Below are 228,924 nucleotides of genomic sequence, written 5' to 3'. Positions count from 1 at the left end.
GCTCGCCCTGTCGGCCCGGGAACTGATCCACCGTCGTGAGGCCGAAGAACGCCCCGAGGTCGTGGCCGTCGACCCCGACGATCGACACGTCCTCGGGCACGCGCAACCCGAGCTCGCGCGCGGCGAGCATCGCCCCGATCGCCATCTCGTCCGAGGCCGCGAAGATCGCGGTGGGGCGGGCCTCGGCATCCCGGAGCAGTCGCGTCGCGGCCTCGTGCCCGCCGGCCATCGTGAAGTCTGCGGCGGCGAAGCGGTCGGGGTGCGCCGCGACACCGGCCTCGCTCAGCGCCGTCTCGAAGCCGAGGCGGCGTCGGGTGGGGATGTGGAAGTCGCCCTCGAACTGGGGATGCAGACCGATGTGGGCGATGTCGCGGTGCCCGAGCCCGAGCAGGTGCTCGGTGGCCGTCCGCGCCACCTCGATCTCGTCGACGGTGAGCGATCGCAGACCGGCCAGCTGGCCGCCCATGGCGATCACCGGCAGGCCGAGGTCGCCGAGCTGTGCGATCTCGTCGCGCGCGAGAGCCATCGACACGACGATGACCCCGTCGACGCGCTGGCGGCGAAGCGAGGTCGCGAACACGCGGCTGCGCTCGTCGGCCTCGGCGGTCAGGGCGTACAGCGCGACGTCGTAGTCGGCGCGCTGCAAGGTCGCCGCGATGCCGGTGAGCACGCGCGAGAAGAACCAGCGGTCGAGGATCGGCACGAGCACGCCGATGTTGCTCGTGCGGCCCGTGGCCAGGCTCGACGCGGCCGACGACACGACGTAGCCGAGCTCGGATGCCGCCTGCAGCACGCGTTCGCGCGTCGCGGGCGACACCGGGCCGCGGCCGCTGAGGGTGCGGGAGACGGTCGCCGTCGAGACCTCCGCGCGTCGCGCGACGTCGTCGATGCCGACCATCTCCCGCTCCCCCGTCAGCTCGCGCGGATCCAGACCGCCGCGTCGACGGGCAGCTCGGCCCCGTCGCCGCCGGTGCCGGCGAGGTCCGCGACGCTCGCGACCAGGATCTCACCGGCGGGCAGCGCGACCGGGGAGGACCCGGTGTTCGCCACGACGAGCACGTCGCCGTTGCGGAACCCGATGACCTCGTCGCCCAGGTGCAGGTCGACCCATTCGAGAGCGCCGGCTCCGAGGTCGAATCGGCGGCGCGCCGACAGCAGCTCGCGGTACAGCGACAGGGTCGAGCCGGGCTCGCCGACCTGGGCCGAGCGGGCGAGCGCCCGCCACTCCTCGGGCTGCGGCAGCCACGAGGCGCCGGTCGGGCTGAATCCGTAGCCGGGCGCGTCCGCCTCCCACGGGATGGGTACGCGGCATCCGTCGCGGCCGTAGCGCTCGCCGTTCGTCCGGAACCAGGTCGGGTCCTGGCGCGCGTCGTCGGGCAGGTTCACGACCTCGGGCAGGCCGAGCTCCTCGCCCTGGTAGAGGTAGGCCGAGCCGGGGAGCGCGAGCATGAGTGTGGTCGCGGCGCGGGCGCGCGCGAGGCCCACGACGGCGTCGGGCTGGCCGGGGGAGTCGGGCCCGAGGCCGTGTCCCTGCGGGTTCTCGGCGGTCAGCGCCAGGCGAGAGGCGTGGCGGACCACGTCGTGGTTCGACAGCACCCAGGTGGCGGGAGCGCCGACGGCGGGGAAGGCGCGGAGCGACTCCGAGATGACCTCGGTCAGGTGAGCGGCATCCCATTCGGTCTGCAGGTACGGGAAGTTGAACGCCTGGTGCATCTCGTCCTGGCGGACCCAGAGTGCGGTCTCGTCGACGGTCGGCAGCCACGCCTCGGCGCAGAGCGCACGGTCGCCGTCGTATTCGGCGAGGATGCGGTTCCACCGGCGGTAGATGTCGTGCACGCCCTCCTGGCCCCAGTACGGGACGTCGGCGCTGTCGCCGCCCATCGAGCCGGCGTCCTCGGCCGGGACGAAGTCGGGGAGGCCCTCGGACTTCACCAGCCCGTGTGCGACGTCGACGCGGAACCCGTCGACGCCCCGATCGAGCCAGAATCGCAGGATCCGCTCGAACTCGTCGCCCACCTCGGGGTTGGACCAGTCGAAGTCGGGCTGCGTCGCATCGAACAGGTGCAGGTACCACTGGCCGGGCGTGCCGTCGGGGTTCGTCGTCCGCGTCCAGGCGGGGCCGCCGAAGACCGACTCCCAGTTGTTCGGAGCCTCGGCGCCGTTCTCGCCTCTGCCGTCGCGGAAGATGTAGCGGGCGCGCTCGGTGCTGCCGGGGGCGGCGTCGAGCGCCTGCTGGAACCAGACGTGCTGGTCGGAGGAGTGGTTCGGGACGAGGTCGACGATGACACGGATGCCGCGGGCGTGCGCCTCGTCGAGCATCGCGTCGGCGTCGTCGAGGGTTCCGAAGAGCGGGTCGACGTCGCAGTAATCGGCCACGTCGTAGCCGGCATCCTTCTGCGGCGAGCGGAAGAAGGGACTCAGCCACACCGCGTCGACCCCGAGCTCGGCGAGCTCGGCGAGGCGGGAGGTGATGCCGGCGAGGTCGCCGATGCCGTCGCCCGAGGCGTCGGCGAACGAGCGCGGGTAGATCTGGTAGATCACCGCAGTGCGCCACCATTCGGCGCCGGGGCGGGAGATCCCGATCGGGGAGAGGGTGGATTCCACGGTGTCCACGGAGGAGGAGGTCATGGGCGCCAGCCTACTGCAAGCGCTTGCAGTGACACCCGCTGGGTCGAGGTGGCACGCGCGCCGGACGATCGGGCGGCGATCATGGCGGGATCGACACCATCAAGCGGCGTCTAGGGTGGTTCGGTGACCTCCGACCCCCTCGAGCACGCCGAGTCGCTCATCGCGCTCATCCCGGATTTCCCCGAGCCGGGAGTCCTCTTCCGCGACATCTCGCCGCTGCTCGCCGACGCGACGGCCCTGCGCACCGTGATCGACGCGATCGTCACGCCCTTCGCCCGCGAGTTCGACGTCGTCGCCGGCGTGGAGGCGCGCGGATTCCTCATCGCGGGGGCCGTGGCCGCCGCGAGCGGAGTCGGCATGGTGCCGATCCGCAAGGCCGGCAAGCTGCCGCGACCGGCGGCCTCCGTCTCGTACGACCTCGAGTACGGTCAGGCGACGATCGAGATGGCCGACGACCTGCCGCGCGGTACACGCGTGCTCCTGGTCGACGACGTGCTGGCCACCGGCGGCACCCTCCGTGCGGCGCAGCGGCTGCTCGAGGGACTCGGGCACCACACCATCGGGACCGCGGTGCTCATGGAGCTGTCGGATCTGGGTGGGCAGGACGTCTGCGGCCCGGTCCACACGGTCTTCCGCGTCTGAGCCGCCGCGGCTGCCGGGGGTGCCGCGGCTGCCTGCGGGCGCGCGACGCCGTCAGAGCACGCCGACGCCGAGGTTGATCGGGCTTCCGGTGATGTTGCCCACGATCCCGCGGAGGATCCCCGACCCGTCGGTGCCGTGCAGGCTCCGGTACCAGGCCTCGGTCACCGCCGGATCGTAACCGTGCGTCTCGGCGCCGCGGGCCCGCGCCCGCAGCACCAGCTCACCGGCGCGCTCGACCCGCGAGGCGGCGTAGCGCCGCAGGGTGTCCTCCACGGACACGGTGTCCGTGGCCACCGCGATCCCCAGAGCGAAGGCGTCTTCGAGCGCCGAGCACGCCCCCTGGCCGATGTCGGGCGCGGTGTTGTGCGCCGCATCGCCGAGGATCGCGACGCGGCCGCGGGTCCAGGTGTCGAAGGGGTCGATGTCCCAGATCTCGACGCGATTCAGCGATCGCTCGGCGTCGATCGCGTCGAGCAGAGCCTGCGTCCCCGGCGCCCAGTGCCCGAAGGCGTCGCGCAGCGCGTCCAGCGGGTCGCCGTCGGTGCCCGCGGGCCCGGGGATGTCGAACCAGAAGTAGAACCGCCCGTCGGCGACCGGCATCACCGCCGCGCGCTTGCCCTCGGCGACGTAGGTGGTCCACTGGTCGGCCGGACCGATGCGGGTGTCGATGGGCACCAGCCCGTTGTAGTTCGTGTACCCGGAGTACGTCCGCTCGATGGGTGGCGCGTCGGGGCCGGTGACGTAGTCGCGGGTGAACGAGCGCGCCCCGTCGGCGCCGATGAGCATGTCGGCCGTGTCGACCGTGCCGTCGGCGAAGGTGGCCGTGACGGTCGTCCCGTCCTCCGAGATGCCCACCAGCTGCATTCCCAGGCGGATGCGTTCGGCGCCGAGCCGGTCCATCAGCAGGGCCTGCAGGTCGGCGCGAGCGACGGGGTAGGCGCGCTGGCCGGTCTGCTGCTCGATCGGAGCGAGCGAGAACCGGCACAGCTCCTCGCCAGTCGGGCCGTCGCGGTAGGCCATGTGGTCCATCGCCCCGCCCAGCGCCGCGACCTCGGCGCCGACGCCGAGCCAGTTGAGCACCTTCACCCCGTTCGACCACAGCGACAGCGCCGCACCGACCGGGCGGTTCTCGCGCATACGGTCGTAGACGACCACCTCGTGCCCGAGGCGCTGCAGCGCGATCCCCGCGCTCGTCCCGCCGATCCCGGCGCCGATCACGATGATCTTCATACCGCCGCCGCCGGCTCGTGCACGAGGTCGGAGATCACGCGCTTGTACTCCGTGAAGGCGGGAGCGAGGATGTCGCGCTGCTCCGGCAGGTCGATCTCGACGATGCGGCTGATGTGCCCGGGAACGCCGTGCGAGGCGCCCCCGGTCATGACCACCACACGGTCGGCGAGGAACACCGCCTCCTCGATCGAGTGCGTGATGAACACGACGGTCGTCCGCGTCGCGAGGTGGATGCGTTTGAGCTCGGCCTGCAGGTCGGAGCGGGTGAGGGCGTCGAGGGCGCCGAACGGCTCGTCCATGAGCAGCACCCGCGGCTCGTTGGCGAGCACGCGGGCGATCGCGACGCGCTGCTGCATCCCGCCCGAGAGCTGGCCCGGGTACTTCTCGGCGAAGCGGGTGAGGCCGACGGCGGCCAGGAAGCGCTCGACCAGGTCGGCCACCCGGGCGCGGGGAAGCCGTCTCCGCCGGGGCCCGTAGGCGATGTTCTCGCGCACCGTGAGCCAGGGGAACAGTCCGTAGTCCTGGAACACCACGCCGCGATCGGGGCCGGGCTTCGTGACGGGTGCACCGCCGACGGTCACCGAGCCGTTGCTGGCCTCCTCGAAGCCGGCGAGGATGCGCAGCACGGTGCTCTTGCCGCAGCCGGAGGCCCCGACGATCGCGACGAACTCGCCCGAGGCGATGTTCAGGTCGACGCCGGCGACGGCCTGCGTGCCCGCCCATTCCGGTCCGTATCGCTTGCCGAGGTCGACGATCTCGACGGCGGCGGAGGCGTCGGGGGCGATGTCGGGTGAGAGCATCTCGGTCATGGTCGCTCCAGTCACTTGATGAGGGGTCGGCCACGGGTGGCCAGTCGGAACGCACCGACGAGGATGCGGTCGGAGAGGAAGCCGGCCGCGCCGATGGCGACCATCCCGACGACGACCATGTCGGTGCGCACGACGTCGCGGGCGAGGATGATCGCGGAGCCGAGCCCGACGTTCACCCCCACCGACTCGCCGAGCACGAGCACGACCCAGGCGATGCCGAGGCCGACCCGCAGGCCGTTGACGATGGCGGGAGCCGAGGCCGGCACGACGACCTGGGTCAGGATCTCCCAGCGTCGGGCGCCCAGCATGCGTCCCGCCTCGACGAGACGCGGCGGAACCTCCTTCGAACCGCTGATCGCACCGAGGACGATCGGGAAGAACGCCGACAGCGCGATGAGGAAGATCGTCGCCTGGTCGCCCCACCCGATCAGCAGCCCGACGAGCGGCACCCACGCGGTCGCGGGGATCGGCCGGAAGAGGTTGATGAACGGATCGAACAGTCCGTCCATCGTGTACGACCGGCCCATGACGATGCCGAGCGGGATCGCGATGGCCGCCGCGATCGCGAAGCCGACGAGCACGCGCAGCGCCGAGGTGCCCAGGTTGACCCAGAGGTCGCCCGAGAAGGCGTCGTCGTTCACGCCGCCGAACCCGTAGTCCCAGAGCGAGGCCACCACCTCGGACGGCGTCGGGAGGAACGCCATCCGGATGCCGACGAGCGGGATCTCCCACTCCTGGTCGCGGCCGATCTGCCACAGGACGACGAAGAGGAACGGCACCGGCAGACCGAGCAGGAACCGGTAGAGGGCCGCCCGCTGGTTGGGTCGGCGTGCCGGCGGGCGGCGCCGGACGGGGGCGCTCGTCGGCGCGACGGCGACGGCCGCTGCGTCGTCGGCGTGCCCGGACGGGACGGTGTCGGTCATGGTGCGTCTCCCCCGGGTCAGCCGGCGAAGCTCGTGTCGACGATCGAGTCGGCGGTCGGCGTCGCGGTGATCAGGCCGATCGAGGCCATGGCCTCGGCGAGGGCCTCGAGCTGACCGACGTACTCGTCCGACAGGTCCGACCGCAGCCAGAAGTTCTCGAGCGCCGAGGTGAAGACCTCCTCGTCGCCGCCGAACTCCTCGACCATGCCGGGCAGCCACTCCTCGATGTTGTCGGCCATGTACGCGGTCGTCGCGGCGTGGGTGTCGACGACGCGCTGCACGAGCTCGGGGTTCTCCTCGATCAGCTCGCCGGTGGTGACCAGGCCGATGTTCACGCGGCCGATGGCGGTGGAGTAGGGATCGACCACCTCGGTGCCGCCGTTCGCCTTGGCGATCGAGACGCCGATCTCGACGCCCATGAACGCGTCGATGTCGCCGGAGGCGAAGGCCGAGGCCATCTCGGGTACCGGGATGGGGGTGAGCTCGAAGTCGTCGGGGGTCATGCCCGCGTCCTCGATCAGCAGCCGCAGGGCGACCTCCTGAGCCGATCCCTGGACGATGCCGATCTGCGAGCCCTCGAGCTCGGCGAGCGAGGCCGCGCCGTTGCCGATGAAGCCGGATCCGCCGTCGGCGGCGCTCGCGACGATCCGCAGGTCGCGGTTCTGCGAGATCGACGAGATGGTCGGGGTGACGCCGGTGATCGCGAAGTCGATGCTGCCCGAGACGAGGGCGTCGGAGAGTGCCGGGGTGGTGTCGAGCGTCACGACCTCGAACTCGACGCCGTCGACGGCGTGGTCGGCGTAGAGGAACGGCTGGTAGAAGTGCGGCTGGCCGCGCAGGGTGCCGATCTTGACGGTCTCGACGTCGTCGCCGCCCGCGGCGCCGTCGCCGGCGGAGCTGCAGCCGGTGAGGACGAGGGCGGCGAGGGAGACGGCGGCCAGGAGGACGACGCGGGGTGAACGTGCGCGCATGGGGTTCCGATCGAAGGAGGGCGACGGTGCAGGGGACTGTCGTCATTCAACGGTTCGCGATCGCTCGCGACGTGAAGCCCGTGTAACGAACCTGTTAAGCCAGTACTTAACGTGCCGCGGTGGCTGCTTGCCGATCAGCTGCCGCGGTAGGTGGAGTAGCCGAACGGGCTCAGCAGCAGCGGCACGTGCACATGGGGCTCGTCGCCGACGGTGAAGCTGACGGTCGCGGACGGGTAGAAGGTCGCGGTGCCGGTCCGGGCGAAGTGCCCGCCGGTGTCGAACGTCAGCGAGTAGACGCCCGGCTCGAGTCGCTCGGGTCCGAGGGCGAGCCGTCCGTCGGTGTCGGTCGAGCCCGTCGCGATGACGCCTCCCCGGGCGTCGGCGAGCTCGATCCTCACCTCGACCGCGGGCGTGCCGGTCGAGGCGTCCAGCACGTGGGTGGTCAGGTGGGTCATGCCGGCGCCTCCTCGGTGACGGTCTGCGACAGGCGGAGCAGCGCGATCTCGGCGAGCTGGCCGAGGGCCTCGGCCGTCTCGCTGCGGTCGTCGTTGCCGAGGCGCCGCTCGAGCTCGGCCCGCATCTCGCCCGGGGTCCGGCCGGCCGCCCGGATGAGGAAGACGCGGTCGAATCGCTCCTCGTAGCGCCGGTTGCCCGCGGCGATCGCGGCGGTGTCGTCATCGGATGCCGACCGCATCGCGGCCTGCTCGGATCGCGACGCGTCGCCCTCGGCGCCCGGCTCGTCGACGCGGGCGCCGATGCGCGGATGATGCGCGAGCGCGGCGTCGAGGTCGTCGTCGTTCCAGTGGGCCGCCTCGGCGCGTGCCCGGGCGCTCAGCTCCGCGACGTCGCGATAGGGCCGCCCCGCGATCAGGGTCTCGACCCAGCGGGGGATGGGGGCCCAGACGGCGACGACGCGTCGGGCCTCGTCCGCGCTCAGGGCGTGGAACTCGTCGAGGTGCATGCGGGTCACGGTACTGTCACCGCGTTTCTCCCGCGTTACATATCATCGTGCCGTGGAACCGCAGCGCGCCGAGCCCGACCTTCCCGCGTCGATCGGGCGCCGCCTGCGGGCGCTGCGCACCCGGACGGGGCGTTCCCTGGCCTCGGTCGCTCAGGAGATGGGCATCTCGGCCAGCGCGCTGTCGCAGATCGAGACGGGCGCGATGCAGCCGTCGGTGCACCGGCTCGTCGAGCTCGTCGGGGTGCTGGGCGCTCCGGTGTCGGTCATCTTCGACGACCACGCCGTCGCAGCGGTCCCCGATCCCGATGCCCCCGGCGAGCTGAACGAGCCGGTGCCGGGTGTCTTCGTCGCCCGGGTCGGCGCCGAGACGACGGCGCGCCTCGGCGGCGGTGTCACCTACCGGCGGCTCACGCCCGTGCCCATCAGCGGTGTGGAGCACTTCGAGTCGACCTACCCGCCGGGCGCGAGCTCGAGCGTCGACGGGGGCCTCCTCGTGCACGTGGGCTACGAGAGCGGGCTCGTCGTGACGGGCACGCTCACCTTCGAGTTCGCCGACGGCGAGGTCGAGCTCGGCCCGGGCGAGTCGCTCTCGTTCGCGGCATCCCGACCGCACCGCGTCGCGAACCGCACCGACAGCGTCGCGGTCGCGACGTGGCTCACGGTCGTCGGGTCGACGGGGCCGGTCGACGGGCCGACCGGGCGCTGAGGCGTCGGCGCGTCGCACGCGACGGCACCCGACCGGGCTCACGCGGACGCATGCACGATCAGCCAGGTCGCGACGGCGATCTCGTCGCCGTCGTTGTGGATGCGGTGCGGCCGCGAGCACGGGTAGCTGATCGTGTCGCCGGGGCGCAGCACGACCCGCTCGTCGGTGAAATCGACGGTCAGCTCGCCCGAGAGCATGGTGCCCACCTCGTAGCCGTCGTGCCGGAAGAGGTCGGAGTCGCGGTGGGCCGACGATCCCGGCGGATAGGTCGACTGGAAGTAGTCGATGCCCGGGCTCGGTCCGGGAGACAGGCGGCGGAAGGTCACCCCGTCGCCGAGCTCGACCGTCGTCGCCTGGGCGGCGCGGACCAGTGAGAACCCGTCGATCTCCGCCGCGAGCGCCGCGGTCGGCGCGCCGTCACCGGTCTCGAACACGGCGGCGAGGGGCACGCCGAGGGCGTCGGTGATGGCGAGCAGCCGCGAGACGCTCGGCTGCAGCACACCGCGCTCGATCTGCGACACCGCGCTGGGGCTGATGCCCAGCGCGGCGGCGACGGCGCGCGCCGACATGCCTCGTTGCCGTCGCAGCTCTCGCAGCCGGGCGCCCACCTCTGTCCCGGTCCCCAGCGCGAGCTCTGACATGCCGCCGAGTCTAAACGGGCGGCGGCGGTGATCAGCCGCGGACGGGGTGAAGCTCCAACTTCACACCGTCGTTACATGGGCGAAACCCGGCGGGCCCGATTAACCCATAGCTTCACTTTCCAGATCCCCTCCTGGAAGGTTCCGACGCCATGACCGCTCCCCCGAACATCCTGCCCACCGCGACGACGGTTCCCGATCGGGGCTATGACCCCCGACTGTCGAACGAGGATCTCGCTCCGCTCCGCACGCAGAAGTGGACCTGGTACAACATCTTCGCCTTCTGGATGTCGGACGTGCACTCGGTCGGCGGGTACGTCACGGCCGGGTCGCTCTTCGCGCTCGGGATCGCGGCCTGGCAGGTCCTCGTGGCGCTCGTGATCGGCATCGTGATCGTGCAGGTCTTCGCGAACATGGTCGCCAAGCCCAGCCAGAAGACGGGTGTGCCGTACCCCGTGGTGAACCGCGCCATCTTCGGGGTGCGCGGCGCGAACATCCCCGCGATCATCCGGGGCATCATCGCGATCGCCTGGTACGGCGTGCAGACCTTCCTGGCGGCGCAGTCGCTGAACATCATCTTCCTGAAGTTCATCCCGGGCTCGGCCGCTCTTCTCGACGTGAGCTTCCTCGGGCTCTCGGCGCTCGGGTGGATCTCGTTCTCGATCCTCTGGGTCGCGCAGGTCGCGCTGTTCTGGAACGGCATGGAGGTCATCCGCCGCTTCATCGACTGGGCCGGTCCCGCCGTCTACGGCGTCATGATCGTGCTCGCGGTGTACCTCGTCAGCCAGGCCGGTTGGGAGAACATCGACCTGAACCTCTCCGACCCGGCAGCGGCGCCGCACGACCTGTGGGGCACCCTCGGTCTCATAGCCATGGCGGTCGGCATCGTGGTGGCCTACTTCGCCGGCCCGATGCTCAACTTCGGCGACTTCGCGCGGTACGGCCGCTCGTTCAGCCAGGTCAAGAAGGGCAATTTCTGGGGCCTCCCGGTGAACTTCCTGTTCTTCTCGATCCTGACGGTGCTCACCGCGGCGGCGACCGTGCCGGTCTTCGGCGAGCTGCTGCTCGATCCCATCCACACCGTCGAGGCGATCGACACGCCGTTCGCGATCCTGCTGGGCGGGCTGACGTTCGTCACCGCGACGGTCGGCATCAACATCGTCGCCAACTTCATCGCGCCGGCCTTCGACTTCTCCAACGTCGCGCCCCAGAAGATCTCGTGGCGCATGGGCGGGATGATCGCCGCCGTGGGGTCGGTGTTCCTCACGCCCTGGAACTGGTACTCCGACGCCACCGCCATCCATTACTCGCTCGGCATCCTCGCGGCCTTGATCGGCCCGCTGTTCGGTCTGCTGATCGCGGGGTACTACATCGCGGCGAAGCAGCGCATCCGAACCGACGACATGTTCACGATGAGCGAGACCGGGGCCTACTGGTACCGCAAGGGCTACAACCCGAACGCGACGAAGACGCTTCTCGTGGCCGGCATCCCCACGATCCTTCTGGCGATCCTGCCCAAGACGTTCGCCGACATGGGGCTGTTCGACGTCTCGTGGATCGGGAACTTCACCTGGTTCATCGGATGCGGCCTCGCGTTCGCCGCGTTCGTGCTCTTCGAGCGGCGGGACCGGCAGGTCCCGACGTTCGCGGGCGAGACCGAGGGCATCTCGGACGGCACCCTGCCCGAGTCCGCGCCGGAGACCGTCGCGTGAGGATCACGCTGATCAACCCCAATACCTCCCGGGCGATGACCGACAAGATCGCCGCCGCCGCGCGGGAGGTCGCCGGGCCCGGGGTCGACATCGTGGCGGTGCATCCCGTCGACGGGGCGGCCGCGATCGAGAGTCACCTCGACGAGATCGCCGCTGCGCGCTCGATCGTCGAGCTCATCGAGGACGACCTCGCCGCGGGCGGCAGCGACGCGTACGTCGTCGCCTGCTTCGGTGATCCCGGGCTCGACGCGGCGCGAGAGCTCGTGGATGTGCCGGTCATCGGCATCGCCGAGGCCGCGATGCACGTCGCGACCCTGTCCGGCCGTCGGTTCGCCGTGGTCACGACGCTCGGCCGGACCCTCGGCCGGGCACGCGATCTGCTCGCCCGGTACGGGATGACGTCGGCCTGCGCCTCGCTCGTCGCCTCCGGGATCCCCGTGCTCGACCTGGAGGACACCGGGTCGGACGCCTTCGAGCGCATCGCGGCTCTGTGCGCCGCCGAGGTGGCGGGCGGGGCCGACGTCATCGTGCTCGGCTGCGCCGGGATGGCCGACCTCTGCCACGCGCTGACGGAGCGGGTCGGCGTTCCCGTGGTGGACGGGGTCGGTGCCGCGGTCGGACTCGCCGCGGCGATGGCGCGGATGCGGGTGGGCACGAGCAAGCGCGAGGAGTACGCGCCTCCGCCGCGGCGTCACGAGAGCGTTACATCGGGGTAACCGTCGCGGCGGCGTCGCCCCGTAACGTGTTAACCCATAGCTTTAGACCGACAGTGAGCGTCGCGCACGCGCGGCATCCATCCGACCCGGGAGTCTCCGTGACCGCATCCCCTCCGCCGCCCGTCGTCGTCCGTGCTCGCCGAGTCTTCGACGGCGCGGCCTTCGCCCCGGCGGCCGTCGTGATCGAGGGGGGCCGCATCGCCGCCGTCCTGCCCGAGGACGCCGACGTCGACGCCGCCGAGGTGCGCATCCCCGACGACGCGGTGCTCCTGCCCGGCCTGGTCGACTCGCACGTCCACGTCAACGAACCCGGCCGCACCGAGTGGGAGGGCTTCGGCTCGGCGACGCGGGCCGCGGCCGCCGGCGGTGTCACGACGATCGTCGACATGCCGCTGAACTCGCTGCCCCCCACGACCACCGCCGAGGCGCTCGCCGTCAAGCGCGCCGCCGCCGAGGCATCCGCCCATGTCGACGTCGGCTTCTGGGGAGGGGCGGTGCCCGAGAACCTCGGCGCCCTCGCCCCGTTGCACGAGGCCGGCGTCTACGGGTTCAAGTGCTTCCTCGCGCCGTCGGGAGTCGACGAGTTCGGCCACCTCGACCGCGCTCAGCTGCGCCGCGCGATGCGAGAGATCACCGACCTCGGCTCGCGCCTGATCGTGCACGCCGAGGACCCCGAGCTGCTCGGGGCCGGCGGCGCCCTCGGCCGGGGCTACGACGCGTTCCTGGCGTCGCGGCCGGCCGCCAGCGAGGCGTCCGCGATCGAGGCGGTCATCGCCGCGGCCCGCGAGTTCGGGGGTCGGGCCCACATCCTGCACCTGAGCGACGCGCGCTCTCTCCCCGCCATCCGCGCAGCCCGCTCGGGCGGCGTCGACCTCACGGTCGAGACGTGCCCGCACTACCTCACGATCGTCGCCGAGGACATCCCCGACGGCGCATCCGAGTTCAAGTGCTGTCCGCCGATCCGCGAGGCCTCGAACCGCGACCTGCTCTGGGAGGGCATCGTCGACGGCACGATCGACGCGATCGTCAGCGACCACTCGCCCTCGACCGTCGACCTCAAGCGCGCGGGCGACGGCGACTTCGGGCTCGCGTGGGGCGGGATCTCGGGGCTGCAGGTCGGGCTGTCGGCCGTCTGGACCGAGGCGCGAGACCGGGGCATCCCGCTCGAGACGATCCTGCCGCTGTTCACGACGGGCCCCGCCGCCGTCGCGGGCCTCGACGCCGTCGGGCGCATCGCCGTGGGCGCTCCCGCGCACCTCGCCGTCTTCGCGCCCGACGACGTCGTCCGCGTCGACGCCCGCGAGTTGCGGCACCGCAACCCGATCTCGGCGTACGACGGCCGGGTGCTCACCGGTCGCGTGCGTCGCACCTGGCTCCGGGGTCGGGTCGTGTTCGAGATCGGCGCGGACGCCGGCGCCGCGGAGGCCGTCGGCGTTCCGGGTGGGCGGCTGCTCGCGCGGAGCGGCACCCTCGTCGCCGTCGGCGAGGACGCGTCGTGACCGACTCCGCCGCCACGTCGCCCGCCGACGGCATCCCGGGCGACGGCAGCCCGGCCGTCGACATGCCCGCCGATCTCGCGGCGGCGTTCGCCGACTACGAGCGCGCCATCGTCGAGAACGACCTCCCGGCGCTCGACGCCGCGTTCGCTCCCGGACCCGGCACGATGCGAGCGGATGCCGCGGGCCTGCTCGTCGGCCACGACGCGATCAGCGCCTTCCGCGGGGCACGCGGCGGGGTCGCGGCGCGAGAGATCGAGCGGGTCGAGTACCGGCCGCTCGCACCCGATGTCGCCCTGCTGATCGCGGTCTCGCGCTACGGCGCCGGCGGGACCGGCCTGCAGACCCAGCTCTGGCAGCGCATCGACGGGCGCTGGCTCATCACCGCCGCCCACGTGACCCCGCGCCCGCAGGCGTTCGACCGCTCGATCTGGCGCACGGTCGGCGACCCGCTCTACCAGGGCGCGTGGGACGGCCCGCTGGCCGGGCTGACCGTCGCCGTCAAGGACCTCTTCGCGATCCGCGGCTATCGCATCGGAGCCGGCAACCCGACCTTCCTCGACTCCGCCCGCGCCGAGACGACCACGGCGCCGGCTGTCGGTGACCTGCTGCGCGGTGGCGCGTCGCTGCGCGGCATCGCACGCACCGACGAATTCGCGTACTCCGTGGCCGGCGACAACGCCCACTACGGCACCCCGCCGAACGCCGCGCTGCCCGGCGCCCTCCCGGGCGGCTCGTCGAGCGGGCCGGCATCCGCCGTCGCGGCCGGGCACGCCGACGTCGCCCTCGCGACCGACACCGCCGGATCGGTGCGGGTGCCCGCCTCGTACCAGGGGCTCTGGGGCCTGCGGACGACGCACGGCCTCGTGCCGAGACAGGGGATGCTGCCCCTCGCGCAGAGCTTCGACACCGTCGGCTGGCTGACCCGCGACGGGGCGACGCTCGAGCGCGTCGCCGGATGGTGCCTCAGCTACACCGGGTCGGAGTCGACCGAGAGCGTGCTCGGCGAGTCGGGCGACGACCTGCCGACGCGCCTCCTCGTGCCCGACGAGATCGTCGGCGCCGCCGAGCCCGACACCCGTCGCGCGTTCGCGGACCTGCTCGACCGCCTCGCGTCCGCGGCGGTCTCGGTCGAGCACGTCGCGATCGGCGACCTCGACGAATACCTCGACGCGTTCCGCACCGTGCAGGGCGCCGAGGCCTGGCGCAACAACGGCGAGTGGCTCACGCAGCATCCCGATGCGACGGGAACCGCCGTCGCCGACCGCTTCCGCTCCGCCGCCGCCGTGACGCTCGACGACGAGAAGCGGGCGCGCGCCGCGCTCGCCCCCCTCGCCGACCGGCTGCGTGCCGTCCTCGAGCATGCGGTGCTGCTGCTGCCGACCGTTCCGGGAGCCGCACCGCCCCGCACCGCCGGCGGCGAGGCGCTCGACTCACTGCGACGTGACACACTGCGGATGACGACGCCCGCCGCCGTCGCCGGGCTCCCCGCGATCTCGGTGCCGCTGCTCACCGTGCCGTCGCCGCTGGGACCGGCGCCCGTCGGCGTCGGCCTCGTCTCGCGCGCCGGCACCGACCTCGCTCTCGTGCGGCTCGCGCGCCGCCTCTTCTCGCTCCTCGACCCCCGGATGGACACCCCATGACGAACCCGACCGTCCGGATTCCCGGACCCATCGACCCGCCCGCCCGTCTGCTCATGGGCCCCGGACCGATCTCGGCCTACCCCAGCGTGCTGACCGCGATGTCGGCGCCGCTCGTCGGCCAGTACGACCCGTTCATGACGCAGACGATGACCGAGACGCAGGAGCTCTACCGCGCCGTCTGGAACACGCGCAACGACGCCACGCTGCTCGTCGACGGCACCAGCCGCGCCGGCATCGAGGCGGCGATCATCTCGCTCGTCCGGCCCGGCGACCGGGTGCTCGTGCCCGTCTTCGGACGCTTCGGGCACCTGCTCGCCGAGATCGCGGAGCGCGCGCTCGCCGAGGTGCACACGATCGAGGCCGAGTGGGGACAGGTCTTCCCACCCACCGCGATCGAAGAGGCCGTGGTGCGGGTCAAGCCGACGCTCCTCGCGCTCGTGCAGGGCGACACCTCGACGACCATGAACCAGCCGCTCGACGAGATCGGCGCGATCTGCGCGAAGCACGGCGTGCTGTTCTACTCCGACGCGACCGCCTCGCTCGGCGGCAACGAGTTCGACGCCGACGACTGGGGGCTCGACGCCGCCACCGCCGGGCTGCAGAAATGCCTCGGCGGCCCCAGCGGGTCCGCCCCGATCACCCTCAGCGAGCGTGCCGTCGAGGTCGTGCGCTCTCGTGCGCGCATCGAAGCCGGCATCCGCGAGCCCGGCGACCCCGCTGCGACCGACTTCGTGCGGTCGAACTACTTCGACCTGGGCATGATCCTCGACTACTGGGGACCCCGCCGGCTCAACCATCACACCGAGGCGACATCGATGCTCTACGGCGCGCGCGAATGCGCGCGGGTGCTGCTCACCGAGGGTCGCGACGAGGTGATCGCACGCCACCGGCTCTCCGGCGCGGCGATGCTCGCCGGCGTGCGGGCGCTCGGCCTCACGGTCTTCGGCGACGTCGCGCACAAGATGAACAACGTCGTCGCCGTCGAGATCCCCGAGGGCGTGCCCGGCGACGAGGCGCGCGCCGCCCTGCTCGCCGACTTCGGCATCGAGATCGGCACCTCGTTCGGCCCGCTCCACGGACGGGTGTGGCGCATCGGCACGATGGGCTACAACGCCCGCCAGGACGCCGTGCTCACCACTCTCGCCGCCCTCGAGGCGGTGCTGCGTCGCTATGGCGTCGCGGTGCCGGTCGCGGGCGGCGTCGAGGCGGCGGCGGACGTCTACCGGGGGCGGTGAGCCGTGGCATCCGCTCTGCTCGCCGTGGCGCCCGAACGCATCGCCGATGCGGCACGACGGGTGATGTCGCGCTGCGACGACCTCGCGCGCATCAGCGCGGCCCCCGACCGCATCGAGCGCGTGTACCTCTCGCCCGAGCACGCGCGCGTCAACCGTCTCGCCGCCGAGTGGATGCGCGAGGTCGGCATGACCACGCGCCAGGACGCCGCCGGCAACCAGGTGGGCCGGCTCGACACCGGCGGCGACGACCCCGCGCTCATGATCGGGTCGCATCTCGACACGGTGTCGGACGCGGGACGGTACGACGGCATCGTCGGGGTCCTGATGGGGATCGAGGTCGTGCGGATGCTGCGCGAGCCCGCCGCCGACGACGGCTCGTCGTGGCGGTCGCCGCTGCCGTTCGCGCTCGAGGTCACCGCCTTCTGGGACGAGGAGGGCACGCGCTTCGGAAAGGCGCTGCTCGGGTCGTCGGCCGTCGGCGGCGTCTGGGACGGCGGATGGTGGGACCTCGCCGACGCCGACGGGACGACCCTGGCCCAGGCCTTCCGCGAGTTCGGGCTCGACCCCGGCCGGGTCGGCGAGGCGGCCCGCCGCCCGGACGAGCTCGTCGGATACCTCGAGGCGCACATCGAGCAGGGACCCGAGCTGCACCGGCGGGGCGAATCGCTGGCGGTGGTGTCGTCGATCGCGTCGGCCCGCCGGTTCCTGCTCACGGTCGAAGGCGAGGCCCGCCACGCGGGCGGCACTCCCTACGACATGCGCCGCGACGCCCTCCTCGGCGCTTCCGAGGCGGCGCTCGCGGTCGAGCGGATCTGCCGGGCCGAGCACCACATCATCGGGACGGTCGGGCAGTTCGAGGCGTTCCCCGGCGGGGTCAACATCGTGCCCGGCGAGGTGCAGTTCTCCCTCGACCTGCGCGGCGAGTTCGACGGTGAGCGCGACCGGGTCTGGCGACGGCTCACGAGCGAGCTCGACGAGATCATGGGCCGGCGGGGCCTGCGCTGGCAGCACCGCGAGATCCACAACGCCGCTGCCGTCGCGTGCGCGCCGCTGCTGCAGGACGTCGTCCGTGAGGGCATCCGTGCGACGGCCGACGTGACCGACGAGCCGCCCGCGATCTTCAGCCGTGCCGGGCACGACGGGATGGCCCTCGGCGGCCTCACCGACATCGGGATGCTGTTCCTCCGCAACCCCGACGGCATCAGCCACCACCCCGACGAGGATGTCACCGCCGCCGACGTCGCCCGCGGCATCCGGGCCCTCGCGGAGTCGGTCCTGCACCTCGCCGCGGACCGGCGCGCCACGGCCTGACACCTCGCGCGCGACCGCTTCCGGCGAGCCCGCGCGGGGCGCAATATCGCTGACCCGAGGGCGAAACATGGACTCGCTAGCGTGTCGGTATGCGCCTGCTCGTGACCCACGCCCGCCTCATCACGATGCCCGCCGGCACGGAGGATCCCGGCTACCTCGAAGAGGGCTGGATGCTCGTCGGCGATGACGGGCGCATCGCCGCCATCGGCGCCGGAGACCCGCCTGCGGGCACGACCGCCGATGAGACCCTCGATGCCGCCGGCTCGTTCGTCGCGCCCGGCTTCGTCTCGAGTCACTCCCACCTGTTCACGTCCGGCCTGCGCGGACTCGGCGTCGGCGAGACCCTCTACGGATGGTGCGACGCCATGCTCGGCACCACCGCGCACATGACCGCGGACGACGTGTACTGGTCAACCCTGCACGGAGCGCTCGACTTCCTCTCGAACGGCGTGACGACCGCCTACAACTTCACCGACCCGCAGCAGTCGTGGGAGTCGATGGTCGACGGCAAGCGCGTCGGCAACGCTCGTATGCGCGATCTGGAATATCACACGCGCCAGGCCGACGGAACGCGCGATGCCGGCATCCGCTTCGTCGACGCGATCGGCATGGATGTCACCGTCGGCTCCGACGACGACGTCTTCGCGCGCTTCGCCGCATCCGTCGCGCACACGCGATCGATGGACCCCGACTACGCGCTCGGGGCGTCGATCATGGGTCAGGTGCAGTGGTCGCCGCGCGAGGACGCGGCGTGGCTCGAGGTCGAGGCGATGCGCCGGTACGGCGTGACGAACCAGGCGCACTTCCTCGAATCGCCCGAGGCGGTGGAGCACCAGCGGTCGAAGTTCGCGCAGTACCGGGATGCCGGTGCACTCGGACTCGGACTCGTGTTCGGTCATTTCATCCAGACCACCCCCGAGATCATCGACGAGGCCGTGGCGGGCGGTGCGGCGATGTCGTGGCAACCGGCCTCGAACGGTCGCCTGGCGTCCGGCACGGCCCAGGTGCCCGAGATGCTCGCGAAGGGGATGCCGGTGGGCATCGGCCTCGACGACCAGGCCTGCACGGATGTCTCGGATCCCTGGCAGAACATGCGCATGGGCATCTATCAGCAGCGGGCGCGCCTGCAGGACCCGCTCGCGATGATGCCCGAGCAGGTGCTGCGGCTGCACACCCTCGGCGCGGCCGAGATCATGGGTGTCGCGGATCGGGTCGGCTCGCTCGAGGTGGGCAAGCTGGCCGACTTCGTGGTCGTCGATCCACGGCGGCCCGACGTCGGCCCGCTCTGGCACCCGGTGCGCAGCTACGTCCTCGCGATGAGCCCGCGCAACCTGTCGCGGGTGTACGTCGGCGGCGTCCTGGTCGACGATCGCGGGGCGTCGACCAATCCCCTGGCCGCCGAGGCGTCCGCACGCCTGCACGAGACCCTCGCCGAGGTCGCGCGCCGCCGCCCCACCCACCCCCACTGACCCCCTCCTGCGGCTGCAGCCTGGACCCCGGGAGCCGCGCCCGGCCGCCTGGGGTCAGGCGACCGAGGTCGTCATGCCCATGCGGGTCAGGACGAGCGTCTCGACGATCTGCACGAGGTTGTAGAGCACGAGCGTCAGCAGGGTGATGATGGCCACCGAGGCCCACAGGTCGTCGAAACGGGCGGTCGCGGTGAACTTCACGATCATGCCCCCGATGCCCTGACCCGTCGACAGCCACTCCGCCAGCAGCGCGCCGGTGACCGCTCCCGGCACCGAGACGCGCGCGGCGGCGAAGAGCGAGGGCAGCGCGCCCGGCACGCTCACCTTGCGCAGCTGGGCCAGTCGCCCGCCGCCGTAGACGTGCACGAGGTCGAGGCTCTCCTTCGACGCGCGGCTGAGTCCGAACAGGATCGAGGCGAGAGCGGGGAAGAGCACGACGATCGAGCCGATGACGGCGACGGATGCCGCGGTGCCGCGGCCCGTGATCAGGATGATCACCGGCGCGATGGCCACGAGCGGCACCGAGCGGAGCAGCAGCGCGAGCGGCATGACCCCCGCCTCGATCGCCTTCGACAGCGAGAACGCCACGGCGAGCAGGAGCGCGACGAGCATGCCGACCCCGAAGCCGAGAGCGGCGTCCTGCACGGTCTGGCCGATGAGCGGCCAGAGGTCCATGCGGTTCTCGGCGGCGTCATCGGCGGTGAACAGGAACTCCCACACCTCGGCGGGTCCCTTGGCGACGTAGGTCGAGATGCCCGTGAGGTTGACCACGGCCCACCACAGCGCGAGCACGATGAGCACGGTCGCGAGGGCGTTGATCAAGGAGCGGCCGAGCGAGCGGCGGATGGCGACGATCATGCGGCCGACCTCCCCGAGACCCACGGCGTCACGAGACGCGCGACGAGGCCGAGGGCCGCGTACCCGATGAGGGCGACGATGGCCGACAGCAGGAACACCGCCCACACGCGGGGCGAGTCGAGGTCGCCCTGCAGCTTGATGAGGGTGATGCCTACGCCCCGGTCGATGGCGCCCATGTACTCGCCGAGGATCGCCCCGAGGAAGGCGCTCGGCACCGCGATCTGCAGCGCGTTCAGGATGGCGGGGGCGGCGGCGATGAGGCGCACCTTGCGCAGCTGCGTCCACCGCGATCCGCCGTACACGCGCACGACGTCGAGCGACGCCTTGTCGGCGGCCTTGAACCCGAGGAGCGCCCCGACGACGGTGGTGAAGAAGACCGCGAGCGCCGCGAGGAAGATCGCGGTCGCGCTCGGGTCGCCGGCGCGCTTGGCCCCGCCGAGCACGACGATCGCGATGCCGCCGACGGCGACGACGGGCAGGCAGTAGCTGACGACGGCGATCTGGGTGACGACGACTTCGAGGCGGGGGAGGAGCAGCACCGTCGACGCGAGGAGGAGCGCGATGGCGTTGCCCCACGCGTAGCCGATCATCGCTTCGCCGATCGTGACCTGGAACACCGTCCAGTACGGCGCGAGACCGTCGCGGACGATGGTCTCGAACACGGTGAACGGCGAGGGGACGGGGGTGAAGGTCGTGCCCTCGGGCGGCGAGAACGCCGTGACCGACAGCAGCCACCAGGCGCCGATCAGCACGACGGCGCCGATGACGCCCGCGAGCCAGGTGGGCATTCCGGCGCGGCGCATCACGACTCCGCGTCGGCGCGGCCGTCGCTGCCGAACAGCAGCTCGGACGCGCGGTCGACCAGCGCGTGGAACTCGGGGGTCCGCATCATCTCGGGCGTGCGCGGGCGCGGCAGGTCGACGTCGATGATCTCCACCACGCGGCCGGGACGCGGCGACATGACCGCGACCTGGTCGGAGAGGAAGATCGCCTCGGAGATGCCGTGGGTGACCAGCAGCGTCGTCGCTGGCTTCTCGGTCCAGATGCGCAGCAGCTCGAGGTTGAGGTTCTGCCGCGTCATGTCGTCGAGCGCGCCGAACGGCTCGTCGAGCAGCAGCACCGACGGCTTGAGCGCCAGCGCACGCGCGATCGAGACGCGCTGCCGCATCCCGCCCGACAGCTGCGCAGGCTTCGCCTTCTCGAAGCCGGTGAGCCCGACGAGCGCGATGAGCTCATCGATGTAGGCCTTGTCGGGTGTGCGGCCAGCGATCTCGAAGGGCAGGCGGATGTTGGCCAGCACGCTGCGCCAGGGGAGCAGGGCGTGGTCCTGGAAGGCGATGCCCAGCTCGTGGTCGCGGCGCAGCTCGTGGGGTGTCTTGCCGTCGACGCGGACCTCGCCCGCGGTCGGGTTCTCGAGGTCGGCGAGGATCCGCAGGATGGTGGACTTGCCGCACCCCGAGGGGCCGAGCAGGGCGAGGAACGAGCCCTTGTCGGTGTGGAGGTGGGTGTCTTGCAGGGCCGTCACCGACCGGCCGCGGCCGGTGCTGAAGGTCTTGCTGAGGCCGTCGATCAGGATGCCGGTGCCGCGAGGGGCACCGGCATCCCGGGTGTCGTCGTGTGTCATGTGATGGAGGAAGCGTCCGAACTCACGGGAGGTAGTTCAGCAGCTCCGGGTTCTCGTCGTAGATCTCGTCGATGATGGTGGTGTCGAACAGGTCGTCGACCGAGACCTCCCAGCCGGCGGCGGCGAGCGAGTCGACCGTCTGCTGCTTCAGGTCGTCCGAGATGGTGAACAGGCCGTTCGCCTCGGTCTCCTCGGTCGAGATGAGCAGGTTCTGCGCGGCGATGCCGGCCGTCGTCTTCTCGGGGTCGAGGGCGCCGAACACGGCCTCGAGGCCGTCCTCCGACTCCTCGGCGGCCTGGTTGTAGTACTTCTGCACCAGGCTGACGGTGTCGTCGACGGGCTGCTGGAACACCTGGGTCCAGCCCTTGATCTCGGCGATGAGGAACTCCTTGAGGAGCTCCTCGTTCTCGGCGAGGTACTGGTCGGTGACGGTGAAGGTCTCGGCGACGTAGGGCACGCCGTTCTCGGCGTACGAGAGGTTGGTGATCTCGTAGCCGGCGAGCTCGACGGTCAGCGCCTCGTTGGTGAGGTAGGCCATGAAGCCGTCGACCTGGCCGTCCATGAGCGGGGTCGGGTCGAAGTCGACGGGCACGACGGTGACCTGGCTGGGGTCGATGTCGTTGGCGTTGAGCAGGGCCGCGAACACCGAGGCGTTGGAGTCCTGGACGCCGATCGTCTTGCCGATGAGGTCCTGCGGCGACGTGATGTTGCCGCCGTCCGCGAGCGAGAGGATCGTGAAGGGGTTCTTCTGGAAGGTCGCGCCGATGATCTTCAGCGGGGCCTCCTCCTCGGCGACCGCGGCGCCCACCGAGGCGGCGTCCGAGAGCGCGACCTGCACGGTGCCCGACAGCAGCTTCGCGACACCGGTGTCGGGTCCGGAGATTCCGATGACCTCGTCGAAGCCGGCTTCGTCGTAGTAGCCGTTCTCGTAGGCGTAGAACTCGCCGGCGAACTCCTCGTTCTTGATCCACGAGTACTGCACGCTGATCTCGCCGAACGAGGCGGAGTCGTCGGAGCCCGAGGCGCCGGGTTCGGCGGCGTTCGTCGAGCAGGCCGAGAGGGCGAGGGCGGCGACGGCGGCGGTGGCCAGCGTCGCGGCGAGGCGGTGTTTCCGGATGCGCGGAACGGGCATCGGTTCTCCTTCGGGTGTGCGGGTGCAGGAACGCAGCGCGGGTGCACGGATGCCGCTGCGGGGAGGTGCTGGCTTGAAGCTATTGCTTGAATATTTCGGTCAGCGTCGCGCTCGTGTTTCGATGCTGTGACGGCTTCCGATGCGTCGCTGCTCAGCGGGGGTCGCGCTGAGCCAGCCGCCAGACCCGATCCCGGCTGAAGGGCTGCTCGTGGGGCCGGTGCCCGAGGGCGCGGGCGATCGCGTTGCCGATCGCGGGCGCGACGGGGTTGTAGGGCGACTCGCTCATCGACTTCGCCCCGAACGGTCCGAGCGAGTCGTCGGTCTCGGCGAAGTAGACCTCGGTGTCGGGGATGTCGGCGGACTGCGGCACGCGGTACGTACGGAACACCGGGTTGATCACCCGGCCGCCGTCGTCGATCATCACCTCCTCGTACAGAGCGCTGCCGATGCCCTGCGCGACGCCGCCCTCGACCTGGCCGCGGCACTGCGCGGGGTTGAGGACGACGCCGGCGTCCGCCGACTGGACGGACTGGAGGATGCGCACCGAGCCGGTCTCGGGGTCGACGGCGACGCGGACCGCATGCACGTTGAAGGCCAGCGACCGCTGCTCGCCCAGCTCGCTGCCGTCAGCGGTCAGTCCGTCGTCGTCGCGATGGGCCGGATCGGCGGCCGCGATCAGCTCGGCCGCGCCGACGAGTCCCGCCGGCGTGCGGACCGAGCCGTCGGGCTGGAGCACGGCACCGGCGGCATCGGTTCCCGTCAGGGCGGCCGCGGCGTGCCGCATCCGGTCGGCGAGCGTGAGGCAGGCGGCGTGCAGGGCCTTCCCGGCGACGGTGATGCCGGCCGACGCGAACGCGCCCGTGTCGTGGCGGACGGCGTCGGTGTCGGCGCTGCGCACCTCGAGGCGCTCGCTGCCGAGCACCGACGATGCGATCTGACGGTGGACCGTGCTCGTGCCGTTGCCGAACTCGACGGTGCCGGTGCGCAGCAGGTACGAGCCGTCGGCCCGGAGGGTCGCGGTGGTGTGGGCGATGTGACCGAAGGGCGCCATCGTCGCGATCATCGCCGCGGCCATCCCCTCGCCCACCAGCCAGCCGTCCGGGGCTGAGACCCCGTTGCCCTTCCGCAGCGCCGACTCGGCGAGATCGAGGCACTGGTCGAACCCGTAGCTGCCCCAGACCAGATCGTGCTCGTGCGTGGGGTCGGCCGGGCCGACGGCGTTGCGGCGGCGGAGCTCGAAAGGGTCGATGTCGAGCTTCTCGGCGAGCATGTCCATCGCCGATTCGACGCCCAGGATCACCTGCCCGAGACCGTAGCCGCGGAACGCGCCCGAGGGGACGTTGTTCGTGTAGACGACCTCGGCGTCCAGCCGCACCGCATCGCAGCGGTAGATCGCGGTCGACTCGGCCAGAGAGTGGAACATCACCCCGCGCGAGTGGTTGCCGTATGCGCCCGTGTCGCTGAGCAGGTCGATCGTCATGGCCGTCAGTCGGCCGTCCGGGGCGGCGCCGAGCGTCACCCCGACCCGCATCGGATGCCGCAGCGACGCGCGCTGGAACTGCTCGGTGCGCGAGAACTCGTAGGCCACCGGACGACCGGTGCGCAGGACCGCGAGGGCGACGAGATCCTCGGTGAAGATCTCCTGCTTGCCGCCGAACCCGCCGCCCACGCGCCCGGTGAGCACGCGCACGCGGTCGGGGCTGAGGTCGAACAGGCGGGCGATCTCGTCGCGTGCGAGGAAGGGCACCTGCGTCGACGAGCGGATGACGAGACGGCCGTCGTCGTCGAGCCATCCCACCGAGCCGTGCGTCTCGAGCTGCGCGTGCGAGACGCGCTGGGTCGACCACGTCCCGCTGACGACGACGGCGCTCTCGGCCAGGGCCGCGGCGGTGTCGCCGGTCTCGCGATGCACGCTCGCGATCACGTTGCGGCCGGCCTCGTCGACACGATCGGCCGGGGTGCGCTCGGGGTGCAGCAGCGGCGCTCCGGGCCGGCGCGCCTCCTCGGGGTCGAACACGGCCGGGAGGACCTCGTAACGCACCCGGATCGCGCGCCGAGCGGCGTCGGCGGCCTCCGCGGTCTCGGCGACGACGGCCGCCACGCGCTGCCCGACGTGTCGGACGACGTCGTCGAGCATCAGGGTGTCGTCGGGGTCGTCCTCGCGGTGCTCGTGCCGGCCCGTGGAGTACCGGATGCGGGGGACGTCGGCGTGCGTGAAGATCGCGACGACCCCGGGCACGGCACGCGCGGCATCCGTGTCGACGGCGATGACGCGCGCATGCGCGTGCGGGGAGCCGACCACGCGGAGGACGAGCGGTGCGCCGGCGGGGGTCCCGTCGATGTCGAACGTGTAGGGCTCGCGGCCCTGCACGACGCGGCGAGCGGGCTCCGGCGAGACCGAGCGCCCGACCCCGGCCGGCCCGGCGGGTACGGCCCGGCGTCCGTGCGGCGGCTTGCCGGTCTCGCGCACCGGGCCGAGCACCGCCGCGCGCACCGCCTCGCGGATGGGCCGGTAGCCGGTGCAGCGGCAGAGGTTGCCCTTGAGCTTGCGGTCGAGGTCGTCGAGGTCGTCGCCGCACAGCGAGGCCGCGGTGACGCTCAGGCCGGGCGAGCAGAAGCCGCACTGGAAGCCGAAGTGATCGATCAGCGCTTCCTGCACCGGGTGGAGGTCGTCGCCGGGGGCCAGGCCGGCCGCGGTCGTGACGTGGCGGCCCTCGAGGCGCGCCGCGGGGATGAGGCACGAGTGCACCGGCTCGCCGTCGAGCAGCACCGAGCAGGCGCCGCAGTCGCCGGCGTCGCAGCCCTTCTTCACCTCGGTGCGGCCCGTCTCGCGCAACAGCGTGCGCAGGCACTGACCGGCTCGCGGCTCGGCCTCGACGGCCGCGCCGTCGACCTCGAACCTCACGACGCGATCCGCAGTCCGTCGAGGGCCCGACGTGCCAGCACCGCGCTCACGGCCCGCCGCCAGTCGGCCGCCCCGAGGGGGTCGGTGTAGTAGCCCGGGGCCCCCTCGACGGCGGCGGTGAGGGCGTCTGCCGAGGGCAGAGCCGCGAAGCGCAGGACCACGGGACGGCGGACGGCGGCGGTCACGGTGAAGGTCGACGAGTCGTCGCGGTCGAGGCGTCCGGTCACGACGGCGCCGGAGCGTCCGAGCTCGGCGAGGGCGATCTTGTGGAGGACGGCGCGCGAGCGCAACGCAGACGTGGGGATCTCGATCGCGCGCAGCACGTCACCGCGACCGAGGCTGGTCGCGCCGTCGTCGACGACGAGCTCGGCCACCGGCATCCGCAGCTCGTCGCCCCCGGCGGGCCAGATCACCGCGACGGCGTCGAGCGCCACCGCGAAGCTGACCATCGCTGCCGCGGCGAAGGCCCGGCAGAGGTTGCCCCCCACGGTCGCGGTGTTCCAGATCTTGAAGCTCGCCAGGAGCGCATCGGCCGCGGCGGGGACGAGGTCGATGGCCGTCCAGTCGGCGGGCGGCTGCACCTCGAGACGCCCTTCGGCGAAGGCGACGAGCCGCGCGATCGTGCAGGTCGCCGCGATGCGCAGCCCGTCCTCGAGGATCTCGATCGCCGGCCAGTCGAGGGCGGTGAGGTCGACGAAACCGGTGGTGTCCGGCTGGGGCTCCGACATCAGCCAGGTGCCGCCGGCGAGGAACCGCTCGCCGGGCGCGAGGAGCAGGTCGTCGCGGGTGCGGGCGAGACGGAAACCGGTCACGGTGGTGATGTCCACGGCGGCTCCTCTCGTCTCGCGCCGGGTCCCCGGCGTCGGATGGTCGAGTGAACCAGCCTCGCGTTTCGGCCGTGTTTCACGCCCCCGCAACAGGCCGGCAACACGGGTCACCTAGCCTACGATGAGTCAGCGCCACGGCTGCGGCAGCCCGGAGAATCCGCAGAGCCCGGCGACGACCCGGGTCGGGAGGAGATCGGATGCGGGAGATCCTCGCCGTCGCGTGCGACGAGCTCGCCGCGGGGCGCACCGTCGCGGTCGCGACGGTGATCGCGACCTCCGGCAGCTCGCCGCGCGAACTCGGCGCGTCGATGCTCGTCGCGGCCGACGGGCGCGCCTTCGGGAACGTCTCGGCCGGCTGCGTCGACGGTGCGGTTTACGAGCGGTGCGTCGAGGCGCTCGCGGGCGCCGGCGCGAGCGTCGACCGCTTCGGCATCGCCGACGACGCGGCGTTCGCCGCGGGTCTGTCGTGCGGGGGCAGCATCGAGGTCCTCGTCCGTGCGATCGCCCCCGGGTCGGCCGACGCGACGGCCCTTCACCTCCTCGCCGCGCGCGAGCGGGATGCCGTGCCCACGCTCGTACGCCTGCGCATCGCCGCACCCGGTGCCGGCAGCGTCACCCTGCTCGACGCCGCGACGCCGCAGCCCGCACCGCCCGGGACCGTCGACCTCGTCTTCGGTGCGCCTCCGAGGCTCGTCGTCGTCGGCGCGGTCGAGGTCGCCGTCGCCCTGACCGCTCTCGGCGCGGCCGCGGGCTTCCGGGTGATCGTCGTCGATCCGCGCGAGGTCTTCGCACGCCCCGAGCGCTTCCCGGGCGCCGAGGTCGTCGTCGATCAGCCCGGCCGGTACCTCGCCGCGGCCGACCTCGACGACCGGGCCGCCGTCTGCGTGCTCACCCACGACCCGAAGTTCGACGTGCCCGCCCTCGCCGCGGCGCTCTCGTCGCCCGCCCGATACGTCGGGGCCATGGGAAGCCGCGCCACCTGCGCCGACCGCATCCGACGCCTCGCCGACGCCGGCGTGTCGCCGGCTGCGCTCGCCCGGCTGCGATCGCCGATCGGGCTCGACCTGGGGGGCACGAGCGCGGCGGAGGTGGCGCTGTCGGTCCTCGCCGAGATCGTCGCCGCCAGGCACGGCGGCACCGGCGGAGCGCTGCGCGAGCGATCGGGGTCGATCCATCGCGACGAGGGGCGCCCGGAGGTCGCGGGCGCGGCCGACCTCGATGCCGCGTGCACGGTCGGCCGCCTGCTCGCCGCCCCGTGACGACCGGCGCGCCCCCACCCGTGGGGATCGTGCTCGCTGCCGGCGCCGGCAGTCGGTACGGGATGCCGAAGGCACTCGCGACCGGAGCCGACGGGGTGCCCTGGATCGACCGCGTCGTGGCCTCGCTGGCCGCCGCGGGCTGCGCGCCGATCCTCGTCATGCTCGGCGCCGCGCCCGACGCGCCGGTGCCAGCCCTGGCTCGGCCGCGGACGGTCGCCGACTGGAACGGGGGGCTCTCGTCGACGCTCCGGGCCGCTCTTCTGGCCGCGGGCGAGACGTCGGCCGAGGTGGCCGTGCTGGTGCCGGTCGATGTTCCCGACATTCCGCCGACGGTCCTCGCACGCGTGCTCCGCGCATCGGGCGGCGGCTCCGACGCCCTGGCCCGGGCGGTGTACGGCCGGCGCCCCGGTCACCCCGCGGTGCTCGGCCGCGCGCACTGGACGGCGGCCGCGGCGGCGGCATCCGGCGATCAGGGGGCGGGTCCCTACCTCGCGCGCTCCGGCGCGCTGCAGGTGGAGTGCGCCGACCTGTGGCACGGGCGCGACGTCGACCGTCCCGAGCCGACGGGGGTCACGGCTCGACGATGTTGAGCGGCTCCTCGCCGCGTGCCAGACGCTCGATCTGTGTGCGCACGAGCGACGCGATGCGCGGGCGCATGGCGTCGGCGGCGCCGCCCACGTGCGGCACGACGAGCGCGCCCGGGGCATTCCAGAGCGGATGGTCCTCGGGAAGCGGCTCCGGGTCGACGACGTCGAGCGCGGCGCGGAGGCGCTCGGTGGCGAGCTCGGCCACGAGCGCGTCGGTGTCGATCACGGTCCCGCGTCCGACGTTGACCACGAGTGCGCCGTCGGGGAGGAGCGCCAGCTCGTCGGCGCCGATGAGGCCACGCGTCGGCTCGCCGCCGGGAAGGGTGATCATGAGGACGTCGGTGCGCGGCAGCAGCTCGGGCAGCTCGTCGATGCCGTGGATGTGCACGCCGTCCTCGTCGCGAGCGCGCGATGCCACCGGCACGATGGTCGTCTCGAACGGAAGGAGCCGCGCGGCCACCGCCTTGCCGACGCCGCCGTAGCCGAGCACGAGCACCGTGCGGTCGGCGACGCTGCGGCTGAACTGCGGAGCCCAACGGGCATGCTCCTGGTTGCGGACGTAGTCGGCCAGATCGCGCTGGGCCGCGATGGTCAGCCCGACCGCGATCTCGGCCGTCGCGGTCTCGTGCACGCTCGAGGCGTTCGCGAGACGGGCCCCCTCGGGAAGGTACGCGCCCATGCCCTCGTAGCCGATCGACTGGCTCTGCAGCACGTCTACGCGCACGCCCTCGAGCGCCGCGAGCAGCCTCTTGCCCGACATGTAGGGCGGGACCACGAGGTCGAACGCGTCGCGCGGTGCGGGCGAGCGCAGGTCCCACACCACGAGCTCGACCCCCTCCGGCAGCGCGCCGACGTCAGCGGCCAGCTCTTCGGTGGGCACGCTGACGACGATGGCACGGGGGGTTTCGCTCATGCCCCCACGCTATCGAGCGCCGGGCCGGCGTGGGCCGCCGATCCCGCGCCACCGTTCGGGGCGGATGCCGCATCCTGGGGTGCGATGCTCACGCCCCGGCGGGCCTGTCGGGCCGTTTGGGGTGGGTGTCGCACCCTGGGGTGCCGCGCTCACGCCCCGGGGTGCTTAGGGCGCCCCGAACCCGCTCCGCCACGTCCGCCGCACAGTTCGGGGCGGGTGCCGCACCCGGATCGCCACGTCCGCTGCACCGTTCGGGGCGGGTGCCGCACCCTGGGGTGCCGCGCTCACGTCTCGGCGGGCGCTTCGGGGCGTTTGGGGTGGGTGTCGCACCCTGGGGTGTGATGCTCACGCCCCAGAGTGCCTAGGGCACCCCGAACCCGCTCCGCCACGTGCGCCGCATCGTTCGGGGCGGATGCCGCATCCTGGGGTGCCGCGCTCACGCCCCAGGGTGCTTAGGGCGCCCCGAACCCGCTCCGCCACGTCCGCTGTAGCGTTCGGGGCGCCCCGAACCCGCTCCGCCACGTCCCCTGCACCGTTCGGGGCGGGTGCGGCATCCTGGGGTGCCGTGCTCACGTCTCGGCGGGCGCTTCGGGCCGTGTGGGGCGGGTGCCGCACCCTGGGGTGTGATGCTCACGCCCCGTGGTGCGCCGGGCGCCCCAAACCGCGCGAACCGCGCGAACCGCGCGAACCGCGCGAACCGCCCCGAACCGCCCCGAACCGCGCGAACCGCCCCGAACCGCGCGAACCACGCTCCGCGGCGCGAAGCGCTCAGACGGCGGCGGCGACCACGGCCGCGACGGCCGAGGTGAAGAAGGTCAGGCCATCGGTGCCCGAGCGCATGGCTGCGGGCGTCTGCGGGCCGAACCCGAGCTCGACCGCGTGCTCGGGGTGGGGCATGAGCCCCACGACATTGCCGCGCTCGTTGGCGAGTCCGGCGATGTCGTCGAGCGATCCGTTCGGGTTCACGCCGCGATAGCGGAAGGTCACGAGACCCTCGCCCTCGATGCGCTGCAGCGTCTCGGCCGAGCAGGTGAAGCCGCCGTCGGCGTTCTTCAGCGGGATGACGATCTCTTGACCGGCCTCGAAGCCGCTCGTCCAGGCGGTGTCGGCGTTCTCGACCACGAGTCGCTGGTCGCGGCGGATGAATTGCTGGTGCGCGTTGCGGATCAGCCCGCCCGGCAGCAGGTGCGCCTCGACGAGCATCTGGAACCCGTTGCAGATGCCCAGGATCGGCATGCCCTTCGCGGCGGCATCCTTGACCTCCGACATGATCGGCGCGAGTGCCGCGATGGCTCCGGCACGCAGGTAGTCGCCGTAGCTGAAGCCGCCCGGCAGCACGAGCGCGTCGACGCCGTCGAGATCGTGCGAGCCGTGCCACAGCGCGACGGGCTCGGCGCCGGCAAGCCGCACGGCGCGCTGCGCGTCGCGGTCGTCGAGCGAGCCCGGGAAGGTGATGACGCCGATGCGGGCGGTCACTCGACCACCTCGATGTTCACGACGTCCTCGATCACCGAGTTCGAGAGGATCTCGTCGGCGATGCGGCGTGCCGTCTCGAGGGTCGCGTCGTCGGCGTGGTCGACCGTGAGCTCGAAGCGCTTGCCGATGCGCACGTCGGAGAAGCCGGAGACCCCGAGTCGGGAGAGGGCGCCCGAGACGGCCTTGCCCTGCGGATCCAGCAGCTCGGCCTTGGGCATGACGTCGACGACGATGGTGGGCATTGCTCGCTCCGGAGGTCGCGGGATGGGTGCGCGACCAGTCTACGGGTGGGATGCCGCGCCGCCGCGCGCCGACGACCGGACGCCGTGACCGGATCGTGACCGTCGCGTTCCGAACTCTCCATTGCGACTGTGGGAGCGCTCCCGTATGGTCATCGTCAATCGGTGAGAGCGCTCCCAAGGTCGGGATCGCCACCGCGCACCAGATACCCGCAAATCACGAAGGAGTGACACGTGAATTCACGCGCACTGCGGCGGATCGGCCTCGTGGCCGGCGTCGCGACAACGTCCGCACTCGTCCTCGCCGGCTGTTCCGGCGGCGGTGGCGACGCAGCATCCGGTGGTGACGAGAACACGCTGACCCTCGCCACGTTCAACGACTTCGGCTACACCGACGAACTCCTCGCCGAGTTCACGGAGGAGACCGGCATCACGGTCATCCACAACAAAGCCGCCACCTCGAACGACGCCCGCACCAACTTCTTCCAGAAGCTCGGCAAGACCGGCCTCGCCGACGTCGAGGGCGTCGAGGTCGACTGGTTCCCCGAGATGATGCAGTACTCCGACCTCGTGGCTCCGGTGCCCGAAGACCTGAAGGGTCGTTGGCTGGACTGGAAGGAGCAGGCGGCCACCGACGCCGACGGCAACCTCGTCGCCTACGGCACCGACGTGGGACCGCAGGCCATCTGCTACCGCTCCGACCTGTTCGCGGCCGCGGGCCTGCCCACCGACCGCGCCGAGGTCGCCGAGCTCTTCCCCACGTGGGACGCGTTCTTCCAGGTCGGCAGCGACTACGTCGCCAAGACCGGCCAGCCGTTCATCGACTCGGCCAACTCGGTGCTCCAGGGCGTCGTGAACCAGCTCGAAGTCGCCTACGAGGAGCCCGACGGCACCGTCGTGGCGACCGAGAACCCCGACATCCGTGCCGCCTACGACACCGTCATCGACAAGGCCGTTCCGATCGCCGCCTACCCCGGCCAGTGGTCGGACGACTGGTACGCCTCGATGGCCAGCGGTGAGTTCGCCGCGATGCTGTGCCCGCCGTGGATGCACGGCATCATCGAGGGCGAAGCGCCCGACATCGCCGGGTGGGACGTCGCCAATGCGTTCCCCGAGGGCGGCGGCAACTGGGGCGGCTCGTACCTGGTGGTCCCCGGCAACGGCGCCAACGTCGAGAACGCGCAGAAGCTCGCCGACTGGCTGACCTCGCCCGAGACGCAGATCAAGGCGTTCAACAACGCGGGCACCTTCCCCAGCCAGCCCGAGGCCCAGAGCAGCGCCGACCTGACCGGCTTCGTGAGCCCGTACTTCAACGATGCCCCCACGGGTCAGATCGGCATCGACCGCGCCAACGCCATCACGGTCACGACGTTCAAGGGTCCGAAGTACTTCCAGTACCACGACGCCCTGGGCAACGCGATCACCCGCGTCTTCGACGGCATCGAAGACAAGGAGACCTCCTGGAACACCTGGGTGAACGAGGTCGGAAGCTTCTGACCCGCACCCGCCGGAGCGCGTCGCACCGCGGCGCGCTCCGGCACCTCCCCCCTCTCGACGCCCGCGAAGGACGACCGTGACCACCACACAGCAGCGCCCGACGACGCGCGCACCCCGACCCGACGACGCCACCCGTCCCCCGCGAGTGATCTCCTTCTCGCAGAAGCTCAGCAAGTGGGACCTGCGGTTCTCGCCGTACCTCTACATCTCGCCGTTCTTCATCATGTTCGCGATCGTCGGGCTCTTCCCGATCGCGTACACCGCGGTCATCTCGTTCATGGACTGGGACCTCATCCGCGGCGAGGGCGAGTTCATCGGGTTCGACCAGTACATCTGGATCCTGTCGCAGCCCCACTTCTGGACGGCGCTGCGCAACACCTTCAGCATCTTCCTGCTCTCGAGCGTTCCCCAGCTGGTGCTCGCGATCTTCATCGCCGCCGTGCTCGACCGCAACATCCGCGCCAAGACGTTCTGGCGCATGGCTGTGCTCGTGCCCTACGTCGTGGCGCCGATCGCCGTCGGCCTCATCTTCAACGCGATGTTCGCCGACCAGTCGGGCTTCATCAACGGCATCCTGCAGTCGATCGGCATCGGCGCCATCCCGTGGCACGTCGAGCCCTTCTGGAGCCACGTCGCGATCGCGACCATGGTCAACTACCGCTGGATGGGCTACAACACCCTGATCCTGCTCGCTGCCATGCAGGCGGTGAACCGCGACTTCTACGAGGCGGCGACCGTCGACGGTGCCGGTCCGGTACGGCAGTTCTTCTCCATCACGCTGCCGTCGCTCAAGCCGACCCTCATCTTCGTCATCATCACCGCCACCATCGGCGGACTGCAGATCTTCGACGAGCCCCGCGTGTTCGACCAGGCGGGGCGGGGCGGCTCGGCGCAGCAGTGGCTGACCATCACGCTCTACCTCTACGACGTGGGCTGGGGTCAGTGGAACTTCGGCCGCGCCGCGGCGATGGCCTGGATCCTCTTCATCATCATCCTGCTCATCGGTCTGCTGAACCTCCTCATCACCCGCACGCTGGTGCGCGACGAGGGACTGCGACGAGAACTCAGCAAACGGCAGCAGAAACAGCAGGCGCAGCGCGCGCTGAAGGAGGCGCAGTCATGAGCACCATCGGTACCCCCACGCCCGTCGCCACCGTCGCCGAGGGCATCCCCACCGCGCGCGAGCAGCGTCGCAGCGCCCGCACGCGCCGCATCCGGGGGGCACGCCCCGGCTTCTGGACCTACGGCATCCTGGGCGCGGTCTTCCTCTCGGCGATCTTCCCGCTGTACTGGTCGTTCGTCATCGGGTCGGGAGACTCGACGACCCTCCGCGGCGCCTTCCCGTGGATCCCGGGCGGGAACTTCTTCGCGAACGCGGCGTCGGTGATCACCAACCCCGCCGTGAACTTCTGGCCGGCACTGTGGAACTCCATCTACAGCTCCTTCCTCATCGCCGCCGCCGTCGTCATCACCTCGACCCTCGCCGGCTGGGCGTTCGCGAAGCTCCGCTTCCACGGCGGTCCCGGGCTGCTCGTCTTCGTCGTGGCGACGATGGCTGTGCCGCAGCAACTGGGCGTCGTGCCGCTGTACATCCTGTTCTCCGAGCTCGGCTGGACCGGCCAGATCGGCGCCATCATCATCCCCGCCCTCACGAGCGCGTTCGGGGTCTTCTGGATGACGCAGTATCTGCGCCAGGCCGTGCCGGACGAGCTCATCGAGGCCGCCCGCGTCGACGGCGCATCGATGATCCGCACGTTCTGGACCGTCGGGATGACGGCGGCCAGGCCCGCGGCGGCCATGCTGTTCCTGTTCACCTTCGTCGGGGCCTGGAACAACTTCTTCTGGCCGTTCATCGTGCTCGACCGGCAGAACCCGACGCTGCCGGTGGCACTGTCGCTGCTGCAGTCGAACTACTTCGTCGACTACTCGGTCGTGCTCGCCGGCGTCATCCTCGCCACGATCCCGCTGCTGCTGCTGTTCATCTTCGCGGGCAAGCAGCTGGTCAGTGGCATCATGGCGGGGGCGGTGAAGGGATGACCCTGCACCTGGACCGCACTTCGCAGGAGACCATGAACACGTCGCGCAGCTTCCCGACCGGCTTTCTCTTCGGAGCGGCCACGGCCGCCTACCAGATCGAGGGAGCCGCCTTCGACGACGGGCGCACCGCATCGATCTGGGACGCGTTCGCCCGTGTGCCGGGAGCCGTCATCAACGCCGACAACGGCGACGTGGCGTGCGACCACTACCACCGCTACCGCGACGACGTGGCCCTCATGAAGGACCTCGGACTCGACACCTACCGGTTCTCGACGTCCTGGTCGCGGGTGCGCCCCGACGGCGGACCGCTGAACCCCCGGGGCGTCGACTTCTACGAGCGCCTCGTCGACGAGCTGCTCGCCGCGGGAATCATCCCGTGGTTGACGCTCTACCACTGGGACCTTCCGCAGGCGCTCGAGGAGCGCGGCGGGTGGACGGTGCGAGACACCGCCGACCGTTTCACCGAGTACGCCCTCGACATGCACGACGCGCTCGGAGACCGGGTGCATCACTGGACGACGCTCAACGAGCCCTGGTGCTCGTCGTTCCTCAGCTACACCGCGGGGATCCATGCGCCGGGCCGGTTCGACATCGGCGACGGGATGCTGGCCGCCCACCACCTGCTCCTCGGCCACGGGCAGGCCGTGCGCGAGCTGCGACAGCGAGACGACTCGCTCTCGCTCGGGATCACGCTGAACCTCACGGTGGCCGAGCCCGCCGATCCCGCGGCGCCCGCCGACGTCGATGCGGCACGACGCATCGACGGGCAGTTCAACCGCTGGTTCCTCGACCCGATCTTCCGCGCCTCCTACCCGAGCGACATCGTCGGCGATCTCGAGAAGGTGGATGCCGCGGCCGTGGCGCGCTGGCGTGACGCGGTGCGTCCGGGCGACGAGGCCGTCATCGCGCAGCCGCTCGACGCGCTCGGGGTGAACTACTACCACGGCGAGTTCGTGGGCGGAGAGCCCGATCCGAACCCGCCGACCCCGGGCGATGCCCCGACCGACCGCGTGACCGGCAGCCCGTGGCCGGCCGGCCACGACATCCACTGGCACGAGCGCGGACTGCCTCGCACGTCGATGCACTGGGAGGTGCAGCCGGCCGGGCTCACACAGCTGCTCGAGCGGGTGTGGACCGAGTACGCGCAGCCGGTGGGGACGGTGCTGTACGTCACCGAGAACGGCGCCGCGTACGACGACGAGGTGGTGGAGGTCGACGGTGAGAAGACGGTGCCCGACGCCGAGCGCACCGCGTTCCTGCGCGGGCACCTCGGCGCGGTGCTGGACGCCCGCGACGCCGGTGTCGACGTGCGCGGGTACTTCTACTGGTCACTGCTCGACAACTTCGAGTGGGCCTGGGGTTACGAGAAGCGGTTCGGCATCGTGCGCGTCGACTACGCCACTCAGGAGCGGACTCTCAAGGACAGCGCGAAGGAGTATCGTCGGGTCATCGCAGATCGTGCGATCGACGTGCCCGCCGCCGGGGACGCCGCCCGGACCGTCGTCCCGAGGTAGCTCTGACTGTGATCTCCGATCAGACCCGGGCGGCCGCGACCATCGAGGAGGTCGCGGCCGTCGCCGGTGTATCGCGCTCGACGGTGTCGCGCGTCGTCAACGGCTCGACCGCCGTAAGCCCGGCCGCCGCCGAGTCTGTGCGCCGTGCGATCGCCGAGCTGAACTACGTGCCCAACCGCGCGGCTCGCTCGCTCGCGAGCCGGTCGACCCTGGCGATCGCGCTCGTGGTCCCCGAAGACACCAGTCGCCTGTTCGGAGACCCGTTCTTCGCCTCGATCGTCTCGGGCATCAACGCGCGCATCAGCCGCAGCGACTACGTGCTGAACCTGATCATGGCCAGTGCCGACCCGGGCGACAAGACCGCGCAGTACGTCCGCAGCGGCGCCGTGGACGGGGCGATCGTCGTCTCGCACCACACCAGCGACACCTTCATCGATCGCATCGCCGCCGCCGTCCCCGTCGTCTACGGCGGCCGGCCGGTGCGGTCGCGTGGCGGCGACTACTACGTCGACGTCGACAATGTCGCGGGGGCCCGTGATGCGACCGCGTTCCTCGTGGGTCGCGGCCGCACGCGCATCGCGGCGATCACCGGACCTCCCTCGATGCCCGCTGGGGTCGACCGCGCCCAGGGTTACCGGCTGGCGGTGGCGGATGCCGGGCTGACGCCGGCGCCGGTCGCGGAGGGCGATTTCACCGTCGAGTCCGGGGCCGACGCCATGCGCGAGATCCTCGCGACCGGCGAGCCGTTCGACGGCCTGTTCGTCGCGAGCGACCTGATGGCACGCGGGGCGATGCAGGTGCTCGCCGCCGCGGGTGTCGGCATCCCCGACGAGGTCTCCGTGGTCGGCTTCGACGATTCGCCCATCGCGCTGACGACCGAGCCGCAGCTGACGACGATGCGCCAGCCCTCGTTCACTCAGGGGGAGCGGATGGCCGACGTGCTGATCGCCCGGCTCGCCGGGAACGAACCGCCCGAGGTGACGATCCTCGACACGGAGCTCATCGTCCGCGGCTCGGCCTGACCCGCGCCTGCGGCTCACCGCCGAGCGGACGGCTTCGCGCCGAGCGGACGGCTTCGCGCCGAGCGGACGGCTTCGCGCCGAGCGGACGGCATCCGCACGCAGGGAACGCGTCCGTCCGGCGGCATCCCGTGCACTCGGGAACGGGTGGTCCCGTCAGACGACGGCGGCGTGGAGGGTGTTGTGCCACGGGTCGTCGAACGAGACCGTGCGGCCGTCGTCGCGCACCGCGACGCCGTGGTGACGGAGCCGTTCGGCGAGGGCGCCGAGGTCGTCGGATGCCGGGAGCGCGAGGTCGACCCGTCCGAGGCCGAGCGCGGGCATGCGGGGCCCGGCGCCGCGCGAGTTCCAGACGTTCATCGCCATGTGGTGGTGGTAACCGCCCGCGCTGACGAAGAGTGCCTGGTCGCCGAGGGCCGCGGTGGTGTCGAAACCGAGCGCGTCGATGTAGAAGGCACGAGCCGTCGCCACGTCGCCGACCGAGAGGTGCACGTGCCCCACCCGGGCCGGATCGGATGCCGCGGGGCCGGAGCCGGCCGAGCCGCCCAGGACCGCGGCGTCGAGGTGCTCGCGAAGGAACGCGTTCGGGTCGAGGTACAGGGTGGCCATCTCGACCTGCCCGTGCGTCCACGACCAGGTGCTGCGGTCGCGGTCCCAGTAGAGCTCGATGCCGTTGCCCTCGGGGTCGGTGAAATAGAACGCCTGGCTGACGAGGTGGTCGGCGCTGCCGGTGAAGGTCGTGGGGGCGTGCCGCGCCACGCTGTACAGGGCAGCGGCGAGGGCCGCCTGCGTCTCGAAGAGGATCGCCGTGTGGAACAGGCCCGCCGAGCCGGGGCTCGCGTGTCGCAGCCCGGGCTCGTGGCGCAGGATCACCACCGGGCGGCCGGCCCGGCCGAGGGTCACGGTGTCGCCCTCGGCGGCGATCACCTGCAGGGTGACCACATCGCGGTAGTAGCGCGTCATGCCGTCGAGGTCGCCCACCAGCAGGGTGACGGCGCCCATGGTCGTGGCATCCGCCAGCTTCTCATTCACGTGCATCCACAACCCCGCCCCGGGCCTGCCCATTCCCGAGCGCGCCGCTGCCCGAGTGCACGGCGCAACGCCGAGTGCACGGCATCCTCGCGTCTGAGAGTCGTACATTCGACGGGATGCCGTGCACTCGGGCACCGCGAGCGCGACGGGCCTACCGGGGGTCGCCGCCGAGCTGGCCCACCGCGGGGAGCGGGCCGCCGTCGTCGGCGCCGGTCTTGCGCAGGCGCGCGACGGCGTTGCCGGCGTGGTAGATCACCAGGGCTGCGACGGTACCGAGGACGATGGCTCCGAACTGGAGCGAGCCGAGGTCCATCGCGAAGCCGGCGATCGCGATCACGAACGACACGGCGACGGTGTACTGGTTGACCGGGCGTGAGAAGTCCACGCGGTTGTCGACCCAGATCTTGATGCCGATGACACCGATCAGGCCGTAGAGGGCGGTCGTGACGCCACCGAGCACGCCCGCCGGGATGGTGTTGAACACGGCCCCGACCTTGGGCGAGAACGCGAGCAGGATCGCGACGATGCCGGCGACCCAGTACGCCGCCGTCGAGTAGACGCGGGTCGCGGCCATGACGCCGATGTTCTCGCCGTAGGTCGTGGTGCCCGAGCCGCCGAACCCACCCGCGAGCGTCGTCGCGAGACCGTCGGCGATGAGTGCCCGGCCGGTGTGCTTGTTGATCGAGGGGTCCTCGGTCATGGTCGCGACGCCGCGCACGTGGCCGACGTTCTCGGCGATCAGCACGAGCACGACGGGCAGGAACATCGGGACGATCGACCAGGCCGCGGCGTCCCCGATCGCCACGAGGTGGAAGTCGGGCAGGCCGAACCACGCCGCGTCCGCGACCGCCTCGAACTGCACCTGGCCGGTGACGGCGGCCACGAGGTAGCCGACGATCACGCCGAGGAAGATCGAGATCCGGCCGAGGAACCCGCGGAACAGGACGCTGAACAGGATGACGGCGCACAGCGTCACCGTGGCGATCTCGGGCTGCTGCTGGAAGTTGCCCCACGCCGCGGGGGCGAGGTTGAAGCCGATCAGGGCGACGATCGCGCCGGCGACGACCGGCGGCATGAGCTTCTCGATCCAGCCGGTGCCGAAGGCCTGCACGATGAAGCCGACACCCGCCAGCAGCAGGCCCGCCACGACGACGCCGAGCAGCGCCTGGGTGATCTGCTCGGGGGTCTCGAGCCGGTTGCCGCCGTTGAGGGCGGTGATCGGCGCGATGAACGCGAACGAGGAACCGAGGTAGCTGGGCAGCTTGTTGCGGGTGACGAGCAGGAACACGAGGGTGCCGAGACCCGAGAAGAGCAGGGTCGTCGACACGGGGAAGCCGGTGATGATCGGCACCAGGAACGTCGCGCCGAACATGGCGACGACGTGCTGCGCGCCGATCGCGATGGTGCCGGGCCAGTTGAGGCGCTCGCCGGGCTTGACGACGGCGCCGCGCGCGACGGTGCGACCGTCGCCGTGGAGGGACCAGATGGGCATGGGACTCCTCGGAGAAGTGGGAGGTTCGGGGTGGGGCGAGAGAGTGGCCCCACCTTATCTGTGAACTCCCTGGATGCCGCGTCGGCGCTCCGGTGCACGCCCTGGGGCGTCGCGGCTCAGCCCGCGAGCGTGTCGAGCAGCTCGCGGTACTTCGCCGCGGTGCGCTCGACGATGTCGTCGGGGAGCGCCGGGGGAGTGCCGGTCTTGTCCCACGCGGCCGCGAGCCAATCGCGGACGATCTGCTTGTCGTAGCTCGCCATACGCTCGGCCGGTGTCGAACCCGTGCGCCAGGCCTCGGCATCCCAGTAGCGCGACGAGTCGCTCGTGAGCACCTCGTCGGCGAGGGTCAGCACGCCGTCGGCGTCGAGGCCGAACTCGAACTTCGTGTCGGCGAGGATGAGCCCCTTCTTCTCGGCGAGGGCGGCGGCCCGGGTGTAGATCTCGAGCGACGCGTCGCGCAGCGCCGCCGCGGTGTCGGCGCCGACGAGCTCGACGGTGCGATCGAACGAGATGTTCTCGTCGTGCTCGCCGAGCGGTGCCTTGTAGGCGGGGGTGAAGATCGGCTCGGGCAGGCGGTCGCCGTTCTGCAGACCGATCGGCAGCGGGATACCGCACACGGTGCCGCTCTCCTGGTACTCGGCCCAGCCCGTTCCCGTGAGGTAGCCGCGCACGACGCACTCGATCGGCTGCATGTCGAGCTCGCGAACGATCATCGCCCGGGCGGCGACCGCGGCCGGAGGTTCGAGGCCGAGGATGTGGTTGGGGATCGGGTGTCCGCCGTCGCGCCCGGCGAGCTGTGCGAACCACCACAGGCTCAGCCGGGTCAGCAGTTCGCCCTTGCCCGGGATGCCGGGCTCGAGCACGTGGTCGAACGCGCTGACGCGATCGCTCGCGACCACCAGCATCCTGTCCTTGGCGCCGTCGGCGGGGCGGTACAGGTCGCGGACCTTGCCGGAGTAGACGTGCTTCCAGCCGGGCAGATCGAGGGCGCTCACCCGGCCATTATCCCGGAGCGCCGCGATGCGCGGGGTGCGCCGTCGGGGAGCGGGGAAATAGGCGTATAGTCCACATGGACTAATCAAGAGGGGGGTGCCGTGCCGGATGCCGTCGACCGACTCACCCCACTGGGGCTGATGCTGCTCGCGCTGCTGCACGAGGACGACATGCACGCCTACGAGATGATCCGGCTGCTGCGCGACCGCAAGGCGGACCGGCTCGTCGCCCTCACCCACGGCACGATCTACCACACCGTCGCGCGCCTCGAACGGCAGGGGCTGATCGAGGAGGTCGGCACGGACCGCGAGGGCAATCGGCCCGAGCGCACGACCTACGCCCTCACCGCTGCGGGCGCCGAGATGCTCCTCGCCTGGGTGCGGCGCGAGCTGCCGTCGGTCGAGCGGCCCGAGAGGTTCCGCGTCGCGCTCGCCGAGGCGCACAACCTCGACCGCGGCGAGGTGGTCGCGCTTCTCGGCGAGCGTCGAGTCGCCCTCGCGGCATCGCTCGAGGCGCACCGCAACGCCCGCGATCACGCGATCGAGCGTGGGTCGTATCCCCAGTTCCTGATCGAGGTGCACCGCGAGGCGGCCCTGCTGTCAGCGGATGTCGCCTGGCTCGACGAAGCGGTCGAGTACATCCGTCGTTCCGACACCGTCTGGGGGGTCACCGACCTCTCCCCGACCGACCGCTACCTGGCACAGAGAGAAGCCGCCCGCGCATGAGCGAGAAGACCAGCACCGTCCGCACCCCTCAGGGCGCCCCTCACCCCGTCAGCCCGTGGCCCGCCCTGTGGGCGATGGTCATCGGATTCTTCATGATCCTCGTCGACACCACGATCGTGTCGGTCGCGAACCCGGCGATCAAAGCGGCGCTCGACCCGGCGACGAGCAACCTCGACAACGTCGTGTGGGTCACCTCGTCGTACCTGCTCGCCTACGCGGTGCCGCTGCTGGTCACCGGGCGTCTCGGCGACCGCTTCGGCCCGAAGAACATCTACCTGATCGGCCTCGCGATCTTCACCCTGGCCTCGCTCGCCTGCGGGCTGTCGGGCTCGCTCGAGGTGCTGATCCTCGCGCGCGCGGTGCAGGGGCTCGGCGCGGCCCTCATGACCCCTCAGACGATGGCCGTCATCACGCGCACCTTCCCGGCGGAGCGCCGCGGGGCCGCGATGGGTCTGTGGGGGGCGACGGCGGGCGTCGCGACCCTGGTCGGCCCGCTGGCGGGCGGGCTGCTCGTCGACGGCTTCGGCTGGGAGTGGATCTTCTTCGTCAACATCCCCGTCGGTGTCATCGCCTTCGTCCTCGCGTGGCGTCTGGTGCCGCAGCTCGAGACCCACGCCCACCGGTTCGACGTGGTCGGTGTCGTGCTCAGCGCCGTCGCCCTCTTCCTCATCGTGTTCGGCCTGCAGGAGGGTGAGCACTACGACTGGGCGCCGTGGGTCTGGGGCATGATCGCGGCCGGCGTCGTCGTGCTGGCGGTGTTCATCTGGACCCAGGGCCGCACGCGCAGCGAGCCGCTCGTGCCGCTCGAGCTGTTCCGCGACCGCAACTTCGCAATCTCCAACCTGGCGATCGCCGCCGTCGGGTTCACGGTGACCAGCATGGCGCTGCCGATGGCGTTCTTCACGCAGCTCGCCCGGGGGCTCACCCCGACGCAGTCCGCGCTGCTGCTCGTGCCGATGGCGGTCCTCTCGGGTGCGCTCGCGCCCCTGGCCGGCCGCATCCTCGACCGCGTCGACCCGCGCCTGCTTCTCGTGCCGGGTCTGACACTCATGGTCGTAGGTCTCGTCGGCTATGCGCTGCTGATGAACACGGAGGCGCCGGTGCTGCTGCTGCTCATCCCCGCCGCGGTGATCGGCGTCGCCAACGCGGGGATGTGGGGCCCGCTCGCCACGACCGCGACGCGCAATCTGCCGCCGCGTCAAGCCGGCGCGGGCTCGGGCATCTACAACACGACCCGCACGGTCGGGTCGGTCATCGGATCGGCCGCCATCGCCGCGTACATGCAGTCGCGTCTCGAGGCGAACCTGCCGGGCGCCGGGGATGCCGCGGGCGGCGACTTCGGCGGGGGCGGCGCGATGCCTCCCGTGATCGCCGAGGGGTTCTCCGCCGCGATGGCACAGGCGATGGTGCTGCCCGCCGTCGTCATCGGGGTCGCTGTCGTGGTGGTGCTCTTCCTCAAGCGTCCCGCGCACCTCGTGCAGCGCTGACTGCGGCCGGATCGGTCCCGAGGCCGCGCAGAGCTCCTGCACGGCCGTGGGGTCGGTCGCGTGGCCCGTCCAGCTACTCGGCGACGCGCGCGGCGATGTCGGTGCGGTGGTGCGAGCCCTCGAGAGAGATCTGCGAGAGAGCGCGGTAGGCGCGGTCGCGGGCTTCGGTGAAGTCGGCGCCGAGGGCGACGACGTTCAGGACGCGTCCGCCCGTCGCCACGAGACCGTCGGTCGTCTCGGCCGTCGCCGCGTGCGCCAGATGCACGCCGTCGACGGCCGCGGCGGCGTCGAGGCCGGACAGGACACGCCCCGTCAGCGGCTGCTCCGGGTAACCCTCGCTCGCGAGCACGACGGTGACCGCGGCCTCGGACGAGAAGGTCGGGTCGGGCTCGCTCTCGAGACGTCCGCTCGCCGCGGCCATCAGCAGCTCCGACAGCGACGACGTCAGCCGCGCGAGCACGACCTGGGTCTCGGGGTCGCCGAAACGGGCGTTGAACTCGATGACCTTGATGCCGCCCTCGGTGAGGATGAGGCCTGCGTACAGCAGCCCGATGAAGGGGGTGCCCTCGGAATCGAGATGCCGGATGACCGGGTCGGCGACTGTGCGGGTGACCTCGGCGACGAAGGCCTCCTCGCTGCCGAACCGATCGGCGAGCCACGGCAACGGCGAGTAGGCGCCCATGCCGCCGGTGTTCGGGCCGGCGTCGCCGTCGTACGCGCGCTTGTAGTCCTGCGCCGGGCTGAGCGCGCGGACGGTGTCGCCGTCCGAGACGAAGAACAGCGACACCTCGGGGCCGGCGAGGAACTCCTCGATGAGCACCGGTCCGCTCGGAAGATAGGTGTCGGCGTGCGCAAGGGCGGCCTCGCGGTCGTCGGTGACGATCACGCCCTTGCCGGCGGCCAGGCCGTCGGCCTTGACGACGTGAGGAGCCCCCAGCTGATCGAGCGCGGTCTCGACCTCTGCGCGGCTGCGAGCGCGCACCGCGCGGCCGGTGGGGACGCCCGCGTCGTCCATCACGCGCTTGGCGAAGGCCTTCGAGCCCTCGAGCTGAGCGGCGACCTTGCCGGGCCCGAACACGGGGACGCCGCGCTCGCGCAACGCGTCGGCGACGCCCGCGATCAGCGGTGCTTCCGGCCCGATCACGACGAGGTCGATGTTGGCGCTGCCGGCGAACTCCGTGACCCCCACCGGGTCATTCGGGTCGAGGCCCGGCACGAGCTCGGCGTCTCGGGCGATCCCGGCGTTGCCGGGCGCCGCCAGCAGTTCGTGGCCCGCTCCCTCCGCGGCGAGAGCGAGGATGATGGCGTGCTCGCGCGCGCCCGAGCCGAGGACCAGGATCTTCACCCGGCCAGCCTACCGACCGGGCTAGCGTGGAACCCATGGCCCGCAGCATCCTCACCGCCGACGGCCGCGCCGCGCTCGCTGCGGTCGCGACTGCCGAGGCTTCCGGCGACAAACCCGCCCGCACCGACCTGGCCACGGCCGTGCGCTACCTGTTGCAACTGCTCGTCGAGAAAGCGCCGGGCAATTCGGTCGAGATGCGCGTACCGCCGTTCGGTGCGGTGCAGGTGGTCGAGGGCCCGCGTCACACGCGCGGGACCCCGCCGAACGTCGTCGAGACGGATGCCGCGACCTGGATCGCGCTGGCCACCGGCGAGCTCGCGTGGTCGGATGCCGCTGCGGCGGGCCGACTGCGCGCGTCGGGCACCCGGGCCGACCTCACGGCGCTGCTGCCCCTGCGGCCGTGAGCCGGGCCCGCCTGGCGCGGCGCAGCACGAGCAGCCCACCGGCGACGATCGCCGCCGCGAGCACCAGCAGCGCGTAGAGGCTCCACGGCAGCGCGACGGTGCCGACGTCGACGGTCACCGGCGCGACCGATCCGGTGCCGAGCCCCACGCCTTCGGGGGTGACCGTGAGCGTGCCGCCGACCCACCCGAGGGACATCACCGGCAGCTCGCGGGTGACCTCCACGACCGAGCCCGGAATGATCTCGCGCAGCTGCGCGGGCGCGGTGTCCGCTCCGAAGAGGCCGAGCGGTCCCGCGACCGCGAGGGTCTCGACACCAGTGATGCGCGTGTTGCCGGGGTTCTCGAGGGCATACGACACGGTGAGGGTGCCGGCGGCGAAGGGGTTCCACGACGGCGTGTAGGCGGTCGAGACGTCGGCGATGGCCGCGGCGGGGCTCAGCTCACCGGCGACGCGCAGGTTCACCCGGGTGCCGAGCCGGCGGTCCACCGACAACGACTGCGAGGCGTCGGTGGTGACGAGGGAGGTGACGATGCCCGCCGCGTGATCGCCCGGCCGCGCGTCGGCGGGGACCGAGATGGTGAACGCGATGTCTGCCTGTTGGCCGGGCAGGAGCTCGACGGCGGGGGTGCCGATGGCGACCCAGGTGCCGGCCCCGATGGACGGGGTGCCGTCGACGAGTACGTCGATGTCGCCGCTCGAGGTGGTGAAGGCGTCGGCCGCGTAGACCGCCAGCGGCAGTGCCTGCGTGCCGGTGTTGACGACGACCATGGTGTCGCTGATGACGGCGCCCGGCTCGACGTCGTAGGTGAAGTTGCCGCGGCCGACGCCGTTGTCGTTGTCGGCGGTCTCGACGGTCCACCCGATCGTGCCGGTCGCCCCGGATGCGGCCCTCGTTCCGGCCTCGGCTGCGGCGGCGGTGAGTGACCCCGTGACGGCGAGGGCCCCGGCCAGGGCCAGGGCGAGAAGCGAGCGGATGCGGCGGCGAGCGGTCACGGGCGTCTTTCGGGGTCGAGGGGGTGGGGCCCCGGCGCGATGCCGGGGCCCCGGGGTGTCACTGCAGGGCGGTGACGGTGAGCTTGCTGGTGTACGCACCGGCCGGGGTGTCGCCGGGGATGACCAGTGACAGGTCGGCGCCCACGGTCGCGCTGGCGGCGGTGGTCGACGAGGCGAGCACACGCGAGGACGCGAGACCGGCGCCGCCCAGGCGGGACGACGGCACGTCGGCGCCCTTGGTCACCGCTGCGCCGCCCTCGACGACCTTCGGCGTCCAGCCGAGCAGGTCGGCCGAGAACGACCCGCCGCCCGGGGAGGCGAAGTCGCTCGCCTGTCCGGAGATGCTCCAGATGTAGGGCGAGGTGCCCCCGGCGCGGGTGTCGGTCACCACGATGTTGGTGAGCGAGCCGGTCGCGACGAAGTTGCCGCCCTGTGCGGTCGCCGTGCCGAGGTCGGCCGGCGAGGATCCCTCGAAGCTCCAGCCGAACGAACCGGTGGGCTCCTCGACCTGCTCCGGCACCTCGACGACGACATCGCTCGCGCCGGCGAAGGTGATCGGGGTGAACGTCTCGAAGGGCGCGTAGGTCGCGCCGCTGCCGGCGTAGGTGTAGATGCCGTAGTTACCCGCCAGCAGATCGCGGGCCTCGGTGGTCGAGACGTTGAGCTCGGCCGTGAAGGTCCCGTCGGCCGCGAGCTCGATCGCACCGGCCGCGGCGCCGCCGACGGCGGCGTGGCTCTCGGCCGGGAGCGCCCACTTGGTGTCGACGCGCTCGCCGCGTGCCGAGGCCGGGGCGCCCGCGGAGGGCTTCCACACGTCGGCGAACTTGCCGAATGCGACGTACGCGCCGACGAACTGGCCGGCCAGCGGCGGCCGGCTGCCCGTCGTCGCGGCGCCGGCGGGCACGAAGCCCGAACCGGTCACCGTGATGGTCTCGCCGGCACGGTCGATGCCGGAGGTCTTCGAGACGGTGACGGTCGGTGCGGCCGGCTGAGCCGCGGCGGTGTACGACACCGACAGCGGCGTGGTGGGCTTGCGTGCGTCCGCTGCGCCGCCCGAGGAGTACCAGTAGCTGCCCTGGCCGGTCAGGGTCTGGAAGTCGACGAACGGCTGCGGGAACGCACCGGCCGAGGCCCCGGTCGTCACCTGCGGCGTGCCCGAGCCGGTGTTCACCGTCTTGCCGAGGTAGTCGGGGGTGACGGTGAATCCGTCGGCGTCGACCTCCACGCCGGTGAGGGTGGCGATGACGACGTCCTCGACGGGGGTGATCTGCTGGAACAGATCGGGGTCGTCCATCGATGTGCCGTAGCCGCCGAGCGTGGCGGTGATGGTGCCGGTGCCGTCGGCCGCGACGCTCAGGTGCGGGTCGGTGATCCAGGAGCGGGTCATGCCCGAGTAGTAGGCGGACGTGAACGTCCCGGTCCACTGGATCTCGGCGGTGCCGGCGGCGGGGTCGACCGTCCCGGTTCCGGCTGCGATCTCCACGACGTGTCCGGAGTTGTTGCCGGCGCCGGTGGTCAGGCGCGTGCCGTTGACGTCCGTGCTCAGTCCGGCGAAGGTCGCATCCGCGTAGCTGCCGTCGGGCTGGCGCTTGAGGATGTCGACGTTGCCCTCGGACTGCTTCCAGTTCGCGGTCGTCACGCGGTCGGCGGACGAGGTCGCGGTGACGACGCCGGCGCTGAAGAGGTTGTACGTGCCCGGCGCGAACGCGGCGGCGTGCGACTCGGCGTTGACGCCCCAGCGGAAGACGGCGTCCGAGACGGTCGTCTCGGCGGCGCTGGCAGGCGAGGCGGCGAGGACGCCGCCCAGAGCGAGCGCGCTCGCGGTGACGAGGGCCGCGATCGGCCGTCCTCGTCGACCGCGGCGCGTGGTCGGAGATTCCATGGTTGATCCCTTCGTGGTGTGGCTGCCTCCGGCCGCTCGGACATCGGGTACCGGCGCACGCGTTCGCGTGGATCGGGGAGGCTAGGCAAGGCTCACCTAACCATGCCGCGACGAGATGGTGCAAGATGTAGGTCAGGCTTACCTAACCCGAGGTGATTTCATGAGGCCGAGACGTTCCCGTGCGATCGGCGCGCTCGCCGTGGCGCTCGCCGCTGCGCTGATGCTGTCGTCGTGCGACGCCACCGCGCCGGGCGGCGGAGCGGATGCGGCAGCGACGCCCCCGCTGTCGGAGGTCACCCCGCTGTCCGACCCGGCCGCGTGGGAGGGGCCGTCGACCGCGGTCGCCGCGCACACGGCGGTCGAGCCGATCACCGACGGCCCGCAGGCTCTTCCGGCCACCGTGGTCGACGCGCAGGGCACCGAGGTGACGGTGACCGACACCTCCCGCATCCTCACGCTCGACATCTACGGATCGCTGTCGCGGATCGTGTTCGAGCTCGGACTGGGCGAATCGGTGGTCGCGCGCGACACCTCCAGCGGCTTCGCTGAGGCCGCCGGGCTGCCCGTCGTCACCGAGAACGGCCACGACCTCAACGCCGAGGCGATCCTGGATGCCGCACCGACGGTCATCCTCACCGACACGAGCCTCGGCCCGTGGGACACCATCCTGCAGATGCGCGATGCGGGCATCCCGGTCGTCGTGGTCGACTCCCATCGCTCGCTCGAGAACATCGGCGACCTCGTGCAGCAGGTCGCCGGCGCTCTCGGCGTGGCGGAGCGCGGCACGGCGCTGGCCGCACGGACGATGGCGGAGGTCGACGCGAAGATCGCCGAGATCGCGGCGATCGCTCCCGCGGATCCGGCGGAGAAGCTGCGGATGATGTTCCTGTACGTGCGGGGCCAGTCGGGCGTGTACTACCTCTTCGGCGAGGAGTCCGGCGCCGACAGCCTGATCGAGGCGCTCGGCGGCGTCGACGTCGCCGGTGAGATCGGATGGCAGGGCATGCGTCCGGTCACCGACGAGGCGCTCGTCGATGCGAATCCCGACCTGCTCATCATGATGACCAAGGGACTCGAGTCGGTCGGCGGCGTCGACGGGCTGGTGGAGCATCTGCCCGCGGTCGCGCAGACCGACGCCGGACGCCACCGTCGCATCGTCGACATGTCCGACACGACGGTGCTGAGCTTCGGCCCCGCCGCCGCCGGCGTGCTCGACGCGCTCGCCGTCGCCGTCTACGCGCCCGAGGCCGCCGGGTGAGCGTGGTCGCCTCCGAACCGATCGCGCCCGACCCGACCGGCGTGACGCGCTCCGGGACGGGCGCCGTGCGGCGGGCCGGGGCGCGGCGGCGCCGCACCCCCGTGCTTGTCGTCGGGGTCTTCTGCGGGATGTCGCTCGCCCTCGTCGCGCTGGCGGTGGTGTCGGCCGGCAGCGGTCAGCTCGTGATCCCTCCCGACCAGGTCGTGGGGGCATTCGCGCGCGCCTGGAACGACGCGGTGAGCGCGGCGGGGCTCGGCGCCCTGTCGGTGCCCGACGGCGCGGCGATGACGCATGTCAACGGCGAGGCGACGTTGTGGCTCATCCGGATGCCGCGGCTGATCATGGCCGTGCTCGTGGGCGCGACCCTCGCCACCGCCGGGGTCGTGATGCAGGGGGTCTTCCGCAACCCGCTCGCCGAGCCCGGCGTGATCGGCATCTCCTCGGGTGCCGCGGTCGGCGCGTCCGCTGCGATCGTCTTCGGGCTCACCTTCGCGGGCCCCCTCACGCTGCCGCTGCTGGCCTTCGCCGGCGGGCTCGCCGCCACGGTGATCGTGTACTCCTCCGCGCGAGCCGACGGGCGCACCGAGGTCGTCACCCTCGTGCTCACCGGCATCGCGGTCAACGCCGTCGGCGGGGCCGCCATCGCGCTGTTCACCTACCTCGGCTCGACGCAGGAGCGCGAGCAGATCGTGTTCTGGCAGCTCGGGTCGCTCAACGGCACGCGCTGGCAGGACCTCGCGATCGTCGCGCCGCTGGCGATCGTCGGCATCGTCGCCTGCTTCTTCTTCGCCGGCAGTCTCGACCTGCTCGCCCTCGGCGAGCGGCAGGCCGAGCATCTCGGTGTGCGCGTCGAACGGCTCCGCGTGGCGGCCATCGTCGTCATCGCGCTGCTCACGTGCGCCGCGGTCGCCTTCGTCGGCATCATCGGGTTCGTCGGGCTGGTCGTGCCGCACCTCATGCGGATGATCCTCGGACCGGCGCACCGGCTGCTGCTGCCCGCCTGCGCCCTCGGCGGCGCGGTGCTGCTGCTGGCGGCAGACCTCGTGGCGCGTACCGCGATTCCGGGTTCGGAGCTGCCCATCGGCATGCTCACCGCACTGATCGGCGGACCCTTCTTCTTCTGGCTGCTCCGCCGTACCCGCCGCCGATCGGGAGGCTGGGGATGAGCGTCGTCCTGCGCGCCCGGGGCGTGTCGGCCGAGGTCGGTGGACGGCGCGTGCTCGACGGCATCGATCTCGAACTGCGGGCCGGGGAGGTCCTCGTCCTGGTCGGGCCCAACGGTGCCGGAAAATCGACCCTCCTCGCCGTGCTCGCCGGGGACCGCGCCCCGCACGGGGGGTCGGTCGAGCTCGACGGCGCGGTCCTCGACGCGTGGCCGGTCGCCGAGCGTGCTCGCAGGCGATCGGTGCTGACCCAGAGCAACGACGTGTCGTTCCCCTTCATCGCGCACGACGTCGTCCGCATGGGACGCGCGCCCTGGCGTCGCCGCCCCGAGGCCGCGCGGGACGACCTCGCGGTGGCGGAGGCCGTCGTCGCGGGAGAGGTCGGGCATCTCGCGGATCGGCCGGTGACCGGTCTCTCGGGCGGAGAACGGGCACGCGTCGCCTTCGCGCGCTCGTACGCCCAGGAGTGCCGGATCGCGCTGCTGGACGAACCGACGGCGAGCCTCGACATCCGTCATCAGCACCGGGTGCTCGATCGTACGCGTCGGCGGGTCGCTGCCGGTGGCGCCGCGATCGTCGTCCTGCACGACCTCGGCCTCGCCGCCGCCTACGGCGACCGCATCGCCCTGCTCGAGGACGGTCGCCTCGCCGCCCACGGAACGCCGCGCGAGGTGCTCGAACCCGCGATCCTGACGCGGGTCTACCGGCATCCGATCGACGTCGTCGAGGGCCCGCGCGGCGCGTTGCTCGTCCTGGCCGACAGCGGCGCGGCCGACCGTTCCGGCGATCGCCCGCCGTCCGCCCCCCTGCAGACATCGACCGAGGAGCGCACCCCATGAGACCCCTGCACCGTATCGCCGCGGCGATCACCGCCGCCTTCATCGCGTGCGCCGCGGGACTCATCGCGGCGCCCGCCGCCTGGGCCGCGGCATCCGTCTCGATCGGTACGGCCGACGGGAGCGGTGTCGTGGCGGCCGACGGTGCGACCGAGGTGACCGTATCGGGGTCGGGATTCCAGGCGATCCGGGGCGGGTTCGGTGGGATCTACGTGCTCTTCGGCTGGGTGGACGATCCCTCCGGTGGGTCGTGGAAACCCAGCGCCGGCGGCGCCGTCGGAGCGGACTACCGCTACGTCCCCGACGCCGAGGCTGCCGACAACAACGGCTTCCAACGCTTCATCGCCTTCGAGGGCAGCCAGACCGAGAGCTCGGCCAACGGCGTCATCGCCGCCGACGGCTCCTGGTCGATCGACATGGTCGTGCCCGGGGCTGCGTTCGAGAGCACGGATCGCGAGGGTGAGGTGGCGCCCGTCGACTGCCGCGAGGTGACGTGCGGGATCATCACCATCGGTGCCCATGGGGTGAAGAACGCCAACAACGAGACCTTCACCCCGATCACGTTCCGCACCGCGGCCGCGGACGCGGAGCCCGCAGCCGCCGCTCCCGCCGCGGGCACGGCCGGGGCGGTGCGGGTCGGTGTCGCGTCGGCCGGTGTGGCGGCCGGAACCTCGATCGTCTTCACCGGTCAGGGCTTCGCGCCCGGTGAGCAGGTCGTCGCCTCGCTCGACGGCGGACTGACCGCGGTCGGGCCGCTCACCGCGGGTGCGCAGGGCGAGGTCGCGGCGGCACTGCCGGTGCCCCGCGACATCCGCGACGGCACGCATCTGGTGACGCTGAGCGGCGCCGCCTCGGGGGCGGTCGCCGAGGCGGAGGTGACCGTCTCGGGCGGCACGGTGACGGAAGCCGCCGCGAGCGGCTCGGAGCAGCCGCCGCAGTGGGCGCTCGTGGTCATGCTGGTGTCGCTGCTGGTGTCGGCGCTGCTCATCGTGGCGAGCATCGTCGCCGCCGTCGTGCGCGCCCGCGCCCGCCGGCGCGCCCGCCGGTCGACCGCCCCGCCCGCTCCGGGCGCCCCGCCTGCTCCGGGCACGGCTTCCGCGCAGCCGGCGGGGGCACGATGATCCCCCGGGTGCCGCGGATGCGGCGGATGCGGCGAGGCGCGTTCGCCTCGGGCGTCGCGGCGATCGCCCTCGTATGGGGTCTGGCGGCGGCACCGGCCGTCGCCCTCGCGGACGGCCCCGACGATGTCATCGTCACGATTCCCGAGACCGGCGAGAACCCTCCCGTCACGCCGCCGGCCGGCGGCGACCGCATCACCAACGCTCAGCTGCGCTGGGGGCTCAATGCCGAATCCGGCGGAGGAGCCTTCGCGGGCGGATGCAACTTCCTCAGTGCCGGGCGGGCCGGCGATTCCGGCGGCTCTCGTGTCTGGACGGCCTCGGACGGCCTCTATGCTCCGACGGACGGAGCCGTGCGCATCGAGAAGCCGACCGCGGACGGCGGGTGGACGGCGGCATCCTGGGACACGAAGTGCCTCGACCCGCGGGGCGCGGCGGTGACCACCGCCTCGACCGCGAGCGCGACGGGGAACCAGGTCGTCATCGACGGGGGCGCGGGCAGCCGGAGCGCCGAGGGTCTGGAGATCCGCTGGTCGGGGTCGTTCACCGTCGCGTTCTACGGCGGCATGACCTACTGGAGCATCACCGACCCCGTGCTCTCGCTCGATTCCGGCGGCTCGGGGCGACTGACCGGCACCGCCAGCGGTTACGGCACGTCGATGGACGACCTGACGAAGTGGGAGCCGATCGCCGCCGCCACCGTCGTCCTCGCCGAGATCCGCGGCGCCGCCGGCGACCGGGGCTTCACCGTCACCCCCGAGTACCTCGGCGTCGCCGCGACCGGTGCCGGGCAGGTGCCACGCACGCCCCAGAACGCGGCGTACTGGGGGTCGTTCCCGCAGTCGTTCGTCGACTTCCACCGGCTCACCGGGCAGCAGGGATACTGGCTCACGACCAACGGGGTGAGGGATGCGGCCAAGCCCGCCTCGCCCGTCACCGTGAGCTACGACGCCGCGGCGCCGGTGCCCGTCCCCCCACCGGCCGCCGGTGGAGCGCCCGCCTCGGCAGCCGCGCCGTCCAACCCGCTCCGGCTCCCCGCGGCCGTGGTGGCAGCGGTCCCCGATGCGCCCCCCATCGTGGCTGCCAATGCGCCGCTGTCGACGGTGCCGCAGGCGGCGGGTCTGGTTCCCGAGGCGACGGGACGGTGGCCCGCGCTCGTCCTCCCGCTGCTCGCGTCGGGCTCTGCGCTCGGGCTCGCCGTCATCGCGGTACTCAGCATGATGCAGCTGCTGCCCTGGCAGCGCGCGTCCTAGACCGCCCGAGAGCACTGCGCCCCGGAGACCGCCCGAGAGCACCGCGCGTCGGAGACCGCCCGAGAGCACTGCGGCGGTGCGACAATGGACCCATGGCTGAGCAGATCACCGAACGGGTCGAGTCGGCGCGCGTGCGTCGTGTGCCCAAGTACAGTGTGTTCCTCCTGCTCGGCGCGGCGGCGGGCATCATCGCGGCCCTCGCCCTCACCTTCGGCGTCTCGGACGACGGGGTGAGCGTCAGCACCGGTCTGGAGTACTCAGCGGGTCAGGTCTTCGGGTTCATCGCGCTCGGCGCGATCCCGCTCGGGATGGCGCTCGGGGGCGTGGTCGCGCTCATCCTCGACCGGTCCGCGCGCCGCCGCTCGCGCGAGGTGCGGATCGTGCACGAGCGCGTCCGCACGTCCGACGACGTCTGACGGAGCACGCCGCAGGCCGGCGGTGCCGTTCCGGGGGTCGGTTCCGCCGTCAGGCGATCTCCGCGATGATCGGCGCGATCGCCGCGTCGAAGGCGACGATGTCGCTGCGCAGGCCGTCGGTGACGGCGATGGTGAGTGACCCGATCCACCAGACGCCCCGCTGCGCCAGCGGCAGGACCTGCACGTTCAGCTCGAACGAATGGGCGCGCCGGCCGACTCGGCGCTCATGCTGGGCGAGCGCCCCGGCGTACGCGCGGTAGGCGACGCCGCCCGAGGCCTCGGTACGCGCCGCGTACCGAGCCTGGACCTCGCGGGCGAAAGAGACGGCTGCGGCCGCATGGGGCAGCATCTCGCGTTCGAGCAGTGCGAAGCCCTCGGTCGGCAGCGCCACGAGCGTGTCGTATCCGGCGACGAGGTCGAGCGGCACCGGTGACGGGTGGGCGAGCGGTTCGACCGTCATCGCCCAGTACGCCCGCCACTGCCGTTCGAGCTCGATCTGCTCGTCGGCCGGACGCTCCGGCGGCGCGGCCTCGACACCGCGCAGGTGCGGCAGCTCGTCCGGAGAACGCACACCCAGCACCTGGCGCAGGTAGAGCGCGACGACCGCCGGTGGCGCGGCATCCTCCCGCACCACCCACTCCGGTGTCCCCGCCGCATTCATGGCGCCAGTTTAGATCGGTCCCGGCACCGGGCGGCCGGTGTCGACGGACGCGTGGTCCGTACGGCACCGGCCGTCGAGCTCACTCGAACGCGATCGTCGCGTCGGGGTTGTTCAGCACGATCACGGGCGTGATCGCCGCATAGCCGGCCGAACGGATCACCGCGGCGTCGAAGCGCAGGAGGGGGCGTCCGGCGTGAACGCTCTCACCTTGCTGCACGAGCGCCTGGAAGCCGGAGCCCTTCAGCTCGACGGTGTCGATGCCGACGTGGATGAGCAGCTCGGTGCCGTCGGCGAGGGTCAACCCGATCGCGTGTCCGGTCGGGAAGACCGTCGTAACGGTGCCGTCGGAGGGCGCGACCACCGTGTCGCCGCTCGGCTCGATCGCGACCCCCGGCCCCATCGTGCCGTCGGCGAACATCGCGTCGGGCACCTCCGTCAGGGGCCGCACTTCGCCGGCCACGGGCTGCCGCAGGCGTACGACGTCCGGGGCGCCCGCCGTGCGCGGCGCCTCTGCGACGGCGGTGCGGACGCCGGGCTCGACCGCGCGGCCGGCCAGCACGTCCTCCATCGCGTCCTTGACGAACTGCACGTTCAGGCCGTAGACGACCTGCACCGACTTCGCGCCCGAGGTGATCGTGCCCGCGGCGCCGGCCCGCTTGAGGGCGTCGCCGTCGACGCGTGAGGTGTCGGCCACCTCGAGCCGCAGGCGGGTGGCGCAGTTGTCGAGCTGGACGATGTTGTCCTTGCCGCCCAGCGCCGCGACGAACCGCTCGGCGGTCCCGGCGAATCCGGCGTCGCGTGCCACGCCCGCCGCATCCCCGGTGTCGGCGTCGAGCACGTCGTCGTCCTCACGACCCGGCGTCTTGAGTCGGAACTTCAGGATCAGGAATCGGAACACGACGAAGTACACCGCGAACCAGAAGACGCCCATCACCGGGATCAGCCACGGGTTCTGCGCGAGCGGGTTCATCCAGCCCAGCACGAGGTCGATGAATCCCGCTGAGAATCCGAAGCCCATGCGCGTGGGGAGCAGGGCGGCGATGAACAGCGAGATGCCGGTGAAGGCGGCGTGCACGAGGTAGAGCCAGGGCGCGAGGAACATGAAGGCGAACTCGAGCGGCTCGGTGATGCCGACGAAGAAGGCAGCGACGGCGGACGAGAGCAGGATGCCGGCGACGGCCTTCTTGCGCTTGGTCTTCGCGGTGACGTACATCGCCAGGGCGGCGCCCGGCAGGCCGAACATCATGATCGGGAAGAACCCGGTCATGTACTGACCGGTGACCCCGAACACCCCGTCGCCGTTCGCGCCGTTCAGGAAGTTGTTGAGGTCGTTGATGCCCGCGACGTCGAACCAGAACACCGAGTTGAGGGCGTGGTGGAGTCCGAGGGGGATCAGCAGGCGGTTGAGGAAGCCGTAGATGCCCGCGCCGACGGGCCCGAGGGTCGAGATCCACTCGCCGAAGATGACCAGGCCCGTGTAGACGACCGGCCATACGAACAGCAGCACGATCGCGAAGAGCAGCGAGACGCCGGCCGTCACGATCGCGACGGAGCGCTTGCCGGAGAAGAACGACAGGGCGTCGGGCAGCTTGACGTCCTTGAAGCGGTTGTACGCCCACGCGCCGATCAGGCCGCAGATGATCCCGACGAAGACGTTCTCGACCCGGCCGAAGGCGGGGTCGACGGTGGCGACGTCCTCGACGCCCACGAACTTCGCCACGGTCGCCGGGCTCAGCAGCGTCGTGACGGTGAGCCACGACACGAGTCCGGCGAGGGCGGAGGTGCCGTCGGACTTGTTGGCCATGCCGATCGAGATGCCGATCGCGAACAGCAGAGCCATGTTGTCGAGCAGCGCGCCGCCGGCGGTGGCCAGGAACGTCGAGACGATGTTGTCTCCGGCCGCCGCGGTGATCCACTGGCTGATGCCCACGAGGATCGCGGCGACGGGCAGGACGGCGACGGGCAGCATGATCGACCTGCCGAGTCGTTGGAAGAACTTCATGGGTCACTCCGATGTGCGCGGGGGGATTCGGTACGCCAGTATTGATTAAGAACGTTTCCGAATTATTTCTCGGCGACTGTACTCGATGGGAGCGCGTATGACGAGCACGTCTGTGGCCGGCGGAACGAGCGCCCGTCCCCGAGGGCGGCGGATCCGCCCCGAGGACGCGCGCAGCAACAACCGCCGTCTCGTGCTCCAGGCGCTCCACCGCGAAGACGGACTGTCGCGCGCCGACATCGCCCGCGCCACCGGGCTGTCGCAGGTGACGATCTCCGATCTGGTCGCCGAGCTCGTGGACGACGGACTCGTGGTCGAGAGCGGTCCCGGCCGGCGGACCGGGCCCGGCGCCCCCTCACGGGCGCTCGCACTGGCCCGCACGGCGCGCAACATCGTGGCGGTGTCGATCTCGAGCGGCGACACGTTCGAGGGTGTCGTCGTCGACCTCGCCGGGACGCCGCTCGCGCGCGACATCGTCGAGCGCCGCGGTGCGACCGGTGCCGAGGCGCTCGCCTTGCTCGGCGACCTCGTCGAGCGGCTCATCGCCCGCGCCGAAGCGCCGGTGCTGGGCGTCGGCGTCTCCACCCCCGGCGTGGTCGACGGTTCGGGCACGGTGCGCGAGTCCTCCCACCTCGCCTGGACCGACGTGCGCCTCCGCGACCTCCTGGCCGCGCGCACCGGCCTCCCGGTCGTCGTGGCCAACGGTCTCAACGCCGCGGGGATCGGCGAGCTCAGCCAGGGGCGGCTCGACCACGATCTGCTCCTGGTGCGCATCGGCGCCGGCGTCGGCGCGGCCGTCATCGTCAACGGCGCGGTCGTGCACGGGCGCAACTGGACGGCGGGCGAGCTCGGGCACGTCGTCGTGACCGAGGGCTCCGGTCCGGTCTGCGCGTGCGGGCGGACCGGATGCTTGGAGGCGTGGCTCTCGGTGCCGAAGCTCGAGGCGCGCCTGGCCGGGGCCGCCGACGCGGGGGCCGCCGCGCGCGTGCGGCACGAGGCCGGCGCGTGCCTGGGCATCGCCCTGGCGCCGCTGGTCGCCACCCTCGGGCTCACCGACGTGGTCCTCAGCGGGCCCGCCCACCTGCTCGACGGCATCCTCATCGACGCCGCGAGGGAGGCGATCGGATCCCGCGTACTGCCGATCGTCTTCGACGACCTCGTCGTGCGGCGCACCGAGAGCGACGGCGACCTGCGCCTGAGCGGCGCGGCCGCCCTCGTGCTGTCGGGCACTCTCGGCCTCACCTGAACCCGCTCGACCCATCGAACCGAAAGGCAGCGCCATGGCAGAAGTCATCATCGTTCCGAGCGAGCAGGAGGCCGGCCGGCTGGTCGGCGACGCGATCGCCGACCTCATCACCGACCGCCCCGACGCCGTCCTCGGCCTGGCCACGGGATCCACCCCGCTCGCGGTCTACCGTCACCTCTCCGATCGTGTGCGGCGCGACGGCGTCGACGTCTCGCGGGTGCGCGGGTTCGCCCTCGACGAGTACGTCGGCCTGCCGGCGGGTCACCCCGAGAGCTACCGACGGGTCATCGAGCGCGAGGTCGTCGAGCCGGTCGGATTCGACCCCGCACGCATCCAGGTGCCGCACGGCGACCTCGAAGGCATCGAGACGGCGGGGGAGAGGTACGAGGCCGCCATCCGCGAGGCCGGCGGCATCGATCTGCAGATCCTCGGCATCGGCCGCACCGGCCACATCGGCTTCAACGAGCCCGGAAGCTCGCTCGCCTCGTCGACCCGGGTCAAGACGCTCACCGAGGAGACCCGCGCCGACAACGCCCGCTTCTTCGACTCGCCCGAGGAGGTGCCGATGCACTGCATCACCCAGGGCATCGGCACGATCCTGCGCGCGCGCCACCTCGTGCTGCTCGCCTTCGGCGCCGCGAAGGCCGAGGCGGTCGCCGCCGCGGTCGAAGGGCCGGTGAGCACGTCGGCGCCGGGATCGGCGGTGCAGCTGCATCCGCACGTGACGGTCGTCGTCGACGAGGCCGCCGCCGCATCGCTCTCGCAGGCTCCGTACTACCGCCACGCCTGGGCGAACAAGCCCGCCTGGCAGGGGATCTGAGCGAGGCGGCATCCGGATGCCGGCCTCGCCGCGACACGCGCGGCATCCGCGCCTCGCCCGTGCCGGTACTCTGGATGCCGTGGCCTCGAGTCCCGCTGATCCCTATACCCAAGCCGGCGTCGACACTGCGGCGGGAGATCTCGCCGTCGAACTGATGAAGTCGGCGGTCCGACGAACCCACGGCGCCGAAGTCCTCGGAGGTGTCGGCGGCTTCGCCGGCCTCTTCGATGCGACCGCGTTGCTCGGCTACACCAAGCCGCTGCTGGCGACCTCGACCGACGGCGTCGGCACCAAGGTCGCGATCGCGCAGGCGATCGACAAGCACGACACGATCGGGCAGGACCTCGTCGGGATGGTCGTCGACGACATCGTCGTGGTCGGTGCCAAGCCGCTGTTCATGACCGACTACATCGCGTGCGGCAAGGTCGTCCCCGAGCGCATCGCCGACATCGTGCGCGGCATCGCCGACGGCTGCTCAGCCACCGGAACGGCCCTCGTGGGCGGCGAGACCGCGGAGCATCCCGGACTCCTGGGGCCGGGCGACTACGACGTCGCGGGTGCAGCCACGGGCGTCGTGGAGTCTTCGCAGGTGCTCGGAGCCGAGCGCGTGCGCGAGGGCGACGTCGTGCTCGCCCTCGCCTCGAGCGGGCCGCACTCGAACGGCTACTCGCTCATCCGCCACATCGTGACGGGGGCGGGCATCGGCTACGGCGACCACGCCGCGGACTTCGGTCGCACGTGGGGCGAGCAGCTGCTCGAGCCCACGCGGCTGTACACGTCGCCGCTGCTGCGGCTGATCGATCAGCTCGGCGACGGCGTGCACTCCCTCAGCCACGTCACCGGCGGCGGCATCGCCGCGAACCTCGCGCGCGTGCTGCCCCGGGGCAGCTGGGTCGACGTCGATCGCTCGTCGTGGTCGCCCGCGCCGGTCTTCCGCGTGCTCGCCGATCTCGGCGGCCTCGACCTGCAGCGCACCGAGGGCACCTGGAACCTCGGCGTCGGCTTCTTCGCGGTCGTCGCCGCGGAGGCAGCGGATGCCGCCATCGCCACCCTCGCCGCCGACGGCATCGACGCCTGGCAGTCCGGCGTCGTCTCGACGGGGCCGCGCCCCGACGGGGAGTACGAGCAGGGCGCCAAGGGGGTCGACGGCGGCGCCGTCCGCCTCGTCGGCGATTACCGCGAAGCAGGAGCGAACTAACCCCCCATGTGCGGAATCGTCGGAATCGTCGGGCAGTCCCCGGCGAACCAGGAGATCTACGACGCCCTCCTGCTGCTGCAGCACCGCGGCCAGGACTCGACGGGCATCGCGACCGCCGAGAACACCGGGGTCTTCCACATCTTCAAAGCCAACGGGCAGGTGCGCGAGGCGGTGCGCACGCGAGACATGCGCTCGCTGCTCGGCAACATCGGGCTGGGTCACGTCCGGTACGCCACCAAGGGCACGGCATCGAGCGAAGAAGAGGCGCAGCCCTTCTACGTCAACGCGCCGTACGGCATCGTGCTGGTGCACAACGGCAATCTGACCAACACGCGTGAGCTGACCGAGGAGCTGTTCCGCAAGGACCGCCGCCACCTCAACACGAGCTCCGACACCGAGCTGCTGGTGAACGTGCTCGCCAACGAGCTGCAGACCACCATCTCGGGGCTCGATCTCGACCCCGACCAGGTCTTCCAGGCGGTCGAGCGGGTTCACGAGCGGGTCGAGGGCTCGTATGCGGCGATCGCCCTCATCGCCGGACACGGCCTGCTGGCCTTCCGCGACCCGTTCGGCATCCGCCCGCTCATCCTCGGCACGCGGCGGGCCGAGAACGGGCGCGACGAGTGGACGGTGGCCTCGGAGTCGCTCGTGCTCGAGAACGGTGGTTTCGACGTCGTGCGCGACATCGAGCCCGGAGAGGCCGTCTTCATCGACGCCGACGGCACGCTGCACGCGCGCCAGGGCGCCCAGCAGACGCAGCTCTCGCCCTGCTCGTTCGAGTACGTCTACCTCGCCCGCCCCGACTCGATCATGAACGGCATCTCGGTCTACGAGGCGCGCTTGCGGATGGGTGAGCGCCTGGCCGACACGATCGCCAAGTACACCCCGCAGGATGCGATCGACGTCGTGATGCCGATTCCCGACTCGTCGCGCCCGGCGGCCATGCAGGTCGCCCGCAAGCTCGGCATCGAATACCGCGAGGGCTTCTACAAGAACCGTTACGTCGGCCGGACGTTCATCATGCCGGGCCAGGCGGTTCGCAAGAAGAGCGTGCGCCAGAAGCTCAACGCGATGTCGAGCGAGTTCAAGGGCAAGAACGTGCTGCTCATCGACGACTCGATCGTGCGGGGCACGACCTCCAAGGAGATCATCCAGATGGCCCGGGATGCCGGTGCCAAGAGCGTCACGTTCGCCTCGGCCGCGCCGCCGGTGCGCTACCCGCACGTGTACGGCATCAACATGCCCTCGCGTCATGAGCTGATCGCCCACGGACGCACGATCCCCGAGATCGCGCAAGAGCTGGGCTGCGATTACCTCGTCTACCAGGAGATCGACGATCTCAAGGCGGCGATCGTCGAGGGCACGGGCATCACGGACCTCGACATGAGCTGCTTCGACGGCCGTTACGTCACCGGGACGGTGACCGACGAATACCTGAACTGGGTCGAGGGCACCCAGCAGTCGTGAGTGCGCTCTGGCGGGGCCGGGCGCTCGCCTTCGTCGGTGTCGTCCTCGTCGCCTTCTCACTGCGTTCGGCGGTGGCCTCGCTGTCGCCCATCCTCGCCGAGATCGACGCCGACCTGGGGGTCCCCTCCTGGGTCGCCGGGCTCATCGGTGCCGCACCCCCGATCTGTTTCGCGGTCTTCGGGGTGCTGACCCCCGTGCTCGAGCGCCGGTTCGGTCTGCAGCGTCTCGCCGTGGCCGCCATGATCGTGGCCGCAGCGGCGCTGCTCGGGCGCGCGCTCGCACCCGACGCCGGCACGCTGCTACTGGCCACGACGGTGCTCTTCGCCGCGATCAGCACCGGCAACGTCGTGCTCCCGCCGCTGATCAAGACCTACTTCCCCGATCGCGTCGGCACGATGACCGCGATCTACTCGACGATGCTCGCCATCGCGGCCTTCGTACCGCCCCTGGTCGCGGTGCCGATCGCAGACACCGCCGGATGGCGGTTCTCGCTGGGGTTGTGGTCGGTGTTCGCGGCGCTGGCGATCGTTCCCTGGCTCGTGACGCTGCGCCGGTCGCGCATCGCCGCTGCCGCGGGCGACGGTGCGTTGCCGCCCCCGCCCCCGCCCCAGGTGCTGGGCCGGCTCTTCCGGCTCCCGATGGCGTGGGCGATCGCCGTCACCTTCGCGGTGTCGGCCTCGAGCGTCTACGCGTCGTTCGCCTGGCTGCCGATCATCCTCGTCGATCTGGCCGGGGTGTCGCACTCCGCTGCCGGCGCACTCCTGGCGCTCTTCGGTGCCATGGGCCTGCCGTGGTCGATTCTCGTTCCGCTCGTCATCACGCGATGGCGGCGCCTGGGGGCGATCTACGCGGTCGCCGCGAGCGCCGGCGTGCTCGCTGTAGCGGGACTGCTCATCGCGCCGGGATCGGCGGTCGTGCTGTGGGTGGTCCTGCTCGGGACCCCCCAGATGCTGTTCCCGGCCGCCCTGGTGTTCATGCAGCTCAAGACCCGGACGCACGAGGGCACCGTCGCGCTCAGCGGCTTCGCGCAGAGCATCGGCTATGGGGTCGCGGCCGTGTTCCCCATCTCGTTCGCGCTGCTGCACGAGGCGACGGGAGACTGGACGGGCCCGCTCATCATGGTCGGCGTGCTGATGCTCGCAGCGATCCCCGCGGGGATCGTCGTCACGCGCCCTCAGACGATCGAGGACCAGTGGGAGCAGCGCCACGGCGCATGGTGATGAGCCCGATCAGGCCTTCTCGTCGGAGTACTCGTCGGAGTACTGATCGGCCCACTTGTCGACGTACTGATCGTCGTCCGAGTGGCCGAGCTCCTTCTCGAGCGAAGAGAAGTTGACATTGTAGGTGTCGTACTTCAGCTCACGCGCGATCTTGGTGTGCTTCGCCTTTTGACGGCCACGCCCCATGCGAGACCCCCTCATTTCTGAGTCACGGGCTAGTAGCGACGCCCGGAGCATTTCACGATCCGGCCATCCGCCGGGAAGAGTAGCATTCAGAATAACACGGTGGCTCCGGGCACTCGCGGTCGAAGCCGCCGAGACGAGGGGGAAGCCATGACCGAGCACCACGTCGACGACGATACGGCCCGCCTGCCGCGAACGCCGGTGATCGCCGGGGTCATCCCGGGGCAGTCTCCGCGCGTGCTGACAGAGGCTGCGCGATACGCGAAGCTGCTCGGGGTCGGGCTCATCGTCGCACACGTCGATGTCACGCGCTTCGTCACCTACGAAGACCCCGACGGATACGTCCACACCGCGCCGATCGATCTCGGCGCCGTCTCGAGCGCCGCCCAGTTCGAGGAGATCCGGGATGCGGCACGCGCGGCGCTGGCCGCGTCCGGGGTCGAGTGGGTCGCGCATCAGCTCGTCGGCGATCCCGCCCTGGCCATCAAGCACCTCGCCGATCGGCTCGATGCGCGGCTGCTGGTGGTCGGGACGCGACGACGCGGCCTCGGCGAATCCATCCGGGAGTTCTTCACGGGTTCGGTCGCCGCGCGGCTGGCCCATCGGCAGAAGCGACCCATCCTCGTCGTCCCGCTGGGCGAGTCGGCATCGGATGACGAGGAGCTGTGGGTCGACAGCTGACGGATCGTCGGGGGCCCGACGAGCGGACCCCCGGAGGCTCACCCGCGGAGCGCGCGTCGGACCTGGGCCTGGGCGGCGTCCAGCGCCATGACCAGTTCTTCGATGATGGACGGGTCGAGCGCGCCGGTGCGGGCGACGTGGGTGCGGAGATCGGCTCGGACGTTGGAGCGGAACTCGTCGATCGCCGTGTCGGCGCGTTGCACCTGGGTACGAGCAGCCGTGCGGGCGTTCTCGGGCTCCGTGGGCGAGGCCGCCGCGGAGCGGCCGGCATCGCGTGCCGCGGCGAGGTCGGCCTGCAGGCTTCTCATCGCCGCGCGCACGTTGCCGCGTACTTCGTCGGCGATGAGGCGTACCGTGTCGGCGAGACCGGCCTCGATCCCGTCCAGGTCGCCTCGTCGCGCGTCGAGGTGCTCGCGGCCGGCCGCGGTGATCTCGTAGACGGTCTTGCGTCCGTCGACGGTCTTGGTCACGAGGCCTTCGTCCTCGAGCTTCGACAGTCGCGGGTAGATGGTGCCGGCGCTCGGTGAATAGGTGCCGCCGGTGCGGTCGGAGAGCGCCTGCATGAGGTCGTAGCCGTGCCGTGGCGACTCGTCGAGCAGCGACAGCAGGTAGAGGCGGAGGTCGCCATGGGAGAAGACGGGGGGCATGATCAGCTCTCCTGCCCGGGGGTCTCGTCACTGAGGGCGTGCTGCGGCCCGTCGTCGGTGACGGAGGCCGTCGAGCCGGCGGTGATGTCGCTCGTCACGGGAGCGGGGCGGCGCAGCACGGTGACGTCGCCCGAGACCGAGTTGGTCCGCACGTCGACGAAGGAGCCGCTCAACTCACCGGTCGAGCCGGTGAAGCTCGTGAGGGGACCGGTGCCCTGACCCGACCGTACGACACCGTCGATCAGGACCCGTCCGCTGACGCTGCGGACCTGGTAGTCGGCGGGCAGTCCGTCGTCGAGACGGACGGTCGCGTCGCCGCCCACGGTGTGCAGCGAGATCGACTGAACCGGTCCGGTGGAGTCGACGAGCATGGCGCCCGAGACGGTGTCGATGTTCGCCTTGCGGAGGGTGCCGGTGGCAGCGACGTCGCCCGACACCGAGTTGGCGCTGAGCGCGCCCTCGAGGCCGCGGATCTGCACGTCGCCCGACACCCCGTTCGCGCTGACGTCACCGGTGATGCCGTCGATGATGATGTCGCCCGAGACGGTGTTGACGCGGGCGTCGGCGGCGAGGCCGGAGATGAGGGCGCTGGCGCTCACGACGCCCAGAGTCAGATCGGTGCCGCGCGGGACGGCGACGCTCACTTCTGCCTTCGGACCGACCGAGCCGAAATTGCGGAAGACCTGCAGGAAGTTGTCCCACCGCAACTGCGGGTGGTCGATCTCGATCGTGTCGCCGGTCGCTTCGATCCGGAGATCCTTGCCGGTGACGGCGTGGACCTCGATGCGGACGGCCGGCTCGTCGTGGGCGACGATGTCGATCTGGCCGCCGACCATGCTCACCTTGAGCTTGCGGATGTCGTCGACGTCGATGACCCGGGTCTCGCCGGGGTGGACAACCCATTTCTGCAGTGTCATGGCACTCCCTCTCTTCGGCGACCGCTCGATCGCTGACGATTCGCGATATATCGCGTTGAACCGAAGATAACACGATATATCGCGTTTGTCAGCACGAAGCCGCTGCGGGTGATCTCCAGTGCAGAAACGCCGAACGCCCCCGCCGACGGCGGGGGCGTTCGAAGCGTGCGCCGGTCAGGCGCGCTTGTTGCCGCTGATTACTCGGAAGAGGAACGCGATGAGCGCGATCACACCTACGATCAGGGCGACCCACAGCAGCCAGCTGAGTGCACTATTGAGGCCGCTGACGATCGCGAGCACGATCGCCACGACGATGATGATGACCAGGAAGATGTTCATGGGGGCTCCTTGTCTGTCTCCCAATGTCCGTCTCACTTGAGACGTCCACGCCGGTGAGCGCTGAGAGCGACATTAGAGAAAGCCGAGTGTGCCCCGCGAGCCCTTGACGTCGACTTTCGCGCGGTGGTAATCGCCTGGGCGCGTACCTCCTGATCGACAGGACATCGAACCGAGCTTTGGCCGGCCGCGAGTCGGCCGTCCGTGGATCAGAACGGCGGGGCGCCGGTGGGTGGTGGTTCCGACGGACGCCGACGGGGTGGGGCGAGGTCGTCGGGTGGTGTGAGGTCGTCGGATGGGGTGAAGGTGACGAGGGGTGGTGGTGCGTTGTCGCGGTAGGTGCGTCCGGTGGGTGAGGTCCAGACGAGGGTTCCGCCGGGGAGTTGTCTGACTCGCCATCGGGTGTGGTGTTTGGTGTGGTGGTGTCGTGTGCAGAGGTTGGCGAGGTTGTGGAGGTGGGTGGGTCCGCCGTGGGATGCGGCGATGGTGTGGTCGTTTTCGCAGCGGATGGCGGGTTGCCGGCATCCGGGGAATCGGCAGTGTCGGTCTCGTGCCCGGAGGAGCCGTTTCATCGCGGCGGTGGGGGTGTAGGTGTCGCATTCGAGGACGGTGCCGGTGACGGGGTGGGTGAGGAGCCGGTCCCAGGATGTGTTCTCGCCCGCGAGGACCCGTGCGGTGGCGGCGTCGATGGGGGCTCGGCCGACGAGGTCAGCCGGGTGCTCGTCCTGCCCTGCGAGGGTGAGCGCTGAGACCACGACCTGCACTTTCGCGCGGATGGTGCCGAGGGTCCCGTTGCCGTCTCCGGTGTCGGTGGGGTCAAGGCTGGGTGTTCCGGCGAGGAGGAGGTCGGAGAACACGTCCGCACGGACCTGATCGATCGTGCGCGCGTCATCGACGGACGACGAGCCTGGCGGGTCGATTGGCTCGGTCGCAACCGCCCGGTCTCTGGCGTGGATGATCTCCCGGGCCTGCTGGGTGAGGCGGTCGACGATGCCTTCGGCGATCACGGTCGGCAGCGTCGCGACGAGGTCCGACATCCCGTCCACCCCGGGCTGCACCCGAACGCAACGTCCCGCTGCTGCTTCCCGGTGCCGTTCGGTGAACGTCCGCGGGTGCAACCGTTCGGCGAGCATCCGCAGACGTTCCCGCACCCGGTTCGGGGTCTCACCCTCACAGGCCACGATGGCCTGCCGTTCGAACTCCGCCCGCACCTCACCGGGCACGATCGCCCCGGCATCCTGAATCACCAGCACATGCCCCCGAACGAGCAGGCCCTCCTCCCACGCGACCATCGTCGCGGGGTAGTTCTCCACCAGGTCCCGTGCCTCATCGATCCGCCGCTGCAGGGTACGGTCGGTCGCGACGAACACCCCGGCGAGCTCGGCGGCGATCGACCGGAGCGCCATCTCGTGGGCCTTCGCCCGCTCCGACGCACCGGCAGCCTGCTTCTCTGCCAGCTGTCCAGCCGCGGCGAGCACCCGCACCTCGTGCACCTGCGCACGACGCGCCTCGGCGACGACTCCCTCGGCATCCGTCACCAGCGCGGCCAGCGTGGCGACGTCCGCGTCACTGCCATACCCCACGTTCGAATGCATGTTCGAATGATGTCACGGACCTCGGACATCGAACCGCGCCGTGCTACGCCCGCGTGCGAACCCCTGTCAAGCAGATGCACGTGTCGCTCGATCGCTCGTAACGTCGGCCTCGAGAGAGGAGATCGTGATGCCAGAGGGACGCGGATCGAACAGCCTGAAGGACCCGGAGCTCTACGAGGAGCTGCGCGAGGACGGCGCCTCCAAAGAGAAGGCCGCGCGGATCTCGAACGCCGCAGCCCGAGACGGTCGCAAGGACGTCGGTCGCCGCGGCGGCGAGTCGGGCGACTACGAGGACTGGACCGTCGACGAGCTGAAGAAGCGGGCGAAGGAACTGGGCATTACGGGCTACTCCGGCAAGAAGAAGGCGCAGATCATCTCCATGCTGCGCGACCACTGACGTGTCCAGGCTCGTCCGCGTCCGTCCCGATGTGGATGCCGGCATCAACCGCATCCGCTCGGGGAAGGGCTTCCGCTACACCGACGTCGATGGGCGTGCCGTCGCGCGCCGGGACCTCGCTCGGATTCGCACCATCGTCATCCCGCCGGCGTGGAAGGACGTCTGGATCTGCGCCGATCCGCAGGGACACATCCAGGTCGTCGGGACGGACGACGCGGGCCGCCGGCAGTACATCTACCACCCCGATTGGACGCGGCGTCGCGACAAGGGCAAGTACGCGCGGGCGCTGCAGCTCGCCGAGACCCTGCCGCGAGCGCGTTCTCGAGCTACCGCCTCGCTCCGCAGGTCGGAACTCGACCGCGAGCGCGTCCTCGCCGCGGCGTTCCGTCTGCTCGACCGGTCGGCGCTGCGCATCGGATCGCAGCGATACCTGTTGCAGCACGGCAGCCGAGGACTCACCACCCTCCGGCGACGGGATGCCGCCGTGGCCGATGCCCTGGTCAGTCTGGCCTTCTCGGGAAAGAGCGGTCAGCGCCAGGCGATCGAGATCGCCGACCCCGACCTGGCCGCCGCGATCCTGCTGCTGATCGAGGGGCGGCCCTCGTCGCCGCTGCTCGCTTGGCAGCGCGCGCGGCGGCGCGTGCCGCTGACGCCCACCGAGGTCAACGCCTACGTCCGCGCGCTCACGGGCGGTCCTTTCACCGCCAAGGACTTCCGCACGCTGCGCGGCACCGTCGTCGCGGCGGACACCCTGGCACGCATCGGCATCGCCGAGACGACCCGAGCGGTACAGCGGGCAGAGGTGGATGCCGTCAAAGCCGCGGCGGCCGCGCTCGGGAACACCCCCGCGGTCGCGCGCGGCTCGTACATCGATCCCCGGGTGTTCGAGCGGTACCGGTCGGGGCTGCTCCTGGATACGACGGTGTCTCCCGAGTCGGCGATCCGCTCTCTCGTGCTCGGCTGACGGCCGTCGCGCGGTGTGGCGGCGGCGCCCCTCGAAGCCGCGGGTCTACGGTGGCGTCGTGGTCGATCGGGTGCGGATCTCGCCCCTCACGCTGCTGATCGTGATGATCGGCGGGGCGGCGGGGGTGGCGGCGCGTGCCCTGCTCACGGTGCCCTTCACGGGTTGGACGCACCCGCTCGTCGTCCCCGCGATCACGCTCGCGTGCAACCTCATCGGATCGTTCCTGCTCGGCGTCGTCGTCGGCCGCTGGGGCGACGCGCGGCCGCGCTGGCGCGCCTTCGTCGGAACCGGGGTCCTCGGCGGATTCACGACGTACAGCGCGTTCGCGGTGCAGTCGATCCAGGTCGCCACGAACGCCCCCGTGGTCGGACTCGCCCTGGTCATCGTGTCGCTCGTCGGAGGCCTGGTCACCGCGGCCCTGGGCCTGTCGGTCGGTGCCCGCGGGAAGGACGCGTCGTGAACGGGATCAGCGGTGGGATGCTGGTCGCCCTCATCGTCGCGGGCGGTGTCGGCGCCGGCATCCGGTACGTCATCGACATCGTCGTGACGCGCGGCCGGCGCGAGGCCTTTCCCGTCGGCATCCTCGTCGTCAACGTCTCCGGCTCCGCTCTCCTCGGGCTGATCACCGGACTCGGCACGATCGTGGCGCCCGATTGGCTCGCAGTACTCGGCGTCGGGCTCCTCGGCGGGTACACGACATTCAGCACGATGTCGGTCGACACGGTGCGGCTCGCCCGCCGCGGGCGCCGAGATTGGGCGCTCGTGAACCTCGTCGGCACCGTCGTCGCGGCCGTGGTCGCCGCCGCGATCGGGCTCACGCTCGGTGGTCTCATCCCGCGCTGACGCCCGGGAACGCGTGGGATACTGGGCGTCGATACACTTCTGTATCGACGGATGCCGCCGTGCGTCCGAACCCGCATCACCACCGATCGCGCGCCGGTTGCGGCGCTTCCGAGGGATCCCGTGTCGAAACTCGCCGTCCTGAGCCTGAAGAACCGCGCGCTCATCGCACTGATCACGATCGTCGCCGCGGTGTTCGGCGGGCTCGCGCTGACCAGCCTCAAGCAGGAGCTCATCCCCTCGATCGAGCTGCCGCAGCTCTCGGTCGTCACGACCTACCCCGGTGCCTCGCCCGAGGTCGTCAACACCGACGTCTCGACTCCCATCGAGACCGCGATCCAGGGCGTGCCGGGGCTCGAGTCGACGATCGCGACGAGCTCGACCAACGCGTCGATCATCCAGGCCTCCTTCACCTACGGCACGGACCTCGCCACCGCCGAGCAGAAGATCCTGCAGGCGATCAACCGCATCGAGAGCCAGCTGCCCGAGGGCGTCAGCCCCAACGTCCTGAGCTTCTCGATCGACGACTTCCCCGTCATCCAGCTCGCCGTGACGGGCTACGACGACGAGGAGTCGGTGCAGGCGCGGCTCGAGCAGTCCGTCATCCCCGACCTCGAGGACGTAGACGGTGTCAACGCGGCCCAGGTGGTCGGCGGCCGGACCGAGCGCATCACCATCACGCCCGACCAGGCGGCCCTCGCCGAAGCCGGGTTCACGCAGCAGGCCATCCGCGACGCCCTCGACCAGAACGGCATCCTCTTCCCCGGCGGCCAGATCACCGAGGGCGATGAGTCGCTCACGGTGCAGACCGGCGCGAAGATCACCTCGGCCGACGAACTGGCGGCGCTGCCGCTGGTGCCGACGGATGCCGCGCAGCTCGGGAACGGCACCACCACCCTCGGGTCCGTGGCCGCCGTGACCCAGGAGCCGGCGCCCATCACCTCGATCTCGCGGGTCGACGGCCAGCCCGCTCTGACGATCGCCGTCACCAAGCTGCCCGCCGCGAACACCGTCGACGTCTCGCGCGGCGTGCTCGCCGCGCTCCCCGCCCTCGAGGACGGCCTGGGCGGCGACGCCGAGTTCACCGTCGTCTTCGATCAGGCGCCGTTCATCGAGCAGTCCATCGAGGCCCTCGCGCAGGAGGGTCTGCTGGGCCTGGTCTTCGCCGTCCTGGTGATCCTGGTGTTCCTGCTGTCGGTGCGCTCGACCATCGTGACGGCGATCTCGATCCCCACGAGCGTGCTGATCACCTTCGTCGGGATCCAGGCGTTCGGCTACTCGCTGAACATCCTGACCCTCGGGGCTCTGACCATCGCGATCGGACGCGTCGTCGACGACTCCATCGTCGTCATCGAGAACATCAAACGCCACTACGTCGAGGGCGCCGACAAGCTCGCCGCGATCACCCTCGCCGTGCGCGAGGTTGCCGCCGCCATCACGGCATCCACCATCACCACCGTCGCCGTCTTCCTGCCGATCGCCTTCGTCGGGGATCTGACCGGTGAGCTGTTCCGACCGTTCGCCCTGACGGTGACGATCGCCATGTCGGCGTCGCTGTTCGTCTCGCTGACGATCGTGCCGGTGCTGGCCTACTGGTTCCTCCGGCCCGGCAAGCCCGTCGTCGACGCCGCCGGCCGGCAGATCGACCCGGAGCACCCGGATGCGCCGCCCTCCCGCCTGCAGAAGGCGTACCTGCCGGTGCTGCGGTGGACCCTCCGTCATTCCGTCGTCACGCTCGTCGCGGCGCTCATCGTGCTGGTGGGCACCGGGTTCACCGTGCCGCTCATGAAGACGAACTTCCTCGGCGACTCGGGCCAGAACACCTTCACCATGACGCAGTCGCTCGGCCCCGCCGCGTCGCTCGAGGCGGAGGACGCCGCGGCGCAGCGCGTCGAGGAGGCGATCGCCGACCTCGAGGGCATCGACGCCGTCCAGGTCTCGATCGGCTCCTCCGGCTCGCAGTTGCGCGACGCCTTCTCGGGCGGCGGGGGCGGCGTCACCTACTCGATCACGACCGACAGCGCGGACGACCAGCTCGAGGTGCGCGACCGCGTGCAGCGGGCCGTCGCCGACCTCGACGGGGTCGGCGACATCCAGATCGCCGCGGGCGGGGGCGGCTTCGGCTCGAGTGACATCGAGATCGACGTCACCGCACCCGACCAGGGAGCACTCCAGGATGCCGCCGATGCGGTCGTAGCCTCGCTCGACGGAGCCGACGGGATCAGCCAGGTCACCTCGAACCTCTCGGCATCGCTGCCGTACATCGCGGTGACGGTCGACCGCGACGCCGCGGCATCCCTCGGTCTGTCGGAGGTCGCCGTCGGCGGCATCGTCTCGAGCACCATGCAGCCGCAGTCGATCGGCACGGTGGAGATCGACGACACCTCGCTCACGGTGTACCTCGCCGCATCGCAGGCGCCGGCCACGATCGACGAGCTGCGCCAGCTCACCATCCCGACGGCCGGTGGTCCCGTGCCGCTGCAGGACGTCGCCACGGTGGAGCAGAGCGAAGGTCCCACCTCGATCACGACCCAGCGCGGCCAGCGCACGGCGACGATCACCGTCACCCCCTCGGGGGACGATCTGAACACCGCCTCGGCCGTGGTCGCCGACGCCCTCGAGACGGTCGAGCTGCCCCAGGGCGCCGACGCCGAGGTCGGCGGCGTGCTGACGCAGCAGCAGGATGCCTTCGTGCAGCTCGGGCTCGCGGCGCTCGCGGCCATCCTGATCGTCTACATCGTCATGGTCGCGACCTTCAAGTCGCTGCGTCAGCCGCTGCTGCTGCTCATCTCGGTGCCCTTCGCCGCGACGGGCGCCATCCTGCTGCAGATCTCCACCGGCATCCCCCTCGGCGTCGCGTCGCTCATCGGCGTGCTGATGCTCATCGGCATCGTGGTGACCAACGCCATCGTGCTCATCGACCTCGTGAACCAATACCGCGAGAAGGGGCTGTCGGCGCACGACGCGACGATCGCCGGCGGCTCGCGACGACTCCGCCCGATCCTCATGACGGCGCTCGCGACGATCTTCGCGCTGACGCCCATGGCGCTGGGCATCACGGGCCACGGCGGATTCATCTCGCAGCCCCTCGCGATCGTCGTGATCGGCGGGCTCATCTCGTCGACGGTGCTGACGCTGCTCGTCCTTCCCACGCTCTACAACCTCGTCGAGGGTGCGCGCGAGCGCCGCGCCGCCCGCCGTCACCGGTCGGCCGGCGGCGCCGACGAGTCGACGAGCGACGACGCCTCCGGCCCCGCGCGGGTTCCGATGACCCGGCGCGAGCGTCGCCTCGCCGAGGCGGCCACCGCCGAGCCGACGCACCTCGTCGTGCCCGTCGACGGATCGCCCGACGAGCCCACGCACCTCGTCATCCCCGTCGCTCCGGATGCGGACGACGAGCGCGATTCGGGCGGCGCGACCGTCCGCCGCGCCGGGCGTGCCATCCCCGGCCCCTCCCGCGGGCCGCGCCGTCGTCGCCCGGCCTGAGGCCGGGGTTCCGGCACTCGAGCGGTGAGAGGGGCCGGGAGATTCTCAGGAGGATGCCGTATCGTTGGCTGGTCGGCTCTGGGCAGCGCGTGATCGCGACAGGTTTTGTGAGTCCAAGGGGCCGATGGTGAGCGCCGATCGGCGCGCATGACCATCATGTGAATGGCCCCCGGCCGACGGATGCCCGGGTTTCCCGCGTGCGCGGATGCTGTTCTCGTGCAGAGAACCCGAAGGACACACCCATGCCCAAGAACAAGAAGCCGGCCGGCGGCCGCGCTCAGAACTTCGAGCCCCGCTACGGCAAGAAGACCCCCTACCAGGACGCCAAGCGTCGACCCGGCCAGTCGTCGGCGGGCACCCCGGGCAGCAAGAGCCCGAGCCACCGCGGCTACCGCGCCGAGCCCGAGGACACCGGCCGCAAGAACCGCTGGTCCGCACAGGAGCGCGCCGGCCGTGACGAGGCCCGCGGCATCCGTTCGCATGCCCGCGACGACCGCGCCCCCCGCGGCGACCGGCCCTCGCGCGAAGACCGTGCTCCCCGCGACGAGCGGCGCAACGACGCCGGCGGCCGCCGTCCCTACGAGGCGCAGCCTCGCGGCGACCGGCGCACGTTCGGTGACGCCCGCCCCTCGTACCGCGACGACCGTCCGCGTCGGGACTCGGGCGACCGTCCTGCGCGTTCGTTCGACGACCGTCCCCGTCGGGACTCGGGCGACCGTCCTGCGCGTTCGTTCGACGACCGTCCCCGTCGTGACTTCGGCGACCGGCCCAACCGCAACGACCGTCCGGCTCGGGACGATCGTCCCCGTCGTGACTCGGGTGACCGTCCGGCGCGTTCGTTCGACGACCGTCCCCGTCGTGACTTCGGTGACCGTCCGGCGCGTTCGTTCGACGACCGTCCCCGTCGTGACTTCGGCGACCGGCCCAACCGTAACGACCGTCCTGCGCGTTCGTTCGACGACCGTCCCCGTCGTGACTTCGGCGACCGGCCCAACCGTAACGACCGTCCGGCTCGGGACGACCGCCCCCGTCGTGACTTCGGCGACCGTCCTGCGCGTTCGTTCGACGACCGCCCCCGTCGCGAATTCTCGGAGCGCCCGGCGCGGGATGACCGTCCCCGCCGCAACGACGGTCCCAGCCGGTCGGACTGGGCCGCCGAGACGAAGTCGAAGGCGCACCAGGACCACGTCGACACCGTGCACGAGCGTCTGCAGGCCGAGGCCGTCGACGCTGCGTCCGTAGCGCAGTCGTCGTTCTCCGACCTGGGCCTCGGCGACAACATCGTCCGTCAGCTCGAGGCGCTCGGTGCGGCATCCCCGTTCCCGATCCAGGCGGCGACGATTCCGCCGATCCTCGACGGCAAGGACGTGCTCGCTCGCGGGCGCACCGGCTCGGGCAAGACCATCGCGTTCGGCGCCCCGCTCGTCGAGGCTCTCCTGCGCAAGCAGGCCGGCAAGCGTCGTGAGTTCGGGCGATCGCCGCAGGCGCTCATCCTCGCCCCGACGCGCGAGCTCGCGCTGCAGATCGACCGCACCGTGCAGGCCATCGCCCGCAGCGTCGGCCTGTTCACCACGCAGATCTACGGCGGCGTGCCGCAGGCGCGTCAGGTCGGAGCCCTCAAGAAGGGTGTCGACATCATCATCGGCACGCCCGGACGCATCGAGGACCTGCAGAACCAGGGCAAGCTCGACCTCTCGCAGATCAGCATCGTCGTGCTCGACGAGGCCGACCACATGAGCGAGCTGGGCTTCCTCGAGCCGATGCAGCGCATCCTTCGCCTGGTGCAGGACGGTGCGCAGAAGCTGCTCTTCTCCGCCACGCTCGACCGCGAGGTCGCGGCCCTCGTCGACGAGTTCCTCGTCGAGCCGGCCGTCTACGAGGTCGCCGGTGAGAGCCAGGACACCTCGACCATCGACCACCGCATCCTGGTGCTCGACCACCGAGACAAGGCCGAGATCCTCAATTCGCTCGTCGACCGTGACGGCAAGACCCTCGTCTTCGCGCGGACCCGCGCCTACGCCGAGATGCTCGCCGAGCAGTTCGAGGATCAGGGGATCGCCGCGGTCGCGCTGCACGGCGACCTCAACCAGGGCAAGCGAACCCGCAACCTGCAGCGGCTGACCGACGGCAAGGTGCGCGTCCTCGTCGCTACGGATGTCGCCGCCCGCGGCATCCACGTCGACGACATCGACCTCGTCATCCAGGCCGATGCGCCCGACGAGTACAAGACGTACCTGCACCGCTCGGGTCGCACCGGTCGCGCGGGTCGCGCCGGGTCGGTCGTGACCCTCATCACCCGCCAGCGTCGTCGCCGGATGACCGAGATGCTCGAGCGCGCCGAGATCGAGGCGCCGTTCGACGATGTGCGTCCGGGCGACGACCTCCTCGAGGAGGTCTCGGGCCGCCAGCTCGCGAACGTCGACGCCTGACCCGACGCCGCACGCCGCACGCCGCACGCGAAAGCCCGCGAGTCTCGCCGACTCGCGGGCTTTCGCGTGCACGGTGCGGTGGGGTACGGGGCGGGGGGGGTGTGTGACGCGAACGGGTCAGAAGAGCGTGGGGGCGGATGCGGCGGCGGCGCGGCCGCGCGAGGTGGTGACCACCGGGCCGGGGCGGAACCGGCGCGTGCTCGGCTGCGCCTCTTCTTCTTCGAGGCCGCCACGCAGTCGGAGCCGCGCCAGCAGCGGTCGCACGCGGGCGGCGAGCATGCGGCGGTACCCCTGCGGCGCCTGAACGGCTGCCCCGGGGTAGAGGCCGCGGTACGCCGGCACGAGATCGGGTCGTTCGCGCGCCAACCACTGCTGGAACCAGGGCTTCACCCCCGGGCGCAGGTGCATCGCGCCATACACGACCCGAGCCGCCCCGGCATCCGCTATCTGCGTCAGCGCGGCATCGAGCACCTCGACGGAGTCGGTCAGGTGCGGCACGATCGGCATCAGGAAGACCGTGACCCGGAAGCCGGCCGCGCTTGCGGCCCGCACCGTCTCGAGCCGCGCCGCGAAAGTCGGTGCCCCGGGCTCGAGCAGCTGACGGAGAGGTTCGTCGAGCACCGCGATCGACATCGCGATGTCGACCGGCACGGATGTCGCCGCCTCGGTGAGCAGCGGCAGATCGCGGCGGAGCAGCGTGCCCTTGGTCAGGATGGAGAAGGGCGTACCGCTGTCGACCAGCGCGGTGATGATGCCGGGCATCAGTCGGTAGCGGCCTTCGGCCCGCTGATACGGGTCGGTGTTCGTGCCGAGAGCAACCTGCTCGCGACTCCAGCCCGGACGGGCCAGCTCTCGGCGCAACACCTCGGCCACGTTGAGCTTCACGACGATCTGCGAGTCGAAGTCGGCTCCCGCGTCCATGTCGAGGTACTCGTGCGTGCCGCGGGCGAAGCAGTAGACGCAGGCGTGCGTGCATCCGCGGTACGGGTTGACGGTCCAGTCGAAGGGCATGGCCGACGGCCCGGGTACGCGGTTGAGGGCAGATCGTGACATCACCTCGTGGAAGGTCACGCCGGCGAACTCCGGCGTGGTGACCGAGCGCACCAGACCGTTGATCGTCTCGAGCCCGGGCAGCGCCGCGGCATCCGCGACACCCATCTGCTGCCCGTGCCATCGCATGGAAAGATTCGAACAGAGATTCGAAGCGCTGTCAACCCGGACCCCGGGGCTCCCGAGATCGCGCCTCGCCCCGGGGCATGATGGATGCGTGGCGCCCCCGACCCAGCACGAGACGCGTCGCTCGCGCCGTGAGGGCGGAGCGGTGTCGCGTCCCCTGCCCACGCGGCGGGAGCTTCGAGAACGCGGCTCCGCCGACGCGCATCATGGCCCTGCGGAGCAGCCGGCTCCGGCTGTGTACCGGCGTCGTCGACTGGTCGCGGGAGTCCTCGCGCTCGTGCTCGTCGGGGGAGCGGCCCTCGCGGTCGGGGGCGTCGTCTCGGGGATGACGACGGAGGCACCCGAGCGCACGGATGCCGTGGCGGCCCTCATCGGTGACGCCCGCGCCGATGCGCCCCGCGCGACGGTGCTGCCGGCGCCGGCCCAATCGGGCCAGGCGGCCGCCGCGGTCGAGCCGGACGCGGCCCGCGGGGAGCCGGCCCCCGCGGACCTGTGCGGGGACCCGGCCGTCTCCGAAGCGCTCGCATCGGGCAGTGACGCCGACGTGATCGCGGCGGCGGGTGGCGCGGAACCCTTCCGGGTCGCCGTCGCCAGCGGTGCCGCGCCCTGCATCGATCTGCATGCGGCGGGTCGGACCTGGGTCGTGGTCAACAAGCTCAACGCGCTCGATCCCATCGACTACTGGCCCGAGCCGCAGGCGCGCGCCGAGGGCGTCGAGCGGACCAGCGGCGGACACATGCGAGCGGATGTCGCGGCGGCGCTGTCGCAACTGGTCGGGGCCGCGCGCGCGGAGGGTGCCGGCGAGATCGGGGTCAACAGCGGGTTCCGATCGTACGATCGACAGGTCTCGACCTACCGCTCCTACGTCGGTCAGCTCGGTCAGCGCAATGCCGACCTGACCAGTGCCCGCCCGGGGCACAGCGAGCACCAGACCGGCCTCGCCGTCGACATCGTGGCCTGCGACGCGGGCTGCGGGACGATCGAGCGCTTCGGCGGCATGGCGCAGTCGGAGTGGGTCACGGCGAACGCCCACCGGTTCGGCTTCATCGTGCGGTACGGCGACGGCGACACGGCGATCACCGGCTACGAGTACGAGCCCTGGCACCTGCGCTTCATCGGCATCGACCTCGCGACCCGCTACGCGGAGGGCGGCTACCGCACTCTCGAAGACTTCTTCGGCCTCCCCGCGGCTCCCGAGTACGCCGGCTGACCCACCCGCGGGTCGACGGGAGCACGTCGACGGCTTGGGGGCGGGTCAGGCGGGGGTGCGGCGGCGGGCGAGGGTCGCGACGCCGGCGGCACGCAGGCGGTCGCCCACGAGGATGCCGAGCCACGTGGCCACGACACAGCTCGCGACGCACAGCGCGATGAACGAGACCAGCACGGGCGGGGTCATGCTCCACAGGTCGAAGTACTGCGCCGAGAGGATCGGATAGGTCGCACCGATGAGTGCCGAGCCGGCATAGTGCAGCCAGGTGTTCCAGCGTCGGTAGAGCGTGACGAGGAACGGCAGCTCGGGGAAGAAGGACCAGTAGAGCATGGTCGCGACCGACCCGATCGTGAAGAACGGTGCGAGGACGAGCCCCGAGATCAGTCCCACCAGCAGCCCCGCTCCCGGGCGCTGAAGGAGCCGGAGAGCGATGACGGCGGGCAGGACCCACAGCCCCGCGATGGCGACCGTCGCGAAGGGCACGGTGAGGAACAGCGTCGAGGACGCGACCCAGGCCGGAGCCATCAGCGCGCTCGCCGCCACCCCGATCGCGGCACAGGTGAGCAGGTAGGCCGTCGACACGCGGGCGGCGCGGGAGCGGACCGGCCGGCTCATGCGCGAGCCTCGGTGCCGGCGTCGGAGCCCCGCTCGGCCGCGGCCCGCGCCTTCGGTGCGGACGAGCTCGCCGCGACCCGCCAGTAGCCGACGAAGTCGATCCGGTCCTTGGGCACGCCCCGCTCGTTCACCAGCATCCGTCGCGCCGCCGTCGGCAGCGACTGCTCGCCCACGATGAAGGCGTGGAACGGCTCGGCGGGTAGCGCCTCGTCGGTCAGGGCCGCCAGCGCGAGCGTGCCCGGTGCCGTGTCGCCGTCGCGAACGAGCCAGCGCACACTCACTCCGGTCGGGGCATCGAACGGCACGACGTCGGCGGACGAGGGAGCCTCGATCAGAGCGACGCCGGATGCCGCGTCGGGCAGCGACGCGCAGATGGAGGCCACCGCCGGGGCGCCCGTCTCGTCGGCGACCAGCACGACACGGTCGACCCCGCGTTCCGGGTCGAAGCGGAGCCCCTCGTCGATGATGACGACGCTCTCGCCGACCCGCGCCTGCTCGGCCCATCGCGACGCGGGGCCCGCCGTGGGTCCCGAGCCGTGCAGAACGAAGTCGACGTCGATCTCCGGCCCACCCGATGGGCCGTCGGATCGATAGGCACGCACGGAGTAATTGCGCATGACGGGGCGCTCGCCCTCGGGGATGCGGAGGTACTTGAGGTAGCCGAAGAGCTTGTTGGCCTTCTCGGGCACGCGCTCGAGGCCCTGGTCGCCTCCGAGCGGCAGGAAGAGGCGGAACCACTGGTCGTACCCCAGGGGCCGGAACCGGCCGATGTCGCCGCCGCCGAGCGTGACCCGCATCCAGTGCGGCGCGATCTGCTCGGCGCGCACGACGGTGAGGTGCAGGAGGCCCGGGGTCGCGGGCTTGACGAGGCTGCTGTAGCGAGCCATGCGGGTTGTCCTTTCAAGACGGGGCCGGAGCCCGGCGACGTCACTCGTGCGTCACGGCGACCAGGGGAAGAGGAGGGCGAGCAGGACCGCTGAGGCGAGCCAGAAGCCGATGACGAAGACGACGTCGCGGCGACGGAAGGGGACGAGGTGCCGTTCGGTGCGGTCGGGGTGTGCGCCGAACGCGCGCGAGTCCATCGCCAGAGCGACGCGTTCGGCGTGGCGGATCGCGCCGGCCAGCAACGGCACGACATACCCGCTCCAGCGGGCGACCGCTGCCACGGGGCCGCGGCCGCCGTGGGCGCCTCGGACTCGGTGCGCCTGCCGGATGAGCTCGAGCTCGTAGCCGAACCGCGGCACGAACCGGAAGGCCGCCAGCGCGGTGTAACCCACCCGGTAGGGCACCCGCAGCTGCTGCACGGTCGCGCGCACCAGATCGGGGCCGGTCGTGGTGAGCCCCGCGATGAAGGCCAGCGCCGCGATGGCGCCCAATCGCAGTCCCGTGGCCATGCCGATCTGCAGCGCGCCGGCGTGCAGGGTCCACACCCCTATCCGGAAGAGAGCCGGTGTGTCCGACACACGGGAGGCGTCGACCCACAGCGACATCCCGACGCCGATGAGCCCCATGCCCGCGGGCAGGCCGAGCAGCAGGAGCGCGGCAGACCGCCACGTCCAGCGAGCGCCGACCAGAAGCACGGCGTATGCCAGGGCGAGGAGGGCGAGGGGGGTGGCGAGGTCGCGGACGAAGATCAGCGCGATCATGGCGGGTACCGGCGCGGCCAGCTTGGCGAGCGGGTTCAGCTGGAACAGGAGCCGGCGCGAGGGTGCTGCGGGCGCGTAGGGATCGATCGCGGCGGCGGTCATCGCGACGATCCTGCTGCCCGCGGGAGGTCCGCGAGGCGTGCGATGCCCGAGAGCTCGGGGAACGCATCGAGCCCGTGCAGGGCGCGGCGAAGCGGCGGCATCCGCAGTGCAGCCGAGCGCAGCAGGTCGTCGTCGCCGAGGATGTCGGCGGCTGCGCCGTCGGCGACGATGCGGCCGTCGCCGACGACGACGCAGCGCTCGGCGTACTCGCTCACCAGCTGCATGTCGTGGGTGACGACGAGGATGGTCGTGCCGTCGCGGTTGAGGTCGCGCAGCACGTGCAGCAGCTCGTCGGCGCGAGCGCGGTCCTGGCCGAACGTGGGCTCGTCGAGAGCGAGCACCGGGGCGCCGGCGATCAGGGCCGTGCCGACCGAGAGGCGGCGCTTCTGACCGCCGGACAGCAGGAACGGATGCCGGCCGGCGTGCGCTTCCAGGCCGAAGCGGCGCAGCATCCCGTCGACGCGCTCGCGCACCTCGTCGTCGGCGATCCGCTGGCGGCGCAGACCATGGGCGAGCTCGTCGAAGACCGTATGCGCGACGAACTGATGCTCGGGGTTCTGGAAGACGAAACCGACGCGCCCGGCGACCGACCGGGGGTCGGCCCGGTTCGGATCGAGTCCGCCCACGTCGATGCGCCCGCGCGGGCCGCGGACGACTCCCGCGATCGCCTGGATGAGGCTCGTCTTGCCGGCCCCGTTGGCACCGACGATCGCGACGAACTCGCCGGCTGCGACCTCGAGATCGACGTCGTGGAGCACGGTCGTCCGGCCGCGGCGCAGCGTCAGATCGCGCACCGAGACGACCGGTCTCGGTGCGAGCGTCGGAGAATCGCGCGAAACTCGGACCGAATCGGAGGTCGCCTCCGACGGTGACGCGATCGTCCGATTCTCGTCACCGGATGCCGCTGCCTCGAGCCCCGCGCGCAGTTCCTCCGGCGTCAGCGGGAGAGGCTCGAGCGGGTAGCCCGCCTCGCGCAGGCGCAGGGCCGCGAGGGTCGAGACCGGCAGCCACACCCCGACCTCGTGCAGCTCGGCGGCCCGTTCGCGCAGCACGGCATCGACCGGCCCGTCGGCGATCGTTCGGCCGTCGTGGTCGAGGGCCACCACGCGGTCGGTGAAGCGGATGGCGGCGTCGAGGTTGTGCTCGACGAGGAGGATCGCACGGTCTCCGGCGGCGGCGATCTCGCCCAGCGCCGCGTAGACGTCCTCGATGCCCGCCGGGTCGAGGTTGGCGGTGGGCTCGTCGAGTACGAGGAGCGGCGAGTCCATGGCGAGCGCGCAGGCGATCGCCAGGCGCTGGCGCCCGCCACCCGAGAGTCGGTCGGGATTCTCGTGGCGCCGATCCCACAGGCCCATGCGCCGCAGCGCCGCCTCGGCGCGGGTGAGCACCACCTCGACCGGCAACCGCAGATTCTCGGGGCCGAATGCGACCTCGTCGAGCAGGGTCCCGGTCACGAGCTGGGCGTCGGGGTCCTGGAACACCATGCCCACACGCGTGCTCAGCCGTGGGATGGGCGTCGTCGCGGCGTCCTCGCCGCCCACCAGCACGGACCCCTCGACCGTGGCCGGGATCGATTGGGGGATGAGCCCGTTCAACGTCAGCGCGACCGTCGACTTGCCCGACCCGCTGGGGCCGAGGAGCAGCACGACCTCGCCGGGACGGATCTCGAACGACGCGCCGCGGGTGGCGGCGGCATCCGACCCCTCGTATGTCACCGCGAGGTCACGCACTACCAGCAGCGGCGCGGTCGCGGCGTTCGCGACGGGTGGCCCCGCCGTGGCGGAGCCGGAGGCGGCGGAAGTCACGGGCGTCCTCGGATCGGATCGGGTCCGTTTAGCTTAGCCGACCCTAACTTCCCGCCGGAAGTGCGTCGAACGCGAGGTCAGCGCCGAGCCACGCCCGCGCGCCGCAATCCCACGCCGATGGCGAGGCCCACGGCCGTCCAGGCGACGGGGCCGAGAACGGCCAGCACGAGGTAGGTGATCTGGGCCCAGAGCGCGAGTGCGCCGAGATCGGCGATGAAGAAGACGGCCAGCGCGACGACGATGCCGATCACCACGCCCGAGACGAAGAAGCGCCACGGGGCCCACGACCGGTAGCGCACCAGCGCGGCCACGCCCTCCTGGAGCGCGCCGAACAGCAGCGCGGTGCCGAGGAAGCGGAACGTGTAGGGCGGCGCGATCGCCGATGAGGCGAGCGCCGCGACGAGGTGCGTGACCAGAGCGACCCAAGGCAGACGCAGGGCCTCCTGCGCGATGATCCCGGGCAGGACGTGCACGCCCAACACGAAGCCGTAGAGGATCGGCGCCCCGGCGATCACCGGGGCCGCGAGCCACCCCTCGACGCCGCCGAGCAGCCCGGTGGCGACTCCGATGGCCGCGCATACGAGCAGGACGCGCGTCGAGAGGCGGGATGCCGGGGCCACCCGTCCAGCCTATGGGACGCCGCCGGGGCGACCGGCTCGCGGGCGCCGATGCAGATCGCCGGACCCGGGTGCGACGCGCTCGGGCTCCGGCGGTAGCTGGGTGCCGACCGAGGGTTCCTTGTGGGCGACCTGTGAGCTAAGTTGTCCTCACCGTGCGCCGACGACGCCGCCCGGATCGCTCATCCATCCCCCCACTGGAGCGCACATGGTTCGCACCACCCTGCGAACAGTCGCGGCCGTATCCCTGGCCGCACTGTTCACGACCTCTGCCGCAACGGCATCCTTCGCTGCAACGGGAGAGGGGGTGAACATCCCGGCTCCGGTCACGAGCGAGAACGGACGCTACATCGTCCTGCTCGACGAGGCGCCCGTCGCCACGTACGAGGGCGGCGAATCGGGCCTGGCCCCGACGAAGCCCGACGAGGGAGAGCGTCTCGATCCCCAGTCGCGCGCCGTCACCGACTACTCCGGCTTCCTCGAACAGCGCCAAGAAGAGGTCGCGAGCGAGGTCGGGGCCGAACCCGATACGACCTACCAGACCACGCTCAACGGCTTCGTCGCGCAGTTGACCGCCGACCAGGCCGGAAAGCTCGCCGCCAAGAAGGGCGTGCTCGGGGTCTTCCCCGACGAGGTCCGTCACCTGGACGCCGTGCCGTCGACCGAGTTCCTCGGGCTCGAGGGCGAGGGTGGCGTCTGGGACGAGGTCGGCGGCATCGACGCGGCCGGCGAGGGCATCGTCGTCGGTGTCGTGGACACGGGCATCGCGCCGGAGAACCCGTCGTTCGCCGGAGATGCGCTCGGGACCACCGCCGGCGACGCGCCGTACGTCGATGGCGATGAGGTCGTCTACGCCAAGGCCGACGGCGGGGAGTTCCGCAGCGCCATCGTCGACCAGGACGCCGGCACGAAGGACGCTTGGGACGCCTCGCTGCTGAACTCCAAGCTCATCGGCGCGCACTACTTCGGCGAGGGTGCCGCGGCGAACGGCTTCTCGTTCGACAGCGACTACCTCTCACCGCGTGACGGCGACGGGCACGGCTCGCACACCGCCAGCACCGCGGCGGGCAACAACGGCGTCGAGGCCACGGTCGAGGGTATCGACTTCGGCTCGATCTCGGGTGTCGCACCGGCCGCGAAGGTCGCGTCGTACAAGGCGTGCTTCGTCGGACCCGACCCGCTCGTGACGACCGACGACATCTGCGCGCTCAGCGACCTGCTGGCCGCCATCGATCAGGCCGTCGCCGACGGCGTCGACGTCATCAACTACTCGATCGGCGGCGGCTCGGCCACGACCGTGCTCGCGCCGGAGGACATCTCGTTCTTCAACGCCGCGGCTGCGGGCGTCTTCGTCGCCACCAGCGCGGGCAACTCCGGCCCCGAGCCCGTCACCGCCGACCACGCATCGCCGTGGTACGCCACGGTCGCGGCATCCACCATCCCCACATGGGAGGGAACCGTCCGTCTCGGCGAGGAGGATGACAGCGCCGCGGCGCAGTTCGCCGGCGCGTCGGTGTCGGTCGGTTTCGGCGACTCGATCTCCGGTCCGTCGGTCTTCGCCGGCGATGCGGGGCTCGCGGGTGCCGAGACACCGAACCTCTGCCTGCTGGGCTCGCTCGACCCGGCTCAGGTGAGCGGGAAGATCGTCGTCTGCGACCGCGGGTCCAACGCCCGCATCGAGAAGTCGCAGGCCGTCGAGGAGGCGGGCGGCATCGGCATGATCCTGACTAACGTCACGCCGGCGTCGCTCGACAACGACTTCCACTCGGTTCCCACCGTGCACGTGGCCGACACCGCTCGCGCCGACGTGCTCGCGTACGTCCAGGGCGGCACAGACCGCGTGGTCACGCTCGTCGGCGAGAACCTCACGGGCATCGAGACGCCGGCACCCCAGGTCGCCGGGTTCTCGAGCCGTGGACCGATGCTGGCCGACGGCAGCGACGTGATCAAGCCCGACATCACCGCTCCGGGCGTCGCGATCCTCGCCGCCACCCAGAACGGTGTCGACGAGGACCCGACCTTCGGCATCCTGTCGGGCACGTCGATGTCGTCGCCCCACGTCGCCGGGCTCGCCGCGCTCTACCTCGGTGAGCGTCCGCAGGCGACCCCGGCCGAAGTCAAGTCGGCGATGATGACGACCGCGTACGACACCGTGGATGCCGCGGGCGACGCCGTCACCGACCCGTTCACGCAGGGCGCCGGGCACACCGACCCGACGAAGTACTTCGAGCCCGGTCTGCTCTACCTCAACGGTCCGGCCGATTGGGCCGCGTACCTGCAGGGGCTGGGGCTGCGCGACTTCGGCGTGGACCCGATCGATCCGAGCGACCTGAACCTGCCGTCGATCGGCGTCGGGGCTCTCGGAGCGCCGCAGACCGTCACACGCACCATCACGGCGACCGAGGCCGGGACGTTCCAGGCGCAGGCGTCGGTTCCCGGGGTCGACGTGCAGGTCTCGCCGTCGTCGGTGACCCTCGCCGCCGGCGAGACGGCCGCCATCGAGATCACCCTCTCGCGCACCGATGCTCCGATGGGCGAGTGGGCCACCGGCTTCCTCACCTGGACGGGCGGTGCGAACGACGTGCGCTCGCCGATCGCCGTATACCCCGTGCCCGTCGATGCTCCGGCCTCGGTGTCGGGCACCGGTGTCACCGGCTCGGTGGACGTGACCGTCGCGCCCTCGCTCACGGGCGAGCTCGCGCTCGGCCTGTCGGGTCTCGTGCCGGAGGAGCTGCGCGTGAATCCGGACTTCCCCGAGGTTCCCGGCCACTCCGGTGACCAGGACTCGTTCTACGACGAGGGTGAAGCGGGATTCAACACCTACGAGATCGTCGACGTCCCCGAGGGCACGGAGTACGTGCGTTTCGCCGTCGAGACCGAGGCGACCGAGACCACCGACCTCGACATGACGGTGTACCGCGTCGTCAGCCCCGACGATCTGCGCTACTACGAACAGTGGTCGTCGGCGACGGCATCCGCCAACGAGTCCGTGTCGCTCACGACCCCGACCGCGGGGACGTATCTCGTGATGGTGAACCGGTTCTCCTACAGCGAGCCCTTCACCTACGACCTGACCGCGGCGGTCGTCGCAGCCGGGGTGTCGGCAGGGGAGTTCGCGGCCACCCCGAACCCGCTGCCGACCGTGCAGGGCGAGAAGGCCACCTACACCCTCTCGTGGGCGGGGCTCGAGCCCGAGACCACCTACCTCGGCGTGGTCCGCTACGGGGATTCGTCGATCCGGACGATCGTCGAGGTCGAGTCGGGTCAGGGAGCGCCGGTCGCGGTCGTGGCCCCCGAGGTCACCGGCAAGGCCAAGGTCGGCAGCACGCTGAAGGCGACCGCCGGCGAGTGGGATCCGGCCGAGGTCAGCGTCGCCTACCAGTGGCTGCGCGGCGGCGAGCCCATCGAGGGTGCCACCTCGGCGTCGTACAAGGTGGCGCGTGCCGACGTCGGCACTGCCCTGTCGGTTCGGGTGACCGCCACGGCGGAGGGCAACCCCCAGGTCGGCTCAGCCGTGTCGAACGAGGTGTTCGTGAAGTTCGCCTCGTCCACGACGGTGTCGCTCAACCGCTACGTCGGCACGGCCTCGCAGCCGTACGTCGTGTCGGTGAAGGTGACGCCGAACGGTGGTGGGCCGGCGGCGGGCACCGTCGACGTCTGGGTGAACTCCACCCGCTACAGCGCGGATGTCGTCGACGGCACGGCCCGTGTCGAACTGCCCCGCCAGTCGCGGGGGCTCAAGGTCGTCGTCGCAACCTACAGCGGCAGCGACACGGTCGACGGCTCGGTGGGCCTCAGCGGCTTCCTCGTGCTGTGGTGATCGACTGACGCGCTGAGAGGCGACAGTGCGGGGCGCTCGGACATCGGTCCGGGCGCCCCGCCGTCATCCCTGCGGCGGGCCGCTGCCGCTCAGGCGGTCCGGGATGCCGCGAGCGTACGGCCCGCGCTCACCGCAGCCTCCTCCGCGCCCGCTTTCAGCGCGGCCGCGGTGTCGGCGAAGGCGTCGAGCGCCGGGTTCACGCCGACGAGCGTGAAGGGCCGGTGGACCACCGTGAGGTCGAGGCCCCAGACATCCTCGAAGACGCGGCGGAGCCAGCCGGTCGAGTGGTCCCACCCTTCCTTCGGGCTGCCGGGCTCGTAGTTGCCGCCGAGCACCGTGACCAGCGTGGCGGGCTTGCCGCGCAGCGCCGTGCCCTGCGGGTCGATGCGTGGGTCGGTGTAGGCCACGTCGAACCAGGTCTTCACATGCTGCGAGACGCCGTAGTTGTACAGCGGAACAGTGAACAGCAGCGCGTCGGCGTCGATCAGCTCGTCGGCCAGCCGCGTCCGCAGCGCGAGCGCGTCGCGCTGGCCGTCGGTCTGCTGCTCGGCGGGGGTGAAGCCCGCCGTGACGGAGTCGCGCCACGCGGTCGCGGGGATCGGGTCGGCCGCGATGTCGCGCCGCACGACGGTGCTCGCGGGGTGGGCGGCGACCCACTCGGCCTCGACGAGGTCGCCGAGCTCGCGGCTGGCGGACGTGGCGGGGAGGATGCTGGCATCCAGACGGAACAGGGTCATTCACTTCTCCGATCAGAGTCGCTATGAAAAACAAAGCAGCTTCGGGAACGCTAGCACACGTACGATGGAGGCATGGCCGACGACCACGACGCCCGACACTGCGATGCCGCGGTCTCGCACGCGTTCTCGGTGCTCGGCAAGCGCTGGAACGGCATGATCGTCGACGTGCTCGGGCAGGGCGAGCTCTCGTTCGTCGGGCTCCGTCGCGCCGTCGTCGGCATCAGCGACGCGGTTCTCTCCGACCGGCTGACGGAACTCTCAGAGACCGGTCTGGTGATCAGGCAGGTCGAGCCCGGCCCGCCGGTCGCCGTCACCTATGCGCTGACGGATGCCGGCGCGCGCCTCGTGCCGATCCTCAGCCAGCTCGGCGAGTGGGCCGACGGCAACCTCGTGCGCCGCTGACCGTCTGACGACACGGTTCGAACCATGCAGATCAGCTGGTCCCGGTCCTCCCACGAACAGGTCTCCTGGAAGCCGGCTCTCCTGTAGAGCGCGATCTCCGGCCGCAGGTCGGTTCTCTTCGTGATCACCAGACAGCCTGCAGCGTGATCCTCGTTGCGTGCGATCAGGACTTCGTCTCCATCGAACGCGGCGGAGCCGGCGCTTCCTCAGCCGTGGCGCACCATATCGAGCCCGGCGGCCGCGTACTGCCGGAGCGATGCGTCGGGCAGGAACGCCCGGACGAGCGCGGGACCGATGCGTGCGAGATCGCCCTCATCCCGGTAGAGCAGGTAGATCGGTTCGTATCGCGGGCGGAACTTCTGCTTGAACCGGTGCAGTGACGAGAATCCGTACACCGGCTCCAGTACCGAGCCCAGCTGGGCCATCAGGCGCGCGATCTGGCCCTCGTCATCGGCCGGCTGATGAGCCAGTGGTGCGCCCGACAACGACATGATGTCGGCCCCCTCTTCCGCGAATGCGGCTGCGGACGCTCCGATGAGGAACTCCATGACGGGTGCGAAACCGCCTTCGCGCCTGCGCATGAGATCCAGGGTCCATCCCCGCACTCGACCCCCGGGTGCGTAGATCGGCAGCCAGCTCAAGAAGCCTTCCACGTCGCCCGCCGCCGAGACCGCAAGCGCGATCCGGACCTCGGGGTCCTCAGCCTCGTGGAGGGTTCCGAGAGTGAAGCGCATCTCGGGAAGATCCTTGTCGCCCACCCAGGAGTCCGAGATGGCGCGCATCTGCTGACGCACCCCCCAGGGCTCGTCCGCCATCGTCGACAACCGGAAGGCGACGCCCTCTCGTTCAGCGCGATTGAGTGCGGTGCGCACGTGTCCCCATGCTTTGCCGGTGAAAGTCAGCCCCGGCAGGTCGACGATCGTGTCATCGGCGATGACGAGTGACCGCCAGCCGGCGGGCGTCGCGGCTCTCGTCGACGACCCCGCGCTGAAGAAACAGGGCACGACGGCGTCTCGTTCAGCCGCCGTCACGAACTCGAGGACGCTATCGCGGGCGCCGTCAGCCGGACCCAACGGGTCGGCGAGAGCGATCGCCACGCCGAGGTGCTTCTGATAGGGAACGATCCCCGCGGAAGTGCGCAGGTACTGCGTCCCCTCCCATGTCGCCATCCACGACAGCGAACTCCCGCCTTCCCGTCTCACAAGCTGCCGGGCGTCGTCTGCGCTGGGCGAGTGGTCACCGGCGCCGCGCAGATCGCGACGTCGTTTCGAGGAGAACGCACCGCGCGCAGCCACCAGATAGACGATGAAGGACAGCCAGAGCAGCGAGCTCGCAATGGCGACATTCGACTCGTCCAGCCCGAGGTCGGCCGCGACGAGCGGGGCCACCGCGCGGACGAGGAGGTAGAGCGCCGCGAGCACGACGTTGAGCAGGGCGACTCCGACGGTGATCACCCATGCCCATCGCCGACCCCGTCTCAGGCCATTGCTGACGAACACGATGAGTGTCGCGTCCACGAGAACGTCGACCCAGGGGCCTCGGAACGGCGATGTCTGGCCGAACGGGCCGTACGTGGCCACCACGAGTCCGAGGATCTGGATCACGCCGAGGCTGAGGCTGATCGCGAACGCCAGCAGGCGTCGTTCCCGCACGCTCGCCCGGCGGACGCGGAAGGAACGGGTGACGGCGAGGACCAACAGCACGGCGATGAGGTGTTCGACGTCTGCGAGCGTGCCGATGAAGAGGAAGCCGACGACCGCATACCCGAAGATCAGGATCCAGATCCGCTGTCGCCAGGGGCTGGAGAACAGACCCGCGCAGGCGGCGAGGCAGGCCATCGTGCCACCGGAGGGCCCGACGTCTCGGGTTGCGGCCAACTCGATCGCCCACGGCCACGGAAACGCGGATCCCGCCCAGAGGAACACTGCCGCTCCGAACACGGCGGTGAGCTGCCCCGCGCCGAAGAACGCGAGAGCGACCCGCCACCCGCGTCTCCACTCGAGGTAGCCCATGCCCACGAAACCGAGAAGCGTCGGCACGTACACGATGGGCGCGACCACCAGGAACGTACCCGTGAGCGGGGTCCACCACTGGCCGGCCGCGAACGCAGGCAGCCCGTACGACACGTCATCCCACCACGGCTGCGACGACGTAGGTGTCCACAAGCCCTGTCCCGCGACCCCGGCGGCAAGAACGAGCACGACGACGCTGACAGTCGCGGGCAAGCGCAGCATCGCGGCAGCCACCCGCGTCGTGCCGGTACGGGCACCGGTTGCCGAGTGGTCAGTCAACACGCATCGCCATTCAGCTCGCCTTCGGGTCACAGAACGCGGTCACCACGTCGCCGGGGCGACGCTCGTCCCATCATGGACGGCCGACAGTCGACAGGCCAAGAGGGAGAGAGGACGGGGGCGTGGAACGCGATGCCCCCCGGCGGTCGCCTCCGTCAGCTGACCGCGGCCGCGAGCCCGTTTGCGATGATGTCGACGAGAATCCGGGCGCAGGCGCCATCTGGGTCCAGGTCGGGATCGAAGACTGTGACGGAGATGCCGGCCGCGCGCGGGGCGAGCACGCCGATGAGTTCTGTGAGCTGGTCTGCGCCGATACCGCCGGGATCGGGACTATCGACGGCGGGCATCACGGAGGGGTCGAGTACGTCGACGTCGACCTGGACCCAATACGACTCCCCTGCCGTCTCCAGAGCGGCGGCGGCTGCGGCTGCGGCGCCGCCCGACGCGAGGCGAGAGGCCGAGACGGCGCAACCGAGAACAGTGCGTGCCTCGTCCACGTGCTCGTCGTCGTCGCGATGCCCGAGGTGAGCGGCACGAGTCGGCTCGAAGTAGGGAGCCCGACCGTCGATGTCGGCGATCGCCGGCCGATGAAGCCCCACGACGGCAGCGAGATCCTCTCCCGCCACGCTCGCGCACTCGTCGCTGTTGCCTGGGTGTCGGAAGTCGGTATGGCCATCGATGTGGACGAGGCCTGTTCCCCCGCGTCGCGCCGACGCGAGCCCGGCCGCGAGCAAGACGCTGCAGTCACCCCCGATCACGACGGGGGTGTCGCCGGTCGACCACACATCTCCGATCCGCTGCGCGAGTCGTCGGGTGTGGTCGACCAGCTGCTCCTGATTGCGCACATGCGCCGGATCGCGGGTCTCGTCATCATCGATGTACCGGCCGGGCAGTACGACTCCACCGTCGCGAGCACCCATCGACGCGAGCCGGTCGAACAGCCCTGCCTCGCGGAGCGCCTCTGGGGCTTTCGCTGTTCCGGGCACGCTTCCGGATGGTGTCGACGATCGAGGTGACCGGCTGGTTCTCGGCGAACCACCGCACGGGCCCGGGCATCGTGTCGGTGGGACGAACGCCGAGCTGACGAACGGCAGGAAGATGAGTGGATAGCTGAAGGCGCTGGCGCCGTCGATCGTCTTCGCCGCGAGTCCCGCAATGAACGCGATCCACGTCATGACTTCGACGCTACGAACCGCCCCGGTTCACAGCATCGCTCGCCCGGATGAGGAGCGTCAGCCTCGCGGATGACCTTGTGCCCGGACCGGGTCAGAGCCGCCGTCGGCGCGGGGTCAGCCGCACGTGCGGCAGCGGCGGGGCGGGGATGCGCTCGTCACCGTGACCGACGACGTGGCCGAACCGATCGGATGCCGCCTCCCAGTCGTCACGGGCAACCTCGATCTCGTCGTGACTGCGACCCACGAAGTTCCACCACATGACGATCTCGTCGCCGAACGGCTCGCCGCCCAGCAGGAACACCGTCGTCTCCGCATCGCCGGTGGACAGGCGGATGCCGTCGCGACCGTCACCGAGATAGAGCAGAGCGCCCGGGTCGACGGCATCCGCATCGGCATCATCGACGCCCCCGACCCGTACCGATCCGAAGACCGGCACGATCGCATACTCCCACGCGGGATCGAGCGGCACCTCGACCGCGGCACCCGCGGGCAGACGGATCTCGGCGCCGACGATCGGGGTGTGCATCGTCGCGGGAGAGACGGCGCCGGCGAGGGAACCCACGACAACTGTGGCGTCGGCACCGCCGCCGAGGTCGATCACCGGCAGGTCGTCGTGCTGCTCGAACGCCGCTGAGCCGTGCCGGCGTTCCTCAGGGAGCGCGACCCACAGCTGCAGGGCATCGAGCGGGATCGGCTCGTCACCGACGGAGTACTCGGAGTGGGCGATGCCGGCGCCGCTGGTCATGATGTTGAGGGCGCCGCGCTCGATGACGACGTCGCTGCCGAGGGTGTCGCGGTGGTGCACCTCACCGGCGAGCGGCCAGGTGACGGTCTGGAGGCCGATGTGCGGGTGGGGCTCGACCCGCATCTTCGTGCGCTGCGGACCGAAGCGGTCGAGGAAGCACCAGGCGCCGACCAGCGGCAGATCGCGTTGCGGGAGGAATCGACTCACCGACATCGCACGCACCCCGCCGAGCGGCACGTCGCGCGCCTCGAGCAGCGTCCGCCGGGGGCCGGGGGAGCCGATCCCCGGGTCCTCGTCGACGGGCGCCGACTCGGCGTCGAATCGGGTCACGCCGAGGGTTCCGCCGGAGCCGCGGCGTCGGCGGCATCCTCGTCGCGCCAGTCGATCCGCAGGCCCGGGACCTCGTTCTCGCGGAGGAACTTCACGATGAACGGGCATTCGGGAACGACGGTCTCGCCGCGGCGCGCGACGTCGGCGAGCGCGTCGCGTGCCAGCGTCTTGCCGAGACCCCGCCCGCCGAACTCCTTCTCGACCACGGTGTGGTCGAACACCAGTCGGCCTTCGTCGTCGTCGCGGCGGAACGCGGCGTATCCCGCCGCGACGTCACCGACCATCAGGTCGTATCGGTCATTCGCATCGTCACGCGTGACGGTGATGGTCTCGTCGGTCATGGAGTTCTCCTCATCGGTCCCCTCCAACGTAGAGCCGTTCGAGACCATGACGACCAGATCCCGGCAACGTATCGGAGCGTCCGCCTCAGCTGGAGAACGCAATGAAGCGCCTTCCCCCGTCACCTCGCTCATGGGGGACAACGCCTACGCGACGTATCTCGCGCACCATCGCCGGACGCATCCAGGCATCGAGCCGCTGACCGAGCGGCAGTTCTGGCGCCAGCGCATGGACGACCAAGACCGCAACCCCGGTGCGCGCTGCTGCTGAGCAGGTCACGATGGTGGGGTGACCCGCAGCCGCCCCGTTCCGGCCCCGGCCCGACCCGCCCTCGCCTCCCTCGTCGTGGCGGGCGTGCTGGTGCTGGCGACCGGGTGCGCCCCCGAGCCCGGCCCCGCTGACCCCTCGACCCCTGCGCCCGCGCCTACCGCGAGTCCGACGCCCACCCCCACGGCATCGCCGGATGCCGCCGACTCGTTGAGTCTCGAGGCCTGCGTCGGGCAGGTGCTCATGGTCGGCACCCCCGTCGACACGGTCTCGCCCGATGCCGCCGCCGCGATCCGCGACCGCGGAGTGGGCGGTCTGTTCCTGCACGGCCGCTCGACGGCGGGCGTGGATGCCACCGCGGGGCTCGTCGCGCAGTTTCGCGCGCTGGCTCCCCGGGGCGCCCCGCCGCTGTGGGTCGCGACCGACCAGGAGGGAGGCGAAGTGCAGGTGCTGCGCGGGCCCGGATTCGACGAGATGCCCTACGCCATCCGCCAGGCCGATCTCGGACCTGCAGGACTGCGCGCCGCCGCCACGACGTGGGGCGCCCAGCTCGCCGCAGCCGACATCGACATCAACCTCGCGCCCGTCGCCGACATCGTCACGAGTGCGGAGTCGCGGTTCGACAACCCTCCGATCGGGGCGCTCGGTCGCCAGTACGGCTACGACGAGCGGACCGTCGCCGCCGAGGCCGGAGCGTTCGCCGACGGGATGCGGGCCGCCGGCGTCCTGCCCACCTTCAAGCACTTTCCGGGTCTCGGACGGGTCGACGCGAACACGGACTACACCGCCGAGGTGATCGATACGGCCGTGTCGTCGGATTCGCCCGATGTCGGCGTCTACCGCACGCTGACGGCATCCGGAGCATCGCTCGTCATGGTGGGCACCGCGCGCTACGAGAACATCGACGCCGACCGTCCCGCGGCGTTCTCGCCCGGGGTGCTCGCTCTCCTGCGTGAGCGCGTCGGGTTCGACGGCGTCGTGATCACCGACGACCTCTCGGCCGCGGCCGCCGCCGAGATCGTGGCGCCCGGCGACCGGGCCGTCGAAGCACTGGCGGCCGGGGTCGACATCGTGCTGGCCTCGGCCGATCCCACGGTGCTGCCGGCGATGTACGACGCCGTCGTGGCGCGGGCGCAGGCCGACCCCGCCTTCACCGACCGGGTGCGCGAATCGTGCGGCCGGGTGCTGACAGCCAAGGATGCCGGCGCCGAGACGTCAGGCTAGGTGCCCGTGCGCAACTCCTGCTCATCGGCGCACGTGGTGCTCGAGTCGGGGGCTCTGCGGGGCTTCGCGCGGACTGTGCAGGAGTCGTGCACGCGCGGCTGCCGCCGGGGTGCCGGCACGACCGTCGGTCGGCGCGGGTAGGGCAGACTCGAGGGATGACCTCCGCGGCGCTGCTCGACCTCATCGGGCCGGAGGCCTCGGACGACGCGATCTACGACGCGTTCACGACGTGGGCCGAGGGGCGGGGACTCACCCTCTACCCGGCGCAGGATGAGGCGGTCATCGAGCTCGTCTCGGGCGCGAACGTGGTGCTGGCGACGCCGACCGGCACGGGCAAGTCGCTCGTCGCGGTCGCCGCGCACGCGACATCCGTGGCTCGGAGCGGGCGCACGTACTACACGGCTCCGATCAAGGCGCTCGTCAGCGAGAAGTTCTTCGCGCTCGTCGAGATCTTCGGCGCCGAGAAGGTCGGCATGGTCACCGGGGACTCCTCGGTGAACCCGGACGCTCCGATCATCTGCTGCACGGCCGAGATCCTGGCGAACCTGGCGCTGCGCGAGGGCGCGGATGCCGACGTCGACCAGGTCGTGATGGACGAGTTCCACTTCTACGGCGACCCCGATCGCGGCTGGGCCTGGCAGGTGCCGCTGCTGACGCTGCCGCGCGCGCAGTTCCTGCTGATGTCGGCCACCCTCGGCGACGTCACCGACCTCGCCGACGACCTGTCGCGGCGCACCGGCCGGCGGACGGCGCTCGTCACCGGTGTCGAGCGCCCGGTGCCGTTGCACTTCTCGTACGAGCGACGGCCCGTCCACGACGTGCTCGAACGGCTGCTCGAAGAGCGTGAGACTCCGGTCTACATCGTGCACTTCTCGCAGGCGGCGGCCATCGAGCGGGCGCAGGCGCTCTCGAGCGTCAAGATCACGACCCGCGAGCAGCGCGACGCCATCGCCGAGGCGATCGGCGGCTTCCGCTTCACGACCGGCTTCGGCAAGACGCTGTCGCGCCTCGTCCGCGCGGGCATCGGGGTGCATCATGCCGGGATGCTGCCGCGCTACCGCCGCCTCGTCGAGACCCTCGCGCAGCGGGGATTGCTCAAGGTCATCTGCGGCACCGACACGCTCGGTGTCGGCATCAACGTGCCGATCCGCACGGTCGTGATCACCGCGCTGTCGAAGTACGACGGCACGAGAATGCGGCAGCTGAGCGCACGCGAGTTCCACCAGGTGGCGGGGCGCGCGGGTCGAGCCGGCTTCGATCCTCACGGCAACGTCATCGTCATGGCGCCGGAGTGGGAGATCGAGAACGCGGTCGCCCTCGCGAAGGCCGGCGACGACGCCGCCAAGCGCAAGAAGATCGTGCGCAAGAAGGCCCCGACCGGCGTCGTCAACTGGGGTGAGGGGTCGTTCGAGCGTCTCGTCGACGCCGAGCCCGAACCGCTGACACCGCAGCTGCAGCTGACCGCGGCGATGCTGTTGAACGTGACCGGCCGAGGCGGTGACGTCTTCGGCAACGTCCGGTCGCTGGTGTTCGACAACCACGAGCCGCGCGCTCGGAAGTATGCGCTCGCGCGGCGGGCGTTGGCGATCTTCCGCACGCTGGTGGCCGCCGGCATCGTCGAGGCCTCGGGCGACGGCATCCATCTCACCGTCGACCTGCAGCCGAACTTCGCGCTCAACCAGCCGCTGTCGCCGTTCGCGCTCGCCGCGATCGGTCTGCTGTCTCCGGACGACGCCGAGACGGGCACCGGGCACTACGCGCTCGACGTCGTGAGCGTGATCGAGGCGACCCTCGACGACCCGCGGGCGATCCTGTCGCAGCAGGAGTACAAGGCGCGCGGCGAGGCGGTCGGCGCGATGAAGCGCGACGGCATCGAGTACGACGAGCGCATGGCGCTGCTCGAGGAGATCACCTGGCCGAAGCCCCTCGCCGACCTGCTCGCGCAGGCGTTCGAGACGTTCGCCTCGAGTCAGCCCTGGGTGCGCGACTTCGAGCTGTCGCCGAAGTCCGTCGTGCGCGACATGTTCGAGCGGGCGATGACCTTCGGCGAGTTCGTGTCGTTCTACCAGCTCGGCCGGAGCGAGGGCCTCGTGCTCCGCTACCTCAGCGACGCGTATCGCGCGATCCGGCAGACGGTTCCCGCCGAGGCGCGCACCGACGACCTCATGGACCTCATCGAGTGGCTCGGCGAGCTCGTGCGCCAGGTCGACTCGAGCCTGGTCGACGAGTGGGAGTCGCTCGCCCATCCGACCGACGATCCCGATGCGCCGGTGGTGCCGCCGGCCCCGCCGTCGGTGCTCACCAACCGCCGGGCCTTCACGGTTCTGGTGCGCAACGAGCTGTTCCGGCGCGTGCAGCTCGCCGCCCTGCAGGACGACGAGGCCCTCGAGGCCCTCGACCCCGGCGTCGACTGGCCCGAGATCCTCGACCGCTACTACGACGACCACGACGAGGTGCTCACCGGCGGCCCGGCGCGCTCGCCGTCGCTGTGCGTGATCGACGAGGGGCCGGCGCGCGAGGGCGTCTGGCGCGTCGAGCAGATCATCGACGATCCCGCGGGCGACCACGACTGGCGCATCCGCGCGGAGGTCGACCTGGAGGCCTCCGTCGAGGCGGGCACGGCGGTCGTGCGGGTGACCGAGGTCGTCCGCCTCTGATCGCCCGGCCTCCGCCGCGCGCCGGGATGTCGGAGGGGGCGGGCACAATGGCGCTGTGACCACTCACCTCGGGTTCCTGCGCGCGATCAACCTCGGCGCGACGCGGGTGTTCCCGAAGGACGACATCCGGCGCACGACCGAGGCCGTCGGCTTCGAGGACGTCCGCACGCACATCAACACCGGCAACGTCCGCTTCGACACCCGGATGCGATCGCGCACGCGGATCGAGCACACGCTCGAGCGGGCCTACGCCGCCGACCGCGGATTCGAGGTCCCCACGATCACCTTCCGCGCCGACGAGTTCAGAATGCTGGCGGCCGACGCCGTCGCGCTGAACGACGCGAACCCGGGCCTCGCGCGGCACTACGTCTATCTGCTCAAGGACGAGCTCGACGCCGCCACGATCGCCGCGGTCGAGGAACGCGGATCGGACGCGGGGCGGATGGTCGTCCGAGGCCGCGCCGCCCATGCGCTCCTGCTGCCCGGGTACCAGGACGGCGTCGTCGACCCGTTGGCGGCCGCCAAGCTGCTGGGTGTCGCCACGAACCGCAATCTCACGGTCGTACGCTCCCTGTCCGAGCGGTGGTGTTGACGGCGGCAGGTCTTGCGGCGCCGAGGCGGGGGAGGCGGGGCCTTCTCGTTGACCGAAGGCGTCGACGGGTCGGGGCCGTGGATGCAGTCCGTGGCGATCACCTCCCTCCTCTGGCGATACCCCGAGGACCACGCCGATCCCCGCAACCTCGCCGAGCTCGACGAGAACACCCGCGCGTCACTCCACGACGAGCCGCCGCGGCCGCGTCCCGCCTGGCTCATCGCCGCGGTGGAGCGGATGCGCCAGCGCCAGCTCTCCGAAGCGGTGCGTACGACGTGGCACCGGGATGCCGGCGCGGAATCCGCCGCGCTCACCCATCAGCTCGTCGAGCATGCCGACCACATCCTGCGCAACGGCTTCGCGGAGCAGCTCGGGTTGCCCCCGGGGCCGCTCGCCGACCGCTCGTGGCAGGTGACCCCGACGGCGGCGCGCCCGACGCGGCTCCTGGTCGATGGGACAGCGACGGATGCGATCGAGATCGACACCGACCCCTGGGTGTACGCGGTCGGTGTGCGCATCACCGCGCAGGTGGTGGCTACGGCCGTCATCGACCGGGATGACCTGCCCTTCGTCCGCCTGGCCTTGCGCACCCGCCCGCGGAGCTGAGGAGAGGTTGTGAGCACGCGGCGGCGGATGTCGGATGCCGCGGCTATCGTGAACGGGTGAGTCGAGAGCAGCAGTCCTGGGATGCGGATCCCTACGCCGACCTCGACTGGAATCCCGACGAGCTCGCTCCGCCCGACGATGTCGACGCTCCGCCGCCGCCCGAGTTCGACGGATACGGCGCCGCAGTGGCCCGTGCCACCCGCGACCGGACGGCCGCCGGCGATGCCGCGGCCGAGGCTCCGTCTCGCACGTCTTCGCCCCGTTCCACGCCGGCTCGCCGAGGTGTGCCGACGGCGACGGCCACGCCCGCCGCCGTCCTCTCGCTCGCGCGCCGCGACTTCACCGGTGCTGACCCGCGCGCCGTGCTGAAGGAGGTCTTCGGCTACGACGACTTCCGCGGCGATCAGGGCGACATCGTCTCGCACGTGGTCGAGGGCGGGGATGCCGTCGTGCTCATGCCGACCGGTGGCGGCAAGTCGATCACCTACCAGGTGCCCGCACTCGTCCGGCCCGGTACGGGCCTGGTGGTGAGCCCGCTCATCGCCCTCATGCACGATCAGGTCGACGCCCTCGTCGCGAACGGCGTCCGCGCCGCCTACCTCAACTCCACGCAGTCGGCGGGCGAGCGTGCCGGTGTGGAGCAGGCCTTCCTCGCGGGCGACCTCGACGTGCTCTACGTCGCCCCCGAGCGCCTCAGCGTTCCTCAGACGACCCAGCTGCTCCAGCGCGGATCGCTCAGCGTCATCGCGATCGACGAGGCCCACTGCGTATCGCAGTGGGGTCACGACTTCCGGCCGGACTACCTCGCGCTCGGCGACCTCGACGAGCGGTTCCCCGGCGTCCCGCGCATGGCACTGACGGCGACCGCGACCCGCGCGACGCACCAGGAGCTCACCGAGCGGCTGCGTCTGCCGCAGGCCCGCCACTTCGTCGCGAGCTTCGACCGGCCCAACATCCAGTACCGCATCGAACCCAAGGTCGATCCGCGCCGGCAGCTCGTGACGTTCATCCGCACGATGCCGGAGGGGTCGGCGGGCATCGTCTACGCCCTCAGCCGGAAGTCGGTCGAGCAGACCGCCGACTATCTCGCCGCACAGGGACTCGACGCCCTGCCCTACCACGCGGGCCTGCCCGCCGAGATGCGGGCGAAGCACCAGTCGCGCTTCCTTCGCGAGGACGGCGTCGTCATGGTCGCCACGATCGCGTTCGGCATGGGGATCGACAAGCCCGATGTGCGCTTCGTCGCCCACGTCGACCTGCCCAAGTCCGTCGAGGGCTACTACCAGGAGACCGGTCGAGCCGGACGCGACGGCGAGCCCGCCATCGCGTGGATGGCCTACGGTCTGGGCGACGTCGTGCAACAGCGGCGCCTCATCGACCAGAGCCCGGGTGATCGCACCTTCAAGATGCGCATGGGGCAGCACCTCGACGCGATGCTCGCGCTGTGCGAGACCGTCGCCTGCCGGCGCCAGAACCTCCTCGGCTACTTCGGTCAGGAGTCCGAGGCCTGCGGCAACTGCGACACGTGCCTCACCCCGCCCGACACGTGGGACGGGCTCGTCCCGGCGCAGAAGCTGCTGTCGACGATCGTCCGGCTGCAGCGCGAGCGCAATCAGTCGTTCGGTGCCGGGCATCTCGTCGACATCCTGCGCGGCGCCTCGACCGAGCGCATCCGGCAACAGCGCCACGATGAGCTGGCGACCTACGGGCTGGGCGCCGACCTGTCCGACCAGGACTGGCGCAGCGTCATCCGCCAGCTTCTCGCCCGCGGCATCCTCGTCGCGCGCGGCGAGTACGGCGTGCTCGCGGTCGGCGACGCCGGCGCCGCCGTGCTGAAGGGCGAGGCCGGCGTGCCGCTGCGACGCGACGTGCTGGGACGCGGCTCGAACAGCGGCGGCTCGCGGGTGCGCAAGGCGGCCGCCGCCGAACAGGTGGCCGAAGGCGACCGCGACCTGTTCGAGGCGCTTCGCGCGTGGCGCGCGGAGCAGGCTCGCGAGCAGGGGGTGCCGGCGTACATCGTCTTCGGCGATGCGACGCTGCGAGCCCTCGCCGACAGCCGACCACGCACCTCCGCCGACCTCGAGGGCATCACCGGCATCGGCGCCAAGAAGCGCGAGGCCTACGGCGACGCCGTGCTCGCCGTCGTGGCATCCCACTGACGTCTGCGGCGCGCTGATCGCGGTCCGATGTAGCGCGCGCACAATCCGGAGCGCCGCCGTGACGGCGGTGACTTGTGCGTATCGACCAACACAGTTGGGGTCCATGTTGTGGAAGTTCTACCGTGGGTATCGACTCCGATCCTTCCGACGTCGAAAGGCACGTGATGACCGACGCCGCTGTACGCCCCCAGAAGCCCGCCACCGCAGACCGCACCCCCGCCGGGGGAGCGCAGACCGCGCCCCACAGCGCGAGCGAGGCGCACGAGCCGCGCATCGACATCGATGCCGTCACCGATCTGCTGCTGGGAACCTGGGCCGCCACCCGCCGCGAGGCACGCGAGATGATCAAGGACCCGGTCTTCTGGCAGATCCCCGGCGAGCCGATGGCCGAGCACCGCGAGCGCGTGATGAATCAACTGCACCTGCTCGTCGAGCGCGGCGCCTCGGGGCGGGCGTACCCGGTGGAGTACGGCGGCGGCGGCGACAACGGGGCGAACCTCGCGGGGTTCGAGGAGCTCGTGCTCGCGGACCCGAGCCTGCAGATCAAGTCGGGCGTGCAGTGGGGGCTGTTCGGGTCGGCCATCCATCAGCTGGGCACCAAGCCGCATCACGACGCATGGCTGCGCGACGCCATGGAGATGCGCCTCCCGGGCGCCTTTGCCATGACCGAGACCGGTCATGGCTCCGACGTCGCCGCGATCGGCACCACCGCCACCTACGATGCCGAGACCGAGGAGTTCGTCATCCACACCCCGTTCCGGGGTGCGTGGAAGGACTACCTCGGCAACGCCGCGGTCCACGGCAAGGCGGCGACCCTCTTCGCCCAGCTGATCACCGGCGGAGTGAACTACGGGGTCCACTGCTTCTTCGTGCCGCTCCGCGACGACGACGGCGCCTTCCTGCCGGGCATCGGCGGCGAGGACGACGGCGTCAAGGGCGGGCTCAACGGCATCGACAACGGGCGCCTGCACTTCGACCACGTCCGCATCCCCCGCACGAACCTGTTGAACCGGTACGGCGACGTCGCCCCCGATGGCTCCTACTCGTCGGAGATCGCCAGCCCCGGGCGCCGCTTCTTCACCATGCTCGGCGCGCTCGTCCAGGGCCGCGTCTCGCTCGACGGCGCCGCGACGACGGCATCCGCTCTGTCGGAGTACATCGCCGTCACCTACGCCAGCCAGCGTCGTCAGTTCGACTCGGGCGCCGGCACCGACGAGGTGACCCTGCTCGACTACGGGCGTCACCAGCGCCGGCTGCTGCCGCGGCTCGCGCAGACGTACGCGCAGTACTTCGCCCACGACGAGCTCCTGCGAGCGTTCGACGGCGTGTTCTCGGGTCGAACCGACACGCCCGAAGGGCGCGAGAACCTCGAGACGCTCGCGGCCGCTCTCAAGCCGCTGTCGACCTGGAATGCGCTCGACACCATCCAGGAGTGTCGGGAGGCCTGCGGTGGTCAGGGCTTCCTCGCCGAGAACCGCATGGTCGACCTGCACCACGACCTCGACGTCTACGCCACCTTCGAGGGCGACAACAACGTGCTGCTGCAGCTCGTCGGCAAGCGGCTGCTGAGCGATTACGCGAAGCGCTTCAAGGGTGCGGATGCCGCTGCCCTCGCGAAGTTCGCCGCGGTGACCACCGCCGAGAAGGTGTTCCACGGTGCGGGCCTGCGCCAGCTGGGGCAGTCCGTCGCCGACTTCGGCCTGACGGCGCGATCGGTCGAGCTGGGGCTCCGGGCCGAGCAGCAGCACGAACTGCTCGCGGGTCGGGTCGAGCAGATGATCGCCGATGTCGCCGCCGCGCTGCGGCCGGCGTCGAAGATGTCGCAGGGCGACGCCGCCGCGGTGTTCAACCTCCACCAGTCCGAGCTCATCGACGCGGCGCGCGCTCACGGTGAGCTGCTGCAGTGGGAGGCGTTCGCCGAGGGCATCAAGCGGGTCGAGGACGACGGCACGCGGCAGGTGCTGGTGTGGCTCCGCGACCTGTTCGGACTCACGCTCATCGAGCGCCACCTCGCCTGGTACCTCGTCAACGGCCGCCTCTCAGCCCAGCGCGCGACCGCGGTCACCCGCTACATCGACCGGCTGTGCGGCCGGTTGCGCCCCCATGCGCAGGACCTCGTCGACGCGTTCGGGTTCGCACCCGAGCACGTCCGGGCTCCCATCGCCTCGGGGGTCGAGGCCGAGCGTCAGCGCGAGGCACGGGAGTATTACGTGAACCTCGCGGCATCGGGGACGGCCCCGGTCTCGGAGAAGGCCGTCGCGAAGGGTGCGAAGTAGTCGCTCCTCGCGTGCGGCGTCGGTGTCGTCCGTCCTCGATAACCTGGCGGGATGACGGCCGACCTCATCACCGCATCTGACGGCCTGGCGCGCTGCGGATGGGTCGGTGACGATGCCGAGTACCGCCGGTACCACGATGAGGAGTGGGGGAGGCCGCTGCACGGCGACCGTCCGCTGTTCGAGAAGCTCAGCCTGGAGGGTTTCCAGGCGGGCCTGAGCTGGATCACGATCCTGCGCAAACGGCCGCGCTTCCGCGAGGTCTTCGCCGGCTTCGAGCCCGAGCGCGTCGCCGCTTTCGGCCCCGCCGACATCGAGCGGCTGATGGGTGACGCCGGCATCATCCGCAACCGGGCGAAGATCGAGGCGACGATCGGGAACGCGCGGCTGCTGCGGGAGTTCGCCGACGGCGACTTCGACGAGCTCATGTGGTCGTTCGCGCCCCTCACCGGGCGGCCCCGACCGGCGAGTCTCGCAGCGGTTCCGCCGGTGACGCCGGAGTCCGACGCGATGAGCAAGGCGCTCCGCAAGCGCGGCTTCCGCTTCGTCGGCCCGACCACGATGTACGCGCTCATGCAATCGTCGGGCATGGTCGACGACCACGTTCCGGGGTGCCACCGGGCCGAAGCTCCGCTCTAGGCCGGAGCGCCGGGAACGGCCACAATGAGAGCGTCCGCGACGAAAGGATGCGCCATGGCCGCTGCACGGGACCCGCACGTCGCCGACACCCACGATGTGATCCGCGTGCGAGGTGCGCGCGCGAACAATCTCGTCGACGTCGATGTCGACGTCCCCAAGCGCCGGCTCACGGTGTTCACCGGTGTGAGCGGCTCGGGCAAGTCGTCCCTCGTGTTCGGCACGATCGCCGCAGAATCGCAGCGCCTCATCAACGAGACCTACCCGACGTTCGTGCAGCAGTTCATGGCGCAGATCGGCCGCCCCGACGCCGACGCGCTCGAGAACATCAGCCCCGCGATCATCGTCGACCAGGAGCGGATGGGTGCGAACGCCCGGTCGACGGTCGGCACCGCCACCGACGTCCACGCCATGCTGCGCATCCTCTTCAGTCGCATCGGCGAGCCGTTCGTCGGGTCGCCGCAGGCGTTCTCGTTCAACGTGCCATCGGTCTCGGGAGCCGGTGCGGTCACGATCGCCGTCGGTTCCGATGCGGGTCGCGAGCAGCGGCGCTCGTTCCAGGTCACCGGCGGCATGTGCCCCCGCTGCGAAGGTCTCGGCGAGATCAGCGACATCGACCTCGGCGAGCTGTTCGACCGGGCCAAGTCGCTGAACGCGGGGGCGATCACGATCCCCGGGTACAACGCCGACGGCTGGATGGTCCGCGGCTACAGCGAGTCCGGCCTGCTCGATCCCGACAAGCCCATCGCCGACTACAGCGAGGCCGAGCTGCACGACTTCCTGTACAAGGAGCCCACGAAGGTCAAGATCCAGAACATCAACATGACCTACGAGGGGCTCGTCCCGCGGGTCACCAAGTCGATGCTCCAGAAGGACCGCGATGCGCTGCAGCCGCACATCCGGGCCTTCGTCGACCGCGCGGTCAAGTTCATGCCGTGTCCGGAATGCGGCGGCACGCGGCTCAACGAGGGTGCGCGGTCGGCGAAGGTCGCCGGGCTGAGCATCGCCGATGCCGCGGCGCTGCAGATCACCGACCTCGCGGTCTGGCTCGAGCGGATCGACGCCCCCGAGGTCGCGCCCCTGCTGACCGGGCTGCGTGCGACGGTCCAGTCGTTCATCGACATCGGGCTCGGCTACCTCTCGCTCGACCGTGCGTCCGGCAGCCTCTCGGGCGGAGAGGCGCAGCGGACCAAGATGATCCGCCACCTCGGATCGAGCCTGACCGACGTGACCTATGTCTTCGACGAGCCCACGGCCGGTCTGCATCCGCACGACATCCAGCGCATGAACGATCTGCTCCGCGGCCTGCGCGACAAGGGCAACACCGTGCTCGTGGTCGAGCACAAGCCCGAGGTCATCGAGATCGCCGACCACGTCATCGATCTCGGCCCCGGCGCCGGACGCCACGGCGGGCGCGTGCAGTTCACCGGCACCCTCGCCGGGCTGCGCGGCTCGGACACGTTGACGGGGCGTCACCTCGATCACCGGGCCGAGCTCAAGCCGCGGGTGCGTTCGGCCACGGGCGCCCTCGAGATCCGCGGTGCCACCGAGCACAACCTCCGTTCGGTCGACGTCGACGTCCCCCGCGGCATCCTCACCGTGGTCACCGGGGTCGCCGGTTCGGGCAAGTCGTCGCTGATCCACGGCAGTCTGGCGTCCCGCGAGGGCGTGGTGGTGGTCGACCAAGCGCCCATCCGAGGCAACCGCCGCAGCAGCCCGGCCACCTACACGGGGCTCCTCGACGCGGTGCGGTCGGCCTTCGCCAAGGCGAACGGGGTCAAGCCCGCCCTCTTCAGCGCCAACTCGCAGGGCGCGTGCCCGGCGTGCACGGGGCTCGGTGTGATCGTGACCAAGCTCGGCATCTCGGCTTCCGTCGAAACCCCATGCGACCTCTGCGACGGATCGGGGTTCAGCGCCGATGTGCTGGAGTACACCCTCGCCGGGCGGAACATCGCCGAGGTGCTGGCCCTCAGCGCGGCCGAGGCCGTGGAGGTCTTCCCATCAGGGGTCGCGGGAGGCATCCTCGGCCGGCTCATCGACGTGGGACTCGGCTACATCACCCTCGGCCAGGGACTGAGCTCGCTGTCCGGCGGCGAGCGGCAGCGCCTCAAGCTCGCGATCTCGATGGCCTCCCAGGGCGCGGTCTACATCCTCGACGAGCCGTCGACCGGACTGCATCTGGCCGACGTCGACAACCTCCTGGCGCTGCTGGACCGGCTCGTCGACGCGGGCAACACCGTCGTGGTGATCGAGCACCATCAGGCCGTGATGGCCCACGCCGACTGGATCATCGACATCGGCCCCGGGGCGGGGCGCGACGGAGGGCTCGTCGTGTTCGAGGGCACGCCGTCGACCCTCGTCGACGCGGCCGACACCCTGACGGCGCAGCACCTGCGGCGTTACGTCGGACGTTGACGCGATCGGGCCCTGGGGGTCTCGCACCGAATACACATACGACACGTTCGTGACATGGGGAGTTCTCCCCATGTCAAGTGACATAATCGCCGGTTCGCCTGACGTAGGGTGGTTCCGCAGTTCACCAGCGCGCGCCCGTTCACGGGACGATGATCGATGCCCCGGGGGGAGCCGAGCCCAATGAAGTCGACCGCCTGGCTGCACGCCCGCCCGCGCACCCTCCTCTCCGCCGGTGTCGTCACGATCGCCGCCCTCACGATCGGCACACTCGCCGTCGCCTACGAGGGCGAGCCGACGACCGAGGTCGATCTGCACGACGGCGGTGTGTGGGTCACGAAGCAGTCGAGCCTGCTGGTGGGTCACTACAACAACGAGTCCCGCGTGCTCGACGGGAGTCTTCGCACGACGGCCGCGGACTACGACGTCCTGCAGTCGGGCGCCCGTGTGGTCGTGGTCGACGCCGACGGCTCCGCCATGTCGGCCGTCGACCCGGCGAAGGTCGTGCTCTCGGGCACCGCCGAGGTGCAGCCCGGAGCCCAGGTCGCTCTCGGGGCCGACACGGTGTCGGTGCTCGACGCGGCGGGCGCTCTGCGCACGGTGCAGTTCGCCGGTGTGAACGGCTTCAGCTTCGAGGGCAATGAGCCGATCGCCGAGCTCGGCGAGAACGCGACGGCCACGGTCGGCACCGACGGCACCGTCTATGCGGCATCCGCTGAGGGTGCCGCGCTCTACGCGTACGCTCCGATCGGAGACGGAACCGTCGCGCAGACCGCCGAGCGCGAGCTCGAGGGCGTGGCCGAGGAGAGCGAGCTCGCCATCACCGCGCTGGGGCGCACCCCGTACGTCCTCGATCAGCAGACGCGCGTGCTCTACGGCGGCGACGGCTCGCAGACCACGGTCCCCGTCGATGCGCTGCTCCAGCGTCCGTCGAACGACGCGGAGACCCTCACCGTCAGCACGCCGACCGCCCTGTTGCGGGTCCAGCCCGGTGGTGAGACCGTCACGATCGAAGCCGGCGGCGAGGGAGTGCCCGCCGAGCCGGTGTACGTCGGCGGCTGCGCCTACGGCGCCTGGTCGGGCTCGGGGATGTTCGTGCGGGACTGCGCCGACGACGCCGATGACGTGGTGCAGGAGATCGAGGGCATCGATCCCGCTGCGAAGCTGGAGTTCCGGGTGAACCGCGACGTCGTCGTCCTCAACGACGTGTTCGGCGGGGCCGCCTGGCTCGCGAGCGAGAACATGCAGCGGGTCGACAACTGGACCGACATCACCCCGCCCGAGGGCACCGGCGACGAGGAGCAGGAGACGACGGAGGAGACCGTCGAGACCGCCCTGCCCGAACGCACCGACGAGAACACCCCGCCGATCGCCGTCGACGACGCTTTCGGCGTGCGACCGGGTCGCACCACCGTGCTGCCCGTGCTCTTCAACGACACCGACGCCGACGGCGACGTCCTCGTGGCCGAGGCCACCAGCGACCCGGCGTTCGGCGAGATCTCCGCGATCCAGAACGGCGGCGGGCTGCAGATCGCCGTCCCCGAGGACGCCTCCGGGACGACGTCGTTCAGCTACACCGCCGATGACGGCCGGGGCGGTGAGGCCTCGGCGACCGTCCGGCTCACCGTGCGCGGCGAGGACGAGAACTCCCCGCCCGTCCAGCAGCGCGTGACGCCCGTCACGGTCGAGGCCGGCGGCACCGCCTCGTACAACGTGCTGACCGAATGGATCGACCCCGACGGCGACGACATCTTCCTGAAGTCGGTGCAGGCCGACGGCGGCGACGAGGTGGACTTCACCTCGGACGGTCAGGTCACCTACCGCGCCATCGGCGCCGTGCAGGGTCGCAAGGACGTCCCGATCGTCGTGTCCGACGGCACCGACGACGGCGCCGGCGTGCTGCGCATCGACGTCCGCCCTCCCGGAACCACCCTCCCGGTGACCAACGCCGACCACGTCGTGACCCGGGTGGGTCAGTCGGTGACGGTCTCGCCGCTCGCCAACGACACCAGCGCCGGTCGCGAGCCGTTGCGCCTGACGCGCGTCGACGAGGTCGAGGGCGCCACGATCGAGCCGGACTTCACCGAGCAGACCTTCACCTTCACCTCCGACGCCGTCAACACCTATTACGTCGACTACCTCGTCTCAGCGGGGCCGAACAGCGTCCCCGGTCTCGTCCGCGTCGACGTCCTCCCGGCGGCGGACACGAGCCTCCCGCCGGTCGCGGTGCGCGACGTCGCGCTGCTTCCCACCGGCGGCGACGTGCTCGTGAACGTCCTCGGCAACGACACCGATCCCGCCGGCGGCATCCTGGTGGTCCAGTCGGTCACGGCCGCACCCGACAGTGGCGTGACCGCGGCGGTGCTCGGCCACGAGACCGTTCGCATCACCGATCAGGGCTCGCTCAGCCAGCAGACCCGCGTGTCGTACACCATCTCCAACGGCGACCAGTCGGCGACCGGCGAGATCGTCGTGATCCCGATCCCCGCCCCCGATCGTCTGCGACCCCCGATCGCGAACAACGACACCGCCGTCGTGCGCGTCGGGGATGTCGTGACGATCGATGTGCTCGCCAACGACTCGCACCCCAACGGCGACACGATCCACGTCGCGCCCGACCTCGTGCCGCCGCTCATCGAGGAGGCCGACGGCCAGATCTTCGTGTCGGAGGACAAGCTGCGCTTCCGCGCCGGCGATGAGCCGAAGACGGTGAACGCGACGTACGAGGCCGTCGACAGCTCCGGCCAGCGCGCCGGTGCGTACGTGACGATCCAGATCCTGCCCCGGCAGGACGACGTCAACGCCGCGCCCCGCCCGCGCGATCTGACGGCCCGCACCCTCAGCGGCTCGAAGGTGACGATCCCGGTGCCGCTGGACGGCATCGACGAGGACGGCGACTCGGTCGAGCTCATCGGTCTCGCCAGCTCGCCCGGCAAGGGCCGCATCGTCAGCACCGGCTCGAACTCGTTCGAGTACGAGGCGTTCGACACCAGCACGGGCTCCGACTCGTTCACCTACCGTGTGCGCGACCGGCTCGGTCAGGAGGGCACGGCTCGCATCCAGGTGGGGATCGCGCCCGCCGAGACGACGAACCAGGCGCCGTACGCGGTGAAGGACTCCGTCATCATGCGTCCCGGCAGACAGGTCGCGGTGTCGGTGCTGCAGAACGACTCCGACCCCGACGGGGATCTGTTCAACTTCGCCGCCGACGCTCTCGAGGTGCCCGACGTCGACGGTCTCGCCGCCGAGGTCTCGGGCGAGCAGATCGTCATCACGGCGCCCGACGTGCCGATGAACACGAGCATCCAGTACACGATCGAGGACACTCGCGGGTTGACGGCCACCGCTCCGGTGCAGATCACGATCGAGGAGGACGTGCCGCTGCAGCGGCCGATCGCCCGAGACGACCGGGTGCGCGCCGAGGACGTCGACGAGAACGGCGTCTCGCAGGTCGCCGTGCTCGACAACGACGACGACCCCGACGGCACCCGCTCCGCTTTGGATGTGACCCTCGGCACCGGTGGCGAGAACGCCACCGTCCGGCCCGACGGTGGGGTGTCGGTGCAGCTGACCGAGCAGCGCCAGCTCATCACCTACTTCATCACCGACGAGGACGGACTCTCGGCCGCCGCCTTCATCCACGTGCCCGCGCTGGTCGAACTGCCGCCGAGCCTCATCACGACCGAGGGTGTCGAGGTCAAGAGCGGCGAGACGATCGAGCTGCCCCTGGCCGACTACGTCCGCGCATCGGGCGGCCGCGAGGTCGTCGTCACCGAGGCCGAGAAGGTCACCGCGACCCACTCCAACGGCGCCTCGCTCGTCAAGGACGAGCGGACGCTCGTCTACACCTCGGCGGCCGAGTACTTCGGTCAGGACGCCCTGACCTTCGAGGTCACCGACGGGACCGGTCCCGACGACCCGGCGGGCCGCAAGGCGACCCTGATGATCCCGATCACAGTGACGCCGCCCGACAACCGCCCGCCGACGATGATCGGCGCTCAGATGGAGGCGGCCCAGGGCGAGGATGCCCGCACCCTCGATCTCGCCGCGCTCGCGACCGACCCCGACCCCGGCGATGCCGAGAACCTCCGCTTCTCCCTCGTCGGCGGCGCCCCCGACGGCCTCACCGCATCGGTCGACGGCTCGGTGCTCTCGGTCTCGGCCGGCACCGATGTCGCCAAGGGCACGGCCCTTCCCGTGCAGGTCAGCGTCACCGACGGCGAGTCCGACCCCGTGACCGCGACGATCACCGTCACCATCACGGCGTCGACCCGTCCGCTGGCGACTGCGAACGACGACATCATCGCGCAGGCCGATCAGGGCGCGACGATCTCGGTCCCGGTGCTCGACAACGACGTGAACCCGTTCCCGGGCGATGCCCTGAAGGTCGTCGGCGCCTACACGGAGACGACCGGTGGCGACGCCATCGTCTCGGGCGACCGCGTCGAGGTGACCAGCCGCGACGACTTCGTCGGGACGCTGGTCGTGCGCTACCGCATCCAGGATGCCACCGGCGATCCCGACCGCGAGGTCGAGGGGCACATCCGGATCACCGTGCAGGGACGTCCGGACGCACCGGGCAAGCCCACCGTCACGAGCGTCGAGAGCCGCACCGTGGTGATGTCGTGGTCGCCCCCGATCGACAACGGCGCGCCCATCACGGGCTACACCGTCCGCTCGGCCGCGGGCGGCTACACCAAGGAGTGCCGTTCGACGACGTGCACCCTCGACGGCCTGACCAACAACGTCGAGTACAACTTCATCGTCACCGCGGCCAACCGCGTCGGAGAGTCCGACCCGTCGCTGCCGTCCGAGACCGCGCGTCCCGACCAGCGTCCCGACACGCCCAACCCGCCGAGCCTCGCGTTCGGCGACCGCAGCCTGCAGGTCTCGTGGACCGTTCCCCGCACCGAGGGGTCGCCCGTCGAGAGCTACAGCCTGCAGATCTCGCCCGCCCCGCCCTCGGGCGTCGCCGAGAAGGCGGGCGTGACGGGCACGTCGCTCACGTGGGACGGCCTGCAGAACGGCGTCCAGTACCAGGTGCGCGTCCGCGCCCACAACCGTGCGCCCGAGCCGTCGGGCTGGAGCGTCTGGTCGCAGTCGATGGTGCCGGCGGGCAAGCCGGATGCCGCCGGCGCGCCGTCGACGCAGCGCATCGACTCGGTCGGAGCCCGCACGCAGATGCAGGTGTCGTGGAAGGCGCCGGCCGATAACGGCGATGCGATCGCGGGATACGAGCTCCGGGTGATCCGCGGCGGCAACGTCCTCCAGACGATCGCCGTTCCCGCCGGGCAGATGAGCCAGGCGGTCACGGTCGACACCTCGACGTCGGACTACACCTTCGATGTCCGTGCCAGGAACAAGGCCGGCTGGGGCGACCGAAGCGCGCCGTCCGCGCCGCGGCGCGCCTTCACACCGCCCGGAGCGCCCACGGGGGTCTCGGCCGCCGAGGGCGACAACCAGGTCACGGTGTCGTGGACGGCGGGTGCGCTCAACGGGGCCAACCCGGGCGAGGTCAGCTATCAGTATTCGGTCAACAACGCCGGATGGAGCTCGAACTGGGCAGCGGGCGGCAACAACGGCTCGGGGACGATCAGCGGCTCGCAGGTCGCCAACAACGGCACCTACTCGGTCCGGATACGCGCGGTCGCCAGCGCGGACGCATCGACGTACGCCGGCGACCCGTCGGCCGCGTCGAACCAGGTGGCACCCTACGGGCAGATCGGCAACCCCACGGCCAGCGCGACGCGTGACGGCAATCGGGTGACCGTGTCGTGGACCTCGCCGGCGCGCAACGGGCGGGACATCACGACCGAGATCAGCATCAACGGCGGAGGCTGGCAGCGGGTCGAGGCCAACGGGTCCAGCCCGCGCGGGGACGTCGGGTACAGCAGCACGCAGACCATCGACGTGCGAACGAGTGCCGCGGGCAGTTCGCCGACCACGGCGCGCGCCGAGGTCCGCACCCCCGACGCTCCGCCGCCCCCGCAGCCGCGTGCCTGGGTCGAGAAGGGCACGCCGGTCGGCGGCTGCGTGAACGGCTGCTACCGCCTGCGCGTGCACACCTCGGACTTCCCGGGCGGCAGCTACTCGGTGGACTGCTACGACGCCGGGCGCAAGTTCAACACCTGGAGCGGCCCGTACAACGTGCCCGCCAACGGCACCGTCGAGCTGCAGTGCTACATCGGGGCTGACGGCCGCGACGTCTACGCCAAGATCATCGGCTGGGGCGACACCGAGCACGCCCGCTGGTAGCCGAACCCGCATCCCCCTCCACGCATCCCACTCACCACGAGGAACGAGAACGAATGAGCATGACACCCGAGCAGGCAGCGTGGTTCCGCGACACCTTCGCGCGCCTGATCGACAACGTCGACGCCGCCCTCCTCGGCAAGCGCGAGGTCGTCGCGCTCGTGCTCTCGGCGATGATCGCCGAGGGGCACGTGCTGCTCGAGGACGCACCGGGAACCGGCAAGACGAGCCTGGCGAAGGCGATCGCCGCCAGTGTGCAGGGAACGTCGAACCGGATCCAGTTCACGCCCGACCTGCTGCCCTCCGACGTGACCGGCGTGACGATCTACGACCAGCAGAACAAGCGCTTCGAGTTCCACCGCGGCCCGGTCTTCTCGTCGATCGTGCTGGCCGACGAGATCAACCGCGCGTCGCCGAAGACCCAGTCGGCGCTGCTGGAGGTCATGGAGGAGTCGCGGGTCACCGTCGACGGCGTGGCGCACGAGGTGGGGCGGCCGTTCCTGGTGATCGCGACCCAGAACCCCATCGAGCAGGCCGGCACGTACAAGCTGCCCGAGGCCCAGCTCGACCGCTTCATGATCAAGACCTCCATCGGCTACCCCACCCTCGCGGTGTCGGAGCGCATCCTCGTGGGCGCCGTGGACCGCAACCCGTCGGCGAGCCTGAAGCCCGTCATCACGACCAAGGCGGTCGGCGAGATGGCCGACCTCGCGGCGACGGTGCACATCGATCCGGTCGTCGCCCGCTATGCGGCACAGATCGTCGAGGCGACGCGCGAGGCCTCCGCTACGCGCCTGGGGGTGTCGGTGCGCGGCGCGATCGCGATGATCCGCATCGCCAAGGTCTACGCGGCGGCACAGGGACGCCACTACGTCGTGCCCGATGACATCAAGCTGCTCGCCGTGCCCGTCTGGGCGCACCGGCTCGTGCTCGACCCCGAGGCGGAGTTCACCGGCACCACCGCCGAGACGGTCATGAACAACGCCCTCGCCGACGTCGAGGCGCCGCTCGCGCGGGCGGACGCCTGATGACCACACCCCCGCCCGCCTCGACGTCGACACGTCGCGGCCGCCGGGGCCGAGGTGCCGGCGCGGGCGACAGCGCGGGCACGACCTCCGGCGCAGCGGTCGAGGCGGATGCCGCCACGCTGGGGGCGACGACCCGGGATGCCGACGCCACCGTGCGCGTCGGGACGACCACGCTCGCAGCCGACGCCGCGCCCGTGAACGCCGAGGCGCCGTCCCGCATCGTGGTCCTGCGCGAGCGCGCCGAGGCCTGGTGGGCGATCGCACTGCGGTACATCCGCGCGGTGACCCGCACCATCCGCCCGCTGGGGTGGGTGCTGCTGGCGGCGACGGTCGTGCTGTGGGTGGTCGCGTTGCGCTTCGGGTGGCAGGAGATGACCATCGCGGCGGTGATCCTCACGACGATCATCGTCATCAGCATCCCCTTCCTCTTCGGAGGCACCGCCTACGACGTCGACCTCGATCTGACGCGCACGCACGTCATCGTCGGGGAGCGCGCGATCGGTGGGCTCACCCTCGTCAACGCGACGTCCCGGTCGATCCTGCCCTCCCGCGTCGTGTTGCCCGTCGGCTCGGGGCGCGGCGAGTTCGACGTTCCGCGGCTGTCGCCGAAGGGTGTTCACGAGGAGCTCTTCGCCATCCCGACCACTGCTCGCGGCGTGCTCGCCGTGGGCCCGGTGAGCGTGCTGCGCGGCGATCCTCTCGGGCTCTTCGAGCGCAGCAACGACCGGCGCAACGCCGTCGACCTGTACGTGCACCCGCGCACGACACCCCTCGAAGGACTCTCGCTGGGGCGTCTGCGCGACCTCGAGGGGCTCCCCTCGACGCAGCTCGCCCTCGACGATGTGTCGTTCCACGCCCTGCGGGAGTATCAGCCGGGCGATGACCTGCGCCACGTCCATTGGAAGTCGACGGCCCGCGTCGGCGACCTCATGATCCGTCAGTACGAGGAGACGCGACGTTCGCACTTCGTCCTCGGGCTGTCGACCTTTGCGGGCGACTACGCCGATCCGGAGGAGTTCGAGCTCGCGATCTCGGCGGCCGGCTCGATCGGGCTGCGCGCGCTGCGCGATTCCCGCATGCTCGAAGCACGGACCCAGCGCGGACCACTGCGCACGCAGGGGCCGCGCCGGATGCTCGACAACCTGTCGCAGCTGGAGTACTCGCGCCAGCGCGACGGCGGCATCGTCGCCCTGGCCGGAACCATCGCGGCGAACGCCCACGACATCGCCATCATCGTGCTCTTCTGCGGCTCGGGCACCGACTCGAGCGAGCTCAAGCTCGCCTGCTCGCGCCTGCCGCAGGGCGTGCGCGTGCTCGCGATCGTCGCCGACACCTCCATCGAGGTGCCGCTGCTGCGCCGGGTCGGCGACGCGGACGTCATCTCGCTGAGCGCACTGGATCAGCTCGCGCCGGCGATGCGGAAGGTGCTCTCGTGATCTCGCCCGCCGTCCGCCGTCTCGTGCTCGACCTCGTCGCCGTCGTGCTGCTGCTCGCCGTCGCGGTCGTCGGCTTCGGCCCGACCTTCGAGGGCGGCGCGCATCTGGTCGCCGGCTTCGGAGCGATCGCCGTCGGCGTCGCGATCGCCTGGCTGTGCGCCCGTCAGCGCTGGGGTGTGCTGCCCACTGCCGGGCTCACCGTCGTCGCCTACTTCCTCTTCGGCGGCGCTCTCGCCCTCCCGCAGACCACGCTCCTCGGCTTCATCCCCACTCTCGAGACCTGGGCGCAGCTCGCGGTCGGCTCGGTGCAGTCGTGGAAGCGCCTGCTGACCACCGTTGCGCCGGTCGCCCCTTACGACGGCCACCTCATCGTGCCGTTCCTGCTCACCCTCGTCGCGGCGGTGCTCACGGCCTCCCTCGCGCTGCGGTTGCGGCAGGCCGCCTGGGCCCTGATCCCGGTCACCGCTTTCCTGGTCGGGCAGATCCTGCTCGGTATGACCGTCCCGGCCGTGCCATTGCTCCAGGGCATCGTCTTCGCCGTCGTCGCGGCCGTCTGGCTGGCCCTGCGTCAGGCCTGGGACCCCAACCGTGCCGCCGTCCGCGTCGAGCCGACGGCGGTCTCGGATGCCGACGCCCTCCGCCACACCCGCCTGCGCCGCCTCATCTCGGGGACGGCCGTGGTGGCGGTGGCGGTCGGCGTCGGCGTCACGACCGCGGCGTTCGCGAGCCCGCCCACCACGCGCTACGTCCTGCGCGACATCGTCATCCCGCCTTTCGACGTCAAGCAGTACGCGAGTCCGCTGCAGTCGTTCCGGGGCCTCGTGCGCGACGACGCCGAGACGCCGCTGTTCACCGTGCGCGGCCTTCCCGACGAGGCGCGCATCCGGCTCGCGACGATGGACGCGTACAACGGAATGGTCGTCAACGTCTCGGACGAGGGCGCCGGTTCGTCGAGCTCGTTCACCCCGCTGCGGTCGAACATGTCGCCCGATGCGGAGGGGGCGCCCGCCCGCCTCGAGTTCGAGATCGACGAGCTCCGCGGCGTCTGGCTCCCCGACGCGGGTTCGGTGCAGTCGATCGAGTTCACGGGATCCCGCGCCGATGACCTCCGCCGCAGCGCGCACTACAACGACGCCACCGGCACCGCGGCGGTCACCGCCGGTCTCAGCGGCGGCGTGACCTACACGGTCGACACCGTGCTGCCGCCCGTGCCCGGCGACGAGGCCCTCGCCGACGTCCCGTTCGCCCCGGTCAAGATGCCCAAGCAGGAGGGTGTGCCCGAGGGGCTGTCGCAGGTCGCCACGGACGCCGTCGGCGAAGCCGACACCCCGATCGAACAGGCGCGTGCGCTGCAGACCTGGCTCTCGACCGAGGGTTACTTCAGCCACGGGCTGGAAGACGACCCGTTCTCGCCGTCGGGCCACGGCGCTGCACGCATCACGAGCTTCTTCGGCGGTGACGAGATCATCGGCGACGACGAGCAGTACGCCGTCGCGATGGCGCTGCTGTCGTCGCAGTTGGGCATCCCGGCGCGGGTCGTGATGGGCTGGCATCCCGACGAGGGAGAGAACGGCGGCGAGTTCGTCGCGACGGGTGACAACGTCCACGCCTGGGTCGAGGTGGCCTTCGACGGCGTCGGCTGGGTGCCGTTCGACCCGACACCCGACGAGGACAACGAGCCCAACGAGCAGACCACCACCCCTCGCGCCAACCCGAAGCCCCAGGTGCTCCAGCCGCCGCCGCCCGCTCAGGAGCCGGCGGAGCTGCCGCCGGCCATCGCGAACGACCGCGAGCAGGAGGAGGAAGAGGAGGCGGGCTTCGACTGGATCGGCGCCATCCTCGTTCCCGCCGGCATCGGTGTCGGCATCCTCGCGCTCCTGTTCGCACCGTTCGTCGTGATGGGCGCGGTCAAGGCCGGGCGCCGCACCAAGCGGCGGAACGCCGAACGGGCCGCCGACCGCATCTCGGGCGGATGGGACGAGCTGATCGACCGCGCCGTCGACCTGAACGCCCCCGTGGCCGGCGGCGCCACCCGCACCGAGAGCGCGCAGGTCGTCGCGACGACGATGGCCCAGCCCGACGTCACCGCGCTCGCGACCTCGGCCGATGCGCGGGTGTTCGGGCCCGGCGAGCCGAGCAAGGACGACGTGGATGCCTTCTGGCGCGAGGTCGACGCTATCGTCGTGGGCATGAGCGGGCAGGTGTCGGTCTGGCGTCGGTTGCGGGCGCGTCTGAGCCTGCGGTCGCTGCGTCGTCGACGCACGCCGCGGGGAGGGACCTCGTGAGCGCGATCGCCTTCGACACCGAACCGCTCGGCGGCATCCCGGAGATCCGTGCCGGGGCTCGCGCCCTGCTGGCGTGGGACGACGGGACGCGCACGGCCATCTACGCGCGGACCGTCTTCGGTCGCGACCCGCTGCGCGTGAGCGGCGTCGACGCCGTGGTGCTGCGCGATGAGACGCTCACCCTGTCGCGCACGCACTTCGAGCTCGTCCCGCTCGAGACCGGCGGCCTGATGATCATCGACCGCGCCTCGACGAACGGCGTCGTCCTCACCCGTGGGATCGACGCGGTGCCGGCGGAGCCCGGCGTCGCCACGGTGCTGCGCAGCGGCGACCGGATCGAGCTCGGCGACCGGTGGCTGGTCGTGGAGGTCGCGCGGTGACGAGCGCGGCGGTGCAGGTCGGGCACGGGGCGGCGACGCACGCGGGCCTGCGCGGACGGGCCAACGAGGACGCGTACCTCGCGGCCGCCCCGGTGTTCGTCGTGGCCGACGGCATGGGCGGGCACGAGGCCGGCGCCCGCGCGAGCGCGGCGGTGGTCGCCGAGTTCCAGGCCTTCGTCGGTGCGCCGAGCGTGTCGAACGCCGAGGTCCGCGCGGCGATCGCGCGAGCTCGCAGCAGCGTCGACGCGCTCGCGACCGGGGAGCGCGCGGCCGGTGCGACCCTCACCGGTGTGGTGCTCACGCGGGTGGGCGACGCCGGCTACTGGCTGGTCATGAACGTCGGCGACTCGCGCACGTATCGCTGGTCGCACGGCCGCCTCGAACAGATCAGCATCGATCACTCGGTCGTGCAGGAGCTCGTCGACGCGGGGCGGATGGATGCCGGCACCGCGGCGCGGCACGCGCGCCGCAACGAGATCACGCGGGCGATCGGCGCCGGCAGCGTCGGCGAGGCGGACTTCTGGATGCTGCCCGCCGAGGGCGGCGACCGCATCCTGGTGTGCTCGGACGGACTCTCCACCGAGCTCGACGACGAGCGCATCGCCCGCATCCTCGCCGACGAGCGCGAGCCGCAGGATGCCGCGACGCGGCTCGTGCACGAGGCGCTGCTGCACGGCGGACGCGACAACGTCACGGTGATCGTCGTCGACGCGCTCGGCGATGCCGACGAGCTCTACGACACCGTGCCCGCCGGCGGTCGCTCCGACGACGCCGACATCGAAACCCGGCCGCGTGCGGCCGCAGGGGGGAGTTCCTGATGCCCGAGGTCCGCTACGTTCCCGCGGCGGGAGCGGAGGCCTGGCGCGTCGCTCTGGCTCCCTCCGCGCTGGTCGCGCTGCCCGCCAACGTCTCGATCCCCACGGTCGAGGCCGTGTGGCGTCGCCTCGGCGAACGCGGCATCGGCGCGGTGATCGAGGCGCTCACCGGCGCCTTCGGGACCTCGCTCGCGGCGATCCCCGACTTCGTGCTCGCCATCGCCGAGAGCGACGGAGTGCGTGTGGCGGTGCGGGGACCCGTCGAGCTCGTCGTCGAGACGCCCGACGGCCCGGTCGCGGTGTCGGGTGCGGGCGTGTCGACCTGGGCGGAGCGTCACCTGCCCGGTGCCCGCCGGGCGTCGGCGCTGTTCGCCGCCGCGGCGGATGACACCTCGTCGCTGCCCGTCGTCGAGGGCATCGTGACCGCGGATGCCGTCACGCTCGAGCTGGTGGACACCCGTCCCGGTGCGCGCACGGCCGGGGCGCCGGCGCCCGCGGCACCCGTGCCGCCCGTCGGCGAGCCGGAGTCCGAGCCCGAGCCGGAGCCGCAGCTGGAGTCCGAGCCGGAGCCGCAGCTGGAGCCCGAGCCGGAGCCGCAGCCGGTGCCGCAGCCGGAGTCCGAGCCCGAGCCAGAGTCCGAGCCGGAGCCCGAGCTCCGGCCGGAGCCGCCGGCCGAACCCGAGCCCGAGGTCGGCGACGTCGAGTCCTCGTCCGAGACGGTCGTGCCGGTCGATGATACGGCGGCAGCCGAGGAGCACCTCATGATGTGGGGCGAGACGATCGTGCGCCCGACCCCGGCAGCGTTGGAGCCCGCCTCGGAGCCCACCGCCGCGTCGGCACCGCCCGTCGAGCCGGTCGACGATGCGACGGTCGTCTCGGAGCCTCCGGCGTTCGCCGGCGACCACGACGGCGAGACGATCGCGGTCGCCGACATCCGGAGCGCCCGACGGGGCGACCCGGCGGTCTTCGAGTCGACCGAGATCGTTCCGGCCCGCCGCATCCCGCGCGGCCGCATCCGGATCTCGGACGGTCAGCTCGTCGAGCTCGACACCACCGTGATCGTCGGGCGGCGCCCGCGTTCGCCTCGGTCGAGCGGTGATGCGCTGCCCACGCTCGTCGCCGTCGAGAGCCCCGAGCAGGACATCTCCCGCAACCATGTCGAGATCCGTGCGGAGGGCGAGCACGTGCTCGTCGTCGACCTCGACACGACCAACGGCTCGGTGCTGCTGCGCGGCGGGAACGACCCGGTGCGACTGCACCCCAGCGAGCCCACCATGGTCGTCTCGGGCGACGTGCTCGACATCGGCGACGGCGTGACGATCGCGTTCGAGGACCTGCCGTGAGCGCGAAGCGTCCGCCGGCGCCGCCGCCCGAGCTCCCCGGGTTCACCTACCTCGAGCTCTTGGGCTCGGGGGGCTTCGCCGACGTGTACCTCTACGAGCAGCAGCTGCCCCGGCGCAAAGTGGCCGTGAAGGTCCTCCTGCCCGACCGCCTCGCCGGCGGCTCGGTCGAGCAGTTCACCGCCGAGGCGAACACGATGGCCATGCTGTCGACCCACCCCGCCATCGTGACGATCTACCAGGCCGGCCTCGCTGAGGACCAGCGTCCGTATCTGGTGATGGAGAACTGCCCGCGGCCCAATCTCCAGGTGCGCTACCGCGCGGCGGCGTTCTCCGTCGCCGAGGCGCTGCGGGTCGGCATCCAGGTCGCGGCGGCCGTCGAGACGGCCCACCGTGCCGGCATCCTGCACCGCGACATCAAGCCGGCGAACATCCTGGTCACCGAGTACAACCGGCCCGCGCTGACCGACTTCGGCATCGCGACCACGACCGAGGGCGCCGACGAGACGGCGGGCATGTCGATCCCCTGGTCGCCTCCCGAAGCGTTCGGCGACGGCCCCGACTCCGGCGTGCGGTCGGACGTGTACGCCCTCGGCGCCACGATCTACACGCTGCTCGCAGGCCGCTCGCCCTTCGAGCAGCCCGGCGGCCGCAACGGCGCCGCCGACCTCATCCAGCGCATCGAGACCACGCCGCTCGAGCCCCTCGACCGCGCTGACGTGCCCCCGTCGCTGCAGCAGGCGCTCGCCCGGGCGATGGCCAAGAGTCCGGCGGCCCGCTTCGACAGCGCGGTCGCGCTCGCCCGTGCGCTGCAGCGCGTGCAGATCGAGCTCGCCCACTCGGTGACCCCGATCGACATCCTCGACGATTCCCCCGAGGCCGACGACGACGAGGATGCCGACGGCGAGCTCACCCGGGTCCGCGGCATCGTCAGCATCGAGCCGACCACTGCGCCGCCGGCCGGATCGACGCGCCGCCGGTCGTCGGACGGGGCGGGCTCGCCCTTCGCTCCGGCTGCCTCCGGTGCCGCTTTCGCGCCGCCGGCCGAAGATCAGACGGTGCTGCGGCCATCGCCGACCGCCGGCCAGGACGCGACGGTCCGTCGGCCGCGGACGCTCGAGCCCGCGGCCGAGCAGACCGTGCAGCGCGGCTCGTCGCCCGGCGCTCGAGCCGCCGAGCCGGAGGCGCCGACCCCGTCCGAGCCGCCCGGGGCCGGCGATGCGCTCCGCACCGAAGCCCGTCCCGGCGAGCCGCCCGCGCGAGGATCGCGGGCGTGGCTGTGGATCGCGCTCGGCGGGGCCGCAGCGGCGCTCGTCGTGGCGGTCGTCGTGGTGGCGAGCCTGCTGCAGCCCGCGGCGCCCGCCGACCCGCAGGCGAGCGCGCCGCCGACCAGCGAGCCGCAGGATCCGCTGGCCGGGTTCGTTCCGCGTGTCGGCGACCTCGCCGGTGCCGCAGCCGGCGCCGACGTCGTCTTCACCTGGACCAACCCCGATCCGGCCGACGGAGACACCTACCTCTGGTACCCGGTGACGCTCGACGGCGCCGGGGCTCCACAGCGAGTCGAGGGCGAGACGGTCACCGTGCCCGCCGACCCGTCGGGGCGGACCTGCATCGAGGTGGAGCTCGTGCGCTCGAACGGGGGAGCCGGCGACGCCGTGCGAGGCTGCACGCCCTGATCGTCGTCGCCGCGGCAGGATTCAGCCCTGACGCGAGCCCAGGACCTTCACGATGACGGCGCGACGGCGCAGCTCGGCGATCGTGCGGGTCTCCTCGTCGGCGTCGCGACCCAGAGCATGTACGTCCGAGACCACGACGACATCGCCGCCGGCGAGGTGGCCGAAGAGACGTGTCAGGCGCTCCTCCCAGCTCTCCCCGGTCTCGGGTGCGGGGTGGCGGAAGCCGTCGATCGGAACACCGAACTGCGACAGCGCGTCGCGCTGGGCGACGATGCTGGGCATGTCGTCTCGTGAGACCACCAGCCCGACCAGGCGTGCGCCGGCGGGACGTGCCGCCCACCAGGCGGGGCTCGGCTGCAGGGCGGCGAAGCTGTCGGGCAGCTCCTCCGTCGTCGGATCGGGCAGGGCGATCGTCCGCGTCTCGGCGTAGTCGGCCGCCGGTCGCGTCGTCCGGTCGTCGTCGGTCGGAGTGCTCACGCTCTCATTGTCGCCGACGCGAGAACGGTTTTCACCATCGCGGCGCGTCAGATGTCGTTCCGGCGCATCTCGAGGCTCACCTGCTGCGCATCCAGTCGTCGCTGCGACTCGCGGAGCACCTCCGACGAGTACGCGCCGTCGGCCGAGAGCTCGAGCAGGCGCTCGCGCATCGCGCCGATGATCAGCAGCTGCAGCTCGCGCGCCAGAGCACCGGCATCGTCGTCGGCCACCTGCTCGAGGCGCCGACGCGCGATGGCCAAGGCGCGGGCGTCCCACCGGCCGCCGTCGTCGAGCGAGAGCGTCGGATCGGCCAGCCGGCCGATCGCCGCCGTCCGCAGCTCGCCGTCGAGCGCGTCGTGCTCGGCGCGGAGGGCCGCCGGGTCGGTGCTCCCGGTCGGGATGCGCAGCAGCCGCACCAGACCGGGCAGCGTGAGCGCCTGCAGCAGCAGGCTGATCACCGCGACGAGGAACGCCGTGAGGATCAGGAGCTCGCGCTCGGGGGTGTCGCGGGGCAGCGTCTGGGCCGCGGCAAGCGTCACCACGCCCCGCATCCCGGCCCAGACGATGATGGTGCCCTGCTTCCAGCCCAGCGGCGAGGCCTCGTAGTAGTCGAGGTCGTTGAACGCCCGGGTCAGGCGGCTGCGCATGTCCTGCAGGCGCCGCCGGGTCGCGCCGGGGTTGCGGCCGCGGCCGGCGAAATCGGGGGGCAGGCTGTCGAGCCGCTCCGAGATCTGCTCCAGTCGGTCGCGTTGCCTGCTTCGGGCACGCCGGCCCTGCACGAAGATCAGTCCGGCGACGTAGGCGGCCCGGATGATCAGCAGGATGGCCAGAGACGCCAGGGCGAGCAGGATCGCCCTCCCGGGACCGTTCTGCTGCTCGACGTTGTCGTCCAGGATGCCGCGCAGCTCGAGACCCATGATGAGGAAGACGCCACCTTCGAGCACCAGTTCTACGGTCCGCCAGTTGATCTCATCCGAGACGCGCTGCTCGGCGGTGAACCGGCGTGCGGCGCCCTGTCCGGTGGTGATGCCGGCGGCGACGGCGGCGACCAGTCCCGAGCCGCCGAGGTGCTCGGTGGGGAGGTAGGCCACGAACGGCACGACGAATCCGAGGGCCGTCGCGGCGACCGTGTTCATGCGCGCGCGGATGCGCAGGTTGAGCATGCCGACCACGACCCCCACGGCGACGGCGGCGACGATGCCCCACACGAAGGTGCCGACCGTGTCGGCGAAGGCGAAGCCGCCCGCGACGGCGGCGATGGCGCTGCGCAGCAGCACGAGCGCGGTCGCGTCGTTGATGAGGCTCTCGCCCTCGAGGATCGTCACCACGCGGGGTGAGATCCCCAGGCGTTTCACGATGGATGTCGCGACGGCGTCGCTGGGACTCAGCACGGCGCCCAGCGCGACGGCGAGCGGGAATCCGAGCTGCGGCAGCACGAGCGTCAGGAAGCCGCCGACGGCGAGCGCACTGATCACGACCAGCGCGACCGCGAGTCCGGAGATCGAGGGGAGGTCGCGGCGGAACTCGACCGCGGGGAGGCGGACTGCCGCCGCGTACAGCAGCGGGGGCAGCACGCCGACGAGGATCAGCTCGGGGTCGACCTCGAAATCGTCGAGAATCGGCAGCCACGACACCGCCAGCCCCACGGCGACGAGGATCAGCGGACCCGCGACGCCCAGACGCTTCGACAGCGAGGTCGAGAACGCGACGGCGATGACGCCGAGGATGAGTCCGGGCAGCAGCTCCATCGATCCGAAGGCCGCGTCAGATGATCCCGAGCGCGCGCACCGCGTCGCGCTCCTCGACCAGCTCGGCCACCGAGGCGTCCAGCCGCGAGCGGCCGCGCTCATCGAGGTCGAGGCCCGGGACGACGCGGAAACCGGAGCCGTCGCTCGAGACCGGGAACGAGCACACGAGACCCTCGGGCACGCCGTATTCGCCGCGTGAGACGACGGCCGCGGACGTGCGGCGCCCCGCCGTTCCGAGCACGTCGTCGCGCACGTGGCGGATGGCCGCGTTCGCGGCGGAGGCCGCCGACGACGCCCCGCGCACCGCGATGATCTCGGCGCCGCGCTTCGCGACCCGCGGGACGAACTCGTCGTCGAGCCAGGCTCGAGCCGCGTCCGTGCCGCCGACGCGCTCGGCGAGCGCCGCGAGCGCGGGCCGTCCGGCGACGGTGGCCGAGGAGATGTCGGGGAACTGCGTCGCGGAGTGGTTGCCCCAGATCACGACACCGTCCACGTCGGTGACGGGAACCTCGAGGCGCGACGCGAGCTGCGCCACGGCGCGCTCGTGGTCGAGGCGGGTGAGGGCGCTGAAGCGGTCGGCGGGCACGCCCTCGGCGGCCGACGCGGCGATGAGCGCGTTGGTGTTGGCCGGGTTGCCGACGACGAGCACGCGAACATCGGATGCCGCCGCCGCCGCGATCGCGGCCCCCTGGGGTCCGAAGATGCCGGCGTTGGCGGCCAACAGGTCGCTGCGCTCCATCCCCGCTGCGCGGGGGCGCGCCCCCACGAGCATCGCGATGTTCGCGCCCGAGAAGCCCGTCCGCGCGTCGTCGGTGACCTCGACCTCGCGCAGCAGCGGGAACGCACCGTCCTGCAGCTCGAGGGCGGTGCCCTCGGCCGCGCGGACGCCCGCGGGGATCTCGAGCAGGCGCAGGTTCACGGGGCGGTCGGGTCCGAGCATCTCGCCCGACGCGATGCGGAACAGCAGCGCGTATCCGATCTGTCCGGCGGCGCCGGTGACGGTGACGGTGGTGGCGTCCATGTCCCGACTCTATTCCTGTCGCGATGCGATGCCCGGGGCGGGCGGCCGGATCTGATCCGGGGAGGCGCTACATTCGGGTCGAGCCACGATCTCTTCGCGCAAGGACGGTCATGACCCTTTCCCGCCCCGAACTGAGCGTGCTGGCGCGCATCCGTTCGTCTGCTTCGCTGCTCGGACCGAGCGAGTCGAAGGTCGCGACCCTCATCCTCGAACGCTCGGACGAGGTCGTCGAGTGGTCGACAGCCGAACTGGCCCAGGCGGCGGGCACCTCGACGGCCACCGTCATCCGGGCCTGTCAGAGCCTCGGCTTCCGGGGCTTCCAACACCTGCGGCTCGAGCTCGCACGCTCGGCCCCGATGAAGGCGCGGGAGCTCGACGACATCGCCTCGAGCACGTTCGACGACGCGGTCGAGGCGGTGCGGCTGGCCCAGGAGAGCGTGAGCGCCGCCCGGGTGGTCGAGGTCGCGGGCGCGATCCGCGACGCGCGCCGGGTCGTTCTGGTCAGCAACGGGTTCTCGGGGCCGCCGCTGCAGGACTTCGCGATGCGGCTCAGCACCCTCGGGCGAGCGGTCGAGGCCCCGGTGGACGCGCTGGCGCAGCAGTTCGCGGTGAACTCGCTCGACGATCGCGACCTCTGCTTCGCGCTCAGCTACTCGGGCGCGAACGTCCAATCGCTCCGCGCCTGCTCGGCCGCCCGCGACCGGGGCGCCCGGGTCGCCGCGGTGACCAGCTTCGCGAGATCGCCGATCGGGCGGACGGCGCACCTGGTGATCGCGACGGGGCCCGCGGCCGCGTCGCACGACGTCGATCCGTTCCTCGCCCGCATCGGTCACACGGTCGTCCTGCACGCGCTGCACTCCGCTCTCGCCCAGGGCGCCGAGACGGCGGCTGCCGCGGGCATGCGCCACGTGGTGGCGGACGCGATCGCGGACGAGTAGCCCCGAGCGTTCACCCGTTCGTCGTCGCGGCGTCACCGGCGTGCCAGCATCCGGAGACGTCCGGCGGCTGTAATCGCGTTCCGTGAGTGATGTAACGGACGTAACAGCGAGCGTGGACGGACGCGGTCGGATGCGCACGCTCGAGGTGGACGGGCTGTTCAACGTCCGCGCGAGCCGTGACCGGACGCCGTGGCTCGTCCGCTCCGGAGCGACCGAGGCGCTGACGGATGCGGGGGCCGCCGTCCTCTCGACCCTCGGGGTATCGCTCATCCTCGATCTGCGGGAGCCCTCGGAGCGTGGCCCCGCGCGTCACGGCATCCCGGTCCGCTCGATCCCCGTCTACGGCACCGAGCCGCCCGCCGTCGGCGGTCTCGAGGAGATCTACGAGAACCTCCTGCGGCGACGCGCGGAAGCCCTCGCCCGCGCCGTCGGCGTCGTCGCCGATGCGGACGGCGCAGTTCTCGTGCACTGCACGGCGGGCAAGGATCGCACCGGGCTCGTCGTGGCGCTCGCGCGTTCCGCGGCGGGGGAGAGCGCCGAGGCGATCGTCGCCGATTACGTGCTGTCGGCCGCGGAGGTGCGCCCGGTGCGCCAGGCGCACGCCGACCGGATCGTCCGAGCCCTCTCCGACGCCGACCGCGCGGCCACGCTCCGCCTGCATCTCGAGAGTCCGGCCGAGGCGATCGGGCATGCGCTGGCGGTCATCGACGCCCTCGGGGGAGCGGACCGCTATCTGCGGGAGCACGGGCTCAGCGAAGACCAGCTGCGCGCGCTGCGCCGGAAGAACGACCGCGCGAGCGGGGATGCCGCATGAGCCGGGCATCGGGACGGCTCACGGTGCTGCATCTCAGCGACGTGCACGCCACGGCGGGCGGGCTCCTGTACGACGCCGTCGACGGGATCGAACGCCTGCGCCGGGTGGAGACGTACATCCGCGACGCGGCGATCACCCCCGAGGCCATCGTCGTGACGGGCGACCTCGCGCAGCGCGGCCACCGCGGCGCCTACCCCGCGCTGCGCGACGCCTTCGCCCGCCTCGCCGACGTCGCCGGCGTCCCCGTGCTCACCGCCCTCGGCAACCACGACGATCCCGTGGCCGCGCGCGTCCTGCGCGGCCACGGCGGCGGTCATCACCGCGTCGAGCTCGTCGACGACCTGCGGTTCGTGCTGCTCGACTCGTCCCCCGGAGAGCTGGGGGACGGGCAGATCGCCTGGCTCCGCCGTGTCCTGTCGGTGCCCCACGGCGTCGGCACCGTCGTCGCGCTCCACCACGCACCGCTCGGATCTCCGATGCCGGCCCTCGCCGAAGCCGGTCTCCGCGACGCCGCCGCCTTCCTCGACGCCGTCGAGGGCACCGACGTCCGCGCGGTGCTGGCCGGGCACTTCCACCACCCGCTCTCGGCGACGCTGCGCGGCATCCCGATCTCGGTGGGCCCGTCGCTGGCCTACCACCAGGTCATGGACGCCGGACCCGACCGGGTGAGCGGCCACGACCTCGCGATGTTCTCGCTCGTGCATCTGCTGCCCGACGGGCTGATCGTGACGAACGTCGGCCTCGACTCCCCCGCACCGATCTTCTCCTCCCTCCTCACCCGATGACACCCGATTGGACCCCCATGTCACGCACGCGCACCACCGTCCCCGTCGCCCTGCTCGGACTCGCCGCCGTCGCCCTCGCCGGCTGCTCGTCGAGCCCGGGGGCCGGCTCGACCGAGACGGCCGCCGGCGGCGCCGAGCCGGCGACCATCACCCTGTACACCTCGGAGCCGCAGGAGAAGGCCGACGAGCTCGTCGCCGCCTTCGCCGAGGTGCACCCCGAGATCACGGTCGAGGTCTTCCGCGCCGGCACCGGAGACCTGACCACCCGCATCGCCACCGAGCGCGAGTCCGGCGGCATCCAGGCCGACGTGCTGCTCGCCGCCGACGCGGGGACGTTCGAGGGCTACGCCGCGGACGACCTGCTGCTGTCGTACGCCCCGGCCGGCGTCGAGCAGCTCAACCCCGATGTGGTCGACGCCGAGGGGTACTACACCGGGACCCGCATCATCCCGACGGTCATCGCCTACAACACCGGGATGATCACCGAGGCGCCCGAGTCGTGGGCCGACCTGACCGACGCCTCCTATGCCGACCGGATCGTCATGCCCAACCCCGACGTCTCCGGCGCCGCGGCCTACAACGCTGCGGTCTGGCTCGACGACGACCAGTTGGGCGAGGAGTGGATGGCCGCGCTCGCCGAGAACCGCCCGGTCATCGCCGACAGCAACGGGCCGGTGTCGCAGGCCGTCGCGAGTGGAGCGCAGCCGGTGGGCATCGTCGTGGACTATCTCGTCCGCGAGCTCGCCGAGCAGGGGTCCCCGATCGCCGTCGCCTACCCATCCGAGGGCGTCCCCTACGTCTCGCAGCCGGTCGGCATCTTCGCCGACACCGATGAGGCCGAGGCGGCGCAGGCCTTCGTCGACTTCCTCGTCAGCGCCGAGGGGCAGGAGCTGGCCGTCGAGCAGTCGTACCTGCCCGTGCGCTCCGACGTGGGAACGCCGGAGGGCGCTCCTTCGATGGACGAGATCATGATCCTGTCGCCCGACCTCGAGACCATCCGCAGCACGCAGGATGCCGCGGTCGAGACGTTCCGGTCGCTCTTCCTGCGATGACCTCGACCACCACGCACCCCGCGGGCCCGGTCGTCCGGGCCCGCGGGGTGCGGCCGGGCGGGCCCGGACGTCGTGGGCGGCCCGACGGCGCGGACGCGCTGATCGTCGCCCTCTGGGTCGCGTGCGGCGCGCTGATCCTCCTGCCGCTCGGGGCGCTCGTCGTGCTCGCCGGTCGCGGCGATCAGCTCGCCGTGCTGGCGCAGGGCGACGTGCTGCAGGCGGGGGCGAACAGCCTGTTCTCGGCCGTCGGGTCGGCACTCGCGGCCGTCGTCGTCGGCACGGTCTTCTCGCTGCTCCTCGACCGCACCGACGTGCCCGGCCGCGCCGTGCTGCGCCTGCTCGCGCTCAGCCCGCTTCTCATGCCGCCCTTCGTCGGCGCCATCGCGTGGCTCGGTGTCGCGGGACCGACGAGTCCCATCAATCTGTGGTGGCGCGACGCGTTCGGCGGCCCGCTGTGGTCGATCTACGGCGCGGACGGCGTCATCGTCCTCCTGACCGTGCACAGCTATCCGATCGCGATGATCATCGTCTCGGCGGCGCTCCGTCGGATTCCGAGCGATCTGGAGCAGGCCGCCCGGATCGGCGGCGCCGGCCCCGTCCGGGCGCTGGGGTCGATCACGGTGCCGCTGCTGCGTCCGGCGCTCGTGTCGTCATTCGTCCTCATCGCCGTGGGGAACCTCGCCGATTTCGGCATCCCGTCGATCATCGGGCTGCCCGAGCGGTTCGTCACCCTCGCGACCCTCGTGTACCGGTACCTCCAGTCCGGCACCGTCGAGGACCCGCTGGCCGTCGTCGCCACCATCGGGGTGGTCCTGCTCGTCGTGGCCGTCCTCGCTCTCGTCGCCGACGCCCTCCTCGCCCGGCGCGGGTGGGAGCTCGACTCGTCGCAGGCCGTCGTCGAGCGCACCCCGCTGGGACGCGCCCGGATGCCGATCGGGCTGACGCTCTGGGGCGTCGTGCTCGTCATCACCGTGCTGCCGCTCCTCGCCCTCCTCACGCAGACGCTTCTGCGGGCACCCGGAGTGCCGCTGACCTGGGAGAACCTGACGCTCGATCACCTGGTGCGTGCCGTCACGACGAAGAGCGCGCTCGCCGGTGCGGCGAACTCCGTCGTGCTCGCCGCGCTGGCAGCGGTCGTCTGCGGGGTGCTGGGGTTGGCGATCGGCGTCGTCGTGGCACGCGCGGGCGGCCGGGCGTCGCGGGGCCTCGGAGCCGTGGCGATGATGCCCCAGGCGATCCCCGGCATCGTGATCGCGGTCGCGTGGCTCATCCTCGCGCCGTCGCTGGGCCTGTTCAACACCCCGTGGCTGATCCTCGTCGCCTACATCACCTCGTTCACGGCACTCGTCGTGCAGGCCGTCGCCGCGCCCCTGTCGGCGACGCCGGCGAGCGCCGAGGAAGCCGCCCGCGTCGCCGGTGCCGGGCGGCTGCGCGCCCTCCTCGACATCTCCTGCCGGATGGCCGCCCCCGCGGCGGTCGCCGGGGCGGTCGTCGTGGCCGTCACGGCGGTGCGCGAGCTCACGCTCTCGGTGCTGCTGCTGTCGCCGGGCTCGCAGACCCTCGGTGTGGCGATCTTCAACTTCCAACAGGCCGGCGCCTTCAGCACGGCATCGGCCTGGTCGCTCATCGTCGCCCTGGTCGGGCTCGCCGTGATCGGCCTCGCGACCCGGCGCTCTCGTTAGCAGAAAGGCCGTCATGGCATCCGTCACCCTCGAACACGTCTCTCTCCGCTACCGCGACGGCACGCTGGGTCTCGCCGACGTCGACCTCGCTGTCGCCGACGGCGAGTTCCTCGCCCTGGTCGGACCCTCGGGCTCGGGCAAGACGACGCTGCTGCGCAGCATCGCCGGCTTCCTCACCCCGACCGCCGGACGCATCCTGATCGGCGACCGCCCGCTCGCGGGCGAGGGCTTCTCCGTGCCGCCCGAGCAGCGCCGGCTCGGCATGGTGTTCCAGCAGCACGCCGTGTGGCCCCACTGGAACGTCGCACGCAACGTCGAGTACCCGCTCCGCCGGGCACGGGTCGGTCGAGCCGAACGCACCCAGCGTGTCGGCGAGGCCCTCGATCTGGTCGGCCTCGCCGGCCACGAGCGCCGCGATCCGGCGACGCTCTCGGGCGGGCAGCGGCAACGCGTCGCGCTGGCCCGCGCCCTCGTCGCACGTCCGCGCGTCCTTCTGCTCGACGAAGCGCTCTCGGCTCTCGACGAGCCGCTCCGCGACCGGTTGCGGCTCGAACTCCACACGCTGACGCGCGAGCTCGGGCTGACGGTGATCCACGTCACGCACGACCGGTCGGAGGCGCTCGCGCTCGCCGACCGGGTCGCGGTGCTCGACGCCGGCCGCATCCGGCAGATCGACGCGCCGGAGACCCTGCTCTCGCATCCGGCGAGCCCGTTCGTCGCGCGCTTCCTGTCGGACGCGACGCTCGTCGCGGGTGCCGTCAGCGGCGGCCGCTTCCGGGCCGACGGGCACCCGCTCGAGCTCGCCTGCGGCTCGCTGCGCGGCGAAGGGATGCGCGCGACGGCGGCGGTCCTGCCGACGTCGGTGCGGCTGCACCCCGGCGGCGGCGACGCCGTCGTCCGCTCCGCGCTCTTCACGCCGGACGGGTGCGACGTCGTCGTCGACTGGCGAGATCTGCGGCTGCGGGTCCGCGAGACCGGCACCCGTCTGCTGGTCGGCGACCGGGTCGCCGTCGAGGTGACGGATGCCGTCGTCTACCCGGAAGGCGATTCCCCGGCGGCCCCCGGCGGGACGGGCCCCCTGCGGCCTCGGATCGTCGCGGTGCCGTCGTGACGCTCGCGCTCGTCCGCCATGGTCGGACGGCATGGAACCGCGAACGCCGCATGCAGGGTCGATCCGACCTGGTGCTCGACGGCGTGGGCGAGGAGCAGGCGGCCGCGGCGGGACGGATCCTGTCGGGAGCGGTCTGGGCCCGCATCGTGTCGTCGCCGCTGCGGCGGGCGGTGCAGTCCGCTGAGATCATCGGCGCCCACCTGCCCGGCATCCGGCACGAGCGCCGGAGCGACCTCGTCGAGCGCGACTACGGCCAGGCCGAAGGTCGGCTCGTCGCCGAGGCGCGGGAGAACTGGCCGGACGAGGGGTACCCGGGCGCGGAGTCGATCGATGCGACCCGCGAACGCGGCGCGGGCGCGCTGCGGGATCTTCTGCGGCAGGGCGAGAACACCGTGGTGGTGGCGCACGGCACGGTGCTCCGCCTCGCCGTGGAAGCGCTGACCGGCAGCCCCTGTCCGCGGATCCTCAACGGCGAGGTCATCCTCGTCGAGGCCGGCGCGATGGGGGAGCTCCGCGCGAGGCGGCTCAGCGGCTAACGCCCGCGGGCCCTCCGCCGGCCGCGATCACGACGTGCGCTTGGCCTGGTGGCGCTTGACGCGGTTGCGGTTGCCGCAGCCGGCCGCCGTGCACCAGATGCGGTTGCGCCGCGGCGAACGGTCGAGGTAGACCCACCCGCACGCGTCGTCCGCGCACTGGCGCGCCGAGGCGAGGTCGGCGGTCAGCAGGTCGTGGGCGATCATCGCGATCGCGGCCCGCGGTCCGGTCGCGTCGTGCGGCACGTCCCACTCCCACGTCGCAGGCTCCTCGCGACGGCGCAGGGCCGACCGGCTGAGCGCCGCGGCATGCTCGCGTGCGACGAGCTCGGCGGCCCTCTCGGATCGCTCGAACACCGCCTCGTAGACGGCCTCGCGCAGTGCGACGACGGCCCGGTGCTCGCGCGTCGCGGTCGCCGCAGGCGTGGCCGTGAGCAGAGCCGCGTCCGTCACCGCCGACGGTGCGAGGCCGAGCTGGCGGCACCAGGCGATGACGTCGGCGAAGTCGGTGAGCGTGTCGATCGCCCGCGACGGGTCGAGTCGCCAGTGCACGGTGTCGACGAGGTCGAGGGCGGGGTGGCCCGCGACCTCGGGGAACGGTGTCGACGTGCGCGGCTCTTCCACCCTCCCATGCTAACTCCTGTATGGACGTTGTGGCATTAGTCGGGGTGTGCGAGGGTCTAACGCATGAAACGTTCCGCACGCGTTAGTCGAGCATCCACCGGGCTCGGGCCGGGGTTCCGTCGGCTCTGGCTCGCTCAGGGCGCCTCATCGATCGGAGTGCAGGTGAGCGAGCTCGCGGTCCCGCTGCTCGCGGTCGTCAGTCTGGGAGCGAGCGCGGGGCAGGCGGGGATGCTCGGCGCGGCGCGATGGGTGCCGTTCCTGCTGCTGGCTCTGCCGCTCGGCGTCCTCGTCGACCGGATGCGACGACGCCCCATCCTCATCGCCGCCGATCTCGCCCGCGCCGCGCTGACCGTGGTGATCGTGCTCCTCGCGTCGCTCGGCCGGCTGACACTGCCGGCCCTCCTGTTCTTCGTGCTGCTCCTCGGCGCGTTCACCGTCGCCTTCGAGGTGAGCTACCAGTCCTACCTGCCGACCGTCGCGGGGCGCGACCAGCTCGAACGGGCGAACGGGCGGCTGCAGGCCACCGCAGCGGCCGCCGAGATCGGCGGTCCGGGCTTGGGCGGCGTGCTCATCCAGACGCTGACGGCCGCGTGGGCCCTGCTCGCCCACGCGGTGACGTACGTCGTCTCGGCGGTGGCGCTCATCGGGATCGGGGCCCGGGAGCGTCGTCCGACGCCGACCGGGCACGGCGCTCTCGCCGAGCTCCGCGAAGGTCTGCGGTTCGTACGACGTGACCGCTATCTCGTGGCTCTCGTCGGCTTCGCTGCGATCTACAACCTGTTCGCGCACGCGATCACGGTGCTCTTCACGGTCCACGCGGTACGCGAGCTGGGGCTCGAGGCCGGCCACCTGGGGCTCGTCTTCGGTCTCGGGGCGGTCGGCGCCGTGGCCGCCGCGGCGAACGCCCCCGGGGCGGTACGCCGCTTCGGCGCGGGGCGGGTGCTCGTCGCGTGCGCCGCCGTCGAGAGCGTGGCGCTGTCGGCCCTGCCCGTCATCCCGGCCGGCCTGCCCCTTCCCGCGCTGATCGCCGTTCTGGTGGGAGTCTTCGCGTGCAACGGTGCCGGCACCGCGCTCTCGAGCGTCGTGGCGCTGACGCTCCGGCAGCTGCGGACCCCGGATGCGCTGCTCGGGCGCGTGAACGCGACCATGCGCTGGATCTCGTACGGGGTGATCGCCCTCGGCGCCGGCCTCGGCGGCATCGCCGGCGAGCTGCTGGGCACCCGTGCCGGGATGGCCATCGGATGCGGCGGCGTGCTGCTGACGGTCGTGTGGGTGGCGCTGTCGCCGCTGCGCACCATCCGGGATCCGCGCGAGCTGGCGGCGTCAGAGGGCGGAGACCGGGCGGGTGGCGGGCCGGATCCCGGTCCGCCACCGTGCGGCGACGCGGTGCGCGACGACGCCACCGGTACCGTGAACGCATGACTGAACGCGACCGCGGAGCCGCACGGTGAGCGTGTCGGCCGCGCTGGCCGACATCCTGTACCCCGAGATCGAGCCGTACGAGACCGGGTTCCTGCTCGTCGGCGACGGCCAGCGCGTCTCCTGGGAGCAGTCGGGCAACCCCGAGGGCAAGCCGGTCGTGTTCCTGCACGGCGGGCCGGGCGGGGGCACCTCGCCGTGGCACCGGCGCTTCTTCGACCCCGAGGTCTACCGCATCATCCTGTTCGATCAGCGGGGATGCGGCAGATCCACGCCGCACGCGAGCGACCCCGCCGCCGACCTCCGTCACAACACGACGTGGCATCTCGTCGCCGACATCGAGCTGCTCCGCCGCAACTTCGGCATCGACCGCTGGCAGGTGTTCGGCGGTTCGTGGGGCTCGACCCTCGCCCTCGCCTACGCGCAGTCGCATCCCGACGCCGTGTCGGAGCTCGTGCTCCGCGGCATCTTCACGCTCCGCCGTCACGAGCTCGAGTGGTTCTACGAGGGCGGCGCGGCGGCGCTGTTCCCCGACCTGTGGGAGGACTACCTCGCGCCCGTCCCCGTGATCGAGCGCAGCCGGCTGATCGAGGCCTACCACCGGCTGCTGACCGACCCCGACCCCGCCGTGCACGTGCCCGCGGCCCAGGCCTGGACGCGCTGGGAGGCGTCGACCGTGACGCTTCGCCCGGACCCCGAGCTGGTGGCGGCCATGAGCACGCCGGAGTCGGCGACCGCGTTCGCCCGCATCGAGAACCACTACTTCATCCACCGCGGCTGGCTCCGCGAGGGGCAGCTCATCGAGGATGCCGCAGCGGGCCGGCTCCGCGGCATCCCCGGCGTGATCGTGCAGGGTCGCTACGACGCGTGCACGCCACCGATGACCGCATGGGACCTGCACCGGGCCTGGCCCGAGGCCGAGTTCGTCATGGTCGACGACGCCGGTCACTCCGCCGGCGAGCCCGGCATCGCCGCCGCGCTCGTGGCCGCGACCGACCGCTTCGCCGCCGCATCCCGCTGACGGGCGCTTCGGTCCGGTCGCGTTCGTCGAGAACGTGCGTCCCCGGCGAGAACGCACCGTTCGGGGTGCGTTATCGCGACGAGAGTGCGTTCTCGGCGGGACGGAGCGGGGCCTCGGTGGCGCTCGCCGCCGGCCAGTGCACCGACACGTCGAGGCGTCGGCGGGTGGGATCGGATGGCGGGGTGACGAGCATCGGGATGAGTGCGGCCATCGCCTCGCGGCCGAGCTCGTCGCCGTCGACGTCGATCGCGGGCACGTCGTCGGCCCCGATCGCCTCGGCCACCAGGCGTTCCGCGCTGACGAGGATCTCGCCGGGGGATGCGACGCCGCGGGCGCGGAGGGCGAAGACGAGCCCGAGCCCGATCGACGTGGCGTAGGGGACGACGGCTGTCGCGCCCGAGTCGATCACCGCGTCGGCGGTCGCAACACCCGCCGCGAACGTCGCGGGGAAGGGGCCCAGCGCGGCCAGCTCGACGCGCTCGCCGACGGCCGCCTCGATCGCGGCTGAGCGCTGCCGGTCCTGCCACGACCCGTCGGGACCGCCGAGGTAGACGATCCCGCGATGACCGGCGTCGGCGAGGCGCGTCGCGAGTTCGGCGAACGCGCTCGCGGTGTCGGCCACGATCGAGGTCAGGCCGTCGATCTCGCGGTCGACGAGGACCGTCGGCCCGAAGGCGCCGGCGGCACGGACGATGTCATCGGGGCCACGCGGTGCGACGAGGATGCAACCGTCGACCTGTCGGGCGAGGCGTTCGAATTCGTCGAGTCCGTCGACGTCGTCGAGCCGGTGCACCGCGATCGTGAGCTGCAGATCGGACTCCCGGGCGCGATCCTGGGCACCCGCGATGATCGGCGTGAAGAAGGCGTTGTCGAGGGTCGGGACGACGAGCGCGACGATGCCGCTGCGACCCCGGGCGAGGTGGCTCGCGGCGCGGTTCGGGATGAAGCCGAGCTCGGAGGCTGCCGCCCGCACGCGCTCGACCGTGTCAGGTGCGACGAGGTCGGCGCGGCTCAACGCGCGGGATGCGGTCGACTTCGACACGCCGGCGTGTGCAGCGACATCGGCGAGGGTCGTCACCGCACTCCCTTCCCCGCTCCGCCTCAGGGCGCGGCGGTTCGCTCATCCTACTGAGCCGCGGCGAACGCACGCGCCGCCGCCGTTCGGCGGTTTTACACGGAGTTAACACGAATGGTCGCAGTGTCCCGCCCGGGGGTCATACGGTAGATGCAACCGGTGTCACAACCGGTTGCAACCTCGTCCCCGCGCCCGCACCCCCGCACGAATGGAGTTCGCTCGTGGTCTCACGCCGCACCGGACTGCTCGCCCTCCCCGGGCTGGCGCTCCTGCTGGCGGGGTTCCTGATCCCCTCGATCGCGATGCTGTTCGCGCCTCCGGGTGTCAGCCCGCTCGACATCCTCGAGCGCCTCGGCCGGATGCTCACCGATCCGTTCGACCTCGCCATCATCGGCCGCACCGTCGGGCTCGGGCTCATCGTGACGGTGGTCTGCATCGTCCTGGGCTTCCCGATCGCCTACCTGCTGGCCCGGTCGACGTCGCGGTGGGCGGGCGTGCTGCTCGCGCTGGCGATCTTCCCCCTCCTGCTCAGCAACGTCGTGCGCACGTTCGGGTGGCTCGTGCTGCTCGGCTCCAACGGCGCCATCGGACAGCTGCTGACGGGGCTCGGGCTCGTCGACCGCGCGCCGCAGCTGCTCTACACCGAGCTCGCCATCGTCCTCGGCCTCACGCAGCTCTTCCTGCCGCTGGCGATCATCTCGTGCTACTCCGCCGTCGCCCAGGTCGACCCCGGCCTCGACGATGCGGCACGCGGACTCGGTGCGAGCCGCACCCGCACCTTCTGGGGCATCGTCGTGCCGCTCTCGGCGCCGGGCATGGTCGTCGCGGCCACGCTCGTCTTCGCCGGCAGCGTCACCGCCTACACGACCCCGTACCTGCTCGGCGGATCCAGCCAGCGGATGCTGTCGACGCAGCTGTACTCGTACTCGAGCGTCACGATCGACTGGGCCGCCGCGAGCGCCACCGCGATCATCATGACGGTGCTCGTCTTCGCCGTCTCGGGACTCTCGGCCGTCGTCGGACGACGGGGGGCCACCTCGTGAAGACGAGCCGTCCCGTCGCGGCGTCCCTCGCCGTCGCCGGCTACATCGTCATGATCGTGCCGATCCTCTTCGTGGTCGCCACGGCGTTCACCGGCGGCAGCACGTTGCGCTTCCCGCCCGAGGGGTTCTCGCTGCGCTGGTTCGAGGCTGCCCTCGCCTACGACCCGTTCATCGACGCGCTGCTGTCGAGCCTGCAGCTCGCGCTGCTGGCCACCGTGCTCGCGCTCGTGATCGGCGTCCCGGTGACGCTGGCGATCCACCGCGGGCGGCTGCCGGGCAAGGGTCTGGTCGAGGGGTTGTTCCTCTCGCCGCTCATCGTCCCCGAGCTCGTGGTCGGCCTCGCGCTGTACCAGCAGCTGATGATCGGGCTCCGACTCGACAACTTCCCCGTGCTGCTGATCGGCCACACGGTGCTCATGCTGCCTTACGCGGTGCGGGTCACCGGCGCCTCCCTCGCCCTCGCCGATCCGGGACTCGAAGAGGCCGCGCGCGGCCTCGGAGCGTCGCCGGTGCGGGCCTTCTTCACCGTGACGCTGCCGCTGCTGCGCCCCGGGATCTTCTCGGCCGGGCTGCTGAGCTTCGTCACCTCGTTCAACAACGTCCCGCTGTCGCTGCTGCTGCAGAGCCGCGACTTCCGCACCCTGCCCGTGACGATGCTCGACTACGTCCAGCAGAGCTACGACCCCATGGTCGCGGCCACCAGCACCATCATCCTCGCGGGCACCGTCGTCATCGCCGTCATCGCCGAGCGCACCGTCGGCTTCGCCCGCATCTTCGGAGGGATCAACCGATGACCACCGCAGCAGAGTTCGTCGGGGTGACGCAGCGCTTCGGCGACTTCACCGCCGTCGACGACATCGACCTCGCCATTCCGTCGGGGCAGCTCACGACGCTGCTCGGCCCGAGCGGATGCGGCAAGACCACCTCGCTGCGCATGCTCGCCGGCTACACGCAGCCGACCTCTGGTCGGATCATGATCGCCGGCACCGACGCGACCCGCACCCCGCCCGAGCGCCGCGGGCTCGGCATGATGTTCCAGTCGTATGCGCTCTTCCCGCACATGACCGTCGCCGAGAACGTCGGCTACGGGCTCAAGCTGCGCAAGGTCGGCGCCACCGAGCGCCGTCGCCGTGTCGAGGAGTCCCTCGACCTCGTCGGGCTCGGCCACCTCGCTGCGAGCCGTCCCAAGAAGCTCTCGGGCGGTCAGCAGCAGCGCGTGGCCCTCGCCCGCGCCATCGCGATCCGGCCGACCCTGCTTCTGCTCGACGAGCCGCTGTCGAACCTCGACGCGCGACTGCGCGTGCAGATGCGTGCCGAGATCCGGCGTATCCAGTCCGAGACCGGTCTCACCGTGGTGCTCGTCACGCACGACCAGGACGAGGCGCTCGAGATGTCGGATCGGATGGTGCTCATGCGCGACGGCCGCGTCATGCAGGAGGGCGCGCCGAGCGAGGTCTTCACGGCTCCGGCGAACCGTTTCGTCGCGGAGTTCCTCGGCTACGAGAACTTCATCGGGGCGGCCGACGGCTCGGTGACGACCGTCCGCCCCGAGCACCTCGCGATCGGTCGCCCGGCCACGGGAGCCGGCCTGTCGCTCGAGGGTGTCGTCGTCGACGTCGCCTACCGCGGCGTCGACCGCCTCGTCTCGCTCGAGACCGTCGACGCCGCCGGCCGCACCGTGCGCCTGGTCGCCGACGTTCGCGACGAGGCCGTGCTCGCACGCCCCGGCGACCGCGTGACCGTGACGGCCGCCGAGTCGCGACTGATCCGTCTCGCCGCCTGACCGCGCCCCGCCCGTCCCCGACGCACCACCGCACCCGCACCACCCGCATCCGCCGCGGCCCGCCCGCAGCCCCGAGAGGACCCCGCATGAACCGCACCCGTACCAGCCGCCTGCTCGCGGCATCGTCCGCCCTGGCAGCCACCGCGCTCGTCGTCACCGGTTGCGCCGGCGGCGGTGACGAGGATGCCGTGGGATCGAGCGACTCGATCGTCGTCAGCGCCTTCCCGTTCGGCGTCGAGCAGTTCCAGGAGGCGATCGTCGACCCGTTCACCGAGAAGACCGGCATCGAGGTCGAGATCGAGACCGGGTCCAACGCCGACCGCCTCTCGCAGCTCCAGCTCGCCGGTGGCGACGCCGGCATCGACGTCATGCTGATCTCCGACAGCTTCGCCGCCTCGGGCCAGGAGCAGGGCCTGTTCCAGGACTTCGACGAGTCCGACGTGCCGAACCTCGGCGCCATCGCCGACTTCGCCGTCGAGGAGGGCTACGACGGCCCCGCCTACAGCTACCAGCTCAACGGCACCCTCTACAGCACCGACGACCTCACCGCCGAGCAGGCGGCCGACTGGTCGCTCTACGCCGATCCGGCCAACAGCGGCCGGCTGGCGTTCCCCGACATCTCGGTGACCGCGGGGCAGCTCGCCGTCTCGGGTGTCGCCGAGACCTTCGGCAGCGGACCCTACGACGTCGACACCGCGTTCGAGACGATCGGCGGCTGGGCCCCCGGCATCCTGCAGTTCTACACGTCGTCCACCGAGGTGACCAACCTGCTCACGCAGGGCGAGATCGTCGCGGCCGATGCGCTCAGCGGCTTCGCCACGACCCTCGTCGCCTCGGGTGAGCCGGTGGCGTGGACCGCGCCGGCCGAGGGCCGGTTCATGGCGACCAACCGGGCCATGATCCCCTCGGGCGCCACCAACGTCGAGGGCGCCTACGCGTTCATCGACTACCTGCTCTCGGTCGAGGCGCAGACGGCGTCGGCCGAGATCGTCGGCGACCTGCCGGTCGCGCTGGATGCGACCATCCCCAGCGAGATCACCGACGTGGTCGGAGACATCGCCGCCGACCCGATCGCCGCCGGCTACGCGACGCTCGACCCGGCCGAGATCGTCCCGAACCGCGCCCAGTGGGTCGAGCGGTTCGCGCGCGAGGTCGCCTCGCGCTGATCCAGACCGCCCGGTCGCCGAGCGCCCCCCAGTCTCGGCGGCCGGGCTTTCTCCTTGCTCCACGACTCGCGTCGGCCCACGACGCACGAACGGCACCATGACCTCCGCACCGCCCCTTCCTCCCGCGTACCTCCACCGGCTGCCCAAGGCCGACCTGCACTGCCACCTCATCGGCACCGTACGCGCGGCGACCTTCGCCGAGCTGGCCCGCCGCGAGTCGCTCGCGCTGCCCGCCGACCCCGAGCGCATCTTCGCCGACATCAACTCGCTGCCGCCCGACCCGGCCCTGTACCGCAACACCCGCATCCCGGTGCCGCAGCAGCGCGGCGCCGACGAGCCCGAGGTGTCGTACTCGCTGTTCCAGGTGTCGAACTGGGTCGTCGAGGTGCTCCGGGATGCCGACGACCTGACCCGCGTCGTCTACGAGGCCTTCGAGGACGCGCACCGGCTGAGCGGTACCCGCCACCTCGAGCTGTTCTTCGACGCGCTGCCCCCGCACCTGGCGTCGCTCGGGTACCGCGGCGCGATCGAGGCGTACGCCGAAGGCATCCGCATGGCCGAGCGCGACTTCGGGACGACCGGGCGGATGATCCAGGGCATCGACCGCAGTCGCAGCGGCGAGGAGGCCCTCGAGGTGGTGCGCCGCGTCGTCGACAACCCCCACGAATACGTCGCCGGCATCGGCCTCGACAACCTCGAGACCGCCGGTCCGCCCGAGCGCTTCGCCGATGCCTACCGCCTCGCCGGAGAGGCCGGGCTCGGACGTACCGCCCACTCGTCGGAGCACGCGCCCACCGCGGCCAACACCATCACCTGCCTCGACCTGCTCGGCTGCGACCGCATCGACCACGGCTACTACGTGCTCGAGGACGACGCCGTCGTGGCGCGCATGCGCGACGAGCAGGTCTCGTTCACGGTGGCCTCGACGACCTCGCGCCGCTCGTGGCGTCCGTGGCGTCGCGCCTCGATCGCCGCGATGCTCGACGCCGGGCTGAACGTCATCCCGTGCTCGGACGACCCCGGGATGTTCCCGACGACGCTCGCGGCCGAGTACGGCATCGTGTCGGAGCAGATCGGTGCGACCCCCGAGCAGGTCCGCCGCATGGCCGTGGCCTCGTTCGAGGCATCCTGGCTTCCCGCTGCGGAGCGTGCCCGCCGCGTCGCCGAGGTCACGGCCGAGATCGACGCCCTCGACGCCGAGTTCGCCCTCACCTCCTGACCTCCGCTCCTGCGCTCACCCCGCACCAACACGAAGGTGGCGCGTCCGCAGGGTACGCAATGCGTAGACCCGGCCGACGCGCCACCTTCGGTGCGCGTGGGGGAGACTCAGCGGCCGCTGCGGCGCCCGGCGCTGTTGCTGCGGACGACGGAGCCGACCATCAGCTTGCCGCCGCCGGCGGCGCCGTTCGACGTCGCGCGGCGGCCGGTGCGACGCGGGTTGCCCGCGGGAGCGGCATCCCGGGCCTCGCGCGGCGCGCGGTCGGCGGACTGACCACCGCGCGCGGGCTGCTGGCCGCCACGGCCGGACTGCTGACCACGGCTCTGCTGGCCGTCGCGACCGCCGGCGGCGCCGTCGCGCCCGGCAGCGCCACCGCGCCCGGTCGATGCACCGCCGCGGCCGGAGCCACCGCGTCCGCCCGAACGACCGCCGGCAGCGCCGTCACGGCTGTCGCGCGCGGCGCGCTTGCGCTGTGCGTTCGCGCCCTGGCTCGTGCCGCGGGGGGCCTGCTCCTCGACGGGTGCGGGCGTGACGTAGGGGGCGACCTCGCCGATGAGCGCGACGACCTCGGGCGAGGTCTCGGTCACCGAGACGGGGGTCACCGTGATGGCGGCCTTGCGCAGCAGGTCCTTGACGTCGCGCTCCTGACCGGGCTGCACGAGGGTCACGACGGCACCCTCGGCGCCGGCGCGGGCGGTGCGGCCCGAGCGGTGCAGGTACGCCTTGTGCTCCATGGGCGGGTCGACGTGGACGACGAGCTCGACGTCGTCGACGTGGACGCCGCGCGCGGCGACATCCGTGGCCACGAGCACGCGGGCGGTCCCGGCCGAGAAGGCCGCGAGGTTGCGGTCGCGCTGCGGCTGCGACAGGTTGCCGTGCAGGTCGACCGACGGGATGCCCTGCGAGGTGAGCTGGCGCGCGAGCTTCTTCGCGGCGTGCTTGGTGCGCAGGAACAGGATGCGGCGGCCCTTGCCCGAGGCGAGCGCCTTGACGACGTCCTTCTTGGCCTCGGTGCCGCCCACGTGGAAGACGTGGTGGGTCATCGCGGCGACGGGGGAGTTGGCCTCGTCGACGGAGTGCAGCACCTCGTTCTGCAGGAAGCGCTTGACGAGCTTGTCGACGCCGTTGTCCAGCGTCGCGCTGAACAGCAGCCGCTGTCCGTCGCGCGGGGTCTTGTCGAGGATGCGGGTGACGGCGGGCAGGAAGCCGAGGTCGGCCATGTGGTCGGCCTCGTCGATGACAGTGATCTCGACCGAGTCGAGGGTCAGGTGCCGCTGCTGCAGCAGGTCTTCGAGGCGACCCGGGCAGGCCACGACGATGTCGACGCCTGCCTTGAGGGCCTGCACCTGGCGGGTCTGGTTGACGCCGCCGAAGATCGTGGTGGTCTTCAGCCCGTACGCCTCGGCGAGCGGCGCGAGCACGGCGTTGATCTGGGTCGCGAGCTCACGGGTCGGGGCGAGGACGAGACCCAGGATGCGGGTCGAGCGGCGCGAGCCGCCGGCGAGCTCGCCGCCGAGGCGCGCGACCATCGGGATCGAGAAGGCCAGGGTCTTGCCCGAGCCGGTCTTGCCGCGGCCGAGGACGTCGCGTCCGCCGAGGGTGTCGGGCAGGGTGTCGACCTGGATCGGGAAGGCGTTGGTCTTGCCGTCCTTCGCGAGGACCTCGAGAAGAGGAGCGGGCACGCCGAGCGCGCGGAAAGTGGTGTCAGTCATGGGGAGCGTTCTCCGGGCACACGTCGGCGCCCTGATCGGTGGCCCGGATGCGGATGCGCAAACGGGTTCGCCGTACGAAGGTTGTCCGCGCGACGCCGGTTGTGACCCGGTTCGCGGAAGGCGTTCTACGACGCGTGCGGCGCGAGCGCGCCACAAGAACCCTCAGTCTATCAGTGAAGCCCGGTGGTCTCGTTCGCTCCCCGTGCGGCGGGGGTCAGATCAGCGCGAGCTCGCGGAGCTTGGCGGCCACGTCGTCGTTGCTCGGCTCGACGTGGTGGCTGGCGTCGGGGTAGACCACGACGGGGATCTGCGTGCGGCCCGAGATCTCGCGAGCGACGTCGGCGGCGGTGGGCTCGGCCTCGAGGTCGATGTAGGTGTAATCCACGCCGAGCTCGTCGAGCTGAGCCTTGGTGCGGCGGCAGTCACGGCACCAGTCGGCGCCGAACATCGTGATGGTGTCAGAAGCAGTCATGTATCCAGCGTACGTTCGCCGGTGCTCAGGGGCGCGGCTCCCACATCTGGTCGGGACCGGCGGCCTCGGCGATGCGGCGACTGATCGTGCCCAGCTGCTGGGCCTGGCGCTCGGTGAGGGCGTCGAAGACCACCCGGCGGACGAGGGCCTGGTGGCCGGGTGTCGCCGCCTGCACCCGCTCGTGCCCGGCTTCGGTGAGGGTTCCGAGCGTGAATCGCCCGTCACTCGCGTCGGTGGATCTCTCGACGAGACCGTTCTTCTCGAGTCGGGTGACCGCGCGAGACAGCCGCGAGAGCGTGCAGTTCGCGTACGTGGCGAGCGTGCTCAGGCGCAGAGTCCGGCCGGGCGCGGTGTCGAGGGCGTACAGCACGCCGTACTCGAAGTGCGTGAGACCGCTATCGCGCTGCAGCTGCGCGTCGAGTGCGGGCGGCAGGCGCTCGAGCAGAGTGGCGAGCGACGACCATACGGCGAGTTCGTCGGGGTGCAGGGACATGCGTCGAGCGTAACCCCGATGACTTGCTCAGGAAAGTCATTTGCCCTAGGTTGACTTGCTCAAGCAAGTGAAAGGCGCGTCCTGCGCCGAAACGGAGGACCTCATGGACATGCAGCTGCAGGGCACGACCGCGTTCGTCAGTGGATCGACGAGCGGGATCGGGTACGCGGTCGCCCGCGCACTGGCGGGGGAGGGCGCGCGCGTGACGCTCAACGGTCGCGACGAGGGGCGGGTCGCGGCGGCGGTCGAGCGGCTGCGGGCCGAGCGTCCGGATTCGGATGTGTCGGGCATCGCCGCGGACTTTGCCGACCCGGACGCGGTGGCGGGGCTGATCGAGCAGCTCGGCGATGTCGACGTGCTCGTCAACAACGTCGGGCTGTTCGGTCTGGCCGCCTTCGGCGCGGTCGACGACGCCGAGTGGCAGCGCTACGTCGAGGTCAACGTCATGAGCGGAGTCCGGATGTCGCGCGCGCTGCTCCCCGGCATGCTCGAGCGCGGGCGGGGACGGGTCGTGTTCATCAGCAGCGAGTCCGGGGTTTCCGTCCCGGCCGACATGGTGCACTACGGCGTGACGAAGGCCGCGATGATCGCGCTGTCCAACGGCCTTGCCAAACTCACGCGCGGCACAGCGGTGACGGTGAACACAGTTCTCGGCGGCCCGACCTACTCCGACGGGGTCGCCGCGACGATCGGCCAGATCGCCGCGGCGCAGGGCGTCGAGGCGACATCCGTGCGGGATGCGGTGATCGGGCAGAATGCGACCACCCTGCTCGAGCGCTTCATCGAACCGGACGAGATCGCGGCACTCGTGGTCTATCTCGCGAGTCCGCTCGCGTCGGCGACCAACGGAGCGGCTCTCCGGGCCGACGGGGGAGTCCTGACCACGACCCTCTGACCTCGCGGCCTCAGGAATCTCGCGGCCTCAGGCTGACGCCTCAGTACTCGACGGCTCGGGCACGTTCGGGGGCGGGTTCGAGCACCGCTGCCGAACGCTCCTTCTTGGGGGCGTAGACGACGAGGGCGTGGAAGACGAACCGCGCGACGAACGCCGCGACGAGGGTGAGGCCGGCGGCGAGCACGCTCGGGATGTGCGCGTTCTCGACGAGGACCCACAGCACCGGGATGCGGATGACCGCCTCGGCGTTGTTGAAGGTGAACGATTTCAGGAACCGCTGGGCCATGCTGCCCGACTCGGCCCGCATGTCGGAGAAGACCAGATACTCCAGCAGCAGGAAGTTGCCGATGATCGTGATCTCGCTCGCGATGATCGAGGCGGGGAGGTAGTCCATGCCCAGGCGGATCAGGCCCCACATGATCACGAGGTTCGCGATCGCGCCGACCCCGCCGACGAGGGCGAACGCCGACATGCGCCCGAAGCGCAGCATGAGCAGCTGCGTGAGGAAGCGGATGCCCTGCGTGAACGTCGCCTTCGAGGCGCCCGCGTACCGCGGCGCGAAGGCGAAGGGCACCTCGTCGACGCGCAGGTGGCGGCGCGCCAGGATCTCGAGCAGGATCTTGAACCCGCGCGGCCGGAGCGCGTCGATGTCGATGGCGTCGCGGTCGAGGAGGAAGAACCCGGTCATCGGGTCGCTGCAGGCCCCCAGTTTGCGCGGGAACATGGCCTTGGTCAGCAGCGTCGATGCGCGCGAGACGGTGGTGCGGGTGGCGTCGGCAAGGCCGCGTGAGTCGCCGCCGGCGATGTAGCGCGATGCGACGACGACGTCGACGTCGCCGCGGTCGGCGCGGGCCAGCAGGCGCGGGATGTCCTCGGGCGGATGCTGCAGATCGCCGTCCATCACGAGGCACCAGGGGGATGCCGCTGCGCGGATGCCCTCGACGACCGCGCCGCCGAGGCCGGCAACGGGCGCGTCGCGGTGGATGAGCCGCACCGGGAAGTCACTGCGCGCTGCGGCCTGCTCGATGATGCGGGGGGTGTCGTCGGTGGAGTCGTCGACGAACAGCACCTCGATCATCCGGTCATCGACCGCCTCGCCGATGCGCCGCAGCAGTTCGGCGACGTTCGGACCTTCGTTGAAGGTCGGGACGACGATCGTCAGATCCATGTGGCGCTCGCTGTTCCGGAGAGGCTGGGGAGTTCACACGTTACTGAGGATTGGTATGCGTTCAAGCCGTTGACTCTGAGGATCTCGCCTGAGATTCACCCGATGGACTTCTTCAGGTCATCCACCGTCATCCCGTAGTCGACGCGTACGCACGGCAGCGCGAGTTTGTCGGTTCCGATCGAGACGTAGCCCTGCTCGATCGTGCGGGCCATCTCGAAGCCGGCGTCGGCGACGGCCTGCTTCGCGGCCTCGTCGTAGTGGCCGAACGGGTACGCGAGCACCTCGGTGGTGCCGCCGAGCACGCTGGCGGAGGTTTCGAGGTCGGCGACGATCTCGTCGTGCGTCCAGTTCACGATGCGCCCCTGGCCGTTCTCTCCGGCGGTGTGCATGTCGTGGGTGTGCGAGCGCTTGAGCACGTACGGGGTCAGGTCGGGACCCGGGCCGTTGGTCGTGATCACGAACGACGTCGTCATCACCCGGTACTTCTCGACCAGGGGCACCGCCAGCTCGAGCCACGTCGGATCGGCGTCGTCGTCGGTCACGATGACCGAGTGGTCGGGCAGGAACAGCCTGCCGTCGATGAACGCGCTGAGCTCCGGCCAGGTCGGCAGGTAGAACTGCTGCTCGGAGATGTACGCCAGGTGCGCCTCCCAGTCGCCGACGTAGGCGAAGTTGCCGCGCAGCCAGCCCGACTCGCCCTCGGGCTTGGTCGTGAACTGGTGGTACATGAGGATCGGGATGCGGGTGCCCGCGGCCACGTTCGCGTCGGGGGTCATCCACGCGGCGTGCACGGTGCGCTCCCGGGCCTCGCACGACACGGCATCCGCGCCGTTGAGGCGCCCGGGGATCGACAGCGACGCGGCATCCTCGGCGGTGTCGTACCACCCGGCGAAGACCTGCCCATCGCGGGTCGGGATCGGCAGCGACGCGTACAGCGCACCCTGCGTCTCGAGGACCGGTGCGATGTCGACGCCGTCGCCCGCGAACGACACGGCGCAGGCGTCCGGGTCGTCGGTGGTCGACAGGAGCTCCTGCGCGGCGGTGAGCGGCTCAGGCGTGGGGGTCTGCGCTGCGGGGGTGGGGGTGCTCTGGGCGGCCGGGGCCGGCTCGTCGCCGGAGCGCTGCAGGGTGTCGACCACGAACCAGCCGGCCGTCGCGCCCGCGAGCGCCACGGCCGCCACGGCGACGCCGACGCCGATCGCCCGACGCTTGCGCTGCTGTCGTCGCGCGTCGGCGCGTCGCGTTCCGGCCATCGTCTCTCCCCTGTGCGGCGTGGTCGTCCGTCCTTCGGATCCTATGGGGCGCCGCGGGCCGGACACGTCGGTCGTGGCCGGGGGAGTCCGGCCACGACGAAGGCCGGCCCGATCGGGCCGGCCTCCTTCAGCTGCGAGCGTTACGTCAGTACGCGGCGGACTGCCCGCCGTCGATCGGCAGCACCGTCGCGTTGACGTACGACGCGTCATCCGAGAGCAGGAACGCGACCACCGCCGCGATCTCGGGCGCCTCGCCGTAGCGCTTGGTCGGGTTCGCCTGGATGAACTCCTCGGCGGCCCTGCGTGGGTTCTCGGCGTCGATCTGCTTCATCGAGTTCTCGACCATCGGGGTCCAGATGGCTCCGGGAGCGATCGCGTTCAGCCGAACGCCGTACCGGCCGTACTCGACGGCGGAGTTGCGCGTGAGGCCGACGACTCCGTGCTTCGCGGCCGCGTAGCCGGACTGGTTGCCGACGCCGCGGATGCCGCCGACGCTCGCCGTGTTCACGACGGCGCCCGAGCCCTGCTCGCGCATGATCGGGAGCACCTTCTCGAGCCCGAGGAAGACGCCACGGAGGTTGATCGCCACGACCTTGTCGAACTCGTCGGCGGTGAAGTCCTCGGTGAGATTCTGCTTGCCCTCGATGCCGGCGTTGTTGAAGAAGCCGTCGATGCGGCCGAACTCGTTCTTCGCCGCGTCGACGTAGTTCTTCACCTGCGCCTCGTCCGAGACGTCGGCGGTCGTCGTGATGACGCGGGCGTTCGGTGCGACCTCGCGGATGGCGTCGACCGTGGCGGCGAGGCCCGGTTCGGACACATCGACGAGCGCGAGGTTCGCGCCCTCGGTCGCCAGTCGGACCGCGGTGGCCCGACCCAATCCGGAACCGCCTCCGGTGATGAGGATGGTCTTGTCGGTGAAACGGGCGTCCGTCATATCTGCCTCCTGGGCTCGAGATGTGACGATCAGCGCCCCGTCCGCGTGGAGCGCCGGTCGGGTCGGCCGTTGTGGGTCGACCATGGTCAACGCTACGCCCGTTTCCATTCACCGGAATGAGATTGCGGAATCCCGTCTCGGCGGATACCGTCCCGCCCGTCCGAGTCGGGCGGGTTCGCCCGCGTCGGACGGGACTTACTGGGCGGGGCCGGCGGCGATGATCGCGTCGATGCGCGTCAGGTCGTCGGCGGACAGCTCGACACCCGCGGCGGCGTTGTTGTCACTGACACGGTCGGGGTTGCGAGACCCCGGGATCGGCACGATGTCGGGCCGCTGAGCCAGCAGCCAGGCCAGCGAGAGCTGCGCGAGCGACACGCCCTTGCTCTCGGCCAGTGCGGAGAGCTGCTGGGCGGTCGTCAGGTTCGCGTCGAATCGGCGCCAAGGCGGCACCGAGCAGCTCCTCGCCGGTGCCCCAGCCGTACAGCTCGGCGGTGTCGAAGTGCGTGACGCCGTCGTCGTGGGCGCGGCGGATCGCCGCGATCAATTCGGTGTCATCGCTCGGGCCGTATCCGAACACGGTGCCCATGGCGCCGTATCCGATCGCCGACGAGGTGAGACCGAGGTTGCCGATGGCGCGCTGCTGCATGCTGTCGTCCTTCCAGGAGTGTGAATGACAGCGTGCGCCTGTCATGTCAGTGTCTGACACCCGTGACAGCGTAAGATGATCGAATGCCCGCCACTGAGCCGTCGCGCGATGGGCTTCGCGGATTCACCCGCGAAGCAGTCCGTCAACGGCTGGCGGATATCGCGCTCGACCTCTTCGCCGAGCACGGCTTCGACGCGGTGACCGTGGAGCAGGTCGCGGATGCGGCCGGCATCTCGGCGCGCAGCCTGCACCGCTATTTCCGTTCGAAGGAGGACATGGTCATCGGGGTGCCCGAGAGCTACGGCGACCTGGTGCGCGTCGCGCTGGAGGATCGTCCCGCCGACGAGCCCGTCATGCGCTCCCTGCTGGCCGCCTATACGGCGATGATGGGAAGTCGGGCGCAGACCGAGCGAGACAGAGTCGCGATGCGCCTCATGTCCGCGACTCCCGCATTGCGCGCTCGCAACATGGAGAAGCACTCGCTCTGGTCGGAGATGTTGGCGCCGATCGTGGCGCAGCGCCTGTCGGGGGATGACGTCGATCTGCGCGCACGCGCGTTGGTGCAGGCCAGCCTCGGTGCCTTCACCCTGGCGTTGACGACCTGGGGCGACGCGGGAGAGGACCGGTCCGTTCAAAATCTGCTCCTGGTCACCTTCAGAGACCTGGTCCGATGAGCCGCTCCGCCGCGGGGTGGACCTGCCCGACCTGCGGCGATCCCCTGCGGTTCGAGATCCTCGACGACGAGTCGTTCACGGTCGCGTGGTCGTGCCTGAACTGCGGTCTCGTGCGCGTCACCGCTCCCAGCTGACGGGGACGAGGATCCGCGGCGGCGCGGTACCCCCACGGTCTTGCGGCTTCTCGTTTCGTCACGAACCGATGGTCATCCGCACCCGCATCCGCGTTCTGATGGACGCTCAGAGCACGAGCCTGACTCGTGCCTCACCCGGCCCGCCGCACTGTTCACTCCCGCCGGAGCGCTTCCACTCGGCCGCGACTGTCATCTCACGTATGACGTTGCCCTCCGCATCAAGAGCCCGCACGATGAAGTTGTCCGGGGTTGACATGTCCGGCAGGTGTAGGACCCATCCCTCGCCGGTCCTTTGCGGTGAAGAGAAGCCGGTCAGACCGTCGGGCGAAGGCTCACTGGAGCAGCCGCGCTCGTCGCACACTTCCACCATCGTGGCGGCGACATCTTCTTCGTGGACCTCGACGATGAGCGTGTTCGACCACCCGATGGCCGGGCAGGCGAAGGCTCCCCCGCAACTGGTCAGCATGAAGCTCATCGCGAGCGCCGCAATGACTGACGGCACAACGGGGGGCTGTCTCACACGACGACGTTTTCACGCAGGATGGCGAACGGCGGAACTGAGACCGAAACGTTGCTGTCGCCAGTGCAGGGGTCTCGAGGGTGAAGACCGCCAGGATCGCTGCGGGGGGCGGCCACCGAAGCCGGTTGCAATGGGCACCTGCTCGGCCTACATGCGAACGCGCAACTCGTCTCGTCTGGCGACCAGATGGCATCCGATGCAGGCGGTTCGTCTCGAATCGCTCGTTCGATGATCAAGTCGAGACACGCCGTTGGCCGAGCAAGAGAAAAGACCCTCCTCCGGTGGAAGCCTGAAGAAGGACCAGTGGCTCCGGCCGGCGTCGACCCCGTGACCTCTCGATTTTCAGTTGTATGCGGCGGGTTTACGGGTGCTCACGAGTGCTCGTTTGCCGCGTGATTCCGCGGAAGTCGTGTTCGTTGGTGATGGCTGGTTCTCGACAGTCTCAGCCGAGCTTCCGGCCCTGGACCGGCCCGGTCACGTGTAAGTGGTGGGGGATGTCGCACCACGCCGAAGGAGCGCTACCGCCTCGAGGTCAGGGGCGCACCAACCGGAGAGAGGAAGTGATTCCGGGGACTCCCACAGGAAAATGTCGTGGTCAGTGCTCCTAAGTGGCGCAGCGGAGACGAGTGTCGCCCACACACAGATCAGTTCGATGTTCTCGTCTACGGCAATTGACCGACACAGCTCTTCGCCCGGCTTGACCTCTATTGACAGTTCCTCCCGAAGCTCCCTCACGATCGCGTCGGGGGGCGCCTCTCCTGCCTCCAGCTTCCCTCCCGGGAACTCCCAGCAACCCGCGCTCCGTAGCCCCGGCCGGCGTCGCCCGATGAGCACGCGGCCTGCATCATTCACGACGATCGCCGCAGCAACTCGCATAGGGGTACTCATGGCTTCATTGTCGCCCATCCGTCCGTCGAGACCCAGCACGTCGGCTCCACACGAGTCAAAGGCGCTCAGTATAATCGGCCCGAGGCGTGCACATACGAAGGCGAGGCGCGGAGATGCTCATAGTGCGGCAGGAGTCTCTGGACGACGCCTTGAACGATGTGTTCGCCGGGCTGCGAACGGGCGGCGAGCCGATCCATCCTAGAAAGGGACCCGCGCGCGAAATCATTGGGGCGAGCATAGAGATCTCGGATCCACGATCTCGAGTCAGCCGCAGCCAGACACGTGGCCGAATATTCAGCGCCCTCGGCGAGCTGCTGTGGTATCTCGGCGGCACTGACGACGTCGAAATGATCAGCTACTACATCCCCGCGTATGTCCATTCGGCCCATGAAGGTCGGGTCGAGGGGGGCTATGGTCCAAGGCTTTTTGGCGTCGGGGCGAGACTTGCGGATGTCGTTCAAATACTCAGAGACAACCGTGACTCGCGTCGCGCTGTAGTCCAGATCTTTGATCATGCTGACCTGGTGAATGTTGCCGACGTTCCGTGCACCACCTCAATGCAGTTCCTATCTCGGGGTGGCGAACTTAACCTCGTTGTGAGTATGCGCTCGAACGATGCTTACCTTGGCTTCCCACATGACGTATTTGCGTTCACCATGCTTCAAGAGATCGTTGCGTGCCAGCTTGGTCTCTCGCTCGGACGTTATGTTCACTTCGTGGGAAGTATGCACATTTACGAAGAGAATATGGCCCAGATTGATCGTTATCTGGACGTCGAAGGTTGGCAGTACCCGGGCGCAATGCCGATAATGCCGCCAGACCGAGTGGATGATTTCTTGTCGAAGCTCTTATCTGCTGAGGTCGCGATACGCACGTCAGGGTCTCAGGCGGCTGTGGATCCGGAACTAGCCTCCGACAGCTACTGGGGCGACGTCGTCTTGTTGCTGCGGGCTGTCGCGGCTAAAAGAGCGGAGGAAATCGAGGCGATCGAGGGTCAGCTGACAAATTCCTTCTACTCACCGTACTTGCGCGACCGACGGCAGCAGCTGGAGGAATCCCGATGATCAGGAATAATTATCGCCGAGATGCGGAGCGCATCGGCGCGGCTTTGGACGCATTCGAGGCCGAATACGGAGCGTTGCCGGGAATCCTCGATCCGAGCTTCCGTGAGGGGTTAATCGATCAAATTATCGACTCCGAACAGAGAGTTGCCTACTTCGCGCGGCTGCGTGGCCGCACTCTCGACGCCAACAGTGCAGATCCGGGGAGCACGTCTTTCGACCCGTTGCGTGCGTCCATAATTCACGCGGAGCGGGGGAACTATGACGAAGCTGTTTGGCTCGTCTTCCTTTTCGTTCACTTCGGTCGTCATCGCCTTGCTGGTTGGCGATATGTGCGCGACGTTTATGGAAGGTTAGGCGACGGACGGCTTTGGGATTGGCCGTCGGTGTCCGCGGACCCGATCGGGTTCCGGTACTGGCTCGACGATCATCAGCAGGAACTATTGGCCGCCCCGGGACCGCGGGGATTTAGCAACCATCGAAAGTACGAGAGTCTCAACGCTTGGGAGAAGACGGGAACCGGCGAAGCATTCGAGAGCTATGTGCGTTGGATCTTGTCTGGCGGCGGCGACCATGCTGCCTTCTTCGCTCAATTCGACGTCCTGGATCCTGCCGACAGATTTGATGCGCTATATCGATCGATGTCCGCTGTCGCGCGATTCGGGCGTATCGCGCGCTTCGACTACCTGACCACCTTGCTAAAGCTTGAGCTAGTGCAGCTAGACGTGCCGCACTCCTACCTTGTCGGTGCAACGGGCCCGCTCCGCGGCGCGCAACTTTTGCTCAGAGGCAAGGTTGGCGAAGGGCTCGCGCGCGATTTGCAGCGGGAGTTGCAAGTGCTGTCGCAGTCGATTGGGATTCGTGGTGACGTGATGGAAGACGCAGTTTGTAACTGGCAGAAGTCTCCCGATGCTTATCAGCGGTTCTCCGGCTAAGGGCGGCGTGACAGATCTGTACCGTCCCAGCGGTATCGACGTTTAAGGCCATTGAGCTGATTTGGGCGTAGCGCGCCAGAATGCTGTAGCTGACCAACAACAATGCCAGGAGCGACCTCATTCCTCGAGGCGAATTTCGTCACTTCGCGCATAGTCGGCCCGTTCGTCCTTCTGGAATTCAGATCCGCGGTCCCGAAGGGCAAGAGATTGTCTGCCGCAAAGGTGTTTGCCTCCTGCTCCATATGGGAGACATCTTGCCCCGCGACGAACTCATCCACGAAGACATCACCCTCGGGGTGAATTAGCAAATGCCCGATCTCGTGGAAAAGCGTGAACCACAGGTGGTCATCGGTCATGTGTCTTGCGGTGAGTGCTATGCGTGGGGCTCTACTGGCGCTCCAGAATGACACGCCACTGATCCGCATACCCTCGAGCGGCCTCAAAACCACGAAACCTACCCCGGCAGCGGCGAGGTGCGCTTGAGTTTTCGGGAGGAAGTCGCGCGGATCGGCAAGTCTCGTCAGATCCCGGAGGTTGCGCAGCTGATCGGACAACGCGGCAGGATCCCACGAACTGAGAGTCTGAGCGTCCGCGATTCGGTCTACCTGCCGCATCCACGTGGCTAGTGCGATGGCATCGGAGTCGAAGGACGCGGACGCGCGGTACCTCGCTTCTTGGAGAGTGCTCTCAATGCGGGACGTCCCCTCGGCTGGGGTCTTTGCGTCAAAGAAATCGAGCGCGCTACGTGCTTGCGATCTCCAACTGGTGGAGGATTCGATCCATCCAAGTCGAACCATCTGCTTCAGCGGGAGGCGCTGGGCGAATTCCTCATCCGACAGCGCGCGGACGCTTGCCGCGAACTGGCTCTCTCGCTGCAGCCAGAAGTCGGATGACCCTCCGAGAGTGCGTGCCAAAAGCTCGGCAAGGTGGGCGTCGATTGGGCGGTCCCCGTTGAGGATTCGCCGAGTCTCCGGGTCCCCCACGCCAAGACGATCCGACAAGTCGTCGACAGTCCAGTTGTGGCGGCGCAGTGCACGATGGATGCTGACGGCGGGGGCCGAAGCCCAACGCGGTTCGAAGGTGGTTGTGGACATCTACCGATCCTCCTTTGCCCGGATCTCGTCGATTCGTATCCTTCGAGCGACGCCCCACTCCGCGGGAGTCGTGGGTGCGGACCGACCAGGTCGGAGAAGGAGCGCGCCTAAGAGCTCCGCCTTTTGGTCTAGTGCAACCGTAACTGATCCGTGACCAACGTCCAGGACATCCGCGCCGAACGGAAGATCGGCGAACGTGGGCGCGGCCTGCAACTCCGCAATCGTCGCTCGAAGTGACTCGCCTGTTGCACTTCCGAACGAGTCAACCTGACCGCGGAGACAGATTGTTCGTATCGCGATTCCCCCAAAACTCAGCTGCATAACGCGCTCTGCAATCGCTGGGTCATTGGGGGCCTCGGGGCAGGAACAGATTGACCACGTGCTGCAGCCTAGTGGGGCCTCAAACCCATCCTGGGGGATTGGCTACGCTGCCCGCGCCGTGTCGGCTGCGGTAGCCGCCGAGGAGCGCCCGGACCGCAGCGGAGCGAGGACCGGACGCACCGCAGGTGGCGGGGCCGGCCGTCAGGCCGGCCTTGAACGAGTAAAGAAAGTTCTCACAGCTCTGGGTTGCGGAGTCAACGGGCGCCTGGCGGTCGGCGGACGCGGGTTGCCTTGGCATCTTCGTTGCCCTTGATCTCGCGTGCGTCGAACCGACTGCGTCAGTCCTGAAACACGCTGAGTAGCGAGGGGTCTCGTTGCTTAGGTGTTCGCTCCATGAAGCTGCCTCAGGTCTTCGTCGGTATCGCGCACCCCGAAGTTCAAGGATCCGCGAGCAGCTCGATCGACGGTCTCTCGGCTGCGTCCGATCGCCCAGAACGCGTCCTCGGATAGCCAACGGTGCACAACGCCGAAGTCGATCTCGGACGGATCCGTTGTCACACGAGGAGACGTCGTGTGGTCGACGGTAGCGGTCAGCTTGCATCGAAATCATTGAAGGATCGCGGCGAGGCATCGCAATCCCTGTGACGAGCCGGCGGGCAAGCTCGGTGTCGACCTTGTGGCGGAAGAACGGTCGGAGGATGCCGCTGGGCTGACCCACCGGGCGTGCATCCGAGCGCTCGGCGGGCAAGCCGGAGATGCCCCAGCGCACGCTGGTCTAACGTCGATGCATGCGCAAGGTTCTCCTCGTCGCGGCGGCGGTCATTTTCGACGGTGATCGCGTGCTGGCGTGCCGGCGTAGCCCCGATAAGGCTGCAGGAGGGCAGTGGGAGTTTCCTGGCGGGAAGGTTGAGGCTGGTGAGGTTCCCGAGGAAGCGGTGCGCCGTGAGATCTGTGAGGAGCTCGCGACCGATATTCGGGTCGTCGGCGAGTTGACGACAGCTGACACAGAGGTCGGTGAGGTCACGATTCGACTGATCTGTCTCCGTGCTCAGCTTATGAGTGACCCGCCGCTATCCAGCACAGATCATGACCGTATGGTGTGGATTCCAGTCGAGGAACTCGGGAGCCTCGACTGGGCGATGCCTGACCTGCCTGCAGTCGAGATGCTCATGTCTGAGAGGGCTTAGGGTCCAGGATCCGAAACCCATCGCTCGTTCGCGTGGCCAGCGTTATGCCGAGCTCGTGCATGAGTTCTTGCAGGTCTAGCTCGGGAGTGCCCGGAAGCAAGATGACCGGAGCCGCCAGCAAGCCCGCCTTCGCCGCGATGTGTACATAGTCGAGTACCTGACCGATGGCAGTCCTCACGTGTCCGCGGGCTGTTGAGCGTTTGGCCTCGACGATCCAGTTTCGCTCGGGCACGAACATATCCGGCTCGATCAGTGTACTTCCCGCCCGTAGCGGTAAGCGCTTGGGGGTTGCACCCTGCGAGCCGAGCCATACGCCGAAGTCAGCTTGGAGTTCGAACTCGACCCGTGAAACGGTTCGCTCATCCTGCACGTGCTTAGTCTCAGGCACGACGACATCGCTAAATTCGGGAGGCGTCCAGATCCGCGGGGTAGCGGCATAGTTTGTCAGATCGCCCGTGGGCCCGAGCTGTCCGCCATATGCGGGCAGGAGCTCAATCAATGCATCGAGCGGGAGCAGGTTGAAGATGATGCCGTCGCGCGGATCTCCATCCGCGTCAGGAATCGTCTCGATCGTGAAGGCCGGATCGCCGGTCGTGAAAGCGCCGACGTAAGTCGCGAGGATACCCTTTGTGCGAAGAAGCCGGATGATCTTGCCATCCTTCGCGGCGTCGCGGACTGCCTTGTTTCCGCGGACGAAGACCTGAGGTCCGTACTGCCCTTCCCCGGTGTAGGAGTATGAACCGTCCTCCCGGAGCCCCTCGAACTGGTTATAGCCGAACTTGGCGCCGGCATCCGGGTCCGTGAAGATCAGGATCTCCGGGATACTCCTTGGTGTCGAGATTCCGCCCTGCTGCTGACCGCCGTAGGTCTCATGGATGGAGCGTCGACGGACAACGTCCCCAGGCTCAAGCAGCCATGCCTCCAGGGGATCCGCGGCGGTCTTGTCGAAGTGGGTGCGCACGCGCTCGGCCTGGTTCTCATCAAGCTGCCACCGTGGCTGATCGTCCGGCAAGGTGCCGTATAGCTGCCGGAGGACGTCACGTATTCGCTTCTGGGGCACCCGCAGTTCGAGCGACAGCTGGGCCGGCGTCAGCGAAGGCATGCACGTACGTTATCGGCCGGGCGCACCGTTCGAACGATGGGCAGAAGCGGCCTAGCGCCCTCTGCTTCGAGCCTTGACCGGCCCCAGGCCGGCCCGAACGCCTCTGATGAGCCCGGGGTTGTCCTGCTTTGGCTGTACGTCGACCGGCTCCGGGACGCGGGTTTCCGACCTCTCTGCGGGCGCGATCGGTGGGGCCGAAACCCCGCCACATCAGGGAAAAGCAAAACCCCCGCCATGTAGAAGCTAGGCGAGGGTTTCTGGGATGACGTAATGATCATCCGTGTGGCTCCGACGGGCGTCGATCCCGTGACCTCACGATTTTCAGTCGTGCGCTCTACCAACTGAGCTACAGAGCCGCATGGCGTCAAAGATGCCACGTCCTAAACGAAAGGCCCTCTGGAAACCAAAGGGCCCGTCGCTTGAGAGCGACCCTGACGGGACTTGAACCCGCGACCTCCGCCGTGACAGGGCGGCACGCTAACCAACTGCGCTACAGGGCCATGCTTATTAAATTGTGGGAGTGACCCCAACGGGATTCGAACCCGTGCTACCGCCGTGAAAGGGCGGCGTCCTAGGCCGCTAAACGATGGGGCCGAGCGAACCCAGACCCGGGAGTCTCCGTTCACGCTTACCGAGGGTCAAGCATATGCGATCCGCCGCGGATGTGCGAATCGAGCGCGTGGCGTCCGCCGGCCGGGCGTGTCTCGGGGTCACAATGGCCGGGTTCGCTCGCTCCGGAGTGCCGATGACGGCGCTACCGGTGTTGTGACGTGTGTTGCTACTGTGAACGAAGTTGCCCACGCGATATGGAGGATCACCCGCGTGCGATACGAGAGCCTCGAATCTCCCGAAGACTGCGGTTGCGCCCCGACGCCCGCAGAGAGCCGGAAGCTCTCACAGTTGATCTCGCGCCGAGGTGCGCTCGGACTCGGCGCCGTCGGCTTCGTCGCTGCGACGGCGTTCCTGGCCCCCGGCATCCCGTCGGCCTTCGGTATCGAGGGCTACCCGTCGTGGGACGACGTGCAGCGCGCCTTGGCCAACGAGTCGGCCAAGGCCGGCGAGATCTCGCGCATCGAGAAGCTCATCGCCGATCTGACGGCCGATGTCGCGTACAAGCAGGCCGAGGCCGAACGCCTGGCCGCCGTCTACGCCAAGGCGCAGGCCGACTTCGAGGATGCCGCCTACCGCGCCGACGCCCTGCAGGCCGAGGCCGATGCGCAGTCGGCCGTTGCGCTCGAATCCGCGCGCCGGGCCGGCAAGCTCGCCGCGCAGCTGTACCGCAACGGCGGCGACGACACGAGCCTGAAGCTGTTCTTCTCGGACTCCGCTGCCAGCGCCGACGACCTGCTCGCCCGCCTCGGCACGATGGACAAGCTGCTGCAGGCGAACCGCGGCGTGTACACGGATGCCGTGACCGCCCGCGAGACCGCGCAGAGCCTCAGCGACCAGGCCGGCGTCGCCCGCGACGAGCGCGACCGCCTGCAGAAAGAAGCCGAGCAGACGCTCATCGCAGCCCAGGAGGCCGCCGTCGTCGCGCAAGCGGCCCTCGAGGAGCAGACCGCGAACATGGCGACGCTGCAGGCACAGCTGGCCGCGCTCAAGGACCAGACCGCGACGACGGTCGCCGGCTACCAGGCCGGTGTCGAGGAAGAGCGCCGTCGCGAGGAGGAGCGCAAGCGCCGCGAGCGCGAGGAGGCCGCCCGACGCGCCGCCGAAGAAGAGCGCCGCCGACAGGAAGCGGCCGCCGCAGCGGCTGCAGCTGCAGCCGCCAACAACAACAACAACGGCGGCGGTGGTGGCGGTGGCGGTGGCGGCGGCGGTACTCCGGCCGGCAGCAGCGGCGGCGGTGCCGGACAGGTGCAGCCGTCGGGCTGGGTGCGCCCCGGCCCCGGCTACATCAGCTCGTGGTTCGGCAACCGCGGCACGATCTGCTCGAACGGATACTGCACGTCGGGTCACCGCGGCATCGACTTCGCCGGCGGATGCAGCGCCCCCATCTACGCGGCCGCCAGCGGCACCGTCGTGCACGCGGCGTACACCGCCGACTGGGGCAACTACGTCAAGGTCGACCACGGCGGTGGCATCATCTCGGGCTACGCGCACATCCAGAACGGCGGCTACAACGTCCGCTACGGCCAGCGCGTGTCGGCCGGACAGGTCATCGCGTACGCGGGCAACACCGGCGTCTCGCAGGGCTGCCACCTGCACTTCGAGATCTACCAGAACGGCGTGCGCATCGACCCTGCGCCGTTCCTGCGCAACCGCGGCATCTCGATCTGACCCACGCGTCACCGGCGCAGACACGCGAAGAGGGGCGGATGCCGCAGCATCCGCCCCTCTGTCGTCTGTCCAGGCTCAGAGCGAGTTGGGCGCTTCGCCCTCACCCTGCGTCTTGGTCTGGCCCTCGTGCTCCTCGAAGCGCTCGAACGCCTCGGACACCAGGCGCTCGGCCTCGGCGGCGCCGGCCCACTCGTCGACCTTGACCCACTTGTTGGGCTCGAGGTCCTTGTAGTGCTCGAAGAAGTGGCCGATCTCGTTCTTGGTCCACTCGTCGATGTCGCCGACGTCCTGGATGTGCGCCCAGCGCGGGTCCTTCGCGAGCACGGCGACGACCTTGTCGTCACCGCCGGCCTCGTCGCTCATCTTGAGCACGGCGACGGGGCGGACCTTCGCGAGCACGCCGGGGTAGATGTCGCGGTCGAGCAGCACGAGCACGTCGAGCGGGTCGCCGTCTTCGCCGAGGGTGTTCTCGAAGAAGCCGTAGTTGCTGGGGTATCCCATGGGGGTGAACAGCACGCGGTCGAGGAAGACCCGGCCGGTGCCGTGGTCGACTTCGTACTTCACGCGGCTGCCGCGGGGGATCTCGATGACGGCGTCGTACGCGCCCATACCTGTGCTCCTTCGGTGAGACGGCGGAATGCCGCCCCCAGCCTACTGGCGGCGGGCCGGCCGGCCTCATCGCACCAACTCCTCAGCCGCGGGCCCGTCGGCTCGCCGAGAAGCCGGTTCCGACCCGTCGTAGCCGGAAAGTGGGGAGTTCGGGCGAGGTCGCCGGCACCGACCCGGACGGATACCGTGGGGGCGTGCCGTCGCTGAACCCCGCCATCGCCGAGATCCGCCGCGCCGTGCGCGACTCGCTGTCGGGCCTGCCGGAGGGCGCCGTGGTGGTCGTCGCGCTCTCGGGCGGCGCCGACTCGCTCGCCCTCGCAGCGGCGACGGCCTTCGAGGCTCCCAAGCTGGGGCTCCGGGCGGCCTCGGTCACCGTCGACCACGGGCTGCAGGCGGGCTCCGACGAGGTCGCGCTCGCCGCTGCCCGCGCCGCGGCGGGCCTGGGCCTCGATCCCCTCGTCGTCCGCGTCGACGTCGGCGGGGAGGGCGGACCCGAGGCGGCCGCCCGGGACGCCCGGTACGGCGCGCTCCGCGACGCCGCCCGCGACATCGGCGCCGCCGCCGCGCTGCTCGGTCACACGCTCGACGATCAGGCCGAGACGGTGCTGCTCGGCCTCGCGCGCGGCGCCGGGGCGACGAGCCTGGCGGGGATGGCGGCCGACCGCGTCGAGGAGGCCTCGGGCGTGCGGTGGCTGCGGCCGCTGCTGTCCGTCCGCCGCGAGACCACCGCCGCCGCGTGCGCCGCGGCGGGCCTCGACCCCTGGCACGACCCCCACAACGACGACGGGCGGTTCTCCCGGGTCCGCGTGCGCGATCGGGTGCTGCCGGTGCTCGAGCGCGAGCTCGGACCGGGCATCGCCGCGGCGCTGGCGCGCACGGCCGAGCAGCTGCGCGAGGACGCCGAGGCCTTCGACGAGATCATCGCCGAGACGATCGAGGACATCGTCGAGCACGCTGAGGCCGGCATCGCGATCTCTGCCGCCGCCCTCGCCGCCAACCCGCCCGCGCTTCGGCACCGCATCATCCGCCACGTCGTGCGCAGCGAGTTCCATCAGAGCCTCACCCGGGTGCAGACCCTCGAGGTCTCACGCCTGGCCACCGACTATTCCGGTCAGGGGCCGATCGGCCTCCCCGGATGCCGCGCGCGTCGCGTCGGCGGGCTCGTGGAGTTCTCGGCGGGTGCGGGCGACGCCTAAACTCGTCGCATGCGTGCCGCCGAGATCGCCGACCAGCTCACCGACGTCCTCGTCACGGAGGAGGAGATCCAGGCCAAGCTCGTCGAGCTCGCCGCTCGGGTCGAGGCCGATTACGAGGGCAAGGACCTCATTCTCGTCGGCGTGCTCAAGGGGGCGGTCATGGTCATGGCCGACTTCGCCCGCGCTCTCAAGCGCGACATCACGATGGACTGGATGGCGGTGTCGTCGTACGGGGCCAGCACGAAGTCGAGCGGTGTGGTGCAGATCCGCAAGGACCTCGATGCCGACCTCCACGGCAAGCACGTCCTCATCGTCGAGGACATCATCGACTCGGGACTGACCCTGAGCTGGCTGCTCGAGAACTTCCAGTCCCGCGGCGCGGAGTCGCTCGAGGTGCTCGCGCTGCTGCGCAAGCCCGAGGCTGCGAAGGTCGAGATCGACTGCCGGTACGTGGGCTTCGACATCCCGAACGACTTCGTCGTGGGCTACGGCCTCGACTACGCCGAGAAGTACCGCAACCTCCGCGACGTCGCGGTGCTCGCCCCCCACGTCTACAGCTGAGCGCTCCGGCGGCGCGCTTCCTCGTCCGGTACGCCCAGGACGAACGCACAGAACTCGCATAGTCCGCGCGGGGTAGCCTGATCGCACCATGGACGTCAAGAAAGTCACGCGCAACCCGCTGATGTACGTGTTGCTCATCGGCGCGCTGCTGCTGATCGGCTTCATGCTGATCTCCAGCCTCACCGGCGCGAAGCAGATCACGACCCAGCAGGGCTTCGAGCTCCTCCGCGGCGACACGGTCACCGAGGTGCAGACCACCGACGGCGACCAGCGCGTCGACCTGACGCTCTCGCAGGCGTACGAGGGCTCGACGCAGGTGCAGTTCTACTACACGTCCGCCCGCGCCGACGAGGTGGTGTCGGCCATCGACGCCGCGAACCCGTCCGACGGGTTCAACGACGTGGTGCCGCGTGCGACCTGGTTCGACGGCTTCCTCTCGCTCATGCTGCCCCTCGTGCTGCTGGGCCTGCTGTTCTGGTTCCTCATGTCGAGCGCGCAGGGCGGCGGCAGCCGCGTGATGCAGTTCGGCAAGTCGAAGGCCAAGCTCGTCACCAAGGAGACGCCCACGGTCACCTTCACCGACGTCGCCGGCTCCGACGAGGCGATCGAGGAGATGCAGGAGATCAAGGACTTCCTGAAGGACCCGACGCGCTTCCAGGCCGTCGGCGCCCGCATCCCGAAGGGCGTGCTCCTGTACGGCCCTCCCGGAACCGGAAAGACCCTCCTCGCCCGCGCTGTCGCCGGCGAGGCCGGCGTGCCCTTCTACTCGATCTCGGGATCGGACTTCGTCGAGATGTTCGTCGGCGTCGGCGCGAGCCGCGTGCGCGACCTCTTCAAGGAGGCGAAGGAGAACTCTCCCGCCATCATCTTCATCGACGAGATCGACGCCGTCGGCCGCCACCGCGGCGCCGGCATGGGCGGCGGGCACGATGAGCGCGAGCAGACTCTGAACCAGATGCTCGTCGAGATGGACGGCTTCGACCCCAAGGTCTCGGTGCTCGTCATCGCAGCCACCAACCGTCCCGACATCCTCGACCCCGCCCTTCTGCGCCCCGGCCGCTTCGACCGCCAGATCGGCGTCGATGCCCCCGACCTGAAGGGTCGCCAGAAGATCCTCGAGGTGCACGGTCGCGGCAAGCCGCTCTCGCCGTCGGTCGATCTCGCCGTCATCGCGCGCAAGACGCCCGGCTTCACCGGTGCCGACCTGGCCAACGTCCTCAACGAGGCGGCCCTCCTCACCGCACGCTCCAACGCGCAGCTGATCGACATGCGTGCGCTCGACGAGGCCATCGACCGCGTCATCGCCGGCCCGCAGCGTCGTACCCGCGTGATGAAGGACAAGGAGAAGCTGATCACGGCCTACCACGAGGGCGGCCACGCCCTCGCCGCGGCGGCGATGAACCACTCCGACCCCGTCACGAAGGTCACGATCCTGCCGCGCGGCAAGGCGCTCGGCTACACGATGGTGCTGCCGCTCGAAGACAAGTACTCCGTCACCCGCAACGAGCTGCAGGACCAGCTCGCCTACGCGATGGGCGGACGCGTGGCCGAGGAGGTCGTCTTCCACGACCCCACCACCGGTGCCTCCAACGACATCGAGAAGGCCACCGGCATCGCCCGCAAGATGGTCACCGAGTACGGCATGACCACCGAGGTCGGACCCGTCAAGCTCGGGTCGTCCTCGGGTGAGGTGTTCATGGGGCGCGACATGGGTCACGGCCGTGACTTCTCGGAGCGCATCGCCGAGCGGGTGGACGACGAGGTGCGGCTGCTCATCGAGCAGGCGCACAACGAGGCCTACGCGGTGATCAACGCGAACCGCGACATCCTCGACAAGCTCGCGCTGGCCCTGCTCGAGGAAGAGACCCTCGACCACCTGCAGCTCGCCGAGATCTTCCGCGACATCAAGAAGCTCCCGCCGCGCCCGCAGTGGCTCTCGAGCCAGGACCGCCCGGTGTCGAGCCTGCCCCCGATCGACGTGCCCAAGCGTCGCGAAGAGGCCGGGCTGGCGGCATCCACGGTCGCCGAGACGGAGGCCGAGACCGCCGCGGAGCGCGCGCCGCAGCGCCGTCCGTCCGGGCAGGCCCGCCCAGCGACCGCGTAGGCTCGGGGCGTGGCCGTCGATCGCGAACGCGTCGCCGCCCTCGTGCGCGACCTGCTCGAGGCGATCGGGGAGGATCCCGATCGTCCCGGGCTCAAGCAGACCCCGCAGCGGGTCGCCGACGCCTACACCGAGTTCTTCTCGGGTGTGGGCGCCGACCCTGCCGAGCCCCTCGCGCACATCATCTCGATCGCGCGCGGACCCGCCCCCGACACGCTGCCGTCGGGGGCCGTGATGCTGCGCGGCATCCGCTTCCGTTCGTTCTGCGAGCACCACCTGCTGCCGTTCGCCGGGCACGCGCACATCGCCTACCTCCCCGGCGAGCAGGTCGTGGGCCTCGGGGCCCTGCCCCGGGTGGTCGACATCCTCGCCGCGCGTCCGCAGGTGCAGGAGCGGCTCGGCGAGCAGATCGCCGACACGATCGCCGCGGCTCTCGACGCCCGCGGCGTCCTGGTGGTGCTCGATGCCGCCCACGACTGCGTGACGATGCGCGGCGGCCGTCAGACCGACGCGACGACCGTCACCGTCGCCGCCCGCGGCGCCTTCACCGATCCGGCCGCGCGGGCCGAGCTCGTGTCGCTCATCTCGGGCGGTGCGTCGTGACGGTCATCATGGGCATCCTCAACACCACGCCGGACTCGTTCAGCGACGGCGGCCGCTACCTCGATGCGGATGCCGCGGTGGCCCACGCCGCCGCGCTGCGGGCCGCGGGCGCCGGCATCATCGACGTCGGCGGCGAATCGACCCGCCCGGGTGCCGAGCGCGTCGCGCCCGAGGTCGAGCGCGAGCGTGTGCTGCCGGTGATCGAGGCGCTCGCCGCCCGGGGCGTCGTCGTGAGCATCGACACGATGAACGCCGCGACCGCCGCGGCCGGTGTCGCCGCCGGCGCCCGCATCGTCAACGACGTGTCGGGCGGTCTGGCCGACCCCGACATGTTCGCCGCGGTCGCAGCGACCGACGCCGACATCGTCATCGGACACTGGCGCGGTCACTCGGCCGACATGTACGCGGCGGCACGGTACGACGACCTCGTCGCCGAGGTCGTCACGGAGCTCCAGGACCGCGTGGGCGCCGCCGCCACGGCGGGCATCGCCCCGTCGCGCATCGTGCTCGACCCCGGTGTCGGCTTCGGCAAGCGCGGCGATCAGAACTGGACGGTGCTGCGCGACCTCGACCGCATCGTGGGACTCGGCAAGCGCGTGCTCGTCGGCACCAGCCGCAAGGGCTTCCTGCGCGACGCCCTCGGCGACGAGCCCGGCCTGCACCGACGGGATGCCGCGACGGCCGTCACCAGCGTGCTGGCCGCGGACGCGGGGGCGTGGGGCGTGCGCGTGCACGACGTCGCCGCGACCCGCGACGCACTCGCCGTGCGGCGACTGTGGCGGGACGGTGGCGCATGAGCGATCGGATCACCCTCACCGGCATCCGCGCCGTCGGTCACCACGGCGTCTACGAGCACGAGCGCCGCGACGGGCAGGAGTTCGTCGCCGACGTCGAGCTCGAGCTGTCGCTGGCCGACGCCGCCGCGAGCGACGACGTCGCCGACACCGTGCACTACGGCGAGCTCGCGGAGCGGGTCGTCGCGATCCTCGCGGGAGAGCCGGCAGGCCTGCTCGAGACGGTGGCCGATCGCATCGTGCGCGCGGCGCTCGCGTTCGAGCGGGTGGATGCCGCATCCGTCACGGTGCACAAGCCCCAGGCGCCCATCGCGGTGCCGTTCGGCGACGTGAGCGTGACCCTCACCCGACGACGGGAGCCCCGATGAGCCGCCGCCTCGCCCAGGACGCACCGCAGCCGCGCCCGGCATCCGCGAAGCCCGCGCAGCGCGCCGTCGTGGCGCTCGGCGCGAACCTCGGCGACCGGGCCGCGACCCTCGCGGGCGCCCTCGCCGACCTCGACCGGCTGCCGCTGTCGCGCGTCGTGCGCGCAGCCGAACCGATCGAGACGGTCGCCCTCACCCTGACCGGACCGGATGCCGCCGCGCCGGCGTACCTCAACACCGTCGCCCTCGTCGACACCCGGCTGGCACCGAGCGTGCTGCTGGGCTATCTGCACGCGATCGAGGAGCGGCACGGCCGTGCGCCGCGGTCGGCCGCTCAGCCGCGCTGGCAGGACCGCACCCTCGACCTCGATCTGATCGTGCACGGGGACGTCGTCTGCGACACCCCCGCGCTCACGCTGCCGCATCCCCGCGCCTTCGAGCGCGACTTCGTGCTCGCCCCGTGGCTCGCCGTCGACCCCGACGCGGAGCTCCCGGGACACGGCCGTGTCGACGCGCTCGCCGCGGCACGGCGCGGCATCCGATCGACGGGAGAGGCGCCGTGAGACGCACCTCTCCTACGGCCCTCGTCATCGCCGTCGTGATCGGCCTGGCCGTCGGCTTCGTCATCGACCAGGCGCTCACCGCGTCGGGGCGGCCGACCTTCACGCCGTCGATCATGCTGCCGATCCTGTTCGTGCTCCTCGGAGTCGCCCTCATCGTGCTCGCGCTGCCGATCCGACGGGCCACGCGCGGCATGGCGCCGCCGGTCGATCCCTTCCGCGCGGTCCGGGTGGCAATGCTCGCGAAGGCATCGAGCATCGTGGGCGCGCTCGTCGGCGGTATCGGCGGCGGTCTGCTGGTCTTCCTCCTCACGCGTCCGGTGCCCCCCTCAGTAGGCTCGTCAGGAGCGGTCACCGCGACGATCGCCGGAGCGGTCGTGCTCATCGCGGCGGGCGTGATCGCAGAGCAGCTCTGCACCATTCGGAAGGACGACGATGACGACCAGCCCGGACCACCCGAGCCCGACGCCACTCCCTCCCACCACTGAGGCCGCGGCCCCGGGGGCGATCGAGCAGACGCTCGACGCGGGGACGTACGACCGGATCGTCGAGCCCCGCAGCGCCGGCCGCCTCGCCCTCGAGCAGGGGGTGTGGCACCAGATCTCGCGCAAGTACCTCGTCGTGCAGCTCATCGGCAACGCGATCTGGCTGGCGGTCATCGTGGCCGTGGCGCTCGTGCTCGTCTTCGCGCTCGACCAGACCTGGGCGATCTGGCCGGGTCTCGCGCTGTCGGCGGCGACGATCGCGGGCATGGCGATCCTCCCGCGGCAGGTCCGCTCCATCGGGTACCAGCTGCGCGAGGACGACCTCGTGTTCCGGCGCGGCATCCTCTGGCAGCGCATGGTGGCGGTGCCGTACGGCCGCATGCAGCTCGTCGACATCACCCACGGCCCGCTCGACCGGGGCTTCGGCATCGCGCAGCTGAAGTTCGTCACCGCCGCCGCCGCGACCGGTGTCGTGATCCCGGGACTCACCCAGCAGGCGGCGGATGCGCTGCGCGACCACCTCATGTCGGTCGCCGAGTCGCGGCGGACCGGACTGTGACCGACCCGAACGCCGCCCCGCCGCCCGTCGGCGGAACCCCGGATGCCGATGCCGTCGGCGGCGCGGACGGGATCGCGGCCGCTGCGCCGGTCGGCGAAGCCACGTCGGCGCCGCCCGCCGAGCTGGTGCGCTCACCCCTGAGCGACGGGGAGTGGCACCGGCTGCACCCGCTGACCCCGCTGCTGCGCGGCGGACTTGCGCTGCTCGTGGTGCTCGGCATCGTTGTGGCGAACATGCGCGACCGGCTCATCTCGATCTTCGTGCCGGCGCTCGCGCCCGACGCGCCCATCGAGGAGTGGGAGGAGTACGAGGCCGCGGGCGATCCGATCGGCTGGGTGCTGGCCAACAACCTCATCCTCATCGCCCTGCTGGTCACCCTCGGCGTGCTGGCGCTCATCATCGGCGGCTTCTACCTGTCGTGGCGGTTCCACACCTTCCGCATCACCGACGACGACGTCGAAGTGCGCAGCGGCATCCTCTCTCGGACGCAGCGGCGCGCGCCGCTCGACCGGGTGCAGGGCGTCAACCTCACCCGGCCGGCGATCGCGCGGCTGCTGGGCGCGGCGAAGCTCGAGATCGTCGGTGCGGGCGCCGACGCGAACGTCAAGCTCGAATACCTCTCAACGGGCAACGCCGAGACCATCCGCGCCGACATCCTGAGGCTCGCCTCGGGACGGCGCCTCGCCGAGTCCCGCGCCGCGACCGGGGGAGGGGGAGGCCGTCCGGCCGTCACCGACACGGTCGCGCGCGGCATCAGCGGCCTCATCGACGGCGACGACTCCGACGCCGACGAGCCCGCCTCGGTGGTGCGCATCCCGGCGGGGCGCCTCATCGGGTCGCAGGCCGCGAGCTGGGGCACCGTCATGATCCTCGCCGGCGCGACGGCGCTGGCCATCGCGCTCTCGCAGGGCGTCTTCTGGGTGCTCTTCGCCTACTTCCCGGCTCTTCTGGGCCTCGGCGCGTACTGGATCCGGACGATCGTGCGGTCGCTCCGCTACTCCATCGCACCGACGCGCGACGGGGTGCGGGTCACGTTCGGCCTGTTCACCACGGTGTCGGAGATCCTGCCCCCCGGCCGGATCCACGCCGTGGAGGTGTCGCAGTCGATCTTCTGGCGCGGCTTCGGCTGGTGGACGGTTCGCATCAACCGCATGACCGGTCGCAGCGCCGCCGACACCACGACCGACCAGTTCACGACGGTGCTGCCGGTCGGCACGCTCGCCGACGTCGAGCGCGTCCTCGGACTCATCCTCCCGGCGGTCAGCGAGGCCGAGCGCGCCGCCATCATGAGCGAGGGCATCCGCGGGAGCGGGAGCGGGAGCGGCGGTTACGTCACGACGCCGGGGCGCGCCCGGATCCTCCGACCGCTGTCGTGGCGCCGGAACGGTCTGGCCGTCGACGGCGACCTGCTGCTGCTGCGCCGCGGCATCGTGTGGCGCCGGCTCGCCGTGCTCCCGCTGGCGAGGATGCAGTCGATGGCCCTGCAGCAGGGGCCGATCGATCGGGCGCTGCGCGTGGCCACCCTGCGTGCCCACACCGTCACCGGCCCCGTGATCGCCTCGGTGACCGGAATCGACCGGGACGATGCGATCGCCTCGTTCGAGCGCGTCGCCGCGGTCGCCGTCTCGGCCGCCGCTTCCGACCGGTCGCACCGGTGGGCCGAGGAGTCCGCGTCGCCGGAGTCCGTCCCGCCGCCACCGGCCCGCGCCACCGCTCTTCCGCCCGGTGCGGTCCCGCCGCCGCCCTACGTCCCGCCGACGCCGACGCCACCCGCGCCCGCCGCCGATCCGGCGCCTGCTCCCCGCCCGGCGGAGGGCGCGACCGACGGCTCGGGGCCGGACCGATGACGCCGGGATCGCGCCTCGGGGTCGGGATCATCGGCGCCGGACGCGTCGGACCGGTCATCGGTGCGGCGCTCGCCGGGGCCGGCCACGCGGTGACCGGCATCACGGCGGGCTCGGACCGCGAGCGGGTCGACGCGGTGCTGCCGGGGGTGCCGGTCCTCGATGCCGACGAGATCGTGCGCCGCAGCGAGCTGGTCGTGCTCGCCGTGCCGCACGAGCAGCTCGCGCCCATCGTGGCCGGGCTCGCCGAGCTCGGGGCCTGGCAGGTGGGACAGCTCGTGCTCCACACCGACCCCGCGCACGGGCTCGGGGTCCTGGCGCCGGCCGCAGCTCGCGGGGCGATCCCCCTGGCTGTGCACCCCGCGATCGCGTTCACCGGGTCCACCCTCGACCTGCGCCAGCTCACGGGCGCCTATGCCGCGGTGACCGCGCCGGCGGCCGTGCTGCCGATCGCGCAGGCGCTCGCCGTCGAGCTGGGCTGCGAGCCCGTCGTCGTCGTCGACGCCGACCGCCCCGCGTACGGCGAGGCCATCGCGACCGCGACGCAGTTCGCGGCATCGATCGTGCAGCAGTCGGCCGACCTCCTCGGGCAGGCCGGTGTTCCGGCTCCGGGGCGGTTCCTCTCGACGCTCGTGCACTCCACCGTCGAACGAGCGCTCGCCGCGGCGGGGCGCGGTCCGGGTCCCGAGGACGAGCTGCTGTGAGCGACGTCGAGCTGGCCCGCATCCCCTCGGGCGAGCTGCCGGTCGCGGGCGCCGGTCGCGGGCCGAGGGTCGCATCCTTCGAGATCGGCGTCTACCCGGTGACGGAGGAGCAGGTGGGCGAGGTGCTCGGGGTCACCGCCTCGCACCCCCGGCGTCCGGCGGTGGCGGTGTCGTGGCTGAGGGCCGTGCGCTTCTGCAACGCGCTCTCGGAGTGGGAGGGGCTCGACTCCGCCTACGCGGTCGACGGCGACGAGGTGCGCTGGTACGACGACTCCGACGGCTTCCGGCTGCCGACCGAGCTGGAGTGGGAGTACGCCTGCCGCGCGGGTTCGGGCGCCTCGTACTACGGACCGCTCGCCGAGATCGCCTGGACGGCGTCGGACGGTGTCTCATCGCCGCAGCCCGTCGGCGGCCGGCATCCGAACCTCTTCGGGCTCTTCGACACGCTCGGCAACGTCTCGGAGTGGTGCTGGGACCTCTTCGCGCCCGCGACCGGGTCGCGCGACCGGGTGTTCCGCGGCGGCGGGTTCGCGGATGCTCCCGCGTCGGTGCGTGCCGGCACCCGTCGCGGCGCGCCGCCGAGCAGTACCCACGACGACATCGGCCTGCGCGTCGCACGCGGGCCGGTCGCCGGTTCGGGCCTAGCCCCGGCCTAGCGAGCCCGCGGCGGGGTGCACGTTCAGCGGACGCGCGGTGCGCGTGCGGCCCCGGCGCGGCGCTGAGACCGCACCGGCACCGCCGGTCCGACGGGTGTAACGCGAAGTGCCCCCGGCGCTCTCAGTAGACTGGCACGTCGAATCCCGAGGAGTTCTTCTGCCATGAGCGACGCGCCCGCGCCCACCACCGACGACGTCGACGATGTCATCGAGCAGAAAGCCGTCCGCCTCGCCAAGCGCGAGCGTCTGCTGAACGAACGGACGGATGCCGCCGGCGGCGCCTACCCCGTCGCCGTCGCGGTCACCGACACCATCCCGGCGCTCCGCCGGCGCTACGCCGACCTCGAGGCCGGAGCCGAGACCGGGATCACCGCCTCCGTCGCCGGACGCGTCGTCTTCAGCCGCAACACCGGCAAGCTCTGCTTCGCCGCGCTGCAGTCGGGCGACGGCAGCCGCATCCAGGCCATGGTCTCGCTCGCCGAGGTCGGCGAGGAGTCGCTGCAGGCCTGGAAGGAGCTCGTCGACCTCGGCGACCACGTCTCGGTCACCGGACAGGTCATCTCGAGTCGTCGCGGCGAGCTGTCGATCATGGTCTCGGCCTGGCAGATCGCCGCCAAGGCCCTGCTGCCGCTGCCGAACCTGCACTCCGAGCTCAGCGAGGAGAGTCGCGTGCGCTCGCGGTTCCTCGACCTCATCGTGCGCGACACCGCCCGCGAGACCGTCGTGGCCCGCGCGAAGGTCAACGCGTCGCTGCGCCGCACCTTCGACCAGCACGACTTCCTCGAGGTCGAGACGCCGATGCTGCAGGTGCAGCACGGCGGCGCGGCCGCGCGCCCGTTCGTCACGCACTCGAACGCGTTCGACACCGAGCTGTTCCTGCGCATCGCGCCCGAGCTCTTCCTCAAGCGTGCCGTCGTCGGCGGCATCGACCGGGTGTTCGAGATCAATCGCAACTTCCGCAACGAGGGGGCCGACTCCACGCACAGCCCGGAGTTCGCGATGCTCGAGGCCTACCAGGCCTACAGCGACTACAACGGCATCGCCGACCTGACGCAGGAGCTCATCCAGAACGCCGCGATCGCCGTCGCAGGATCGACCACCGTCACGTGGGCCGACGGCACCGAGTTCGACCTCGGCGGCCAGTGGGACCGCATCTCGATGTACGACTCGCTGTCCGACGCGGCCGGGTGCGTCATCACGCCCGGGACCTCGCTCGCCGACCTGCAGGCGCTCGCCGCCGAGGTGGGGGTCGTCGTGCCCGAGAAGGTCGCCACGCACGGCAAGCTCGTCGAGGAGCTGTGGGAGCACTTCGTCAAGGACGGACTCGAGCGGCCGACGTTCGTCATGGACTTCCCCGTCGACACGAGCCCGCTCGTGCGCGAGCACCGCACGATCGCCGGTGTGGTCGAGAAGTGGGATCTGTACGTCCGCGGCTTCGAGCTCGCCACCGGCTACTCGGAGCTCGTCGACCCCGTCATCCAGCGCGAACGCTTCGTCGAGCAGGCGAAGCTCGCCGCACGCGGCGACGACGAGGCGATGCGGGTGGACGAGGAGTTCCTGCGCGCGCTCGAGCACGGCATGCCGCCGACGGGCGGCATGGGCATGGGCATCGACCGCCTGCTGATGGCGATCACGGGTCTGGGCATCCGCGAGACGATCCTCTTCCCCCTCGTCAAATGACCCCGCGGTGAGAGCGGCCGCCGGCTCCGGGCCGGGCCGCGCTCTCTCCCCGACCGGGGGCGGCCCCGCGCCCGTCCACAGATGAGCTGATCCGCGGCCGGCCGCCGGGCGCCGCCGACGACTCTGGTCGACATGACCACCACCGTCGCCGCTGCGGATGCCGCGCACTTCCTGTCCCTCGTTCCCCACCTGCTCGGGTTCCGCCCCGAGCAGAGCCTCGTCGTCGTGCCGTTCGCCGGGTCGCGCAGCCTCGGCGCGATGCGCGTCGACCTCCCCGGGGGCGGCCTCGACCAGCTCGACAGCGCCGCGGCGACCATCATCGGCATGGTCTGCCGCATCCCCGACGCCGATGCCGCCACCGCCGTCGTCTACACCGCCGACTCCGCCGCCGACGGCCTGCCCGGTGCACGCGTGCTCGCGGCGGTGGGGCGTGCGGCCGACGTGTGCGGCATCCGCGTCGTCGATCTGCTCACCGTCGCCTCGGACGGCTGGGGGTCGCATCTCGACGTCGAGCACCCCGCCGGCGGGCGTCCTCTGTCGCGGATCGCGGATGCCGCGGCCCAGCACCCGACCGCGTTCGAGACGCCGCCGGTGCTGGAGCATCAGGCCGCTGGAGCCGACCTGCCCCACCGGAGCGCCTCGGAGCGGCGGGTCATCGGCGGGGCCCTCCGGTCGCTCGAGGACGCGCTCGCCGTGGTCAGCGGGATGCCGCGGGTCGGGGGCGGTCGAAGGCGGGACCGAGCCGGCGGTCGCGGCGTCGACCCGGCCTCGCTGGCGATCGCGTGCGAGCTCGACGATCCGCCGCGGGTGTTCGAGGATGCCCTCGCGCTGGGCCCCGAGGCCCTCGATCCGGCGCGCGTCGCGCTGCTGGTCTGGTGTCTCTCGCGCCCCGGGCTGCGCGACGTCGCCCTCGTGCAATGGGCCACGAGCCGCGACGGCGGGGACGACGCGCTCGACGCCCAGCTGCGGTGGGAGGAGGGCGAGGACTATCCCGAGCGGCTGGGCGCGATCATGTGGGGCGACGGCGCCCGCCCCGATGCCGAACGACTGGGCGCCGCCCTCGCGCTCGTCCGGCATGTCGCGGCGCTGGCACCCCGGCGGCTGCGCCCCGGTCCGCTCGCGCTGTGCGCGTGGCTGTCGTGGGCGCTCGGGCGCTCGACGCATGCGGCGTCGTACGCCCAGCGAGCTCTCGAGATCGATCCCGACCACGGGCTGGCCGAGATCATGGCGTCGTTCGTGCAGGTCGGGCACCTGCCCGACTGGGCCTTTCGCAGGCGCGGGCACGTACGATAGGAGGCATGGACGAGTACGTGGGCGCGGTCATCTGGTCGCTGCTGCCGACCCTGGTGGTGTCGGTGCTGTTCGTCTTCGTCCTCCGCGGCATCCTGCGCATGGATCGCACGGAGCGGCGCGCGTACGCGAAGATCGAGGCCGAAGAGCGCGCTGCGCGCGGTCTGCCGGCGGCTGCCGCCGAGCGTCCGACGACCTGACTCCGCGGGAGCAGCGGTCGCGCCCGATACGCTGATCCCGACGAGAGCGGAGGGTGACGTGACGATCGAGGTGACGGCATTAGAGCTCCCCGGGTGGTGGCTCTTCCTGGTCTTCGTCGCCGACCTGATCGTGCGCATCACCGCGATCGTCGTCGTTCCGCGCAACCGGCGCCCCACGGCCGCGATGGCCTGGCTGCTCGCGATCTACTTCATCCCCTTCGTCGGCGTGCTGCTGTTCCTCCTCATCGGCAACCCGCGGCTGCCGCGCAAGCGACGACGGATGCAGCGCGAGATCAACCAGTACATCCGCGAGACCAGTGAGGGGCTCGACTTCGGCACGCTCCGCCCCGATGCGCCCGCGTGGTTCACCTCCGTCGTCACCCTCAACCGCAACCTCGGCGCGATGCCCCTGGCGGGCGACAACGGTGCCGAGATCATCTCGGAGTACGACGAGAGCATCCGCCGGATGGCCGAGGAGGTGCGTCGGGCGGAGCGGTACGTGCACGTCGAGTTCTACATCCTGCAGTCCGACAAGACGACCGACGTCTTCTTCGCCGCGCTCGAGGAGGTCGCTGCGCGGGGCGTGACGGTCCGCGTGCTGCTGGACTACTGGGCGAACCGCGGCAAGCCCTGCTATCGCGCCACCGTGAAGCGGCTCACCGCGATGGGGGCGGACTGGCACCACATGCTCCCGGTGCAGCCGCTGCGCGGCAAGTACCAGCGTCCCGATCTGCGCAATCACCGCAAGCTCATCGTCGTCGACGGCACGGTGGCATTCACGGGCTCGCAGAACATGACCGACTCGACCTACAACCTGAAGAAGAACATCAAGCGTGGCCTCCACTGGGTCGACCTGATGGTGCGTGTGCAGGGGCCTGTCGTCGCCAGCATCGACGCCGTGTTCCTCTCGGACTGGTACAGCGAGACCGGCTCGGCCCCGTCGGAGGACGTCGGGCTGTTCGAGCTCGAGAGCGGACCGGGCGACCTGGACTGTCAGATCGTGCCGTCCGGTCCCGGATTCGAGTTCCAGAACAACCTCAAGCTCTTCACCGCGCTCCTGTTCGCCGCGCAGCAGCGCGTCATCATCGTCAGCCCGTACTTCGTGCCCGACGAAGGGCTGCTGCTGGCCGTGCAGACGGCCTGCCAGCGCGGGCTGCAGGTCGAGCTGTTCGTCTCGGAGGAAGGCGATCAGGCGATGGTCTACCACGCCCAGCGCAGCTACTACGAGGCGCTGCTGCGGGCGGGCGTGAAGATCTGGATGTACCCCAAGCCCTACATCCTGCACACCAAGAGCCTGACGATCGACGACGACGTCGCCATCATCGGCTCGAGCAACATGGACATGCGCTCGTTCGGTCTGAACCTCGAGATCTCGATGCTCGTGCGAGGCGAGGAGTTCGTCTCGCAACTGCGCGCGGTCGAGGATCAGTACCGGGATCTCGCCCGCGAGCTGACGCTCGAGGAGTGGATGAAGCAGCCGTTGCGCTCCACCGTGCTCGACAACCTCGCGCGGCTGACCTCCGCGCTGCAGTAGCCCGCGCCGAGGGGCTTGCGCGGCGACGACGTCGCAGGCCTCGGTCTGATCGACGAGGACGAGTTCGTGGTGCAGTCGGTGGCCGCCGGTCACGGTCCGCGGGTGACCGAGTCATCTGATCCAGCCGATTCCGAGACGATCGGCCCCGTCGCGACACTGTGACGAAGACGGAAGGATGACTCTCATGAAGACAACTCGCACCGGAACCGCATCCGCTCTCCTGCTTCTCGCGACACTCGCACTGGCGGGCTGCGCGACCTCGCCCGGGCAGGGGGCGGGGGTGCCCGAGACCGCCGCCCCGGGCGGCGATGCCTCAGCCCCCGCCGGTGACGCCGAACTGTATGCCGCGTGGCTCGACGCGGGTCGTGCGATCGGCGTCGTCACCTTCGGCAGCTCGTCGTGCGCACCGGTGGTCGGTGAGGCGACGGCCGCGGGTCAGACCGTCACCGTCGAGATCACCGATCCCGAGGGGGTCGCCTGCACCCGCGACTACGTGCCGCGCGCCTCGTACGTCATGCTGCCCGCGGGCGTGGATCCGGCTCAGGACGTCGAGGTTTTCGTCACCGGCACGTATGCGGGCGACACCGACCTCGACGGCGTGGCGGGCCTGACAGCGCCGGACACCGAGGGTGAGATGGCCGAGATGACGCCGAGCGCCGGATGGTTCGACGACGACGGCATCGTGCTGCTGACCTACGGCTCGTCGACCTGTCCGCCGGTCTTCGAGAGCGTCGACGCGGTCTCGGCCGAAGAGATCCGAGCCGTCGAGGCCGCAGCGCCGGCCGACCAGGTCTGCACGGCGGACTACGCGCCCCAGTTGAGCGTGCTGCAGATCCCCGGGGTCTCGGGCGACGCGCGCCCGGGCGAGATCGTGCTCGTCTCGGCGACCGGCGACGAGCAGCGGGTCGGCATCCTCGGCTGAGGTCGGGGTGCGGGGACGATCACCTCAGTAGTCGCTCAATATGCCTAGGCAGTGCTGAGGCGGGGAAGCCAGGCTACCGGGTTGTGCCCGCACCCCTCTCGGCGCGCGGAACGGCGGGGCTACAGTCCACAGGACCCCGGTCGCCCTGCACCGCGCCGAGAAGGAGAACCCGCCATGACGATCAGCCACGCCCCCGCCTCCGACACCGATCGCGAACGCCCGTCGCGCCGCCGCCGGATGGCGCTCGCGCTGGCCGCCGGCGGCCTCGTGCTCGGCGTCGGCGGCATCGTCACGCTGGCGGTGTGGAACGACTCGGAGTTCGTCACCGGTACCTTCGGCTCCGGGCAGTTCGATCTTCAGGGCAGCACGGACGGCACCGCCTTCACGAGCGACCCGACCGCGCCGGGCAAGACCCTGACGTTCACCGTCGATGCCGACACGTTGGCTCCCGACGACGTCGTCTACGCGCCCTTCGCCGTGCAGCTGTCGGCGGCGTCGACCAACGAGGCGGCCGTGACGATCGAGAACGTCATCGGCGGAGCCATCGGCGACGACCTCACGTACTCGGTCTTCGTCGAGGACGCTTTCGGCACCACGTGCTCGGACGCCGCGCCCCCGACGGGCCCCGAGGTCGTCGCCGACCGTGCGGCCGACGCGACCGGGCTCGTCGACGTCTTCGACCTCACCGCCGCCGCCGACCCCGTGAACCTCTGCTTCGTCGTCACCGCCGGCGACATCGGCCAGGGCGAGACCGGCACCATCACCTGGGAGTTCGCGGGAACCTCGGGCGACACGCTGTAACGGCTGATGGGCGCGAGACGGGACGCGCGGCGGCGCCTGCGGCGTCGGCGCGTCCTCGCGGTGCTGGCAGCGGGCAGCGTCCTCGGGGTGGGGATGATCTCGACCATCGCCGCCTGGACCGACACCGAGGTCGTCACCGGCGCGTTCAACGCGAGCACCTTCGACACGCAGTCGCAGAGCGCGGCGTCGCCCACCTACGCGAGCCACGCGACCTCGGCGACGAGCGCCGCGCTGACCTTCACCAGCGCGGGGCTCTCGCCCGGGGCGACCACCCAGGCGTGGCTCAACATCCGTACGTCGCCCACCTCGACGGTCGGGGGCTCGATCACGCTCACCGGTGCGACCGCCTCCGGGACGCTGGCCACGGTGCTCGAGTACCGCGCGGTGCGGCTCGCGGCTGCGGTGCCGACCTCGACCTGCAACGCCGCCGCCTTCACGACGGGGACCCCGACGTTCATCGCCGGGGGGAGCTCGACCTGGCTGCCGGTGACCACAGCGCCCACGCCGGTCGTCGCCAGCGCGATCGACGCCGCCGGCGCGCAGCTCGGGTTCTGCGTCGAGGTGCGCATCGCGCCGACGGCGGCCAGCACCTTCCAGGGCGCCGGCGCGACGGTCACCTGGACCTTCACCGGAACCTCGGCGAGCTGAGCCCGCCGTGAGCGCACCCCCGCTGACCCGGAGGCAGGCCCGTGAGCCGCAGCCCGCACCTGCCCGTCCCCGCCGCTGGGGTGCCCTGGTCGCCGACACCGCCCTCGCCGTCGCGGGCGTCGCGGGGGCGCTGTGCGTCGTGCTGGCGCTCGCGACGGTGCTGCTCGACGTGCGGGTCACCCTCTTCAGCACCGGATCGATGTCGCCGACCATTCCGGCCGGTGCAGCGGCGATCGCCCGCGGCATCCCGGCGGCGGAGATCCAGGTGGGCGATGTCGTCACCGTCGAACGACCGGGGAAGCTGCCCATCACCCACCGCGTGACCGAGGTCGCCGCCGTGCCGGACGGAGCGCCCCAGGCGCGCAGGATCACGATGCGCGGTGACGCCAACGCCGTCGAGGACCCGTTCCCGTACGACGTCGAACGCGTGCGGGTCGTGGTGTTCTCGGTGCCCGGCGTCGCTCCGCTGCTGTCGGCCGCGGGGACGCCGCCCGTGCTTGCGGCGGTCACGATCGCCGCGACGGCACTCGTGGTGGGGGTGTTCTGGCCCCGGTCGCGGCGCCGTGATGCACCGAGGCCGGGAGCGTCGAGCCCGGCGCCGACCGGCGGGGACGACGAGGGGTCTCCGTGATGCGTCGTCGCCGTCGCATCACGGGCGCCGCAGCCACGCTGGCCGCCGCCGGTGCGATCGCGCTCGCCCTGACGGCACCGCCCGTCGTGACGGACGCCGCCTGGTCGGACAGCGAGTTCGGCTCCTCGTCCGTGTCGGCGCTCACGGTCGCCTCGCCCGGGGCGGTGCGCTGCGTGCAGTCGGGCCTGCTGGTGCCGGCCGTACTGGGATGGAACGCCGCCCCGGCGGGCGGCAACGTGACGGGCTACCGCTGGACCCTCGTCGGCGCGTCCAACCGGTCGGGCACGCTCGCCGCGACGGCGACCTCGGTCACCCTCAACGCCAACGCGGTGGAGCTCGGCACGTCGACCTTCACTCTCTATGCGGTGGGTCCCGGCGGATGGGAGCGCGCCGCGACGAACACCGCCGCGGTCGGGTTCATCTCCATCGCGCTGGGGGTCACTTCGTCGTGCTCGACGCCGGCGGCCTGACCGCTCCCGGCACCGCTCCCGACCGCTCGCCCGCTCTCACGACATCGTGTCGAGGATGCCGGTGAGATCGTCGAACGTGGTCCGAGGGTTCAGGATGGCGAAGCGGGCGTTCGTCCTGCCGGCGTGGCTGCTGGGCGTGACGAAGGCGTGCTGCCGCTCGAGCAGATCGGATGACCAGCGGCTGTAGTCGGCGCGCTCCCAACCGTCCCGCTCGAACACCACGACCCCCAGCTGCGGGCGTCGCACCAGCGTCAGCTCGGGTCGCCGATCGATCTCGTCGGCGATGCGTTCGGCGAGCTCGATCGAGCGGGTGATGGCGGCGCGGTACACGTCGGTGCCGTAGGTCGCGAGCGAGAACCACAGCGGCAGTCCGCGCGGGCGGCGGGTGAGGTGCACCGCGTAGTCCGACGGGCTCCAGTCGCCCGTCTCGGTGAGGGTGTCGAGGTACTCCGCGTGCTGGGTGTGCGCGCGCCGGCCGAGCTCCGGGTCGCGGTAGATGAGCGCGCAGGCATCGAACGGCGCGAAGAGCCACTTGTGCGGGTCGACGATGACCGAGTCGGCGTGCTCGACGCCGGCGAAGCGGTGGCGGGCGACGGGCGAGAGCATCGCCGCGAGCCCGTACGCGCCGTCGACGTGCAGCCAGACATCCCGCTCGCGGGTGACCGCGGCCACCGAGGCGATGTCGTCGACGATGCCGAAATTGGTCGATCCCGCGGTCGCGACGACGGCGAACACGCTGTCGCCGTGCTCGTCGAGCGCGGCCCGCACGGCCTCGCCCCGCAGCACGCCGTCGTCGGCGACGGGGACGGCCACCACCTCGACGTCCATCACCCGCGCCGCCGACGCGATCGACGAGTGCGCCTCAGCGCTGCAGACGACCCGCCAGCGGTCGGGACGGATGCCGCGCGAGCGCGCGGTCTCGCGCGCGGCGACGAGCGCCGAGAGGTTGCCGAGCGTGCCTCCCTGCACGAACGCCCCGCCCGCACCGGCCGGCAGGCCGAACTCGTCGGCGAGCCACCGCAGCACCTCGTTCTCGGCGTGCACCGCGCCGGCGCCCTCGAGCCACGACCCTCCGTAGAGCGCGCTCGCCGAGACGACGACGTCGAACGCGGCGGCCGCCTTCGACGGGGCGCTCGGGATGAACGACAGATAGCGCGGGTCGTCGGTCGAGATGCACGAGGGGGCGAGGATGTGCTCGAACACCCCGATCGCCTTGCGCGCGCCGATGCCCTCCTCGACGATCGTCCGCCCCGTCAGGCGTCGCAGCTCCGCCGGCGGCAAAGGCTTGTCGAGCGGGGTGTCCTCGGCGAGCAGGCGCCCGCGGGAGTACTCCAGCACGAGGTCGACGATGCCGCGGGTCTCGTCGGTGATGTCGTGCATGCGGGCCGGGAAGTGCTCGGTCATGGGGACCTCCTGGGTCCGAGGGTAGTTCGTGGGTGCGGGTCGGGTCAGGTCAGGCGAGGGGCGGCGTGCGCGGCGGCGCGGTCCGCCTCGGGGTGAGCGTCTCGATGGCCGCGCCGAGCTGGAGCAGCGCGCTGTCGTCGTAGGCGCGACCGGCGATGGTCAGGCCCACCGGCATCCCGATGTCGGCGAGCATGCCCATCGGAACGGTCACCGTGGGGATGCCGAGGTGGCGGACGGCGAGGTTGCCGTTGGCGATCCAGGTGCCGTTGCGCCAGGCGAGGTCGGCCGACTCGGGGTTCGTGTCGGCGTCGGCCGGGGCGATGTCGGCGACGGCGGGGAAGACGACGGCGTCGAGGCCGGCGGCATCCATCCAGTCCTCCAGATCGACGCGGCGGGTCTCTTCCAGCCCGCGCAGCCCCGCCTCGAGCCCGGGGATGCCCTCGAGCGTGATGTCGGGGTGCGCGGCGACCCACGCGGGGTACTCCGCGATGTCGTCGTCGAAGCCGGTGTAGCGGTCGGGCAGGGCTCGGGCCGGGTGCGGGAAGATGCGCGCCCCGTCGATCCCCGCGAGCCCCGGGAAGGCGGGGTCGCCGTTCGCCCGGAGGAAGTCGTCCCACGCCCAGGCCGAGAGGTCGACGATCTCGCGCCGCAGGTAGTCGGGGCTCACCCGTCCGGCGGTGGCGATGGACCCGGCGCCGGGTCGGTCGTTCTCGTACCTCGACACGACGGGGAAGTCGGTCTCGACGACCTCGGCCCCGGCGGCCTCCAGCTCGGCGCGCAGGGTACGCCACAGCGCGACCACGCTCGGGCGGGTCTCGATGCGCCGACCCGTGGGGCCGCCGATGCCGGGTTCGGCGGCGGTGCCCGCGTCGAGGTCGGCGCCGATGTACATGCGCGGGACGCCCAGGCGCCGGCCGGACAGGGTGCGCCGGGCGGCGTCCCGGCTCGGCACGCGCAGCTCGGCGTAGCTCTCCGGGCGCACGGTCGACGCGGCCGGGAGGGTGACCCACGGCTGTGCGCGCCAGAAGTCGCCGCGCGTGTCGGTGTCGTCGGCGACGATGACGTCGAGGACGGCCAGCAGGTCGTCCATGGTGCGGGTGTGGGGCACCACGACGTCCATCGTCGGCACGAGGGGCCAGTTGCCGCGCACGGAGATGACCCCGCGTGAGGGCGTGTAGGCGCACAGTGCGTTGTGCGAGGCGGGTCCGCGGCCGCTCGACCAGGTCTCCTCGCCCAGTCCGAACGCCGCGAAGCTCGCGGCCGTCGCGGTGCCCGACCCGTTCGAGGAGCCCGACGCGAACGGAGCCGTGAGGTAGTCCGCGTTGTACGGGCTCTCCGCGCGCCCGTACAGGCCGCGTTGCATGCCGCCGTTGGCCATCGGGGGCATGTTGGTGAGGCCGAGGCAGATCGCCCCGGCATCCCGCAGCCGCTCGATGGTGAACGCGTCGCGCCGGGCGACCAGGTCGGCGAAGGCGGGGCTTCCCGCCGCGGCGGTGAGACCGCGCACCAGGTAGCTGTCCTTCGCGGTGTAGGGGATGCCGTCGAGCGGGCCGCGGGACGCGCCCCGCGCCCGCCGCGCGTCCGATTCGGCGGCCTCGGCACGAGCGTCCGGATTGCGCACGACCACGGCGTTCAGGGCCGTGGGGGTGTCGGGGCCGTCGTAGGCGTCGACGCGCACGAGGTAGGCCCGGACGAGGTCGGCCGCGGTGGTCTCGCCGCTCGCGAGCGCGGCCGCGAGCTGCGCGATCCCGGCCTCCGTGACGTCGATCACCGCTGCACCTGTTCGGTCGACTCCCCGGCAATCGCCGGTGCTCCCGGAGCGTCATCCGCCGAACGCGGCGGGTCGACGCGGGGGAGGGCCGGCTGCTGCTGGGTGATGCAGTGGATGCCGCCGCCTCGGGCGAACAGCGGACGCGCGTCGACGGTGACCACGCGGCGTCCGGGATAGGCGTCGCGGAGGATGCCGCGCGCGCGGTCGTCCGCGGTGGCGTCGCCGAAACCGCAGGCGATGACGCCGCCGTTGACGACGAGGTGGTTGACGTAGCTGTAGTCGACGAACCCCTCGGCGTCGCGCAGCTGTGCGGGGGCGGGGAGCTCGATGATCTCGAGGCCGCGGCCGGCGGCATCCGTCGCCCCGTCGAGCGCGGCGCGGATCTCGGGCATCACGGCGTGGTCGGGGTGGGCGGCGTCGGGCTGCGCGTGCAGGAGCACCAGCCCGGGGGCGGCGAAGGTCGCGACGATGTCGACGTGGCCGTTCGTGCCGAACTCGTCGTAGTCGCGCGTGAGGCCGCGCGGCAGCCAGATCGCCGTCGTCGCGCCGATCGTCCGGAGCATCTCGGCATCGACGCGCGCGCGGTCGGCGAACGGGTTGCGGCGCGGGTCGAGTTGCACGGTCTCGGTCAGCAGCACGGTTCCCGTGCCGTCGACGTGGATGCCGCCGCCCTCGTTGACGAGCACCGAGCTGACGAGCTCGGCGTCGACGTGGGCGGCGACCGCGCGGGCGTGCTCGGCCGAGAGCCGCCAGTCGGCCCAGCCGGGCGCGCCCCAGCCGTTGAAGATCCAGTCCACGGCGCCGAGGACCCCGGGCCGCTCGTCGTCGACGACGAAGGTCGGGCCGTGGTCGCGCATCCAGAACTCGTCGACCGGGGCCGCGATCTGCTCCACCGTGTCGCCGAGGAGGCTCCGGGCGCGCACGGTCTCGCTCGGGTCGACGAGCATCGCGACGGGCTCGAACTCCGCGACGGCTCGGGCGACGGCGCTCCACGCGGCGTAGCCCTCGTCGCGCTCGGCATCGGTGCCGCCCAGGGTCATGCCTTCGCGGGGGAACGCCATCCAGGTGCGTTCGTGCGGGGCGGTCTCGGCCGGCATCCTCCACGACATAGCGGTCCTCCCGTTAGTTGATCACTTGATCAATTTCTCGGAAGCGTACAGACTGGCGGGCATGGCGTCAAAGGATCCCGCGGTGCGCTCGCGTCGCAGCGGCACCGAGCGGCGCGCGCAGATCGCGGATGCCGCCGAACGCATCGCTCGCGAGCACGGGCTCGGCGCCGTCACCCTGCGCGCCGTCGCGGCCGAGATCGGCGTCGGGTCGGCACTGGTGGCACACCACGCCCCGAGTATGGACGCCGTGGTCGCGGGGGCCTTCGAGGCGATCGTCGCCGCCGAGCTCGCCGACCTCGAGCTGCTGCGAGCCGCGGCCGGCGACCCCGTCGCAGCCATCGGAGCGCTGCTGGCGACACTGCTCGACGGCACTCGCTCGGACGTCACGCTCATCTGGGTGCAGGCGTGGGCGCTCGGCGGGCGCAACGACGCGCTCGCCGAGCGCGTGCGCGCTCAGACGGACGCCTGGGTCGAGTTCCTCGAGCGCATCGTGCGCGACGGCGTGGCGCGCGGCGGCTTCCGCGTCGAGGATCCTGCGGCGGTCGCCGCTCAGCTGCTGGGCATGATCGACGGGCTCAACGCTCATGCGCTCGTCTCGTGGCGCGACGCCGACGCCCGGATCGCGCTGATGTCGACCGCCGTGGAGGCGATGCTCGGGCTCACGCCGGGGGTGCTGGCCGCGCGCCGATAGCCGCATCCGCACCGGGCAACTCCCTCGCACACCCGACGCGGTTTGTTCAAGCGGCTGCGCGCTCGGCGCCGCGGCCCCGTAGCGTAGGAGCACGCGCGGGAAGGGACCGTCCATGGCACACCGAGCACTCGTTCTCACCGGATCGGGCCGATACGCCGACCCCTGGCATCCATTCGCCGAGGTCGGAGCGCAGGTCGCCGACATCCTGCGCGAACGGGACTGGGAGGTCGCCGTCTCGGACGAGGTCGACGACGGGATGGCCCATCTCGACGGGTACGACCTGGTCGCGGTGTGCGCGGGCGACCCGTGGCGCGGTGGATCCCGCGGTGCACCGCCGGCGTCGGTCGCCGGCTTCGCCGCGGCTCTGGATCGCGGCATCGGCGTGCTGGCGGTGCACGCGGCGGTGTCGTCACTGCGGGACTATCCGGAATGGGCGCCGGCGCTCGGCGCGATGTGGGTGCCGGGCCTGTCGTACCACCCCGAGGCGGGAGAGATGACGGTGCAGGTCGAGCCCGACACGGTGCCGGCCGAGGTGCCGACGACGTTCCACACGCACGATGAGCGGTACTGCGCGCTGCAGCGACTGGGGCACCGCACCGTCGTCGCCTGGCACGAGGGCGACGGAGCGAAGGAAGCCGCGGCCTGGGTGCGCGAGCACGAGGGGGGTCGCATCGCCGTCGACGTTCTCGGCCACGACGCCCGCGCGTTCGAGTCCTCTGGTCACCGGACGCTGGTCGCGGCCCTCGCAGGATGGGCGGTCGCGGCGAGGTAGCGCTCCACGACCATCGCCGTGATGCCGGCGGTGGTGCAGAGTAGCGGTGTGCCCGTCGTCTCCGCGCTGTACCGCTACCCCGTCAAAGGCTTCACGCCCGAACACCGCGACGAGCTCGTCGTCCAGCCCGACGGCCGGATCGCGGGCGATCGCGTGCTCGCGTTCCGCTTCGCCGACGCCACTTCGCCCGAGGACGCCGACGGGCTGGAGTCGTGGCCGAAGAGCCGCGGCCTCGCGCTCATGGACTTCCCCGCGCTCGCCCGGGTGCAGCTGGGCTACGACGAAGATGCCCGCACGGTGAGGGTGAGCGTCGACGGACGCGTGCTCGCGGAGGCGGGGTTGGACGAGGCCGGGCGCCGCGAGCTCGAAGAGGCGGTGACCGCGTACGTCCAGCGATCGCCCGACGTCCGGCGGCTCGAGCGGGGCGGCGTGCTGCCGCTCCGGCTGGTCGGCGACGGCGTGACCTCCCGCTTCCAGGACCGCGCCCGCGGCTACGTCTCGCTCCACGGCGCTGCATCGGTCGAGGAGGTGGATGCCGCGGTGTCCGCGCTTATCGACAGTCGCCGGTTCCGCTCGAACATCGTCCTCGAGGGTGTCCCAGCCTGGGACGAGCTCGGCTGGACCGGCCGGGTGCGTGTGGGTTCGGTGCTGTTCGATGTGCAGCGCCCGATCGGCCGGTGCGCCGCGATCATGGCCAACCCCGACACGGGCGAGCGCGACGCACGACTGCTGCGGGTGCTCACCTCCGAGTTCGACCAGGCCGAGCCGACCCTCGGCATCCTGCTGCTTCCCTCCGAGGGCGGCGGCGCGGTCCGGGTGGGCGACGAGGTGACGGTCGAGGCCGGCTGAGGCTGCGCGGCTCGCGCCGGCCCGCTATCCGCGCAGGTAGACCGTCGCCGTCTCGGTGAAGAAGTCGCGCGCCACCGCTCCCTGCTCCTTGGGGCCGAGGGCGCTTCCGCGCGACCCGCCGAACGGCACGTGCAGGTCGGCGCCGGCGGAGGCGGAGTTGATGTGCACGACCCCGACCCGGATGTCGTCGATCGCGGCGAGGGCCCGGCCGAGGTCGGTGGTGAAGACCGCCGTCGACAGCCCGTACTCGCTGTCGTTGACGAGAGCGAACCCTGCCGCGGCGGAGTCCACCCGCCGTACGCCGACCACCGGGCCGAAGAGCTCGTCGCGCCAGAGCTCGCCGGGATCGTCGTCGGGCAGCGCGAACACGGAGGGCGGGACGAAGAAGCCCTCGGCGAGCGGCCCGTCACGGTAGGGATCCGGCGCGACGATCGGCGTGGCGTACGCCGCGGCCCGGCCGAGCGCGCCCACCACGCGGTCGCGCGCGCGGGCATCGACGACCGGCCCGACCTCGACCCCCGCGGCGAGAGCGTCTCCGACGACGGCCGCGCGGGTGCGTTCGGCGAGGCGATCGAGGAAGGCATCGGCGACGGCGTCGTGAACGACCACCCGGGAGGTCGCCGTGCACTTCTGCCCGGCGGCCCGGAACGCCCCGATCGCGACCTGTTCCACGGCGAGATCGAGGTCTGCGTCGTCGAGCACGAGTGAGGCGTTCTTGCCGCCGAGCTCGCCCTGGAACGGGATGCCGCGCGCAGCGAGCCGGGCAGCGACGTGCCGGCCCACGCGGGTGGAGCCGGTGAAGGTCACCGCGTCGACGTCGGGATGACCGACGATGGCCTCGCCGACCGCCGCGGAGCCGCTGACCAGGTTCAGCACGCCGTCGGGGAGCCCCGCCTCGACGAGCGCCTCGGCCAGACGCATCGCCAGAACCGGCACGGCCTCCGCCGGCTTCCAGACCAGGGTGTTGCCCCAGACCAGGGCGGGGGCGAGCTTCCACGCGGGGATCGAGAACGGGAAGTTGAAGGGGGTGATCGCGCCGATGACGCCCACCGGTCTGCGGACGACGAGGATGCGCTCACCGGGGGTGGGGGACTCGTAGACCTCGCCCGAGGCGCGTTCGATCTCCTGCGCGTGGTAGCGGAGGATGTTCGCTCCGTGTCCGACTTCGGCGACCGCCTCGACGAGGGTCTTCCCCTCTTCGCGGGCGAGCTCGCGTCCCCACTCGTCGCGGTGCGCCGCGACGATGTCGGCCGCCCGCAGCAGGATGGCTGCGCGAGCGCGTGCCGGAGTGCGACGCCAGCCGTCGGCCGCGGCCCGCGCGGCCGCGAACGCGCGATCGACATCGGCCGCCGAGGCGCCCGGGCCCCGCGCGACGACGTCGGAGGGGCGGCTCGGATTGACGTCGACGAGCTCGTCGCCTCCGCCGCTCTGCCAGCGGCCGTCGATGAGGTGCCGGATCTCGGTCGTCGTGCTCATCGCTTCTCCTCGGGGGACGCGGTGCGGAAGGCGGGGATGCCGGTGATGTGGGCGCCGAGCACGAGGGTGTGGATCTCGTCGGTGCCCTCGTAGGTGCGGACGGACTCGAGGTTGGCCGCATGCCGCATGGGCGAGTAGTCCGACGTCACCCCGTTGCCGCCGAGAACGGTGCGGGCCTCGCGGGCGACGGCGATGGCGGCCCGTGTGTTCGCGAGCTTGGCCACCGAGATCTGGTGCGGCTGCAAGCGTCCCGCATCCTTGAGGCGGCCGAGGCGAAGCGCGACGAGCTGAGCCTTCTCGATTTCGATCGCCATGTCGACGAGCTTGCTCTGCGTCAGCTGGAACGAGGCGATGGGCTGGTTGAACTGCATCCGCTCGCCGGCGTATGCGAGGGCCGTCTGGTAGCTGTCACGCGCCGCGCCGATGACACCCCAGCCGATGCCGTAGCGGGCCTCGTTGAGGCAGGAGAAGGGAGCGCGCAGGCCGCGCGCCTCCGGAAGGCGCGCATCGAGGGGCAGGCGTACGTCCGCCAGTGCTATGTCGCATTGGATCGACGCCCGCATCGACATCTTCGGGGCGATCGGGGTGGCGGTGAAGCCGGGGGTGTCGGTGGGGACGACGAACCCACGCACCCCCTCGTCGGTCTGCGCCCAGATGATCGCGATGTCGGCGATGGAGGCGAGGCCGATCCACCGCTTCGCCCCGTTGATCACCCACTCGTCGCCCTCCTGCCGGGCGAAGGTCGTCATGCTCGAGGGATCGGATCCCGAGTTCGGCTCGGTCAGGCCGAAGCACCCGATCACCTCGCCTCGTGCCATGCGCGGGAGCCACGTCTGCTTCTGCTCCTCGCTGCCGTGCTTGTGGATCGCGCTCATGGCGAGCGACCCCTGCACAGAGACGAACGTCCGCAGGCCCGAGTCGCCCGCCTCGAGCTCGAGCGCGGCGAGACCGTACTCGACCGCGCTCCGGCCCGGGCATCCGTAGCCCGTCAGGTGCATCCCGAGCACCCCGAGCTCGGCGAGCTCGGGGATCAGCTCCGCCGGGAAGTGGGCGGTGTCGTACCAGTGGGCGATCCGGGGTCTCACCCGGGAGTCGACGAAGGCGCGGACCCGGTCGCGCACATCGCGCTCGGCGTCGCTGAGGAGCTCGTCGAAATCGAGCAGGTCGGGCGTGGCGCTCATGCTTCCCCCTCGGGGTCGGTCGGGTCGGCGGTGGCCGTGCGGATCGCGCCGACCAGGATGTCGAGACCGGCCCGCAGGATCTGCGGGTCGATCACGAGCGGGGGCAGGAGCCGGATGACGTTGCCGTGGGTCCCGCAGGTGAGGGTGAGGACGCCGGCGGCGTGGCAAGCGGCGGAGATGCGCTGGGCGAGATCGGCACGGGGGGCGAGCGTGTCGGGGTCGGCGAACTCGACCGCCATCATGGCGCCGCGTCCTCGCACGTCGGCCACGACACCGATCTCGTGCCGCAGCGGCTCGAGGGCTGCTCGCACGGTGCGTTCGATGTCGGCGACGGCCTCGAGGACACCGGGCTCCTCGAGGATCTCGAAGACCGCCAGTGCCGCTTCGCAGGCGAGGGGGTTGCCGGCGTAGGTGCCGCCGAGGCCGCCGGGGTGGACGGCGTCCATGATGTCGGCCCGCCCGGTGACGGCGCTCAGCGGCAGCCCCGCGCCGAGCGCCTTGGCGGTCAGCAGCAGGTCGGCCGTCACGTCCTCGTGCTCGCTCGCGAAGAGGCGGCCGGTGCGCCCGAGCCCACTCTGGATCTCGTCGATGACCAGCACGATGCCATGTCGGTCCGCGATCGTGCGGAGACCGGCGAGGAACCCGGGTGCGGGGACGACGAAGCCGCCCTCGCCCTGGATCGGCTCGACGACGAGCGCGGCGAACGCCTCTCCGCCGTGCTCGTCGACGATCCGCTCGATCTCGGCGAGGACCTCGGCGACGGGCCGGCCGCGCAGCGGATTCGCATTGGGAACCCGCACGATGTCGGCGGGGAACGGCCCGAACGACGTCTTGTAGGGATGCTCCTTCGCCGTCATGCCGAGAGTCAGCAGCGAGCGACCGTGATAGGCCTCGTCGACGACGAGGACGCCGGGACGGCCGGTGTAGGACCGTGCGATCTTGACGGCGTTCTCGACGGCCTCCGCGCCGGTGGTGAACAGCCCCGTACGCTTCTCGTGGTCGCCGGGCACACGGTCGTTGAGCCACTGCGCCACGCGCACGTAACCCTCGTACTCGGTGACCATGAAGCACGTGTGGGTGAATCGTTCCGCCTGGGCGGCGATGCGCTCGCGCACCCGCGGATTCGCCGCCCCGACGCTCGTGACGGCGATGCCCGATGCGAAGTCGATGAACTCGTTCCCGTCGACGTCCTCGAGGGTCGAGTCGGTGGCGCGGGCGACGAACACGGGCAGCGTGACGCCGAATCCCGGCGGCACGGCCTGGGCGCGCTCGGCCTGGAGGCGGCGAGACACGGGTCCGGGGATCTCGGTGACGAGGCGGGGGAGGGTCATGAGCCGACTGTAGGACGCGCTCGACGCCGTCGGCAGGGCGGTTCGCACCGGACTGGCAGATAACCTGTGCGGATTGCACAATAGGGGCGTGACGACCCTGGCCCAGTTGCTCGAGTCCGCCGACGGTGCACTCGTCCCCGTGACACCTTTCGACCCGTCGCGCGCGGTCACCGGCGTGCACGTCTCCGAGCTCGCTGCGCCCGGGCGTTATCTCGCCGGCGGAGAGCTCCTGCTCACCACCGGCATTCCGGTGACCGGGGGTCCGGGCGATGACGCGTACGTCAGCGCCCTCGCGGAACAGGGCATCGGCGCGCTCGGCCTCGGCCTCGGAGAGGGGTGGGATGCGCCTCCTCCCGGCTTCGCGGCCCGCTGCCGTGAGGCGGGCATCCCGCTGTTCGTCGTCCCCGACGGCGTGCCGTTCCTGGCCGTCTCCCGCGCGCTCACCGCCCTCGAACGCCGGGTCGAGCGCGACGCCGGCCTGCGGGCCGCGTCCGCCCACACCCGTCTCGCCGAGGCCGCCGCGAGAGACGAGCCCCACGCGGCGATCGTGCGCACCGTGGCCGAAGCGGTCGGCGGCTGGGCCGCGTGGGTGCCGGCGTCGCCTCGCGACGGCGCCGCCCACTTCCACCCACCCGGTCTGTCGGGCCTGCTGCCGTCCGTCGTCGCCGACGTCCAGCGATCGCTCCGCCGGTCCGGTGTCGCCGCCGCTTCGTTCGCCGCGCACGGTGCGGTCGCCGTGGTCTTCCCCGTCGAGGTGCGCGGTCGCACCGCCGGGGCCCTCGCGATCGGCTCGGGTCGGCCGCTCTCGCGCGTCGACCGGCAGCTCGCGCTCACCGCTACGGCTCTGCTGCGCGCGGGATCGGCGTTCGACCGCGGCTCCGAGCCGGCGGAGTGGGTCGCTCGACTGGCCTTCGCCGGCGAGGCCGACGCGGCCCGCGCCCTCGCACGCGAGGCGGGCGTCGAGGTGCCGCGGGTCGTCCGGGTCACCGTCGCCGGCGCCGAAGCCCCGCCGCATCCGCTGTCGATCGTCGAGGACGGTCGCCGGCTCGCCCTCGTGGAGGTCGACGACCTGCCCCAGCCGGGGGCGACGAGCGCCCCGGTGCCGCTCGCCGAGGTCGCCGTCGTAGCAGCGCGCACGATCGCGCTGCACGGCAGCACTCCGCCGGGCGTCTCGGTGGTCGAGCCCGACGACCGGGCGGCGGCGTGGCTGGCCGTGCTCACGCCGGAGCTGCGCACGGCGGTGCGAGCCCACCTCGCGGAGGGTCGGCGGATCGAGCAGACCGCGCGCCACTTGGGCGTCCACCGCAACACCGTCCGGCAGCGGGTCGCCGCAGCCGAGCGCGCGATGGGTGCGAGCCTGGCCGACCCCGACGTCGCCGCCGAGCTGTGGATCGCACTGCGCCCGGTCAGTCGCTGAAACCGGCGAGCCAGGCCAGGACGTCGTCGGTGTGCTCACCGAGTCGGGGAGGCGCCGTGGGGGCGCTCGCGACCGGCGGCTGCCAGACGATCGGGGGCCGTACCTGACGCGACACGCGTCCATCCTCACCGATGGTGTCGTACACGGGATCGAGCCCGAGATCCTCGGCGAGCGCGATCCCGTCGCCGATCGTGTTGACGACGCCCGCGGCCACCCCGACGGCGTTCAGGCGCTGCGCCCATGCCGCCGCGGTGTCAGCGGCGAGAGCATGCTCGAGGGCCGACGCGAGGTCGTCGCGACTGCCCACGCGCGCGGCGTTGGTGGCGAAGCGTTCCTGTCCGGCCAGCTCCGGGACGCCCAGCGCCGCGGTCATCCGGGCGAACTGCACGTCGTTGCCGCAGGCGACGGCGAGCGGCCCGTCAGCGCAGCGCAGCACCTCGTAGGGCGCGATCGAGGGATGCCGGTTGCCCAGTCGCGCGGGCTCGGCGCCCGCCCCGAGGTGCGCCGAGGCCTGGTTGACGAGGGCCGCCTGCAGGCTGGAGAGGAGGTTGACGTCCACGCGCGAGCCGCGGCCGGTCAGCTCGCGGCGACGCAGCGCGGCGAGCACACCGATCACCGCGTCCTTGCCCGTGAGCACGTCGACGAGCGCGACGCCCGCCTTCATCGCCGCGCCGTCGCGTTCGCCCGTGATGTGCATGAGGCCGCCGACGGCTTGAGCGACGAAGTCGTACCCCGGAAGGTCGGCGCCGCCCGACGTGCCGAATCCGCTGATCGAGGCGTAGATGAGACCCGGATGTCGCGCCGAGAGCGTCTCCCAGGCGAATCCGAGACGCGCGAACTGCCCCGGACGGAAGTTCTCGATCACGACGTCGCTGTGGGCGATGATCTCGGAGGCGCGCTCGCGGTCCGGAGGATCGGTGAGATCGAGCGTGATGGACGACTTGCCCCGGTTCGCCGACTCGAAATAGGTGGTCATGCCCGAGGGCGCGTACGGCGGTCCCCAGGCGCGGGTGTCGTCGCCGCTGCCGGGCCGCTCGATCTTGATGACGCGCGCACCGAGGTCTGCGAGCGTCATCGTCGCGAGGGGGCCGGCCAGCACGCGCGAGAAGTCGGCGATCACGACGCCCTCGAGTGGGGCGCTCACGCGCGGACCCGCCCGAGCTCGCGAGCCGTCGACTGGCGAGCCACGACGGCGATGGGGAACTCCACGTCGGCACCGCGGGAGCGCCGACCCTCGAGCACGTCGAGCAGCAGGCTCGCGCAGGCGACGCCGGACTCGCGGGGCCGCAGGTCGATCGAGGTGATCGACGGGCGCAGGAACGGCAGCGACGGGTGGTCGACGCACGAGACCACGGTGATGTCCTCGCCGACGACGCGGCCGAGTCGCTCGAGGGTCGCGACGACCTCGATCGCGCTGGAATCGGGACCGCACACGATGACGTCGGTCTCGGGCCGCTCGGCCAGAAGGGCCTCGGTGCGACTTCGCACCTCGATCCACGGCGACTCGAACGAGACCGGCGCGATGACGGGGTCGAGGCCTCGGTCGGCGCAGGCGCGCCGGTAGCCTGCGACGAGCTGGCGTCCCCAGTCCGACGAGTCCGGGGCGACGACGAGCGCGGGATGCCGGCTGCCGGTTCGGTCGATCTCGTCGAACAGGCGCAGCATCCCCGTCTCGTGCGACGACCAGACGACACCCACCGGATCGCCGTCGACGCCCGCCGGCAGGTGCTCCTGGGTGACGATCGGGATGCCGGATGCGAAGAGCGCCGGCAGCGCGGGATCGCCGGCGAGGGGGTCGCCGATGATGAGCCCGTCGGCGCGCAGCGGACGGGACCGGCCCGAGGAGACCGAGGGGCTCACGATCGTGACGTCGACGTCGTGGGCGGCGGCGTGCGTGACGATGCCGAAGGTGAAGGCCATGTAGTACGACGAGCGCGAGACGACCTCGGGCAGCACGATGCCGATCGTGCCGACGGAACCGGTGCGAAGATGCCGAGCAGCCGCGTTGACGGTGTACCCGAGCTCCGCGGCGGCTGCCAGCACGGCCTCGCGGGTGGCCGACGAGACCCGACCGCTGCCGCTGAGCGCATCCGACGCCGTCGTCTTCGCCACGCCTGCGCGGCGGGCCACGTCGATGAGGCGCGCTCTGCCGGACCCGTGCATGCGGCCGAGTCTAATCACACCGATCCGACCGTAACGCGCTCGCAACATTTGGGGTCTTGCGCCGTAACCGACGTCTCGCATACTTTTGCCGGAACGTTCCGGCACCCGACCGCGGATGCCCCAGACCGGAGATGCGATGACCTGCTCCTGCACCACCACCAGCACGCACACCCAGCGTTCGCGCCGTCTCGGCGACGAGTCGGGCGCCCCCTTCGCCACGCTTTCTGAGCGGGAACTCCAGCGCGCCGCACAGATCCTCCGCGCGAACGGCGCGCTCGACGACGGGCACCGCATCGCCTACATCGGCCTCGATGAGCCCGATCGCCGCGAGGTCGCCGCCGGCCGGCCGGTCGCGCGCCGCGCCCGCGTGCAGCTGCTCGACATCGCGAGCGGGACTGCCCGCGACATCGCGGTCGACCTCGACGCGGAGCTTCTCGCGTACGACGCCCCCATCGAACACGACGTCAGCGGTCAGGTTCCGCTGCTGCAGGAGGAGCACGCGCTCATCCGTGACCTCCTCGCCGTCGACGAACGCTGGCTCGCCGCGCTGGCGCTGCGCGGAATCACCGACCCGTCGACGGTCGCGCTGGCCGGACTCTCGGCCGGGCGCTACCCGATCGAGGGCGAGGACGGCAGGCGGCTCGCGCGGGTGCTCGCGCACCACCAGCCGACCCCGCAGACGATGCCGTGGGCGCACCCGATCGACGGCCTCGTCGCCTACGTCGATCTGGCCGCCCGCGCCGTCGCGCAGGTCGTCGACACCGGGGTCATGCCGATCCCGCAGGAGACCGCCGACTACCATGTGCCCGGAACCTTCGGCCCCGAGCGCACGACGCAGCGGCCGATCGTCATCCAGCAGCCGGAGGGGCCGAGTTTCTCCTTCGAGGGCGATGTGCTGACCTGGGAGAAGTGGTCGTTGCGCATCGGCTACGACATGCGCGAAGGCCTGGTTCTGCACGGCATCGGATTCGAGGATGCCGATCGGGTACGTCCGATCGTGCACCGCGCCTCGATCGCCGAGATGCTCGTGCCGTACGGCGACCCCGGGCCGGTGCGGTTCTGGCAGAACTACTTCGACACCGGCGAGTACCTCCTGGGTCGTCTGGTGAACTCCCTCGAGCTCGGCTGCGACTGCGTCGGCGACATCACCTACCTCGACGTGCCGATCGCCGACGCCCGTGGCGACGTCAAGGTGCTGCCCAACGCCATCTGCATCCACGAGGAGGATGCCGGCGTGCTCTGGAAGCACACCGAGCAGTTCACCGGCACCAGCGACGTCCGCCGTCAGCGGCGTCTGGTGGTGTCGTTCTTCGTCACCGTCGGCAATTACGACTACGGCTTCTACTGGTATCTGTACCTCGACGGCAAGATCGAGTTCGAGGCCAAGGCGACGGGCCTCGTCTTCACCGCGGCCTACGACGAGCGGACGAGCCGTTTCGCCAGCGAACTCGCCCCGGGCCTGGCCGCGCCCTACCACCAGCACCTCTTCTGCGCGCGGCTCGACATGGCCGTCGACGACGGGCCCGCCGTGATCGACGAGGTCGATGTGACGACCGTGCCCATCGACGACGGCAATCCGCACGGCACCGCGATCGGCTTCACCGCCACCCGCCTGACGCGCGAGAGCGACGCGGTGCGTCGAGCGGACGCGTCGGTCGACCGCACCTGGCGCGTGAGCAGCGCCACCGCACGCAACCGCTTCGGCCGCCCCGTGTCGTACGTCCTGACGCCCGAGGGCAAGCCGGTGCTGCAGGCTCACCCGCAGTCGGTCATCGCCTCGCGGGCCCGATTCGCCACCGCCGACCTCTGGGTCACCGCCTACGACCCCGACGAGCGCTACCCCGCGGGGACGATCGTCAATCAGAGCGTCGGCGAGCAGGGGCTCCCCGCCTTCATCGCCGACGACGCGACGATCGAGCCCGCCGAACTGGTGCTCTGGCACACCTTCGGACTCACCCACTTCCCGCGACTGGAGGACTGGCCCATCATGCCGGTCGACTCGTGCGGGTTCACCCTCAAGCCCCACGACTTCTTCGACCGGAACCCGACCCTGGACGTCCCGGCGTCCACGACCTCCTGCTCCTGCGCCCACGAGGCGGCCGGCTCGGGGTCCAGCCCGCACCACTCGCTCCACGCGCACCATCAGCACCACCTCACCGTCCCGCCGTCGAGCCCCGCACCCTGAACCGCGGGCCGGCACCTCGAGAGGAACCGCCATGAGAAAACGCACACGAATCGGAGTCGCGATCGGCACGGTCGCGCTTCTGACCGCCACCGGATGCAGCGCCGCATCCGCCCCCGCGCCCGCCGCCACCTCCGAGGAGGTCGCCCCCGGCTTCCTCGCGGTGGCCGACAGCGCTGCTCCCGCCGGAGGCGAGCTCGTCGTCCAGGTGGACTACGACACCGCCGAGGCGAGCGGGCTCGATCCCCAGGGGGCGGCGACCGCACGATCCTGGATGCTCGAAGGGCTCGTCTACGAGACCCTCACCACCATCGACGAGAACCTCGAGGTGGCCCCCGGTCTGGCGACCTCCTGGGAGACCGCGAGCGACACCGAGTACGTCTTCACCCTCGCCGATGACGCCGTCTTCTCCAACGGGCGCGCGATGACCGCCGACGACGTCGTGGGCAGCATCCAGCGGCTCATCGACAACCCCGTCACCTGGACGGGCCAGCTCGGCCCGGTCGCGTCGGTGGCGGCGACGGGAGCGGGCGAGGTGACCGTGACGCTGTCGGAGCCCTACACGCCCTTCCTCGCCGCCCTCGCCAACACGCCCGCGGCGATCCTGCCGATGAGCGAGATCGCGTCGGGCGAGGTCGACATCACACAGGAGATGCTCGGCACCGGCCCCCTCGTCGCGTCGGCCCACCGCCAGGACGAGCAGTGGACCTTCGTTCCGAACGAGCATCACCCGGATGCGGCCGACCTCGGCTTCTCGTCGCTGACGATCGACATCGTCGGCGACGAGGCCACCCGCGCAGCGGCCCTGCGCGACGGCTCCGCCGACCTGGCGATCCTGAACTCGACGGACTCGGCCGCGCTGTTGACGAGTGCATCCGACGTTCGGGTCGCGACGCAGCGCAACACCGACTTCCACTACCTGATGATCAACTCGATCGGCGGCGATCCCGCCCTCACCGACGAGGGGGTGCGTTTCGCGATCAACTCGGCCATCGACCGCGCGACGATCAACGATCTCGTCTTCGGCGGTTCGGCCTCGGCGTCGGGGGTGACCCCGGTGAGTCTTCCCGACTCGTGCGACCCCGCCGATCTGCCCTCCGCCGATCGCGACCTCGCGGCGGCCACGAGCGCGATCGACGCCGTCGGCGGACTCGAGCTCGATCTGCTCGTGTACACGGACGAACCGGTCCTCGCCCAGATCGCGCAGGTCATCCAGCAGAACCTCGCCGAGATCGGGGTCGACGTCTCGATCGAGCAGCTCGACTACGCGACGTACTCGGGCCGCGTCTACTCCGACCCGTCCGACTTCGACCTCGCCCTCAGCTGGTTCGCGGGCTACGCCGATCCGGCGATGGTCACCACGTGGTGGAGCCCCGCGCTCGCCGGCTTCTCGTCCGTGTACATGTCGGGTTCCCCCGAGCTCGACGAGCTCATCGCGACCGGAGCCTCGGCACAGCCCGGCGACGATCGCGCCGATGCCTTCGCACAGCTGTGCTCGCTGGCCGACGAGCAGAGCGAGATGGTGCCGCTGGTGCTGCGTCCCTCGATCATCGGCTGGAACACCGGCTCGTTGAGCCCGAGCATCAGCAGCGACGAGGGCTACGGCGACGTCCTCCGGCGCATCACCGAGTTCCGCGCCGGCTGACATGACCGTCATCCTGTGGTCGCTCCGGCGCGTGCTGGCGGCGCTGGTCACGCTGATCGGGGTCTCCGTGCTCATCTTCGCCTCCGTGCGGCTCATGCCGGGCGACTACACCGACCTCGTCCTGGGTCCGCTCGCCACCGAGGCGCAGCGGGCCCAGGCCGTGGCCGCGTCGGGGCTCGACGCTCCGATCGTCGAGCAGTACTTCCGCTGGGTCGGCGGCGTGCTCACCGGTGACCTCGGGTACTCCTTCGTCTCCAACGTGTCGGTGTCGGAGGAGTTCGCCGCCCGCCTGCCGGTGACGGCGACGATCGCCGCGATCACGATCGTCGTCACCCTGGTGATCGGCATCCCGCTCGGCTTCGCGTCAGCGCTGCGCTCGGGCGGGTCGGCCGGCGCCGCAGGAAAGCTGCTCAGCGCGCTGGGCATCAGCCTTCCCGAATTCCTGCTCGCGGGTCTCCTCGTCTTCGCCGTCTCGACGCTCGGTCTGGGGCTGTCGGTCGGCCAGTTCGCCCCCTTCGCGGTCGACCCGGGCAGGTTCTTCGGCTCGCTCGTGCTGCCGATCGTCGTGCTGTCGGTGGGCTGCGTGGCGGTGGTCGCCCGCAACACCCGCGACGCCGTGCTGAACGTCCTCGTGGAGCCGCACGTCCAGGCCGCCGTGGCGCGCGGCGAGACCCCGCTGTCCATCGTCCGCCACCACGTCCTGCGCAACGCGGCCGCCCCGATCCTCACCATCGTCGGAGCGCTGGTCGCCGTCCTCCTGGGCGGCACCGTCATCGTCGAGTTCGTGTTCAACGTCCCCGGGATGGGGTCGTACCTCCAGACCGCGCTCGGCCGTCGCGACTACGCGATCATCCAGGCCGCCGTGCTCCTGGCGGCGATGGTGTTCATCCTCGCGGCCCTGGTCGTCGACCTCGTCTCCAACGCGCTCGACCCCCGCCTGCGCCTGACCGGAGGGAGCCGGCGATGACCGTCACCCCGACCACGACACAACGGCTCGTCGGCGCGCGCCGACGCACCCGGCTCGTCTGGCGCGACATCGACGCCTTGACCCGTGGCGCGATCCTGGTGCTGACCGTCGTCGTGCTCGTGACCGTCGTCGCCACCCTCACCGGAGCGACCGGATCGACGAGCGCGACGATCGGCGCCCGGTTCCAACCGCCGAGCCTCGACGCGCCGCTGGGCACCGACAACCTCGGACGCTCCTTCCTGCCGCGTCTGTTCGAGGGCATCGCCACGACGCTGGTCGTGTCGATCGCCGCCGTGCTCTGCTCCGCTGCGGTCAGCACCCTGCTCGGCATGATCGCGGGGTACTTCGGCGGGTCGGCGAACGAGGTCGTGATGCGCATCGTGGACGTGCTCTACGCGTTTCCCGCCCTCGTGCTCGCCATCCTCGTCTCGGCCCTGCTCGGCCCCGGCCGGCCGGCGGCGATCATCAGCATCGTGGCCATCACCATCCCTCTGATGACACGCGTCGTCCGCATCGCCACCCGCGCCGTCGCCGAACGCGACTTCATCGTCTCGGCGCGCATCAGCGGCGTGCGCACCCCGGTCGTCTTCGTCCGGCGCCTGCTGCCGAACATCGCCGGCACGGTGATCGTCCAGGCCAGCTATGCGCTCTCGGTGGCGATCCTCGTCGAGGGCGGCCTGAGCTTCCTCGGCTTCGGCGTCCAGGTTCCCGAGGCCTCGCTCGGCCTCCTCATCCAGCAGGGGACTCTCTACATGACCCTGGCCCCGCACCTGCTGATCGTCCCCGGCGCCGTGCTCGTCGCGTCGATCCTGTGCATCAACATCATCGGCGACAGCCTGCGAGACCGGCTCGAGCCCCGCGAAACGAGGTCCCTGACATGAGCGCCGTGACCATCCGAGACCTGGCCCTCGATTTCGTCGGGTCGACCACGGTGCGAGCCCTCGACGGCGTCGACCTCGAGATCGACGAGGGTTCCTCGCTGGCGTTGGTGGGCGAGTCGGGTTCGGGCAAGTCGACCCTGGCGTCCGTCCTCGGCCGCCTCCAACCCCCCTCCGCGAGGATCGTCCGAGGCGGCATCGAGGTGGCGGGCATCGACGTGCTCGGCCTCGGCACCGCGGCGCTCCGCCGATATCGGCGCGACGAGCTGGCCTACATCGCCCAGGATCCCATCGGCTCGCTCGACCCCACCATGCGGATCGGCCGGCAGCTCCAGCTCGTGCTCCGCAGCACCGGCCAGGATGCCTCGACCTCCCGCCGACGCGAGCTGCTCGAAGAGATGCAGATCGACGCCCCCGACCGCGTGCTGCCGCTGTTCCCGCACCAGGTCTCCGGCGGGATGGCGCAGCGGGTCGCGATCGCCCTGGCGATGTGCCGGCGTCCGCGTCTGCTCATCGCCGACGAGCCGACCGCCGCCCTCGACAGCCAGGTACGCGAAGAGGTGGTGCGGTTGATGTTCGCCCAGGCTCGCGCGCTCGGCACCACCATCCTGTGGCTCAGCCACGACCTGCCCGCCGTCGCGCGCTGGTGCGATGACGTGGCGGTGATGTACGCCGGCAGGGTGGTCGAGCGCGGTCGTGCCCGTGACGTGCTCGGTACCCCGGTGCACCCCTACTCCCGGGCACTCGCCGCAACCGACCCCTCGCGGATGCGGCAGGGCGAACGGCTGGCGAGCATCCCCGGAGCGCCCCCTGTGCTGCACGGCGAGTCGGCGGGCTGTGCTTTCAGCGAGCGCTGCGCGGTGAGCGTCGCGGCCTGCGCGACCACCCGGCCGCAGCCGGGTCCGGTGCGTGCGAGCCTGTGCATCCGCACCGACGAGCTCGTGCGGAGCGGGAACCCCACGGAGGTGTCGGCATGAGCGTCTCCTCGCGTGCCGTCGTCGAGCTCGACGACGTTTCGGTGCGCTTCACGTCGGGCTTCGGGCCGGCTCGGCGTTCGGTGCAGGCGATGTCGGGGGTCTCCTTCGACATCGCTCCCGGCGAGACCCTGGGGCTCGTCGGAGAGTCGGGGTCGGGCAAGTCGACCACGGGCGCCGTCGTGCTCGGTCTGCAGCGCCCCGACCGGGGTGTCGTCCGATTCGAGGGGGCGCCGCTGGCCCGCAGCCTGCGTTCGCGAGCGGGTCGCATCCAGGCGGTGCTGCAGCATCCACGATGGGCGATCGACCCCCGCTCCAGCGTGCTCGATGCCGTCCTCGAGCCGCTTCTGGTGCACGAGCGACGCAGCCGTGCGCTCGAGATGCGGGCCCGCGACATGCTCGAGGCGGTGGGCCTGCCCGGCTCGTTCGAGCAGCGGCGGCCGCACCAGCTCTCGGGCGGTCAGCTGCAACGGGTCAGCGTCGCACGGGCACTGGTCACCCATCCCGCGTTCGTGGTGTTCGACGAGGCCGTCAGCGCCCTCGACGTCTCGGTGCAGGCGCAGATCCTGAACCTCATCCACGACCTGCAGCACGAGCACGCGTTCGCGGCGCTCTTCATCTCTCACGACCTGGCCGCCGTGCGCTACATCTCGCACCGGGTCGCCGTCATGCGCAAGGGCGAGATCGTCGAACTCGCACCGACCGCGGTTTTCTACGACTCACCCGCTCATCCCTATTCGCGTCAACTGTTCCAGGAGCTCTCATCGTGACCCCATCCCCCCGCCTCGCGCCCGTCCGTTCGCTGGGCGCACGTGCCTCCAACGCCGACTTCGCGCTGGAGGCCGTCCATGGAACAGATCGCGGACAGATCGCCTACGACTTCCCGGGCGTGCTGATCGGCACCGCCGAGTACGCGGAGGGCCCCACGGGGGCGACGGTCGTCTCGATCCCCGACGGTGCCCGCACGTACGCCGATCGCCGCGGGGGTGCGGTGGGGGCGAGCGGGCTGTACGGCTTCAACCACGCCATCTGCCTCGCGGGGGGATCGGTCTACGGCCTGTCAGCGGTCGCCGGGGTGTCGGAGGCTCTGTTCGACCGCGTCGACCACCGCGCCGGCTTCGACGAGCTGCAGCTGGTCTCGGGCGCCATCATCTACGACTACTCCGTCCGCGACAACGGCGTCTTCCCCGACGCCGCTCTCGGCCGCTCGGCCTACGGGGCCGCTCGGGCCGGCATCGTGGAGGTGGGACGGGTCGGCGGCGGCGCCTCGGCCTCCGCGGGCAAGGTCGACCCGGCGCGAGTGGAGTTCACCGGTCAAGGGGCGGCGTTCCGGCAGATCGGCGACGTGAAGGTCCTGGTCGTGACCGTGCTCAACCCCTACGGGGTCATCGTCGATCGCACGGGTCGGATCGTCCGCGGCAACTACGACGCTCACACCGGCGCGCGGCGCCATCCGGCCGAGGACTACGAGGCCGCCGTCTCCCAGGCGCGTCTCGCCGCCCCCGTGTCGGGTAACACGACCATCACCGCGGTGGTGACCAACGTGCGCCTGAACGACACCGACCTGCAGCAGTTCGCCCTGCAGGTCCACAGCTCGATGCACCGTGGCATCCAGCCGTTCCACACCTCGATGGACGGCGACACGCTGTTCGCGCTGACCACGGACGAGGTGGAGCTCCCCGTCGACCCGTCGACCCCGAGCGGTCGTCTCTCGTTGAACCCCACCGCTGTCGCCACGCTCGCGGGTGAGACGGCGTGGGACGCGATCCTGTGCGCGGCGGGCTGAGCCGGTGCACGAGTTCCCGTCCTACCGCGCCCCCTCGCAGCACGAGGTCACGCATCTGGTGCGCAGCAATCCCTTCGCCCTCGTCGTCTCGGGCGGCGGCGCCGATGAAGCGCCCACCGCGACCCATACACCCGTGATCATCGAGCGTCTCGCCGATGGCGAGGCGCTGGTCGGCGGTGAGCTGATCGGCCACATCGCCCGGAAGAACCCGCAGTGGATGTCGCTGCGCGACGGCCAGCCGATCCTGCTGATCTTCTCGGGTCCGCACGGCTACGTCTCCCCGACCGCGTACGCCGACGACCCGAACGTGCCGACGTGGGACTACGCCGCCGTGCACCTCACTGCGCGCGTGACCGTGCTCGACGACCCGCAGGCGAGCATGCACGTCGTCACCCGGACCGTGCACGAGCTCGAGGCGCTGGAGCCCTCCGCCTGGGACCCGACCGCCTCCCTTCCGACCTTCGAGCGCATCGTCGGCGGGGTCGTGTCGTTCCGCTTCGAGATCACCGATCAGCGTGCCGTGTTCAAGCTGAGTCAGGACAAGCCGGCCGATGTCCGCTCGCGGGTGGCCTCAGCCGCCCGCGAGCGCGGATGCGGCCACGGCGACGTCGCCTCGCTCATCGAGCGCATCGGAGCGACCTCGTGATCGTGCACGAGTGGGCCTCCGGCGACGGGGACACCGAAGCCGAGGGGCGCCGGTTCGGGGCCGCCTGGGCGCCGCAGCTGCGAGCAGCGCGGGATGCCTATCTCGACCTCTTCGCCCGATCCGGGGTGCCCGAGGACGTCGCGCGCTCGGTCGCGCGCCAGAGCGGCGCGGCCACCCTCGAGCACGCCCCGGAGGTCGCCGCCGAATTCCGGGGCGTCGCAGCGGGCAGCGGACTCGCCGTCGCCGACATCCTGCTGCTGACCGCTCGCACCGAGATCCTCGCCCGCATGACGCCCTCGATGGAGTGCTCGACCATCGTGCACGTGCCGTCGTCGGGGGATGCCCCGCGCACGCTGCAGACGTGGGACTGGCACGAGACGCTCTCGAACGAGACGGTCGTACGCCGATGGCGCAGTGCGTCGGGTACGCGGGTCGCGGCGTTCTGCGAGTTCGGTCAGCCCGCCAAGATCGGCGTGAACGACCGCGGTCTGGGCGTGCACTTCAACATCCTCCATCACCGCTCCGACGGCTCGCAGCCGGGCGTGCCCGTGCATGTGCTCTCGCGGATGATCCTCGACGACGCCGTCAGCATCGACGAGGCGGTCTCGATCGCTCGATCGGTGCCGCTGGCGGCATCGAGCGTGCTCACGGTGGTGGGTCGCGACGGGGCCGCAGCCATCGAGGTGGCCCCGGCGGGTGTGGCCGTGCTGCCGGTGGCGCGGGGGGAGACCTTCGCGCACACGAATCACTTCCTCGACCCGGCGCTCGCCGCGGGGGAGTACTCGCCGTACGAGACGACGAGCATCCCGCGCTACGACTGCCTCGTCGACAATGCCGATCTGGCCGGTATCGCCGCGTCGCGCGAACGCGCACTCGCTTTCGGCTCGGTACCCGGGCCGGGGATCTCGGTGCGCCCGCGCGCGGATCAGCCCGCGCACGTTCGGTGGGAGACCAAGCTCACCGTCGCGCTCGACGTCGCCGACCCGTCGCTGGAGTTCGCGGCCGCGGCGCCCCGGGACGCGGCATCCGCTCCCTGGCGGCGGTTCGCCGCGGTCTGACCGGATGCTGTCGATCCTCCTGCACGCGACGGCGCTCGCCGCGGCGCTCGCGGGCACGCTCGCCCTCGCGCTGCGTCCGCGCTGGGCGCACGCCGGGGCGATCGGCGGTTCGGTCGCGATGTCGGCCGCGATGATCGACGGTGTCGTGTCGGGCTCGGGGTCGACGATCTGGTGGGCCGCCGTCCAGGTCGTGCTCGCGCTCGTGCTCGCGGTGATCGTCCGGCGGGGCGCCGCGGCCGGCGCCGGCCGCCCCGCGGGGGGTTCGCGGGGGCCGGCTTGCCCGCTGGGCGTGCACGTCGCGCTCGGGCTGATCGTGATGGCGGCGCTGATGAGCGTCATGACCTTCCCCGGCCCCGGCGCGTCGGATCCGGGTGCACACGGTCACATGTCCGGTGGAGTGCTCAGCGTGGCTGTCGGTGCGCTCGTGGTCGGTTACGTCGCGACGACCATGCGTCACCTCCGAGCGATGGCGCATCCTCTGCACCGTGTGCACGCTGTCGCCATGGTCGTCTCGGTGGTGACGATGCTGGCGGCCGTCGTCGCTGTGTGAGCGGGCTCGCAGCGATGACGAGAGGATGGGGTCATGACCCGTCCTCGCCTCGTGCTCGATGCCCTCCCCGCCCTGTCGTGGGTCCCCGTCGACGGTGACGCGACGGTGGAGCCGTCGACGCAGACGCTCACTCTCCGCAGCGCCCCCGGCGCCGACTGGACCAACGACGCGACGGGCGGGGCGCAGCAGCATCGGGCGGCGAGTCTGGCCTTCGTGGCGCCGTCCCGGCCGTTCATGCTCTCGGCGAAGGTGTCCATCACGGGCGTACGCTCCACCTTCGACGCCGGTGCCCTCTCGATCTGGTCGGATCGGGATCACTGGGCCAAGGTCTGCTTCGAGAACTCTCCGGAGGGCGACACGATGGTCGTCAGCGTCGTGACGAACACGTACTCCGACGACGTCAACTCCCACCTCGTCACCGGCACGAGCATCCATCTGCGGGTCGCCTTCCTCGGCGACGATGCGTGGGCCTTCCACTCCTCGCCCGACGGGGAGCGGTGGAGCTTCGTACGCCTGTTCCGTCTGCCGGTCGCGTCCGGAACGACGTACGTGGGCTTCCTCAGCCAAGCGCCGCTCGGCGACCGGTGCGACGCGGTCTTCAGCGACATCCGCCTGAGCCACGGACTGCTCGGCGACACCCGCGACGGAAGCTGAGGCACGGGTGCCGCCCCGTGGGTCGCGTCAGAACCGACGCGCCGACACGTTCGCTCGGGGGGACTCGCCGAAGAGTCGGCGCAGGCGGTCAGTCGAGACCTTGAACTGCGCCGCGGGCCGCCCTATAGTCTGGTTATACGATTAACCTGGCCACGCAGGGGTGGCGACCGGATGGGGCACTGCATGATCTTCGACCTGATGTTCGCGGGCGATCCACTGAAGGCCACCGATGTATCAGGCGGGACGACGACGATCGTCGTCGACGCGGCTGCACCCCAGCAAGCCGTACTGCGATCGCCGCGGCGCGGCCCCGCGGCGGGCCAGGAAGCCCTCTACCTCGACGGCTGGACGACATGGGTCGAGCGCCGCGGACGCGCACGCGAAGACGTGAACGTGCGACTGTCGACCTGGTTCGCGCCGCGCGCGATCGCCGGGGGCGACGCGCGCGGCTTCACGGCGCTCATCGATGCGACGGACGGGGCCGGAGGGGTGGCCCTCGGTCATTCCTGTACAGGTCATGTCGCGGGCGCCGTGGCAGGGGAGCTGTTCGTCGGTGAGCTGCGACTCGAACGGGACCGGTGGCACTACCTTGAGCTCCTCGTCCTGGACGGCGCGGTGCACCTGTATCTCGACGGCCGCCCGGCCGGGGTGTGGGCGACAGCAGTGGCCGCGGTGACGGTTCCGCCCGTCATCCTCGTCGGGCGCTCGGCGGACGCGCCGCGCATCGCCGGGGTCGTGCGCACCGCCGTGGCCAACGGCGCGCTCGCGCGCGCGACTGTCGAGATGATCTCCTCGGACGTGACGGACTCGAACTTCCCGGGGCCGCCGGATACGGCCGTCGTCGGCGGGGATGTCGACACGGACCCGGATCGGTCACGCTACGGGGCCGACCCCTATCGGCCGATCGCGCACGTGACAGCCGCGCAGGGCTGGATGAACGAGCCGCATGCGGCCATTCAGATCGGCGGTGTGCATCACATCTTCTGGCAGCACAATCCGACGGGCCCCTACTGGGGCGACATCGCGTGGGGGCACGCGGTGAGCACTGATCTCGCCCATTGGCGGGATGAGCCGATGGCGCTCGCGCCCGCGGATACCACCGTGGCGCCTCACGGCATCTGGAGCGGGAGTTCGGTTCGCGGCGCGGGCGGCGAGCATCTGCTCTTCTTCACGGCGGGCGATATGTCGCGATCCCCGGATCAGTCGATCGCCGTGGCTCGGCCGCGCGGTCGCGGTTGGGACGCGGATCGGCACGCCGTGCTGAGCATGCCCGACTCGGTCCCGGGCAGGAGGGAGCCGCTGATCCCCGGTCAGTTCCGCGACCCGTTCGTCTGGCGCGAGGGGGAGCGCTGGTTCTTGACCGTGGGCGCCGGGCTCTCGGGTGTCGGCGGGGTGGCGCTCCTGTTCGCATCCTCCGACGGGACGCGGTGGGAGCAGCGGCCGCCGCTTCTCGTGGGCGACGTGAGCGCGTTCCCCGCGACCGGGGTCATGTGGGAGCTGCCCGTTCTGCTGCCCATCGGGGTGGGAGTCGACGGTCGGGCGCGACACGCTCTGTTCGTGGCACCGTGGTGGGCCGGTCCGAACGAGCACCACCTCCAGCACGTGTGGCACTGGGTCGGCGTCTGGGATGCGGCGGCGGGGGTCTTCGAACCGGACCACGATGAACCGCGGGAGTTCGACGGGGGCGGCCACCTGACCGGGCCGAGTGGGACCGTGCTCGAGGACGGTCGCGCCGTGCTGTGGAGCATCACTCAGGACAAGCGCAGCATGACGGAGCTCGCCGATTCCGGCTGGGCGCACAACGCCGGATGGCCGTTGCAGCTGGGGCTTCACGCCGACGGCGAGATCGGAGTGAAGCCTGTGGCCGAACTCGCGTCCCTGCGCCGCGAGCGACGCGAGCCGGGCGCCGACCACGACCTGGCACGCGGCCGGCACCTGGACATCGAGCTCGATGTCGTCGGCGGCGGATTCGAGATCGACGTGCTTCGCAGCGCGGACGGGCGGGAGGCCACCGTCCTGGGGGTCTCCGACACGGCGGTGTGGGTGGATCGGACTCGCAGCAGCCTCGCCGACGAGCACACCGAAGCGCGGCGCAGCCTCGCGCGGCGGCGTCGTCCGGCCGTGCATGCACGGATCGTCATCGACGGCTCGATGATCGAGATGTACATCGACGACCGCGTGTCGATGACGACGCGTGCGTACCCCGTCTCGGGCGACGCCGACGGGGTGCGGCTGCGTCTTGCTCCGGCGGCGCGCGTCGAGCGTCTGGAGATCCACGTCCTCGGTCATGCCTTCGACCGCGCGGCCGAGGGTGCCGCCGCACCGTCCTCCATGCCGCCCGTTGCGCGCGAAGAGCCGCGACGTGTACGGTAGTTATACGAATAACTCGAGGACGAGGGCAATGGCGCGCAAAGCGGGAAACACGGCGACGATGTGGCAGGTGGCCGATCGTGCCGGGGTGTCGCAGGCCACCGTCTCGCTTGTGCTCAACAACGTCGGCGGAACGCGCGTCAACGATGCCACCCGTGAGCGGGTCATGGCGGCTGTGGAGGAGCTGGGCTACCGCACGAACGCCTTCGCGAAGTCGTTGCGCAGTGGTGAGTCCGAGATGATCGGCTTCATCTCCGACGAGGTGGCGAGCTCGCCCTTCGCCGGCCGGCTCCTGAAGGGCGCACAGCATCACGCGTGGGAGACGGGCAACGTCATCCTCAGCGTCGACACCTTCAACGAGCCGGACCTCGAAGCCGCCGCGCTCGACATGATGCTGTCGTACCGCGTCAAAGGCGTCGTGTACGCGTCGATGTACCACCGCCTGGTGGACGTCCCCGACAGGTTGAGCGAGATCCCCACGGTCGTGGTCAACGCGCAGGATCGAGCGGGCACCGTCGCCAGCGTCTTCCCGAACGAGGAGGGCGGCGGGTACGCGGCGACGCGCCACCTCGTGGAAGCGGGTCACTCCCGCATCGCGATGATCAACATCCAGCCGCCCGGGAGCGACCTGCCGGCCGGAATCGGCCGACTCGCGGGCTATCGACGTGCTCTCGACGAGGCTGGCCTGCCCCAGGACGAGGCCCTGATCCGCAGCGGCGACGGCGTCGTCGAGGACGGCCTGGCTCTCACGCTGGAGCTTCTCGCCGAGTCCGATCCGCCGACGGCCATCTTCTGCGGTAACGACCGCACCGCCTGGGGCGCGTACCGTGCGCTCGAGTCGCTCGGACTGCGCGCCGGCCGGGACTGCTCCATCGTGGGTTTCGACAATCACGAGATGGTGGCCCCGTTCCTGGACCCGGGATTGACCACGGTGGAGCTCCCGTACGAGGCGATGGCGCGTCGGGCGCTGGAGATTCTGCTGACCGATTCGTCGAAGATGCCCGCTCGGACGGCGATCGACTGTTCGCTGATCCAGCGCGGATCCGTGGCGAGAGCAAGGAAGCGCACATGACAACACAGACCTCCGATCGCACCAGCGCTGCGGCGGCTCGTCCCCGGGACAAGAGGCCGAAGGCTGTGTTCCGTCGCGCCGTGCGGTCCTGGCAGTTATACGTATTACTGACGCCCGCCCTGATCTACGTCGTCGTCTTCAAGTACTGGCCGATGTACGGCGCCCAGATCGCCTTCCGCGACTACAACCCGGCGTCGGGATTCGCGGGGAGCCCCTGGGTCGGTCTCGAGCACTTCGCGCGGTTCGTCGGCTCCTTCCAGTTCGAACGACTCATCGCCAACACGCTCACGGTCAACTCGCTCGGCCTGCTCATCGCCTTCCCGGTGCCGATCATCCTCGCGCTCATCGTCAACCAGCTGCAGAGCGAGCGGTTCAAGAAGTTCACGCAGACCGTCCTCTACTCGCCGTCCTTCATCTCGGTCGTGGTCGTCGTCGGGATGATCTTCCTGCTGTTCTCGCCGCGCGCGGGGATCATCAACAACGCCATCGTCGCGTTCGGAGGCGACCCGGTCTTCTTCATGGGATCGCCCGAATGGTTCCGTCCGCTGTACATCGGCTCGGACATCTGGCAGACCGCCGGGTTCTCGATGATCGTCTACCTCGCGGCACTGACGGCCATCGATCCGGCGCTGCATGAGGCCGCGCGCGTGGACGGCGCCAACAAGTGGCAGCGGATCCGGCACATCGACATCCCCGGGATCATGCCCGTGATCACGATCCTGTTCATCCTTGCCATCGGAAACCTCTTCAACCTCGGTTTCGAGAAGGTCCTGCTCATGCAGACCGACCTGAACCTCTCCACATCCGAGGTCATCCAGACCTACGTGTACAAGATCGGCCTGCAGCAGGCGCAGTTCAGCTACTCGGCGGCGATCGGTCTGTTCAACTCCCTGATCAACTTCATCCTGCTGATGACCTTCAACTGGGTCGCGAAGCGGGCCGGACAATCGACTCTCTGGTGAGGGCATCATGACCGACATCGCCCCGACGCCGCGCACCGCGACGGCTCCTCCCTCCCCGCGCCGGCCGAAAGCCGCGCCGCCCGCCGCGGCCGCGCGCCGCTGGACCGATCGCGTCGCCGACCCCGCCTTCAACGTCGTCGCCGTCGGAATGCTCCTCGTCGCGATCGTCGCGATCCTCTACCCGCTGTACTTCATCCTGATCGCCTCGGTCAGCGAGCCCTCCGAGATCCTGAACGGGAACGTGTGGCTGTGGCCCCGCGGCTTCACGCTGGAGGGGTATGCCCGCATCTTCTCGGACGCCACCATCGTCCGGGCTTTCGGCAACTCGATCCTCTACACCGTCGTGGGCACGGCGATCAGCGTCGTGGCGATCCTGTGCGCGGCGTACGCGCTCTCGCGCAAGGACCTCTTCGGCCGGACGTTCTTCATGCTGTTGTTCATCATCACGATGTTCATCGACGGCGGCCTGATCGCCCGGTACCTCGTGGTGCGCGACCTGGGGATGCTCGACACCATCTGGGCGGTGGTCCTCCCCGGCGCCATCGGCGTGTGGAACCTGATCATCGCGCGCGCCTTCTTCGAGAACAACGTGCCTGCGGAGTTGAGGGAGGCGGCACAGCTGGACGGCGCCAACGACTTCCGGTTCTTCCTGCAGATCGTGCTCCCGCTGTCGAAGCCGCTGATCTTCCTGATGATCATGATCCACCTCGTCGCCAACTGGAACGCCTTCTTCGACGCGCTCATCTTCCTCAACGACGAGAGCAAGTACCCGCTGCAGCTGGTCCTGCGCAATGTCCTCATCCAGTCGGAGGTGTCCGCCGCCGGGGGCACGGGGGCGCTCGATTCCTACGCGGCCGCGCAGCGTCTGGGCGAGCTGATCAAGTACGGAATGATCGTCGTCTCCACGGTCCCCCTCCTCATCGTGCTGCCGTTCATGCAGAAGCACTTCACCAAGGGCGCGCTCCTCGGCGCGGTGAAGAGCTGACCGCACCGCCGGTCGCCTCGTGATCCTCACCCATCCGCAACCACAACGAAAGAAGACCATGAAACACAGTCGTTTCCTGACCGCGTCGGCCGTCGCCGTCACGAGTGCCGTGCTCCTCGCCGGCTGCACCGGCGGCGCCGGTGACACCGAGCTGACCGACAAGTCAGCCGATTTCGGATTCAACGCCGAAGGGCTGCCCATCGTCGACGACAAGCTGACCCTCACCTTCGGCGGAGTCAAGGCGCCGCTGGCCCCGGACTACTCCACGATGGAGCTGGTGCAGCAGTGGGAGGCCGACACCAACATCGCGATCACGTGGGAGAACCTGCCCGATCAGGTGTACGCCGAGAAGAAGAACCTCATGCTCGCCAGCGGGGACCTTCCGGACGTGCTGTTCAACACCGGGCTGACGGATGCGGAGATCATCGAGAACGGTGAGAACGGGACCCTGCTTCCCCTGGAGGACCTGATCGAGGAACACGCGCCGACCCTGAGCGCGATCCTCGAGCAGCGGCCCGACATCCGGGCGGCCCTGACCGCCTCCGACGGGCACATCTACACACTGCCCTCCGTCGAGGAGCTGGGCATCGTGACGTATCCGAACTTCCTGTACATCAACACGTCCTGGCTGGATGCCGTCGGACTGCCGATCCCCACCACCGTGGAGGAGTACCACGCGGCGCTGCAGGCCTTCAAGACCGAAGACCCGAACGGGAACGGGGTCGCAGACGAGATCCCGCTGTCCTTCCGCACCGACTCGTTCTGCGCCAACCCGCACGACCTCATCGCCGCGCTCGGGGGGCAGCCCGAGAACAACGATCACCGCATCGTGCGTGACGGCGAGGTGGAGTTCACCGCCGACACCGAGGAGTACAAGGCCGGCGTGGCGGCACTGGGCGAATGGTACGCGGACGGACTGATCGACCCGGAGTCGTTCTCGCAGGACGACGTCGCCTACCTGTCCAAGGGCAAGTCCGAGACCCCGATCCTCGGCTCGTTCTTCTGGTGGGAGCTGAAGGAGATGGTGGGCGCCGACCGGGTCGACGACTACGCCCTCGTGGGCATCCTGGAGGGAAGCGACGGCGAGAAGCGCGCAAGCGCCTCGAACTACCCCGACGTGAGCCGCGGCGCGATGGCCATCACCCGCGCGAACGAGTACCCGGCCGCGACCATGCGGTGGGCTGATCGTCTGCTCGATCCCGTCATGTCGGCGCAGTCGAGCTGGGGGCCCATCGGCACCACTCTCGAGGAGGACGCGAACGGTGTTCTCGTTCAGATCCCGGTCGGGCCCGGCGAGTCGGAGGGTGAGCGCCGCCAGAGCGTCGCCCCCAACGGCCCGCGGATCATCACGGCCGAGGACTTCGAGAACGTCGTGGCTCCGGAGCCGCGCGCGAAGGAGCGCCAGGACCTCGTGGCCGAGTACTACGAACCGTTCCAGGCCAACGACGCCTACCCCCCGGTTCTCCTCTCGAACGAGGAGCTCGACGTCGTGTCATTCGCCAACACCGACATCAACACGCTCGTCAAGGAGAAGTTCGCGTCGTGGGTCGTGAACGCGAACGTCGACGACGAGTGGGACGCGTACGTCGCACAGCTGAGGGATCTGGGCATCGACGACGTCGTCGCCACCTATCAGCAGGCATACGACCGCTTCCTCGAAACGAGCGACTGACCACCCGAGAGGGCGGGGAGCGTCGACCGCCGCCCGCCCTCTCATCCCGTCCGGCCACTGTGAGCCACCATCCCCTCAGGAGACCCTTTGCATACCCTCCCGACCGCAGCATCCGCCGTCGACCTCCGCCCGGTCGCGCACTTCACCGCGAACGACTCCTGGCTCAACGACCCGAACGGACTGCTCTACCACGAGGGGACGTATCACCTCTTCTTCCAGACCAACCCGTGCGGAAGCACGTGGGGCAACATCTCGTGGGGGCACGCGACCTCGACGGATCTGGTGACCTGGCACGAGCGTGACGTGGCGATCCGGTTCACGCCCACCGAGATGGCCTTCTCGGGCAGCGCGGTGGTGGACGAGCGGAACACCGCCGGATTCGCGCGGGCGGGTGAAACCGCGCTGGTCGCGATCTACACGAGTGCGGGTGCCGCCGAGGAAGGCGTCGCGTCACACCAATCGCAGGCGCTGGCGTACAGCGTCGATGCGGGCGAGACATGGACGCGGTACAACGGGAACCCGGTGCTCGACATCGGTTCGACCGACTTCCGAGACCCGAAGGTGTTCTGGTACGGAGGCGAGGACGGGCATTGGGTGATGGTCGTGGTGGAGGCCGTGGCGCGGAAGGTGGCCTTCTACAGCTCGCCCGACCTGATCACGTGGACACGCCGCTCGTCGTTCGGGCCCGCCCATGCCGTCGGCGGTGTGTGGGAGTGCCCGGACCTGTTTCCGCTCGTCGTCGAAGGGACGACGGAGAGCCGCTGGGTGCTCGTCGTGAGCATGAACCCGGGCGGTATCGCCGGCGGATCCGGAACGCAGTACTTCGTGGGCGATTTCGACGGGTCCACGTTCACCCCCGACCGGCTGAGCGACGACGATGACCCGACCGACTTCGACTGGCTCGACTACGGTCGCGACTACTACGCCGCGGTCTCGTTCAACAACGTCCCCGACGGCCGGCGGCTCATGATCGGCTGGGCGAGCAACTGGGACTACGCGAATCAGACGCCCACCCACCCGTGGCGGTCGGCGATGTCGCTGGTGCGCGAGATCTCGCTCATCCGCGGCGCCGACGGGCGGCTCCGCGTCCGCCAGCTCCCCGTTCTCCCCGAGGATGAGTCGGGGCTCGCGGTGTTCCGGACCAGGGTTCCGGCGGGCGAGGGCGAACAGACGCGGATGGTGCTTTCGAACGCGGCGGGCGACCGGCTGCTGATCACCGTCGACGGTACCGAGAGAACCATCTCCTGTGATCGCACCGCGAGCGGTGAGACGGCCTTCCACGACGCCTTCCCATCGGTGGACCGGGCGCCGTTCCCCGTGACGGATCACGGCGAGCTCGAGATCCTCGTCATCGCGGACGGCACCGTCGTCGAGGTGTTCGTCGGCGATGGATCGGTCACGATCACCCAGCAGGTGTTCCCGTCGGCGGCCCTCGACCGGTTGCACATCGACGAGGGTCGCTGAGGAGAGGGCGGCGCGGTCCCGTCGGCGACCCCACGAATCCGAAAGGGACGCGACCGTCGGTCGCGTCCCTTTCACATCGGAGGGGCTGACGGGAATCGAACCCGCGCTATCTGCTTGGGAAGCAGATGTTCTGCCATTGAACTACAGCCCCGTGCACCCGGAGGTGCTCGGCCAGCTTAGCCCGAGAGGGCGACGGCGCCCAACCTCACCGTCAGGACGAGGGGGTGGCCGGTCCCGATGCCCCCGGGTAGGGCGGCGCAGCCGGCGGATACCCGGGGCGTTGGACGGGGGCGAACTGCTGCCCCGTCTCGCGCATGGCCAGGATGACGCCGTTCTTCACGGCGGTGCGCATGATGAGATAGCTCACCCAGAGCACGAGCGCGAGGATCGCGAGGTAGATCACCAGGCCGATGATGAGGAATCCGATGCCGAGGCTCGCGGCCACGCTGGAATAGTCGTTGTTCACCCCCGAACCCTAGCGAGGATGCCGTGCCGACCGGGAACGCAGCCCGGCCCCGGTCACCGCTCGACGGCGACGGTCACCAGGCGTGCATCCGCGGACGCCACCCGGTGCACCTCGCCGACGATCTGGATCTCGGTCTCGGTCTCCCGCTCGGCGCACGAGGGCCCCACCCACAGCTCGACGGCGCCGGGCTCGACGATCCGCACGCCCTCTCGTCCCGTGAACGCCAGCCGCGAGGTCGGCACCGTGAGCGAGACGGTCGCCCCGGCGCCGGGCTCCAGCTCGACGCGGGCGAAGCCCAGCAGCTGCGCGACCGGCCGGGTCACGCTCGCGTGGACGTCGCGGGCGTAGAGCTGCACGAGGTCGGCGCCCGGGCGGTCGCCGGTGTTGCGAACGCGCACGGTGGCGGTGAACGTTCCCCCGGCCTCGACCGAGACCGGGACGCTCAGGCCGTCGCGGGCGAACGAGGTGTAGCTCAGGCCGTGCCCGAACGGCAGGGCGGGCGTGCTGTCGGCGCTGGTGATGTCGGTCATCCCGCCCAGGACGGGGTGCAGGTAGCTATAGGGCTGAGCACCGGCCGAGCGCGGCAGCGACACCGGGAGGTGGCCCGACGGCGAGACCTCGCCCGACAGGATGCCCGCGATGGCGGGGCCGCCCTCTTCGCCGGGGAAGAACGCCTGCAGCGCCGCGGCTGCTGCGCCCTCGCCGGCGAGGGCCCAGTCGATCGCGTAGGGGCGCCCCGAGAGGACGACGAGAACGACCGGGGTCCCGGTCGCGATGATGCGCTCGACCAGCTCGCGCTGCACCCCGGGAAGCTCGAGCGACTCGACGTCGTTGCCCTCGCCGACCGTCCCGCGCCCGAAGAGTCCGGCTCGATCGCCGACGGCGACGATCGCGACGTCGGCGGCCCGGGCCGCGGCCTCGGCCTCGGCGAACCCGGCACGGTCGTCTCCTTCGGCATCGCACCCGCGGGTCACGGCGATCTCGGCACCCGGCAGTGCCGCGGTGAGGGATGCCGCGAGCGTGGGGATCTCGAAACCCAGCGGCACTCCCGGATGATGCGCCAGCACGTGGTTCGCGAACGAGTAGCAGCCCATGAGCGCCTCGGCGCTGTCGGCGTTGGGCCCCACGACGGCCACGCGCCGGGGAGCGTCGAGCGGCAGGACGCCGTCGTTGCGCAGCAGCACCACCGACTCCTCCGCCAGGCGCCGGGCGACCGCACGATGGGCGGGGGAGTCGAGGTCGATCTCGGCCGGCGGGGTCTCGAAGGTCTCGTCGAGCAGGCCGAGATCCTCTTTCTGCGTGAGCACGCGGCGCACGGCGCGGTCGACGATCGCCTCGTCGACCTGCCCGTCGCGCACCCGCGCGGCCAGCGGCGCGGTGAATGCGTCGCCGGTGGGCAGTTCGACGTCGATCCCCGCCTCGAGGGCCAGCTGGGCCGCCTCGCCCCGGTCGCGCGCCACCGCGTGCATGGTCTGCAGGAACGCCACCGAGAAGTAGTCGGACACGACGGTGCCGTCGAAGCCCCACTCATCGCGCAGCACCCCGGTGAGGTAGGCCGGGGTCGCCGCCACCGGCATCCCGTCGATCTCGGCGTACGAGTTCATGACCGACCGTACGCCTCCGTCGCGCACCGCCATCTCGAACGGCGGCAGGAACACATCGGCGATCTCGCGCGGGCCGGCGTGCACGGGCGCGTGGTTGCGACCGGCCTGCGAGCCGGAGTAGCCGACGAAGTGCTTCAGGGTCGCGTGCACCCCGGCGCCCTGCATCCCGCGGACGTAGGCGCTGCCGATGACGCCCACGACGTAGGGGTCCTCGGCGATGCACTCGTCGACGCGTCCCCAGCGCGGGTCGCGGATGACATCGAGCACCGGCGCCAGGCCCTGATGGATGCCGAGTTCCCGCATCGAAGCCCCGATGAGGGCGCCCATCTCCTCGACGAGGTCGGGGTCGAACGCCGCGCCCCAGGCGAGCGGCGTCGGGAAGGTCGCCGCCTGCCAGGCCGCGAGGCCGGTGAGGCACTCCTCGTGCACGAGAGCGGGGATCCCGAGGCGGGTCTCGCCCACCAGGCGGCGCTGCTCCCGCCACAGCCAGTCGGCTCGTTCGATCGGGTCGACCGGGCGCGTGCCGTAGACGCGGGTGAGCTGCCCGAGGCCGTGGACGGTGGCTTCGGCGTACGCGGTCGACGAGGCCATCTCGCCGGCCATGGGCGCGACGACCTCGTCGCCCTGATCGACCCAGAAGCCCACCAGCTGGGCGAGCTTCTCGTCGAGGGTCATGCGCGCGACCAGGTCGGCGACGCGCGTGGAGACGGAGATATCGGTCAGAGTCACGGTCCCGTGCTTTCTGTGGTGGGGGGATCAGCCCTTGACGGCGCCGGTGAGCCCGCCGACGATACGGCGCTCGAACAGGCTGAAGAACGCCAGGGCGGGGAGCATCGAAAGGGAGGTGAAGGCGAGGACCTTCGCGGTGTCGACGGAGTACTGCGACGAGAACGCCTGCACCCCGAGGGGCAGCGTGTAGGCGGCCTCGTTGTTGAGGATGAACAGCGGCAGCAGGTAGCTGTTCCAGCTGGCGATGAAGGCGAGGATGCCCACGGTGATCACGCCCGGCACCGACAGCGGCAGCACCATCCGCCAGAAGAACGACAGGCGGCCGCATCCGTCGATGAACGCCGCCTCCTGGATCTCGTCGGGGATGGCGCGGAGGAAGGGCACCAGGATGATGATGGTCATCGGGAGGGCGAACGCGATCTGCGGCAGGACGATCCCGGCGAGGGAGTTCATCAGGCCCAGGTCGCGGATGACGATGTAGAGCGGCGTGATCGCCACGGTGATGGGGAACATCAGGCCCGAGGCGAAGACGGCGTACAGCACGCCCCGGCCACGGAACCGATAGCGCGCGATGACGTAGCTGGCCATGAGGCCGAGGGCGACGGCACCGGCCGTGGTCGTGGCGGCCGCGATGGTGGAGTTGAGCACCTGACGCCAGAACTGCGAGCCGGTGAGCACCGTGAGGTAGTTCTCGACGTTCCACGGATCGGGCCACCCGGCCGGGTCGACCGTGATCTGGGCGTTGCTGCGGAACCCGCCGATGATGATGTAGAGCACCGGGGCGAGCATGAGCGCGATCACCACGAGCGCGACGAAGTAGACCAGCGGGCTGCCCCACGGCAGCCGTTCGCCGGAGCGACGGCGACGACCGGATGCCGGCGCCGCGACGATCGCGCGGGTGGTGGGAGAGGTCAGGGCGGTCATCGCTCCTTCTTCCCTTCGGTGACGGCCCCCGCCGTGTCGCGGCGCAGCACGTACCGCTGGTACACGATCGCGACGACGAGGGAGATGAGGAAGATCACGACGGCGACGGCGTTGCCGAATCCGTAGCTGCCGGCGTTCCGACCGTTGACGACCATGTAGGTCGCCATCGTCGAGGTCCCCGCGGTCGAGGCGACGTACTGGCCCCAGATGATGTAGACGAGGTCGAACAGCTGCAGGGCGCCGATGATCGACAGGAACGCCCAGATGCGCAGCGTCGGGGCGAGCAGCGGCAGGGTGATGCGCCAATGCATCTGCCAGTAGCCCGCGCCGTCCAGCGCGGCCGCCTCGTAGAGCTCGTCGGGGATCCCCTGCAGGCCGGCAAGGAAGAGGATGACGGCGAAGCCGACGTACTTCCACGTCAGGATGCCCATGAGGGTCCAGATCGCGATCGAGGGGTCGGCGATCCAATCGCGGGTGAGCGCCCCGAGGCCCAGCTGCTCCAGCGCGCCGTTGAGCGCGCCCTGCGTCTGCAGCATGAGGCCGAACCCCGTGCCCACGACCACCTCGGCGATGACGTAGGGCACGAAGATGAGCACGCGGATGAGCGACTGCCCTCGCATCCGACGGTTCAGCAAGAGCGCGAGGAGGACCGCGACGGGCCCCTGCAGCACGAGCGAGGCGACGACGATCACCGCGTTGTGGCTCAGCGCCTCGACGAACGTGGGGTCGGTGAGGATCGTGAGGTAGTTCTGCAGCCCGACGAACTCGCTGGGGGCGCCGTAGCCCTGCCAGCGGAAGAAGCCGTAGTAGGCGGCCATCACCACGGGGAAGATGACGAACCCGACGAACATCGCCAGCGCGGGCCCGACGAGCACCGCGATCTCGAGGCGCCCCGACCAGCCGATGCCGCGGCGGCGCCGCGAAGGCGGGGGCGTCGTGGTGACGCCCCCGCCCCGCGCCGCGAGTCCCGTGCCGGTGGCGGCGTCCGCCACGGCCGTCTCGCTGATCGACATGATCCGGGTCAGCCCTTCTTCGCGGCGTCGGAGACCGACTGGATCATCTGCTCGGGCGAGCTCTTGCCGGCCAGCAGATCGACCACGGCCACGTTCAGCGCGTTGCCGACGTTCTGCCCGAGGACGGTGTCGAGCCACTGCGACACGAACGGGGCCTCGTTGTACGCGGCGAGCACATCCTGCAGGTACTCCTCCTCGACCGCGCTCTGCGCGACGGTGTTGACGGGCGGTGCGCTGAAGGCGCGGTAGTACGCCTCCTGCTGGTCGGCCGTGGCGAGGAAGTTGAGGAAGTCGGCGCACTCGGCGGGGGCATCGGCCGAGCACGAGTATCCGTCGACACCACCCATGATCGATCCCGGCTCTCCTTCGCCGCCCGACAGCTCGGGGAACGGGAACCAGGCCAGGTCGCGGAGCGGCTGCTCATCGGGGGTGAGCGAGGCGATGACGCCCGGGTTCCAGGCGCCCATGAGCTCCATGCCCGCCTGGTGGTTGGCGATGAGGCCCGCGCTGCTTCCGGCGCCCTGCTGGGCCGAGGTGGTCAGGAACCCCTCGTTGAACGGCTCGAGGGCCGCGAAATCGGCGAGGTTCTCGGCGGACTTCAGCCAGCACGCGTCGCTGAAGTCCTTCGAGTCGCCGGTCTCCTCGATCGTGGCGGGGCTGCATTCGCGCAGCGCGAAGTTGTAGAACCAGTGCGCGGCGGGCCAGGCGTCCTTGCCCCCGAGGGCCACCGGAGCGATGCCGGCATCCTCGAGCTGACCGACGACGCCCTCGAGCTCGGTGATCGTGGTCGGGGGCTGTGTCACGCCGGCCTGTGCGAACAGGTCCGAGCTGTACCAGAAACCGCTCGGGAGCACGGCGAGCGGCATCGCCCAGACCTTGTCCTGATAGGTCTCGGCCTTGAACGAGCCCTCCGAGATCTCCTCGCGTGCGGTATCGCCGATGCGGTCGGTCAGGTCCATCAGCTGCCCGGCCTGCACCATCGCCGCCATCTTGCCGCCGCCGCGCTGCAGGAAGATGTCGGGAGCGTCGCCCGCGTTCAGCGCGGTCTGGAGCTTGCCGTCGAGGTCCTCGTTCTGGACGGACTGCATCGTGATCGTGACGTTGTCGTTCTCGGCCTCGAAGGCCGCGATCGCGTCCTCCCAGAACTGCTGCCCGTCACCGGTGGTGGAGTTCTGCCAGAGCGTCATCTCCACGGTGCCGTCGCCGCTGCCGCCCTCGGCGGTGCCGCTGCAGGCGGTGAGCGCCAGGGCGCTCACCGCGAAGACCGCGGCGGCTGCGGCGGCCGTGCGCCGCGTCGTTCTCGTGCGTGCCATGTGATTCCTTCTCTCTTCATCGAGCGGATATCTGCCGGGAGCACGGTCGCGGTGACGGATCACGGAGCGACGATGCTCACTGTCGTCGGACATCGCTGGTGCTGTCGGACACCGAAAGTTTGCGCGGGCAACAAAGCGGTGTCAAACGTTTTCGAAAACGGTTTCCATCCGGCTAGCATGCGAGCATGACCCGCCGCCGTCCGACGATCCACGATGTCGCCGCGCGTGCGGGGGTGTCGGTCTCGACGGTCTCGAAGGCCGTCAACGGGAGGTACGGCGTGGCGAAGAGGACCGTCGACGCGGTCATGACCGCCGTCGCCGATCTCGGCTACGAGTCGAGCCTCATCGCCAGCAGCATGCGGTCCCGTTCGACGGGGGTCATCGGCGTGCTCGTCGCGGACTTCGAGCCGTTCAGTGCGGAGATCCTCAAGGGTGTGGGCGAGGCGCTCCGCGACACCAGCTACGACCTCCTCGCCTACTCGGGCTCTCGCGGCGATGAGGAGGGGTGGGAGCGGAGGTCCCTGTCGCGGCTGAGCGGCACGCTGATCGACGGAGCCATCATGGTCACGCCCACGGTGGTCAACGCGAGCACCGATGTGCCGCTGGTCGCCATCGATCCGCACACCGGTCCCGCCGACGTGCCGACGGTCGAGAGCGACAGCTTCGGCGGCGCGCGCGAGGCCACGTCGTATCTGATCGAGCTCGGTCACACCCGGATCGGCTACATCGCCGGTCGTGCCGACCTGCGCTCGTCCATCGCGCGAGATGCCGGCTATCGGCGCGCCCTCGCCGACGCCGGCATCGCCTTCGACCCGTCGTTCGTCGGTTCGGGGCGGTACCGCGAGGCGACCGTGCGCGAGGTCGCGATCGACATGTTGTCGTCGCCGCGGCGGCCCACGGCGGTGTTCGCCGCGAACGACGTGTCGGCGATCGCGATCCTGCAGGTCGCCGCCGAGCTCGGTCTCGACGTGCCGCGCGATCTGTCGATCGTCGGGTTCGACGACATCCCCGAGGCGACGCGCCTGTCGACCCCCCTCACGACCGTGCGCCAGCCGATGGGGCGTCTGGGGGCGGCGGCCGCGCAGTTGCTGCTCGCCTTGATGCGCGGTGACGAACCCTCGGCGACGCACCTGCGCCTTCCCACGAAGCTCATCGCCCGGCAGACCACTGCGCCGCCCGCGTGAGCGACACCTGGCATGTGGTCGGCGGCTTGCGGCTTGTCGCTCGCTGACTCGGAAGGGCGCGCCGCAGTGGCGGTCCCGACGCGCGATGAGCCGGATGAATCGTGGGAGGTCAGAAGGGCGGCGGGTCGGGCGGTCCGCCGGTGCCGGCTCTCGGTGGTGAATCGGCGATGTCGGTGGTGAAGCAGACCGCCGGTATCGGCACGTCTTCGCGGTAAACCCGCCCCGAAGGCGAGGTCCACTCGAGGACTCCGCCGCCGACTTGTCGGACGTGCCAGGTGGTGAATTGCTTCATCGAGTGGTGTCTCTGGCACAGGTGGGCGAGGTTGAAGATGTGGGTGTGGCCGCCGTGGGCGTAGTCGACGGTGTGGTCGATCTCGACCGGATGGCGGCCCGCCGGCATCCCGGGAATCGGCAGTGCTGGTCCCGGGCCTTCAGGAGCCGGGACATGGCGGCGGTGGGCCGGTACGTGTCGATCTCCACCGGGGTGCGGCTGACCGGGCCGATGAAGAGACGGTCCCACGTGGTGGTCTGCGCGGCGAGTTCCCGCACCGTCTGCGCGTCGACGAGCGCCGCCCCGACGGCTTCGGCAGGGTGCTCGTCCTTGCCGGCGAGGGTGTCGGCGGTGATGACGACCTGCACGCGCGCCCGGATCGCACCCAGCGGCCCGGCGCCGTCGCTCCCGGAGGCGGGATCGACGACGGGTGCTCCGCCGAGAACCAGGTCGGTGAGCGCGTCAGCGCGGAGTTGATCCATCGTCCGCGCGTCGAGCTGAGGTGCGGAGTCGATCCCGAAGGCCGCGCCCGAATCCCCACCGCGCGCATCCTTGACGGTCTGTGCGATCTGGGTGAGGCGGTCGATCATCCCCGTGGCGAGCACCGTCGGGACGGTCGCCGTCACCGTCGACATGCCGTCCGCATCGTGAACGACTCGCACGCATCGCTGCGCGGCAGCCTCACGGTGACGCTCGGTGAACGGGCGATGGTGGAGCTTCTCCGCCAACGCCCGCAACGGCTCCCGCACCCGGGTCGCAATGTCCCGCTCGCACACGGCGACCGCCGCGACCTCGAACTCCGGCCGTAGGTCCTCGGGTACGACGGTCCCGACTTTCACGACGACATCGACGTGTTCGCGGGTGATCCGTCGTTCCTCCCACGCCGTGAAGACGGTGGGGTAGTCGTCCACCACAGTCATGGCGTGGTCGATCTCGGACTGCAATCGCCGGTCCGAGCTGCGGGCCATCCCGGCCGCTTCTGCAGCGACCGACCGCAGCTCCATGTCGGAGGCCATTCCGCGGATGCTCTCGCGTCGGGCTTCCCGCAACGCCGACCGGCCCAGCTCGGCGAGAGCGCGTATCGAAGCGATCTGCCCTGCGTGTGCGAGACGTAGAGCGGCGTCGTAGCTCGCGAGCGCGGCGTCGTGGGGCGAGTCGTCGCGCCCCGTCGCGCTCGTCGCGTCGTTCGCCTGCATGTTCCCATTCTGGCAAGGGGTTGCGACATGACCATCGTTCATTTCAACGGATGTTGAGAGCTGCTCGTCGGGTTCATCGCGGGAGGAACCGTCTCGAATGTCACGTCTCCCGAAGCGTCGGTGGCGGCAGGCGTAGGCCGCCCGGGGCCGCGGCCCTAGGCTGTGAGCGTGCTGCTGAGTGATCGCGACATCCGTGCCGGTATCGACCAGGGCCGCATCGGCCTCGACCCGTGGGATGCGGCGATGGTGCAGCCCTCGAGCGTCGATGTGCGGTTGGATCGCTACTTCCGGCTCTTCGACAATCACAAGTACCCCTTCATCGACCCGGCGCAGGATCAGCCCGAGCTCACCCGGCTCATCGAGGTCGATCCCGGCGAGCCGTTCATCCTGCATCCGGGGGAGTTCGCGCTCGGGTCGACCTTCGAGCAGGTCTCGCTCGCCGACGACGTCGCGGCGCGGCTCGAGGGAAAGTCCTCGCTCGGGCGCCTCGGCCTCATCACGCACTCGACGGCGGGCTTCATCGATCCGGGCTTCTCCGGGCACGTCACGCTCGAGCTCGCCAACGTGGCGACGCTGCCCATCAAGCTCTGGCCCGGGATGAAGATCGGGCAGCTGTGCTTCTTCCAGCTCACGTCGGCCAGCGAGAACCCGTACGGCTCGGGCCCCTACGGCAACCGCTACCAGGGGCAGCGCGGGCCGACGGCCTCGCGATCGTTCCAGAACTTCCACCGCACCGACGTCGGCACGATCGACGCCGGTTCGCGCGGGGCCTGAGGCCGAGCCCGGGAACGCGTGCGATCCCGAGGCGAGGCCCCGGGGTCGCACGCGTGCAGGCGTCGCGTCAGGCGGCGTCGCGACCCGCGCGGAAGCCGGCGGTGAAGCCGCGCTCGAACGCGCGCTCGCCGCGGAGACGCGGGTGCTCACCGTGCGGGTGCTCACCGTGCGGGTGCTCACCGTGCGGGTGTTCACCGCGCTCCGGGCCGAAGCCGGAGCGGAAGCCGCCGAACCCGCCCAGGCGCGGACCGAAGCCGCGCCCGTGTCCGAAGCCGTGGCGTCCGCGGGGTCCGCAGTCGCGCGGCGTGCTCTCGTCCCAGCCGAGGGACCGTGCGATCTTCTCGAGCGAGGCGACCGTCGTGGCGAACTCGTCGTCCGAGACCGCACCGCTCGCGCGGCCGCGCACCTCGCTGACGAGAACGTGGATGCGGTCGCGTTCGCGGCGTCCCTCGTCGGTGGCGACCCAGCGGCCGTCGGCCTCGATCGCCCAGCCGCGCGCGGCGAGGGCCCGGACGCGCTTGCCGCCCCGCTGCACCCGCTCGTCGAGACCGGGGAAGGCGTGTTCGCCCGTCAGGGCGCCGAGCACCGCCCAGTCGCGTCGATCGAGCCCTTCGTCGGCGAGCACTCGGGCGAGCTCGGCCGCGAAGGCGGAGTGTGCCGCGCGCATCCAGAAGCGCAGCGAGCGGTCGGGGGTCGTGTTCTGTGTGGTCGTGTCGTGGGTGGTCATGGTGTTCCTCTCGTGGGCCGGTCGATCCGGCACCGGATGTATGTCATTTTGCATGTGCATGCACTATGACATGGGACGAGGATGCATGTCAACTCGCATGTATTCTCGGAGCATGGCCGACCCCGACGATTCCCAGATCGATGCGATCGCCGAGGCGCTCTCGCGGCTGCGCGGCCTGCGCCGCTTCGGCCCCGGGGCCGGCGAGGGCCGGGGCCCGGACGGGCAGGCCCATCGCGGACCACACGACGGGCCGCGGCACCATCACGCGGGCTTCGGCGGACCCTTCGGCGCGCACGGTGGACGCGGCCCCTTCGGTTCGGGCGGCGCGCCGGGAGAGGGGCGCGGGCGGATGGCGGGGCTCGCCCGACTGCGCATGCTCGAGGCGCTGGCCGCGGCGCCCGATCCGCTGAGCGTCAGCGCCATCGGCGAGGCCATCGGCGTCGACCAGCCACGCGCGTCGCGCCTCGTGCAGCAGGCCGTCGAGCTCGATCTCGTCCGCCGCGAGGCCGACCCCGACGACGCGCGGCGCACCCGCATCGCGCTGACCGACGCGGGCCGCCGTCTCGCTCAGGGAGTGCGCGGCGAGCGTCGCGCCGCGCTCGGCGGCGCCCTCGCGGACTTCTCCGACGTCGAGCGCGCCGAGCTCGCTCGACTGCTCGGCAAGCTCGCCGACGCCTGGCCGCGCCGCTGACCGTTACCCGTTCCCCCCGTCGGGGGCAAGCGTCGGCGAGCGCTTGGTCCTGCGGGGCGAGCCTGCCACCCTGGTTCGGTGAGCACCGAGAACCAACCCTCTCCCGCCGTACGTATCGCCGCGGTGTCCACCCCGGGCACGATCGCCCGCTGGGTGTTCTGGCCCGCCGCGGTCGTCATCGTGGGGTTCAGCGCCTTCGCGATCATCTTCCCCGCGACCGCGGAGTCGTTCTTCGGCGCGATCCAGACCTCGATCGTCGACTCGTTCAACTGGTACTACGTGCTGATCGCGGCCTTCTTCGTCGGCTTCGCGCTCTTCGTGGGCTTCAGCCGTTTCGGCGACATCAAGCTCGGACGCGACGACGACGAGCCGGAGTTCTCGACGGGCTCCTGGTTCTCGTTGCTGTTCGCGGCCGGCATGGGGATCGGTCTCGTCTTCTACGGCGTCAGCGAGCCGCTCAGCCACTTCGTCGACCCGCGCCCCGGTGTGACCGGAACGCCCGAGCAGCTGGCGCAGGGAGCTCTCACGCAGACCTATCTGCATTGGGGGGTCCATGCCTGGGCGATGTACGTCGTGGTCGGTCTTGCGCTCGCCTATGCCATCCACCGCCGCCGCCGCCCGATCTCGATCCGCTGGGCGCTCGAGCCGCTGCTGGGTAACCGGGTCCGTGGTGCGGCGGGCAACATCATCGACGTCGTGGCGCTCGTCGGCACGCTGTTCGGTGTGGCGACCTCGCTCGGGCTGGGCGTGCTGCAGATGGGATCGGGGCTGGAGTTCGTCGGGTTGCCCGAGATGAGCGATCCCATGCTCATCGGCCTGATCGCCATCGTCACGGTGTTCGTCCTCCTTTCGGTGCTCTCGGGAGTGACCAAGGGCATGAAATGGTTGTCGAACTTCAACCTCATCGTCGCCGGCCTGCTCTTGGTCTTCCTTCTGGTCGTCGGCCCGACGCAGTACCTCTTGCGTGAATGGGTGCAGTCGATCGGCGCGTACATCCAGAACTTCGTCGGGCTCTCCTTCACCGTCAGCGCGTTCCAGGGCGCGGCGGGCGAAGAATGGCAGGCATCCTGGACCTCGTTCTACTGGGGCTGGTGGATCTCGTGGGCGCCCTTCGTGGGGATCTTCATCGCGCGTGTCAGCAAGGGGCGAACCGTGCGGCAGTTCGTCGCCGGTGTGCTGCTCGTGCCCACGATGATCGGCATCCTCTGGTTCGCCGTTCTCGGCGGTTCGGCACTGTTCCAGGAGCTCGCGAACCCGGGGTCCATGCTCGCGGCCGACGGCACGGTGAATCTGCAGGGCGCGCTCTTCCAGCTGCTCGACGGGCTCCCCGCCGGCGGTGCGCTGACGATCGGTGCCATCGTGCTGATCGCCGTGTTCTTCGTGACGTCGGCCGACTCGGGAGCGCTCGTCATGGGCATGATCGCCACCGGCGGCAACCCCGAACCGCCCCGCTGGGTTCGCGTCTTCTTCGTGCTGACCACCGCGGCTCTCGCGAGTGCACTTCTGCTCGCGGGCGGGCTGGAGGCGCTGCAGACGGCCGCGATCCTCATCGCGCTGCCGTTCTCGATCGTGATGCTGCTGATGTGCTGGGCCACCGTGCTCGCGTTCCAACGGGAACGACGCGCCTACGCGCGCGCCGAACGGGCGCAGTTCATCGAGCGGATCGGCGACCACTACGGTCTCGATGTCGAGGAGCCCAACGAGCGCGGTGTGCGCTTCCCGTGGCTCGGGCGACGCGGCTGATCCACCCGAAGCCGCGGAGCCGGGCACCGGACCGTCGGCCGTAGGCTGGCAGGATGCCCACGGTGTCTTCCGCCCGCCTGCCCGACGTCCCGGCTGAGACCCTCTACCGCATCCTGTGGCTGCGCGTGAGCGTCTTCGTCGTCGAGCAGCGGGCCGCCTACCCCGAGCTCGACGGACGCGATCTCGAGCCGGGCACCGAGCTGTTCTGGATCGAGGACGAGGGCAGGGTCGTGGCGACGCTGCGCCTGCTGGAGGACGCGGGCGGGGTGTCGCGCATCGGACGCGTCGCGACGGTAGCCCACGCTCGCGGGCGCGGGTTGTCGGCCGACCTCATGCGCGCCGCGGTGGCGCGTTCCGGTGAGCGCCGGCCCGGCGCGCCGATCGACCTCGACGCGCAGAAGCACCTCGCCGGCTGGTACGGGCGCTTCGGGTTCGAGGTCAGCGGACCCGAGTTCGCGGAGGACGACATCCCGCACGTCCCGATGCGACGCACGGGTCGCTGACAGGCGCTGTCGCGCTGCGCCGTCCGGTCAGCGCTCGCGGCCCTGCGGCGGGAGCCGCACGAACAGCAGCAGTACGAGGCCCAGCAGCAGCACGACGGCGATACCGAGGACACCCCAGATGATCGCTCCGAACAGGCTGATGAACAGCGCCCACATCGCGGGCGACAGGAAGCTCGCGACCCGTCCGGTCGTGGCGTAGAGGCCGAAGATCTCGCCCTGCATCCCCGGCGGCGTCACGCGTGCCAGCAGCGACCGGCTCGCCGCCTGGGCGGGCCCGACGCACGCCGATAGCACGAGCCCCGCCACCCAGAACACGATCGATCCGGCGTCCTGCAGCACGAGCAGCAGCACCGCGACGCCGATGAGGCCCGAGAGGGTCGCGATGATGACGGCGCGCGCGCCGAAGCGGTCGTCGAAGCGTCCGGCGACGATGGTCGAGGCGCCGGCGACGAGGTTCGCAGCGATGCCGAAGACCATGACCTCGGTCGTCGTGAAGCCGAAGGCCCGGGCCGCCAGCACACCGCCGAAGGCGAACACGCCCGCGAGCCCGTCGCGGTAGACCGCGCTGGCGAGCAGGAACCAGAACGTGGGGCGCTCGGTGCGCCACAGTCGCGCGATGTCCTTGACCAGGTGGACGTAGCCCGCGAAGAACCCGACGCGCTTCGCGCCCGCGGGAGCGGGGCTCTCGGGAACGTTGACCAGGAGCGGGATGGCGAAGACCAGGGTCCATACGCCGCAGCCGACGGCGATGAGGCGGTAGGCCAGGCCGTTGCTGGTGTCCAGGCCGAACCAGTCGGCGAACGTGAGGCCGACGACGATGGCGAGCGCGATGATGCCGCCGATGTAGCCCAGGCCCCACCCGAGGCCGCTCACCCGTCCGATGGTGCGCGGGGTCGAGACCTCGACGAGCATCGCGTTGTAGTTCACGCCGGCGATCTCCGACACGACGGCGCCCAGGGACAACACGATCGCGCCGTACCAGAAGTACGCCGGGTCGGCGAAGGTGAAGAACAGTGAGAACTGCACGAGGGCGAGCAGCACGGTGAACACGCCGAGCCATCGCTTCTTGCGGCCGGAGCGGTCGGCGGTCTGCCCGAGCACCGGCGCGAGCAGCAGGATCAGGATGCCCGCTGCCGTCGAGGCGATGCCGTACCCGCTCGCCAGCTCGGCGATCGCGGCCTCCTTGACCGGATCGGAGTCGGCGAGGGCGGCGATGTCGGCGGGCAGGAAGGAGTCGGAGACGAGGAACAGCGAGGCGAAGACGAAGGTCAGGATGACCGAGTTGAACGGCTGCGTCGCCCAATCCCACAGCGCCCACGAGATGACCGTGCGTCGGGGGACCGGTCGGTCGTCGCCGTGCTCGCGCACGTCGGGGATGCGGCCGAGCGCCTGCGTGCGGGCGGCGGTGGGAGGAACGGGCACGCCGGGTGCGGGGGTGGGCCCGTGACCGGCGGGATTCGTGTCGGGTGACATGCGGGGCACGCTAGGACCTCTCCGTGAACACTCGGTGCCGCCCGAGCGGCGGTTTCGCGTCGTCGCGACGGGGTCAGCGTATCCGTCGATGCGAGCGCCGGCGGGTTTTCGCGGATCGGCGCGCGGAGTGTCAGTCGGAGGGTCGCGCGAAGCGGTAGCCGATGCCTCGCACGGTCTCGATCCATCGGCCCGAGCGGCCGTCGTCGCCGAGCTTGCGCCGCAGGTTCATCATGTGCACCTCGACGGCATGCAGGTCGTGCGCGCTGACGTGGTCGCCGTGGGTCCCGCTCTGGCGACGCAGCATGAGGGCGATCCACGACTTCTCGATCACGTCGCCGGGCCGCTGCATGAGCGCCTGCAGCACATCGAACTCCGAGCGGGTGAGCTCGATTCCCTCGCCGTCGAGCTCGGCTCGACGGGATCCCGGGTTCAGCCGCAGAGCGCCTGCGTCGAGCCAGGCGGAGCCCGCGGGGTCGGTCGCCTGGATGCTGCGGGGCCGCCGCATCAGGGCGTCGATCCGAGCGCGCAGCTCGTAGGGCCGCCACGGCTTCACGACGTAGTCGTCGGCACCGCTGCGGAAGCCTTCGACGGTGGCCGTCTCGTCTTCAATCGCGCTGATGATGAGGATGTAGCCGTCGTGGAAGGCGCGGATGCGGCGCACCGCCTCGAATCCGTCGATGCCGTCGAGCCTCACGTCGACGGTGGTCAGATCGGGGCGCAGGAGGCGGACGGCATCCACGCCGGAGGGGCCGTCGCGGAAGGCGTGTACGGCGAAGCCGTGCTGTTCCAGCGTCTGGGTCAGGAGTCGGCGCAGGTCGTCGTCGTCCTCGATGACGACCACGGTGCGGGTCATGACCGCATTCCGGCGTGCGAGAACGCTCGACGACCAGCCACCGGAGGCACGAGATCGTCGAGAGGCGAGTTCGGGTGCACGCTTCTTGACATCGGTGGACTCAGCATATTTTCCGAGCCTGGGAGTATCACCTCTCCGGGAGGCGCGATTGCTCAGCATTCACTCAGTACGGGGTCACTCTTGTCACGTCGAAAAACTTGACACGGCTCGACTCAACTTCGTTTGACACAGCGGGTGGTGCGGAGTACGGTTGAGTCAACGCGGCTCAGGTTGGGCCGCCGCAGACTTCCGATCCACAGAACCGCAAGTAAGGAGACAGCTCATGGCACGTGCAGTGGGTATCGACCTGGGGACGACGAACTCCGTCGTCGCCGTCCTCGAGGGTGGCGAGCCGAAGGTCATCGCCAACGCCGAAGGGCTCCGCACGACCCCCTCGGTCGTCGCGTTCACCAAGGACGGCGAGGTGCTCGTCGGCGAGACCGCCAAGCGCCAGGCCGTCACCAACGTCGACCGCACGCTGACCTCGGTCAAGCGTCACATGGGCACCGACTGGAAGACCCAGGCCATCGACGGCAAGGCCTACACGCCCCAGGAGATCTCGGCTCGCATCCTGCAGAAGCTGAAGCGCGATGCCGAGCAGTACCTCGGCGACACGGTCACCGACGCGGTCATCACCGTCCCCGCCTACTTCAACGACGCCGAGCGCCAGGCCACGAAGGAGGCCGGCGAGATCGCGGGTCTGAACGTCCTGCGCATCATCAACGAGCCCACCGCGGCCGCGCTCGCGTACGGTCTCGACAAGGGCAAGGAGGACGAGCTCATCCTCGTCTTCGACCTCGGTGGCGGTACGTTCGACGTCTCGCTGCTCGAGGTGGGCAAGGACGACGACTTCTCCACCATCCAGGTGCGTTCCACCGCCGGTGACAACCGTCTCGGTGGTGACGACTGGGACCAGCGCGTCGTGGAGTACCTGATCAAGCAGTTCAAGGACACCACCGGTGTCGATGTCTCGGGTGACAAGATCGCGCTGCAGCGCCTCAAGGAGGCCGCCGAGCAGGCGAAGAAGGAGCTCTCCAGCTCGCAGTCGACCTCGATCAACCTGCCGTACCTGTCGCTGACCGACTCGGGCCCCGTGTCGCTGTCGGAGACGCTGTCGCGTGCGAAGTTCGAGGACCTCACCAAGGACCTCCTCGACCGCACCAAGAAGCCGTTCGAGGACGTCATCCGCGAGGCCGGCATCAAGGTCGGCGACATCGACCACGTGGTCCTCGTGGGCGGCTCCACGCGTATGCCCGCCGTGAGCGAGCTCGTGAAGAAGGAAGCCGGCAAGGAGCCCAACAAGGGCGTGAACCCGGACGAGGTCGTCGCCGTCGGCGCCGCCCTGCAGGCCGGCGTCCTCAAGGGCGAGCGCAAGGACGTCCTCCTCATCGACGTCACCCCCCTGAGCCTCGGCATCGAGACCAAGGGCGGCATCATGACCAAGCTCATCGAGCGCAACACGGCCATCCCGACCAAGCGCAGCGAGACCTTCACGACCGCCGACGACAACCAGCCGTCGGTCGCGATCCAGGTGTTCCAGGGCGAGCGCGACTTCACGCGCGACAACAAGCCGCTGGGCACCTTCGAGCTCACCGGCATCGCCCCGGCGCCGCGCGGGGTCCCGCAGGTCGAGGTGACCTTCGACATCGACGCGAACGGCATCGTGCACGTCTCGGCGAAGGACAAGGGCACCGGCAAGGAGCAGTCGATGACGATCACCGGCGGCTCGTCGCTGCCCAAGGACGACATCGAGCGCATGGTGCGCGAGGCCGAGGAGCACGCCGCCGAGGACAAGAAGCGTCGTGAGGCCGCCGAGGTGCGCAACCAGGCCGAGACCCTCTCGTACTCCATCGAGAAGCTCATCGCCGACAACGCCGACAAGCTGCCCGAGGACGTCAAGACCGAGGTCCAGGCCGACGTCGACGCGCTCAAGACCGCGCTCGCGGGCGATGACGACGACGCGGTGAAGACGGCGTTCGACAAGCTCAACGCATCGCAGGGCAAGCTCGGCGAGGCGATCTACGCACAGGGTCAGGCCGACCAGGCGCAGAGCGCGCCGACCGACGCCCCGGCCGACGACGCCGCCGGAGCGGCGGCATCCGATGAGGATGTCGTCGACGCCGAGGTCGTCGAAGACGAGGACGAGAAGAAGTAACCATGACGAACAAGGACTTCGAAGAGCCCAACGGCAACGACGAGGTCCTCGGCGAGGAGGGGTCGGAGGCTCAGGTCTCCGACCCTGACGCGCAGGAGGACACGGTGTCGGCCGACGACGCCGGTGCCCGGGATGGCGCCGGAGCCGACGACGAGCTCACGATCGACGACATCCTCGGTGCGGCGCAGTCCGACGAGGCCGCCGTCGCCGAGGCGCCGGCCGACGAGCACGACCTCGTGCTCGACCTGAAGCGGGTGCAGGCCGAGTACGCCAACTACCGGCGGCGCACCGAGGAGCAGCGCGAGGTCGAGATCGAGCGCGCCAAGGGCTCGGTAGCCAAGGGGCTGCTTCCCGTGCTCGACGACCTAGACCGCGCCGACAAGCACGGCGACCTCACCGAAGGCTCGCCCCTCGCGGCGATCGCCGACAAGCTGCGCGCCGTCGTCTCGCGCCTGGGCGTCGAGACCTACGGCGCCGCGGGCGACGCGTTCGACCCGCAGCAGCACGAGGCGATCTTCCAGGCGCCCACCCCGGGCACGGCCGAGCCGACGATCCTCGAGGTCGTCGAGGTCGGCTATCGCCTCGGGAGCATCGAGCTGCGTCCGGCGAAGGTCGTCGTCGCCGTGCCGGCCGAATAGGAGGCAGCCATGGCCAGTCAGGACTGGTTCGACAAGGACTTCTACCAGGTGCTGGGCGTCACGAAGGACGTCTCCGACAGCGACCTGAAGAAGACCTACCGGAAGCTGGCGCGCACGTACCACCCCGACTCGACGCAGGGTGACCCTGTCGCCGAATCGAAGTTCAAGGAGATCAGCGAGGCGTACTCCGTGCTCTCCGACAAGGAGCAGCGCGCCGAGTACGACCAGATCCGGGCGATGGGAGCGGGCAACGCCCGCTTCACCGCGGGTGGCCAGGGCGCCGGCGGCTTCGAGGACGTGTTCAGCGCGTTCAACCAGGGAGCCCGTGGCGGCGCCGGTGCCCGCGGCGCCGACTTCGACGACATCTTCGCGATGTTCAACCAGCAGAGCGGTCGCTCGGGACGCTTCGGAACGGGCGGCTTCGGTCGCTCGACCGGGGGGTTCCAGGGCTTCGGCGGCCCGCAGCGCGGGGCAGATGTGACCGCGCGCACGACGCTCGACTTCGCCACCGCCGTGCGCGGCGACACCGTCACGCTGCAGGGCGAGGACGGCAAGCCATTCAAGGTCAAGGTGCCGGCGGGCGTGGCGGACGGTCAG

Annotated in this window: 205 protein-coding genes, 4 tRNA genes and 2 pseudogenes (2 of these 211 only partly in view); 129 read left to right on the top strand and 82 right to left on the bottom strand. The window is 71.0% G+C overall.

The window, feature by feature from the left end:
- Both HW566_RS08365 and HW566_RS08360 read right to left on the bottom strand, forming a co-directional pair.
- A protein-coding gene (locus HW566_RS08365) for a LacI family DNA-binding transcriptional regulator (protein WP_178012004.1) crosses the window boundary here: on the bottom strand, positions 1–898 show its 5' portion. Its footprint begins 107 nt before the window's first position; the window shows 898 of its 1,005 coding nt (coding positions 1–898); its start codon is at positions 896–898; the stop codon falls past the left edge of the window.
- A 14-nt stretch (positions 899–912) separates the two neighbouring features.
- Positions 913–2,628: a glycoside hydrolase family 13 protein gene (locus HW566_RS08360; protein WP_178012002.1), complete on the bottom strand. Its 1,716-nt coding sequence runs from the start codon at positions 2,626–2,628 to the stop codon at positions 913–915.
- Between the two features lie 123 nt (positions 2,629–2,751).
- Here HW566_RS08360 and HW566_RS08355 point away from each other — a divergent pair, with 123 nt between their 5' ends.
- Complete coding sequence (locus HW566_RS08355) at positions 2,752–3,270, top strand: adenine phosphoribosyltransferase (RefSeq protein WP_178012000.1); 519 nt, start codon at positions 2,752–2,754, stop codon at positions 3,268–3,270.
- A 51-nt stretch (positions 3,271–3,321) separates the two neighbouring features.
- Here the strand turns inward: HW566_RS08355 and hpxO are convergent, their stop codons facing one another.
- From hpxO to uraD, 6 genes are all read right to left on the bottom strand, one after another.
- Positions 3,322–4,500 carry an FAD-dependent urate hydroxylase HpxO gene (gene hpxO, locus HW566_RS08350; RefSeq protein ID WP_178011998.1) on the bottom strand — a complete coding sequence of 393 codons (1,179 nt, stop codon included), beginning with the start codon at positions 4,498–4,500 and terminating at the stop codon, positions 3,322–3,324.
- Positions 4,497–5,300 (bottom strand): ABC transporter ATP-binding protein, encoded by an 804-nt coding sequence (locus HW566_RS08345; protein WP_178014811.1) that lies wholly within the window; start codon positions 5,298–5,300, stop codon positions 4,497–4,499. Before HW566_RS08345 ends, hpxO begins: the two co-directional genes overlap by 4 nt.
- 20 nt (positions 5,301–5,320) lie before the next feature.
- Positions 5,321–6,232 carry an ABC transporter permease gene (locus HW566_RS08340; RefSeq protein ID WP_178011997.1) on the bottom strand — a complete coding sequence of 304 codons (912 nt, stop codon included), beginning with the start codon at positions 6,230–6,232 and terminating at the stop codon, positions 5,321–5,323.
- Positions 6,233–6,249: 17 nt separating this feature from the next.
- Entirely contained in the window at positions 6,250–7,203 is a 954-nt protein-coding gene (locus tag HW566_RS08335; RefSeq protein ID WP_178011995.1) for an ABC transporter substrate-binding protein, read from the bottom strand.
- Positions 7,204–7,337: 134 nt separating this feature from the next.
- On the bottom strand, positions 7,338–7,658 hold the full coding sequence (gene uraH / locus HW566_RS08330; RefSeq protein ID WP_178011993.1) for a hydroxyisourate hydrolase: 321 nt from the start codon (positions 7,656–7,658) through the stop codon (positions 7,338–7,340).
- Complete coding sequence (gene uraD, locus HW566_RS08325; RefSeq protein WP_178011991.1) at positions 7,655–8,164, bottom strand: 2-oxo-4-hydroxy-4-carboxy-5-ureidoimidazoline decarboxylase; 510 nt, start codon at positions 8,162–8,164, stop codon at positions 7,655–7,657. Before uraD ends, uraH begins: the two co-directional genes overlap by 4 nt.
- A 52-nt stretch (positions 8,165–8,216) precedes the next feature.
- Between uraD and HW566_RS08320 the strand changes: the two genes are divergently transcribed.
- A complete protein-coding gene (locus HW566_RS08320) occupies positions 8,217–8,870 on the top strand; it encodes a helix-turn-helix domain-containing protein (protein ID WP_178011989.1) in 654 nt (217 codons plus the stop codon).
- 38 nt (positions 8,871–8,908) lie between these two features.
- On the opposite strand, the gene HW566_RS08315 is transcribed toward HW566_RS08320, so the two are convergent.
- Positions 8,909–9,511, bottom strand: coding sequence for a helix-turn-helix domain-containing protein (locus HW566_RS08315; protein WP_178011987.1), 603 nt, complete (start codon positions 9,509–9,511; stop codon positions 8,909–8,911).
- A gap of 149 nt (positions 9,512–9,660) precedes the next feature.
- On the opposite strand from HW566_RS08315, the gene HW566_RS08310 reads away from it, so the two are divergent.
- The 7 genes from HW566_RS08310 (at position 9,661) to HW566_RS08280 (ending at position 19,090) form a co-directional block, all read left to right on the top strand.
- Positions 9,661–11,220, top strand: coding sequence for an NCS1 family nucleobase:cation symporter-1 (locus HW566_RS08310; protein WP_178011985.1), 1,560 nt, complete (start codon positions 9,661–9,663; stop codon positions 11,218–11,220).
- 35 nt (positions 11,221–11,255) lie between these two features.
- Positions 11,256–11,936 carry an aspartate/glutamate racemase family protein gene (locus HW566_RS08305; protein WP_178009310.1) on the top strand — a complete coding sequence of 227 codons (681 nt, stop codon included), beginning with the start codon at positions 11,256–11,258 and terminating at the stop codon, positions 11,934–11,936.
- A gap of 98 nt (positions 11,937–12,034) precedes the next feature.
- Entirely contained in the window at positions 12,035–13,435 is a 1,401-nt protein-coding gene (gene allB, locus HW566_RS08300) for an allantoinase AllB (RefSeq protein ID WP_178011984.1), read from the top strand.
- A complete protein-coding gene (locus tag HW566_RS08295; protein WP_256728631.1) occupies positions 13,432–15,075 on the top strand; it encodes an AtzH-like domain-containing protein in 1,644 nt (547 codons plus the stop codon). Before allB ends, HW566_RS08295 begins: the two co-directional genes overlap by 4 nt.
- Positions 15,072–16,310: a pyridoxal-phosphate-dependent aminotransferase family protein gene (locus tag HW566_RS08290; protein WP_256728630.1), complete on the top strand. Its 1,239-nt coding sequence runs from the start codon at positions 15,072–15,074 to the stop codon at positions 16,308–16,310. Before HW566_RS08295 ends, HW566_RS08290 begins: the two co-directional genes overlap by 4 nt.
- 63 nt (positions 16,311–16,373) lie before the next feature.
- Positions 16,374–17,621 (top strand): Zn-dependent hydrolase, encoded by a 1,248-nt coding sequence (locus HW566_RS08285; RefSeq protein WP_178014805.1) that lies wholly within the window; start codon positions 16,374–16,376, stop codon positions 17,619–17,621.
- A gap of 89 nt (positions 17,622–17,710) precedes the next feature.
- Positions 17,711–19,090, top strand: coding sequence for an amidohydrolase family protein (locus tag HW566_RS08280; protein WP_178011982.1), 1,380 nt, complete (start codon positions 17,711–17,713; stop codon positions 19,088–19,090).
- A gap of 54 nt (positions 19,091–19,144) precedes the next feature.
- On the opposite strand, the gene HW566_RS08275 is transcribed toward HW566_RS08280, so the two are convergent.
- The 6 genes from HW566_RS08275 to HW566_RS08250 form a co-directional block, all read right to left on the bottom strand.
- Positions 19,145–19,948 carry an ABC transporter permease gene (locus HW566_RS08275; protein ID WP_178011980.1) on the bottom strand — a complete coding sequence of 268 codons (804 nt, stop codon included), beginning with the start codon at positions 19,946–19,948 and terminating at the stop codon, positions 19,145–19,147.
- Entirely contained in the window at positions 19,945–20,751 is an 807-nt protein-coding gene (locus tag HW566_RS08270; RefSeq protein WP_178011978.1) for an ABC transporter permease, read from the bottom strand. The genes HW566_RS08275 and HW566_RS08270 overlap by 4 nt, the downstream gene beginning before the upstream one ends.
- On the bottom strand, positions 20,751–21,572 hold the full coding sequence (locus HW566_RS08265) for an ABC transporter ATP-binding protein (protein WP_178011976.1): 822 nt from the start codon (positions 21,570–21,572) through the stop codon (positions 20,751–20,753). Before HW566_RS08265 ends, HW566_RS08270 begins: the two co-directional genes overlap by 1 nt.
- A 22-nt stretch (positions 21,573–21,594) precedes the next feature.
- Positions 21,595–22,704, bottom strand: a complete 1,110-nt coding sequence (locus HW566_RS08260; protein ID WP_178011974.1) for an ABC transporter substrate-binding protein — start codon at positions 22,702–22,704, stop codon at positions 21,595–21,597.
- A gap of 151 nt (positions 22,705–22,855) precedes the next feature.
- Entirely contained in the window at positions 22,856–25,609 is a 2,754-nt protein-coding gene (locus tag HW566_RS08255) for a molybdopterin-dependent oxidoreductase (RefSeq protein WP_178011972.1), read from the bottom strand.
- A complete protein-coding gene (locus HW566_RS08250) occupies positions 25,606–26,436 on the bottom strand; it encodes an FAD binding domain-containing protein (RefSeq protein ID WP_178011971.1) in 831 nt (276 codons plus the stop codon). Before HW566_RS08250 ends, HW566_RS08255 begins: the two co-directional genes overlap by 4 nt.
- A 197-nt stretch (positions 26,437–26,633) precedes the next feature.
- Here HW566_RS08250 and HW566_RS08245 point away from each other — a divergent pair, with 197 nt between their 5' ends.
- Both HW566_RS08245 and HW566_RS08240 read left to right on the top strand, forming a co-directional pair.
- Positions 26,634–27,695 carry an XdhC family protein gene (locus HW566_RS08245; protein WP_178011969.1) on the top strand — a complete coding sequence of 354 codons (1,062 nt, stop codon included), beginning with the start codon at positions 26,634–26,636 and terminating at the stop codon, positions 27,693–27,695.
- A gap of 62 nt (positions 27,696–27,757) precedes the next feature.
- On the top strand, positions 27,758–28,285 hold the full coding sequence (locus HW566_RS08240; protein WP_178011967.1) for a nucleotidyltransferase family protein: 528 nt from the start codon (positions 27,758–27,760) through the stop codon (positions 28,283–28,285).
- Here HW566_RS08240 and HW566_RS08235 read toward each other — a convergent pair.
- From HW566_RS08235 to purS, 3 genes are all read right to left on the bottom strand, one after another.
- A complete protein-coding gene (locus HW566_RS08235) occupies positions 28,266–29,195 on the bottom strand; it encodes a 2-hydroxyacid dehydrogenase (protein ID WP_178011965.1) in 930 nt (309 codons plus the stop codon). The genes HW566_RS08240 and HW566_RS08235 overlap by 20 nt on opposite strands.
- Before the next feature lie 768 nt (positions 29,196–29,963).
- A complete protein-coding gene (gene purQ, locus HW566_RS08230; RefSeq protein WP_178011963.1) occupies positions 29,964–30,671 on the bottom strand; it encodes a phosphoribosylformylglycinamidine synthase subunit PurQ in 708 nt (235 codons plus the stop codon).
- Positions 30,668–30,913, bottom strand: coding sequence for a phosphoribosylformylglycinamidine synthase subunit PurS (gene purS / locus HW566_RS08225; protein WP_178011961.1), 246 nt, complete (start codon positions 30,911–30,913; stop codon positions 30,668–30,670). Before purS ends, purQ begins: the two co-directional genes overlap by 4 nt.
- A gap of 231 nt (positions 30,914–31,144) precedes the next feature.
- On the opposite strand from purS, the gene HW566_RS08220 reads away from it, so the two are divergent.
- The 5 genes from HW566_RS08220 to HW566_RS08200 all read left to right on the top strand — a co-directional run bounded on the left by HW566_RS08220 (position 31,145) and on the right by HW566_RS08200 (position 36,980).
- The gene (locus tag HW566_RS08220; RefSeq protein ID WP_178011959.1) at positions 31,145–32,407 is read left to right on the top strand and encodes an ABC transporter substrate-binding protein; all 1,263 of its coding nucleotides are present in this window, start codon (positions 31,145–31,147) and stop codon (positions 32,405–32,407) included.
- Between the two features lie 76 nt (positions 32,408–32,483).
- The gene (locus HW566_RS08215) at positions 32,484–33,530 is read left to right on the top strand and encodes a carbohydrate ABC transporter permease (protein ID WP_178011955.1); all 1,047 of its coding nucleotides are present in this window, start codon (positions 32,484–32,486) and stop codon (positions 33,528–33,530) included.
- The gene (locus HW566_RS08210) at positions 33,527–34,444 is read left to right on the top strand and encodes a carbohydrate ABC transporter permease (RefSeq protein WP_178011953.1); all 918 of its coding nucleotides are present in this window, start codon (positions 33,527–33,529) and stop codon (positions 34,442–34,444) included. Before HW566_RS08215 ends, HW566_RS08210 begins: the two co-directional genes overlap by 4 nt.
- Positions 34,441–35,958, top strand: a complete 1,518-nt coding sequence (locus tag HW566_RS08205; RefSeq protein ID WP_372955770.1) for a GH1 family beta-glucosidase — start codon at positions 34,441–34,443, stop codon at positions 35,956–35,958. The genes HW566_RS08210 and HW566_RS08205 overlap by 4 nt, the downstream gene beginning before the upstream one ends.
- Before the next feature lie 8 nt (positions 35,959–35,966).
- Complete coding sequence (locus HW566_RS08200; RefSeq protein WP_178011951.1) at positions 35,967–36,980, top strand: LacI family DNA-binding transcriptional regulator; 1,014 nt, start codon at positions 35,967–35,969, stop codon at positions 36,978–36,980.
- 153 nt (positions 36,981–37,133) lie between these two features.
- On the opposite strand, the gene HW566_RS08195 is transcribed toward HW566_RS08200, so the two are convergent.
- The 3 genes from HW566_RS08195 to HW566_RS08185 form a co-directional block, all read right to left on the bottom strand.
- Entirely contained in the window at positions 37,134–38,015 is an 882-nt protein-coding gene (locus HW566_RS08195; protein ID WP_178011949.1) for a VOC family protein, read from the bottom strand.
- Between the two features lie 145 nt (positions 38,016–38,160).
- On the bottom strand, positions 38,161–39,501 hold the full coding sequence (locus tag HW566_RS08190; protein ID WP_178011947.1) for a uracil-xanthine permease family protein: 1,341 nt from the start codon (positions 39,499–39,501) through the stop codon (positions 38,161–38,163).
- A 116-nt stretch (positions 39,502–39,617) separates the two neighbouring features.
- Complete coding sequence (locus HW566_RS08185; protein WP_372955798.1) at positions 39,618–40,523, bottom strand: phosphoribosylaminoimidazolesuccinocarboxamide synthase; 906 nt, start codon at positions 40,521–40,523, stop codon at positions 39,618–39,620.
- Positions 40,524–40,595: 72 nt separating this feature from the next.
- On the opposite strand from HW566_RS08185, the gene HW566_RS08180 reads away from it, so the two are divergent.
- Complete coding sequence (locus tag HW566_RS08180) at positions 40,596–41,219, top strand: PadR family transcriptional regulator (RefSeq protein WP_178011943.1); 624 nt, start codon at positions 40,596–40,598, stop codon at positions 41,217–41,219.
- On the top strand, positions 41,216–42,706 hold the full coding sequence (locus HW566_RS08175) for a DHA2 family efflux MFS transporter permease subunit (RefSeq protein ID WP_178011941.1): 1,491 nt from the start codon (positions 41,216–41,218) through the stop codon (positions 42,704–42,706). Before HW566_RS08180 ends, HW566_RS08175 begins: the two co-directional genes overlap by 4 nt.
- A 73-nt stretch (positions 42,707–42,779) precedes the next feature.
- On the opposite strand, the gene purD is transcribed toward HW566_RS08175, so the two are convergent.
- A complete protein-coding gene (gene purD, locus HW566_RS08170; RefSeq protein ID WP_178011939.1) occupies positions 42,780–44,051 on the bottom strand; it encodes a phosphoribosylamine--glycine ligase in 1,272 nt (423 codons plus the stop codon).
- A gap of 35 nt (positions 44,052–44,086) precedes the next feature.
- Between purD and HW566_RS08165 the strand changes: the two genes are divergently transcribed.
- Positions 44,087–44,455, top strand: coding sequence for a sterol carrier family protein (locus HW566_RS08165; protein WP_178011937.1), 369 nt, complete (start codon positions 44,087–44,089; stop codon positions 44,453–44,455).
- On the opposite strand, the gene HW566_RS08160 is transcribed toward HW566_RS08165, so the two are convergent.
- Both HW566_RS08160 and HW566_RS08155 read right to left on the bottom strand, forming a co-directional pair.
- Positions 44,427–45,449: a DUF916 domain-containing protein gene (locus HW566_RS08160; RefSeq protein WP_178011934.1), complete on the bottom strand. Its 1,023-nt coding sequence runs from the start codon at positions 45,447–45,449 to the stop codon at positions 44,427–44,429. The two genes, HW566_RS08165 and HW566_RS08160, sit on opposite strands and share 29 nt — an antisense overlap.
- A gap of 58 nt (positions 45,450–45,507) precedes the next feature.
- Positions 45,508–47,331 (bottom strand): hypothetical protein, encoded by a 1,824-nt coding sequence (locus HW566_RS08155; protein WP_178011932.1) that lies wholly within the window; start codon positions 47,329–47,331, stop codon positions 45,508–45,510.
- 160 nt (positions 47,332–47,491) lie between these two features.
- Between HW566_RS08155 and HW566_RS08150 the strand changes: the two genes are divergently transcribed.
- The 6 genes from HW566_RS08150 to HW566_RS08125 all read left to right on the top strand — a co-directional run bounded on the left by HW566_RS08150 (position 47,492) and on the right by HW566_RS08125 (position 53,375).
- On the top strand, positions 47,492–48,589 hold the full coding sequence (locus HW566_RS08150) for a heme/hemin ABC transporter substrate-binding protein (RefSeq protein ID WP_178011931.1): 1,098 nt from the start codon (positions 47,492–47,494) through the stop codon (positions 48,587–48,589).
- Positions 48,590–48,717: 128 nt separating this feature from the next.
- A complete protein-coding gene (locus tag HW566_RS08145; RefSeq protein ID WP_178014801.1) occupies positions 48,718–49,755 on the top strand; it encodes a FecCD family ABC transporter permease in 1,038 nt (345 codons plus the stop codon).
- Positions 49,752–50,591, top strand: a complete 840-nt coding sequence (locus HW566_RS08140) for a heme ABC transporter ATP-binding protein (RefSeq protein WP_178011929.1) — start codon at positions 49,752–49,754, stop codon at positions 50,589–50,591. The genes HW566_RS08145 and HW566_RS08140 overlap by 4 nt, the downstream gene beginning before the upstream one ends.
- Positions 50,588–51,709, top strand: a complete 1,122-nt coding sequence (locus HW566_RS08135; protein WP_178011927.1) for a hypothetical protein — start codon at positions 50,588–50,590, stop codon at positions 51,707–51,709. Before HW566_RS08140 ends, HW566_RS08135 begins: the two co-directional genes overlap by 4 nt.
- Before the next feature lie 26 nt (positions 51,710–51,735).
- Positions 51,736–52,959, top strand: coding sequence for a hypothetical protein (locus HW566_RS08130; RefSeq protein ID WP_178011925.1), 1,224 nt, complete (start codon positions 51,736–51,738; stop codon positions 52,957–52,959).
- A 92-nt stretch (positions 52,960–53,051) separates the two neighbouring features.
- Positions 53,052–53,375 carry a potassium transporter Trk gene (locus HW566_RS08125; RefSeq protein ID WP_178011923.1) on the top strand — a complete coding sequence of 108 codons (324 nt, stop codon included), beginning with the start codon at positions 53,052–53,054 and terminating at the stop codon, positions 53,373–53,375.
- Positions 53,376–53,424: 49 nt separating this feature from the next.
- On the opposite strand, the gene HW566_RS08120 is transcribed toward HW566_RS08125, so the two are convergent.
- A complete protein-coding gene (locus tag HW566_RS08120; RefSeq protein ID WP_178011921.1) occupies positions 53,425–54,036 on the bottom strand; it encodes a zinc-binding alcohol dehydrogenase in 612 nt (203 codons plus the stop codon).
- Positions 54,037–54,115: 79 nt separating this feature from the next.
- The gene (gene nagE / locus HW566_RS08115) at positions 54,116–56,038 is read right to left on the bottom strand and encodes an N-acetylglucosamine-specific PTS transporter subunit IIBC (protein WP_178011919.1); all 1,923 of its coding nucleotides are present in this window, start codon (positions 56,036–56,038) and stop codon (positions 54,116–54,118) included.
- A gap of 97 nt (positions 56,039–56,135) precedes the next feature.
- Between nagE and HW566_RS08110 the strand changes: the two genes are divergently transcribed.
- The 5 genes from HW566_RS08110 to HW566_RS08090 all read left to right on the top strand — a co-directional run bounded on the left by HW566_RS08110 (position 56,136) and on the right by HW566_RS08090 (position 61,986).
- A complete protein-coding gene (locus tag HW566_RS08110; protein WP_178011917.1) occupies positions 56,136–57,281 on the top strand; it encodes an ROK family transcriptional regulator in 1,146 nt (381 codons plus the stop codon).
- 34 nt (positions 57,282–57,315) lie between these two features.
- Positions 57,316–58,101 carry a glucosamine-6-phosphate deaminase gene (gene nagB / locus HW566_RS08105; RefSeq protein WP_178011915.1) on the top strand — a complete coding sequence of 262 codons (786 nt, stop codon included), beginning with the start codon at positions 57,316–57,318 and terminating at the stop codon, positions 58,099–58,101.
- Between the two features lie 79 nt (positions 58,102–58,180).
- Positions 58,181–59,299 (top strand): phosphoribosylformylglycinamidine cyclo-ligase, encoded by a 1,119-nt coding sequence (purM, locus tag HW566_RS08100; protein ID WP_256728628.1) that lies wholly within the window; start codon positions 58,181–58,183, stop codon positions 59,297–59,299.
- 6 nt (positions 59,300–59,305) lie between these two features.
- A complete protein-coding gene (purF, locus tag HW566_RS08095; protein WP_178011911.1) occupies positions 59,306–60,766 on the top strand; it encodes an amidophosphoribosyltransferase in 1,461 nt (486 codons plus the stop codon).
- Positions 60,763–61,986 carry an MFS transporter gene (locus HW566_RS08090; RefSeq protein WP_256728627.1) on the top strand — a complete coding sequence of 408 codons (1,224 nt, stop codon included), beginning with the start codon at positions 60,763–60,765 and terminating at the stop codon, positions 61,984–61,986. The genes purF and HW566_RS08090 overlap by 4 nt, the downstream gene beginning before the upstream one ends.
- 9 nt (positions 61,987–61,995) lie before the next feature.
- Here HW566_RS08090 and HW566_RS08085 read toward each other — a convergent pair whose 3' ends face one another.
- Complete coding sequence (locus HW566_RS08085; protein WP_178011909.1) at positions 61,996–62,172, bottom strand: DUF3073 family protein; 177 nt, start codon at positions 62,170–62,172, stop codon at positions 61,996–61,998.
- A gap of 147 nt (positions 62,173–62,319) precedes the next feature.
- Here HW566_RS08085 and HW566_RS08080 point away from each other — a divergent pair, with 147 nt between their 5' ends.
- Positions 62,320–62,850 carry a universal stress protein gene (locus tag HW566_RS08080; protein WP_178011907.1) on the top strand — a complete coding sequence of 177 codons (531 nt, stop codon included), beginning with the start codon at positions 62,320–62,322 and terminating at the stop codon, positions 62,848–62,850.
- 38 nt (positions 62,851–62,888) lie between these two features.
- On the opposite strand, the gene HW566_RS08075 is transcribed toward HW566_RS08080, so the two are convergent.
- The 4 genes from HW566_RS08075 to HW566_RS08060 all read right to left on the bottom strand — a co-directional run bounded on the left by HW566_RS08075 (position 62,889) and on the right by HW566_RS08060 (position 66,345).
- Positions 62,889–63,497, bottom strand: coding sequence for a PadR family transcriptional regulator (locus HW566_RS08075; RefSeq protein WP_178011906.1), 609 nt, complete (start codon positions 63,495–63,497; stop codon positions 62,889–62,891).
- Positions 63,498–63,499: 2 nt separating this feature from the next.
- The gene (locus HW566_RS08070) at positions 63,500–64,414 is read right to left on the bottom strand and encodes a DUF4097 family beta strand repeat-containing protein (RefSeq protein ID WP_178011904.1); all 915 of its coding nucleotides are present in this window, start codon (positions 64,412–64,414) and stop codon (positions 63,500–63,502) included.
- A 174-nt stretch (positions 64,415–64,588) separates the two neighbouring features.
- Positions 64,589–64,753 (bottom strand): hypothetical protein, encoded by a 165-nt coding sequence (locus HW566_RS08065; RefSeq protein WP_178011902.1) that lies wholly within the window; start codon positions 64,751–64,753, stop codon positions 64,589–64,591.
- Between the two features lie 206 nt (positions 64,754–64,959).
- Complete coding sequence (locus tag HW566_RS08060; RefSeq protein WP_178011900.1) at positions 64,960–66,345, bottom strand: HNH endonuclease signature motif containing protein; 1,386 nt, start codon at positions 66,343–66,345, stop codon at positions 64,960–64,962.
- Between the two features lie 127 nt (positions 66,346–66,472).
- Here HW566_RS08060 and HW566_RS08055 point away from each other — a divergent pair, with 127 nt between their 5' ends.
- The 6 genes from HW566_RS08055 to HW566_RS08030 all read left to right on the top strand — a co-directional run bounded on the left by HW566_RS08055 (position 66,473) and on the right by HW566_RS08030 (position 74,461).
- Complete coding sequence (locus tag HW566_RS08055) at positions 66,473–66,742, top strand: DUF7218 family protein (RefSeq protein ID WP_178011898.1); 270 nt, start codon at positions 66,473–66,475, stop codon at positions 66,740–66,742.
- 1 nt (position 66,743) lies between these two features.
- A complete protein-coding gene (locus HW566_RS08050; RefSeq protein ID WP_178011896.1) occupies positions 66,744–67,706 on the top strand; it encodes a DNA topoisomerase IB in 963 nt (320 codons plus the stop codon).
- Between the two features lie 58 nt (positions 67,707–67,764).
- Positions 67,765–68,166, top strand: a complete 402-nt coding sequence (locus HW566_RS08045) for a fluoride efflux transporter FluC (RefSeq protein WP_256728625.1) — start codon at positions 67,765–67,767, stop codon at positions 68,164–68,166.
- Positions 68,163–68,549, top strand: coding sequence for a fluoride efflux transporter CrcB (gene crcB, locus HW566_RS08040; RefSeq protein WP_306171768.1), 387 nt, complete (start codon positions 68,163–68,165; stop codon positions 68,547–68,549). The genes HW566_RS08045 and crcB overlap by 4 nt, the downstream gene beginning before the upstream one ends.
- A gap of 120 nt (positions 68,550–68,669) precedes the next feature.
- Positions 68,670–72,032, top strand: coding sequence for an efflux RND transporter permease subunit (locus tag HW566_RS08035; RefSeq protein WP_178011894.1), 3,363 nt, complete (start codon positions 68,670–68,672; stop codon positions 72,030–72,032).
- Between the two features lie 242 nt (positions 72,033–72,274).
- Positions 72,275–74,461 carry a DEAD/DEAH box helicase gene (locus tag HW566_RS08030; protein ID WP_178011892.1) on the top strand — a complete coding sequence of 729 codons (2,187 nt, stop codon included), beginning with the start codon at positions 72,275–72,277 and terminating at the stop codon, positions 74,459–74,461.
- A 117-nt stretch (positions 74,462–74,578) separates the two neighbouring features.
- Here HW566_RS08030 and HW566_RS08025 read toward each other — a convergent pair whose 3' ends face one another.
- Positions 74,579–75,640 carry an Rv2578c family radical SAM protein gene (locus HW566_RS08025; protein WP_178011890.1) on the bottom strand — a complete coding sequence of 354 codons (1,062 nt, stop codon included), beginning with the start codon at positions 75,638–75,640 and terminating at the stop codon, positions 74,579–74,581.
- A gap of 88 nt (positions 75,641–75,728) precedes the next feature.
- Between HW566_RS08025 and HW566_RS08020 the strand changes: the two genes are divergently transcribed.
- The gene (locus tag HW566_RS08020) at positions 75,729–76,847 is read left to right on the top strand and encodes a M15 family metallopeptidase (RefSeq protein ID WP_256728623.1); all 1,119 of its coding nucleotides are present in this window, start codon (positions 75,729–75,731) and stop codon (positions 76,845–76,847) included.
- A gap of 45 nt (positions 76,848–76,892) precedes the next feature.
- Here the strand turns inward: HW566_RS08020 and HW566_RS08015 are convergent, their stop codons facing one another.
- From HW566_RS08015 to HW566_RS07995, 5 genes are all read right to left on the bottom strand, one after another.
- A complete protein-coding gene (locus HW566_RS08015; RefSeq protein ID WP_178011888.1) occupies positions 76,893–77,462 on the bottom strand; it encodes an ECF transporter S component in 570 nt (189 codons plus the stop codon).
- A complete protein-coding gene (locus HW566_RS08010) occupies positions 77,459–78,349 on the bottom strand; it encodes a siderophore-interacting protein (RefSeq protein WP_178011886.1) in 891 nt (296 codons plus the stop codon). The genes HW566_RS08015 and HW566_RS08010 overlap by 4 nt, the downstream gene beginning before the upstream one ends.
- 51 nt (positions 78,350–78,400) lie before the next feature.
- Positions 78,401–79,210, bottom strand: a complete 810-nt coding sequence (locus tag HW566_RS08005) for an energy-coupling factor transporter transmembrane component T (protein WP_178011884.1) — start codon at positions 79,208–79,210, stop codon at positions 78,401–78,403.
- The gene (locus HW566_RS08000) at positions 79,207–81,015 is read right to left on the bottom strand and encodes an ABC transporter ATP-binding protein (RefSeq protein WP_178011882.1); all 1,809 of its coding nucleotides are present in this window, start codon (positions 81,013–81,015) and stop codon (positions 79,207–79,209) included. The genes HW566_RS08005 and HW566_RS08000 overlap by 4 nt, the downstream gene beginning before the upstream one ends.
- Positions 81,016–81,092: 77 nt before the next feature.
- Positions 81,093–81,635 carry an ECF transporter S component gene (locus tag HW566_RS07995; protein WP_178011881.1) on the bottom strand — a complete coding sequence of 181 codons (543 nt, stop codon included), beginning with the start codon at positions 81,633–81,635 and terminating at the stop codon, positions 81,093–81,095.
- A 205-nt stretch (positions 81,636–81,840) separates the two neighbouring features.
- On the opposite strand from HW566_RS07995, the gene HW566_RS07990 reads away from it, so the two are divergent.
- Positions 81,841–85,452: a S8 family serine peptidase gene (locus tag HW566_RS07990; RefSeq protein ID WP_178011879.1), complete on the top strand. Its 3,612-nt coding sequence runs from the start codon at positions 81,841–81,843 to the stop codon at positions 85,450–85,452.
- A gap of 89 nt (positions 85,453–85,541) precedes the next feature.
- On the opposite strand, the gene HW566_RS07985 is transcribed toward HW566_RS07990, so the two are convergent.
- The gene (locus tag HW566_RS07985) at positions 85,542–86,189 is read right to left on the bottom strand and encodes an FMN-dependent NADH-azoreductase (RefSeq protein ID WP_178011878.1); all 648 of its coding nucleotides are present in this window, start codon (positions 86,187–86,189) and stop codon (positions 85,542–85,544) included.
- A 72-nt stretch (positions 86,190–86,261) separates the two neighbouring features.
- Between HW566_RS07985 and HW566_RS07980 the strand changes: the two genes are divergently transcribed.
- Entirely contained in the window at positions 86,262–86,591 is a 330-nt protein-coding gene (locus tag HW566_RS07980) for a winged helix-turn-helix transcriptional regulator (RefSeq protein WP_178011876.1), read from the top strand.
- A gap of 206 nt (positions 86,592–86,797) precedes the next feature.
- Here the strand turns inward: HW566_RS07980 and HW566_RS07975 are convergent, their stop codons facing one another.
- From HW566_RS07975 to HW566_RS07960, 5 genes and pseudogenes are all read right to left on the bottom strand, one after another.
- Positions 86,798–88,825, bottom strand: coding sequence for a bifunctional lysylphosphatidylglycerol flippase/synthetase MprF (locus tag HW566_RS07975; protein WP_178011874.1), 2,028 nt, complete (start codon positions 88,823–88,825; stop codon positions 86,798–86,800).
- A 212-nt stretch (positions 88,826–89,037) separates the two neighbouring features.
- Positions 89,038–89,868, bottom strand: a complete 831-nt coding sequence (locus HW566_RS07970; RefSeq protein ID WP_256728928.1) for an arginase family protein — start codon at positions 89,866–89,868, stop codon at positions 89,038–89,040.
- Positions 89,869–89,872: 4 nt separating this feature from the next.
- Positions 89,873–90,057: pseudogene (locus HW566_RS16070) on the bottom strand (ABC transporter permease); the annotation flags it as partial.
- 91 nt (positions 90,058–90,148) lie between these two features.
- Positions 90,149–91,132 carry a pirin family protein gene (locus tag HW566_RS07965; protein WP_256728927.1) on the bottom strand — a complete coding sequence of 328 codons (984 nt, stop codon included), beginning with the start codon at positions 91,130–91,132 and terminating at the stop codon, positions 90,149–90,151.
- Entirely contained in the window at positions 91,129–91,473 is a 345-nt protein-coding gene (locus tag HW566_RS07960) for a GNAT family N-acetyltransferase (protein WP_178011868.1), read from the bottom strand. Before HW566_RS07960 ends, HW566_RS07965 begins: the two co-directional genes overlap by 4 nt.
- Between HW566_RS07960 and HW566_RS16240 the strand changes: the two genes are divergently transcribed.
- The 17 genes from HW566_RS16240 to HW566_RS07875 all read left to right on the top strand — a co-directional run bounded on the left by HW566_RS16240 (position 91,457) and on the right by HW566_RS07875 (position 119,509).
- Positions 91,457–91,741 (top strand): YbdD/YjiX family protein, encoded by a 285-nt coding sequence (locus tag HW566_RS16240; RefSeq protein ID WP_372955797.1) that lies wholly within the window; start codon positions 91,457–91,459, stop codon positions 91,739–91,741. The genes HW566_RS07960 and HW566_RS16240 overlap by 17 nt on opposite strands.
- A gap of 18 nt (positions 91,742–91,759) precedes the next feature.
- Complete coding sequence (locus tag HW566_RS07950; RefSeq protein ID WP_178011866.1) at positions 91,760–92,962, top strand: glycoside hydrolase family 3 protein; 1,203 nt, start codon at positions 91,760–91,762, stop codon at positions 92,960–92,962.
- A gap of 155 nt (positions 92,963–93,117) precedes the next feature.
- A complete protein-coding gene (locus tag HW566_RS07945) occupies positions 93,118–95,619 on the top strand; it encodes a DEAD/DEAH box helicase (protein ID WP_178011864.1) in 2,502 nt (833 codons plus the stop codon).
- 55 nt (positions 95,620–95,674) lie between these two features.
- On the top strand, positions 95,675–96,211 hold the full coding sequence (locus HW566_RS07940; protein WP_178011862.1) for a DUF1697 domain-containing protein: 537 nt from the start codon (positions 95,675–95,677) through the stop codon (positions 96,209–96,211).
- Positions 96,212–96,301: 90 nt separating this feature from the next.
- The gene (locus tag HW566_RS07935; protein WP_178011860.1) at positions 96,302–96,817 is read left to right on the top strand and encodes a hypothetical protein; all 516 of its coding nucleotides are present in this window, start codon (positions 96,302–96,304) and stop codon (positions 96,815–96,817) included.
- A gap of 56 nt (positions 96,818–96,873) precedes the next feature.
- The gene (recQ, locus tag HW566_RS07930) at positions 96,874–98,976 is read left to right on the top strand and encodes a DNA helicase RecQ (RefSeq protein WP_178011858.1); all 2,103 of its coding nucleotides are present in this window, start codon (positions 96,874–96,876) and stop codon (positions 98,974–98,976) included.
- Between the two features lie 164 nt (positions 98,977–99,140).
- Positions 99,141–101,252 carry an acyl-CoA dehydrogenase family protein gene (locus HW566_RS07925; protein ID WP_178011857.1) on the top strand — a complete coding sequence of 704 codons (2,112 nt, stop codon included), beginning with the start codon at positions 99,141–99,143 and terminating at the stop codon, positions 101,250–101,252.
- Positions 101,253–101,303: 51 nt separating this feature from the next.
- A complete protein-coding gene (locus tag HW566_RS07920) occupies positions 101,304–101,888 on the top strand; it encodes a DNA-3-methyladenine glycosylase I (protein ID WP_178011855.1) in 585 nt (194 codons plus the stop codon).
- Between the two features lie 54 nt (positions 101,889–101,942).
- Positions 101,943–104,300: an ATP-binding cassette domain-containing protein gene (locus HW566_RS07915; RefSeq protein WP_178011853.1), complete on the top strand. Its 2,358-nt coding sequence runs from the start codon at positions 101,943–101,945 to the stop codon at positions 104,298–104,300.
- 180 nt (positions 104,301–104,480) lie between these two features.
- Entirely contained in the window at positions 104,481–110,552 is a 6,072-nt protein-coding gene (locus HW566_RS07910) for an Ig-like domain-containing protein (RefSeq protein ID WP_178011851.1), read from the top strand.
- Between the two features lie 53 nt (positions 110,553–110,605).
- Complete coding sequence (locus HW566_RS07905; RefSeq protein WP_178011850.1) at positions 110,606–111,577, top strand: AAA family ATPase; 972 nt, start codon at positions 110,606–110,608, stop codon at positions 111,575–111,577.
- A complete protein-coding gene (locus HW566_RS07900) occupies positions 111,577–113,013 on the top strand; it encodes a DUF58 domain-containing protein (RefSeq protein ID WP_178011848.1) in 1,437 nt (478 codons plus the stop codon). Before HW566_RS07905 ends, HW566_RS07900 begins: the two co-directional genes overlap by 1 nt.
- Entirely contained in the window at positions 113,010–115,298 is a 2,289-nt protein-coding gene (locus HW566_RS07895) for a transglutaminaseTgpA domain-containing protein (RefSeq protein WP_178011846.1), read from the top strand. Before HW566_RS07900 ends, HW566_RS07895 begins: the two co-directional genes overlap by 4 nt.
- Entirely contained in the window at positions 115,295–115,678 is a 384-nt protein-coding gene (locus tag HW566_RS07890; protein WP_178011844.1) for an FHA domain-containing protein, read from the top strand. Before HW566_RS07895 ends, HW566_RS07890 begins: the two co-directional genes overlap by 4 nt.
- Positions 115,675–116,496 (top strand): PP2C family protein-serine/threonine phosphatase, encoded by an 822-nt coding sequence (locus HW566_RS07885; protein WP_178011842.1) that lies wholly within the window; start codon positions 115,675–115,677, stop codon positions 116,494–116,496. The genes HW566_RS07890 and HW566_RS07885 overlap by 4 nt, the downstream gene beginning before the upstream one ends.
- Entirely contained in the window at positions 116,496–117,836 is a 1,341-nt protein-coding gene (locus HW566_RS07880; RefSeq protein WP_178011840.1) for an FHA domain-containing protein, read from the top strand. The genes HW566_RS07885 and HW566_RS07880 overlap by 1 nt, the downstream gene beginning before the upstream one ends.
- The gene (locus HW566_RS07875; RefSeq protein WP_178011838.1) at positions 117,833–119,509 is read left to right on the top strand and encodes a serine/threonine-protein kinase; all 1,677 of its coding nucleotides are present in this window, start codon (positions 117,833–117,835) and stop codon (positions 119,507–119,509) included. The genes HW566_RS07880 and HW566_RS07875 overlap by 4 nt, the downstream gene beginning before the upstream one ends.
- Before the next feature lie 21 nt (positions 119,510–119,530).
- Here the strand turns inward: HW566_RS07875 and HW566_RS07870 are convergent, their stop codons facing one another.
- Genes HW566_RS07870 through HW566_RS07860 form a run of 3 tightly spaced genes read right to left on the bottom strand, consistent with a single transcriptional unit; the run spans position 119,531 to position 122,755 of the window.
- Entirely contained in the window at positions 119,531–119,986 is a 456-nt protein-coding gene (locus HW566_RS07870; protein WP_178011837.1) for a dehydrogenase, read from the bottom strand.
- Between the two features lie 47 nt (positions 119,987–120,033).
- Complete coding sequence (locus HW566_RS07865) at positions 120,034–121,734, bottom strand: cation:proton antiporter (protein ID WP_178011835.1); 1,701 nt, start codon at positions 121,732–121,734, stop codon at positions 120,034–120,036.
- 16 nt (positions 121,735–121,750) lie between these two features.
- Positions 121,751–122,755 carry a malate dehydrogenase gene (locus HW566_RS07860; protein ID WP_178011833.1) on the bottom strand — a complete coding sequence of 335 codons (1,005 nt, stop codon included), beginning with the start codon at positions 122,753–122,755 and terminating at the stop codon, positions 121,751–121,753.
- A gap of 110 nt (positions 122,756–122,865) precedes the next feature.
- On the opposite strand from HW566_RS07860, the gene HW566_RS07855 reads away from it, so the two are divergent.
- The 7 genes from HW566_RS07855 (at position 122,866) to HW566_RS07825 (ending at position 129,673) form a co-directional block, all read left to right on the top strand.
- Complete coding sequence (locus HW566_RS07855; protein ID WP_178011831.1) at positions 122,866–123,693, top strand: MurR/RpiR family transcriptional regulator; 828 nt, start codon at positions 122,866–122,868, stop codon at positions 123,691–123,693.
- A 130-nt stretch (positions 123,694–123,823) separates the two neighbouring features.
- Complete coding sequence (locus HW566_RS07850) at positions 123,824–124,507, top strand: tyrosine-protein phosphatase (RefSeq protein ID WP_178011829.1); 684 nt, start codon at positions 123,824–123,826, stop codon at positions 124,505–124,507.
- A complete protein-coding gene (locus tag HW566_RS07845; protein ID WP_178011827.1) occupies positions 124,504–125,292 on the top strand; it encodes a metallophosphoesterase in 789 nt (262 codons plus the stop codon). Before HW566_RS07850 ends, HW566_RS07845 begins: the two co-directional genes overlap by 4 nt.
- Before the next feature lie 17 nt (positions 125,293–125,309).
- A complete protein-coding gene (locus tag HW566_RS07840) occupies positions 125,310–126,344 on the top strand; it encodes an ABC transporter substrate-binding protein (RefSeq protein WP_178011825.1) in 1,035 nt (344 codons plus the stop codon).
- Entirely contained in the window at positions 126,341–128,026 is a 1,686-nt protein-coding gene (locus HW566_RS07835) for an ABC transporter permease (RefSeq protein WP_178011823.1), read from the top strand. The genes HW566_RS07840 and HW566_RS07835 overlap by 4 nt, the downstream gene beginning before the upstream one ends.
- A gap of 13 nt (positions 128,027–128,039) precedes the next feature.
- Positions 128,040–129,137: an ABC transporter ATP-binding protein gene (locus HW566_RS07830; RefSeq protein WP_178011821.1), complete on the top strand. Its 1,098-nt coding sequence runs from the start codon at positions 128,040–128,042 to the stop codon at positions 129,135–129,137.
- Positions 129,134–129,673: a histidine phosphatase family protein gene (locus tag HW566_RS07825; protein WP_178011820.1), complete on the top strand. Its 540-nt coding sequence runs from the start codon at positions 129,134–129,136 to the stop codon at positions 129,671–129,673. The genes HW566_RS07830 and HW566_RS07825 overlap by 4 nt, the downstream gene beginning before the upstream one ends.
- A 27-nt stretch (positions 129,674–129,700) precedes the next feature.
- Here the strand turns inward: HW566_RS07825 and HW566_RS07820 are convergent, their stop codons facing one another.
- Positions 129,701–130,294: a CGNR zinc finger domain-containing protein gene (locus tag HW566_RS07820; protein WP_178011818.1), complete on the bottom strand. Its 594-nt coding sequence runs from the start codon at positions 130,292–130,294 to the stop codon at positions 129,701–129,703.
- Between the two features lie 162 nt (positions 130,295–130,456).
- On the opposite strand from HW566_RS07820, the gene HW566_RS07815 reads away from it, so the two are divergent.
- Both HW566_RS07815 and pip read left to right on the top strand, forming a co-directional pair.
- A complete protein-coding gene (locus HW566_RS07815) occupies positions 130,457–131,716 on the top strand; it encodes an MFS transporter (protein ID WP_256728925.1) in 1,260 nt (419 codons plus the stop codon).
- A 31-nt stretch (positions 131,717–131,747) separates the two neighbouring features.
- Complete coding sequence (gene pip / locus HW566_RS07810) at positions 131,748–132,734, top strand: prolyl aminopeptidase (protein WP_178014788.1); 987 nt, start codon at positions 131,748–131,750, stop codon at positions 132,732–132,734.
- Between the two features lie 70 nt (positions 132,735–132,804).
- On the opposite strand, the gene HW566_RS07805 is transcribed toward pip, so the two are convergent.
- Complete coding sequence (locus HW566_RS07805) at positions 132,805–133,812, bottom strand: LacI family DNA-binding transcriptional regulator (protein ID WP_178011814.1); 1,008 nt, start codon at positions 133,810–133,812, stop codon at positions 132,805–132,807.
- Positions 133,813–134,030: 218 nt separating this feature from the next.
- Here HW566_RS07805 and HW566_RS07800 point away from each other — a divergent pair, with 218 nt between their 5' ends.
- The 5 genes from HW566_RS07800 (at position 134,031) to HW566_RS07780 (ending at position 139,020) form a co-directional block, all read left to right on the top strand.
- Positions 134,031–134,852, top strand: a complete 822-nt coding sequence (locus HW566_RS07800; RefSeq protein WP_178011813.1) for an ABC transporter permease — start codon at positions 134,031–134,033, stop codon at positions 134,850–134,852.
- Positions 134,849–135,646 carry an ABC transporter permease gene (locus HW566_RS07795; RefSeq protein WP_178011811.1) on the top strand — a complete coding sequence of 266 codons (798 nt, stop codon included), beginning with the start codon at positions 134,849–134,851 and terminating at the stop codon, positions 135,644–135,646. The genes HW566_RS07800 and HW566_RS07795 overlap by 4 nt, the downstream gene beginning before the upstream one ends.
- Positions 135,643–136,635: an ABC transporter ATP-binding protein gene (locus HW566_RS07790; protein WP_178011809.1), complete on the top strand. Its 993-nt coding sequence runs from the start codon at positions 135,643–135,645 to the stop codon at positions 136,633–136,635. Before HW566_RS07795 ends, HW566_RS07790 begins: the two co-directional genes overlap by 4 nt.
- Positions 136,636–136,721: 86 nt before the next feature.
- Positions 136,722–137,801: an extracellular solute-binding protein gene (locus HW566_RS07785; protein ID WP_178011808.1), complete on the top strand. Its 1,080-nt coding sequence runs from the start codon at positions 136,722–136,724 to the stop codon at positions 137,799–137,801.
- Positions 137,802–137,898: 97 nt separating this feature from the next.
- Positions 137,899–139,020 carry an adenosine deaminase family protein gene (locus HW566_RS07780; protein ID WP_256728924.1) on the top strand — a complete coding sequence of 374 codons (1,122 nt, stop codon included), beginning with the start codon at positions 137,899–137,901 and terminating at the stop codon, positions 139,018–139,020.
- A 107-nt stretch (positions 139,021–139,127) separates the two neighbouring features.
- Here HW566_RS07780 and HW566_RS07775 read toward each other — a convergent pair whose 3' ends face one another.
- The 3 genes from HW566_RS07775 to HW566_RS07765 all read right to left on the bottom strand — a co-directional run bounded on the left by HW566_RS07775 (position 139,128) and on the right by HW566_RS07765 (position 141,697).
- Positions 139,128–140,732: a DEAD/DEAH box helicase gene (locus HW566_RS07775; protein ID WP_178011806.1), complete on the bottom strand. Its 1,605-nt coding sequence runs from the start codon at positions 140,730–140,732 to the stop codon at positions 139,128–139,130.
- Positions 140,733–140,946: 214 nt separating this feature from the next.
- Positions 140,947–141,204: a glutaredoxin family protein gene (locus tag HW566_RS07770; RefSeq protein WP_178011804.1), complete on the bottom strand. Its 258-nt coding sequence runs from the start codon at positions 141,202–141,204 to the stop codon at positions 140,947–140,949.
- A 25-nt stretch (positions 141,205–141,229) separates the two neighbouring features.
- Positions 141,230–141,697, bottom strand: a complete 468-nt coding sequence (locus tag HW566_RS07765) for a MarR family winged helix-turn-helix transcriptional regulator (RefSeq protein WP_178011802.1) — start codon at positions 141,695–141,697, stop codon at positions 141,230–141,232.
- Between the two features lie 103 nt (positions 141,698–141,800).
- Between HW566_RS07765 and HW566_RS07760 the strand changes: the two genes are divergently transcribed.
- Positions 141,801–142,592: an SDR family NAD(P)-dependent oxidoreductase gene (locus tag HW566_RS07760; protein ID WP_178011800.1), complete on the top strand. Its 792-nt coding sequence runs from the start codon at positions 141,801–141,803 to the stop codon at positions 142,590–142,592.
- 40 nt (positions 142,593–142,632) lie between these two features.
- On the opposite strand, the gene HW566_RS07755 is transcribed toward HW566_RS07760, so the two are convergent.
- From HW566_RS07755 to HW566_RS16235, 5 genes and pseudogenes are all read right to left on the bottom strand, one after another.
- Entirely contained in the window at positions 142,633–143,760 is a 1,128-nt protein-coding gene (locus tag HW566_RS07755) for a glycosyltransferase (RefSeq protein WP_178011798.1), read from the bottom strand.
- Positions 143,761–143,855: 95 nt separating this feature from the next.
- Positions 143,856–145,013: a polysaccharide deacetylase family protein gene (locus HW566_RS07750; protein WP_178011796.1), complete on the bottom strand. Its 1,158-nt coding sequence runs from the start codon at positions 145,011–145,013 to the stop codon at positions 143,856–143,858.
- 145 nt (positions 145,014–145,158) lie between these two features.
- Positions 145,159–145,947, bottom strand: a complete 789-nt coding sequence (locus HW566_RS07745; protein WP_178011794.1) for a glucose 1-dehydrogenase — start codon at positions 145,945–145,947, stop codon at positions 145,159–145,161.
- Between the two features lie 195 nt (positions 145,948–146,142).
- A complete protein-coding gene (locus HW566_RS16060) occupies positions 146,143–146,397 on the bottom strand; it encodes an aldo/keto reductase (protein ID WP_256728923.1) in 255 nt (84 codons plus the stop codon).
- Positions 146,398–146,481: 84 nt separating this feature from the next.
- Positions 146,482–146,533: pseudogene (locus HW566_RS16235) on the bottom strand (hypothetical protein); the annotation flags it as partial.
- Between the two features lie 143 nt (positions 146,534–146,676).
- Between HW566_RS16235 and HW566_RS07735 the strand changes: the two are divergent.
- Positions 146,677–147,267 (top strand): TetR family transcriptional regulator, encoded by a 591-nt coding sequence (locus tag HW566_RS07735; RefSeq protein ID WP_178011792.1) that lies wholly within the window; start codon positions 146,677–146,679, stop codon positions 147,265–147,267.
- Positions 147,264–147,401 carry a hypothetical protein gene (locus HW566_RS07730; protein ID WP_178011790.1) on the top strand — a complete coding sequence of 46 codons (138 nt, stop codon included), beginning with the start codon at positions 147,264–147,266 and terminating at the stop codon, positions 147,399–147,401. The genes HW566_RS07735 and HW566_RS07730 overlap by 4 nt, the downstream gene beginning before the upstream one ends.
- Positions 147,402–147,507: 106 nt before the next feature.
- Here HW566_RS07730 and HW566_RS07725 read toward each other — a convergent pair whose 3' ends face one another.
- Together HW566_RS07725 and HW566_RS07720 are read right to left on the bottom strand one after the other, a co-directional pair.
- A complete protein-coding gene (locus HW566_RS07725) occupies positions 147,508–147,921 on the bottom strand; it encodes a hypothetical protein (protein WP_178011788.1) in 414 nt (137 codons plus the stop codon).
- Between the two features lie 474 nt (positions 147,922–148,395).
- Complete coding sequence (locus HW566_RS07720; RefSeq protein ID WP_178011786.1) at positions 148,396–148,848, bottom strand: (deoxy)nucleoside triphosphate pyrophosphohydrolase; 453 nt, start codon at positions 148,846–148,848, stop codon at positions 148,396–148,398.
- 83 nt (positions 148,849–148,931) lie between these two features.
- Here HW566_RS07720 and HW566_RS07715 point away from each other — a divergent pair, with 83 nt between their 5' ends.
- Positions 148,932–149,873, top strand: coding sequence for a thymidylate synthase (locus HW566_RS07715; RefSeq protein ID WP_178011784.1), 942 nt, complete (start codon positions 148,932–148,934; stop codon positions 149,871–149,873).
- Positions 149,870–150,805 (top strand): alpha-glutamyl/putrescinyl thymine pyrophosphorylase clade 3 protein, encoded by a 936-nt coding sequence (locus tag HW566_RS07710; protein WP_178011783.1) that lies wholly within the window; start codon positions 149,870–149,872, stop codon positions 150,803–150,805. Before HW566_RS07715 ends, HW566_RS07710 begins: the two co-directional genes overlap by 4 nt.
- Here the strand turns inward: HW566_RS07710 and HW566_RS07705 are convergent.
- Positions 150,802–151,899, bottom strand: a complete 1,098-nt coding sequence (locus tag HW566_RS07705) for an ImmA/IrrE family metallo-endopeptidase (RefSeq protein WP_178011781.1) — start codon at positions 151,897–151,899, stop codon at positions 150,802–150,804. The genes HW566_RS07710 and HW566_RS07705 overlap by 4 nt on opposite strands.
- 1,109 nt (positions 151,900–153,008) lie before the next feature.
- On the opposite strand from HW566_RS07705, the gene HW566_RS07700 reads away from it, so the two are divergent.
- Positions 153,009–153,407 (top strand): (deoxy)nucleoside triphosphate pyrophosphohydrolase, encoded by a 399-nt coding sequence (locus tag HW566_RS07700; protein WP_178011780.1) that lies wholly within the window; start codon positions 153,009–153,011, stop codon positions 153,405–153,407.
- Here HW566_RS07700 and HW566_RS07695 read toward each other — a convergent pair.
- The 4 genes from HW566_RS07695 to HW566_RS07680 all read right to left on the bottom strand — a co-directional run bounded on the left by HW566_RS07695 (position 153,388) and on the right by HW566_RS07680 (position 155,103).
- The gene (locus HW566_RS07695; protein WP_178011778.1) at positions 153,388–154,509 is read right to left on the bottom strand and encodes a hypothetical protein; all 1,122 of its coding nucleotides are present in this window, start codon (positions 154,507–154,509) and stop codon (positions 153,388–153,390) included. The two genes, HW566_RS07700 and HW566_RS07695, sit on opposite strands and share 20 nt — an antisense overlap.
- 283 nt (positions 154,510–154,792) lie before the next feature.
- A tRNA-Phe gene (locus HW566_RS07690) sits at positions 154,793–154,865 on the bottom strand.
- A gap of 70 nt (positions 154,866–154,935) precedes the next feature.
- Positions 154,936–155,009, bottom strand: a tRNA-Asp gene (locus tag HW566_RS07685).
- A 21-nt stretch (positions 155,010–155,030) separates the two neighbouring features.
- Positions 155,031–155,103, bottom strand: a tRNA-Glu gene (locus HW566_RS07680).
- A 228-nt stretch (positions 155,104–155,331) separates the two neighbouring features.
- Between HW566_RS07680 and HW566_RS07675 the strand changes: the two genes are divergently transcribed.
- Positions 155,332–156,789, top strand: coding sequence for a M23 family metallopeptidase (locus HW566_RS07675; RefSeq protein WP_178011776.1), 1,458 nt, complete (start codon positions 155,332–155,334; stop codon positions 156,787–156,789).
- A 75-nt stretch (positions 156,790–156,864) separates the two neighbouring features.
- On the opposite strand, the gene HW566_RS07670 is transcribed toward HW566_RS07675, so the two are convergent.
- Complete coding sequence (locus HW566_RS07670) at positions 156,865–157,398, bottom strand: inorganic diphosphatase (protein WP_178011774.1); 534 nt, start codon at positions 157,396–157,398, stop codon at positions 156,865–156,867.
- A 194-nt stretch (positions 157,399–157,592) separates the two neighbouring features.
- Between HW566_RS07670 and tilS the strand changes: the two genes are divergently transcribed.
- The 22 genes from tilS (at position 157,593) to HW566_RS07560 (ending at position 176,002) form a co-directional block, all read left to right on the top strand.
- The gene (gene tilS / locus HW566_RS07665; RefSeq protein WP_178011772.1) at positions 157,593–158,594 is read left to right on the top strand and encodes a tRNA lysidine(34) synthetase TilS; all 1,002 of its coding nucleotides are present in this window, start codon (positions 157,593–157,595) and stop codon (positions 158,592–158,594) included.
- 9 nt (positions 158,595–158,603) lie between these two features.
- Entirely contained in the window at positions 158,604–159,155 is a 552-nt protein-coding gene (gene hpt / locus HW566_RS07660; RefSeq protein ID WP_178011770.1) for a hypoxanthine phosphoribosyltransferase, read from the top strand.
- Positions 159,156–159,243: 88 nt separating this feature from the next.
- A complete protein-coding gene (gene ftsH, locus HW566_RS07655) occupies positions 159,244–161,259 on the top strand; it encodes an ATP-dependent zinc metalloprotease FtsH (protein WP_178011768.1) in 2,016 nt (671 codons plus the stop codon).
- Positions 161,260–161,268: 9 nt separating this feature from the next.
- Positions 161,269–161,859, top strand: a complete 591-nt coding sequence (folE, locus tag HW566_RS07650) for a GTP cyclohydrolase I (RefSeq protein WP_178011766.1) — start codon at positions 161,269–161,271, stop codon at positions 161,857–161,859.
- Entirely contained in the window at positions 161,856–162,656 is an 801-nt protein-coding gene (gene folP, locus HW566_RS07645; protein WP_178011764.1) for a dihydropteroate synthase, read from the top strand. Before folE ends, folP begins: the two co-directional genes overlap by 4 nt.
- Positions 162,653–163,021 carry a dihydroneopterin aldolase gene (gene folB, locus HW566_RS07640; RefSeq protein ID WP_178011762.1) on the top strand — a complete coding sequence of 123 codons (369 nt, stop codon included), beginning with the start codon at positions 162,653–162,655 and terminating at the stop codon, positions 163,019–163,021. Before folP ends, folB begins: the two co-directional genes overlap by 4 nt.
- A complete protein-coding gene (folK, locus tag HW566_RS07635) occupies positions 163,018–163,581 on the top strand; it encodes a 2-amino-4-hydroxy-6-hydroxymethyldihydropteridine diphosphokinase (protein ID WP_178011761.1) in 564 nt (187 codons plus the stop codon). The genes folB and folK overlap by 4 nt, the downstream gene beginning before the upstream one ends.
- Entirely contained in the window at positions 163,578–164,066 is a 489-nt protein-coding gene (locus tag HW566_RS07630; protein ID WP_178011759.1) for a DUF3180 domain-containing protein, read from the top strand. Before folK ends, HW566_RS07630 begins: the two co-directional genes overlap by 4 nt.
- Positions 164,014–164,622, top strand: coding sequence for a PH domain-containing protein (locus HW566_RS07625; protein ID WP_178011757.1), 609 nt, complete (start codon positions 164,014–164,016; stop codon positions 164,620–164,622). Before HW566_RS07630 ends, HW566_RS07625 begins: the two co-directional genes overlap by 53 nt.
- Entirely contained in the window at positions 164,619–166,469 is a 1,851-nt protein-coding gene (locus tag HW566_RS07620; protein WP_306171787.1) for a PH domain-containing protein, read from the top strand. Before HW566_RS07625 ends, HW566_RS07620 begins: the two co-directional genes overlap by 4 nt.
- Positions 166,466–167,170: a DUF2520 domain-containing protein gene (locus HW566_RS07615; RefSeq protein WP_178011755.1), complete on the top strand. Its 705-nt coding sequence runs from the start codon at positions 166,466–166,468 to the stop codon at positions 167,168–167,170. The genes HW566_RS07620 and HW566_RS07615 overlap by 4 nt, the downstream gene beginning before the upstream one ends.
- Positions 167,167–167,826, top strand: coding sequence for a formylglycine-generating enzyme family protein (locus tag HW566_RS07610; protein ID WP_178011753.1), 660 nt, complete (start codon positions 167,167–167,169; stop codon positions 167,824–167,826). The genes HW566_RS07615 and HW566_RS07610 overlap by 4 nt, the downstream gene beginning before the upstream one ends.
- 162 nt (positions 167,827–167,988) lie before the next feature.
- Positions 167,989–169,506 carry a lysine--tRNA ligase gene (gene lysS, locus HW566_RS07605; protein WP_178011746.1) on the top strand — a complete coding sequence of 506 codons (1,518 nt, stop codon included), beginning with the start codon at positions 167,989–167,991 and terminating at the stop codon, positions 169,504–169,506.
- Between the two features lie 132 nt (positions 169,507–169,638).
- On the top strand, positions 169,639–170,799 hold the full coding sequence (locus tag HW566_RS07600; protein ID WP_178011744.1) for a DUF4192 family protein: 1,161 nt from the start codon (positions 169,639–169,641) through the stop codon (positions 170,797–170,799).
- Between the two features lie 5 nt (positions 170,800–170,804).
- Entirely contained in the window at positions 170,805–170,996 is a 192-nt protein-coding gene (locus HW566_RS07595) for a hypothetical protein (protein WP_178011742.1), read from the top strand.
- A 58-nt stretch (positions 170,997–171,054) separates the two neighbouring features.
- Positions 171,055–172,530 (top strand): cardiolipin synthase, encoded by a 1,476-nt coding sequence (gene cls, locus HW566_RS07590; protein WP_372955792.1) that lies wholly within the window; start codon positions 171,055–171,057, stop codon positions 172,528–172,530.
- Positions 172,531–172,545: 15 nt separating this feature from the next.
- Positions 172,546–172,692 (top strand): hypothetical protein, encoded by a 147-nt coding sequence (locus HW566_RS07585; protein ID WP_178011741.1) that lies wholly within the window; start codon positions 172,546–172,548, stop codon positions 172,690–172,692.
- 22 nt (positions 172,693–172,714) lie between these two features.
- Positions 172,715–173,452: a hypothetical protein gene (locus HW566_RS07580; protein WP_178011739.1), complete on the top strand. Its 738-nt coding sequence runs from the start codon at positions 172,715–172,717 to the stop codon at positions 173,450–173,452.
- Positions 173,453–173,626: 174 nt separating this feature from the next.
- Complete coding sequence (locus HW566_RS07575) at positions 173,627–174,253, top strand: SipW-dependent-type signal peptide-containing protein (RefSeq protein WP_178011737.1); 627 nt, start codon at positions 173,627–173,629, stop codon at positions 174,251–174,253.
- Between the two features lie 6 nt (positions 174,254–174,259).
- Entirely contained in the window at positions 174,260–174,901 is a 642-nt protein-coding gene (locus HW566_RS07570) for a SipW-dependent-type signal peptide-containing protein (protein WP_178011735.1), read from the top strand.
- 7 nt (positions 174,902–174,908) lie between these two features.
- Positions 174,909–175,532 carry a S26 family signal peptidase gene (locus HW566_RS07565; RefSeq protein ID WP_178011733.1) on the top strand — a complete coding sequence of 208 codons (624 nt, stop codon included), beginning with the start codon at positions 174,909–174,911 and terminating at the stop codon, positions 175,530–175,532.
- The gene (locus HW566_RS07560; RefSeq protein ID WP_218621659.1) at positions 175,529–176,002 is read left to right on the top strand and encodes a hypothetical protein; all 474 of its coding nucleotides are present in this window, start codon (positions 175,529–175,531) and stop codon (positions 176,000–176,002) included. Before HW566_RS07565 ends, HW566_RS07560 begins: the two co-directional genes overlap by 4 nt.
- A gap of 36 nt (positions 176,003–176,038) precedes the next feature.
- On the opposite strand, the gene HW566_RS07555 is transcribed toward HW566_RS07560, so the two are convergent.
- From HW566_RS07555 to HW566_RS07545, 3 genes are read right to left on the bottom strand one after another with little or no spacing between them, the layout of a single operon-like run.
- Positions 176,039–177,406: a pyridoxal phosphate-dependent decarboxylase family protein gene (locus HW566_RS07555; protein ID WP_178011729.1), complete on the bottom strand. Its 1,368-nt coding sequence runs from the start codon at positions 177,404–177,406 to the stop codon at positions 176,039–176,041.
- Positions 177,407–177,455: 49 nt separating this feature from the next.
- The gene (locus HW566_RS07550) at positions 177,456–179,177 is read right to left on the bottom strand and encodes an amidase (protein ID WP_178011727.1); all 1,722 of its coding nucleotides are present in this window, start codon (positions 179,175–179,177) and stop codon (positions 177,456–177,458) included.
- A complete protein-coding gene (locus HW566_RS07545) occupies positions 179,174–180,286 on the bottom strand; it encodes an agmatine deiminase family protein (RefSeq protein WP_178011725.1) in 1,113 nt (370 codons plus the stop codon). Before HW566_RS07545 ends, HW566_RS07550 begins: the two co-directional genes overlap by 4 nt.
- 61 nt (positions 180,287–180,347) lie before the next feature.
- On the opposite strand from HW566_RS07545, the gene HW566_RS07540 reads away from it, so the two are divergent.
- The 3 genes from HW566_RS07540 to HW566_RS07530 all read left to right on the top strand — a co-directional run bounded on the left by HW566_RS07540 (position 180,348) and on the right by HW566_RS07530 (position 182,598).
- The gene (locus tag HW566_RS07540; protein ID WP_178011723.1) at positions 180,348–180,977 is read left to right on the top strand and encodes a TetR/AcrR family transcriptional regulator; all 630 of its coding nucleotides are present in this window, start codon (positions 180,348–180,350) and stop codon (positions 180,975–180,977) included.
- A gap of 112 nt (positions 180,978–181,089) precedes the next feature.
- A complete protein-coding gene (locus HW566_RS07535) occupies positions 181,090–181,749 on the top strand; it encodes a ThuA domain-containing protein (RefSeq protein ID WP_178011722.1) in 660 nt (219 codons plus the stop codon).
- 48 nt (positions 181,750–181,797) lie between these two features.
- Positions 181,798–182,598: an MOSC domain-containing protein gene (locus HW566_RS07530; RefSeq protein ID WP_178011720.1), complete on the top strand. Its 801-nt coding sequence runs from the start codon at positions 181,798–181,800 to the stop codon at positions 182,596–182,598.
- A 24-nt stretch (positions 182,599–182,622) separates the two neighbouring features.
- Here HW566_RS07530 and HW566_RS07525 read toward each other — a convergent pair whose 3' ends face one another.
- Genes HW566_RS07525 through gabT form a run of 3 tightly spaced genes read right to left on the bottom strand, consistent with a single transcriptional unit; the run spans position 182,623 to position 186,586 of the window.
- Positions 182,623–184,074 carry an aldehyde dehydrogenase family protein gene (locus HW566_RS07525; RefSeq protein WP_178011718.1) on the bottom strand — a complete coding sequence of 484 codons (1,452 nt, stop codon included), beginning with the start codon at positions 184,072–184,074 and terminating at the stop codon, positions 182,623–182,625.
- On the bottom strand, positions 184,071–185,255 hold the full coding sequence (locus HW566_RS07520; protein WP_178011716.1) for an acyl-CoA dehydrogenase family protein: 1,185 nt from the start codon (positions 185,253–185,255) through the stop codon (positions 184,071–184,073). Before HW566_RS07520 ends, HW566_RS07525 begins: the two co-directional genes overlap by 4 nt.
- Positions 185,252–186,586 (bottom strand): 4-aminobutyrate--2-oxoglutarate transaminase, encoded by a 1,335-nt coding sequence (gene gabT, locus HW566_RS07515; protein WP_178011714.1) that lies wholly within the window; start codon positions 186,584–186,586, stop codon positions 185,252–185,254. Before gabT ends, HW566_RS07520 begins: the two co-directional genes overlap by 4 nt.
- 88 nt (positions 186,587–186,674) lie before the next feature.
- Here gabT and HW566_RS07510 point away from each other — a divergent pair, with 88 nt between their 5' ends.
- Entirely contained in the window at positions 186,675–188,003 is a 1,329-nt protein-coding gene (locus HW566_RS07510; RefSeq protein WP_178011712.1) for a PucR family transcriptional regulator, read from the top strand.
- Here the strand turns inward: HW566_RS07510 and HW566_RS07505 are convergent.
- Positions 187,993–189,147 carry a CaiB/BaiF CoA transferase family protein gene (locus HW566_RS07505; protein WP_178011710.1) on the bottom strand — a complete coding sequence of 385 codons (1,155 nt, stop codon included), beginning with the start codon at positions 189,145–189,147 and terminating at the stop codon, positions 187,993–187,995. The genes HW566_RS07510 and HW566_RS07505 overlap by 11 nt on opposite strands.
- The gene (locus HW566_RS07500; RefSeq protein WP_178011708.1) at positions 189,144–190,166 is read right to left on the bottom strand and encodes a LacI family DNA-binding transcriptional regulator; all 1,023 of its coding nucleotides are present in this window, start codon (positions 190,164–190,166) and stop codon (positions 189,144–189,146) included. Before HW566_RS07500 ends, HW566_RS07505 begins: the two co-directional genes overlap by 4 nt.
- A 115-nt stretch (positions 190,167–190,281) precedes the next feature.
- On the opposite strand from HW566_RS07500, the gene HW566_RS07495 reads away from it, so the two are divergent.
- The 17 genes from HW566_RS07495 to HW566_RS07415 all read left to right on the top strand — a co-directional run bounded on the left by HW566_RS07495 (position 190,282) and on the right by HW566_RS07415 (position 210,031).
- Positions 190,282–192,351 (top strand): primary-amine oxidase, encoded by a 2,070-nt coding sequence (locus tag HW566_RS07495; RefSeq protein WP_218621658.1) that lies wholly within the window; start codon positions 190,282–190,284, stop codon positions 192,349–192,351.
- A gap of 31 nt (positions 192,352–192,382) precedes the next feature.
- Entirely contained in the window at positions 192,383–193,993 is a 1,611-nt protein-coding gene (locus tag HW566_RS07490) for an ABC transporter substrate-binding protein (protein ID WP_178011706.1), read from the top strand.
- A gap of 1 nt (position 193,994) precedes the next feature.
- A complete protein-coding gene (locus HW566_RS07485) occupies positions 193,995–194,960 on the top strand; it encodes an ABC transporter permease (RefSeq protein ID WP_178011705.1) in 966 nt (321 codons plus the stop codon).
- Positions 194,957–195,841, top strand: a complete 885-nt coding sequence (locus HW566_RS07480) for an ABC transporter permease (protein ID WP_178011703.1) — start codon at positions 194,957–194,959, stop codon at positions 195,839–195,841. Before HW566_RS07485 ends, HW566_RS07480 begins: the two co-directional genes overlap by 4 nt.
- Complete coding sequence (locus HW566_RS07475; RefSeq protein ID WP_178011701.1) at positions 195,838–196,815, top strand: ABC transporter ATP-binding protein; 978 nt, start codon at positions 195,838–195,840, stop codon at positions 196,813–196,815. Before HW566_RS07480 ends, HW566_RS07475 begins: the two co-directional genes overlap by 4 nt.
- Positions 196,812–197,582 (top strand): ABC transporter ATP-binding protein, encoded by a 771-nt coding sequence (locus HW566_RS07470; protein WP_178011699.1) that lies wholly within the window; start codon positions 196,812–196,814, stop codon positions 197,580–197,582. The genes HW566_RS07475 and HW566_RS07470 overlap by 4 nt, the downstream gene beginning before the upstream one ends.
- A complete protein-coding gene (locus HW566_RS07465; RefSeq protein WP_256728920.1) occupies positions 197,579–198,598 on the top strand; it encodes a P1 family peptidase in 1,020 nt (339 codons plus the stop codon). The genes HW566_RS07470 and HW566_RS07465 overlap by 4 nt, the downstream gene beginning before the upstream one ends.
- Before the next feature lie 4 nt (positions 198,599–198,602).
- On the top strand, positions 198,603–199,244 hold the full coding sequence (locus HW566_RS07460; RefSeq protein WP_178011697.1) for an FMN-binding negative transcriptional regulator: 642 nt from the start codon (positions 198,603–198,605) through the stop codon (positions 199,242–199,244).
- The gene (locus tag HW566_RS07455; protein WP_178011696.1) at positions 199,241–200,302 is read left to right on the top strand and encodes a C45 family autoproteolytic acyltransferase/hydolase; all 1,062 of its coding nucleotides are present in this window, start codon (positions 199,241–199,243) and stop codon (positions 200,300–200,302) included. Before HW566_RS07460 ends, HW566_RS07455 begins: the two co-directional genes overlap by 4 nt.
- Positions 200,303–200,306: 4 nt before the next feature.
- Positions 200,307–200,852 carry a hypothetical protein gene (locus HW566_RS07450; RefSeq protein ID WP_178011694.1) on the top strand — a complete coding sequence of 182 codons (546 nt, stop codon included), beginning with the start codon at positions 200,307–200,309 and terminating at the stop codon, positions 200,850–200,852.
- Between the two features lie 33 nt (positions 200,853–200,885).
- On the top strand, positions 200,886–201,506 hold the full coding sequence (locus tag HW566_RS07445; protein WP_178011692.1) for a DUF1349 domain-containing protein: 621 nt from the start codon (positions 200,886–200,888) through the stop codon (positions 201,504–201,506).
- Positions 201,507–201,689: 183 nt separating this feature from the next.
- Positions 201,690–203,879 (top strand): glycoside hydrolase family 32 protein, encoded by a 2,190-nt coding sequence (locus HW566_RS07440; protein ID WP_178011690.1) that lies wholly within the window; start codon positions 201,690–201,692, stop codon positions 203,877–203,879.
- 28 nt (positions 203,880–203,907) lie between these two features.
- The gene (locus HW566_RS07435; protein WP_178011688.1) at positions 203,908–204,948 is read left to right on the top strand and encodes a LacI family DNA-binding transcriptional regulator; all 1,041 of its coding nucleotides are present in this window, start codon (positions 203,908–203,910) and stop codon (positions 204,946–204,948) included.
- On the top strand, positions 204,945–205,910 hold the full coding sequence (locus HW566_RS07430) for an ABC transporter permease (RefSeq protein ID WP_178011686.1): 966 nt from the start codon (positions 204,945–204,947) through the stop codon (positions 205,908–205,910). Before HW566_RS07435 ends, HW566_RS07430 begins: the two co-directional genes overlap by 4 nt.
- 7 nt (positions 205,911–205,917) lie before the next feature.
- A complete protein-coding gene (locus HW566_RS07425; RefSeq protein ID WP_178011684.1) occupies positions 205,918–206,895 on the top strand; it encodes a carbohydrate ABC transporter permease in 978 nt (325 codons plus the stop codon).
- 58 nt (positions 206,896–206,953) lie between these two features.
- Positions 206,954–208,567 carry an ABC transporter substrate-binding protein gene (locus HW566_RS07420; RefSeq protein WP_178011682.1) on the top strand — a complete coding sequence of 538 codons (1,614 nt, stop codon included), beginning with the start codon at positions 206,954–206,956 and terminating at the stop codon, positions 208,565–208,567.
- Positions 208,568–208,654: 87 nt separating this feature from the next.
- Positions 208,655–210,031 (top strand): glycoside hydrolase family 32 protein, encoded by a 1,377-nt coding sequence (locus HW566_RS07415; RefSeq protein ID WP_256728919.1) that lies wholly within the window; start codon positions 208,655–208,657, stop codon positions 210,029–210,031.
- Positions 210,032–210,111: 80 nt separating this feature from the next.
- Here HW566_RS07415 and HW566_RS07410 read toward each other — a convergent pair.
- The 6 genes from HW566_RS07410 to HW566_RS07385 all read right to left on the bottom strand — a co-directional run bounded on the left by HW566_RS07410 (position 210,112) and on the right by HW566_RS07385 (position 216,080).
- A tRNA-Gly gene (locus HW566_RS07410) sits at positions 210,112–210,182 on the bottom strand.
- A 60-nt stretch (positions 210,183–210,242) separates the two neighbouring features.
- Positions 210,243–210,497: a hypothetical protein gene (locus tag HW566_RS07405; protein ID WP_178011680.1), complete on the bottom strand. Its 255-nt coding sequence runs from the start codon at positions 210,495–210,497 to the stop codon at positions 210,243–210,245.
- Positions 210,498–210,550: 53 nt separating this feature from the next.
- Complete coding sequence (locus HW566_RS07400; RefSeq protein ID WP_178014774.1) at positions 210,551–212,776, bottom strand: beta-xylosidase/alpha-l-arabinosidase; 2,226 nt, start codon at positions 212,774–212,776, stop codon at positions 210,551–210,553.
- Between the two features lie 81 nt (positions 212,777–212,857).
- Positions 212,858–213,754: a carbohydrate ABC transporter permease gene (locus tag HW566_RS07395; protein WP_178011678.1), complete on the bottom strand. Its 897-nt coding sequence runs from the start codon at positions 213,752–213,754 to the stop codon at positions 212,858–212,860.
- The gene (locus HW566_RS07390; protein ID WP_178011676.1) at positions 213,751–214,767 is read right to left on the bottom strand and encodes a carbohydrate ABC transporter permease; all 1,017 of its coding nucleotides are present in this window, start codon (positions 214,765–214,767) and stop codon (positions 213,751–213,753) included. The genes HW566_RS07395 and HW566_RS07390 overlap by 4 nt, the downstream gene beginning before the upstream one ends.
- A gap of 8 nt (positions 214,768–214,775) precedes the next feature.
- Entirely contained in the window at positions 214,776–216,080 is a 1,305-nt protein-coding gene (locus HW566_RS07385; protein WP_178011674.1) for an ABC transporter substrate-binding protein, read from the bottom strand.
- 185 nt (positions 216,081–216,265) lie between these two features.
- Here HW566_RS07385 and HW566_RS07380 point away from each other — a divergent pair, with 185 nt between their 5' ends.
- Positions 216,266–217,264 carry a LacI family DNA-binding transcriptional regulator gene (locus HW566_RS07380; RefSeq protein WP_178011672.1) on the top strand — a complete coding sequence of 333 codons (999 nt, stop codon included), beginning with the start codon at positions 216,266–216,268 and terminating at the stop codon, positions 217,262–217,264.
- Positions 217,265–217,552: 288 nt separating this feature from the next.
- Here the strand turns inward: HW566_RS07380 and HW566_RS07375 are convergent, their stop codons facing one another.
- Positions 217,553–218,731, bottom strand: coding sequence for a DUF222 domain-containing protein (locus HW566_RS07375; RefSeq protein ID WP_256728918.1), 1,179 nt, complete (start codon positions 218,729–218,731; stop codon positions 217,553–217,555).
- A 168-nt stretch (positions 218,732–218,899) separates the two neighbouring features.
- Between HW566_RS07375 and dcd the strand changes: the two genes are divergently transcribed.
- Positions 218,900–219,505, top strand: coding sequence for a dCTP deaminase (gene dcd / locus HW566_RS07370; RefSeq protein ID WP_178011671.1), 606 nt, complete (start codon positions 218,900–218,902; stop codon positions 219,503–219,505).
- A 67-nt stretch (positions 219,506–219,572) separates the two neighbouring features.
- On the opposite strand, the gene HW566_RS07365 is transcribed toward dcd, so the two are convergent.
- Complete coding sequence (locus HW566_RS07365) at positions 219,573–220,232, bottom strand: hypothetical protein (protein ID WP_178011669.1); 660 nt, start codon at positions 220,230–220,232, stop codon at positions 219,573–219,575.
- Between the two features lie 112 nt (positions 220,233–220,344).
- On the opposite strand from HW566_RS07365, the gene HW566_RS16050 reads away from it, so the two are divergent.
- The 3 genes from HW566_RS16050 to HW566_RS07350 all read left to right on the top strand — a co-directional run bounded on the left by HW566_RS16050 (position 220,345) and on the right by HW566_RS07350 (position 223,169).
- On the top strand, positions 220,345–220,923 hold the full coding sequence (locus HW566_RS16050; RefSeq protein ID WP_256728917.1) for a MarR family winged helix-turn-helix transcriptional regulator: 579 nt from the start codon (positions 220,345–220,347) through the stop codon (positions 220,921–220,923).
- A 78-nt stretch (positions 220,924–221,001) separates the two neighbouring features.
- Positions 221,002–222,666, top strand: coding sequence for a BCCT family transporter (locus HW566_RS07355; protein ID WP_178011667.1), 1,665 nt, complete (start codon positions 221,002–221,004; stop codon positions 222,664–222,666).
- A 53-nt stretch (positions 222,667–222,719) separates the two neighbouring features.
- On the top strand, positions 222,720–223,169 hold the full coding sequence (locus tag HW566_RS07350; protein WP_178011665.1) for a GNAT family N-acetyltransferase: 450 nt from the start codon (positions 222,720–222,722) through the stop codon (positions 223,167–223,169).
- A 27-nt stretch (positions 223,170–223,196) separates the two neighbouring features.
- Here HW566_RS07350 and HW566_RS07345 read toward each other — a convergent pair whose 3' ends face one another.
- On the bottom strand, positions 223,197–224,642 hold the full coding sequence (locus HW566_RS07345; protein ID WP_178011663.1) for an MFS transporter: 1,446 nt from the start codon (positions 224,640–224,642) through the stop codon (positions 223,197–223,199).
- Positions 224,643–224,772: 130 nt separating this feature from the next.
- Positions 224,773–225,495 carry a response regulator transcription factor gene (locus HW566_RS07340; RefSeq protein ID WP_178011661.1) on the bottom strand — a complete coding sequence of 241 codons (723 nt, stop codon included), beginning with the start codon at positions 225,493–225,495 and terminating at the stop codon, positions 224,773–224,775.
- A 322-nt stretch (positions 225,496–225,817) separates the two neighbouring features.
- Between HW566_RS07340 and dnaK the strand changes: the two genes are divergently transcribed.
- The 3 genes in view from dnaK to HW566_RS07325 are tightly spaced (at most 9 nt apart) and all read left to right on the top strand, a layout consistent with a single transcriptional unit that may run on beyond the window.
- Positions 225,818–227,689 carry a molecular chaperone DnaK gene (gene dnaK, locus HW566_RS07335; protein ID WP_178011659.1) on the top strand — a complete coding sequence of 624 codons (1,872 nt, stop codon included), beginning with the start codon at positions 225,818–225,820 and terminating at the stop codon, positions 227,687–227,689.
- Positions 227,690–227,691: 2 nt separating this feature from the next.
- The gene (locus tag HW566_RS07330; RefSeq protein WP_178011657.1) at positions 227,692–228,327 is read left to right on the top strand and encodes a nucleotide exchange factor GrpE; all 636 of its coding nucleotides are present in this window, start codon (positions 227,692–227,694) and stop codon (positions 228,325–228,327) included.
- A gap of 9 nt (positions 228,328–228,336) precedes the next feature.
- Positions 228,337–228,924 carry the 5' portion of a DnaJ C-terminal domain-containing protein gene (locus tag HW566_RS07325; protein ID WP_178011655.1) on the top strand. Its footprint extends 417 nt past the window's final position, so 588 of the gene's 1,005 nt are visible here — the first part of the coding sequence; its start codon is at positions 228,337–228,339; its stop codon lies beyond the right edge, outside the window.

Source organism: Microbacterium oleivorans, assembly GCF_013389665.1.
In the GTDB taxonomy this organism is placed as follows: domain Bacteria; phylum Actinomycetota; class Actinomycetes; order Actinomycetales; family Microbacteriaceae; genus Microbacterium; species Microbacterium oleivorans_C.
This window is presented reverse-complemented; position numbering and strand designations above follow the sequence as displayed.

What these genes read in the sequence shown, in the direction of transcription:
- HW566_RS07495 (WP_218621658.1), top strand. Translation starts at nt 190,282, where the DNA reads ATGCCCCAGACCGGAGATGCGATGACCTGCTCCTGCACCACCACCAGC.
- HW566_RS07330 (WP_178011657.1), top strand. Translation starts at nt 227,692, where the DNA reads ATGACGAACAAGGACTTCGAAGAGCCCAACGGCAACGACGAGGTCCTC.
- HW566_RS07450 (WP_178011694.1), top strand. Translation starts at nt 200,307, where the DNA reads ATGCTGTCGATCCTCCTGCACGCGACGGCGCTCGCCGCGGCGCTCGCG.
- HW566_RS08305 (WP_178009310.1), top strand. Translation starts at nt 11,256, where the DNA reads ATGACCGACAAGATCGCCGCCGCCGCGCGGGAGGTCGCCGGGCCCGGG.
- uraD (WP_178011991.1), bottom strand. Translation starts at nt 8,164, where the DNA reads ATGCACCTCGACGAGTTCCACGCCCTGAGCGCGGACGAGGCCCGACGC.
- HW566_RS08070 (WP_178011904.1), bottom strand. Translation starts at nt 64,414, where the DNA reads ATGACACTGCAGAAATGGGTTGTCCACCCCGGCGAGACCCGGGTCATC.
- HW566_RS08290 (WP_256728630.1), top strand. Translation starts at nt 15,072, where the DNA reads ATGACGAACCCGACCGTCCGGATTCCCGGACCCATCGACCCGCCCGCC.
- HW566_RS07440 (WP_178011690.1), top strand. Translation starts at nt 201,690, where the DNA reads ATGATCTTCGACCTGATGTTCGCGGGCGATCCACTGAAGGCCACCGAT.
- HW566_RS07860 (WP_178011833.1), bottom strand. Translation starts at nt 122,755, where the DNA reads ATGGACGCCACCACCGTCACCGTCACCGGCGCCGCCGGACAGATCGGA.
- HW566_RS07615 (WP_178011755.1), top strand. Translation starts at nt 166,466, where the DNA reads ATGACGCCGGGATCGCGCCTCGGGGTCGGGATCATCGGCGCCGGACGC.
- HW566_RS07830 (WP_178011821.1), top strand. Translation starts at nt 128,040, where the DNA reads ATGGCATCCGTCACCCTCGAACACGTCTCTCTCCGCTACCGCGACGGC.
- HW566_RS07435 (WP_178011688.1), top strand. Translation starts at nt 203,908, where the DNA reads ATGGCGCGCAAAGCGGGAAACACGGCGACGATGTGGCAGGTGGCCGAT.
- HW566_RS08065 (WP_178011902.1), bottom strand. Translation starts at nt 64,753, where the DNA reads ATGAACATCTTCCTGGTCATCATCATCGTCGTGGCGATCGTGCTCGCG.
- hpxO (WP_178011998.1), bottom strand. Translation starts at nt 4,500, where the DNA reads ATGAAGATCATCGTGATCGGCGCCGGGATCGGCGGGACGAGCGCGGGG.
- uraH (WP_178011993.1), bottom strand. Translation starts at nt 7,658, where the DNA reads ATGACCCACCTGACCACCCACGTGCTGGACGCCTCGACCGGCACGCCC.
- HW566_RS07785 (WP_178011808.1), top strand. Translation starts at nt 136,722, where the DNA reads ATGAACCGCACCCGTACCAGCCGCCTGCTCGCGGCATCGTCCGCCCTG.
- HW566_RS07425 (WP_178011684.1), top strand. Translation starts at nt 205,918, where the DNA reads ATGACCGACATCGCCCCGACGCCGCGCACCGCGACGGCTCCTCCCTCC.
- HW566_RS08010 (WP_178011886.1), bottom strand. Translation starts at nt 78,349, where the DNA reads ATGGCTCGCTACAGCAGCCTCGTCAAGCCCGCGACCCCGGGCCTCCTG.
- HW566_RS07905 (WP_178011850.1), top strand. Translation starts at nt 110,606, where the DNA reads ATGAGCATGACACCCGAGCAGGCAGCGTGGTTCCGCGACACCTTCGCG.
- HW566_RS07850 (WP_178011829.1), top strand. Translation starts at nt 123,824, where the DNA reads ATGCGCACGCTCGAGGTGGACGGGCTGTTCAACGTCCGCGCGAGCCGT.
- HW566_RS16240 (WP_372955797.1), top strand. Translation starts at nt 91,457, where the DNA reads ATGGTCTCGTCGGTCATGGAGTTCTCCTCATCGGTCCCCTCCAACGTA.
- HW566_RS07580 (WP_178011739.1), top strand. Translation starts at nt 172,715, where the DNA reads ATGAAGACAACTCGCACCGGAACCGCATCCGCTCTCCTGCTTCTCGCG.
- HW566_RS07765 (WP_178011802.1), bottom strand. Translation starts at nt 141,697, where the DNA reads ATGTCCCTGCACCCCGACGAACTCGCCGTATGGTCGTCGCTCGCCACT.
- HW566_RS08335 (WP_178011995.1), bottom strand. Translation starts at nt 7,203, where the DNA reads ATGCGCGCACGTTCACCCCGCGTCGTCCTCCTGGCCGCCGTCTCCCTC.
- ftsH (WP_178011768.1), top strand. Translation starts at nt 159,244, where the DNA reads ATGGACGTCAAGAAAGTCACGCGCAACCCGCTGATGTACGTGTTGCTC.
- HW566_RS07380 (WP_178011672.1), top strand. Translation starts at nt 216,266, where the DNA reads ATGACCCGCCGCCGTCCGACGATCCACGATGTCGCCGCGCGTGCGGGG.
- HW566_RS08110 (WP_178011917.1), top strand. Translation starts at nt 56,136, where the DNA reads ATGACGAGCACGTCTGTGGCCGGCGGAACGAGCGCCCGTCCCCGAGGG.
- HW566_RS07760 (WP_178011800.1), top strand. Translation starts at nt 141,801, where the DNA reads ATGGACATGCAGCTGCAGGGCACGACCGCGTTCGTCAGTGGATCGACG.
- HW566_RS07915 (WP_178011853.1), top strand. Translation starts at nt 101,943, where the DNA reads ATGGCCGCTGCACGGGACCCGCACGTCGCCGACACCCACGATGTGATC.
- HW566_RS08345 (WP_178014811.1), bottom strand. Translation starts at nt 5,300, where the DNA reads ATGCTCTCACCCGACATCGCCCCCGACGCCTCCGCCGCCGTCGAGATC.
- HW566_RS08240 (WP_178011967.1), top strand. Translation starts at nt 27,758, where the DNA reads ATGCCGAAGGCACTCGCGACCGGAGCCGACGGGGTGCCCTGGATCGAC.
- HW566_RS08085 (WP_178011909.1), bottom strand. Translation starts at nt 62,172, where the DNA reads ATGGGGCGTGGCCGTCAAAAGGCGAAGCACACCAAGATCGCGCGTGAG.
- HW566_RS07670 (WP_178011774.1), bottom strand. Translation starts at nt 157,398, where the DNA reads ATGGGCGCGTACGACGCCGTCATCGAGATCCCCCGCGGCAGCCGCGTG.
- HW566_RS08270 (WP_178011978.1), bottom strand. Translation starts at nt 20,751, where the DNA reads ATGCGCCGCGCCGGAATGCCCACCTGGCTCGCGGGCGTCATCGGCGCC.
- HW566_RS08125 (WP_178011923.1), top strand. Translation starts at nt 53,052, where the DNA reads ATGGCTGAGCAGATCACCGAACGGGTCGAGTCGGCGCGCGTGCGTCGT.
- HW566_RS07700 (WP_178011780.1), top strand. Translation starts at nt 153,009, where the DNA reads ATGCGCAAGGTTCTCCTCGTCGCGGCGGCGGTCATTTTCGACGGTGAT.
- dnaK (WP_178011659.1), top strand. Translation starts at nt 225,818, where the DNA reads ATGGCACGTGCAGTGGGTATCGACCTGGGGACGACGAACTCCGTCGTC.
- HW566_RS07395 (WP_178011678.1), bottom strand. Translation starts at nt 213,754, where the DNA reads ATGACCGCCCTGACCTCTCCCACCACCCGCGCGATCGTCGCGGCGCCG.
- HW566_RS07475 (WP_178011701.1), top strand. Translation starts at nt 195,838, where the DNA reads ATGAGCGCCGTGACCATCCGAGACCTGGCCCTCGATTTCGTCGGGTCG.
- HW566_RS08265 (WP_178011976.1), bottom strand. Translation starts at nt 21,572, where the DNA reads ATGACACACGACGACACCCGGGATGCCGGTGCCCCTCGCGGCACCGGC.
- HW566_RS07400 (WP_178014774.1), bottom strand. Translation starts at nt 212,776, where the DNA reads ATGACCCTCGACGAGAAGCTCGCCCAGCTGGTGGGCTTCTGGGTCGAT.
- HW566_RS07525 (WP_178011718.1), bottom strand. Translation starts at nt 184,074, where the DNA reads ATGAGCACGACGACCGAGATCCGGCACCTCATCGACGGCCGCTGGCAG.
- nagE (WP_178011919.1), bottom strand. Translation starts at nt 56,038, where the DNA reads ATGAAGTTCTTCCAACGACTCGGCAGGTCGATCATGCTGCCCGTCGCC.
- HW566_RS07385 (WP_178011674.1), bottom strand. Translation starts at nt 216,080, where the DNA reads ATGGCACGCACGAGAACGACGCGGCGCACGGCCGCCGCAGCCGCCGCG.
- HW566_RS08195 (WP_178011949.1), bottom strand. Translation starts at nt 38,015, where the DNA reads ATGCACGTGAATGAGAAGCTGGCGGATGCCACGACCATGGGCGCCGTC.
- HW566_RS08210 (WP_178011953.1), top strand. Translation starts at nt 33,527, where the DNA reads ATGAGCACCATCGGTACCCCCACGCCCGTCGCCACCGTCGCCGAGGGC.
- HW566_RS07695 (WP_178011778.1), bottom strand. Translation starts at nt 154,509, where the DNA reads ATGCCTTCGCTGACGCCGGCCCAGCTGTCGCTCGAACTGCGGGTGCCC.
- HW566_RS07555 (WP_178011729.1), bottom strand. Translation starts at nt 177,406, where the DNA reads ATGACCGAGCACTTCCCGGCCCGCATGCACGACATCACCGACGAGACC.
- HW566_RS07710 (WP_178011783.1), top strand. Translation starts at nt 149,870, where the DNA reads ATGATCAGGAATAATTATCGCCGAGATGCGGAGCGCATCGGCGCGGCT.
- HW566_RS07375 (WP_256728918.1), bottom strand. Translation starts at nt 218,731, where the DNA reads ATGCAGGCGAACGACGCGACGAGCGCGACGGGGCGCGACGACTCGCCC.
- HW566_RS08165 (WP_178011937.1), top strand. Translation starts at nt 44,087, where the DNA reads ATGGCCCGCAGCATCCTCACCGCCGACGGCCGCGCCGCGCTCGCTGCG.
- HW566_RS07925 (WP_178011857.1), top strand. Translation starts at nt 99,141, where the DNA reads ATGACCGACGCCGCTGTACGCCCCCAGAAGCCCGCCACCGCAGACCGC.
- HW566_RS08150 (WP_178011931.1), top strand. Translation starts at nt 47,492, where the DNA reads ATGAGGCCGAGACGTTCCCGTGCGATCGGCGCGCTCGCCGTGGCGCTC.
- HW566_RS07470 (WP_178011699.1), top strand. Translation starts at nt 196,812, where the DNA reads ATGAGCGTCTCCTCGCGTGCCGTCGTCGAGCTCGACGACGTTTCGGTG.
- lysS (WP_178011746.1), top strand. Translation starts at nt 167,989, where the DNA reads ATGAGCGACGCGCCCGCGCCCACCACCGACGACGTCGACGATGTCATC.
- HW566_RS08060 (WP_178011900.1), bottom strand. Translation starts at nt 66,345, where the DNA reads ATGCATTCGAACGTGGGGTATGGCAGTGACGCGGACGTCGCCACGCTG.
- HW566_RS07540 (WP_178011723.1), top strand. Translation starts at nt 180,348, where the DNA reads ATGGCGTCAAAGGATCCCGCGGTGCGCTCGCGTCGCAGCGGCACCGAG.
- HW566_RS08080 (WP_178011907.1), top strand. Translation starts at nt 62,320, where the DNA reads ATGACCGAGCACCACGTCGACGACGATACGGCCCGCCTGCCGCGAACG.
- HW566_RS07545 (WP_178011725.1), bottom strand. Translation starts at nt 180,286, where the DNA reads ATGTCGTGGAGGATGCCGGCCGAGACCGCCCCGCACGAACGCACCTGG.
- HW566_RS08130 (WP_178011925.1), top strand. Translation starts at nt 51,736, where the DNA reads ATGCGGCGAGGCGCGTTCGCCTCGGGCGTCGCGGCGATCGCCCTCGTA.
- folB (WP_178011762.1), top strand. Translation starts at nt 162,653, where the DNA reads ATGAGCGATCGGATCACCCTCACCGGCATCCGCGCCGTCGGTCACCAC.
- HW566_RS07945 (WP_178011864.1), top strand. Translation starts at nt 93,118, where the DNA reads ATGACCTCCGCGGCGCTGCTCGACCTCATCGGGCCGGAGGCCTCGGAC.
- HW566_RS08315 (WP_178011987.1), bottom strand. Translation starts at nt 9,511, where the DNA reads ATGTCAGAGCTCGCGCTGGGGACCGGGACAGAGGTGGGCGCCCGGCTG.
- HW566_RS07485 (WP_178011705.1), top strand. Translation starts at nt 193,995, where the DNA reads ATGACCGTCATCCTGTGGTCGCTCCGGCGCGTGCTGGCGGCGCTGGTC.
- HW566_RS16050 (WP_256728917.1), top strand. Translation starts at nt 220,345, where the DNA reads ATGGCCGACCCCGACGATTCCCAGATCGATGCGATCGCCGAGGCGCTC.
- HW566_RS07575 (WP_178011737.1), top strand. Translation starts at nt 173,627, where the DNA reads ATGACGATCAGCCACGCCCCCGCCTCCGACACCGATCGCGAACGCCCG.
- HW566_RS07730 (WP_178011790.1), top strand. Translation starts at nt 147,264, where the DNA reads ATGAGCCGCTCCGCCGCGGGGTGGACCTGCCCGACCTGCGGCGATCCC.
- HW566_RS07625 (WP_178011757.1), top strand. Translation starts at nt 164,014, where the DNA reads ATGACGACCAGCCCGGACCACCCGAGCCCGACGCCACTCCCTCCCACC.
- HW566_RS07980 (WP_178011876.1), top strand. Translation starts at nt 86,262, where the DNA reads ATGGCCGACGACCACGACGCCCGACACTGCGATGCCGCGGTCTCGCAC.
- HW566_RS08245 (WP_178011969.1), top strand. Translation starts at nt 26,634, where the DNA reads ATGCGGGAGATCCTCGCCGTCGCGTGCGACGAGCTCGCCGCGGGGCGC.
- HW566_RS07865 (WP_178011835.1), bottom strand. Translation starts at nt 121,734, where the DNA reads ATGGAGCTGCTGCCCGGACTCATCCTCGGCGTCATCGCCGTCGCGTTC.
- HW566_RS07600 (WP_178011744.1), top strand. Translation starts at nt 169,639, where the DNA reads ATGACCACCACCGTCGCCGCTGCGGATGCCGCGCACTTCCTGTCCCTC.
- HW566_RS07480 (WP_178011703.1), top strand. Translation starts at nt 194,957, where the DNA reads ATGACCGTCACCCCGACCACGACACAACGGCTCGTCGGCGCGCGCCGA.
- HW566_RS07910 (WP_178011851.1), top strand. Translation starts at nt 104,481, where the DNA reads ATGAAGTCGACCGCCTGGCTGCACGCCCGCCCGCGCACCCTCCTCTCC.
- HW566_RS07520 (WP_178011716.1), bottom strand. Translation starts at nt 185,255, where the DNA reads ATGAGCGCCACGCCCGACCTGCTCGATTTCGACGAGCTCCTCAGCGAC.
- HW566_RS07535 (WP_178011722.1), top strand. Translation starts at nt 181,090, where the DNA reads ATGGCACACCGAGCACTCGTTCTCACCGGATCGGGCCGATACGCCGAC.
- HW566_RS08275 (WP_178011980.1), bottom strand. Translation starts at nt 19,948, where the DNA reads ATGATCGTCGCCATCCGCCGCTCGCTCGGCCGCTCCTTGATCAACGCC.
- HW566_RS07430 (WP_178011686.1), top strand. Translation starts at nt 204,945, where the DNA reads ATGACAACACAGACCTCCGATCGCACCAGCGCTGCGGCGGCTCGTCCC.
- HW566_RS08260 (WP_178011974.1), bottom strand. Translation starts at nt 22,704, where the DNA reads ATGCCCGTTCCGCGCATCCGGAAACACCGCCTCGCCGCGACGCTGGCC.
- HW566_RS08140 (WP_178011929.1), top strand. Translation starts at nt 49,752, where the DNA reads ATGAGCGTCGTCCTGCGCGCCCGGGGCGTGTCGGCCGAGGTCGGTGGA.
- HW566_RS08055 (WP_178011898.1), top strand. Translation starts at nt 66,473, where the DNA reads ATGCCAGAGGGACGCGGATCGAACAGCCTGAAGGACCCGGAGCTCTAC.
- HW566_RS07745 (WP_178011794.1), bottom strand. Translation starts at nt 145,947, where the DNA reads ATGACGGACGCCCGTTTCACCGACAAGACCATCCTCATCACCGGAGGC.
- HW566_RS07350 (WP_178011665.1), top strand. Translation starts at nt 222,720, where the DNA reads ATGCCCACGGTGTCTTCCGCCCGCCTGCCCGACGTCCCGGCTGAGACC.
- HW566_RS07570 (WP_178011735.1), top strand. Translation starts at nt 174,260, where the DNA reads ATGGGCGCGAGACGGGACGCGCGGCGGCGCCTGCGGCGTCGGCGCGTC.
- HW566_RS07920 (WP_178011855.1), top strand. Translation starts at nt 101,304, where the DNA reads ATGACGGCCGACCTCATCACCGCATCTGACGGCCTGGCGCGCTGCGGA.
- HW566_RS08190 (WP_178011947.1), bottom strand. Translation starts at nt 39,501, where the DNA reads ATGCCCATCTGGTCCCTCCACGGCGACGGTCGCACCGTCGCGCGCGGC.
- HW566_RS08025 (WP_178011890.1), bottom strand. Translation starts at nt 75,640, where the DNA reads ATGCGATGGCACGGGCAGCAGATGGGTGTCGCGGATGCCGCGGCGCTG.
- HW566_RS07985 (WP_178011878.1), bottom strand. Translation starts at nt 86,189, where the DNA reads ATGACCCTGTTCCGTCTGGATGCCAGCATCCTCCCCGCCACGTCCGCC.
- HW566_RS08310 (WP_178011985.1), top strand. Translation starts at nt 9,661, where the DNA reads ATGACCGCTCCCCCGAACATCCTGCCCACCGCGACGACGGTTCCCGAT.
- HW566_RS08030 (WP_178011892.1), top strand. Translation starts at nt 72,275, where the DNA reads ATGCCCAAGAACAAGAAGCCGGCCGGCGGCCGCGCTCAGAACTTCGAG.
- HW566_RS08135 (WP_178011927.1), top strand. Translation starts at nt 50,588, where the DNA reads ATGAGACCCCTGCACCGTATCGCCGCGGCGATCACCGCCGCCTTCATC.
- HW566_RS08340 (WP_178011997.1), bottom strand. Translation starts at nt 6,232, where the DNA reads ATGACCGACACCGTCCCGTCCGGGCACGCCGACGACGCAGCGGCCGTC.
- hpt (WP_178011770.1), top strand. Translation starts at nt 158,604, where the DNA reads ATGCGTGCCGCCGAGATCGCCGACCAGCTCACCGACGTCCTCGTCACG.
- HW566_RS07365 (WP_178011669.1), bottom strand. Translation starts at nt 220,232, where the DNA reads ATGACCACCCACGACACGACCACACAGAACACGACCCCCGACCGCTCG.
- HW566_RS07770 (WP_178011804.1), bottom strand. Translation starts at nt 141,204, where the DNA reads ATGACTGCTTCTGACACCATCACGATGTTCGGCGCCGACTGGTGCCGT.
- HW566_RS07780 (WP_256728924.1), top strand. Translation starts at nt 137,899, where the DNA reads ATGACCTCCGCACCGCCCCTTCCTCCCGCGTACCTCCACCGGCTGCCC.
- HW566_RS07855 (WP_178011831.1), top strand. Translation starts at nt 122,866, where the DNA reads ATGACCCTTTCCCGCCCCGAACTGAGCGTGCTGGCGCGCATCCGTTCG.
- HW566_RS07705 (WP_178011781.1), bottom strand. Translation starts at nt 151,899, where the DNA reads ATGTCCACAACCACCTTCGAACCGCGTTGGGCTTCGGCCCCCGCCGTC.
- HW566_RS07845 (WP_178011827.1), top strand. Translation starts at nt 124,504, where the DNA reads ATGAGCCGGGCATCGGGACGGCTCACGGTGCTGCATCTCAGCGACGTG.
- purF (WP_178011911.1), top strand. Translation starts at nt 59,306, where the DNA reads ATGTGCGGAATCGTCGGAATCGTCGGGCAGTCCCCGGCGAACCAGGAG.
- HW566_RS07790 (WP_178011809.1), top strand. Translation starts at nt 135,643, where the DNA reads ATGACCACCGCAGCAGAGTTCGTCGGGGTGACGCAGCGCTTCGGCGAC.
- HW566_RS08015 (WP_178011888.1), bottom strand. Translation starts at nt 77,462, where the DNA reads ATGAGCCGGCCGGTCCGCTCCCGCGCCGCCCGCGTGTCGACGGCCTAC.
- HW566_RS08235 (WP_178011965.1), bottom strand. Translation starts at nt 29,195, where the DNA reads ATGAGCGAAACCCCCCGTGCCATCGTCGTCAGCGTGCCCACCGAAGAG.
- HW566_RS08280 (WP_178011982.1), top strand. Translation starts at nt 17,711, where the DNA reads ATGCGCCTGCTCGTGACCCACGCCCGCCTCATCACGATGCCCGCCGGC.
- HW566_RS07750 (WP_178011796.1), bottom strand. Translation starts at nt 145,013, where the DNA reads ATGGCCGGAACGCGACGCGCCGACGCGCGACGACAGCAGCGCAAGCGT.
- HW566_RS07490 (WP_178011706.1), top strand. Translation starts at nt 192,383, where the DNA reads ATGAGAAAACGCACACGAATCGGAGTCGCGATCGGCACGGTCGCGCTT.
- HW566_RS08145 (WP_178014801.1), top strand. Translation starts at nt 48,718, where the DNA reads ATGTCGCTCGCCCTCGTCGCGCTGGCGGTGGTGTCGGCCGGCAGCGGT.
- HW566_RS07880 (WP_178011840.1), top strand. Translation starts at nt 116,496, where the DNA reads ATGCCCGAGGTCCGCTACGTTCCCGCGGCGGGAGCGGAGGCCTGGCGC.
- HW566_RS07990 (WP_178011879.1), top strand. Translation starts at nt 81,841, where the DNA reads ATGGTTCGCACCACCCTGCGAACAGTCGCGGCCGTATCCCTGGCCGCA.
- HW566_RS08120 (WP_178011921.1), bottom strand. Translation starts at nt 54,036, where the DNA reads ATGAATGCGGCGGGGACACCGGAGTGGGTGGTGCGGGAGGATGCCGCG.
- HW566_RS08360 (WP_178012002.1), bottom strand. Translation starts at nt 2,628, where the DNA reads ATGACCTCCTCCTCCGTGGACACCGTGGAATCCACCCTCTCCCCGATC.
- HW566_RS07960 (WP_178011868.1), bottom strand. Translation starts at nt 91,473, where the DNA reads ATGACCGACGAGACCATCACCGTCACGCGTGACGATGCGAATGACCGA.
- HW566_RS07735 (WP_178011792.1), top strand. Translation starts at nt 146,677, where the DNA reads ATGCCCGCCACTGAGCCGTCGCGCGATGGGCTTCGCGGATTCACCCGC.
- gabT (WP_178011714.1), bottom strand. Translation starts at nt 186,586, where the DNA reads ATGACCCTCCCCCGCCTCGTCACCGAGATCCCCGGACCCGTGTCTCGC.
- HW566_RS07420 (WP_178011682.1), top strand. Translation starts at nt 206,954, where the DNA reads ATGAAACACAGTCGTTTCCTGACCGCGTCGGCCGTCGCCGTCACGAGT.
- purS (WP_178011961.1), bottom strand. Translation starts at nt 30,913, where the DNA reads ATGCCCACCATCGTCGTCGACGTCATGCCCAAGGCCGAGCTGCTGGAT.
- HW566_RS07900 (WP_178011848.1), top strand. Translation starts at nt 111,577, where the DNA reads ATGACCACACCCCCGCCCGCCTCGACGTCGACACGTCGCGGCCGCCGG.
- HW566_RS07840 (WP_178011825.1), top strand. Translation starts at nt 125,310, where the DNA reads ATGTCACGCACGCGCACCACCGTCCCCGTCGCCCTGCTCGGACTCGCC.
- HW566_RS07390 (WP_178011676.1), bottom strand. Translation starts at nt 214,767, where the DNA reads ATGTCGATCAGCGAGACGGCCGTGGCGGACGCCGCCACCGGCACGGGA.
- HW566_RS07595 (WP_178011742.1), top strand. Translation starts at nt 170,805, where the DNA reads ATGGACGAGTACGTGGGCGCGGTCATCTGGTCGCTGCTGCCGACCCTG.
- HW566_RS07445 (WP_178011692.1), top strand. Translation starts at nt 200,886, where the DNA reads ATGACCCGTCCTCGCCTCGTGCTCGATGCCCTCCCCGCCCTGTCGTGG.
- HW566_RS07345 (WP_178011663.1), bottom strand. Translation starts at nt 224,642, where the DNA reads ATGTCACCCGACACGAATCCCGCCGGTCACGGGCCCACCCCCGCACCC.
- HW566_RS07340 (WP_178011661.1), bottom strand. Translation starts at nt 225,495, where the DNA reads ATGACCCGCACCGTGGTCGTCATCGAGGACGACGACGACCTGCGCCGA.
- HW566_RS08175 (WP_178011941.1), top strand. Translation starts at nt 41,216, where the DNA reads ATGAGCGAGAAGACCAGCACCGTCCGCACCCCTCAGGGCGCCCCTCAC.
- HW566_RS07775 (WP_178011806.1), bottom strand. Translation starts at nt 140,732, where the DNA reads ATGACTGACACCACTTTCCGCGCGCTCGGCGTGCCCGCTCCTCTTCTC.
- nagB (WP_178011915.1), top strand. Translation starts at nt 57,316, where the DNA reads ATGGCAGAAGTCATCATCGTTCCGAGCGAGCAGGAGGCCGGCCGGCTG.
- HW566_RS08205 (WP_372955770.1), top strand. Translation starts at nt 34,441, where the DNA reads ATGACCCTGCACCTGGACCGCACTTCGCAGGAGACCATGAACACGTCG.
- HW566_RS08075 (WP_178011906.1), bottom strand. Translation starts at nt 63,497, where the DNA reads ATGCCCCCCGTCTTCTCCCATGGCGACCTCCGCCTCTACCTGCTGTCG.
- HW566_RS07755 (WP_178011798.1), bottom strand. Translation starts at nt 143,760, where the DNA reads ATGGATCTGACGATCGTCGTCCCGACCTTCAACGAAGGTCCGAACGTC.
- HW566_RS08005 (WP_178011884.1), bottom strand. Translation starts at nt 79,210, where the DNA reads ATGACCGCCGCCGCGATCGATCCCTACGCGCCCGCAGCACCCTCGCGC.
- HW566_RS07975 (WP_178011874.1), bottom strand. Translation starts at nt 88,825, where the DNA reads ATGCTGCGCTTGCCCGCGACTGTCAGCGTCGTCGTGCTCGTTCTTGCC.
- folK (WP_178011761.1), top strand. Translation starts at nt 163,018, where the DNA reads ATGAGCCGCCGCCTCGCCCAGGACGCACCGCAGCCGCGCCCGGCATCC.
- HW566_RS08155 (WP_178011932.1), bottom strand. Translation starts at nt 47,331, where the DNA reads ATGGAATCTCCGACCACGCGCCGCGGTCGACGAGGACGGCCGATCGCG.
- HW566_RS07835 (WP_178011823.1), top strand. Translation starts at nt 126,341, where the DNA reads ATGACCTCGACCACCACGCACCCCGCGGGCCCGGTCGTCCGGGCCCGC.
- HW566_RS08285 (WP_178014805.1), top strand. Translation starts at nt 16,374, where the DNA reads ATGTCGCGCTGCGACGACCTCGCGCGCATCAGCGCGGCCCCCGACCGC.
- HW566_RS07500 (WP_178011708.1), bottom strand. Translation starts at nt 190,166, where the DNA reads ATGCACGGGTCCGGCAGAGCGCGCCTCATCGACGTGGCCCGCCGCGCA.